This is a genomic window from Pseudomonas sp. s4 (assembly GCF_046764235.1).
GTDB lineage: Bacteria > Pseudomonadota > Gammaproteobacteria > Pseudomonadales > Pseudomonadaceae > Aquipseudomonas > Aquipseudomonas asiatica.
Window position 1 is genome coordinate 5,482,925 of the sequence record NZ_CP177209.1, and the last position, 223,922, is coordinate 5,706,846.

Genomic DNA, 223,922 nt, shown 5'->3' on the forward strand with positions numbered 1-223,922 from the left:
CGCATTGCGACGAATCGAGTAGGAATCGGCGATCGACTGGCGGCCTTCGGTGGTGTTGATGATCAGCGACACCTCGTCGTTCTTGATCATGTCGACCACGTGCGGGCGACCCTCGGTCACCTTGTTCACGCGGCGCACTTTAAGGCCGGCCGCCTCGATAACCTTGGCGGTGCCGGCAGTGGCGACCACTTCGAAGCCCAGGGCAATCAGGTCGCGGGCAACGCCAGCCACTTGCGGCTTGTCGTCGTCACGCACGCTGATGAATGCGGTACCGCCGGTCGGCAGTACTTCGCTGGCACCCATCTGGGCTTTGGCGAAGGCTTCACCGAAGCTGTCACCGACACCCATGACTTCACCGGTCGATTTCATCTCAGGGCCGAGGATCGGGTCAACCCCCGGGAACTTGGCGAACGGGAAGACGGCTTCCTTGACGCTGTAGAAGTTAGGGATGATTTCCTGGGTGAAGCCCAGCTCTTTCAGGGTTTTGCCGGCCATGACGCGGGCCGCGATCATCGCCAGGGAGGTGCCGATGCACTTGGAGACGAACGGCACGGTACGCGAAGCGCGCGGGTTGACTTCGATGACGTAGATCTTGTCGCCCTGCAGGGCCAGCTGCACGTTCATCAGGCCGACCACGCCCAGTTCCAGGGCCATTTTCTTGACCTGTACGCGGACTTCGTCCTGCACTTCCTTGCTCAGCGAGTAAGGTGGCAGCGAGCACGCCGAGTCACCGGAGTGAACGCCGGCTTGCTCGATGTGCTGCATGATGGCGCCGATCACCACATCGGTGCCGTCGCACACCGCATCCACGTCCATCTCGATGGCGCAGTTGAGGAAGTGGTCGAGCAGTACAGGGCTGTCGTTGGACACCTGCACGGCTTCGCGCAGGTAGCGCTTGAGCTCGTCCAGCTCGTAGACGATTTCCATGGCACGGCCGCCCAGTACGTAGGACGGGCGCACTACCAGCGGATAGCCGATGCCGCCAGCAGCGCTGATGGCTTCTTCTTCGCTGCGCACGGTGGCATTTGGCGGCTGCAGCAGGTTCAGGCGCTGAACCATCTGCTGGAAGCGCTCGCGGTCTTCAGCGCGGTCGATGGCATCCGGGCTGGTACCGATGATCGGTACGCCGGCTTCTTCCAGGGCGCGGGCCAGTTTCAGCGGGGTCTGGCCACCGTAGTGGACGATCACGCCTTTCGGCTTCTCGACACGGCACACTTCCAGCACGTCTTCCAGGGTCAGCGGCTCGAAGTACAGGCGGTCGGATGTGTCGTAGTCGGTGGAGACGGTTTCCGGGTTGCAGTTGACCATGATGGTCTCGTAACCGTCTTCACGCAGCGCCAGTGCGGCGTGTACGCAGCAGTAGTCGAACTCGATACCCTGGCCGATACGGTTAGGGCCGCCACCCAGGATCATGATCTTGTCGCGGGTCGACGGGTTGGCCTCGCACTCTTCCTCATAGGTGGAGTACAGGTAGGCGGTGTCGGTAGCGAATTCAGCAGCGCAGGTGTCGACGCGCTTGTACACCGGGAACACTTCCAGCTTGTGGCGGTGACGGCGCAGGTTCTTGTCGGTGATACCCAACAGCTTGGCCAGGCGCTGGTCAGAGAAGCCCTTGCGCTTGAGGCGCAGCATGTAGTCCTTGTCGATCGACGACAGGGCCAGGGTCTTGACCTTCTCTTCTTCCTTGATCAGGTCTTCCATCTGCACCAGGAACCACATGTCGATGCCGGTCAGGTCGAAGATCTGCTCGCAGGTCATGCCGGCACGCATGGCGTCAGCCACGTACCAGATACGCTCGGCGCCCGGTACGGTCAGCTCGCGCTTGAGGATGCTGCTGGCTTCGGGGTTGGCCAGGTCGACTTTCGGGTCGAGGCCGCAGGCGCCGACTTCCAGGCCGCGCAGAGCTTTCTGCAGAGACTCCTGGAAGGTACGGCCGATGGCCATGACTTCACCCACGGACTTCATCTGGGTGGTCAGGCGGGCGTCGGCTTTCGGGAATTTCTCGAAGGCGAAGCGCGGCAGCTTGGTGACGACGTAGTCGATCGACGGCTCGAAGGACGCCGGGGTGCGGCCGCCGGTGATGTCGTTCTGCAGTTCGTCGAGGGTGTAGCCGACAGCCAGCTTGGCAGCGATCTTGGCGATCGGGAAGCCAGTGGCCTTGGAGGCCAGCGCCGAGGAACGCGAAACGCGCGGGTTCATCTCGATCACGACCATGCGGCCTGTGTTCGGGCAGATACCGAACTGCACGTTGGAACCGCCGGTTTCAACACCGATTTCACGCAGCACCGCCAGGGAGGCGTTGCGCATGATCTGGTATTCCTTGTCAGTCAGGGTCTGTGCCGGGGCGACAGTGATCGAGTCACCGGTGTGCACGCCCATCGGGTCGAAGTTCTCGATCGAGCAGACGATGATGCAGTTGTCCTTCTTGTCGCGGACAACCTCCATCTCGTATTCCTTCCAGCCGATCAGCGATTCGTCGATCAGCAGTTCCTTGGTCGGCGACAGGTCCAGGCCACGGGCGCAGATTTCTTCGAATTCTTCACGGTTGTAGGCGATACCACCACCGGTGCCGCCCATGGTGAACGATGGACGGATGATGCACGGGAAGCCCAGGCGCTCGAGGACGGCGTTGGCTTCTTCCATGCTGTGGGCGATACCGGAGCGCGGGCACTCCAGGCCGATGTCTTTCATGGCCTTGTCGAAGCGCGAGCGGTCTTCGGCCTTGTCGATGGTGTCGGCATTGGCACCGATCATTTCCACGCCGAACTTTTCCAGAACGCCGTGGCGCTCCAGGTCCAGGGCGCAGTTCAGTGCAGTCTGGCCACCCATGGTCGGCAGCAGTGCGTCCGGGCGCTCTTTCTCGATGATCTTGGCCACCGACTGCCACTTGATCGGCTCGATGTAGGTGGCGTCGGCCATGGCCGGGTCGGTCATGATGGTGGCTGGGTTGGAGTTCACCAGGATGACGCGGAAACCTTCCTCGCGCAGGGCTTTACAGGCCTGGGCGCCGGAGTAGTCGAATTCGCAGGCCTGGCCGATCACGATCGGGCCAGCGCCGAGAATCAGGATGCTTTTGATATCTGTACGTTTTGGCATGGTTGTCACTCAAATCCGGGGTCAGTCGGCAAGCCGCTTTGAACAATCTGGGTCAGGCGCTTCCGGGCGCGGCGCAAGCCGGCCCGGGGCCTTGAAGCAGGATGCTCAGCGGCGCTTGGCCATGGCATCGATGAAACGATCGAACAGTGGCGCGACGTCGGTCGGGCCTGGGCTCGCTTCAGGGTGGCCCTGAAAGCTGAACGCGCTCTTGTCGGTACGCTCGATACCCTGCAGGGTGCCGTCGAACAGCGACTTGTGGATGGCGCGGACGTTGCCCGGCAGGGTGGCCTCGTCAACGGCAAAGCCGTGGTTCTGGCTGGTGATCATGACCACACCGGTGTCCAGATCCTGGACCGGGTGGTTGGCACCGTGGTGGCCATGACCCATTTTCACGGTCTTGGCGCCAGAAGCCAGGGCCAGCAGCTGGTGGCCCAGGCAGATACCGAATACCGGGATCTCGGTCTCGAGGATTTCCTTGATCGCCTGGATGGCGTAGTCGCAAGGCTCGGGGTCACCAGGGCCGTTGGACAGGAACACGCCGTCCGGGTTGAGTGCCAGCACTTCGCTGGCCGGAGTCTGGGCCGGCACCACGGTCACGCGGCAGCCACGGGCAACCAGCATGCGCAGGATGTTCAGCTTGACGCCGTAGTCGAAGGCGACCACGTGGTAAGGCAGGTCAGCGGCTTCGATGGTCGGGTGGCTGTCGGTCTTCAGTTCCCACACGCTGGAGCGCCACTCGTAGCGTTCCTTGGTGGAAACGACCTTGGCCAGGTCCATGCCCTTCAGACCCGGGAAAGCGCGGGCAGCGGCGATGGCGGCTTCTTCGCTGATGTTGTCACCGGCGAGGATGCAACCGTTCTGAGCGCCCTTTTCACGCAGGATTCGGGTCAGGCGACGGGTGTCGATGCCGGCGATGGCGACGACGTTGTTGGCCTTGAGGTACTCAGGCAGCGACTGGGTGTTACGCCAGTTGCTGGCCAGCAGCGGCAGGTCACGAATGACCAGGCCAGCGGACCAGACGCGGTTCGACTCGGCGTCTTCCGGGGTAGTACCGGTATTGCCGATGTGCGGGTAGGTCAGGGTAACGATTTGCTGCGCATAGGAAGGGTCTGTAAGGATTTCCTGGTAGCCGGTCATAGCGGTGTTGAATACCACCTCACCAACGGTCTGACCGTCGGCACCGATAGCTTCACCGCGGAAAATACTGCCGTCGGCAAGGGCGAGTATGGCTGGCTTTGTCAAGAAGACCTCCCGTAAATCAAGCATGAAAGGGCGATCGCAGGTTGCAAAAAAGCGGAGTGACGTATGGACACGTCACCCCGCTTTCATGTGCTGAATTCAATTCGCTGCGCGCTTTTAGTGGACACACTAAAGCTGTAGCTTACAGAAAAGTGCGTTTTCGGTCTACCGCGGATGTGCCTCTAAAACACATCAATGCGACAGGCTGACATCGGCGCCGGCTTCTTCGCGGGTAAACCCGCTCCCACAGGTACAGCGTTGCCCTCAGGCATGGCGCTATCCCTGTGGGAGCGGGCAAGCCCGCGAAGAAGCCAACACTACTCCAACTGCTTAACGCAGCTCGAGCACATCCTGCATGTCATACAGGCCAGGCACACGCCCGTCCAGCCACAGCGCCGCACGCACGGCGCCCTTGGCGAAGGTCATGCGACTGGAAGCCTTGTGGGTAATCTCGACGCGCTCGCCTTCAGCAGCGAACAGCACGGTATGGTCACCCACCACATCACCGGCACGCACGGTGGCAAAGCCGATGGTCTTACGGTCACGTGCACCGGTCTGCCCTTCACGGCCATACACGGCCACTTCCTGCAGGTTGCGACCCAGTGCCTGGGCAACCACTTCACCCATGCGCAGTGCGGTGCCCGACGGCGCATCGACCTTGTGCCGGTGGTGCGCTTCGAGGATTTCGATATCCACATCGTCACCCAGCACGCGCGCTGCGGTATCCAGCAGCTTCAGGCACAGGTTGACGCCGACGCTGAAGTTGGCGGCGAAGACGATCGGGATTTCCTTGCCGGCTTCGGCCAACTGCTGCTTCTCTTCTGGGGTGAAGCCAGTGGTGCCGATGACCATGGCCTTGCCCGCCTTGCGGCAGAACGCCAGGTTCTTCAGGGTTACCGAAGGGTGGGTGAAGTCGATCAGCACGTCGAACTCATCGACCACCTTGCTCAGGTCGTCGGAAATCGGCACACCAATACGGCCCAAGGCCGCCAGCTCACCAGCATCAGCCCCTACCAGCGAGCTGTCCGGGCGGTCGATCGCCGCCGTCAGGCCCGCCTGGGGAGCCTGCTGCTGCACGGCTTCGACGAGGGTCTTGCCCATCCGCCCTGCCGCGCCCATCACTGCAATACGTCGCATAGCCATTTCCTTGTCAGAGATCGCCGAAGAAGCGCTTCACGCCATCGAACCAGCCACTGGCCTTGGGCGAGTGGGAGCTATCGCCTTCCAGCGAATCACGCAGCTCTTCGAGCAACTCGCGCTGGCGGCGGCTGAGGTTGACCGGGGTTTCCACCGCCACGCGGCACAGCAGGTCACCCGCACCACCACCGCGCACCGGGGCAACACCCTTGCCGCGCAGGCGGAACTGCTTGCCGGTCTGGGTACCTTCCGGAATCTTCAGCTTCACCCGACCATCGAGGGTTGGCACTTCCAGCTCGCCACCCAGGGCGGCATCGGTGTAGCTGATCGGCACTTCGCAGTACAGGTGCTTGCCATCACGCTGGAAGATCTCGTGCTCACGCACGTTGATCACCACATACAGGTCGCCAGTCGGGCCTCCATGGGTACCGGCCTCGCCCTCGCCCGACAGGCGGATGCGGTCGCCGGTATCGACACCTGCCGGCACCTTGACCGACAGCGTCTTGTATTCCTCGACACGGCCTTCGCCGTGGCACGAGGTGCAGGGGTCGGTAATGATCTTGCCCTGTCCATGGCAGCGCGGGCAGGTCTGCTGTACCGAGAAGAAGCCCTGTTGCATGCGCACCTGGCCGATACCGCCACAAGTCGGGCAGGTGGACGGGGTCGAGCCCTTCTTGGCACCGGAGCCGTCGCAAGGCTGGCAGTTGACCAGGGTGGGCACGCGGATGCTGACCGTGGTGCCACGTACCGCTTCTTCCAGGTTCAGTTCCAGGGTGTAGCGCAGGTCACTGCCGCGCTGGGCACCACCACGCGAGCCGCCGCGGCCACCCCCGAAGAAGTCGCTGAACACATCGCCGAAGATGTCGGAGAAGTTGGCACCACCGAAACCTGCGCCACCACCACCCATGCTCGGGTCCACACCCGCATGACCGTACTGGTCGAACGCAGCACGCTTGCTGGCGTCAGACAGCACTTCGTAGGCCTCGTTGGCCTCCTTGAACTTGTCTTCCGACTCTTTGTCGCCTGGGTTGCGGTCCGGATGGTACTTCATCGCCAGGCGACGGTAAGCCTTCTTGAGGTCTGATTCGCTGGCGCCGCGCTCGACACCCAATACCTCATAATAATCACGCTTGGACATAGGTCATTTGCACCTTGTTGGGCGTCTGGCATCTACGCCGCGCCATCAGCACCCGCCCTTTGCCCACCAGGGCCACCGACAGATGCTGTAAAAATTCTCGAATTCCAGATACGCCAACGCGGGAGCAAGCCCCCGCGCGGCGACATCCTACCAGCTCACCACCAAACGGCGGTGAACTGGCCGACAACATGCAGGGATTACTGCTTGTTGTTGTCTTTCACTTCTTCGAACTCAGCGTCAACCACGTCATCGTGCTTGGCTTCCGGCTCGGCCTGCTGTGCGCCGCCCTGAGGCTGTTCGGCCGACTGCTCGGCGTACATCTTCTGGGCAACCGGCGCCGAAACCTTGGACAGCTCCTCGACCTTGGCGTCGATGGCAGCCTTGTCGTCGCCTTTGACAGCGGCTTCCAGGGCAACAACGGCAGCCTCGATGGCGGCTTTCTCTTCAGCGGTAACCTTGTCACCAGCGTCAGCGACCATCTTGCGGGTCGAGTGAACCAGCGCATCACCCTGGTTACGGGCAGCGGCCAGCTCTTCGAACTTGCGGTCTTCCTCAGCGTTGGCCTCGGCGTCACGCACCATGCGCTCGATCTCTTCGTCCGACAGGCCGGAGTTGGCCTTGATCACGATCGACTGCGACTTGCCGGTAGCCTTGTCCTTGGCACTGACGTGCAGGATGCCGTTGGCGTCGATGTCGAAGGTTACTTCGATCTGCGGAACGCCACGTGGAGCCGGCGGAATGTCAGCCAGGTCGAACTTGCCCAGCGACTTGTTCTGTGCAGCCTGCTTGCGCTCACCCTGCAGCACGTGAATGGTCACGGCACCCTGGTTGTCGTCGGCAGTCGAGAACACCTGCGACTTCTTGGTCGGGATGGTGGTGTTCTTCTCGATCAGCGAAGTCATCACGCCACCCATGGTTTCGATACCAAGGGTCAGCGGGCTGACGTCCAGCAGCAGTACGTCTTTGACGTCACCAGCCAGCACCGCGCCCTGGATGGCAGCACCCATGGCCACGGCTTCGTCCGGGTTGACGTCCTTGCGCGCTTCTTTACCGAAGAAGTCGGCAACGGCTTTCTGCACCAGCGGCATACGGGTCTGGCCACCGACCAGGATCACGTCGTCGATCTTGCTTGCATCGATACCGGCGTCCTTCAGGGCGATACGGCAAGGCTCGATGGTACGGGCAACCAGGTCTTCGACCAGCGATTCCAGCTTGGCGCGGGAAATCTTCACGTTCAGGTGCTTCGGACCGGTAGCGTCTGCAGTGATGTAAGGCAGGTTTACGTCGGTCGACTGAGCGGAGGACAGTTCGATCTTGGCCTTTTCAGCGGCTTCTTTCAGACGCTGCAGTGCCAGCGGATCGTTCTTCAGGTCCATGCCGGACTCTTTCTTGAACTCGTCGACGAGGTAGTCGATCAGGCGCATGTCGAAGTCTTCGCCACCCAGGAAGGTGTCGCCGTTGGTAGCCAGTACTTCGAACTGGTGCTCACCGTCGACTTCGGCAATCTCGATGACCGAAACATCGAAGGTACCACCACCCAGGTCATAAACGATGACGGTGTGGTCGCCCTTGGCCTTGTCCATGCCGTAAGCCAGTGCAGCGGCAGTCGGCTCGTTGATGATGCGTTTTACATCCAGACCAGCGATGCGACCGGCATCCTTGGTGGCCTGACGCTGACTGTCATTGAAGTAGGCCGGAACGGTGATGACCGCTTCGGTAACTGGCTCGCCGAGGTAGTCTTCGGCGGTTTTCTTCATTTTCTTCAGGACTTCGGCGCTGATCTGCGGCGGAGCCATGTCCTTGCCACTGGCCTGTACCCAGGCGTCGCCATTGCTGGCCTTGACGATCTTGTAAGGCACCAGCTTGATGTCTTTCTGTACAACATCTTCTTCGAAGCGGCGGCCGATCAGGCGCTTCACTGCGAACAGAGTGTTGTGCGGGTTGGTGACCGCCTGACGCTTGGCCGACTGACCAACCAGGATTTCGCCGTCATTGGCGTAGGCCACGATCGAAGGGGTGGTACGCGCACCTTCGGCGTTTTCGATGACCTTGACGTTACCGTTTTCCAGAACAGAGACGCACGAGTTGGTGGTCCCCAGGTCGATACCGATGATTTTACCCATGTTAACTCTCCCGAAACTTGAATTTGGTAGCAGCGACTACTTTGGCCAACTGCGGTAATACTTGAAGGCTTGACACCTAGATGGGGATGCCCGGATGGATTTCAAGCCTTTTCATTGATCGAGGGTTGCGCCGCGCTTGGCGCCTTGCTGACCACCACCATGGCGGGGCGCAGCAGACGACCGTTGAGCAGATAGCCCTTCTGGAACACGTTCAGCACGCTGTTCGGCTCCACTTCGGCGTTTTCCTGCATGGCCATGGCCTGGTGGTGCTCTGGGTTGAACGGCTGGCCGTGCGGGTCGACTGCTTCGAGGTTGTAGCGCTTGAGAGTGTCCTGGAACATCTTCAGGGTCAGCTCGACACCCTCGCGGATCTGCTTGACATGCTCATCGTCGGCACTGGAGTGCGCCAGGGCCAGTTCCAGGCTGTCGATCACCGGCAGCAGGTCGCCCGAGAACTTCTCGAGGGCAAACTTGTGGGCTTTCTCGACATCCTGCTCGGCACGACGACGAGCGTTCTGCACGTCGGCAACGGCGCGCAGCGCCTGGTCCTTGGCGGCGGCCAGCTGCTCCTCGAGTTCCAGGACGCGGGCATCGGCAGCATTACCTGCACCGGTCTCTTCGACGTTAAGGTCTTTCTCGTTCAGCTGTTCGTCAGCCATGGGGTCTCTCCTGCGCAATTTTGTGGACTGCGAGCCAGGCTCGCCTTTGATGTCGGCTATATGGGGCCGGAAAAACCAGCTTCAAGGGGCAAGGTCGTTTTCCCGGCTGCAACAGAATCTGCCAAGGGGCATTGGCAGGCCCGAAAAAAGTACTGTATAAATAACCAGACCTGACTTTCGGGAGCCGCCCCATGCTGGTGCACCTGTCCATTCACAACTACGCCATCGTCGAGCACCTCGACCTCGAGATCGCCCGAGGCATGTCCGTCATCACCGGTGAGACCGGTGCAGGCAAATCGATCATGCTCGATGCCCTCGGTCTGGCCCTGGGCGACCGGGCCGACAGTGGCGTGGTGCGCCCCGGCACGGACAAGGCAGACATCCTCGCCACCTTCGACCTGGTGGACATCCCCGAGGCGCATGCCTGGCTGGCCGAGCGTGACCTGGACAACGACGGCCTGTGCATCCTGCGCCGGGTGATCACCGCCGAAGGCCGCAGCCGCGGCTACATCAATGGCACCCCCTGCCCGCTCGGCGACCTCAAGGCACTGGGCGAGCTGCTGATCGATATCCACAGCCAGCACGAGCACCAGTCACTACTCAAGACCGACACCCATCGCCGCCTGCTCGACGAGTACGCCGGCGCCGTCGACCTGGCCCGTCAGGTACAGCTGGCGGCCAAGCGCTGGAACCAGACCCGCCTGGAGCTGGAGCGCCTGTCCAACTCCGGCGATGAGCAGCGCGCCCGCCATCAGCTGCTGAGCTACCAGTTGGAGGAACTGGACAACCTCGGCCTGGGTGAATACGAACTGGAGCAGTTGGAGCAGGAACACAAGAACCTGACCAGCGCCGAAGCCTTGTTCGGCATCTGCCGCCAGGTCATCGACCAGTGCAGCGAAAGCGATTCGGGCAATGTGCTCAGCGCCCTCACCTCCAGCCTCAACCGCCTGGGTGCCGCCACCAACTCGCCAAAGGCACTGGGCGAAGCAGCCAACCTGATCGCCAGTGCGCAGATCCAGGTCGAAGAAGCCGTGGGCGAGCTCAACCGTTTTCTCGACAACTTCGACGCCGACCCCATGCGCCTGCAGGCACTGGAAGAACGCCTCGACACTATCTATACGCTGGCGCGCAAACACCGTGTGCACCCCACCGAACTGCCCCACCTGCAACAGCAGCTGATGGAAGAGCTGGAGGGCCTGAACGCCAGTGACGAGTCGATCGAGCGGTTGGGTGAAGAGCTGGCCGCCTTCGCCCAACACTATAAAGAGAAGGCTCGCGAGCTCAGCGCACTACGCCAACAGGCTGCCCAGCAGCTGGCAGTGGCCGTCGAGCAGGAGATCCAGCGCCTGGGCATGCCCGGCGGGCGCTTCTGCATCGCACTTACCCCCAATGAGGGAGCAGACCTTTCGCCTCATGGCCTGGAGCAGATCGAGCTACTGGTCAGCGCCAACCCTGGCCAACCGCTCAAGGGCCTGGCCAAGGTGGCTTCAGGTGGCGAACTGTCCCGCATCAGCCTGGCGATCCAGGTGATTACCGCGCAGACCTCACGCATTCCAACCCTGGTGTTCGACGAAGTCGACGTCGGTATCGGCGGGCCTACTGCCGAAATCGTCGGACAACTGCTGCGCCGCCTGGGCGAACGCGGCCAGGTGCTGACCGTTACCCACCTGCCGCAGGTGGCGGCACAAGGGCATCACCACCTGTTCGTGCACAAGGTACGCAACAGCGACACCACCCACACCGCCGTGGCCAACCTGGGCAAACGTGAGCGGGTCGAGGAAGTGGCGCGGATGCTGGGCGGCATAGACCTGACCAAGGAATCCCTGGCGCATGCGCGCAAGATGGTGGTAAGCGGCAAGGCCTGACACTCCCTGTAGGAGCGGCCTTGTGTCGCGAAAGGGCCGCAAAGCGGCCCCGGCAATCTATGCTGCGAAGCTGAAAACCTGGGGCCGCTGCGCAGCCCTTTCGCGACACAAGGCCGCTCCTACAAGGCCCATCGCCGCGCTCAAGATCCCCGAAAGCACAAAGGCGACCCGAAGGTCGCCTTTGTCATTCATAACGATAAAAATCGTTACTTCTTTTTACGTACGTACAGGACCAGATTGTGATCCACCAGCTCGTAGCCATGCTCGGCCACGATTTCGCGCTGGCGTTTCTCGATCTCGGCATCCATGAACTCGATGACTTCACTGGTCTCCACGTTGACCATATGGTCGTGATGACCGCCATCGGCCAGTTCGAACACCGCATGACCGCCGTCGAAGTTGTGGCGAACCACCAGACCAGCCGCTTCGAACTGGGTCAGTACGCGGTAGACGGTGGCCAGGCCCACGTCCTCGCCAGCCTCCATCAGCGCCTTGTAGACATCCTCGGCGCTCATGTGACGCTGCTCGGTAGAGTCGAGCATCTGAAGGATCTTGACTCGAGGCAGGGTCACCTTGAGACCGGCTTTGCGCAATTCGCTATTTTCAACCATGGTCAGCTTTCTCGCCGATGCTGCTTCGCAGCTTCTCTTAATACGGGTATGATCGGGGTTTACGTTGTCCAGCCAAGATAGTGGAAGTCGCCCACCGATGCAAAACACCAAGCTCTTGCTAACCAGCCTCACCCTAGTGGGACTGCTCGCACTCGCCGGTTGCTCGTTTCCCGGGGTTTACAAAATCGACATCCAGCAGGGCAATGTCGTTACGCAAGACATGATAGACCAATTGCGCCCCGGAATGACCCGCCGGCAAGTAAGGTTTATCATGGGTAACCCGCTGATCCAGGACACCTTCAACACCAACCGTTGGGATTACCTGTACAGCCTGCAGCCAGGCGGCGGCAAACGCCAGCAAGAACGCATGAGCGTGTTCTTCAACGAAAGCGACCAGTTGGTGAGTCTGTCCGGCGACTTCATGCCAGGCGTCAGCCGCGACCAGGAAATCCTCGGCGGCAGCAGCGACACCACGATCAGCCCGGCCAACCAGCCAGAGCAGCCAACCGTGCAGCCTGAAGAAAAACCGGCCAAGCCAGGCTCGGTGGAAGAATCCATCCAGCGTGAAATCGACACCATCGAGACCACCCCGGTCCCGAGTCCGGCTCCGCTGGAAACCTCGCCTCAATAAGCGGCGAGCAGATACAAAAAAGCCCGGACCTGGTCCGGGCTTTTTGTTGCCGCTGTTTCAGTCAGGCATTCAGTTGCTTGGCACGCTGGCAAAAGGCATCCACCAGCGTATTTGCCGCCTGGTTGAACAGCGGCCCCAAAGTCGCGCGCACCAGCGGGCCAGCATAGTCGAACGAAAGGTCCAGGCTGATCTTGCAGGCCTTTTCACCCAGCGGCTTGAACACCCAAAGGCCATGCAACTGGGTGAACGGCCCCTCCTCCAGGTTCATCTCGATAGACTGCCCCGGCACCAGTACATTGCGCGTGACGAAGTGCTGGCTCATGCCGCCCTTGGCCACTTCGAGCTTGGCACGCATGTGCGTGTCGCTGGCTTCGATCACCGCCGAGGCCGAGCACCAAGGCAGAAACTGCGGGTAGCTGGCCACATCGTTGACCAGATCGTAGAGCGCCTGGGCGGGATACGGCAGCAGGGCGGAGCGTTGAATATGGGTAGTCATCCAGGCATCACTTCCAAGGCTGGGTGGCGGCGCTTCGCAGCGTGCCGAAAACAGGTTCTGTCGCAAAGACAGGGGCTGTATTGTCCGGTATTCATTGCAGTGGCTCAAGCACACCGAAATCCCATAGCCGACGACGCGGCGACTGCCTATAATGCCGCCCCTATGGCTAAACAAAAGAAACATCCGACCGGGACCATCGCGCAGAACAAGAAGGCGCGACACGATTACTTCATCGAACACAAGTTCGAGGCCGGGCTGGTCCTGTCCGGCTGGGAAGTAAAAAGCCTGCGAGCCGGCAAGGCGCACCTGACTGACAGCTACGTGCTGCTGAAGGACGGTGAGGCCTGGCTGTTCGGCAGCCACATCACCCCGCTGACCACGGCCAGCACCCACGTCATAGCCGACCCCATCCGCACTCGCAAGCTGCTGCTGAACAAGCGCGAGCTCGAGCGCCTGGAAGCGGCCGTGGCGCAGAAAGGCTACACCTGCGTGGCCCTGGCGCTGTACTGGAGCAAGCACCTGATCAAGTGCGAAATCGCACTCGGCAAGGGCAAGAAGGAATTCGACAAGCGCGACACCATGCGCGAGCGCGATTCCAACCGCGAGCTGCAGCGGGCTGTGCGGAACAAGGGCAAGGAAGAGTAATACCTCTTCTTCAGCCTGCTCCGGCCTCTTCGCGGGCTCGCCCGCTCCCACAGGTATCGCGCCGCCTTCGGGTCCGGCGCATATCCTGTGGAAGCGGGCAAGCCCGCGAAGAATCCAACACCGATCTCAACGCCCGCTACGCCGCTCCGCCCGCGCCACTCGCTGCGCTTCTTCATGCGCCTCTTCCAGCACCTCCTGCACATACAGAATGTGCCGGCTGGACACTTCCCGCGCATCCTCCGCCCTGCCCTCGACTATCGCCAGGTACAGCTCCCGGTGCTGGCTGATCAGCATGTCCCGGGTCTCGGTCCGTTGCTGGTACATGCCGCCGATGTTGGTCACCACGTTGCGCTTGAGCAGGTCGAACAAGCCCCGAATGGTGTGCAGCAACACGGCATTATGGCTAGCCTCGGCAATCGCCAGGTGGAAGCGCGCATCGGCCGCGCCTTCCTCCGCCCGGGTCACTTCGTCGGCCCTGGCATAGCAGTCCTGCAGCGCATCGAAGGCCGCCTTGAGGCGCGCCCGGTCCGGCTGGGTGGCGCGCTGGGCCGCGTAGTAGGCGCAGGACGCCTCCAGGGTATGGCGGAATTCGAGCAGGTCACGCTGCGCCTCGGCACTGTGCTCAAGCAGTTGCAGCAATGGGTCGCTGAAAGTGGACCCCAGAGACTCGGCGACAAAATTGCCCCCACCCTGGCGGCTGACCAGCAGCCCCTTGGCCACCAGCTTCTGGATCGCCTCACGCAGTGATGGGCGGGACACGCCGAACTGCTCGGCAAGGACGCGCTCGGCCGGCAGCCGCTGACCCGAGGTCAGCGTACCTTCCAGAATCATCCCTTCCAACCGATCGACGATGTCGTCGGACAGGCGCCGTTGGCGGACCTGATCAAAAACCATCACATGCTCTCCACAAACCCCCGGCAGATTTCAGGGGGCGCCTATTCTCGCCGATCCGGGCCTTGCAAACACCCACCAGCCGACGATTTTCCCCGCCCATCAGATGCCCACTCATCGGCACACGACCAAAGTTTTGCACGGGACAAATTGACACACCCACGAAGACGCTTTTAACCTAGCGCCCAGCCATTGTAAATTGGTCTTACCAATTATCCAATGCCAGTGCCTGACCAACAACAATTAGGGGCCACCCCATATGCAAACCTGGCAACAAATCTATAGTCCGCTTGGTAGTCTTGGCCTGTCCGCACTGGCGGCGGTCATCCCCATCGTCTTCTTCTTCCTTGCCCTCGCGGTGTTCCGCCTCAAAGGCCACGTGGCCGGCAGCATCACCCTCGCATTGTCGATCCTGGTGGCGATCTTCGCCTTCCAGATGCCTGTCGACATGGCATTCGCCGCTGCAGGTTATGGCTTCCTCTACGGCCTCTGGCCGATTGCCTGGATCATCGTTGCCGCGGTGTTCCTGTACAAACTCACGGTCAAGAGCGGCCAGTTCGAAGTGATCCGCAGTTCGGTGCTGTCGATTACCGACGACCAGCGCCTGCAAGTGCTGCTGATCGGTTTCTGCTTCGGTGCGTTCCTGGAAGGTGCGGCGGGCTTTGGTGCACCGGTGGCAATCACTGCCGCGCTGCTGGTGGGCCTGGGCTTCAACCCGCTGTACGCCGCCGGCCTGTGCCTGATCGCCAACACCGCGCCAGTGGCCTTTGGCGCCTTGGGCATCCCGATCATCGTGGCCGGCCAGGTCACCGGTATCGACGCCTTCCACATTGGCGCCATGACCGGTCGCCAGCTGCCGCTGCTGTCGCTGTTCGTACCGTTCTGGCTGGTATTCATGATGGACGGCCTGCGTGGCGTGAAGGAAACCTGGCCTGCCGCCCTGGTCGCCGGCCTGAGCTTCGCCGTCACCCAGTACTTCACCTCGAACTTCATCGGCCCGGAGCTTCCGGACATCACCTCGGCCCTGGCCAGCCTGATCGCCCTGACCCTGTTCCTGAAAGTCTGGCAGCCAAAGCGTTCGTTCGCCGAAGCCAAGGGCAGCGTCGGTGCCGCCGTGGTCCAGCCAAGCGGCAGCCAACCAAGCCCCTACAGCTTTGGCGAGATCTTCAAGGCCTGGTCGCCGTTCCTGATCCTCACCGTGCTGGTCACCATCTGGACCCTGAAACCGTTCAAGGCGGCCTTCGCCCCGGGCGGCGCGATGTACAACTTCGTGTTCAACTTCGCCATCCCGCACCTCGACCAACTGGTGATCAAGACCGCACCGATCGTCGCCGCGCCAACCGCCATGCCAGCGGTGTTCAAGCTCGACCCGATCTCTGCCACCGGCACCGCGATCTTCCTCTCGGCGCTGATCTCCATGGCCGTGCTGAAGATCAACTTCAAAACTGGTCTGACCACTTTCAAGGAAACCTTCTGGGAGCTGCGCTGGCCAATCCTGTCGATCGGCATGGTGCTGGCCTTCGCCTTCGTCACCAACTACTCGGGCATGTCCTCGACCATGGCCCTGGTGCTGGCCGGTACCGGTGCCGCGTTCCCGTTCTTCTCGCCGTTCCTCGGCTGGCTGGGTGTGTTCCTGACCGGTTCCGACACCTCGTCCAACGCCCTGTTCAGCTCGCTGCAGGCCACCACCGCGCACCAGATCGGGGTCAACGACACTTTGCTGGTAGCAGCCAACACCAGCGGCGGCGTGACCGGCAAGATGATCTCGCCGCAGTCGATCGCCGTGGCTTGCGCCGCCACCGGCCTGGTTGGCAAGGAATCCGACCTGTTCCGCTTCACCGTCAAGCACAGCCTGTTCTTCGCCACCATCGTCGGCCTGATCACTCTGATCCAGGCCTACTGGCTGACCGGCATGCTGGTTCATCACTAAAGTGAAAGGGGCCGGGCGCCGTCGCGCGCCCGGCAATCCCCACACGCAACGCTGCGAGAATCCATGATCATTTCTGCCTCTACCGACTATCGCGCCGCGGCCCAACGCAAGCTGCCTCCCTTCCTGTTCCACTATGCCGACGGCGGCGCCTACGCCGAGCACACCCTGCGCCACAACGTCTCGGACCTGGCCAGCATTGCCCTGCGTCAGCGCGTGCTGAAGAACATGTCCGAGCTCAGCCTGCAGACCAAGCTGTTCGACGAAACCCTGAGCATGCCGGTGGCCCTGGCCCCGGTCGGCCTCACCGGCATGTACGCCCGCCGTGGTGAAGTGCAGGCGGCACGTGCGGCGGCGGCCCACGGCATTCCGTTCACCATGTCCACGGTGTCGGTGTGCCCGATCGAAGAAGTGGCCCCGGCCATCGACCGGCCGATGTGGTTCCAGCTGTACGTGCTGAAGGACCGCGGCTTCATGCGCAACGCCCTGGAGCGGGCCAAGGCCGCCGGGGTCAAGACCCTGGTGTTCACTGTCGACATGCCGACACCCGGCGCCCGCTACCGCGACGCCCACTCTGGCATGAGCGGCAAGAACGGCCCGCTGCGCCGCGTGCTGCAAGCCATGACCCACCCCGAGTGGGCATGGGATGTCGGTGTGATGGGGCGCCCACACGACCTGGGCAACATTTCCACCTACCGTGGCAACCCCACCGGCCTTGCCGACTACATCGGCTGGCTGGCCAACAACTTCGACCCGTCGATCTCCTGGAAAGACCTGGAGTGGATCCGCGAGTTCTGGGACGGCCCGATGATCATCAAAGGCATTCTCGATGCCGATGACGCCCGCGATGCGGTCAGGTTCGGTGCTGACGGCATCGTCGTGTCCAACCACGGCGGCCGCCAGCTCGACGGCGTGCTGTCCAGCGCCCGCGCCCTGCCGGCAATTGCCGATGCGGTCAAAGGTGACCTGAAGATCCTCGCCGATTCCGGCATCCGCAGCGGCCTCGACGTGGTGCGCATGATCGCCCTCGGCGCCGACACCGTACTGATCGGCCGCGCCTTCCTCTACGCCCTTGCCGTGCACGGCCAGGCCGGGGTGAAAAACCTGCTGGAGCTGTTCGAAAAGGAAATGCGCGTAGCGATGGTGCTGACCGGCGCCAAGTCGATCAGCGAGATCACCCGCGACTCGCTGGTACGCGAACTGGGCGCCTGACCGCCCGCAAGAACGACCGCCTGATTGACCCGGGGCATGGGGCGCACAGACGCCACGGCCCCGCGAGGAGACTGCATGAGCCTGCCCGCCGCGTTCCTGCGTGATGCCGAGCGCCTGATCCCCGCCGAACGCCGCTTCGACGACCCCACCTCCACTTTGGCTTTCGGCACCGATGCCAGCTTCTACCGGCTGATCCCCAAGCTGGTGGTGCGCGTCGAGTCAGAAGACGAAGTGGTCGGCCTGATCAAACTGGCCCAGCGCGAGCGGGTGCCGGTCACCTTCCGCGCCGCCGGCACCAGCCTGTCCGGCCAGGCCATCAGTGACTCGGTGCTGATCGTGCTGGGCGATAACTGGAACGGCCGCGAAATCCGCGGCCAAGGCGAGCAGATCCGCTTGCAGCCCGGCGTCATCGGTGCCCAGGCCAATGCCTGGCTGGCTCCCTTCGGGCGCAAGATCGGCCCCGACCCGGCGTCGATCAACGCCTGCAAGATCGGCGGCATCGTCGCCAACAACGCCAGCGGCATGTGCTGCGGCACCGCGCAGAATACCTACCACACCCTGGCCGGCCTGCGCCTGGTGCTGGCCGACGGCACGCGCCTGGACAGCGAAGACCCGGCCAGCGTCGCCGCGTTCGAGGCCAGCCACGCCGGCCTGCTGGAAGCACTGGCCCGCCTGGGCCGCGAGACCCGCGCCAACACTGCACTCGCCGAGCGCATCCGGCACAAATACCGGCTGAAGAACACCACTGGCCTATCGCTGAACGCACTGGTGGACTACGACCAACCGCTGGATATCCTGCAGCACCTGTTGGTCGGCTCCGAAGGTACCCTGGGCTTCATCAGTGCCGTCACCTACGACACCGTGCCCGACCACCCGCACAAAGCCAGCGCACTGCTGGTTTTCCCCAGCGTGGAAAGCTGCTGCCGCGCGGTGACCGTGCTCAAGCGCCAGCCGGTCTCGGCCGTTGAACTGCTCGACCGCCGCAGCCTTCGCTCGGTGCAGAACATGCCCGGCATGCCACTGTGGGTAAAAGGCCTGTCGGACAACGCCTGCGCCCTGCTGATCGAGTCCCGTGCCGCCAGCCAGAGCCTGCTGCATGAACAGCTGCAACAGGTGATGGCCTCGATCGCCGACTTCCCACTGGAACAGCAGGTGGACTTCAGCGAAGACCCCGCCGTGTACAACCAGCTGTGGAAAATCCGCAAGGACACCTTCCCCGCCGTCGGCGCCGTACGCCAGACCGGCACCACCGTCATCATCGAAGACGTCACCTTCCCCATCGAGCAACTGGCCGAAGGCGTCAACCGCCTGATCCAGCTGTTCGACAAGCATCGCTACGATGAAGCGATCATTTTCGGCCACGCCCTGGAAGGCAACCTGCACTTCGTCTTCACCCAGGGTTTCAACAGCGCCGAGGAAGTCGCACGCTACCAGGCCTTCATGGACGATGTGGCGCAACTGGTGGCGGTGGAGTTCGGCGGCTCGCTCAAGGCCGAGCACGGCACCGGGCGCAACATGGCACCGTTTGTGGAGCTGGAATGGGGCCATGACGCCTACCAATTGATGTGGAAGCTGAAGCGCCTGCTCGACCCAAACGGCATCCTCAACCCCGACGTGGTGCTGAGCGAAGATCCGGACATTCACCTGAAGAACCTCAAGCCGCTGCCCGCTGCCGACGAGATCGTCGACAAGTGCATCGAGTGCGGCTTCTGCGAACCGGTGTGCCCTTCCAAAGGCCTGACCCTCAGCCCACGCCAGCGCATCGTCATGTGGCGTGACATCCAGGCCAAACAGCGCGCCGGCATCGACACCCGGGAATTGCGCCAGACCTACCAGTACCAGGGCATCGACACCTGCGCCGCCACCGGCCTGTGCGCACAGCGCTGCCCGGTTGGCATCAACACCGGCGAACTGGTGAAGAAACTGCGCAGCCAGGCCGCCGAACACGAAAAAACCGCCGACTGGCTGGCCGAACACTTCCACACCGCCCTGGGCGGCGCGCGCCTGACCCTGACCGCCGCCAATACCGCACGCAAGCTGCTCGGCGCCCCACGCCTGGGCCGCCTGAGCGCCTCGCTGCACAAAGCCAGCAAAGGCCGCCTGCCAAAGTGGACCCCGGCGATGCCACAACCACTGCGCCCACTGGACTTCGGCCCGGCCAGCAACGACGCCCGCCCTCGCGTGGTGTACCTGGCTGCCTGCGTCTCGCGGGTGATGGGCCCGGCCTATGCCGACCGTGAGCAGAGTTCGCTGCTGGACAAGACCCGCGCCCTGCTGGAAAAGGCCGGCTACCAGGTGGTGTTCCCTGACAACGCCGACAGCCTGTGCTGCGGCCAACCGTTCGCCTCGAAGGGCTACCCCGAGCAGGCCGAACACAAACGCCAGGAACTGCTTGCCGCCCTGCTGCACGCCAGCCGCGGCGGCCTCGACCCTATCTACTGCGATACAAGCCCCTGCACTCTGCGCCTGGTGCAGGACCTGGACGACACCCGGCTGGACCTGTACGACCCAGTGCGCTTCATCCGCACCCACCTGCTCGAGCGCCTGGAGTTCACCCCCCAGGACGAACCAGTGGCCGTGCATGTGACCTGCAGCACCCAGCACCTGGGCGAAAGCCAGGCGCTGATCGACCTGGCGCGGCGGTGCAGCAAACAGGTGGTGATCCCGGAGGGCATACATTGCTGCGGCTTTGCCGGTGACAAAGGCTTCACCACCCCCGAGCTCAACGCCCACTCGCTGCGCAGCCTGAAGGATGCGGTGCAATATTGCAGCGAAGGCATCTCCACCAGCCGCACCTGCGAGATCGGCCTGTCCAGCCATAGTGGCATCGATTACCACGGGCTGGTCTACCTTGTAGACCGCGTCACCCGGCCACGCAGCATATGACCGTTTAACGCAAAACCTGATAGCTGCCGCAATCCCTGTGGGAGCGGGCATGCCCGCGAACACCGGCGCAGCCGGTGCCATACACCGCGCAGCCTGCTTCGCGGGCACGCCCGCTCCCACAAGTACCGCGCCGGCTTTGGGCCCACGCTGTACCTGTAGGAGCGGCTTCAGCCGCGAACACCGGCAAAGCCGGTACCATCCCGATTGAACCCCCGCCAATCCCCCGCAGTCCATCCTTACAGGCCCACCTTCCAGAGGCCCAGAAGGAGACTCCCATGAAAGGTACCGCGCTTTCGGCCCTGTTCGCGGCCGCCACCCTGCTGGCTTCGCCGGTATTCGCCGCCGAAGACCTCTGCACCGCCAACCTGCAAAAGATCGATGACAGCATGGCCACCGCCGGCGCTACCTCCGAAGGCCTGGACAAGGCCATCACCGAGCACGTCGACAAAGCCAAGGCTGCCCAGGCATCGGGGGACACCAAGGAATGCATCGCCATCACCAGCAAAGTCCTGGAGCGGTTGGAAAAAACGGAGAAAGGCAGCGGCACCAGCGGCGGCGGTAGCGGCGCGTGAGCCCAAAAGCGGGCGACCGGACCGGCTGTCGACGTCGCCCGCGCAATGGCGTATACTCAGCCTCACGTACCGTAAGGTGCGTTAGCTTAGAGCTAGTGTGGGGCCGATCAGGATTCGACGCCGGTAGCGAAACTCTAGGTGCATGCCGAGTTGGTAACAGAACTCGTAAATCCACTGTTGCAACTTTCTATAGTTGCCAATGACGAAAACTTCGAGGCGGAGTACGCTCTCGCTGCGTAAGCAGCCGAGCCCGACCTTCTGGTAGCTTCGGCTCCAGCAATCATCAGGGGATGCCTGTAAACCCGAAATGATTGTCATACAGAACAGGATCGTCGTGTAGCACGTTGGGGGCAAAGCGACTAAAACTTACCCAACTCGTCCAAAGCACCCTGCCCGTCGGGCGGCTGCGGATTAACTCAGTAGACACGGCTAAGCATGTAGTACCGACAGCGGAGTACTGGCGGACGGGGGTTCAAATCCCCCCGGCTCCACCAAATTCCAAAGAAGAAGACGCCCTCGGGCGTCTTTTTTTGTGCCTGGTTTTTTGAGTTGAGCGAGCCCGGAAAATCAGATTTAACCCCTTCCGCGTAGGACGTTTCCCAAAGATACTCCCAGCGCCTGTTTTCCGTTGCGGTCGTTTTTTCAGAGTTTTAGTCTCGTCGGGTCGTTGTACATCAACGACCAGCTTTGACAGGCTGATGACGACCAAGCACACGGTTTTGCCTATGGCGGCTGTGTGTGGGGCACCTCGTGTGCGCCGGTTTGGTCTTCACCGGTCTGTCAACCCATACACGGCTGCCACCACTTGTTTGACAGCAAGCGCTGGTCGCTCCACTGAGGACCAAAAATGCTGAAAATAGTCCCCGATCCACCCCACCTTCCCCTTTCCTTGGAAGACACCATCATGTTGGCCTCGGACTACGCACTCTGTGCCGAAGCCGTAGCCCGGCAGGCAATGCTGATGCAGCCGCGATCGCATGCGTCATTGTTGATCATGGCGTCAACGCAAGAGCTTGAAGCTCTGCGCAAACTTCTAGAGTCAGCGCTGGCACACATACACAAGCCAGCGGGCCCGCAAGCCGTGCACTGAATCACTACCAGGGAGATCGATCAATGGACATCGAAGACACCAAATGCACAGTCGGTAAAACCATCTTCTACCAAGGTGAAAACCAGACTCACCCACTGTTCCGCATCGAGTCCGGCATTCCCTGCCAGAACGCCCGCGAGCAAGCTTCGGAACTGATGGGCTATGCGCGGGACCTGACCATCGACGGTTTGATGGAAGACAAGCCAAAACTGATCTGGGCCGCGCATTACCTTTGCGCTTTGGGCAAGGCGCTGCTGGATGATGCGGAGCTGGGCATGATGCGCTAGCCATCTCACTTCAGCCAGCGCAGCTGCAGAGCAACCAGTTCACAGACGGGTTCGCTCATTACCCTGCGGTTTTACTCGCGAATAATCCAACGCGGTACATGGCACCGGCTGCGCCGGTGTTCGCGGATGAAACCGCACAAATTATCCGCCGAACAGTGCGTTATGTGGATTCGGTGACTGATCCGGATAGGTCAGCCGCCGATTGCTTTGCTATGGTTCCCAATTAGCGGGAAAGAGGTCTTAGTCTGCACTGGTGTGCAGCTTTGCTCCCGAATGAGAGAGTGTCCAAATGACATTGGCATTAGTACCTGTCGGCACAGCTTGCTGTGACTACATCGTATAAAAGAGCGAACACTTCGCCGCCATTGACCCCGCGCACCTGTTTTTCTTTGGTAAGAACTGTGGTTACTTTTGTTTGATAGAAGCGCCGTCCTTGGGATACCCGTCGCCCTAGAGCTTAGCGGCACGCTCAGCCAAACCATTCAGCTTTTGCGTGTAATCCAGCAACTCATCAATCTCCGCAAGCTCGACTTCACTCCAGAACTTCATATGCCGACCGTACAAGGTCCATTTGATAGCGTGAGCGCCATTCCAGAAAAGCCCCATCCACGCCGCATAGTTCAGGTTTAATAGATTTTGCGTGGCGTACATCCGCCCGGCATTCACCGCGCTGCTGGCACCGTAGGCAAGCGCTAACATGATGCGAAAGCGCGGGTTCATTCTTCCGGGCAGCGTGTCCAATAATGCATCTGCAATAGTGGCCCCGTTGACCGCAACCTGTTTGACTACGTAGAACACCCTCATGATGACTTCCATGATCGCAGCCGGGATGCTCGTCACAAGGAACTGTCTGAAATCGTAGCCTTTCACGTACATCCACTCGATCTGCTTGCCGAAGGATTCGCCGTTGATGTTCACGTTCTCGAACATCCGCAGCAGCCCCATGAAGGGGGCCGGTAAGCCCATCCCTCGGTTCCCCTTGGCTGAAGGGGCATTTACATCGGAAAGCAGATGGCCAAACATTCTTCCCAGCAGCTGGAACAGGCCTCCCTCAGTCGGCCCCTTCGTGCTCGGGATCTGGCGTACCTCGCCGTTGACCACCACGGTGCAAGTTCCATGAATCATGTCATACACCCCGTAGAAAAAACCGAGAACGGGGTCATGAGCCAACGAACGAAGTCGGTGGTTGATCGGGTTGAGGACCTTATCCGGGGCACCAATAAGATCAGTCCAGACAGAGCTGTCCGGAGCGCCGATCTTGTATTTCTCACCTAACTTTTTGGAAAGCTCTGGAGGTAGCCAAGTGTTCAAAGTGTCTTGTACCCATTTGTTGAAGGTACCGTCTACCGGCGTATCCCATTTCGTTCCAGGTTTAGGCGGAGGCCGCACAAAAAGCAGATCGAGCACTCCCGCTAATAACCCGCTGCAACCCGCTATCGCATAGTCCCACTCATCGAGGTTGTACTTCGCATTGAATGCGCCTAAGCGAGCGGTGAGTCTTGCGTCGATAGCATCAAAATCGCTTTCGTCCAGAACGTCCTTGAGCCTGGCATCCGGATGGTTCTGACGCGCTTGCGCATAGATATCATCCAGTGTGATCGGCTCACTGGAAGCTATAACAGTGAGGGGTATTTCGGTCACGACAGTGTTCAAACTATCAGTCGTGGTATCCAACGTACCGGCAAGTGCCAACAATTGTGCCTGGAGGAGCTGTATATCGGTGGCAATCTCTGCATGTGACGTTTCAATCGCCTGCGAGCGCTGATTCAACAAGGCAAGAGCGCTCAATTCATCCTGATACAGCTCATTACTCACGACGGTTTCTTCCGAGTAAGCATTTCGATGGTTTGCTTGATCATGGCAATTTCAGCCTTGAATGTCTCGGCGTTACTCAGCAAGCGCTCCTGAATGTTATAGAGCTTCGCGATAGCTTCGCCCAAAGACGCCGCAAGCTTCGCGTTTTTACGTTTTTTCATCAGCGCATAACCACCCACACCCAGCAGGGCAATGGGGGCTGCCAATACACCGATACCCGCTACCATCCCACCGCCCACCAAGGCACCTGCAGTAGCAAGGCCGGAGCTGATGCCTGCCGCAGAAAGGTCTGTATAGCCAAGCAAATACAAGGCACCCAGTGAACCTGCAGCACCCGCTGACGAGCCCAGTGCCGCTGCAAGCCCTTCCGTAATCCCTGGATAGTCATTCTCAAGCTGATCCAGAATGTTTTTAACCTGGCGAGAAGCTTCAGTCTTGACTCGATTGATCTCAACGTTGTCCATATGCATCCTTGGCTGAAATGTTGCGGGAGACTAAGAAATACCCTATGGCAAGGCAAAATGCCATCACCCCCTACCATAGAATTGAAAATATGATCCTTTGACTCATCCAAGCCTGTTGATAAGGTCCCTACCCTTTTTCTGCAGCGACTAGGCTCTGCAACAACACCAACTTGCGCTGCAACTGCGCGATGTGCGCCTGGTCGGCACGCCGCGCCGAACGCAGCTCACGGTTTTCCATCTCCCTAATCCGTGCCCATCGTGCGTTGTGACGGCATGCCAGGGCCAGTTGCCAGAGCTCACGCAACTTCATGTACTGCATCAGGAGCACCGCCAGGATTACCCCAATCAACACCAACGCCCCTGTCGAAACCGCTTCAGACATAGTCATGTCCACTTTCCTTTGCTGACTTCAATTCGTTTCAAAGACAGCGACACGATATGTAATGTTAAACGACAGGTCTAGAATGTAGACTTATACAGGTAAAGTAATCGCGCACATGGAGAGGGTATGAAACGCAAGCAATCCATCGAGCAGGTACGCTGGGACCTGGCACTTCGCTATCGCTTGATCGAGACCGTTGCCTGGTGGGAAGGCCGGCTGACCACGGGCCACCTGATACAGAGCTTTGGCATCAGCCGCCAGCAGGCGTCGAAGGACATCAATACCTACATCACCGAACATGCGCCCAAGAACTTGACATATGACAAGCAGCTAAAGGGCTATGTACCGAGCAAGCAGTTCAAGCCGCTGTTCATCGACGACAGCGCCAGCGCCTACCTGCACCTGCTTTATCAGAACAATGAGCGGGCCCCGCACATCGACGGGCTGGCACTGGCCTACGCGCATACCCGGGTGCTGGAAGTGCCGGACCGCCCCATCCGACCAGAAGTCCTGCGTCCCTTGCTCAAGGCCTGCCGTGAAGGCCTGCGCCTGGAAACCGAATACGTGTCCTTCAATACCCCCAACGTGGAAGTGCGCCTCATCGCCCCGCACACGCTGGTCTACACCGGCATGCGCTGGCACGTGAGGGCTTACTGCGAAAAGAACGGCCAGTATCGCGACTTCGTCCTCAGCCGCCTGCGTGGGCAACCAGACTTGCTCGACCAATCGCCGAACACACGCGAGCAGGACGAAGACTGGAATGTCGAGGTGCCGATCATCTTCGAACCTGACGGGCGATTGAACGCGGCGCAGAAGGCAATCATCGAAACCGACTTCGGCATGACGCAGGGGCAACTGGTGGTGCCCAGCCGCAGGGCACTGGTGAAGTACGTGTTGCAGCGTTACCTGATCGACCACCGCAACCTGGCAGTACTCCCCGAGGCGCAGCAACTGGTGGTGAGCAACCTCAAGGAACTGAAGCCATGGCTGTTGAATGACTGATTGTCGAATGCCGCGTCGAGGGGCTTGATGCCCCAGTCGCTGTGTCGTGATGCCCCGCCGCCCGCTTCATGACTGCCTCTCAGCCAGCAACACTTCCGGCACGGCCGGCAGCGACCGGCTCAGCAACACGCCAACCAGCATCGCGAACAGCAGCGCCGCCACACCGGCGACCTGCAACACGGCTTCGAAGCCCCCGATGAACGCCTGGCGGGCCAAGGGTGCCATCGTTTCCCGCAACCTGGGCTCAAGCAACGCCAACGCCGCCTGCAAATCACCCGCAGCAACCCGGGTAGTCATCGCGGCAACCTGGCCCGATTGCCCAGGCGCCACCGCAGCCATTGACTCATACAGCAACTGCCCACTACGCGAAGCCAGCACACTACCCAGCCCTCCGATTGCCAGCACAATCGCCCCGAACCGCATGGTTGTACTCAACCCCGAAGCCATGCCGGTGCGCTCACGCGGCACGCAAGCCATGATGTTCTTCTGCGTATCGCCATTCAGCAGCCCGGCGCCAGCACCCAGCACCAGGCTGGCCAGGGCGAATGCACCGTAACCGCCCTGCTGCGTTGCCCAGGCACACAGCAGGTTACCCGCCCCGACCAAAACCAGGCCTAGCGCGAACACCTGCGCCGGGCTCAAGTGTGCAGCCAGACGCATGCCCAGGCGTGGCGTCAGCAGCATGGCCACGGCAAACGGCAGCATGCCCGCCCCTGCGGCCAGGGCCGACAGCTGCAGGCCGTTCTGCAAGTAAAGCGGTAGCAGGGTCATCATCACCTGGGCGCAGGCAGCATAGGCAAACATCCCCAGCAAGGCGCCAACGAAGCGCCCGCTGCGCATCAGCCGCAGGTCGATCATCGGCCGTTCCTGGCTGCGCTCGACCATGACGAACAGGCCGAACAGGAAGGCGCTGATCACCAGCCGTCCCAGGGTTTGCGCACTGCCCCAGCCCACCTGGTTGGCATCGATCATTGCCCAGATCAGGTAACCCAGGCTGCCGGCGAAAGTCAGGCTGCCCCATGGGTCGAGCCGGGCCGCAGCGGTGTCGCGGGACTCTTCGACACTGCGCAACACCATCACTGCGAGCACTGCCACCAACGGCAGGTTGATGTAGAAGATCCAGCGCCAGCCAAGGGTGCTGGCGATCAACCCGCCCAGCAGCGGCGCAAAGGTGATGGTGGCGCCCATGCAGGCGCCCCAGAAGGCCCAGGCGCGCATGCGTTCCTGGGGTTGGTGGAAGCGGTTGCCGATCGCGGCCAGGGCCGAGGTCAGCAGCAATGCTGCGCCAACGCCCTTGGCTGCCCTGGCCAGGTCGAGGAACAGCAGGTTGGGCGCCGCGCCACAGGCCAGCGAGGCGATGCCGAACAGGGCCAGGCCGAGCAGCAGCATGCGGCGGCGGCCAAAGCGGTCGGCCAGGCTGCCAGCGGGCAGCAGGCAGGCGGCAAAGGCCAGCAGGTAGGCGCTGACCACCCATTCGATATCGGCAAACGAGCCGGACAGGTCGCGGGCGATGCTGGGCAGGCTGACCGCGACGATGTTGGTGTCGAGGATGATCAGGGCACAGACCAGGGAGGCGGTGAGCAGGGTGAAACGCGCAGAGGGCATGGTGAGGCTCCAGATGCAGGGCTGGTTAGTCAAATCGCCGGGGCTGCCTTGCAGCCCATCGCAGGCAAGCCAGCTCCTACAGGGACCGCACCGCCTTCAAGGATTGCGCAATACCTGTAGGAGCTGGCTTGCCTGCGATGGACCGCAAAGCGGTCCCCTGCAATTCCCAGGCAGCCTTTGCCGCCAAGCCACCAGCCTTGTAGTGTTGCCTCACCATAACGCCACCAGCCCCCAGGCTTGTTAGCCACGGCGGCTCGCGTCATTACCCTGCAGGTAACACCCATGGAAATCCGCCATTTCCGCTACTTCCTCTGCGTCGCCCGCCACGGTCATTTCACCCGTGCCGCCGAACAGCTGGGCATCGCCCCGCCCACGCTCAGCCGGCAGATACAGGACATGGAGCGCGAACTGGGCGTGCGCCTGTTCGAGCGCAACCAGCGCGAGGTCAACCTCACCGCAGCGGGCCAGGCGCTTTTGATCGAGGCCGAACATGCCGTGCGCCAGTTCGATGCTGCACAACTGGGCGCGCAACGGGCCGCCCGAGGCGAAAGCGGGCGCATCGAACTGGGCTATGTGGCTTCGGCCGCGTACTCGGGCATGCTCCAGCAGCAAGTCAGCCGCTACAGCGAAACCTGCCCCCGCGTACGCCTGAACATTCGCGAACTGCCCATGGCCGAACTGCCCGGCATGGTCCGCGACGGCCTGCTTGACCTTGCCTATGTGCGCTCACCGATGGAGCTGCCCGAGGAACTCGAAGCTATCGCCTTGCACCAGGAAGGTTTCGTCCTCGCCCTGCCCGCCAGCTCACGGATAAATGAAGTGCCGCAGATCCCGGCCTCGCGCCTGGCCAATGAAACCTTCATCCTGCCCGAACAGATCTCCGGCACGCTGGAAGTGGCAGCACAAGGTGGTTTCGTCCCGAGGCTCGGCCCCCAGCCGGGCAGCCTGGTGGCGGTGATCACCCTGGTGTCACTCGGCCAAGGCATCGCAGTGGTGCCAGAATCGGTGGTGCAGCGCATCAGCCTGCCGCAGGTGCACTACCGGCGTATTGTCGACTGCCAGGCCAGCTCGTGGCTTAGCCTGATCCACCGGCGCTTCGAGAAAGCGCCGGCGGCAATCAGATACATCAAGATGATGAAAGGCTGAAAAAACAAAGGGCACCCATCCACTGGTGCCCTTTGCCCTACCGCCAGGTGAACTCAATCACCCCATCGAACGCACCCCCACAGGCTGCGCATTGCCCCGCGTGGTCACGATCCCCAGGAAGGAAATCACGATCGCCAGGCCCAATGTCGAGCTCACTTCCGCCCGGTGTTCAGGCGTGAACATCATGACCGCCAGTGCCCCGCCAATGAAAAGGATCACCGCCCAGGTCAGGTACGGGAACAGCCACATGCGGAACTTCAGCTCGGTGTTTTCCCGCTCCAGGCGACGGCGCATGCGCAGCTGCGAAATGGCGATGACCATGTACACCAGCAAGGCAATGGCGCCGGAGCTGGCCAGCAGGAACTCGAACACGCCCTTCGGCGCGAAGTAGTTGAGGATGGCAATGGCCGCGCCGATCAACGTGCTGCCGAAAACCGCAGCGCGTGGCACACCGACCTTGGAGGTCTTGTTGAGCATGGCCGGTGCGTCACCGCGCTTGGCCAGCGAGTACATCATCCGCGAGGCAATGTAGATCGAAGAGTTCATGCAGCTGGTCACTGCCACCAGCACCACCAGGTCGACCATGAAAGCCGCGTTGGGGATGTTCATGATCTCCAGCGCACGCTGGTAAGAGCCCACCACCGCCAGCTGCGGGTCGTTCCACGGCACCACCGAAATGATCACGAAGATCGACAGGATGTAGAAGGTACTGATGCGCCAGATCACCGAGCGAGTGGCCTTGGCGATGTTGCGCGACGGGTCGCTCGATTCGGACGCGGCGATGGTCACCGCTTCGGTGCCGATGAAGCTGAACATCACGGTGATGAACGCACCAACCACGGCCGACCAGCCCTTCGGCGCGAAGCCGCCGTGCTCGGCCATCAAGCTGCTCAGGCCACTGACCTCGCGGTTGGGCAGCCAGCCCATAAGTGCGGCGAAACCCAGGCCGATGAAACCGAGAATGGCCGTGACCTTGAGAATGGCGAACCAGAACTCGAACTCACCGTACTTGGCCACGCTGAACAGGTTGGTACCAGCCAGCAGCAGCACCGAAGCCAGGGCGAATATCCAGCTGTCCACCTGCGGGAACCAGGCGTTCAGCACATGCCCGGCGGCCAGCGCTTCGATCGGGATTACCAGTACCCAGAACCACCAGTACAGCCAACCGATGGTGTAGCCGGCCCAGCGGCCGATGGCCTGCTCGGCGTAGGTGGAAAACGATCCGGTGTCCGGGTGTGCCACGGCCATTTCGCCAAGCATGCGCATGACCAGTACCACCAAGGTCCCGGCCACGAAATAGGAAATTATGGTAGCTGGCCCGGCTGCCGCGATGGCGTGGCCAGAGCCGACGAAAAGTCCGGCGCCGATGATGCCGGCGATGGACAGCATCGTTACGTGACGTGGCTTGAAACCTTGTGCAAGGTTGCCATCAGATCCCACGGTGTTCATTGATGTTGTTCTCTTTTTACTGACACAAGGATGGACGGGCAGGTGTAGGCGAAAATATCTCCTTTGAAATCAATAAGTCGACACGTTACTCGCGCTCTGTTGTTGATATTTGGCACGCGTCACAGAGCAACGTGTCAGTGCAGGTCGGGCTTCATTTAAGCCCCGCAGGGCTGTGGGAAATTACACGAGAACGCCCCGGAACTGTTCGATCACGACAGGGCATCCCCATTAACGTCAGAAGTCGCGAATGGCATACCCGATCCCGTCACCAGGCCGTCTGGAGCTTTTGTTTTTCATTTGGGTGTGTTGTGGCTGTACGGGCCCTTTCGCGGGCTCGCCCGCTCCCACAGTTACTCCACGCCCCTCAAACCTGTGGTGTACCTGTGGGAGCGGGCAAGCCCGCGAAAGGGCCGGTGCAGCCATCACCACTTTCTGCCAGCCACAAAAAAGCCCCGGTCTCCCGGGGCCTCTGTTGCCAGGCGTCTGCCTACGCCTGCCCGGTACGCTCGAAGCACCGGACTAGCAACAGGAATCGCGAAAGGGCCCTATGCCTCAACGCACCAGGCAAGGCCGCTTGTTATCGAAGCTCCACCCCGGAATCAGGAACTGCATTGCCACGCTGTCATCCCGCGCGCCCAACCCCATGTTGCGGTAGCACTCATGCGCCTTGGCCAACTGGTCTTCATCCAGCTCCACCCCAAGCCCCGGCCGCGCCGGCACGTGCACATGCCCGTCGACGATGCGCAGTGGCTCGCGGGTCAGGCGCTGGCCGTCCTGCCAGATCCAGTGGGTGTCGATCGCAGTGATTTCCCCCGGCGCCGCAGCCGCCACCTGGGTGAACATTGCCAGCGAGATATCGAAGTGGTTGTTGGAATGCGAACCCCATGTCAGCCCCCAGTCGTTGCACATCTGCGCCACCCGTACCGAACCCTGCAAGGTCCAGAAGTGCGGGTCGGCCAGCGGAATGTCCACCGACTGCAACTGGATCGCATGGCCCATCTGCCGCCAGTCGGTAGCGATCATGTTGGTGGCGGTGGGCAGGCCGGTGGCACGGCGGAACTCGGCCATCACCTCACGGCCCGAGTAGCCGTTCTCGGCACCGCATGGGTCTTCGGCGTAGGCCAGCACATCGTGCTTGTCGCGGCACAGGGCAATGGCCTCCTTCAATGACCAGGCACCATTCGGGTCGAGGGTGATGCGGGCTTCGGGGAAGCGCTCGGCCAGCGCCGTTACCGCTTCCATCTCCTCCTCGCCGCGCAACACCCCGCCCTTGAGCTTGAAGTCGCTGAAGCCATAGCGCGCCTTGGCGGCCTCGGCCAGGCGCACCACCGCGTCCGGGGTCAGGGCCTTTTCGTGGCGCAGGCGGAACCAGTCATCCTCGGCATCGGCTTCGTTGCGGTAGGCAAGGTCGGTCTGCTGGCGGTCGCCGATGTAGAACAGGTAACCGAGCATCTTCACCGCCTCGCGCTGCTGCCCCTCGCCCAGCAGTGCCGCTATCGGCACGTTCAGGTGCTGGCCGAGCAGGTCGAGCAGCGCCGACTCTATGGCCGTCACCGCATGCACGGTGATGCGCAGGTCGAAGGTCTGCAGGCCGCGACCAGCCGAGTCACGGTTGGCGAAGGTCTGGCGCATGGCATTGAGCACGCGCTGGTAATGGCCGATCGGCTGGCCGACCACCAGGCTGCGGGCGTCCTCCAGTGTCTGGCGGATCTTCTCGCCGCCGGGCACCTCGCCCAACCCGGTATTGCCGGCGCTGTCACGCAGCACCACTACGTTGCGGGTGAAGAACGGGCCATGGGCACCACTGAGGTTGAGCAGCATGCTGTCGTGCCCGGCGACGGGGATCACGCGCAGATCAGTGACCACGGGGGTGCTGGTGTGAAGGGTCTGCATGTTCATGGTTGTTGTCTCGCAGTCATCAATGGCTCTGACCCAGGGCCGAAGGGGCCTTGAGGTCATCGGAAGGGACGCCCTTTGGGCGAGTGCGTACGAAGAAGATGGCAATGGCCGCCAGCACCGAGGTCACCGCCAGGCCGTACAGGCCGCCCTGGATCGAACCGGTCTGCTGCTCCAGCAGGCCGAAGGTGGTGGGGGCGACGAAGCCGCCGAGGTTGCCGACCGAGTTGATCAACGCGATCACCGCTGCGGCGATGCGGGCATCCAGGTAGCCCTGCGGGATCGGCCAGAACAGTGACGACGCCGACTTGAAACCGATGGCCGCGAAGCACACCGCGACAAAGGCGAACACCGGCCCACCCGTGGTGGACATGAACATGCCGATGGCAGCGATCACCAGCGCACCTGCGACCCAGGCCTGCTGGAACTTCCAGCGCGCCGAGCCGGCGGCGAAGGCATACATGGCCAGGATCGAGATCAGCCACGGGATCGAGTTGAAGAAGCCGACCTGCAGGTCGCTGAGGTCACCCATGCGCTTGATGATGCTCGGCAGCCAGAAGGTCGCGGCGTAGATGGTCAGCTGGATGCAGAAGTAGATCAGGCAGAACAGCAGGATCTGGCGGTCCTTGAGCAGGCTCCAGGCCGATGGCCTGACCGCGCCGACCGCTTCGCGCTCAAGTTGCTCGCGATCGATGGCGGCCACCAGTGCTTCCTGCTCGGCCTGGCTCAGCCACTTGGCGTCCTGCGGCCTGGAGTCGAGCCAGAAGAACACGAAGAAGCACAGCGTCACCGAGGCCATGCCTTCGATGAACAGCATCCACTGCCAGCCATGCATGCCCAGGCCCTGGATCTGCATCAGCGCGCCGGCCAGCGGCCCGGAAATCAGCGACGCCAATGCCGAGCCGCTGAGGAAGATGGCAATCGCCTTGCCACGCTCGGCGGCCGGCAGCCAGCGGGTGAAGTAGTAGATCACCCCGGGGAAGAAGCCCGCTTCGGCAACCCCCAGCAGAAAGCGCAGCACGTAGAACTGGGTTTCGTTCTGCACGAAGGCCATGGCCGTGGCCACCACCCCCCAGGTGAACATGATGCGGGTCAGCCACAGCCTTGCGCCGACCTTCTGCAGCAGCATGTTCGAGGGCACTTCGAACAACGCGTAGCCAATGAAGAACAGGCCGGCGCCAAAGCCATAGGCCGCGGCGCTGATGCCCAGGTCGCTTTCCAGATGGGGGCGGACGAAGCCGATGTTGACGCGGTCCAGGTAGTTGACGATGAACATGATGACGAACAGCGGCAGGACGTGGCGCTTGACCTTGGCCACGGCGCTGGCCAGGGCGTCGCCTTCATTCCGGGCAGACGGAGCGAGGGTATCGTTCACTTGCGGATCTCCCACTAATTGTTTTTGTGCGGGTCGAGGTTGTCTGACATGGCAGTGGGGAGGAGCATATGCGCAGCGAAGTTGTACGACAAGATCAACAACATCGGCAAAATCACAAAATACAAGCTGAAGAAAAGCCTATATGCGCCGATCTTGCAAAAATATACAAACTACTCGCTTGCTTGACCGCAGGAAAAATCGGCAAAAAATATTTTTATCGATTAACTTGTCGTACAAGTACAACAACATTCGGATCACACCATGGCCACCGAACAAGCCCACAAACGCGGCCACAGCCGTGCCCATGACCTGGTCTCCAGCCTGACCCAACAGATCTTGCTGGGTACCTTCAAGCCAGGCGACAAGTTGCCCTCGGAAAACAGCTTGGTGCGCGAGCATGGGGTCAGCCGCACCGTGGTCCGCGAGGCCCTGTCGAAATTGCAGGCCTCGGGGCTGGTGGAGCCACGCCACGGTATCGGTACGTTCGTGATGGAGCGCCAGGCCCACGCCGGCCTGCGCATCGCTGCGGAAAGCGCGGCGAATGTGCGCGACCTGCTGGAGCTGCGCATCGGCCTGGAAGGCCAGGCCGCCGCCTTGGCCGCGCTACGTCGTGATGAGGGGCACCTGAGGCGCATGCGCCAGGCGCTGGATGACTACCAGGACCTGGCCGCCGCTGGCGACAGCTGCATCGAGGCCGACCGGCGCTTTCACCTGTTGATTGCCGAGGCCACTGGCAACCTGTACTTCACTGAAATGCTGTTGCAGCTGGGCAACGGCCTGATCCCGCGCAACCGCATGGCCCTGGCCGAACGCAGCGGGGCGAAGCTGGCGCGGCAGGCGTACCTGGCCAACCTCGAGCATGAGGCGATCCTCAATGCCATCCGCCGGCAGGATCCGGACGCGGCGCGGGCAGCGGTGTGCCTGCACCTGTCCAATAGCCGCGACCGACTACTGCCCGAACAGGCCTGACACGATCCCCTTTAGGAGCGGCCTTGTGTCGCGAAAGGGCTGCACAGCAGCCCCTCGATTTCAGCTACAGAATTGCAGGCCGGGGGCCGCTTTGCGGCCCTTTCGCGACACAAGGCCGCTCCTACAAAGAGAACCGCATCAGGCCCTGTTACCAGGTCAGGCAGATTTTACCGAAATGCCGGTTGCTCTCCTGATAACGGAACGCCTCGACGATCTGCTCCAGCTCGAAATGCTTGTCCACCACCGGCCGCAGGCCGTTGGCATCGATCGCCCGCACCATCGCCTGCTGCTGGGCGCGGCTGCCCACCAGCACGCCTTGCAGGCGTATCTGCCGCACCAGCGCCTGCACCAGCGGCAACTGCCCGGCCACGCCGGTGAGGATGCCGATCAACGACACGTGCCCACCAATGCGCGCGGCAATCATCGATTGCTCCAGCGTCGCCGCGCCACCCACTTCGATCACATGATCGACGCCGCGGTTGCCGGTCAGCTCGCGCACTTTCTCACCCCACGCCGGGACGCTCTTGTAGTTGATCAGGTGGTCGGCACCCAGGGCCTTCAGGCGCTCCAGCTTGGCGTCGCTGGAAGAGGTGGCGATCACCGTCGCGCCGGCCAGCTTGGCAAACTGCAGGGCGAAGATCGACACACCGCCGGTGCCCTGCACCAGCACCGTATCGCCGGGCTTGAGGTGGTCGTCGCACATCAGCGCGCGCCAAGCCGTGAGACCGGCCGTGGTCAGCGTGGCAGCTTCTGCATGGCTGAAGCCCTTGGGCGCCAGGGTGAAGGCGGTGGCGCGAGCGGTGACCTGTTCACGGGCGTAACCATCGATACCGTCGCCGGGCACCTTGGCGAAGCCTTCCACATTTGCCTGGCCGTCGAGCCAGTCGGGGAAAAAGGTACTGACCACATTGTCGCCGACCTGAAACTCGGTGACGCCGCTCCCCACCGCGACCACTTCGCCAGCGCCATCGGCCATGGGGATGCGCCGCTCGCTCGGGCCCCACATGCCGCTGACAACGGCGAAATCGTGGTAGTTAAGAGAGCTGGCGTGCAGGCGCACGGTGATCTCGCCGGCCTCGGGTGAAGAGGCCTCGCAGGTGCCGACCTCGACCTTGTCGTAGCCGCCGCCGGGTTTTACGTAGATGGCCTTGCTGGTCATGGATAGGTCTCCGTTCAGGGAAAAGATTGGGGTTCAGCATAGACAGGTCCGGCCCTATCGCCGGCAAGCAAGCTCCCACAGGTATTACACAAGTCTCAGCTCTAGTGGTGTCCCTGTGGGAGCTGGCTTGCCGGCGATAGGGCCCACATTCCCAACACAAGATTCAGCCCAGCATCACCTTCAGCGCCCGGCAATCGGCCGCATGCCAATCCACCAGCTCCGGCCACGGATTGTCCGGCAGGTTCACCAGCACCGTGCGCGCCCCTGCGGCACGCCCACAGTCCAAATCAAACCGGTAATCCCCCACCATCACCAACTCACCCGGTGTCACACCCCAGGCATTGGCAATCTTCAGCAGCCCATCCGGGCTTGGCTTGGGCGCTGCTTCGTCACGCCCCAGAATGTGCTCCACCGGGAAGCAGTCCGCCAGGCCGATGGCCTCCAGCGTCACATGCGCCAACTCACGGGCATTGCGGGTCAGAATGCCCAGCCGGCAACCACGCTGGGCCAGCTCGCGCACCAGTTCCACCGCCCCGGTGGCCGCCGTGGAGGCAATTGCCAGATCACGCTCGTGCTCCAGCAGCCAGGCATGCTTGGCCGCCGCCTCGTCCGCCGGCAAAGCTGCCAGGTGGGTGAGGATGTCGTGCTCGGCCGGGATATCCAGCGCCACGCGGATGGCGGCAAAATCGTGCACGGCCACGGTCAGGGTGCCGTCCATGTCGAACACCCAGTTGCGCACCTCGCCCAGGCTCATGCCCAGTCCTTGCGGTGGCGAATCAGGCCTTCCTGGCACGACGACGCCACCAGTTGCCCGGCCTGGTTGAAGATGCTGCCGCGGCAGAAGCCACGGGCATTGCCCGCCCAGGGGCTGTCGGTGGCGTACAGCAGCCACTCGTCGGCACGCAGGTTGCCATGGAACCACAGCGAATGGTCGAGGCTGGCGATCTGCATGTCACGCTGCCACACCGATTTGCCATGGGGCAGCAACGCAGTGGTCAGCAGGCCGAAGTCCGAGGCGTAGGCCAGCATGTATTTGTGCAGGGCGGGAATATCGGGCAGGTTGCCGTCGGCGCGGAACCAGGCGTACTTCACCGGGTCGCCAGGCTGGGGGTTGAACGGGTCGCGCTCGGTGACCGGGCGGATCTCGATCGGCTTGGCGCACAGCACCTTGTCGCGAATGCGTTCGGGCAACTGGTCGGCCATGGCCCGGGCCAGCTCGACTTCAGTGGGCAGGTTCTCCGGGCCGACCACCTCGGGCATCTGCGCCTGATGCTCGAAACCTTCCTCGTCGTACTGGAACGAGGCGCTGCAGGTGAAGATCGGCTGGCCCTTCTGAATCGCAGTCACCCGCCGGGTGCTGAAGCTGCCGCCATCGCGCACACGGTCCACCGAATACACCACCGGCAGGCTGGCATCGCCAGGGCGCAGGAAGTAGCCGTGCAACGAATGCACATGGCGTGCATCCTCGACCGTCTGGCTGGCCGCCGACAACGATTGGCCCAGTACCTGCCCGCCGTACAGCTGGCGAAAGCCCAGGTCCTGGCTGCGGCCACGGAACAGGTTCTCCTCGATGGACTCGAGGCTCAACAGGTCGACCAGGTCGTCCAACACATGACTCATCGGGGGTTCTCCGTAGGAGCGAGTCTTGCTCGCGATGCGCCGTCCAGGCGGCGCTCGATCTCATAGGCGCTGAACATCTTGCGGCAAGCGCCCTCCATTAGGGAAATGATACAGGGTTTGTCATTCGCGCCGGGCATGGCCATGCATTCAGGCGCGCAGGGTACGCTCCCAGTGAGCTCGATCGATGCGGTACAGCACATGCGGGCGCAGCGGATGGCCCACGGGCAGGCGCGGGTGTTCGAAACTGCCATTCAGGTCCTGCTGCATACCGATGGCCTGCATGACCTTCTGCGAGGGCAGGTTGCTCTCGCTAGTGAACGACACCACTTCCTCCAGGCGCAATTGGGCGAAAGCACAGCGCAGGCATGTCCACGCCGCCTCGCTGGCGAAACCCAGGCCCCAGTGGCGGCGTGCCAGGCGCCAGCCGATCTCCACCGCCGGCGCAAAATCGGCATCGAAGCCCACGTGCAACAACCCGGTCATGCCGATGAAGGCACCACTGTCCTTGCGCTCCAGGGCCCACAGGCCAAAGCCGTACTCATTGAAATGCCCGCGCACGCGGCCGATCAGCGCGGCTGCCTCCAGGCGTGTCAGCGGCGCCGGGAAGTAGCGCATCACCTGCGGGTCGGCACACAGGGCGGCGAACTCGCGCAGGTCGTCGTCGTGCCATTGGCGCAGTACCAGCCGCGCGCTTTCCAGTTGCAGGATAGGGGTCATCGGGCGTGCTCCGGTTTTACCGTCTTGCAGTTTACAGCGTAGGCGCGGGTGCAGGTTTCACCTAGCCGGCGTGCCCGAATGCAATTTTCACACGCCCTTCACCGCCCCCCGACAGGCCTGTTGGCAGGATGCCAGCCAACACCGTCGCGCCAGCCGCGACCATGCCAACGGAGCAACGCATGCTATCGAGCAACACCCTGGGGCACCCTGCCATCCACGCCCGGCGCAAGCGACGCCTGACCCGCAAAGCCCTCGGTGCCGCCCTTGGCCTGTGCATGGTCGTGGCGGCGTTGAGCACCTGGCTGGCGACGAGGACGCACATCGTGGACCTTGGCAACGAACGACAATTGAGTGACAGCGGCCTGCTGCAGGACTGGGCCGACGGTGCGGTGATCGTGATGATCCGCCACGCCGAGCGCTGCGACAGCGCCCCCGGCCCGTGCCTGGACGACCCCGCCGGCATCACCGTGGCCGGCAGCCAGGCTGCCGGACATGTTGGCCAAGGGCTGCACCAGCTGGGCCTGAACAACGCCGATATGCTCAGCAGCCCGAAACTGCGCACACGGCAAACCGCGCATTTCATCCTTGGCCAGGCGGTGGCCAGTGAGGACTGGCTGGAAAGCTGTGACAGCCAGTTCGCCAGCGAAGCGCTGGCACACAAACGACCGGGGCATAACCTGGTGCTGGTGACCCACAACGGCTGCATCGACCATTTTGCCCGCCAGCAGAAAGTTGCGGGGGGCGAGCGTGAGAGCGGCTATGCCAGTGCGCTGTTCGTTTCGGTGGATGGCAATGGCAAGACGCGCATCCTCGGCCGCCTGAACGAGCCGGACTGGCAACGGGTGCTGGCCAGTACCACGAAATAACGCCCCCTCGTGGCAAACACGCCCTGTAGGAGCGGCCTTGCGCAGCCCTTTCGCGACGCAAGGCCGCTCCTACAAAGGCCGGCGCTGGCCAGGAGATTGATGCCAGGCAGGTTCTCCCACAGCAGTCTCCAGCCATGGCAAGATCAGCACTGGCCCCGATTGCGACCCCACCCATGCCGTTGCCGCTGATCTACCACGAAGACTACAGCCCGGAGTTCCCTGCCGAACACCGCTTCCCCATGGACAAGTTTCGCCTGCTGCACGACCACTTGATCGACAGCGGACTGACCACCGACCAAGCCCTGCTGCGCCCGGACATCTGCCCCAACGACATCCTCGCCCTGGCCCACGACCGCAGCTACATCGAGCGCTACATGAACGGTGACCTGTCACGCGAGGACCAGCGCCGCCTCGGCCTGCCCTGGAGCGAGGCCCTGGCCCGGCGTACCGTGCGCGCCGTAGGCGGCTCGCTGCTGAGCGCCGAGATGGCGCTGCAGCACGGCATCGCCTGCCACCTTGCCGGCGGTACCCACCACGCCCATTACGACCACCCTGCCGGCTTCTGCATCTTCAACGACCTGGCCGTGATCAGCCACTACCTGCTGGAGGCTGGCCGGGTACACCGGGTGCTGATCTTCGACTGCGATGTGCATCAGGGTGACGGCACCGCGCGCATCCTGCACGACACACCAGACGCCATCACCGTGTCGCTGCACTGCGAACAGAACTTCCCGGCGCGCAAGGCACAAAGCGATTGGGACATCCCCCTGCCGCGCGGCATGGGCGACATGGCCTACCTGAAGGTGGTGGACGACGCCCTCAACTACCTGCTGCCACTCTATCGACCCGACCTGGTGCTGTACGACGCCGGGGTCGATGTGCACAAGGACGACGCCCTGGGCTATCTGCAACTGACCGATGCAGGTGTTGCCGCCCGTGACGAAGCGGTGCTGCGCCACTGCCTGGGCCGCGACATCCCGGTGGTGGGCGTGATCGGCGGTGGCTACAGCAAGGACCGCGCAGCCCTGGCCAGGCGCCACGGCATCCTTCATCACAGCGCGGCACGCGTCATCGGTTGTTCACAATGACTGTGGAACCGCTTGTGGATAACCTGCGGGAAAGGCGCTGCAGCCCTTTACAGGCAAGGCCTGCAAAGCTCTGATCATTTTTTGAGCAGTACTTCTGCAGGCCGCGCTGCGCTAGAATGCGCCTCTTTTCCACAGCCTGCTGCCCACCATGCCTGATCTGAGCCCCGCCTCCCCTCCCCTCGCTGTCGTCATCGGCGGCGGCCCAGCCGGCCTGATGGCCGCCGAAGCACTGGCCCAGGCGGGCCTGGCGGTCGAGGTGTTCGATGCCATGCCTTCGGTGGGCCGCAAGTTCCTGCTGGCGGGTGTCGGTGGCATGAACATCACCCATTCCGAGCCCTACCCGGCGTTCGTCAGCCGGTATGCCGAGCGCCAGGGCGAAATCGCTGCGCTGCTGCACGACTTCGATGCCGACGCCTTGCGCCAGTGGATTCACGGCCTGGGCATCGAAACCTTCGTCGGCACCTCGGGCCGGGTGTTCCCCACCGACATGAAAGCCGCGCCACTGCTGCGCGCCTGGCTCAAGCGCCTGCGCGACAACGGAGTAGTTATCCACACCCGTCACCGCTGGCTGGGCTGGAATGCCGAAGGTGCATTGCGGATTGCTTATCCACAAGGCGAGCGGCTGGTGAAGGCTGCCGTGGTGGTGCTGGCGCTGGGTGGCGGCAGCTGGGCGCGACTGGGCTCGGACGGTAGCTGGCAGCCGCTGCTGGCCGAACGGGCTGTGGATATCTCGCCCTTGCAGCCCAGCAACTGCGGTTTTGAAGTGGCAGGCTGGAGCGCGCTGCTCAAGGACAAGTTCGCCGGTGCGCCGTTGAAGAACATTGCCCTTAGCGTTCCTGGCAGCGTGCCGCGCAAGGGCGAGTTCATCCTCACCGCGCAGGGTGTGGAAGGCAGCCTGGTGTATGCATGGTCAGCGCCGGTGCGCGAGGCCATCAACCGTGAGGGCCACGGGGTGTTGCTGCTCGACCTGTTGCCGGACAAGCCTGTGGACAAGATTGCCCAGGCGCTGGCCAAACCACGGGGTTCGCGCTCCATGGCCAAGCACCTGCACAGCCAGCTGGGTATCGATGGGGTCAAGGCTGCGCTGCTGCGCGAGCTGACCGATCAGGCGACCTTTGCCAACCCTGATGCCTTGGCGAAAGCGATCAAGGCTTTGCCGATAACACTGGTACGCACGCGGCCGCTGGATGAAGCGATCAGCAGCGCGGGTGGGGTGCGTTTCGAGGGGCTGGATGAAGGCTTGATGGTCAAGGGGATGCCGGGGGTGTTCTGTGCAGGCGAGATGCTGGACTGGGAGGCGCCGACTGGGGGGTATCTGCTGACAGCGTGCTTTGCCAGCGGCTTGCGCGCCGGACGGGCGGCGGCGAATTGGGTTATGCGGGTTTCCTGACAGATTGTCGGGGCTGCTTTGCAACCCATCGCCGGCAAGCCAGCTCCCACAGGTACAGCAGTGGCCTTGAGAGCAGCGCAGTACCTGTGGGAGCCGGCTTGCCGGCGATGAGGCCAGGTCAGGCAATCAAGGCTTACGCTTGCGCGCCCCACCATTGAAGCTCGGCACCTTGCGCACTGCCTTCACCGCCGGCTCCGCACTGCCTGATTCAGCGCTGTCCATCCAGCGCCCCAACCCGCGCTTGGCGCTGTTTTCCTTCGGCTTCTTGGGCTTCTTCGGCTTCTTGATCACCTGGCCACTGGCGTCGGTCATCGGCACCCGGTGGTCAGGGATGAAGTCCGGCTCTTCATGACGCGGCAGGGTCTGCCGCGTCAGCACTTCGATCGCCGCCAGCAGCTGCACTTCATCGGCACACACCAGCGAGATAGCCTCGCCCTTGTTACCCGCCCGCCCGGTACGCCCGATGCGGTGCACGTAATCCTCGGCAACGATCGGCAGGTCAAGGTTGACCACCAGCGGCAAGTCATCGATATCCAGGCCGCGGGCCGCCACATCGGTCGCCACCAGCACCTGGATTTCGCGGGCCTTGAAGCTGTCCAGCGCGCGCTGGCGAGTGGCCTGCGGGCGGTCACCGTGGATACCGTCGGCATTCACACCCTCGGCCAGCAAGCGCTCCACCAGTTGATCGACGCCATTACGGGTCTTGGCGAACACCAGCACCTGCTTCCAGCGCTGCTTGCGCAGCAGGTGGCAGAACAGGTCGACCTTGCGTTTTTTATCCACAGGCACCAGCCACTGCTTGACGCTGGTGGCCGTGGCATTGCGCGGGCTGACTTCGATGCTCAGCGGGTCGTTCAGGGCCAGCCCCGCCAGCATGCGGATCTGGTCGGAAAAAGTGGCGGAGAACAGCAACGTCTGGCGCTTGCGTGGCAGCGCGGCGTACACCGACTGCAGCTCTTCGGCAAAGCCCAGGTCGAGCATGCGGTCGGCTTCGTCCAGCACCAGGGTCTGCACCTGGTTGAACTTCACGGCGTTCTGCCGGAACAGGTCGAGCAAGCGCCCCGGGGTGGCCACCAGCAGGTCGACGCCACGGCGCAGGCGCATCATCTGCGGGTTGATGCTGACCCCGCCATACACCGCGTAGGTGCTCAGCGGCAGGTTCTCGGCGTACTCGCGCACGTTGTTGTGCACCTGCTCGGCCAACTCACGAGTGGGCACCAGCACCAGCGCGCGGATCGAGTTGCTGGCCACCTTTTCGCCTTCCAGCGCCAGGCGCTGCAGCACAGGCAGGGCAAAGCCCGCGGTCTTGCCGGTGCCGGTCTGGGCCGCGGCCATCAGGTCGCGGCCGGCCAGCACGGCGGGGATGGCCTTGGCCTGCACCGGGGTCGGGGTGGTGTAGTCCAGTTGCTGCAGGGTGCGCAGCAGCGGTTCGATCAGGCCGAGTTTGGCGAAATTCATGGCAATACCGTCAGGGGGTTCAGCGAAGGCGCCAAGTTTACCGCATCACCCCTGCCTACTTGCAGATTTCGCCTTTCAATGGCTGCGCCGGCTCAGGTGCCTTGCGCCACTGCGGCAGGCCGATCAGCACCACCGCGCCGATGATCACCGCCATGGCCACACATTCTTCGGCACCAATCTGCTCACCGGCAAAGACGATGCCCAGCAGCACGGCCACCGCTGGGTTGACGTAGGCATAGCTGGTGGCAGCTGCGGGGCGCACGTGCTTGAGCAAGTACATGTAGGCACTGAACGCCAGGATCGAACCGAACAACACCAGGTAGGCCAGTGCCCCCCAGCCGGCAGCGGTCGGCATCTGCGTCATGCGCTCGCCAGACAGCGCGCTGCCGAGCAGCAGCACAGCGCCACCAACGAGCATTTCCGCGGCGCTGGCCATGGGCCCCTGGGGCAGCGGCAAGGTCTTGCTCCACACCGAGCCGAACGCCCACGACGCCGCCGCAAAGATGATCAGCGCCGCGCCAATCGGGCTTGCCTGAAGGTTGGAGCCCAGGTTCAGCAGGCCGATACCCACCAACCCGAGGGCGATCCCCGCCCACTCCAGCTTCGAATTGCGGTGCCCGAACAGCAGGCCGAACAGCAACGTGAACAGCGGCACCGTCGCCACCGCCAGCGCAGCGACGCCCGAGGCCACACCGGCATGCTCGGCCACGGTCACGCCACCGTTACCACAGCTGAGCAGCAGGAAACCGATCGCCCCCGCAGCCCGCCACTGCGGCCAGGTCGGTGCCGGCACACCGCGCCAGCGCAAGAAGCCATACAGCAGGCCCCCGGCAATCAGGAAGCGCACCCCGGCCATGAGCATCGGTGGCCAGCTCTCGACGCCTATGCGAATGAACAGGTAGGTGGAGCCCCAGACCAGGTACAAAGCCAGGAAAGCGCCAATGAGCAACAACGGGAAGCGACGGGAGGCAGGCATGGGAAACACTCGAAATCCGTTTACGGGTGGCTTAGTTTAGAAAGGCCACCGTGTAAACTTAAGTTACAAAACAGCTTTAAATTACCCGAACACTTTGCATTGCATGGTTATTCGGATGCTTTTCAATCGAATCGAAACCAGGCAGGAATAACCCATGGACAAGTACGACCGCATGCTGCTCGCCGCCCTGCTCGACAATGGCCGCGCCACCTTCGCGCAACTGGCGCGCCAGGTGAACCTGTCGGCGCCGGCGGTGGCCGAGCGGGTGGCCAAGCTCGAGGCCAGCGGGGTTATCACCGGCTACCAGGCCAAGGTCGACATGAGCAAGATCGGCCTGCCGATCCAGTGCGTGATCGAACTGCGCCTGGCCAGCCACGGCAACCAGCAGGCCTACGAAGCGTTGACCCAGATCCCCCAATTGACCGAATGCCACCGGGTAACCGGCGACCCCTGCGTCATCATGCAGGCAGCGGTGGGTTCGATGCCGGAGCTTGAAGAGCTGATCAACCGGGTCGCGCAGTTCGGCTTCAGCAAGACCTCGATCATTCTCTCCAGCGCTGTGGAGCGGCGGGTGCCGCTGGCGCAACTGGAGAAGAAGCCCTAACAGAACCTGGCCAGGGTTTCACGAACCTTGGCGGCCGGGGTTTTCTGCAGGCGGCAGAGCAGGTCGTGCGAGAGTTGCTGTACACCATGGCCCTGGCGCAGCACACCAGCCAGGTGTTGCAGCAGGTTGGCGGCCATTTCGGCATCGGCCATGGCCCGGTGCGCGGTACCGGTATCCGGCAGCCCGGCCCAGCGGGTCAGGGTGCCCAGTTTGTGGTTCGGTGCCGCCGGCAACAGGCGCCGTGACAGCAGCAAGGAGCAGGCGAAGGCCTGGCTGCGGCTACGGCCGATGCGGCCCAGTTCGTAGTCCCAGAACTTCTGGTCGAAGGCGGCATTGTGTGCCAGCAACGGGGTGCCACCAACGAACTCGGCCACTTCGTTCATCACCTTGTCCACCGGCGGCGCACTGCGCAGCATGGCGGTGGTGATACCAGTGAGCCCGGCGACGAATGCCGGTACCGGCACACCCGCGTTCATCAGGCTCTGGTAGCGCTCGACGATGCGCCCGCCCTCCAGCATCACCACCGCCACCTCGGTGGCGCGGCAGCCGGCGCCGGGGCTGATGCCGGTGGTTTCAAAGTCGATGACAGCGATACGTTCCATGCAGGGGCCTCAGTGTTTGAGCAACAGCGCACCCTCGATGGGCACATAACGGGTGGCGGCACGGATCAGCGACAGTGCGGTAAGCCCGGGCACACCATACACCACTGCCTCGGTGCCATGGCGCTGTATCACCCGCTCCAGCAGCAGGTCGAAATCGCCATCGCCGGAGGCCAGTACCACTTGGTCGACGCGGCTGGCGGCGTCGATCACATCCAGGGTAATACCCACATCCCAGTCACCTTTGGCCGAGCCATCGCTGCGCTGGATGAAGGGTTTGAGGCGCACATCGAAACCGAGGTTGCGCAGGATCTGCTGGAACTGTTGCTGTTTGCTGTCGCCACGGTCGATGGCATAGGCCACGGCCTCGACGATCTGACCTTCGCTGCTGACATCGGCCCACAGGGCGGTGTAGTTGAAATGGCAGCCGTGGGCCTGGCGCACGGTGTAGTAGAGGTTCTGCACATCGGCGAACAGCGCGATCTTTTTCACCTTGGAACCCCTTGGTCGGCCTGGAATGCTGGGGGCTGCATTGCAGCCCTTTCGCGACACAAGGCCGCTCCTACAGGGGTTCGCGTACCCTTGTAGGAGCGGCCTTGTGTCGCGAAAGGGGCGCAAAGCGCCCCCAAAATTGCCAGCAGTATGCCAGACCTGTCAGACGTACGAATCGTCGTCCGAGAAGAACCCGCCATCATCGCTGCCATAATCGCTGTCGGCATAACCACCCTGGTCGCTGCCCCAACCACTGTTGTCAGCCACCTGCTGCTGCGCCCCCGAGTCGTTCCAGCCACCGCTGTCGCTGGCCGGCGCCGGCTCTTCCTTGATCACCTCTACCACCTCCTCCGGCTGCGAGTTGTGGTTGAACAGGCTGCTGATGCCCTGCGCCAGCAACACACCACCCGCCACACCGGCCGCAGTCTGCATCGCGCCGCCGAGGAAGCTGCTGGCACCACTGCGGGCCGGCGCAGCGCCAAAGCCAGGCTGCTGCGCTTGTGGCTGGGAGAAGCCCGGCGCCGACGGCTCACGCCAGCCACCGCCAGATGCCACGGGGGCTGCAGCGGGACGCTGCGGTTGCACGGCCGGGGCCGCATTGCGCCCAGACGAACCAAAGATGCTGGACAAGAAACCACCACCGCCATTGCTCGGCGCGCTGCCGGCACGGGCGGCCTCGGCCTGGGCACGGGCCTGCTTCAGTTCGGCTTCCAGTTGCTTGTTCTGCTCGTCGAGGCGCTTGATCGCTGCCTCCTGCACCAGGATCGCCTGGGCCATGTAATAAGGCGCCGCCGGCTGCTGACGCACATGCGCCTCGATGCATGCCTGGGCCTGCGCATCGCGTGGCTGGCTCGGGTCCTCGGCTTGCTTGAGGCGGCCGAACAGGCCGTCGATCAGGGTTTGTTCTTCAGTATTCATGGGGCGACCTCGTGGGGTAGCGGACAACGGACAGCGTCAAAGATGGGGCGTACAGGCGTGGGATTCAATCACCGGCGGCGTGAAACTTTTTTCAGCAAGTGACAGCCCCAGGCCTGCTTTGGGCTAAAGTTATGCCCCTGTTTTTACTGCCATGCGATGTAGACTGATGAATCCGCTGAGCGTCCTGCGCGACTCCCTGTACTTCTTCCGCCGCCACCTGCCGAGCATCCTCCAGCTGTGCCTGCCGCTGGTGGTGCTGGAAGCCTTGCTCACCCAGCTGCTGTACCGGCAGATGGGCGACCAGGCATCGCCGGCCTACGGCATGCTGATCAGCCTGCTGTTCTACCCGCTGTACAGCGCCGCGCTGATCCTGTACCTCGACACCCGCAGCAACGGCCAGGAAATCGCCAAGCGCGACCTGTTCGCCCGCGCCGTGCAACTGTGGCCGCAGCTGGCCCTGCTGATCCTGATCAGCTCGCTGCTGATCATGGCCGGCCTGGCGCTGTTCATCTTTCCGGGCGTGTGGATCATGATCAACCTTGTGTTCGCCGAGTACCTGCTGGTGCTGCGCGGCCTGCCGGTGGTGCAGTCGATGCGCGAGAGCGCACGCATGACCACCGGCCACTTCATGCGCATCATGATCTGTGTCGTAGGTGTGCTGGCGCCGATCTGGCTGATCGACGGCCTGCTGCTGATGGCCTTCCCCGAGCCATCGCCTGGCATGGAGCTGGCCATGGACAGCCTCAGCGGCTTCCTGCAGTTGTTCAGCACCGTGGTGCTGTACCGCCTGTTCATGTTGCTGGAAGGCGAAGCCGGGGCGTGATGCCCAGGCTCATCGCTTGACCGGAAAACGCTGTTGTCACGTCCCTCGAGGCTTGGCCCGAGCGGTGGCTTCGGCCACAAGCGGATCATCCGGCCAGTAATGCTTCGGATAACGCCCCTTCAGATCCTTCTTCACCTCGGCATAGGTCGTACGCCAGAAATTGGCCAGGTCCTGGGTCACCTGCACCGGGCGGCGTGCCGGTGACAGCAGGTGCAACTTGACCTGCTGGCGGCCATTGGCGATGCGTGGAGTTTCGGCCAGGCCGAACAGCTCTTGCAGGCGCACCGCGAGGATCGGCGGGTTTTCGCTGTAGTCCAGGCGGATGTTCGAGCCGGACGGTACCGCCAGGTGCGCGGGGGCCTGCTCCTCCAGGCGCTGCGGCAGCGGCCAGGGCAACAGGTTGCGCAGCATCGACGGTAAGTCCAGTGCGGCGAAATGGCTGAGGCGCGACACCTTGCCCAGGTAGGGCTGCAACCAGTCTTCCAGGCTGGCGAGCAAGGCCTCGTCAGCCAGGTCGGGCCATTCGCTGTGGCCGTCTTTGGCCAGGTCCAGTTGACGCAGCAAGGCCACGCGCGCCTGCCATTGCCGCAGCTCGGGGGTCCAGGTCAGCAGGTTCAGGCCTTTGCGCCGGACCAGCCCAAGCAGTGCGCGAGCCCGCGCTTCGTCATCCAGGCCGGGCAGCGGTTCGCGGCTGAGCACCAGCTCGCCGACTTTGACCTGACGTTCTGCGCGCAACACCTGCTCGCGTTCGTCCCAATCGAGGATATCGACCCGCTCGACCTGCTCGGCCAGCACGCCCTCGAACAGCGCCGGATCGAACTCGGCGGCCAGATAGATGCGTTCTTCGCGCTGGCCCTGGCGGCTACCCAGGTCGGCGATCACCAGCCACGGGCACTTCATCAGTGCATCGACTTCGGCAAACAGCGCCGCCCGGCCGTTGGCCAGCCGGTATTCCGCACCGCCCTCGCGGCGCTGCTGGGCGACGCGGTCGGGGTAGGCCAGCGCCAGCAGCGCGCCCAGCCAGCGCGGGTGATCGGGGTCCGCAACCGGCGCGCCTGGTTTGCCACGCAGCAGGCCACGGTACTGGCGAGCCAGTTGGCGCGCACGCTGCACGCCGCCGTGGCTGCCACGGGCAGCTTTGCTTTCGCCACTGACCAGCGCCAGCCGGCTGTGCAAATCGGCACCACTGCCGCGCTGGATATCCCGCTCGCCCAGCAACGCAGCCACATCACAGGCCATCTGTGCCAGGCCCAGGTCCTGGCCGCGCAAAAGCAGATGCGCGATACGCGGATGCGCTGGCAACTCGGCCATGGCTTGGCCGTGTTCGCTGAGGTTGTCACGGCTGCCAGGCTTGAAGGCATTGAGCCGTGCCAGCAGGTCCTGGGCCTGGGCGAAGGCGGCCGTGGGGGGCTGGTCGAGCCAGCGCAACTGCTCGGGTGTAACACCCCAGCGCGCCAGTTGCAGGGCCAGGCCGGCCAGGTCGGCCTGCATGATCTCGGCGCTGCCGTGGGCGGCCAGCTGGTCATGCTGGGCCTCGGACCACAGGCGGTAACACACGCCGGGCTCCAGGCGGCCGGCACGGCCGGCGCGCTGAGTGGCACTGGCGCGAGAGATGCGTTGGGTGTCCAGACGAGTCATGCCGCTGCCAGGGTCGAAACGCGGGACCCGGGCCAGGCCTGCGTCGATCACTACGCGCACGCCGTCGATGGTCAGGCTGGTCTCGGCGATGTTGGTGGCCAGCACCACCTTGCGCAGGCCCTTGGGCGCCGGGTCGATGGCCGCACGCTGGGCGTCGAGATCGAGCTCGCCATGCAGCGGGCAAAGCAGGACCTCGGGGCGCTCACCCAGCGCTTCCTGCAGGCTCTGGTGCACCCGGCGGATCTCGGCCTGACCTGGCAGGAATACCAGCACACTGCCGGTCTGGTCGGCCAGTGCCTGCAACACGCTGTCCACTACCCGTGGCTCGATGAACTCACCCGGCTGGAAAGGCCGCCCCCAACGGATGTCGACGGGGTGCATGCGGCCTTCGCTGCTGACCACCGGGGCATCATCCAGCAGCCGCGAAAGGCGCTCGCCCTCCAGGGTCGCGGACATCAGCAAAACCTTCAGTGGCGGGTCGTCCCGCAGCAACTCCCGGCCATTCAGGCTCAATGCCAGGGCCAGGTCGGCATCAAGGCTGCGCTCGTGAAACTCGTCGAAGATCACCAGCCCCACCCCCTCCAGCGCCGGGTCGGCCTGCAGGCGGCGGGTGAGGATGCCTTCGGTCACCACCTCGATGCGGGTTTTCGGCCCGACCTTGCTGTCCAGGCGGATGCGATAGCCCACGGTTTCGCCGACCTTTTCGCCCAGCTCGCTGGCCAGGCGCTCGGCCGCAGCCCGCGCTGCCAAGCGGCGGGGCTCGAGCATGAGAATGCTCTGCCCAGCCAGCCACGGCTCGTTGAGCAGCGCCAGCGGCACGCGGGTGGTCTTGCCCGCGCCAGGTGGCGCTTCGAGCACCGCTTCGTCACGGTTTTCCAGGGCCTGGCGCAGGGCGGGCAAGACAGCATCGATCGGTAATGAAATCATGGTGGTCCTCGAACAGTCTGGCGAGTATAACGGCGAACCCAAGCTGCCCTATCATGGTCTTAGCTTCAGGTGCAGGCGTTTCGCTTGCCCTGCTGAATACCTTTTCGGAGTTTTTACATGCGCATCCCATCCCGCGTCATCGGTGGCGCTCTCATCGTCACCTTGCTGACCCAACTGACGGCCTGCGGCACCATTCTGTACCCGGAACGTCGTGGCCAGATCGGCGGCAAGATTGACCCTGTGGTTGCCGCAATGGATGCCATCGGCATCCTGTTCTACGTGATCCCGGGGCTGATCGCCTTCGGTATCGACTTCGCCACGGGCGCCATCTATTACTCAGGCGGGCGATCCGCCCAGGTCGACCCGGTCAAACTGCGCGAGGCCGTGAGCCCCGATGGCAAGGTCGACAACCTGAAGCTGCAGGCCATTCTGGAAAGCGAACTGGGCCAGCGCCTGCCGCTGAACGACCCACGGCTGATCCAGCATCGCGGCAGCATCGAGCAGTTGGCCAGCCTGGGCCTGGTACCTGCAGCCTGAAGTACAAGGACACTACCCACGGATGATGACCACCCCGGCTGAACACCAGCGCCTGCTACGCCTGGCCACTCGCGCATCGCTGGCGGTGGCCAGCATCCTGGTCCTGAGCAAGGCGTTGGCCTGGTGGCTGAGCGGCTCGGTCAGCCTGCTGGCCGGGCTGACCGACTCGGCACTGGATGCCGTTGCCTCGTTCCTCAACTTGCTCGCCGTGCACTACGCCCTGCGCCCGGCCGACAACGACCACCGATTCGGTCATGGCAAGGCCGAGGCCCTGGCCGGTATGGCGCAGGCGCTGTTCATCGGGGTCAGTGCCGTGCTGATCGGGGTGCAGGCGGTTGAACGCCTGCACACCCCGCAACCCTTGGGCGATACCGCCGTCGGTATCGGGGTAATGCTGCTGTCGCTGGTGCTGACCCTTGCCCTGCTGGCACTGCAACACAAGGTCATCCGCCTGACCGGCTCCACGGCGGTGCGGGCCGACTCCCTGCACTACCGCTCGGACCTGCTGCTCAACGGCAGCATCCTGCTGGCCCTGCTGCTGGCACGCTTTGGCTGGCCGCAGCTGGATGCGCTGTTCGGCCTGGGCATCGCTGTCTATATCCTCTGGAGCGCGCTGCAGATTGCCCGGGAGAGTACGGCCATCCTGATGGACCAGGAACTGCCCGGCGATGTCGGCGAGGCCATGGCTGCGCTGGTGCTGGCCATTCCCGGGGTCAAAGGCGTGCACGACCTGCGTACGCGGGTGTCGGGCAACCAGTGGTTCGTGCAGTTGCATCTGGAGATGCCGGGGCAGTTGCCGCTGCATGAGGCGCATGCCTTGTGCGTGGAGGCCTCGAAGGTGATCCGCCAGCGTTATCCACAGGCGGATGTGATGGTGCACGCGGATCCGGTGTGAACCTGCAAGGGCCCTATCGCCGGCAAGCCAGCTCCCACAAGAACCGCACCGGCCTGAAGGCATGCGCAATACCAGTGGGAGCTGGCTTGCCAGCGATAGGGCCGGGCCAGGCAGTTCCAACAGGCACTACACATGGCTTCAGGCCGGTGCAGTTCCTGTGGGAGCTGGCTTGCCGGCGATAGGGCCGGGACAGGCAGCACATCTGGCTCAGTTGATGCTGTAGCCTCGGCCGCTGAAACAAGCGCCCAGCGCCCGCCGGTAGTTGTCCGCCACATTGGCCGGCGGCGCATAAGCCGCCGTCGCCGGGTCGAAGCCTGACTGGCTCACCGCCCAGCGGTGGCACTGGTAACGGTCCTGGTCCTGCTGCTCCTGCCCTTGCCCATACATCGGGTAGGCCACCACGTCATACCCACCGCCTACAGGTGCCGGCGCCGCAACCGGCGGGTTGACCACCACGTACTCGCGGCTGTCGGCCAGGTACTGGTAATAGGTATCGGCCACCAGGAAGAACAGCGCCCCGCCCAACCAGACTTCCCGCGCATAAGGCGGCAGGTAGTCGACCCGCACGCCGTAGGGCGGGCTCACCACGACATAACGGCCACCATGGGGGCGATACCAGTAACCACCGGAGTAGAAGTAGTCATCGCCACGGTAGGGCACTTTCCAGTAGCGGTCCGGGAAATGATCGATGGTGTGCCCCGGGCGATACTGCGGCCCCGGCCCCCAGCCATTGCCATGACCATCCGGGCGCCCTTGCCAGTCACCGCCGGGCCGTTGCCCCGGGCCACCGGCTTCCCCATGGCGGTTATCGCCATGACGGCGGGGAATATCCTGGTAATAGCCCTGTCGTGGCGGCTGGGTCTGCTGCACTTCGTCACGCGAATTGAGCGAGCGGCCCGGCGCCCCCTCGCCCGGCCCTTCGGCCATGGCCCCAAGGCTGATGCTCAACCCCAACACACCAACACCTGCCAACTGCCAGATGCGCGACTTCATGCTGTTCCTCTCGGTAGAAAATACGGCAACCACAGCCAGTCTACCGCGCCTGTCACGCACGCCAATTAAATTCCGGACATGAAAAAAGGGAGGCCACAGGGCCTCCCTTCAGGAATTGTCGTCCGTGCTCGGCACTTGTGGCGCCGGCTCACCTCACACCGTCTTCTGGAAGGTATGTAGCCCGGGGGCCTGCAGATCCTGTTGGATGGCTGGCCGCGACCGCCCGCCTAGGGCGCGTCGCCGTGGACTGATGTCCGGGCAGTGATTCTGTGGATAAAGATACCGGACAGGTTGCGACAGATGATTGCGAAGATTGCTCAGATAAATAGCACTTGCGCAATTTTTCACCCTGGATTGATAATTCATCGCAATCTGAACAGAAAAGGCATAACCCATGAGCAAACTTGACCGCTACGACCTGAGTATCCTCGCCGAATTGCAGCGCGATGCGCGCATTTCCAACCAGGAACTGGCCGAACGCATCGGCCTGTCGCCTTCGCCATGCTCTCGTCGGGTCAAGCAACTGGAGGACGATGGCTACATCTCGCGCCAGGTAGCCCTGCTCGACCGCAAGAAGCTGGGCCTGAGCCTGACTGCCTACGTGCTGATCGGCATGGACCGCCACACCCCGGAACGTTTCGAAACCTTCGAGGCGGCCATCCGCAACCTGCCACAGGTGCTCGAATGCAGCCTGGTCACCGGCATGGATGCCGACTACCAGCTGAAGGTGGTGGTGCCCGACATGGACCACTACCAGAAACTGCTGCTAGGCAGCCTGACCCGCATTGAAGGCGTCACCAGCGTGCGTTCGAGCTTCGTGCTGAACCAGGTGCTGGCCAGCACCGAGCTGCCCTTGACCCACCTGCGTTAATTGCCTGCGCCAGCAGGCGTATAATCGGACGCTCAACCCGCCTGGAGAACACCGATGGATCCCGCCGTATTCGAAGAGTGGATGATGATCATCCTGGTCACCGTGTTGATCGGTTTCATGGGTTTCATCGTCTGGGACCTGGCGAAAAAGTCCAAGGCCGGGCGGTTCGGGACGCTGATCCTGTTCTTCGTACTGGGGCTGGGGGTGTTGGCCTTTATCATCAAGAGCGTGGTGGTGGGGTTTCTCGAAGGGGTGTAAGGCTCAAGAAAGCCGGGAGCGCTTTGCGCTCCTTTCGCGACACAAGGCCGCTCCTACAGGGATCGCACAATGCCTGAGTTCGCGCTGCACCTGTAGGAGCGGCCTTGTGTCGCGATGGGCTGCAAAGCGGCCCCCGCTAGCGCTGCAACTTCGCCGGGACTTCGCGCCAGCAGCCCTGTTCCAACCCATCCAGCGCCCAGTCGCCAATCCGCACCCGCACCAGGCGCAAGGTCGGCAACCCCACCGCCGCCGTCATCCGCCGCACCTGGCGGTTACGCCCTTCGCGAATAACCAGCTCCAGCCAGCTGGTCGGCACGCTCTTGCGAAAACGCACCGGCGGGTTGCGCGGCCACAGCTCGGGCTCGTCCAGGTGCCGCGCCTCGGCCGGCAAGGTCGGCCCATCGTTCAGTTCCACGCCATCGCGCAAGCGCTGCAACTGCTCCTCGCTCGGCTCCCCCTCCACCTGAACCCAGTAAGTCTTGGCCAGCTTGTGCTTCGGGTCGGCAATGCGCGCCTGCAGGCCGCCATCGTTGGTCAGCAGCAACAGGCCTTCACTGTCGCGGTCCAGCCGCCCGGCCGGGTACACGCCGGGGATGTCGATGTAGTCCTTGAGCGTCGCGCGCCCGTCGCCGTCGCTGAACTGGGTCAGCACGTCGAACGGTTTGTTGAACAGGATCAGGCGCGGCTCGGCCGGTGGCGCCTTGGGCTGGCGACGCGGGCCGGCGGCAGGCCGCGCCTGGGGGCGGCGCGGCTTGGAACGGGGTGGCAGTGACATGGATCCTCAGCGGAACGGCGGCTCATCGAAACTGCGCAGTTTACGCGAGTGCAGCGAGTTGAGCTCGGTGCGCAGCAAGTCGAGGGCGGCAATGCCGATCTTCAGATGCTGGCTGACCGCCCGGTTATAGAAGGCGTTGGCCGAACCCGGCAGCTTGATCTCGCTGTGCAGCGGTTTGTCGGACACACACAGCAAGGTGCCGTACGGCACGCGCAAGCGGTAACCCTGGGCGGCAATGGTACCGCTTTCCATGTCCACCGCCACGGCACGCGAGAGGTTGATCAGCGGCCGCTCCTGGGCCCAGCGCAGCTCCCAGTTGCGGTCGTCGTAGGTCAGCACGGTGCCGGTGCGCAGGCGCTTCTTCAGCTGTTCGCCACGCTCGCCGGTGACCTGCGCGGCGGCTTCCTGCAAGGCCAGCTGCACTTCGGCCAGGGCCGGAATCGGGATGTTCGGCGGCACCACCCGGTCAAGAATGCCGTCACGGCGCATGTAGGCGTGTGCCAGCACATAATCGCCGATGGTCTGCGACTGCCGCAGGCCGCCGCAGTGGCCGATCATCAGCCAGCAGTGCGGGCGCAGCACGGCCAGGTGGTCGGTGATGTTCTTGGCATTGGACGGGCCGACGCCGATGTTGACCAGCGTGACGCCGTCGCCATCAGCGGCGATCAGGTGGTACGCCGGCATCTGGTAGCGGTGCCAGACCACGCTTGCCACCAGGGCCTGGGTTTCACCGTGGTCCATGCCCTTTTCGATCACCACGTTGCCCGGCAGCACCATGCGCACGAAGCGTGGGTCGTCACGCAACTGGTCGAGGCCGTGGCTGATGAACTGGTCGACATAGCGGTGATAGTTGGTCAACAGGATCCATGGCTGCACATGGCGCCAGTCGCTGCCGGTGTAGTGCACCAGACGGCGCAGCGAGAAGTCGACCCGCGCGGCATCGAACAGCGCCAGCGGCAGAGTCTCGGCACTGCCCCAGTCATACAGGCCGTCGGCGATGTTGTCGGTCGCAGCCGACAGGTCGGTGCTGGGGAACACCCGCGCCAGCTGCGCGGCGGTGATGCCGCTGCCGGCCAGTTCGTCGCCCTGGTCGACCACGTAGGGGTAAGGGATGTTCTGTTCACTGACGCCGACCTCTACCGTGACGGTGTAGTCGTGCATCAGCGGGCGCAGTTGCTCCAGCAGGTAGCCACGGAAAGCAGCCGGCTGGGTGATGGTGACGCTGTAGGTACCGGCCACCTGGACCTTGGCGTAGGCCCGCGTGGTAGCGGCGACTTCACCATGGCTGTAATAGGTCAGGCGCAGCGCCGGGTAGCGGAACAGGTCGCGCTCTTCGGCGCCCGGCTCGGTACGGTCCTTCAGGTAACGCTTGAGGGCCTGGCTAAGGGCCCCGGTGGCCTGGTCATGCAGGGCCGCCAGACGGTCGACGGCCTGTTCGGGGGTATCAACGACTACAAAAGCTTGGCTCACACTGTGCTTCCTGTCTGGACATGCATGTGAACCATCTTGCCTGCCTTCTTGGCTAAATACACCCCCATTGATCGGTGTTAATCAGCAGGCCTGCGCTGGTCCCTGTAGGAGCGGCCTTGTGTCGCGATAGGGCTGCAAAGCAGCCCCGGCAATTTGTGCATCTGCGCTGATCCCCTGGGGCTGCTTCGCAGCCCTATCGCGACACAAGGCCGCTCCTACAGGTCCTGTGTTGGCGTAGCCCTGGCCACCAATGCCTCCACATCCACACCCCGCGGCAACGCCCCGTACACGCGCCCGCCCCCCGTCAAGCGGCTGTCGATAAACGCATCACTGACCACCGCATTGCCCGCCTCCAGCAATAGTTTGGCCTGCAGCGCCAGGGCAATATCCTCGGTCAGCTGCCGCGCGCGGTACTGCATGTCGCCAGTGTCGGCAAACGCCCCCTTGAGGTTGCCGATGTGCGCCGCCAGGCGCGGGTCCCCGTGCCCATCGCCCAGCTCGGCAAACAGCGCATCGAGCACCCCCGGCTCCTTGGACAAGGCCCGCAGCACGTCCAGGCACTGCACATTGCCCGAGCCTTCCCAGGTGGAGTTGACCGGCGCTTCGCGGTACAGCCGTGGCAGGATGCTGTCTTCCACATAACCCGCCCCGCCCAGGCACTCGGCGGCCTCGTTGATCATGGCCGGGGCGCGCTTGCAGATCCAGTACTTGCCCACCGCCGTGACCAGCCGGGCGAAATGCGCCTGCTGCGGGTCTTCCAGCTGCTCCAGCGCCTGCCCCATGCGCAGGCTCAGGGCCAGCGCGGCCTCGCTTTCCAACGCCAGGTCGGCCAGCACGTTCTGCATCAACGGCTGCTCGCTCAGCAGCCGCCCGCCGACCTTGCGGTGCGCGCAATGGTGGGTCGCCTGGGTCAGCGCCTGGCGCATCAGGGCGCTGGAGCCGACCATGCAGTCGAAGCGCGTCATGGCCACCATTTCGATGATGGTCGGCACGCCCCGCCCTTCTTCCCCGACCATCCAAGCCAGGGCACCGCGGAATTCCACCTCGCTGGAGGCGTTGGAACTGTTGCCCAGCTTGTTCTTCAGGCGCTGGATATAGAACTGGTTACGGCTGTCATCCGGGCGGTGACGCGGCAGCAGGAAGCAGCTCAGGCCTTTTTCGGTCTGGGCCAGGGTCAGGAAGGCATCGCACATCGGCGCCGAGCAGAACCACTTGTGCCCAACCAGTTCGTAGGCCTGGCCCGGGCCTGCGGCGCCGACTGGATAAGCCCGGGTGGTGTTGGCGCGTACATCGGTGCCGCCCTGCTTCTCGGTCATGGCCATGCCCAGGGTGACTCCGGCCTTGTGACGGTCGCCGACGTTACGCGGGTCGTACTCGCAGGCGAGGATTTTCGGCAGCCAGTATTCGGCCAGTTCGGGTTGCAGCCGCAGCGCTGGCACGGCGGCGAAGGTCATGGTCAGCGGGCAGCCGGTACCGGCCTCGGCCTGGCTGTGCAGATAGGTCATCGAAGCCCGTGCCACATGGGCGCCTGGGCGGGGTTCGGCCCATGGCAGCGACGGCAGGCCGTGCTCGACGGCGGTGCGCATCAGTTCGTGGTAGGCGGGGTGGAACTCGACCAGGTCGATGCGATGGCCGTAGCGGTCGTGGCTACTGAACTCCGGCTTGTGCGCATTGGCCAGAAAGCCCGCCTGCATCAGCGGGCCGCCGGCCAGTGCCCCGTAGGCATCGATCCGCGATTCGGCCCAACCCGCACCGAAACGCCGCGACCATTCCTGTAGCGGAATGTCGAGGCGGTAAAGGTTGGCACCGTCGAGGGGCGGTGGCTGGTTGGTGACTTCGTGGGTTTCAGCGTACTGGTGCAGGTTCATCGGGGGCTCCTGGATCCGGGTAGCTTGAGAGCCCCAGTGAAGCACTCCCCGTGGGTCAGTCAAAGTGACATTAATGACTAAACATGTGGTGGGGGGCGCATATGTTGAGGATGCAGCGGGGATGAGAGGTGTTTGCCACAACCAAATGCCATGCCTTCACAGCGACTGCCGCGCCTGCAGTATGTGCGGGCTCATCTGCACCTGCGCAATAGCCATGTTCAAACTCAACTCGAAGCGGCTGCCCAACCCCCGCGTCGATTCATGCGACAACTTCGCCCCCAGCAACTCCCCCATCTGCCGACAAATCGACAAACCAATCCCCAGCCCGCCATAACGCCGGGTCATCGAGCCATCGACCTGGAAGAAGCGCTGGTACAGGGTCGCCTGATCGAGATCATCGAAGCCGATACCGCTGTCGCTGACCATGAAGGTCAGCGCCAGGTCGTCCGGCCCCACCCGGCGCCCGCGCACCTGGATCATCACCCCGCCCTGGTGGGTGAACTTCAAACCGTTGTCCACCAGGCATTCCAGGCAGCGGGCCAGCTTCTGAGCATCGCCCTGCAACCCGTCCGGCACATCGGCCGGGATGTCCAGGCTCAGGTACAAGCCTTTGCCCAAAGCCTGCCCGGCATAACCGGCACGTACGCCCTGCAGCAGGTCACGCAGGCTGAATGGCGCCGGCTGCGCGCGCAGGCGGCCGGCCTGTAGTTCGGAGAGGGTAAGTATGGCATCGACCATATCCATCATGCCCTGGGCCGAGCCCACCGCCGTGCGGTGATACTGGGCCATCTCGGCCTCCATCGGCAGGGTGTGCATCAGCTCCAGCGAGCCGATAACGCCATTCATCGGCGTGCGCAGCTCATGGGTCACGCTGGCCAGGAATTCGTCTTTCAGCCGGTTGCTCCTGGCCAGTTGCAGGTTCAGTTGCTCCAGCGTGCGCCCGGTTTCACGCAAGGCCTGCGCCTGCTGCTCGCGCAGGCTGTTGATGCGGTCAGCCAGCGCCAGCGACAGCAAGGCAACCTCGAGCGCCGACCCCAGCTGGCTGGCATACATGGTGATGAACACGTTCGGCAGGTAGCCCAACACCATCAGGGTGTTGACCAGCCCACCGAGCAGGAACGCAGTCCAGGCGATGATGAACCAGCGTGCCACGCGCAAGCCACGCCACCAGGCATACAGCCCGGCAGCGAAGATGCTCACGGTAAACAGCAACGCCAGCACCGTGGCCATGCGCAAAGCGACACCGTAGCGCATGGTCACCGCCAGCACCATGACCAGCGCGCCACCCAGCATCAGCAACTGCAGCAGCCGATCGAAAGCACGGCTGATGCTGCCAAGTTGAAGGAAATGCCGGGCGAACTGGCAACCGAACAGGCCTGCGGAACCGATGAACAATGGCGTCGAGGCATTTGCCCACCAAGGGCTGTCCGGCCAGAAGTAGGCCACACCGGCGCCATTAACCGACACCTGGTAAAAGCCGAACGAGGCGATATAGAGGATGTAGTAGAGGTAGCTGACGTCGCGCACGCTGAGGTAGATGAACAGGTTGTACACCAGCATCACCAGCAACACGCCGTAGATCATCCCCAGCACATACAGGCGCGTGGGCTGCTCCTCCATGTAGGCCTGGGCAGACCAAAGCGCCAGCGGCGCCTGCACCGAGCCCTGGCTGTGCAGGCGCAGGTAGGCGGTGGTCACCTGGCCAGGCTGCAGCTGCAGTTCGAACAGATAGTTGTTCTGCAGTATTTGACGGCTGTGGTAGGGCAAGGCGTCGCCGGTGCGCCGGGCCAGGCGGTAACTGCCGCTGCCGTCGGGCAGGTAGAGCTCGAGGTGATCCAGCGGCGGGTAGGCCAACTCCAGCAGCCATTGCCGTGGGGCGGCGTCAGGCGCGGCGACAGGGCGCAGTTCGACCTTGAGCCAGAACACCGAGGTGGAATAACCGGCGTTCAACACGTCTTTGTGGTGGGGGCGAAAATGCTTGGCGAAATCAGGGGCACTGACCTGGGTGATGCTGGCACTGCCATCAGGGTCTTCATAAACCTGCATGGCCTTGCCCAGCGGAAGATGCCGGGTAGCTGCGTCGAAATCGACTGCCCCGGCCAGCACGGGCAGCAAGCCCAGAAGCACAATCAGCAAATAGCGCATACAGCCCCAGCATGGCCTGTCCAGTCGAGTCGCGGTTGCCTCCCATCCGTTTGAGACGACACGATCCGGCAGAACCCGTTTGTAGAGTTATCCGAGCACTCTAGCATAGCTTCGCAAGCTGGCAATCGACCATATCCAATCACAAAGAAAAGGCTCTAAATCAATACTTTCAGAAATTCAACCGGCAAAAATCTGACCTTATGATCAACAAAACTCATTTGTAGGACGATCCGCCCAAACAGGATTGGTGGTAAGCTCGCCGACCATGAATATCTACAGCTCCCGCCCCGTTGTCCTCTGTCTCTCCGGCCACGACCCCAGTGGCGGCGCCGGCCTGCAGGCAGATATCGAAGCCCTGATCGCCCAAGGCTGTCACGCCGCACCCGCAGTGACCGCCCTGACCGTGCAGGATACCGTCAACGTTTCCGACTTCCGCGTGCTCGACCGCGAGTGGGTGCTGGCCCAGGCCAACGCCGTGCTGGCCGACTCTACGGTGGCCGCCGTCAAGCTCGGCATGCTCGGTTCGATCGAAATGGTCGACACCGTCGCCGAACTGCTGGCCGCCCACCCGCACCTGCCACTGGTCTGCGACCCAGTGCTGCGTGCCGGTGGTGGTGGCCGCCTGGGCAAGGACGAAGTGGGCTACGCCCTGCGCGAACGCCTGCTGCCGCTGGCGACCATCGCCACGCCGAACCTGCCCGAAGCCCGCATCCTTGCCGAACTGCCCGAAGGCACTGCCGACGAGTGTGCCGAGAAACTGTTGCCGTTCTGTAGACACCTGCTGATTACCGGCGGTCACGGCGACGAAGACGAAATTCACAACCGCCTGTACAGCCGCGACGGCCAGCACCACACCTGGACCTGCCAGCGCCTGCCGGGCAGCTACCACGGCTCGGGCTGCACCCTGGCCAGCGCCCTGGCCGGCCGCCTGGCCCTTGGCGAGCAGCTGGAAAGCGCCGTCCGCAGCGCCCTGGACTACACCTGGCGCACCCTGCGTGACGCCGAACAGCTGGGCAAGGGCCAGTTCGTGCCGCGCCGCCTGCCGCTGGATTTCTGCTCCTGACACGAGGCCTCCAATGAAGCTACGCGGTCTGTACGCCATCACCGACAGCCAGCTGCTCGCTGGCCGTTTCCTGTCCCATGTCGAGGCGGCACTCGAAGGCGGCGTATGCCTGCTGCAGTACCGCGACAAAAGTGACGACGCGGCACGCCGCCTGCGCGAAGCTGAAGGGCTTATGCAGCTCTGCGAGCGCTACGGCACTCAGCTGATCATCAACGACGACGCCGAACTGGCCGCGCGCCTGGGCGTCGGCGTGCACCTGGGCCAGACCGACGGCCCGCTGACCCCGGCCCGCGCATTGCTCGGCCGCCAGGCAATCATCGGCTCCACCTGCCACGCCAGCCTCGAGCTGGCCGCGCAGGCTGCCAGCGAAGGCGCCAGCTACGTGGCCTTTGGCCGCTTCTTCAATTCCGTCACCAAGCCGGGTGCACCCGCTGCCAACATCGAACTGCTGGAGCAGGCCCGCGCCCAGGTGAAACTGCCGATCGCGGTGATCGGCGGCATTACCCTCGACAACGCCGCCCCGCTGGTCGCCCATGGCGCCGACCTGCTGGCGGTGATCCACGGCCTGTTCGGTGCCGACAGCGCTCAGGAAGTCACCCGCCGCGCCCGCGCCTTCAACGCCTTGTTCGCATCCTGATTCGAGAGAACCCCCATGTCCCGTTCCGAAGCCCTGTTCGCCCAAGCCCAGAAGCACATCCCCGGTGGCGTCAACTCACCGGTCCGCGCTTTCAAGAGCGTTGGCGGCACGCCGCTGTTCTTCAAGCATGCCGAAGGCGCCTACGTCGTTGACGAGGATGACAAGCGCTACGTCGACTACGTCGGCTCCTGGGGCCCGATGATCCTCGGCCACGGCCACCCGGAGGTACTGGACTCGGTACGCAGGCAGCTGGAGCACGGCCTGTCCTATGGCGCCCCGACCGCCATGGAAACCGAGATGGCCGACCTGGTCTGCTCGCTGGTGCCATCCATGGAGATGGTGCGCATGGTCAGCTCGGGCACCGAAGCCACCATGAGCGCCATCCGCCTGGCCCGTGGCTACACCGGCCGTGACGCCATCATCAAGTTCGAAGGCTGCTACCACGGCCACTCCGACAGCCTGCTGGTAAAAGCCGGCTCCGGCCTGCTGACCCAGGGCGTGCCAAGCTCGGCGGGCGTGCCGGCGGACTTCGCCAAACACACCCTGACCCTGCCGTTCAACGACATAGCCGCCGTCGAGAAAACCCTGGCCGAAGTCGGCCAGACCGTAGCCTGCATCATCGTCGAGCCGGTAGCCGGCAACATGAACTGCGTACCGCCGGCGCCAGGCTTCCTCGAAGGCCTGCGCGAGCAGTGCGACAAGCACGGCGTGGTGTTGATCTTCGACGAAGTGATGACCGGTTTCCGCGTTTCGCTCGGCGGCGCCCAGGGCCACTACGGCATCAAGCCGGACCTGTCGACCTTCGGCAAGATCGTCGGCGGCGGCATGCCGGTCGGCTGCTTCGGCGGCAAGCGTGAAATCATGGGCTGCATCGCCCCGCTCGGCCCGGTCTACCAGGCCGGTACCCTATCGGGTAACCCGCTGGCCATGGCCGCCGGCCTGACCACCCTGAAGCTGATCAGCCGCCCGGGCTTCCACGCCGAGCTGACCGACTACACCAGCCGCATGCTCGACGGCCTGCAACAGCGCGCCGATGCCGCTGGCGTGCCGTTCGTCACCACCCAGGCCGGTGCCATGTTCGGCCTGTACTTCAGCGGCGCCGACGACATCGTCACCTTCGAAGACGTGATGGCCAGCGATGCCGAGCGCTTCAAGCGCTTCTTCCACCTGATGCTCGATGGTGGCGTGTACCTGGCGCCGAGCGCGTTCGAGGCCGGCTTTACCTCCATCGCCCATGGCGACAAGGAGCTGCAGATCACCCTGGATGCGGCTGAAAAGGCCTTTGCAGCCCTGAAATAGCGCGCAGCACCGCGCTTTTGTGGGAGCGGCCTTGTGTCGCGAAAGGGCCGCAAAGCGGCCCCAGCACTTCAGCAGTAATGCACAGATTGCTGGGGCTGCTTCGCAGCCCTTTCGCGACACAAGGCCGCTCCCACAGAGGCCGGCACAGGCAACAAATACCCATGCACAATCAGCTGACTTCCCCAACCAAGCAGAAAATCGAGTAAAACTTTGTAAGGTTGGCGCTGCTTATCCCATAATGTGCCACCAGAGACATTGGCCGCAGCTTTGCAGAGGTAAGTCGATCCCCATGAACCGCACCGGCCGCGCCCTGACCCTGGGCTGCCTGTTGCTTCTTCAGCCCCTGCTGGCCCTGGCGGAGGGCGGTAACTCGTTGCTGATTCCGGCGACGGGCCGCTGCACCTTGAATGTCCAGCCTGAAGACCTGGCAAACGCCCTCAAGGCTTGTGAGCAGACGGCAACGGCGGGGGATGCCCAGGCGCAATTCGAACTGGGCGAGTACTACTACACGCAAACGCCGAAAAACCTGGGCAAAGCCCTGAACTGGTTCGAAAAGGCCTCGCTGCAAGGCCATGCCGAGGCCCAGTATCGCCTGGGCGCCATGTTCTTCCGTGGCGAAGGGGTCAAGGCCAACAATGTGCAGGCCTACATCCTGCTGAAGATGGCCGCGGTCAACGGCGCCGAGGATGCGCTGGACATGGCCGACGAAGTGACCGAGCAAATGCCCCGCGACGAGCTGGAGCATGCCACCCAGGTGCTTGGCCAGATCTTCCGCAAGTACCTGCTGGAACTGCAGAACGCCGAAGGGCGCACGCCGTTCTCGCCACTCCCCTGAGGGTTACTTTTCCGGCATCGGCATGGGGAACGGCATCACGTTGCCGCCGCCCTTGGCTTCGCTGATCTTCGCCGTACCCAGGCGCTCCACCTCGTCTATGCGCACGATCGAGTGCATCGGCACGAAACTGCGGATCACCCCATCGAACTGGCTCTTGAGCTTCTCCTCGCTCGGGTCCACCACCAGCTGCGAACGCTCGCCGAACACGAACTCCTCGATTTCCAGGAACCCCCACAGGTCGCTCTGGTAGATCTGCTTGGCATACATCTCGAAGACCTGCCCCTGGTTGAGGAAGATCACTTTATAGATGGCAGGTTCGCGTTTGCTCATGTTCGTCGGGATAACACATGCGTAAGAAAAGGCGGGCATCATAGCAGACAGGTTTGCTGATCTGTGTTGCCTGTCCCGGCCTGATCGCCGGCAAGCCAGCTCCCACAGGTACTGCGCAAGCTTCAGGCCTGTGCAGTATCTGTGGGAGCCCGGCTTGCCGGCGATAGGGCCGGAACAGGCCATACATACCGTTGAACGTTTCAGTGCTTTCGCCACTGCCATTCAAGGGTTATTCTTGAGTTCACATCCATTGCCGTCGAGCGGCTAAAAACGACCTTGAACGCACCCATACAACCCCATCGCTTCATCCTCGAACCCTTCGAGGCCCACCGTTTCGCCAACTTGTGCGGCCAGTTCGACGAGCACCTGCGCCTGATCGAACAGCGCCTGGCCATCGAGATCCGCAACCGCGGCAATCAGTTCGAACTGATCGGCGAACCCAAGACCACCTCCGCTGCCGAACAACTGCTGCGCCGTCTCTACCGCGAGACAAAGGCCAGCGACCTGTCGCCGGAAACCGTGCATCTGTACCTGCAGGAATCGACCGTCGAGAACATCGACAACCCGGCCGTCAACGAGGTCAGCGTGTCGCTGCGCACGCGAAAGGGCAACATCCGCCCGCGCGGGGTCAACCAGCAACGCTACGTCAAGGAAATCCTGGCCAACGACATCAACTTCGGCATCGGCCCGGCCGGTACCGGCAAGACCTACCTGGCCGTGGCCTGCGCCGTGGACGCGCTGGAACGCGAACAGGTGCGCCGGATCCTGCTGGTGCGACCTGCGGTAGAGGCGGGCGAAAAGCTCGGCTTCCTGCCCGGCGACCTGGCCCAGAAGATCGACCCGTACCTGCGCCCGCTGTACGACGCCCTGTACGAAATGCTCGGCTTCGAACATGTGGCCAAGCTGATCGAGCGCCAGGTGATCGAGATCGCGCCGCTGGCCTACATGCGTGGCCGCACCCTGAACAACAGCTTCATCATCCTCGACGAGAGCCAGAACACCACGCTGGAACAGATGAAGATGTTCCTTACCCGTATCGGCTTTGGCTCCACCGCGGTCATCACCGGTGACATCACCCAGGTTGACCTGCCCCGCGGCACCAAGTCAGGCCTGGCACACGTCATCGAGGTGCTGAAGGACGTTCCGGGTATCAGCTTCACCCACTTCCAACCCAAAGATGTGGTTCGTCACCCACTGGTGCAGCGCATTGTCGAGGCCTACGACCGCTTCGATGCCCGCCAGGCCAAGCCCGAGGCGCCCGGCAAAGATGCTTGAACTCGATATTCAACGGGCCACGGATGCTGCCGCCCCGGATGACACCGCCTTTCGCCGCTGGTGCGAACTGGCCCTGCGCCAGCGCAGCGCCGATTCGGAAATGACCATTCGCCTGGTCGACGAAGCCGAAGGCCGCGAGCTGAACCACACCTACCGGCACAAGGACTACGCGACCAATGTGCTGTCGTTCCCGGCCGACGTCCCCGACGACCTGCTCGATATCCCGTTGCTGGGCGACCTGGTGATCTGCGTGCCAGTGGTCGAGCGCGAAGCCGCCGAACAGGGCAAGTCGCTGGAAGCGCACTGGGCGCACCTGGTCATACACGGTTGCCTGCACCTGCTCGGCTACGACCACATCGAAGATGAGGAAGCCGAGGAAATGGAAGGCCTGGAACGGGAATTGCTGGCAGAACTGGGTCATCCAGACCCGTACGCCGACGATGAAACCGACACCATCACACACTGATACACGAAGGATCACGAGAACCGCCATGAGCGAAGATCGATCGAGCAACGGGCAGAAGTCCTGGCTGGGTAAACTGACCCAGGCTTTTGCCCATGAGCCGAAAAACCGCCAGCAACTCCTTGAACTGCTGCGCGAAGCCCATCAGAACAAACTGCTGGACAGCGAAGCGCTGACCATCGTCGAAGGCGCCATCCAGGTGGCCGACCTGCAGGTTCGCGACATCATGGTGCCGCGTTCGCAGATGATCAGCATCAAGGCCAGCCAGTCGCCCCGCGAGTTCCTGCCGGCGGTGATCGACGCCGCGCACTCGCGCTACCCGGTGATCGGCGAAAGCCATGACGATGTGCTCGGGATCCTGCTCGCCAAGGACCTGCTGCCGCTGATCCTCAAGGAGAATGGCGACAGCTTCAACATCAAGGACCTGCTGCGCCCGGCCACTTTCGTGCCCGAGTCCAAGCGACTGAACGTGCTGCTGCGCGAGTTCCGCGCCAACCATAACCACATGGCCATCGTCATCGACGAGTACGGCGGCGTGGCCGGCCTGGTCACCATCGAGGACGTGCTGGAGCAGATCGTCGGCGACATCGAGGACGAGCACGACGTCGAGGAAGACAGCTACATCAAACCGCTGCCCAGCGGTGACTTCCTGGTCAAGGCGCTTACCCCGATCGAAAACTTCAACGAGTTCTTCGACAGCGAATTCTCCGATGACGAGTTCGACACTGTCGGCGGCCTGGTAATGAGCGCCTTCGGTCACCTGCCCAAGCGCAACGAGACCACCGAGATCGGCCCTTACAAGTTCCGTATTCTCAATGCCGACAGCCGGCGGATACACTTGCTGCGCCTGACACCGATCACCCGTTAAGGACAAACATGCGTTGGATCACCCGCCCCGGCTGGCCCGGTAACCTGCTGGCCCTGGCGGCCGGTGCCTCCACCCTCCTGGCCCTGGCGCCTTTCGACATCTGGCCCCTGGCCGTGTTGTCCATCGCCCTGCTCTACCTCGGCCTGCGCGAGCTCAGCCCGCGCCAGGCCATGTGGCGCGGCTGGTGGTTCGGCTTCGGCCTGTACGGTGCCGGTACCTGGTGGATCTACGTCAGCATGAACACCTACGGCGGTGCCTCGCCGCTGCTGGCGATCCTGCTGCTGCTGGCCTTCTTCGCCGCCCTGGCCTGGTTCTTCGCCCTGCCCACCTGGCTGTGGGCACGCTGGCTGCGCCGCACCGAAGCACCACTGGCCGACGCCTTGTGCTTTGCCGCCCTGTGGCTGCTGCAAGAGGCCTTCCGCGGCTGGTTCCTGACCGGCTTCCCCTGGCTCTACGCCGGCTACAGCCAGCTGGACGGCCCGCTCGCCGGCCTGGCACCGCTGGGTGGCGTGTGGCTGATTTCCTTCGCACTGGCCCTGACCGCTGCCCTGTTGTGCAACGTGCACCGCCTGCGCGCCCGCCCCTCGTTCCTCGCGGTGGGCTGCCTGCTGTTGCTGGCCCCGTGGGTGCTGGGCCTGGCGCTCAAGGGCCATGCCTGGACCAAGCCGGCGGGCGACCCACTGAAAGTGGCGGCCATCCAGGGCAACGTCGAGCAGGACCTGAAATGGGACCCGGCGCACATCGATGCGCAACTGGCGCTGTACCGTGACCTGAGCTTCAGCTCCAGGCCGGTAGACCTGCTGGTGTGGCCGGAAACCGCGGTGCCGGTGCTCAAGGACCAGGCCCAAGGCTATATCGACGTGATGGGCCGGTTTGCCGCCGAGCGGCATTCGGCGCTGATTACCGGCGTGCCGGTGCGTGAAGTGGTGCATCACCAGCGCCGCTACTACAACGGCATCACTGTCACTGGTGAAGGCGATGGCACCTACCTCAAGCAGAAGCTGGTGCCTTTTGGCGAGTATGTGCCGCTGCAGGACATGCTGCGTGGCCTGATCGAGTTCTTCAACCTGCCCATGTCGGACTTCGCCCGCGGGCCGGAAGACCAGCCGCTGCTGCAGGCCAAGGGCTACCAGATTGCGCCTTACATCTGCTACGAAGTGGTCTACCCCGAATTCGCCGCAGGCCTGGCGGCCCGCAGCGACCTGCTGCTGACCATCAGCAACGACACCTGGTTCGGTACCTCGATCGGCCCGCTGCAGCACCTGCAGATGGCACAGATGCGCGCGCTGGAAGCCGGGCGCTGGATGATCCGCGCCACCAACAATGGCGTGACCGCGCTGATCGACCCGTTTGGCCGCATTACCACGCAGGTACCGCAGTTCCAGCAGGCGGTGCTGTATGGCGAGGTGGTGCCGATGCAGAAGCTGACGCCGTACCTGCAATGGCGGTCGTGGCCGCTGGCGATAGTCTGTGCATTGCTGCTGGGTTGGGCGTTGCTGGCTGGGCGAATAGCCAAGACTGTTTAACCAGGCGACGCAGATCACTGTAGGAGCGGCCTTGTGTCGCGATAGGGCCGCAAAGCGGCCCCGGCATTCCCGGCATAGAAGCTGAAATCTGGGGCTGCCATGCAGCCCATCGCGACACAAGGCCGCTCCTACAAGGGATCGCGTAAGCCGGTAAATCAGTAGAACAGCCGATACCCCACCAACCCAGCCACTTCATTGAGCAACTGCCCGCTCTGCCACATCGCCCGGCTCTCCGGTAGCAACCCGCCGAACGGCCGCGCATGATCGCGCCCGAGGAACCCGACTGGCGCCGGCACCACCTCGAACCCCGCCTGCTCGAAGCTCCAGCGCGAGCGCTGCATGTGCCAGGCCTGGGTCACCACGACCACCCGGCGAATCCCCAACGGCTGCAGCACCTTGGCCGTCAGCCGGGCATTTTCCCAGGTCGTGCGGCTGCCCTCCTCTCGCCATTTCACCTCGACACCGAAATCTTCACGCAGGCGATCAGCCATCAACTGCGCCTCGCTCGGCGGCGAGCCATAGTGCAACCCGCCACTGGTCAACACCGGCAAGCCCGAAGCCTTGGCCAGCCGTGCGGCAAAGCGCATGCGCTCCAGCGCCGTGGCTGTGGGCTGGTCGCCACCACCCCAGGCCGGGTCACCCCGCTCACGCCCCGCGCCCAGCAGCACGATGGCATCTGCCCGGCTTGCCAGGCCGGCCCAATCGCTTACCGCCAACGGCGCTTCCGTCTCCAGCACACGAGCGGTTTCCTGTACCACCAGCGGCAGGCTCATCAGCCACAGGCCACCAAGGCCCAGGGCAAAGCACAGCGCTGCCAGCCGGGGCCGACGGCGGCGCAGCCACCACGCCACAAGCAGCAGCAGGAACAGGACGCCTGGCGGCATCAGCCATTGTTTGACGAAGAATCGGATCGACATTGGCCACACCTCCTTGGCAGGTGTGCAGCCTAGAAGGATCGACGCCGGTCAACAAGGGTGTGGCCGGCGCCGATCGTGAGCTGTGCAAAATTTAAGAACCGGCGCGCGATAGCCTGCGCCTGGCGTCCTGAACGGCTAGCGATGCGGCAGCGTCCTGGATCTCGCCGTGCTGGCGGGGCGTTTCTTGTCCTTGAGCCAGATGATCTTGGCCGATGTCGGCTCCGCTTGTGGGTAACTGCCGACACAGGCATTGTGGCGCTCCGGGAGAGAATCCAGGTAGGCCTTGATCAGTTCGAACTCTGCGTGGCTCAGGCCACGCAACTCCAGCTCGGCTGGCATTTCGTCGCGCAATCGCACCGAGGTCCTGGCCACTTCCAGCGCCAGGCCAAGCCGGTCGATCAGGCGTTCGTATAGCTCCGGTCTGATTGCGGGTAGCTGCGTCTCTCCCATCCGTTCACCTCATTGAAGATAAGAATATCTCCCCCCACACCTGAGCTTAGCGTCGTTGAAAAAAGCAGCCGTGTGCCGCGACCAGCGGGCATTCGCAACGAAGGTTTCCCACGATGCGCGGCGCTGCTGTATGCTACGGCGTTCACTCTAAACGACACCGGAGTGCCGGACGCAGCGAGGTTCCGCTGCCTGGAACAAGGTCTCTTCCCTCTCAGCAAAAAGTAGCCATGCACGAACAATACACGCCCCGTGATATCGAAGCCGCCGCCCAGAAGTTCTGGGACGAGCAACAATCGTTCGCTGTTACCGAACAGCCAGGCAAGGACACCTACTACTGCCTGTCGATGTTCCCGTACCCGAGCGGCAAGCTACACATGGGCCACGTGCGCAACTACACCATCGGTGACGTGATTGCCCGCTACCAGCGCATGCTGGGCAAGAACGTCCTGCAGCCGATGGGCTGGGACGCATTCGGTATGCCCGCGGAAAACGCGGCGATGAAGAACAACGTCGCCCCGGCCAAGTGGACGTACGAAAACATCGACTACATGAAGACCCAGCTCAAGAGCCTGGGCCTGGCCATCGACTGGGCACGTGAAGTCACCACCTGCAAGCCCGACTACTACCGCTGGGAGCAGTGGCTGTTCACCCGCCTGTTCGAGAAAGGCATCATCTACCGCAAGAACGGTACCGTGAACTGGGACCCGGCGGACCAGACCGTACTGGCCAACGAGCAGGTCATCGACGGCCGTGGCTGGCGTTCGGGCGCGCTGATCGAGAAGCGCGAAATCCCGATGTACTACTTCCGCATCACCGACTACGCCGACGAGCTGCTGGAAAGCCTCGACGAGCTGCCGGGCTGGCCTGAGCAGGTCAAGACCATGCAGCGCAACTGGATCGGCAAGTCGCGCGGCATGGAAGTGCAGTTCCCGTACGACATGGCCAGCATCGGCCACGAAGGCACCCTCAAGGTGTTCACCACCCGTCCCGATACGCTGATGGGCGCCACCTACGTCGCCGTCGCCGCCGAACACCCGCTGGCCACCCAGGCCGCCCAGGGCAACCCGGCGCTGCAGGCGTTCATCGAAGAGTGCAAGAGCGGCAGCGTTGCCGAAGCCGACATGGCCACCCAGGAGAAGAAGGGCATGGCCACTTCCCTGCTGGTCGAGCACCCGCTGACCGGCGAGAAGCTGCCGGTATGGGTCGCCAACTATGTGCTGATGCACTACGGCGATGGCGCCGTAATGGCCGTGCCGGCCCACGACGAGCGCGACTTCGAGTTCGCCCACAAGTACAACCTGCCGGTCAAGGCCGTGGTGCGCACCAGCGCTGGCGACGAAGTCGGCAGCGAGTGGCTGGCCGCCTATGGCGAGCACGGCCAGCTGATCAACTCCGGCGAATTCGACGGCCTGGACTTTGCCGGTGCCTTCGACGCCATCGAAGCCGCCCTGATCCGCAAGGAGCTGGGCAAATCGCGTACCCAGTTCCGCCTGCGTGACTGGGGTATCAGCCGCCAGCGCTACTGGGGCTGCCCGATCCCGATCATCCACTGCCCGTCCTGCGGCGACGTACCGGTGCCGGAAGACCAGCTGCCGGTCACCCTGCCGGAAAACGTGGTGCCGGACGGTGCCGGTTCGCCACTGGCGCGCATGCCTGAATTCTACGAGTGCAGCTGCCCGAAATGCGGCACCGCGGCCAAGCGCGAAACCGACACCATGGACACCTTCGTCGAGTCGTCCTGGTACTTCGCCCGCTACGCCTCGCCGAACTACGAAGGTGGCATGGTCGACCCGAAAGCGGCCAACCACTGGCTGCCGGTCGACCAGTACATCGGCGGTATCGAGCACGCCATCCTGCACCTGCTGTACGCGCGCTTCTTCCACAAGCTGATGCGTGACGAAGGCCTGGTCACCTCGAACGAGCCGTTCAAGAACCTGCTGACCCAGGGCATGGTGGTCGCCGAAACCTACTACCGTGTGGCCAGCAACGGCGGCAAGGACTGGTTCAACCCGGCCGATGTCGAGGTCGAGCGCGATGCCAAGGCCAAGATCATCGGCGCCCGCCTGAAGACCGACGGCCTGCCGGTGGAAATCGGTGGCACCGAGAAGATGTCGAAGTCGAAGAACAACGGCGTCGACCCGCAATCGATGATCGACCAGTACGGCGCCGACACCTGCCGCCTGTTCATGATGTTCGCCTCGCCGCCCGACATGAGCCTGGAATGGTCCGACTCCGGCGTCGAAGGCGCCAGTCGCTTCCTGCGCCGCGTCTGGCGCCTGGCCCAGGCCCACGTGGCCCAAGGCCTGCCGGGCAAGCTGGATGTCGCCGCCCTGGACGACGCGCAGAAGGTCATCCGCCGCGCCATCCACACCGCCATCAAGCAGGCCAGCACCGACGTAGGCCAGTTCCACAAGTTCAACACCGCCATCGCCCAGGTGATGACCGTGATGAACGTGCTGGAAAAGGCCCCGCAGGCCACTGAGCAGGACCGTGCCCTGCTGCAGGAAGGCCTCGAGGCCGTTACCCTGCTGCTGGCTCCGATCACCCCGCACATCTCCCACGAGCTGTGGCAACAGCTGGGCCACCAGCAGGCAGTCATCGACGCCAGCTGGCCAGCCGTCGACGAGGCAGCCCTGGTACAGGACACCGTCACCCTGGTGGTGCAGGTCAACGGCAAGCTGCGTGGACAGGTCGAAATGCCGGCCGCCGCCAGCCGCGAAGAAATCGAAGCCGCCGCGCGCAGCAACGAGAACGTCCTGCGCTTCATCGATGGCCTGACCATCCGCAAGGTCATCGTGGTTCCGGGCAAGCTGGTCAACATCGTCGCCAACTGATGGCAACGCCCGCCCGCAGGCACTGCGGGCGGGCGAACAGGCCCACAAGGGAGCAACAACATGATCAAACGCAATTTGCTGGTAATTGGCCTGGCGGTCATGCTCAGCGCCTGCGGTTTCCAGCTGCGTGGCACCGGCTCCACCGAGCTGAGCGTGAAGGAAATGGACGTAAGCGCACGCAACGCCTACGGCCCGACCGTGGTCCAGCTGCGTGAAGTACTGCAGCGTAGCGGCGTCAACGTGCACGCTGGTGCACCGTACCGCCTGGTGCTGACCAACGAGCAGGAGCGCGAGCGCTCGGCGACCTACAACAGTGGCAACCGTACCGCCGAGTACGAGCTGACCACCGTGCTGAACTACAGCATCCAGGGCCTGAACAACCTGGAGCTGATGAGCGACAAGCTGGAAGTGCGCAAGATCTACTTGCGGGACGGCTCGAACATCACCGGCTCCGAACAGGAAGCCAACCGTGCCCGTGAAGAAATGCGTCGCGACCTGGTCAACGCCATGGTCGTTCGCCTGCAGATGCTGACCCCGTCCCAGCTGGACGAGCTGCAGCGTCAAGCCGACGAGCGTGCCAAAGCCGAAGCCGCTGCGCTGGAGGCCGCTCGCCGCCAGCAGGCCGAAACGCCTCAGCAGTCGCCACTGGAAGTACCGGGCAACTAAGCCCGAGCGGGGTACCCTCGGGTGCCCCGCCTGTTCCCCATGAAGCTCGCCCCCGCCCAACTCAACAAGCACCTGCAAGGTGCCCTGGCACCGGTCTACGTGGTCAGCGGCGACGACCCGCTGCTGTGCCAGGAAGCCGCCGACGCCATCCGTAACGCCGCACGCCAGCAGGGCTACGACGAACGCCAGGTATTCAGTGCCGACGCCAATTTCGACTGGGGCACCCTGCTCCAGGCTGGCGCCAGCCTGTCCCTGTTCGCCCAGCGCCGCCTGCTGGAATTGCGCCTGCCCTCAGGCAAGCCCGGTGACAAAGGCGCTGCTGCGCTGATGGAATACTGCGCCAACCCGGCCGAAGACACCCTGCTGCTGGTCAGCCTGCCCAAGCTGGACGGCAGCGCGCAGAAGACCAAGTGGGGCAAGGCCCTGATCGAAGGTCCCCATTGCCAGTTCATCCAGATCTGGCCGGTGGATGTGCACCAGTTGCCGCAGTGGATCAACCAGCGCTTGCAGCAGGCCGGCCTTTCTGCACAGCGTGACGCCGTCGACCTGATCGCCGCACGCGTGGAAGGCAACCTGCTGGCTGCCGCGCAGGAAGTCGAAAAGCTCAAGCTGCTCGCCGAAGGTAACCAGATCACAGTGGAGACCGTGCAGGCCGCCGTCGCCGACAGCGCCCGCTTCGATGTCTTCGGCCTGGTCGATGCCATTCTCAACGGCGAAGCCGCGCATGCCTTGCGCATGCTCGAAGGCTTGCGCGGTGAAGGCGTTGAGCCACCAGTGATTCTCTGGGCCCTGGCCCGTGAGCTGCGCCAGCTGGCCGGGCTGGCCCAGCAGTTCAGCCAGGGTGTACCGCTGGACAAGGCCTTCAGCCAGGCCCGCCCGCCGATCTGGGACAAACGCCGGCCACTGGTCAGCAAGGCCCTGCAGCGCCTGTCGGCGCAGCGCTGGGCGCAGTTGCTGCAGGATGCCCAGCGTATTGATGCACAGATCAAGGGCCAGGCAGAGGGCTCGCCGTGGACCGGCCTGGCGCGCTTGTCGCTGCTGATGGCCGGCCAGCGCCTGGCACTGCCTCCCGAGTAACTGGGGCCGCTGTGGGAGCGGGCATGCCCGCGAATCAGGCGACACGGTGGATGGCACCGGCTTCGCCGGTGTTCGCGGGCACGCCCGCTCCCACAGGGCTGCAATGTCCCCAACATCTCGAACCATAAACACAATCAATTGGCCCCACCCTGCCCCAAGCCCTACAGTGCGCCGCGAAACCCACCCAACCCGGGAATCCCGCCATGAGCAAAAAGCCGAAAAAGCACGGCCCCAACAAGGCCAAGTCGATCATCGCCCAACCGCTGTTCCGCTGCCGCCAGGAACAGCCGAACAAGGGCAAAGGCAGCTACCGCCGCGAAGCCTTCCAATCGAGAGATTGGGAGGCTTCCTACTTTTTGGCTGCATGAAAGCATCGAAAGCGCAGGCATGGTATGGTCATCACCTGACCTGCAATTCTGGATCTGTGAATGCTCCTCAGTCTTCTCCCCCGCTGGAAAACCCGTCAGCTGATCGCGGCCTCCAGTTTCATCCTGCTCGTGGCCTGCGCAGAAAAGCCCACCGCCGCCGATGCCCTGCCGCTGGCCCCCGCCCAGCCTGCCCCGGTGGTGACCCTGCCCGGCACGACGCCCGACACCAACACTGAAATCCAGCCTCTGCAAACCTTCGCGCAATGGCAAGCGGGCTTTCGCCAGCAAGCCCTGCAAGCCGGCATTTCGCAGGACACCTTCGACCGCGCCTTCCTCGGCGTCACCCCCGACATGGACGTGATCAAGGCTGATCGCAGCCAGCCGGAGTTCACCCGCCCGGTATGGGAATACCTCGAAGGCGCCCTGTCGCCCCTGCGTGTACGCAACGGCAAGAAGCTGCTGGAGCAGAACGCCGAACTGCTGACCCGCATCGAGCAACGCTATGGCGTCGATCGCCAGGTGCTGGTCGCGGTATGGGGCATGGAGAGCAACTTCGGCCAGTTCCAGGGCAGCAAATCGGTGATCCGCTCGCTGGCCACCCTGGCCTATGAGGGCCGCCGCCCGCAGTTCGCCCAGGACCAGCTGATCGCTGCGCTGCAGATCATCCAGCATGGCGACATCCAGCCTGAGGCCATGCGTGGCTCGTGGGCCGGCGCCATGGGCCAGACCCAGTTCATCCCGACCACCTACAACACCCATGCCGTGGACTTCGACGGCGATGGCCGCCGTGACATCTGGAACAGCACGGCAGACGCCCTGGCATCGACCGCGCACTACCTGCAGAGCTCGGGCTGGAAACGTGGCCAGCCGTGGGGCTTCGAGGTCCAGGTGCCGCCTGGCTTCGATTACTGGCAGGCCGATGGCGCCCTGCGCAAGCCGGTGAGCGAGTGGCTGGCGATGGGCGTGAAACTGCCTGCCGGTACCCAGTTGCCAGTGGGCAGCAACCAGCTGTCTGCCGCCCTGCTGCTGCCAGCGGGCGCGCGTGGCCCGGCGTTCCTGGTGCTGGACAACTTCCGCGCCATCCTCAAGTACAACAACTCGTCATCCTACGCGCTGGCGGTAAGCCTGCTGGGTGATCGCTTCACGGGCTGGGGCTTCATTGCCGGCAGCTGGCCGAAAGAAGACCTGCCGCTCAGCCGCAGCGAGCGCATGGAGCTGCAGAACCTGCTGAACAGCAATGGGCACGAAGCCGGCAATGCCGATGGCATCATTGGCGCCAATACCCGCAAGGCGATCCGCAATGCCCAGCAGGGGCTGGGGTGGCCGGCAGATGGGTATCCGACGCACAAGCTGCTCGAGAGCCTGCGTCAGCAGTGAGAATCTTGGGGCCGCTGCGCGGCCCATCGCGACACAAGGCCGCTCCTACAAGCGATCGCGAACCATCGGGGTAACGCGGTCTCCTGTAGGAGCGGCCTTGTGTCGCGATGGGCTGCAAAGCAGCCCCGACAATCTCAAGCCTGGAAAAGATCCTGCTCCAGCAGCAAGCTCTGCCGATCACTGTCCAGCCTTACACGAGCCCCCAACGGCAAGCACACATTCGGGTCACAATGCCCACTGCGCCACCCGGCCAGCACCGGCACACCCAGCGGCGCGAAGATATCCTCCAGCAGGGGCGTCAACGCCGCAGTGGTAATCCCGGCAAAGTCCCCCACCAGCACACCCTTCACCCCCTCCAGCTTGCCTGCCAGGCGCAGCTGGGTCAGCAAGCGATCCACCCGGTAAAGCGGCTCGTTGACGTCCTCGATGAACAGGATGCAGCCCTGCGTATCCAGCTCGGCAATCGTCCCCAGGGTCGCGCCCAGCATCGACAGGTTGCCGCCCAGCAGCGGCCCGCTGGCCACCCCATGCAGCACGCTGCTCAATGCGAAGTCAGCAGGGTGCACGATCTGCTCACCTGCCCGCACATGCCCACCCAGCTGCGCCAGCAACGAAGTCTCGGTTGGCGGCAACTTGGCCCCCAGCAGGTCGGCATTGAGCATCCCGCCATGGAAGGTGAGCAGCCCGGCATGCCGGTAGATCGCCGTGTGCAGCGCGGTGATGTCGCTGTAGCCGATCAGAGGCTTGGGGTTGCGCCGAATCAGTTCGAAATCGAGCTGGTCGAGCAGGCGCATGCTGCCGTACCCCCCACGCATGCACAGAATGGCGTCGATGGCCGGGTCGGCAAAGGCCTCATGCAGGTCCTGCAACCGCTGCCGGTCCGGCCCCGCCAGGTAGCCCTGAGCCTGAAGGGCACCCGGGTAGATGCGGCAACTGTAGCCTCGATCAACGAACCACTGGTTGACCTTGTGCGTATCCAGCCGCGCCGCGCCCGCCGGGGCGACAATGGCAAAACAGGCATCACGCGGCAGCGCGGCGGGCAGGCTGGGTTGGAAGGTTTCGGCGCAATTCATCGCGGCTCCTTGCAGCGCGTGTGGCACAAACAAAAATGCCGATGCCGCCCTTCGGCGCGCATCGGCATGCGTGGCTCTGTGCTTGGCTCAGAGCTTGATCTTGGCTTCGTGAGCCTGCTGGTCAGCGTGGTACGAAGAACGCACCAGCGGGCCGGAAGCGACGTTCTTGAAGCCCATCTTGTAACCTTCCTCGGCGAACCAGGCGAAGGTGTCCGGGTGAACAAAACGCTGCACCGGCAGGTGGCTGCGCGACGGCTGCAGGTACTGGCCGAGGGTGAGCATGTCGATGTCATGCTCGCGCATACGGTGCATCACTTCGATCACTTCCTCGTCGGTCTCGCCCAGGCCGAGCATCAGGCCCGACTTGGTCGGTACGTGCGGCACCAACTGCTTGAACTTCTGCAGCAGGTCCAGCGACCAGTCGTAGTCCGAACCCGGGCGCGCGGCCTTGTACAGGCGCGGTACGGTCTCGAGGTTATGGTTGAACACATCCGGCGGCTCTTGCGCGGTGATCTCCAGGGCAATATCCATGCGCCCACGGTAGTCCGGCACCAGGGTTTCCAGCTGTACGCCCGGCGACAGCGCACGGATTTCGCGGATGCAGTCGGCAAAGTGCTGGGCACCACCGTCACGCAGGTCGTCGCGGTCCACCGAGGTGATCACCACGTACTTCAGGCGCAGGTCGGCGATGGCGATGGCCAGGTTCTTCGGCTCGTCCAGGTCCAGCGGTTTCGGCCGGCCGTGGCCAACGTCGCAGAACGGGCAACGACGGGTGCAGATGTCACCCATGATCATGAAGGTGGCGGTACCACCGGAGAAGCACTCGCCCAGGTTCGGGCAGGATGCCTCTTCGCATACGCTGTGCAGCTTGTGCTTGCGCAGCAGTTGCTTGATGCGGTCTACCTCGGGCGACACCGGGATACGCACGCGGATCCAGTCGGGCTTCTTCGGCAGCTCTTCGGTGGGGATGATCTTCACCGGAATGCGCGCCACCTTTTCGGCACCACGCAGCTTGACCCCGGCTTCCACCTTCTTCGGCGCTTGGCGCGGGGTGGCATCCTGGGTAGGTATCAGGTTCGGCACGGCTTCTTGCACAGTTGTCATATTCAGTCGATTCCGCCCGTGAGGGTCGTCTGCTCAGCGTAGTCGAGGTGCTTGACCAGCTGTCCGCGCAGCCTTGTCCTGACCTCGTCGAGTTCGATCGGGCCTGCCAGGTCGCGCAGCTGGGTCATCGCCAGCCCCGCATAGCCGCAGGGGTTGATTCGGCGGAATGGCGCGAGGTCCATGTCCACGTTCAGGGCAAGGCCGTGGAACGAACGGCCGTTGCGGATTCGCAGGCCGAGGGAGGCGATTTTCGCTCCGTCGACATAGACGCCCGGGGCATCGGGCTTGGCCGCGGCCTGGACATCGTAACTGGCGAGCAGGTCGATGAGGGTCTGCTCGATACGGCTGACCAGCTCACGCACGCCAAAGCCCAGCCGGCGCACATCCAGCAGCAGGTAGGCCACCAGCTGCCCGGGGCCATGGTAGGTCACCTGGCCACCGCGATCGGTCTGCACTACCGGGATGTCGCCCGGCACCAGCAGGTGCTCGGCCTTGCCGGCCTGGCCCTGGGTGAAGACCGCGGGGTGCTCGACCAGCCAGACTTCATCCTGGCTGTCCGGGCTGCGCTGCTCGGTGAAGCGACGCATGGCCTCCAGCACCGGTTCGTAGGGCTGCAGGCCAAGCTCGCGAAAACCGAGGCAGGCGGACATCAGAGCACCATTTTCACGATGCCGGTAGCGCGCAGGGCGCTGTTGATATCGTGCAGCTGGTTCTCGCTTTCGGCAACGATGTGCAATTGCACGGTGGTGTACTTGCCTTCCTTGCTCTGGCGCTCGGCCAGGGTGGAAAGGTCGACCTTCGCGTGCTTGCTCAGGATCTCGATCACCGTGTCCTTGAAGCCGACAACGGTGTCACCGATGACCTTGATCGGGTAATCGTCGCAGGGGAATTCGATCTTGTGCGACTTGACGTCTGGTTCGCTCATGGCGGAAACGGCCTCGTAAGCCGTGGCAACAACAACGCCCCCGCAGGATACGCGGGGGCATGCAGGTCACGTATCAGTTGAACAACCCGTAGAAGAATAGACGGATGCTATCCCACATACGGCGGAAGAAACCACCTTCCTCGACGCCATCGAGGGCGATCAGGTCGGCGCTGTGAACCACTTTCTCGTCCAGTTTGACTTCCACTTTGCCGATCACGTCACCTTTGGCGATTGGCGCGGTGAGCTGCGGGTTCATGGTCATCGAAGCCTGCAGGCGCTTCAATTGGCCTTTAGGCATAGTCAGGGTCAGGTCGTTGGCCAGGCCAGCTTTCACTTCGCCAGTCGCGCCCTTCCAGACCGGCGACTTGGTCAGCTCGGTACCCTTCTGGTAGAAGGTCTGGGTTTCGAAGAAGCGGAAGCCATAGGTCAGCAGCTTCTGGGTCTCGGCAGCACGCGACTGCTCGCTGTTGGTGCCGAAGACCACGGCGATCAGGCGCTGGCCATCGCGAACGGCCGAAGCCACCATGCAGTAGCCGGCTTCGTCTGTGTGGCCGGTCTTCAGGCCGTCGACAGTCTTGTCACGCCACAGCAGCAGGTTGCGGTTTGGCTGCTTGATGTTGTTCCAGAAGAACTCTTTCTGCGAGTAGATGGCGTAGTGGGCCGGGTCGACATTGATGATCGCACGGGCCAGGGTAGCCATGTCGTGGGCCGACGAGTAATGGTCCGGGTGCGGCAGGCCGGTCGGGTTCATGAAGTGGCTGTTGGCCATGCCCAGGTCGGCAGCGGTCTTGTTCATCATGTCGGCGAAGGCGTCTTCGCTGCCGGCGATGTGCTCGGCCAGGGCGACCGAGGCGTCGTTGCCGGACTGGATGATGATGCCGTGCAGCAGGTCGCTGACGGTCACCTGGCTGCCCACCTTGATGAACATGCGCGAACCGCCGGTCCGCCAGGCGTTTTCGCTGACGGTAACCGGGTCGTTTTCACCGATCTGGCCGCGACGGATGTCCAGGGTGGCGATGTAGGCCGTCATCAGCTTGGTCAGGCTGGCAGGCGGCAGGCGCTCGTCACCGTTGTTCTCGACCAGCACGTTGCCGCTGGACGCATCCATGAGTACGTAGGACTTGGCTGCCAGTTGCGGTGGCGCCGGCGTCATCTGCTCAGCCGCGAAGGCGGCAGGCGTGATCATCAGCAGTACGGGCAGGCAAAGTCGTTTGGCAAGGTTGGTGATGTTCATCCGTCTCTCGAAAATCGCTAATGGTCTGATGTTCCCTGGGCAAGATCATGTGCCCAGCGCCAGTCAGTCTAGTTTTTGCGGCCGTAGGCCTGGCTCGCAATGTGCGGCTTTATGTCGCTGCGGGCAAAAGCCGACATTGTACATGCCCGCGCCCGTCAATTCATGACAAAACCGACAGTTTGGTGTTGCCTTCTTCGCGGGCGCGCCCGCTCCCACAGGGTTTCGCATGCCCTGTGGGAGCGGGCGTGCCCGCGAAGAAGGCAACGCGGTCAGTCAGCTGTGACCAGCTTGGCCTGCCCAAGGTTCGCCAGGCGGATGCTGTCCTGCGCTTGCTGGATCTCGCCCTGGCTGTTGATCGGCCCGAGGCGCACGCGGTGCAGGGTCTGCTGGTTACGCACGATCGAGCTGATGAACACTGGCGCGCTGACCATGCTGCTGAGCTTGGAGCGCAGCAGTTCGGCGGCGTCCGGGTTGGCGAAGGCACCCACCTGCAGGAAGCTGCCGCCACTGCCGGCCGGCACGTTGTTGCCAGCCACCTGCACCGGCACCACCGGCGCCGCATGCTGCTGGGGCGGCGGGGTCCATTGCTCGACGCGCCCGGTACTGGCCGGGATCGCCTGGGTCTGGGCCACCTGGGGCTCCTTCAGCACCATCGGTGGCGTCTGGCCACGCTGGGCCCACCACTGCTGCGGGTCGATACCTTCGACGCGCACGTGCGCGGTGCCAATCTCGGCATAACCGAGCTTTTTCGCCGCGGCATAGGACAAGTCGATGATGCGGTCCGAATAGAACGGCCCACGGTCGTTCACCCGCAAGATCACGCTACGGCCGTTGGCCAGGTTGGTCACCCGCACGTAGGCCGGCAGCGGCAGGGTCTTGTGCGCCGCGCTCATGCCGTACAGGTCGTACAGCTCGCCGTTGGCGGTGTTCTGGCCGTGGAACTTGGTGCCATACCACGACGCGGTACCTTCCGCGCGATAATTGCGCGAGTCCTGCATCGGGTAGTAGGTCTTGCCCAATACCGTGTACGGGTTGGCCTTGTAGTTGCCGGTGTGCACGGTTGGCGTGGCGTCGGGGATCTTGTTCACATCCACGTCCCACCACGGCGCGCCGTCCTTGTGCGCGCGGTTGATGTCCAGGCCCGGCTGGGTGCGCACCACGTTGCCACTGCTTTGCTGGGGCGGGCGGTTGGACGAACAGCTGGCCAGCACCACGCCCACGGCGAGGCAGGTGAGCAGCTTGAAAGATTTGCCAGAGATGATTGCGCGCATTACTTGACGCCCCGTGCTTGAACCAGCTGTTCCGATAGCTGATGCACCGCCATGGCATACATCACGCTGCGGTTGTAGCGAGTGATCGCGTAGAAGTTCTTCAGGCCCATCCAGTACTCGGGGCCATTGTCGCCCTCGAGACGGAAGGCGGTAACCGGCAGATCATCGCGCAACGAATCATGGACCGACCAGCCAAGCGTGCGCAACTCCCCAACGGTTTTTACCGGCTCGATGCCGGTGGTCAGGCCTTCGTCGGCGCGCCCACCGTCCACCCAGGCGCGGCTGACCACACCTTCGCCGGGCACCCAGCCGTGGCGCTTGAAGTAGCTGGCCACGCTGCCAATGGCATCGTCCGGGTTGTTCCAGATATTGATGTGGCCGTCGCCGTCGAAGTCCACCGCGAAGTTGCGGAAGCTGCTCGGCATGAACTGCGGCAGGCCCATTGCACCAGCGTAGGAGCCTTTGAGCGTCAGCGGGTCGAGCTGTTCCTCACGGGCCAGCAGCAGGAACTCGCGCAGCTCCTTGCGGAAGAATTCCGCCCGTGGCGGGTAGTCGAAGCCCAGGGTCGACAAGGCATCGATCACCCGGTAGTTACCGGTGTTGCGGCCAAAGAAGGTTTCCACGCCGATGATGGCAACGATGTACTGCGCCGGCACGCCATATTCCTGCTCGGCACGGGCCAGCACCGCTTCGTGCTGGCGCCAGAAGTCCACACCGCGGGCAATACGCGCGTCAGTGATGAACATCGGCCGGTAGTCCTTCCACGGCTTTACCCGTTCGGCCGGGCGCGAAATGGCGTCGAGGATCGACTGCTTGCGCTGCACCTCCGCGAACACACCCATCAGCTGCTCAGGGGCAAAGCCATAGTCGCGGCTCATTTCGCCAACGAACTGGGCCACCTGCGGCGAGCCCTGATAATCGCCGGCATGGGCCAGCTGTACAGCGCCGAACAGGCCCACCGCGCCGATCCACGGCGCACAACGGGCAGCCCAGTTACGCACTGCTTGCATGAAATTCTTCACCTTATTCAAACCTGAGCGATCCATTTGCGGTGCGTGTGGATCGACATCAGAACGCCAAACGCTGACAGCAGCGTCACCAACGAAGTTCCGCCATAGCTGATGAAGGGCAGCGGCACGCCCACCACGGGCAGAAGGCCGCTGACCATACCGATATTGACGAACACGTACACAAAGAAGGTCATGGTCAGGCTGCCCGCCAGCAGCTTGCCGAACAGGGTCTGCGCCTGGGCGGTGATCATCAGGCCACGGCCGATCAGCAGCAGGTAGACGATCAGCAGCAGGCAGATGCCGACCAGGCCGAATTCCTCGCCGAGCACGGCGATGATGAAGTCTGTGTGGCTTTCCGGCAGGAAATCCAGGTGCGACTGGGTGCCGAGCAGCCAGCCCTTGCCGAACACACCGCCCGAGCCGATCGCCGCCTTCGACTGGATGATGTTCCAGCCAGTGCCCAACGGGTCGCTTTCCGGGTCGAGGAAGGTCAGTACCCGTTGCTTCTGGTAGTCATGCATGACGAAGAACCACATCGCCACCGCCACTGGCACCGCAGCCGCCAGTACGCTGAGGATCCAGCGCCAGCGCAGCCCGCCCATGAACAGCACGAAAGCCCCGGAGGCGAGGATCAGCAGCGCCGTACCCAGGTCGGGCTGGCGCACGATCAGGATGAACGGCACGCCGATCAGCACCAGGCTGATCGCCACATGCTTCAGATGCGGCGGCAACGTGCGCTTGGACAGGTACCAGGCGATGGTCGCCGGCATGATGATCTTCATGAACTCCGAGGGCTGGAAGCGGATCACCCCGGGGATGTTGATCCAGCGCGTGGCGCCCATGGCGTTGTGGCCCATCACGTCCACCACCACCAGCAACAGCACCCCGGCCAGGTAGGCCAGCGGCACCCAGCGAGCCATGAAGCGCGGCTCCAGCTGGGCGATGATGAACATCGACACCAGGCCGATGCCGAACGAGGTGGCCTGCTTGAGCAGCAGGTCCCAGTTCTTGCCACTGGCCGAATACAGGACGAACAGGCTGCCGGCCGCGAGGGTCAGCAGAATGATCAGCAAAGGGCCGTCGACGTGGATGCGCTGCAGAAAGCTGGCGCGCCGACGCATCACATCCTCGCTGGAGAGCATGCGATCGAAATTGTTCATCACAGGGCTGATTCCTGGGTAACCGTGGCAGGCGCGAACTCGGGCTTGAGCCGGCCGTTTTCGTCGAGCAACCAGGCGTCCATCACCTGGCGCACCACCGGGGCGGCGACGCCCGAGCCGGACTCCCCGTTCTCGACCATCACCGAAACCACGATCTTCGGGTCCTCGGCCGGGGCGAAGGCGACGAACAGGGCGTGGTCGCGGTGGCGCTCCTGAAGCTTGTTGCGGTCGTACTTCTCGCCCTGCTTGATCGCCACCACCTGGGCGGTACCACTCTTGCCGGCAATGCGATATTGCGAGCCGATGGCCGCCTTGCGTGCGGTACCGCGGGCATTGTGCATCACCTGCTCCATGCCATGGGTAACCTTGGCCCAGTCGGACTTGTCACGCAGTACGATGTTTTCCATGGGGTTGTCATCCACCGGCGGCTGGCCTTCGATGGTCTTGGCCAGGTGCGGGCGGTTCCACACGCCCTTGTTGGCGATCAGCGCAGTGGCCTGGGCCAGTTGCAGCGGCGTGGCCTGCATGTAGCCCTGGCCGATGCCGAGGATCAGGGTTTCGCCGGGGAACCAGGCCTGGCGGCGGGTGGCGCGTTTCCATTCACGCGATGGCATCAGCCCGGCGGATTCCTCGAACATGTCGAGGGAAACCCGCTGGCCGATGCCGAACTTGTTCATGTAGCTGGACAGCCGATCGATGCCCATCTTGTGGGCGAGGTCGTAGAAGTAGGTGTCGTTGGAGCGCATGATCGCGGTGTCCAGGTCGACCCAGCCATCGCCCGAACGGTTCCAGTTACGGTATTTGTGGTCGTAGTTGGGCAGCTGGTAGTAGCCCGGGTCGAACACCCGGCTGCCGGCATTGACCACGCCGCTGTCCAGGCCGGCGATGGCCACCGCCGGCTTGATGGTCGAACCTGGCGGGTACAGGCCGCGCAGCACGCGGTTGAACAGCGGTCGGTCGATCGAGTCGCGCAGTTCGGCATAGGCCTTGAAGCCGATGCCGGTGACGAACAGGTTGGGGTCGAAGCTGGGCTGGCTGACCATCGCCAGCACCTCGCCGGTACGCGGGTCGAGCGCCACCACCGCACCACGCCGGCCCCCCAGGGCAGCCTCGGCGGCCTCCTGCAGCTTGATGTCCAGGCTCAGCACGATGTCCTTGCCCGGTTTCGGGTCGGTGCGCTTGAGCACCCGCAGCACACGGCCTCGGGCGTTGGTCTCGACTTCCTCGTAGCCCACCTGGCCATGCAGGTCGGCTTCGTAGAAGCGCTCGATGCCGGTCTTGCCGATGTGGTGGGTGCCGCTGTAGTTCACCGGGTCGAGGGTTTTCAGCTCTTTCTCGTTGATCCGCCCCACATACCCCACCGAATGGGCGAAATGCGCGCCCTGCGGGTAATGGCGCACCAGCTGGGCCACCACTTCCACGCCCGGCAGGCGGAACTGGTTCACCGCCACACGGGCGATCTGCTCTTCGTTGAGTTCGAACAGGATCGGCACCGGCTCGAACGGCCTGCGGCCCTGGCGCATGCGCTTCTCGAACAGGGCGCGGTCGTCAGGCGTCAACTCCAGCACTTCGACGATGGTATCCAGCACTTCCTGCCAGTTACCCGCACGTTCGCGGGTCATCGACAGGCTGAAGCTGGGCCGGTTGTCGGCGACGATCACCCCGTTGCGGTCGAAGATCAGCCCGCGGGTCGGCGGGATCGGCTGCACATGCACCCGGTTGTTCTCCGACAGCGTCGAGTGATAGTCGTGCTGGATGACCTGCAGGTAGTACAGACGCGCAATCAGCACGCAGATAAGCAGCATGATCGCGACTGCGCCGACCACGACGCGGTTGCGCACCAGGCGGGCGTCTTTCTCGTGGTCCTTGAGACGGATCGGCTGCGACATCGGACTGCTTACAGGCTCATTTATGGTAAGGATGCCCGGACAGCACGGTCCAGGCGCGGTAGATCTGCTCGCCGATGAGTATCCTTACCAATGGGTGCGGCAAGGTCAGCGGCGACAGCGACCAGCGTTGCTCGGCGCGCGCACAGACCTCGGGCGCCAGGCCTTCCGGGCCGCCCACCATCAAATTCACCGTGCGCGCATCCAGGCGCCAGCGGTCCAGCTCGGTCGCCAGCTGCTCGGTACTCCAGGGCTTGCCATGGACCTCGAGGGTGACGATGCGTTCCCCTGGCTGAACCTTGCTCAGCATGGCTTCGCCCTCCTGACGGATCAGGCGGGCGACGTCGGCATTCTTGCCACGGGTGTTCAGCGGGATTTCCACCAGCTCCAGCGACAGCTCGGCGGGCAGGCGCTTGGCATATTCATGCCAGCCTTCCTCGACCCACTTCGGCATGCGCGAGCCGACCGCGATCAGGCGCAGACGCACAGCGCTTTCCTTATTCCCGGTCCTTGAGCTTATCGGAGTACTCGTGGGCATGGTCCGGGCTGTGGTGCTTGCCATCGGCGGCACGGCTTTGCTCGGCCCCCTGCCACAGGCGCTCCAGGTCGTAGAACTGGCGGGCAGCGGCGGTCATCATGTGCACGATGACATCGTTCAGGTCCAGCAGCACCCAGTCGCTGTCGCCCTTGCCTTCTTCACCCAGCGGCTGGGCACCCTTGGCCTTGACCGCTTCGCGGACCTTTTCCAGCATCGCATTGATCTGGCGGTTGGAAGTACCGGTGGCGATGATCATGTAGTCGGTCAGGCTGTGCTTTTCGCGCACGTCGATGACCTGGATGTCCTGGGCCTTGACGTCTTCCAGCGCTGCCTTGGTCAGGGCAACCAGTTCTTCGCCGTGGATTTTCTGCTTGGTCATATAAAACTCGTTCAACTCGTTGGATGAGGCGCCAGAGGCACCGTCAGTTAGGTGCACGATACAGTTCGTGCGCCTCGATGTAGGCCAGTACGGCGTCCGGCACCAGGAACCTCACCGATTTGCCGCTGGCCAGCAGCTGTCGGATCTGTGTAGCCGACACCGCAAGCGGCGTCTGCCAGACGAACGAAATGTTTCCCGCCGGGCCGGACAAGGCGGTGGGATCGCTCTCCGAGCGCGCAGCCAGCAGGTTGCGCAGCTCGTCAGGGGGTTCTACGTCGGCATCAGGGCGTTGCAGCACCAGGATGTGACAGTGTTGCAGCAATTCTTCCCAGCGGTGCCAGCCGGGCAGGCCACAGAAGGCATCCCAGCCCAGCACCAGGAACAACTGGTCGTTAGCGGCCAGTTCGGCACGGATCGATTCCAGCGTGTCGATGGTGTACGACGGTTTGTCGCGCGCCAGTTCGCGGGCATCCACGCTCAGGCAGGGCACGCCCTGTACAGCGCCTTGCACCATGGCCAGGCGGTCCTGCGCGGCCACCTGCGGGGTGTCGCGGTGCGGCGGCCGGGCGTTGGGCAGCAGGCGCAGTTCGTCCAGCCCCATGAACTCGGCCACTTCCAGCGCGCTGCGCAGGTGGCCGATGTGCACGGGATCGAAGGTGCCGCCAAGAATGCCGATGCGCCGGACTGCCTGGGCCTTGCTCAACTCAGCAGGACTCCTGGCCGCGCAGCTGGCCGTCACCGATCACCACGTACTTCTCGCAGGTCAGGCCTTCCAGGCCGACTGGGCCGCGGGCATGCAGCTTGTCGGTGGAAATGCCGATTTCCGCACCCAGGCCATACTCGAAGCCGTCGGCGAAGCAGGTCGGGGTATTGAGCATGACCGACGCCGAGTCGACCTCGGCCATGAACTGGCGGGCTTCAGCCTGGTGTTCGCTGATGATCGAATCGGTGTGGTGCGAGCCATAGTGGTTGATGTGCTCGATGGCCTGGTCCAGGCCGTCGACCACACGGATCGACAGGATCGCGTCCAGGTACTCGGTGTGCCAGTCGGCCTCGGTGGCCGGTTTGGCCTCGATGATCGCCCGGGTGCGCTCGCAGCCACGCAGCTCGACGCCCTTCTCCTGGAAGCGGCGGGCCATTTCCGGCAGGAAGCGCTCGGCCACCTGCTGGTCGACCAGCAGCGTTTCCATGGCGCCACAGATGCCGTAGCGGTAGGTCTTGGCGTTGAACGCCACACGCCAGGCCTTGTCCAGGTCGGCATGCTGGCTGACGTAGACGTGGCAGATACCGTCCAGGTGCTTGATCACCGGCACGCGAGCATCGCGGCTGATGCGTTCGATCAGGCCACGGCCACCGCGCGGCACGATGACGTCGACGAATTCCGGCATGCTGATCAGCGCGCCCACGGCTTCGCGGTCGGTAGTCTCGACCACCTGCACCACGGCTGCCGGCAGGCCGGCGGCGGCCAGGCCACGCTGGATGCAGGTGGCGATGGCGCGGTTGGAGTGGATGGCTTCGGAGCCGCCACGCAGGATGGTCGCGTTACCCGACTTCAGGCACAGGCTGGCGGCATCGATGGTCACGTTCGGGCGCGATTCGTAGATGATCCCGATCACCCCCAGCGGCGTGCGCATCTTGCCGACCTGGATACCGGATGGGCGGTAGCTCATGTCGCGGATGGCACCGACCGGGTCCGGCAGGCTGGCCACCTGGCGCAGGCCGGTGATCATGCCGTCGATACGCGCCGGGGTCAGCGCCAGGCGGTCGAGCAGCGCGGGCTCCAGGCCATTGGCACGGCCGGCGGCCAGGTCCAGCTCGTTGGCAGCGGTCAGCTCTGCACGAGCGGCGTCCAGCGCATCGGCGGCAGCTTGCAGGGCGCGGTTCTTCTGCGCGGTGCTGGCACGGCCGATCACCCGGGAAGCCTCACGGGCAGCGCGACCCAGGCGGGTCATATAGTCAAGAACGGACTCAGTCATGGGTTCGGTGTCTTGGCGAAGGGGAAATCGGCTGATTATAACTGGCGCGCAGGTGTACGCCCAGCGGCGGGTGGCGGATGGTAGAAAATGGCTAGGGGCATTGTGTAGGAAAGATGTAACCGGGGTTATCGAAATTTCTATCTCCTGTCAGGGCCCTTTCACGGGTAAACCTGCTCCCACAGGGATTGCACAAGGCCTGGGACCTCCGAGGTACCTGTGAGCGGGCGAGCCCGCGAAAGGGCCGGCACTGCCAACATCCCACTCGATTCAGCCTCGATTAAGCTATTCATTGCTATCATCCCCGCCGTCCCAGCCACGAACCGCCCGCATGCCAGCCTTGCCCGACAGCTTTTTCGACCGCGACGCCCAGACCCTGGCCAAGGCCCTGCTGGGCAAAGTCATCCGCCATCGCCACGGCGACCTGTGGCTGGCCGCGCGCATCATCGAGACCGAGGCCTACTACCTCACCGACAAAGGCAGCCACGCCTCGCTCGGCTACACCGAAAAGCGCAAGGCGCTGTTCCTCGATGGCGGGCACATCTATATGTACTACGCGCGCGGCGGCGACTCGCTGAACTTCAGCGCCCACGGGCCAGGCAACGCGGTGCTCATCAAGTCGGCCTATCCTTGGCAGGACGCCCGCTCGGGGCCGAACAGCCTGGCACAGATGCAACTGAATAACCCCGATGCCAGCGGCAACCTCCGCCCGCCCGAGCGCCTGTGCGCGGGCCAGACCTTGCTGTGCCGGGCCCTGGGCCTGAAGGTGCCGCACTGGGACGCCCAGCGTTTTGACGCCGAGCGCCTGTACGTGGAGGATTGCGGCAACATCGTGCCACGGGTGATCCAGGCCGCCCGCCTGGGCATCCCGCATGGCCGCGACGAGCACCTGCCCTACCGTTTCGTCGATGCTGAGTACGCCCGTTTCTGCACGCGGAACCCGTTACGTCGCGGCCAAGTCGAAGGCCGCGACTTCTTCATTCTGGAACAAGGAAGCTGAACCATGGGCCAATGGCTCGACAGCCTGACTGGCTGGCTCAGCGCCAACCCGCAGTGGCTTGGCCTGGCGATATTCCTGGTGGCCTGCATCGAGTGCCTGGCCATTGCCGGCATCATCGTGCCAGGCACCGTGCTGCTGTTCGCGGTCGCGGTATTGGCCGGCAGCGGCGCCTTCAGCCTGGGCGAAACGCTGCTGCTGGGCTTTCTCGGTGGCCTGGTGGGCGATGCGTTGTCGTACACGGTGGGCAAGTACTTCCACCAGAACATTCGCAGGCTGCCCCTGCTGCGCCACCATCCGGAATGGATCGGCAGCGCCGAGGCCTACTTCCAGCGCTACGGCATCGCCAGCCTGCTGGTAGGGCGCTTCATCGGGCCGCTGCGGCCTATGCTGCCAATGGTCGCCGGCATGTTCGACATGCCGCTGCCGCGCTTCATCGCCGTCAGCCTGGTGGCCGGTGCCGGCTGGGCAGTGGCCTACCTGCTGCCCGGCTGGGCTACCGGCGCAGCCATGCGCCTGCCCTTGCCGGAAGGCTTCTGGCTGGATGCCGGGATCATCGCCGGCACCCTGGCAGTCATCATCGGGCTGAGCCTGAACACCAGCATTCGTGATCAACGCCACGGCACCCGGCTGATCGCAGGCATGAGTTTCCTGGCCTTGACCGGGGTCTTCCTCGGCTGGCCCTACCTGCACGAGTTCGACCAGGGCGTAATGACACTGGTGCAGGAGCACCGCAGCCAGGCCATCGATGGCGCCGTGGTGCTGGTGACCCGGCTGGGCGATTTCCGCACCCAGTTATTCCTCGGCGGGCTGCTGACGGGCCTGCTGCTGCTTGCTCGGCAGTGGCGGCATGCCATGTTCGCTGCGGGCGCACTGATGGGTACGGCGTTTGCCAACGGCACGCTGAAGTGGCTGTTCGCCCGGGCCCGCCCGGAAGTGCTGAGCGACCCGCTGACCAGCTACAGCATGCCCAGTGGGCACAGTTCGGCGTCGTTTGCGTTCTTCCTGGTAATGGCAGTGCTGGCCGGTCGCGGTCAGCCGCCGCGGATGCGCCTCACCTGGGTGATGCTGGGCTGCATTCCGGCGCTGGCGATTGCCCTGTCACGGGTGTACCTGGGGGCGCACTGGCCGACCGACATCCTCGCCGGGGCCTTGCTGGCGTGCTGCGTGTGCGCGCTCAGCCTGGCACTGGCGCAGCGTCACCAGACGCTCCCGGCCTTGCCGCTGCGGGTTTGGTGGCTGGTGTTGCCGGCGTGTGTCGCGTTGCTGGCGTTCTTTGCCATGCATGCGCTGCCGCAGGCTTTGCTGCGGTATCAATATTGATGTCGCGTTTACCGGCCTCTTCGCAGCACAAGGCTGCTCCTACAGGGCTCTCGTCAGCCTGTAGGAGCAGCCTTGTGCTGCGAAGAGGCCGGCACTGGCAACACAGCAGTATCAGGCAAACAATTCACCCTGAATCCGCTCCAGCAGCTTCTGGATCTCCCCCAACCGCTCCTGCGGCGAGTCGAGGCTCAGCAAATCCAGCTTGTCCTCTTCCATGAACGGCAGCAGGTACGCCAACTGATTGGACAACGCCTGGCGCCCATCCACCGGGCGCGGCATGTCTAGCGCTTCGACCATGGGGTGCTCGCCCAGGGCCACCAGCAACGCCAGCAGGTCTTCGTCCGCCTCCAGCAACGGGCTGTCCGCCTGCTCCGCCAGCCATTGCACCTGCCCCACCAGCAACTGGTCCTTCTGCACCTCGGTGCTTTCCAGGTTGAAGCGCCGCACGCCTTCGACGCGGATACCCAGCAAGCCGTTATCCTGCTGCACGAAGTCACGGATCACTGCCTCGCAGCCGATCGAGGCGACCACCGGCGGCGCCTTGCCGACCTGCTCGCCTTCGAGGATGCACACCACACCAAAACCTTCGCCCCGCTTCATGCAGCGCCCGATCATGTCCAGATAGCGTGCCTCGAATATCTGCAAATCGAGGAAACAACCAGGAAACAGCACGGTATTGAGAGGAAACAGCGGTAGCGTCATCACAAGTCCTCAAGCCACCAGGCTGACCGCCAGCGGCAGGAACACCGCCGTGGCCACCCCCATCAGGCTCATCGCCAGCGCGGCAAAGGCGCCGCATTCGTCACTTTCCTGCAGGGCCACCGAAGTGCCCACTGCATGCGCGGTCACGCCCAAAGACATGCCACGGGCCTCGGGGCTATGCACGCCAAAACGGCTCAGCAGCGCCGGACCGAAGATTGCCCCGATAACCCCGGTAATCAGCACGAACACCGCCGCCAGGGCAGCCACGCCGCCAATCTGCTCAGCCACCAGCATGGCGATCGGCGAAGTGACCGACTTCGGCGCCATGGTCATCAGGATCATGTGCTCGGCACCGAACCACCAGCCCAGCAACAGGCAGCACAGCGTGGCGAACAGGCCTCCGACTACCAGCGTAGTAAATGTGGGCCAGAACAGCTGTCGGATACGCCGCAGGTTGAGGTAGAGCGGCACAGCCAGGGCTACGGTGGCAGGCCCCAGCAGGATGTTCATGATTTCGGTGCTCTTGCGATATTCGCTGTAGTCGATGCCACACACCAGCAACACGCCGATCACCAGCAGCATCGAGACCAGTACCGGCTGCAGGAAGATCCAGCGGGTCTTCTCGTAGGCCGCCAGCACCACCTGGTAGGCCCCAAGCGTGATGCCGATACCGAACAAGGGATGATGAACGACCGCATCCAGTGCGCCTTGCCAGTCGAGCATCATGGCTGCTCCTCGCTCCGGCCCTGACGGTGGATGAGCTTTTGCATCAACACGCCGACGAACACCAGGGTCACCAGGCAGGAGATCAGCAAGGCACCGGCAATGGCCCAGAAGTCGGCGGCGATATCCCTGGCATACACCATCACCCCCACCGCTGGCGGCACCAGCAACAGCGGCAGGTAACGCAGAAGGCTGCTGGCGGCCTCGTTCAGCGGCTTGCCCACCTCACCACGGGCCATGAGGAAGAACAAAAGCAGCAACAGGCCGATGATCGGCCCCGGCAGAAACGGCACCAACAGATGGTTGATTGCCGTCCCCAGCAGCTGGAACAGCACCAGCCAGGTCAAACCACGCAACAGCATAAGCATCTCCCTCGGGCATGGCCGCCATTATAAGCATGTGCCGTCATATACCGATATTCGTCGAAAAACGTGCAACTTGACTGAAACGGTTCGCCGTGCTGATCTTGCACTTTCGTACCAACTGACAACCCGGAGAGTCCGCGATGCCCCATGTACCGGTTACAGAGCTTTCGCAGTACGTTGGTAAGGAACTGGGCCGCTCGGCCTGGCTGAAGATCGACCAGCAACGCATCAACCTGTTCGCCGAAGCCACGGGCGATTTCCAGTTCATCCATGTTGACCCGGAAAAGGCGGCAAAAACCCCGTTCGGCAGCACCATCGCCCACGGTTTCCTGACATTGTCGCTGATTCCCAAGCTGATCGAGGACATCCTGGTTCTGCCGGAAGGGCTGAAGATGGTGGTGAACTATGGGCTGGACAGCGTGCGGTTCATCCAGCCGGTCAAGGTCGACAGCCAGGTACGGCTGAAGGTGGACCTGGCCGAAGTGACGGAAAAGAAACCAGGGCAATGGCTGCTAAAGGCGATTGCCACGCTGGAGATCGAGGGAGAAGAGAAGCCTGCTTATATAGCTGAGTCGCTTTCCCTCTGTTTTGTCTGATGCATTCCGGGGGCGCTTCGCGCCCTATTCGCAGCACAAGGCTGCTCCTACAGGGGTATGTGATCTCTTGTAGGAGCAGCCTTGTGCTGCGAACGGGCTGCACAGCAGCCCAGATCCACAAATCCCCCGCACTCGCGTAAACTGCCAGCCTTCGCGCAGCCTAGGGCTGCCCCTGTCGATTTACCAAAGGTGCCCGCCATGCCCTGGCTGCAAGTACGCCTGGCCATCAGCCCGGAACAAGCCGAAACCTACGAAGATGCCCTGCTCGAAGTGGGTGCCGTCTCGGTCACGTTCATGGATGCCGAGGATCAACCGATCTTCGAGCCAGACCTCAACACCACTCCGCTGTGGTCGCACACCCACCTGCTGGCCCTGTTCGAGGCCGATGCCGATCCTGAGCAGGTATTCGCCCACCTGCGCCTGCTGACCGCTGCCGAACTGCCCGAGCACCAGGCCGAGGTGATCGAGGACCAGGACTGGGAACGCAGCTGGATGGACAACTTCCAGCCGATGCGCTTCGGCCGCCGCCTGTGGATCGTGCCAAGCTGGCACGAGGCCCCGGAACAGGACGCGGTGAACCTGCTGCTCGACCCCGGCCTGGCGTTCGGCACCGGTACCCACCCCACCACCGCACTGTGCCTGGAATGGCTCGACGGCCAGCAGCTCGAAGGCACCCAGGTGCTGGACTTCGGCTGCGGCTCCGGCATTCTGGCCATCGCCGCGTTGCTGCTGGGCGCCCGTGAGGCGGTCGGTACCGACATCGACGTACAGGCCATCGAGGCTTCGCGCGACAACGCCCAGCGCAACGGCATCGCCGACGAGAAGCTGGCGCTGTACCTGCCAGAGAACATGCCGGCCATGCAGGCCGATGTGCTGGTCGCCAACATCCTCGCCGGCCCGCTGGTGTCGCTGGCACCGCAACTGTCCGGCCTGGTCCGCCCAGGTGGCCTGCTGGCGCTGTCGGGCATCCTCGCCGAGCAAGGTGAGGAAGTGGCCGCAGCCTATGCCGCCGACTTCGAACTGGACCCGATCGTCGTTCGCGATGGCTGGGTGCGCATCAGTGGTCGCCGCCGTTAAGCGGGCCTAGAATACTTTTCTGCACAGCTCCCGGATTGCCGCATGACCGACAGTTTCGTCACCCAGTGCCCGCATTGCCAGACCAGCTTTCGCGTCACCCACCACCAGTTGAGCGTGGCCCGCGGTGTAGTGCGCTGCGGCCACTGCCTGCAGGTGTTCAACGCCGCCAGGCAGCTGCTGGAGCAGAACCGCGCCAGCGGAGCCAGCGCACCTGCGGTGCCGATGCCAGCTGCACCTGCCGAACCGCTGGTCGAACCGGCGATCGCACCCCAGCCAGTCGCCAGCGAGCCCAGCGCCCCCTCGGACGAGGACTGGGCGCTCACCACCCAGGCGCTGGAAGCGCTCGACCTCGACATGGAACTGGAGCGCCTGGAGCGCCGCGGCCAACCGGCCTCGGCTCGCCCGGCAAGCCAGGACGACGGCCTGCAGGCGAGGCGTGACGAACTGCACCCGGACGAACATGCCGACGACCTGTTCGGTACGGCAACCGATGAGCCGTTCGAGCCGCAACAGGCAGTAGAACCCACGCCCGTGCTGCGGGAGCCGGAGCCCCTGGAGCTGGACCTGGAACCCGCCCCAGGCGCGCGTACCGAGCCGACGTTAGGTGGCAATCTTGACCTGGACATCGACGACGAACCACCGGTACACCGTACCGCCGCAATCGATGACCACCCCGAATTCAACGAACCGCTGCGGGCCGCCGATGATGAGGCCCCTGTACGGGGCCTGAGCGCCCGCGACGACGAGCCACTGGAGCTGCACCTGTCAGCGCGCGACGACGAACCTGTCGAGCCGCTGCCCGGCGAACGTCTTGAACCAGGCCTAGCCGGCAAAGCCGAGCGCCCGGCGCGCAAGGAGCCGCTGGTAGATGTGGTCGACGACCCCCTGCAACTAGGCTGGGAACAGCCCGCACCCAACTGGGGCAAGCGCTTGTTGTGGGGCTTCCTGACACTGCTGGCCGCTGGCTTGCTTGCGTTCCAGTACGTCTGGTTCCATTTCGACGAAATGGCCCGCCAGGACCAATACCGGCCGATCTTCCAGCAAATCTGCCCGTTGGTCGGCTGCGAGGTGCCGACCCGCGTCGATATCGCCCGAATCAAGAGCAGCAACCTGGTGGTTCGTAGCCACCCGGACTTCAAGGGCGCTCTGATCGTCGATGCGATCATCTACAACCGCGCGCCGTTCGCCCAGCCGTTCCCGCTGCTGGAGCTGCGCTTCGCCGACCTCAATGGCCAGCTGATCGCCAGCCGTCGCTTCAAGCCCAGCGAATACCTGTCCGGCGAACTGGCCGGGCGCGGCGAAATGCCAAGCCAGACCCCGATCCATATCGCCCTGGACATCCTCGACCCAGGGCCGAAGGCCGTTAATTACAGCCTGAGCTTCCGTTCGCCGGAATAACCAGCAGCCCTGTGGGAGCGGGCGTGCCCGCGAACACGGGCGAAGCCCGTGCCATCCATTGCGCCGCCTGCTTCGCGGGCAGGCCCGCTCCCACAGGGGCCGCGCAAGGTCCTGGACCTCACCCATACCAAAAGTCATAAGCCGACAACTGTTCAGATTTTATCCAAATCCATCTTTATCCGGTCACCGAGAGCGGGTATCATGCCAACCCTTTTTCGAACTCCAAGATTCGGCCCCACAACAGGGATCACCTATGTCGGCGGTACGCATCGGCCCATACACACTACGCAACAACCTGATCCTCGCGCCCATGGCCGGGGTCACGGACCAGCCTTTCCGTACACTTTGCCAGCGCCTGGGCGCCGGCATGGTGGTGTCGGAAATGGTCTCCAGTGACATGAGCCTTTGGAACAGCCGCAAGTCGAGCCTGCGCCGCATCCATGAGGGTGATCCCGAGCCACGCTCGGTACAGATCGCCGGTGGTGATGCGCAGATGATGGCAGCGGCGGCAAAGGCCAACGTCGAAGCAGGCGCCCAGATCATTGATATCAACATGGGCTGCCCGGCAAAAAAAGTCTGCAACAAAGCCGCAGGCTCTGCTTTATTGAGAGATGAAGCCTTGGTCAGCGAGATTCTCCACGCCGTGGTCGGCGCCGTGGACGTCCCGGTGACCCTGAAGATCCGCACCGGCTGGGACCGGGCGAACAAGAACGGCCTGAACGTGGCGAAGATTGCCGAGCAGGCCGGCATCCAGGCGCTGGCGGTGCATGGCCGCACACGCGCCGACCTGTACACCGGCGAAGCCGAATACGACACCATCGCTGCCATCAAGCAGGCGGTGTCGATCCCGGTTTTTGCCAACGGCGATATCACCTCGCCAGAAAAGGCCCGGGCGGTGCTGGACGCCACCGGGGTCGATGGCCTGTTGATCGGCCGGGCCGCCCAAGGGCGGCCATGGATCTTTCGCGAGATCGAGCATTACCTGCGCACTGGCGAACACCTGCCAGCGCCGCAGCTGGAGGAAGTGGAACGCATCCTGCTGGAGCACCTGGCCGCGCTGCATGCCTTCTATGGCGATGTGATGGGCGTACGTATCGCCCGCAAGCACGTTGGCTGGTACCTGGCAACACGACCCGGCGGCAAGGAGTTTCGCTCCCGGTTCAACGCTTTGGAAGACACACAAGCGCAGTGCGCCAACGTTCGCGCGTTTTTCAGCGAACGTCGACAGAGCCTTGAGACAGAGGACGGACAAGGGGTGGCCGCATGACGATGATGACCGAGACATTTGTGAGTGGAACAACGCCCGTGAGCGACAACGCCAACCTGAAACAGCACCTCAACACGCCGAGCGAGGAGGGCCAGACCCTTCGCGACAGCGTCGAGAAGGCGCTGCACAACTACTTCGCCCACCTGGAAGGCGCGACCGTGACGGACGTGTACAACCTGGTGCTCTCCGAAGTCGAGGCGCCCCTGCTCGAAAGCGTGATGAACTACGTGAAGGGCAACCAGACCAAGGCCAGCGAGATGCTCGGGCTGAACCGAGGCACCCTGCGCAAGAAGCTCAAGCAGTACGACTTGTTGTAAGCCAGAATCCCAACCAGAAAAGGCGGCTCCCTGAACAGAGGCGCCTTTTTTGCTGACTCCACCGCGTTATTGGAACCCGAAATGACCGACCAGACTACCCGCCTGCCAGTCCGCCGCGCCCTGATCAGCGTCTCCGACAAGACCGGTATCCTCGAATTTGCCCGTGAGCTGCAGCAGCTCGGTGTCGAGATCCTGTCCACCGGCGGCACCTACAAGCTGCTCAAGGACAACGGCGTCAACGCGGTGGAAGTGGCCGACTACACCGGCTTCGCCGAAATGATGGATGGCCGGGTCAAGACCCTGCACCCGAAAATCCACGGTGGCATCCTCGGCCGTCGCGGCACCGACGACGCCATCATGAATGAGCACGGCATCAAGCCGATCGACCTGGTAGCAGTCAACCTGTACCCGTTCGAAGCCACCATCTCCAAGCCTGGCTGTGACCTGCCGACCGCCATCGAGAACATCGATATCGGCGGCCCGACCATGGTCCGCTCGGCTGCCAAGAACCACAAGGACGTGGCCATCGTGGTCAACGCCAGCGACTACGCCGGCATCATCGAAGGCCTCAAGGCCGGTGGCCTGACCTACGCCCAGCGCTTCGACCTGATGCTCAAGGCGTTCGAGCACACTGCTGCCTACGACGGCATGATCGCCAACTACATGGGCACCATCGACCAGGCCAAAGAAACCCTGAGCACTGAAGGCCGCAGCGAGTTCCCGCGCACCTTCAACAGCCAGTTCGTCAAGGCCCAGGAAATGCGTTACGGCGAAAACCCGCACCAGAGCGCGGCGTTCTACGTAGAAGCGAAGAAAGGCGAAGCCAGCGTTTCCACCGCCATCCAGCTGCAGGGCAAGGAACTGTCGTTCAACAACGTGGCCGACACCGATGCCGCGCTGGAGTGCGTGAAGAGCTTCGTCAAGCCGGCCTGCGTCATCGTCAAGCACGCCAACCCGTGCGGCGTGGCCGTGGTACCTGAAGACGAAGGCGGCATCCGCAAGGCCTACGACCTGGCCTACGCAACCGACACCGAGTCGGCGTTCGGCGGCATCATCGCCTTCAACCGCGAACTGGACGGCGAAACCGCCAAGGCCATCGTCGACCGCCAGTTCGTCGAAGTGATCATCGCCCCGAAAATTTCCCAGGCTGCCCGCGAAGTGGTTGCCGCCAAGCAGAACGTACGCCTGCTGGAGTGCGGCGAGTGGCCTGCCGAGCGCGCTGCCGGTTGGGACTTCAAGCGCGTCAACGGTGGCCTGCTGGTGCAGAGCCGCGATATCGGCATGATCACTGCCGATGACCTGAAGATCGTCACCAAGCGTGCGCCAACCGAGCAAGAGATCAACGACCTGGTGTTCGCCTGGAAAGTGGCCAAGTTCGTCAAGTCCAACGCCATTGTCTACGCCAAGCAGCGCCAGACCATCGGCGTCGGCGCCGGCCAGATGAGCCGCGTCAACTCCGCGCGCATTGCTGCAATCAAGGCCGAGCATGCCGGCCTGCAGGTGCAGGGTGCAGTCATGGCGTCGGATGCGTTCTTCCCGTTCCGTGATGGCATCGACAATGCGGCTAAAGTGGGTATCAGCGCCGTGATCCAGCCGGGTGGTTCGATGCGTGATGCCGAGGTGATTGCTGCCGCTGACGAAGCCGGCATCGCCATGGTCTTCACCGGTATGCGCCACTTCCGCCACTAAACAGATGCAGGGCCGATCGCCGGCCCTTGTAGGAGCGGCCTTGTGTCGCGATAGGGCCGCAAAGCGGCCCCAGCAATTTCTGCTGTGAAGCTGAAAACCTGGGGCCGCTACGCGCCCCTTTCGCGACACAAGGCCGCTCCTACAGGAAGCGGGATCGGCCAGACAAAATTCGAGGTTTTGACATGAAAGTTTTGATCATCGGCAGCGGCGGCCGTGAGCACGCCCTGGCCTGGAAAGTCGCCCAGGACCCACGCGTCGAGAAAGTCTTCGTTGCCCCGGGCAACGCCGGCACCGCCATTGAAGCCAAGTGCGAGAACGTCGCCATCGACGTGTGCGCCCTGGAGCAACTGGCTGACTTCGCCGAGAAGAACGTCGACCTGACCATCGTCGGTCCGGAAGCACCGCTGGTCATCGGCGTGGTCGACCTGTTCCGCAGCCGCGGCCTGGACTGCTTCGGTCCGACCAAGGGCGCGGCCCAGCTGGAAGGCTCCAAGGCTTTCACCAAGGACTTCCTGGCGCGACACAAGATCCCGACCGCCGACTACCAGAACTTCACCGAAATCGAGCCGGCGCTGGCCTACCTGCAGGAAAAAGGCGCGCCGATCGTGATCAAGGCCGATGGCCTGGCCGCGGGCAAGGGCGTGATCGTCGCCATGACCCTGGAAGAAGCCGAAGCCGCCGTGCGTGACATGCTGGCCGGCAACGCCTTCGGCGATGCGGGCTCCCGCGTGGTGATCGAGGAGTTCCTCGACGGCGAGGAAGCCAGCTTCATCGTCATGGTCGACGGCCAGAACGTGCTGCCCATGGCCACCAGCCAGGACCACAAGCGCGTCGGCAACCAGGACACCGGCCCGAACACCGGCGGCATGGGTGCCTACTCCCCTGCCCCGGTGGTCACCGCCGAAGTGCACCAGCGCGTGATGGACCAGGTGATCTGGCCGACCGTGCGCGGCATGGCCGAGGAAGGCAACGTCTACACCGGTTTCCTCTACGCCGGCCTGATGATCGACAAGGCGGGCAACCCCAAGGTCATCGAGTTCAACTGCCGCTTCGGCGACCCTGAGACCCAACCAGTCATGCTGCGCCTGGAGTCGAGCCTGGTGCTGCTGGTCGAGGCCGCCTTCGCCAAGGCGCTGGACAAGGTCGAAGCACAGTGGGACCCGCGCCCGAGCCTGGGCGTGGTGCTGGCTGCCGGCGGCTACCCGGGCGACTACGCCAAGGGTGACGTGATCAACGGCCTGGACGCTGCCGCGAAGATCGAAGGCAAGGTGTTCCACGCCGGCACTGCGCTCAAGGATGGCAAGGTGACTACCAACGGCGGGCGCGTGCTGTGTGCCACCGCCATGGGCAGCACCGTTGCCGACGCGCAGCAGCAGGCTTACCGCCTGGCCAAGGAAATCAGCTGGAACGGCAGTTTCTACCGCACCGATATCGGCTACCGGGCCATCGCCCGCGAACGCGGTGAGCACCAGCAGTAAGTTGTACCGGGCTGCCGCAGTGCGCTCCAGCACCTTGCGCCTGCGGCATCCGGCTCGTCGACAGGGCCCAAAGGGGCCTTGCCTTCGACTTGGCGCGCCGCGCATAGTTAATACCCGGCACCTAGGCTAAGAAGGGATTTCGTAGTGCGTCGGCTTCGGATTGCCTCAGCTCTGATCGTCAGCTTGCTGACCTTGCTCTGCATGTTCCCGGCGGCGGCCGAACATGACGGAGGCTGGGCCGTTATGCTCGACGAACAGGCCAACCTGCAACTGAGCGACGTGCGCTCCGAACGTTACCGCAACCAGTTCAGCCCGCTGGTACTGGCCGACCTGGATGCCGCTCCTGCGGAACAGGCCCTGTGGCTGCACTACCGCCTGGAGCCCGGCGAGCAGGAAAAACTGCTGCGGGTTTTCGCCCCAGACCTTTCTGGCCTGGACCTCTACGCCCTCGAGGGCGACAAGCTTCTGCGTCAGCTGCACCACGGGCGCCAGGCCGGCAATGCCAGCCCGACCCTGCGTGGCAGCGACCATGTACTACCCCTGCCCAACAGCAAGCAACCCCTGGATATCTACCTGCGCCTGGTTTCCGAGCACCAGCTGCGCCCGGCCATCAGCCTGGAGCCTGCGGCCGTGGCAGCCTCCGACCAACGCCAGCCACTGCTGTTCGGCATGCTGTTCGGCGGCCTGGTGATGCTGATCATGCACAACCTGATCCGCTTCCTCTACAGCCGCTCCAGCACCACCCTGATTCTGGCGCTGTACCACGGCCTGATGCTGCTCAGCGGCCTGATCCTGCTGAACCTCAGTGGCCCCTGGTGGCACGTTTGGCATAGCGCGCAAACACCCGCCGCATACCTGACGCTGGTCCTGGCCGGCCTGGCGGGGCTGGGTTTCACCCAGCATTTCTTCTCGCCATGCAACTCGCCACGGCTAAACCGTCTGCTGCAGGGCGAGATGCTGCTGGTCGGGGTGAGCGGGTTGGTGCTGCTGTTCGTCGACACCCTGCCCCTCAACCTGATGACCTACGCCCTGATGGCCCTGGGCAGCGTGAGCATGCTGCTGGTCAGCAGTTACCACTGGTACAGGGGCTATGCGCCCGCACGTCTGTTCAGTCTGGCCATGGTGGTGTTCAACCTCGGTGGCCTGGTGCTGCTGCCAGCGCTGCTGGGCCTGACCCGTACCTCGACGCCCTGGCTGCTGTGCATCCTGCTGGGCCTGACCGTGGCCAGCGGCCTGCTGCTCAACCTGGCCGTCAGTGAACGCCTGCGGCGCATTAGCGAGGAGCGCTTCAGCGCCAGCCGCGCACTGGCCGCCAGCGATGCCGAAATCAACGCCAAGGCCGAGTTCCTGGCCAAGATCAGCCACGAAATCCGTACCCCCATGAACGGTGTGCTGGGCATGACCGAGCTGCTTCTGGGCACGCCGCTGTCGGTCAAGCAACGCGACTACGTGCAGACCATTCACAGCGCCGGCAACGAACTGCTGACGCTGATCAACGAGATTCTCGACATTTCCAAGCTCGAATCCCGGCAGATCGAACTCGATGACGTGCAGTTCGATCTCAACGCGCTGATCGAAGATTGCCTGAACATCTTCCGCGCCAAGGCCGAACAGCAGAACATCGAACTGATCAGCTTCACCCAACCGCAGGTACCACGGGTGATCAGCGGCGACCCGACGCGCCTGCGCCAGGCCTTGTCGAGCCTGCTGGAGAATGCCCTGAAAAACACCGACCAGGGCGAGATCCTGCTGGTAGTGGCGCTGGACCAGCGCGGCGAGGTACCGCGCCTGCGCATCGCCGTGCAGGACAGCGGCGAACCGTTGCCGGCCGCTGACCGCGAAGCCTTGCTGCAGGCCGAGTTGCACAGCCACCACTTCCTGTCCAGCAACAAGCTGGGCGGCCACCTGGGGCTGGTCATCGCCAAGCAGCTGATCGGGCTGATGCAGGGCGAGTTCGGCATCAAGAGCAGCAGCGGCATGGGCAATACCCTGTGGCTGACCCTGCCGCTGGACCCTTCGCGCCTGGAACAGCCACCGGCCGACCTCGACAGCCCGCTGCGTGATGCTCGCGTACTGGTGGTGGACGACAACGACACCTGCCGCAAGGTGCTGGTACAGCAGTGCAGCGCCTGGGGCATGAACGTCAGCGCGGTCCCGTCGGGCAAGGAAGCACTGGCCCTGCTGCGCACCAAGGCCCACCTGCGCGACTACTTCGATGCCGTGCTGCTGGACCAGAACATGCCGGGCATGACCGGCATGCAGCTGGCCGCCAAGATCAAGGAAGACCCGAGCCTGAACCACGACATCCTGGTGGTGATGCTCACCGGTATCAGCAACGCGCCGAGCAAGGTCATTGCGCGCAACGCAGGGGTCAAGCGGATCCTCGCCAAGCCGGTGGCCGGCTACACACTGAAAACCACCCTGGCCGAAGAGCTGGCCCAGCGCGGCCGCGAGCAAGCCGTACCGGCCAGTTTGCCTGGCATCCCCCAGGCACTGGACCTGCCCGACGACTTCCGCGTGCTGGTCGCCGAGGACAACAGCATCTCGACCAAGGTGATCCGCGGCATGCTTGGCAAGCTCAACCTCGAGCCCGACACCGCCAGCAATGGTGAAGAGGCCTTGCAGGCGATGAAGGCGCAGCGCTATGACCTGGTGCTGATGGACTGCGAAATGCCGATACTCGACGGTTTCTCGGCCACCCAGCAGCTGCGCGCCTGGGAAGCCGCCAACCAGCGCCAGCGCACCCCGGTGGTGGCGCTGACCGCGCACATACTTGCCGAACACAAGGAACGCGCCCGCCTGGCGGGCATGGACGGGCACATGGCCAAACCGGTGGAACTGTCGCAGTTGCGAGAGCTGATCCAGTACTGGGCCAACCACCGGGAAGCCAAGGTGGATCCGGTGCATAGTTCCTGACCTGTACTGCCTGTACTGGCCTCATCGCCGGCAAGCCAGCTCCCACACCGACCGCACCGATCTCAAGATATGCACAGTACCTGTGGGAGCTGGCTTGCCGGCGATTAGGCCAGTGAAGACAACCACGATCCTACTGATACACTTCCCCTCACCTTTCCTGCCAGGGGCTTCCCCATGCTCCATGAGTTGTTCAGCGTCTACCTGAAAATGCTCGTGCTCTACAGCCCGTTCTTCGTGCTGTCGTGCTTCATCAGCCTGACCCGCGGCCATTCCAGCAAGGAGCGCAAGCAGCTGGCATGGAAGGTGGCCATCGCCGCACTCATCGCCAGTGTCCTGCTGTACCTGTTCGGTCGGGCGATCTTCGGCATCTTCGGCATCACCGCCGACGCCTTCCGCATCGGCGCTGGCAGTGTGCTGTTCATTTCGGCACTGGGCATGGCCCAAGGCAAGTCTGCGGTACAGGCCGACAACGTCCAGCAGGATGTCACCATCGTGCCGCTGACCATCCCGCTCACCGTCGGCCCGGGCACCATCGGTGCACTGCTGGTAATGGGCGTCGGCCACCCGCACTGGGACGACAAGCTGTTGGCCATCATCAGCATCGCCCTGGCCAGCTTCACCGTCGGCCTGGTGCTGTACTTGTCGCACCGTATCGAGCGCATACTCGGCGACCAGGGCCTGCAGATCGTCAGCCGGCTGATGGGGCTGTTCGTCTGCGCCCTGGCTGCGCAAATCATCTTTACCGGTATCAAAGGCTACCTGGCGCCATAGCCATTGCCTAATGCAGGTCGAACCGATACTCCCCTTGTGCATCCTTGGTTTTCATCAATGCCTCCAGCTCATCTCGCTGATGTTGGAAACGCCCGTTATCCAGCTGCAAGGAAACGCCATTGAACCCGGCTTCACCCTCCAGCGCCTTTTCGACCAGCAGCATGTCCTGGGGTATGCCGGCGATCGGTGCGTCGAATTGGAAGGTGATACTGCAAAGATCGAGGACCGGGCCCGGCTTGAGCAAGCCAAGCTCGATCACCAGCTGCGAACCCTGCGTGCTGAACTTCAGCTGGTGACGAAAACCTTCGATCGATCGGCCCAGGCCACTTCTTACTGCAGCCAGCACAGCCTCATGACGGATCGAGCGCATCGTCAGCCACGCCTCGAGTGGCTGTATCTGCGCGCTGCGCGCGGGCTGCCCCAGCTGTTTCAAGTCATGCGTACTGGCCAGCTTGATCCAGCCCAGTTGCCGGTATGCCTCGCGATAGGCGTCATACCAGGCTTCATAGTTGTCAAAGCGTGACCCCGCATTCCTGTTGGCCACCAACTGGGCGTAAAGGATGGAGTCGAAGGCAGCCTGGCGTTGAATCTGGCCAGCGTCCGCGCGATACAGTAATGCCGTCCCGCCAATCAACATCAGTTGTTCAGCTGTTCTGTCCATTGCATTGCCTCGTCACAAAGAGCCGAACAAGGCGGCGTTGCAACAACGCCGCCCTGCAATCAGATGTCGTACTGGAGAACGTTCTCGACGCTGCGCACGCCGAGTTTGTTTTCCACGGTTTCGCGGACCTTGTCGTAGACGAAAGTGTTGAGGGTGAGCACAGCCATCCCGGCGTAGTACTCGGTCTTTTCCAGCTTCCACTGGATACCCAGGATGTCATCCTCCAGTTTGGGGGCAGAGGCCTGGATGCAGCTCACCACCATGACCACATCGTTGTTGTCGGTTTCGACGCAGGCGGCCATCCCGACCATGCCCCTGACCTTGTTCTTGCGCTTGTGATCGACCACCTTGACGTCATTTTCGACGGTGGTGAGTTTGTCGAAAGCCGCCTTGGCCAGCACACCCAACTTGGTACCACCCAGCACTGCATTGCCGACCGCACCGATCGCCCGTATAGCGACAGCGCCTACGGTGACAGACAACTCGGCAGAGGTTTCCAGCTCGAAGGTGCGACGAGGGATGGTAAAGCCAAGATCACGCATGACATCGATGAACCGGTCGTACCACTCCCTGCTCTGTTTTTCGGCATCGAAGGACTTGTCAGCCACCAAGGTGGCAAAGTGGAAGGCGTTCTTTACGTCATGACGGCTTTGCGAAGACATGCCTGCGCCGCAGGCCAGCAGGTTGCCTTCGACCAGGATGGCTGTGTCGGTCGCAGTGACTTGTGTTTCTGTGGACATGTGGAAACTCCTAGATGGTTGCCCCCCGAGTCAGGGGCGACCACCTTAGCCAGCGCGCCCAGGATGCAGCGCGCTGAAGGGTTTCCGGTGCAACTAGTCAGCCGACGGGTACCAACGCGGCGTGTAGGCCCACGCCCCGCCCGACAAGCGAGGAAACACGCAGGTTGTAGATGAGCCGACAAGCACCATGGTGCGCATGTCGACCATTTCCGGCAGCAGTTCGGCCAATGTGACGACCTTCAGCGTCTGCCCCGGCCTACCGATGTCACGGCCAAGGACTACAGGCGTGTTACCCTCGCGGTGCCGACGCACGACCTCCAGCGCTACCCCAAGCTGGTGCGGCCTGGCCTTGGAAATCGGGTTGTAGAATGCCAGCACCAGGTCGGCCTCGGCCGCCAGGTCCAGGCGCTTTTCAATGATCGACCACGGCTTGAGGTTGTCCGACAGCGACATCACGCAGAAGTCATGCCCCAGCGGCGCACCCGCCTGGGCGGCGGTCGCGAGCGAGGCCGACACCCCCGGCAGGATCTCGAGATCCACCCGGTGCCAGGCCGGGTCCGTGGACGCGTGCAACGCTTCAAGTACCGCAGCTGCCATGGCGAACACACCCGGGTCGCCCGACGACACCACCACCACCGAACGGCCCTGGGCCGCGAGTTCGAAGGCATGCCGGGCACGCTGCATCTCTTCACGGTTGTCGGTGCAGTGCAGCACCTGGTCGTCACGGAACGGCCCGGCCATGCGCACGTAGGTTTCGTAACCGAGCACATCCTCGGCTTGCGCCAGCTCGGCCTTGACCGCCGGCACCATCAGCTCGGCTGCACCCGGCCCCAGGCCGATGACCGCCAGACGACCCCGACGACGACCGATCTGCGCCACCTCGACCGGGGCAGGCGCCACCGCGATGACCACGTCTGCCACCTCGATCAGCTGCGCAGCAGGCAATGCCGCAGCAACCATCCCGGCCAGATCATGCGTCCTGGCAGCAAAGCGCAAGGCAACACCCAGGGTCTGTGCGGCCTCATGCAGGGCGCTGTCGGCCATGGCTTGCTCATCGGCCAGCAGGCAGGCCACTGCAGGCTCGGCGATGCCGGCCTGCTGCAATGCCGCCCGGATACTGGCCAGGCTACCGCCAGCAACACCCACTACCACCGAACGCGGGTGGATCAGCAGCTCGTCGCGGCTGGCCGGGCGGGCCTGGTGCCCCACATGGATGGTACGCCGAGCCGCCTCGCTGGCAGGCAACTGCGCCTGTTGCAGCCACGGCGCGTCACCTTCGATGCGCACCGCCTCGCCAGCCAGCAGGTCGGAGACAAAGCGCTTGCCTTGCTCGATATCCGCCAGCGCATAGCCCTGTGGCGGGTTCAGCAGACAGGTGCCGAAACGCAGCTCGCCACTGGTGGTGATGGCCGCAGCAACGCCCAGTGCTTCAGCGATTTCGCGCGCCATCACGTTCACACCGCCAAGGCCACCAAGCAACGGCACTACGGCACTGCCGTCTTCGGCCACGGCCAGTACCGGTGGCTCGACACCTTTCTCGCTGAGCAGGCTGGCCAGGCTGCGGATGACGATACCCGCCGCGCACAAGGCAATGATCGGAGTGTTCTGCTGGTACAGCCCACGCAGGGTATCGCCGAACGCGGTGTAGCAAAGGTCGGCACCCTCGACCCGGCCTTCCAGGCCATGGATCGATGCTTGTGGATAACACTGCTGGATACGCTGCGCCGTGGCCAGGCTGCCCTGGCCAAGGATGACGATCGCCGGTGCCTGGTGCATGTTCAGCCCTGCCATTTTTCACCCGGCACGATGATCAGCGAGAAGTACGGCGACGACTGTGGGTCGACCTGGTCCAGCGCCACGATTTTCTGGTTGGCCATGGTCGCCCGCTCCACATACAGCGCACGCCCGTCCAGGCCCAGTTCGGCCAGCACTTCGCGCACCTTGGGGAAGTTGCGGCCAAGCTTCATGATCACCGCCGCGTCGGCGTCGGCCAGGCGACGCTTGAGCTCTTCGGCCGGCAACACGCCAGACAGCACCGACAGGCTCTGATTGCGGTAAACCAGCGGCGCGCCCAGTACCGAGGCGCCACCGAGCATCGAGCAGACGCCGGGGATCACTTCGGCCTCGTAGCGCTGCGCCAGGCGGTCGTGCAGGTACATGTAGGAACCATAGAAGAACGGGTCGCCTTCACAGATAACCGCCACGTCGCGGCCGGCATCCAGGTGCTCGGCTACCTGCACGCTGGCCTCGTCGTAGAAGTCGCTGATCACCTGTTCATAGGACAGCGGCGCTGGCAGCGCTTCGGTGGTTACCGGGTAGACCAGCGGCAGCAGGGTCTGCTCGGGCTGCAGGTGCGCCTCGATGATGCCGAAGGCGTTGCCGCGCTTGCCCTTGGCCACGAAGTAGCCAACCACTGGCGCTTCACGCAGCAGGCGCAGGGCCTTGAGGGTAATCAGTTCTGGGTCGCCAGGGCCCACGCCCAGGCCCAGCAGACGTCCACGCGGCGCCATCATTCCACCTCCGTGGCCAAGGCGTTGACCGCAGCTGCGGCCATCGCGCTGCCGCCCAGGCGGCCCTGCATGATCACGAACGGCACGCCACGGCTGTCGGCGGCGAGCATCGCCTTGGACTCGGCGGCACCGACAAAGCCGACCGGGAAGCCGAGGATCAGTGCTGGTTTCGGGGCGCCGGCGTCGAGCATTTCCAGCAGATAGAACAGTGCGGTAGGCGCATTGCCGATCACCACCACACTGCCTTCCAGGTGCGGCCGCCACAGTTCCAGGGCCACGGCGGAACGGGTGTTGCCGGCGTCTTTCGCCAGGCCCGGTACGCTCGGGTCGCGCAGGGTGCAGATGACCTTGTTGTCGGCGGGCAGCCGGGCGCGGGTGATGCCTTCGGCGACCATGTGCGCATCGCACAGGATCGGCGCGCCGTTCAGCAACGCCTCGCGTCCGGCCCGGCCGGCGCCTTCGGAGAACTGCAGGCCATCGATGGCGTCGACCATGCCACAGGCGTGGATCACGCGCACGGCGAGCTTTTCGAGGTCTGCGGGGATCCGCTCGAGTCGGGCTTCCTCGCGGATGATCCGGAAGGAATTGCGATAGATCTCCTGACCATCGCGGATGTAGTCAATCATCAAGGTGCTCCGTCGGCAGGTCGAGCATGGCGCCTGCTTCATTCAAGGTAAGGTCGGTGGCGCGCAGGGCGCCGAAGCCCGGCTGGCGCGCATCACGCAGGTACAGGTCGTAACGGCCCGGCGCGCGGGCCAGCAGGGTGGCCGGGGCAACATGGGCCACGGCGCAGGATCGGGGGCAACCGGACAAGTGCACGCTGCCGGGCACACCAGGGCCGAGCAGTGCGGCCAGGGTGACGGCGTCGGCCTTGGTCTCGCCCAGGGCCTTGGCACAGCCACTGGCGCCGGTACAGGCGCTTATGCGTGCCAGTGGCTCATGGTCATGGCATAGCAGGCCCAGTGCGGACAACCCGGCCTGGGCGTGGTCGATGTGTTGCGCTTGCAAGTTGGTCAGCACCAGGCTTTGCCAGGGGCTCAGGCGCAGGCTGCCATCGCCATGTTCACGGGCAACGCGCGCAGCGCCACGCAGCATGGCCGGGGTCAGGCGCCCCTGCGGCGGGGCAACGCCCAAGGCGATGCCCTGCGCCTGGGGCAGGACGCCCAGCCACGAGGCGCTGCGCGGTTCACGTCGCCATGCGAGCACGGCGGCATCGCGGCGGATGGCCAGGCCGAGCCCGTCGATGAAATCGGTTGCCGAACATACCTCGAGCAACTGGCGCATGCGCGACTGTGCCGGGGTGGCCAGGTCGAGGAAGCGCTCCAGCACCGCACGCACCAGCACCAGGCCTTGGTCCGCCGGCACCGCACCGAGCACCTGGCCGTCTGCCGGGCAACCTGCCAGGCCAAACGCCAGCCAGGTCTGCTGCCCCAGGCGCAGGGCAGACAGCCACAGGTCATGGGGGTGTTCGAGCATGGCCAGGTTTTCGCCGGCATCCAGCTGCACGGCGAACTTGGCCGACAACTGGTGAAAGCGCGGGGTGCCCTCCAGCAGGTCGAGGATCTGCCCGGCCAACGGTCGAGCGTCCAGCAGCATCGCCGGGTCATGCCCGGCCAGCGGGCTGAGCATCAGGTTGCGCACATCGTCACCGGCGGCATCACGTGGGCCCAGGCCGGCAGCGAGCAGTGTCTCGACCAGGCCGCGATGGTCGCTGCCGATGCCGCGAATCTGCAGGTTGCCGCGGTTGGTGGCCTCGATCACGCCACCGGCGAAACGCTCGGCAGCCGCCGCCACTGCGTCGGCCTGGTCGGCCAGCAGCAGGCCGCCCGGCAGCTTGATGCGGCAGATGCCGCCATCACGGGCACTGACGATGCGCCACAACCCCGGGCAGGCCGAGGGACGGGGCGATACATGGGAGGCATGGGCCTGGGTCAAAGGGGCGTCCGGCAATCTGTGAAAATGCGCTTGAGTGTAGAAGGCGCGGTATTATGCCTGCTTTGTCCGGCGGCATGAAAAGCCGGTGGTCGAGCATCATTCGAGTTTGAGCAGAAATTTTGGGGGCGCTGCGCACCCCATCGCGACACAAGGCCGCTCCCACAGGGATCACCATTCCCTGTGGGAGCGGCCTTGTGTCGCGATGGGCTGCACAGCAGCCCCAGGGTCTTGAAGAGGTATCCATGGCACCCTGGCTGACAGTAGTAGGTATCGGCGAAGACGGCTTCAGCGGCCTGGGCAAGCAGGCCCGGCGCGCGCTGCTGGGCGCTGCGCGGATCTTCGGCAGCCCGCGCCAGCTGGCCTTGCTGCCACGCTGCGTGGCCGGCGAACGGCTGGGCTGGCCAAGCCCGTTCTCGCTGGCCCCGGTCCTGGCTCTGCGCGGTGAGCCAGTATGCGTGCTGGCCAGCGGCGACCCGATGTTCTACGGCGTCGGCGCCAGCTTGGCGCGCCAACTGCCCGCCGCTGAAATACGCGTGCTGTCGATGCCCTCCTCCTGCGCCCTGGCCGCCGCCCGCCTGGGCTGGCCACTGCAGGACGTGCAGGTGGTATCGCTGGTCGCTCGGCCCCTGGCTGCGCTCAATGCCCATCTGCACAGCGGCGTGCGCCTGCTGGTGCTGAGCAACGACGGCGACAGCCCGGCAGCAATTGCCACGCAGCTGCGCGAGCGGGGCTTCGGGCCAAGCCGCCTGCGAGTCTTCGAACACTTGGGTGGCGTGGACGAACGTGAGTTGGCCGGCACCGCCCAGGACTGGCCGCACAGCGATGTCGCCGCGCTCAACCTGGTAGCCATCGAGTGCCTGGCCACGCCCGAGGCCCCGCGCCTGCACCGACTGGCCGGGTTGCCGGACAGCGCCTTCCGGCATGACGGCCAACTGACCAAGCGCGATGTCCGCGCCATCACCCTGGCCCGCCTGGCACCACAGCCCGGCGAGTTGCTGTGGGACGTGGGCGCCGGCTGCGGCTCGATCGGCATCGAATGGATGCGCGCCCACCCGGCCTGCCGCGCCTTGGCCATCGAGGCCGACGAAGGCCGCCAGGGCTTCATCGAACACAACCGCGATGCGTTGGGTGTACCCGGCCTGCAACTGGTCCGCGGCAAGGCACCAGCGGCGCTGGAAGGCCTGGAGCAACCGGATGCGATCTTCATCGGTGGCGGCGTCACCCGCGAAGGTGTGCTCGACCTGTGCTGGGCAAGCCTGCGCCCCGGCGGCCGGCTGGTAGCCAATGCGGTGACCCTGCAAAGCGAACTGGCCCTGGCGCATTTCCGTGAACGCCACGGTGGCGAGCTGACCCGCATCCATGTCGCCCATGCCCAGCCATTGGGCGCGTTCGACACTTGGCGCCAGGCGCTGCCGATCACCTTGCTGGACGTGGTGAAACCCGCCAATGCGTGAAGAAACCCGCGAACAGCCCGCCCCCCTGCGCAGCGGCCTGACCACCGGCAGCTGCGCCACTGCCACCAGCCTGGCGGCAGCGCGCTTGCTGCTGGGAGGCGAGAGCAGCGACGCCGTCAGCATCACCCTGCCCAAGGGCAAGGTGGTGCAGATGCGCCTGGAGTTCTGCCGCCTCACCAGCCAAGGTGCCGAAGCGGGCACGCTCAAGGACGCCGGCGACGACCCGGACGTGACCCATGGCGCCCTGCTCTATAGCCAGGTGCGCCTGATGGCCGAACCGGGCATCCGTTTTGTCGCCGGCACCGGCGTCGGCACCGTGACCCGCCCGGGGCTGGTGCTGGCGGTGGGTGAGCCGGCCATCAACCCGGTGCCACGGCGCATGATCAGCGACCACCTGCAACGCTTGGCAGACGAATGCAGCTACCCCGGCGGTTTCGAAGTCACGGTCAATGTGCAGGGCGGCGAGCAACTGGCCCTGAAGACCATGAACCCGCGGCTGGGCATCCTCGGCGGTCTGTCGATCCTCGGCACCAGCGGCATCGTGCGGCCGTTTTCCTGCGCGGCCTACATTGCCTCGATCCACCAAGGCATCGATGTCGCCCACACCAACGGCTACACGCATATCGCCGCATGCACCGGGAACGCCAGCGAAGACACCATGCGCCGCGTCTATGGCCTGCCGGAAATAGCCCTGATCGAAATGGGCGACTTCGTCGGTGCGGTGCTCAAGCACCTGCGCAAGGTACCGGTGCCACGCCTGACCCTGTGCGGCGGTTTCGGCAAGATCAGCAAACTGGCTGCCGGGCACATGGACCTGCACAGCCGTCATTCCAGCATCGACCTGCCGCAACTGGCCGGCTGGGCGGCGGACATCGGCGCCGACGCAGCGCTGCAGGCATCGATCATTACTGCCAACACCAGCCAACAGGCCCTGGCACTGGCCCATGCAGCCGGCATTCCCTTGGGTGACGCGGTGTGCGCCCACGCCCTGGCCTTCGCCCGCAGCGTGGTGCCGGCGCAGGTGCAGGTGGAGGTGTTCGCCATCGATCGCCAGGGTGGCATCGTCGGCCGGGCGGGTGTGCAATGAACGGGCGCATCCTGCTGCTGGGCGGCGTCACCGAAGCCCTGGCCATCGCTCGCCGCCTGGGCCCGCAGCATGTCTACAGCCTGGCGGGCATCGGCCGGGTGCCGCAGGACCTGCAATGCCAGGTTCGGGTCGGCGGCTTTGGCGGTGCCGAAGGGCTGGCGAACTACCTGCACGATGCAGGCATCACGTTGCTGATCGATGCTACCCATCCCTATGCCGCGCAGATCAGCCGCAACGCGGCCAACGCCGCACGCTTGGCCGGTATTCCGTGCTGGGCCTTGCGCCGCCCGGCCTGGCAGACACAAGCGGGGGACGACTGGCGCGAAGTCGAGAATTGGGCGGGGTTGATCGAGGCACTCAAGCCGTTTCGCAGGCCATTGTTCACGCTCGGGCGTGAGCCGCTGCAACATCTGGACGAGATACCGCTGGAGCAGTTCTGGACCTTGCGTGCGTTGGAAACGTGCCCTGGCAACGATCGCTGTGAAGTGATTGGCGCGCGCGGGCCGTTCCATATCGAGGATGAGCGGGCGTTGTTCCAGCGCCGCAAGATCGATGTGCTGATCAGCAAGAACAGCGGCAGCGTAGCGACCGAACCGAAGCTGGAGGTGGCGCGGGAGCTGGGGATACCTGTGCTGATCCTGAAGCGACCGGCTTTGCCGGATGTGGACCGGGCATTCGATTCGCCAGCCGACCTGGCTGCGGCACTCGACCTGCAGTAACAAATGTCGCAAGCACACTGCAGCCCCCCTGTGGCCTACAGTATGTTCGGACTTTTCTTGCAAACCATGAAGTGGCCATGTGCCGCACTGCTGCCTTAAACTCGGCACTCTCCCCCGGAAGGCGCTACCCATATGGAAATGCAATGGTGGATCTGGCTGGTCTTCGGCATCGCGCTGATCCTGCTCGAACTGGTCCTGCCGACGTTCTTCATCCTCTGGTTCGGCATCGGCGCCGTGCTGGTATCGCTCATTTCGCTGGCCGCCCCAAGCCTGCAACTGGACATGCAGGTGCTGCTGTGGGTTTTGATGTCGTCAGTCACCACGGCACTGTGGTTCAAGCTGTTCCGGCGCAAGCAACCAGACGTGCGCTGGACCGCCGAAAGCGTGATCGGTGAAGTGGGGCTGCTGACTGCTGGTGTCTCGGAGTTCCAGAAAGGCCGTGTGCGCTTCCAGAAGCCTATCCTCGGCAACGAGGAATGGACCTGCATCGCCGACAGCGAGATCGCGGCCGGCGAGCGGGTACGCCTGACCGCCATCGAAGGGAACACCGCCCGGGTCATTCGGGCCTGAATCCGCACTAAAAGGAATTTCGCATCATGACCAGCCTCATCGTCGTCGTCGCCATCGCCCTGTTCGTCCTGATCACCGTGTTCAAAGGGGTGCGCATCGTGCCCCAGGGCGAAGAATGGGTCGTCGAGCGCCTGGGCCGCTACCAGAGCACGCTCAAGCCCGGCCTGAACATCGTCATCCCGTACATGGACGTGGTCGCCTATCGCCTGCCTACCAAGGACATCATCCTCGATGTGCAGCAGCAGGAAATCATCACCCGGGACAACGCCGTGATCGTCGCCAACGCCCTGTGCTTCGCCAAGGTGGTCGACCCACAGAAGGCCTCCTATGGCGTGCAGGACTTCTCGTTCGCCGTCACCAGCCTGACCATGACCTCGCTGCGCGCCATCGTCGGGGCCATGGACCTGGACGAAGCGCTGTCCAGCCGCGAGCAGATCAAGGCGCGCCTGCGCGAGGCGATGTCCGAGCAGACCGAAGACTGGGGCGTGACCGTACGCTCGGTGGAAATCCAGGACATCAAACCCTCGGAGAACATGCAACTGGCCATGGAGCGCCAGGCGGCAGCCGAGCGTGAGCGCAAGGCCGACGTGACCCGTGCCGAAGGGGCCAAGCAGGCGGCGATTCTGGAAGCAGAAGCACGCTTGCAGGCTGCCAGGCTGGATGCCGAAGCGCAGATCAGCCTGGCCGAGGCCTCGGCGCGGGCGATTTCGCTGGTCAAGGACGCGGTCGGCAACGAGACCGTGCCGGCGATGTACCTGTTGGGCGAGCGCTATGTGGGGGCCATGGAGAACCTGGCGGGCAGCAGCAATGCCAAGGTGGTGGTGCTGCCGGCAGACCTGCAGGAGACCGTGCGTGGGTTGATGGGCCGCAACAAGGCTTGAGGGCACCTTGATCTTCATCGCCGGCAAGCCAGCTCCCACAGGTTTACCACAGGCCCTGAAATCTGTGCGGGTCCCTGTGGGAGCTGGCTTGCCGGCGATTGGGCTGCAAAGCTGCCCCTCGAAGGGCCCGGCCTGCGTCACTTCACCGCACCCCGCCATTTTTACCTATACTCCGCCTTACAATACCCACCACGATTCCTGACCGGATCTCTCCATGCCCCCACGTCGGCACATCGCCTGGATAGCCTGCCTTGCAGTGCTGTTCAACCTGCTGGCCATGCCGCTGTCTTCCGCCGCGCCCAAGGGCCCGGCCGAGCAGCTGCTGTGGGGGGCCTTCTGTTCCAGCATGGCCAACAAGGCCAAGGTCGACGTCCAGGCCCTGGCCAAGATCGACCTCGGCCCGCAAAGCGACGACAGCGCCAGCATGATGAATTGCTGGTGCTGCTCCGGCGCCGCGCCACTGCTGGCCTTGCCCGGCTACCCGCCGCAGCTGCACAACCCGCCGATACTGCTGGCCGGCCTGCCGCCACCACCCGCCGACTACCACGCCACGCCGCGCCAACTCTGGCCGGCGCTCAACCCCCGTGCCTCTCCGCTGGCCTGAGTTCTTCACGCTGTCTGCCTGAACCTGAACAGAAACGGAGATTCACCATGCTCAAGCACGCCCTCGTCATGGCCGCCCTGTTGCTGCCCGGCGCCTTTGCCAATGCCCACGAATACAGCGTGGGTGACCTGCACATCGCCCACCCCTGGTCACTGCAACTGCCCCCCAACGCCCCCAACGTCGCGGCGTATTTCGTGGTGCACAACAATGGCCAGGCCGACGACCGCCTGCTCGGTGTCGACAGCCCCATCAGCGATGACGCACAACTGCACGAGCATGCCATGAGCGCCAGCGGTGCCATGAAGATGCAGCAGATACCCAGCGTGGTGGTGCCCGCCGGCAAGGACTTGACCTTCGCCCCCAGCGCCTACCATGTGATGCTGATGCAGCCCAAGGACCGCAGCCTGCTCAGCGACGGCAAGCGCTTCCCGTTGACCCTGCACTTCGAAAAGGCCGGCGATATCACCGTCGATGTGGCCGTGCAGAAGCAGGCGCCGACGGACCAGCCGCAAGCCCACGAACACGCGCACTGATCAGCCGCTGAAAGGCACTCGCCATGAGCCTGCCGCGCAACAGCATCAGCCGTACCACTCGCCCTGACCGCAGGCGCGCCGGTGGCGGATGGCTGAGCCTGTTCGCCATGTGGATGATCTTCATCGGCCCGCTGATTTCCCAGTCGATGCCGATGGACCACCACGCCGGCATGAGCATGCCGATGGACATGCCGATGGCCACCGCCCATCAGCATGGCGGCGACACCCATCACGGCCAGACTGGCGATGGCCAGCTGCATGTGATGTGGGAAAAGTGCGGTTACTGCAGCCTGTTGTTCAACTGCCCGGCCCTGCCCCAGGCCCTCAGCCCGCTCAGTGCCAGCAGCGTCGTACCCACCACCCACCTGTTCGCACCCACGCGCCAGGGCCATGCCCGGCAGGCTGTATTCCCCGGCGCGCGCAGCCGCGCCCCACCTTCCTCGATCAACGTCTGAACCCACACTTTTTGCGCACGAAGCCAGGAGGCTTCGCGCTGACTCATGACTGATCGACTGGAATCATTATGTCCGGCTGCACCCCTGTTTTTGCCTTGTCCCTGCGTGGGACCATCGCCGCCGTGTGCGGCTCGCTGCTCGCGCCCGTGGCCCTGGCCGCCGACCCAGGCCATGAAGGCCATGCACACGACGCCCCCGAGCTGAGCCCGACGGTGATCACCGCCGTGGCCCCGAGCTCGCCGCTGACCGTGGTCACCAACCCGAAAGACCCGCGCCAGCCGGTGCCGGCCAGCGACGGCGCCGACTACCTGAAGACCATCCCCGGCTTCTCGGCCATCCGCGCCGGCGGCACCAACGGCGACCCGGTACTGCGCGGCATGTTCGGTTCGCGCCTGAACATCCTCACCAATGGCGGCCTGATGCTGGGCGCCTGCCCCAACCGCATGGATGCCCCCACGTCGTACATTTCGCCGGAAACCTACGACCGCCTGACCGTGATCAAAGGCCCGCAAAGCGTGATCTGGGGCCCGGGCGGCTCGGCGGGCACCATCCTCTTCGAGCGCGAGCCGGAGAAGTTCGGCACCCTCGGCAGCCGGGTCAACGCCAGCCTGCTGGCCGGCTCCAACGGCCGCTTCGACAAGGTGCTGGACACCGCCGCCGGCAACGACCAGGCCTACGCCCGCTTCGTCGGCAACCAGTCGCGCTCGGACGACTACCATGACGGCGATGACAACACCGTGCCGTCACGCTGGGACAAGTGGAATGGCGATGTCGCCCTCGGCTGGACCCCCGACCAGGACACCCTGCTGGAACTCACCGCCGGCAAGGGCGATGGTGAGGCCCGCTATGCCGGGCGTGGCATGGACGGCTCGCAGTTCAAACGCGAAAGCCTGGGCCTGCGTTTCGAAAAATCCAACCTCGGCGAGGTGCTCGACAAGGTCGAGGCGCAGGTCTACTACAACTACGCCGACCACGTGATGGACAACTACAGCCTGCGCACGCCTTCGGGCAGCGGCATGATGGGCATGCCGATGGTCAGCAACGTCGACCGCCGCACCATGGGCGCACGCATCAAGGCCACCTGGCGCTGGGCTGATGTGCAACTGATCGGCGGCATCGACGCGCAGACCAACGAACATCGCAAACGCGGCGGCATGGGTGTGGACGCGCACAAGGGCCAGGCCTGGACCAAGGACGCCGACTTCCACAACTACGGTGCCTTCGGCGAGCTGACCTGGTACGTCAGCGGTGAGGACCGCATGATTACCGGTGCCCGCCTGGACCGCGCCTCGGCCCGCGACTTCCGCGCAACCAGCGCCACCAACGGCGACACCCGCGCCGATACCCTGCCCAGCGGTTTCGTCCGCTACGAGCACGACCTGGCAGCCATCCCGGCCACCACGTACATCGGCCTTGGTCATGCCCAGCGTTTCCCCGATTACTGGGAGCTGTTCTCGCCCAAGCTGGCACCACCCGGTGCGGCCAATGCTTTCGACGGTATCAAACCAGAGAAGACCACCCAGCTCGACTTCGGTGTCCAGTACCGTGACGAGCGCATGGAAGCCTGGGCATCTGGCTACATCGGGCAGATCCGCGACTACATCCTGTTCGACTACCAGGGAATGAGCTCCCAGGCTCGCAACATCGACGCCCGCATCATGGGCGGCGAACTGGGCGCGGCCTACCAGCTGACGGAAAACTGGAAGGCCGACGCCACGCTGGCCTACGCCTGGGGCAAGAACAGCAGTGACGGCACAGCACTGCCGCAAATGCCGCCTCTGGAAAGCCGCCTGGGCCTGACCTACAGCCGCGATGTCTGGAGCGTCGGCGCATTGTGGCGGCTGGTGGCGGCGCAGAACCGCATCGCCGAGAACCAGGGCAACGTGGTCGGCAAGGACTACGACAACAGCGCCGGCTTCGGCGTGTTCTCGATCAATGGCGCCTACAAGGTAAGCAACCACCTCAAGCTCAGCGCGGGGGTCGACAACCTGTTCGACAAGACCTACGCCGAGCACTTGAACCTGGCCGGGAACGCCGGGTTCGGCTACCCGGCTAGCGATCCACAGCCGGTCAACGAGCCAGGCAGGACCTTCTGGACCAAGGTCGACTTCAGCTTCTGACAACAACAACGGGCGCGGCGCAGGTCGCGCCCATCTGCTGGTCAAACAGGAGGTTCCCATGAGAGGAACACGCATCAACTTCTACAACCTGGCCTGGCGTTGGCACTTCTATGCGGGGCTGTTCGTGGCCCCGTTCATGATCCTGCTGGCAATCACCGGGATCATCTACCTGTTCAAGCCGCAGCTCGACCCGCTGCTGTACCGCGAGCTGATGGTGGTCGAAGCCGGCCACCACCGACAGGGCGCGGACACGATGCTGGCCGAGGTGCGCAAGGCCTACCCCAAGGGCCACGTTGGCCAGTACCTGCCGCCGCTGGACGCCGAACGCAGCGCACAATTCGTGGTGCATGACGCCGGGCGCGAACTGAACGTGTTCGTCGACCCCTACAGCGGCAAAGTCCTCGGCGAACAGGATGGCAAGCAGAACCTGCAGGCCATCGCCCGCGCCCTGCATGGCGAACTGATGGTCGGCACGGTCGGTGACCGCCTGGTAGAACTGGCCGCGGGCTGGGGCATCGTGCTGGTGGTGTCGGGCCTGTACTTGTGGTGGCCACGCGGGCGCAATGGCGCTGGCGTGCTGTGGCCACGGCTCTCGGCACGCGGCCGACTGTTCTGGCGCGACCTGCATGCGGTGACCGGTTTCTGGGGCTCAGCCTTGTTGCTGCTGATGCTGGTCAGCGGCATGACCTGGACCGGCCTGTGGGGCAAGCAGTACGCCGACTTGTGGAACCGCTTTCCGGCGGCCATGTGGAACGACGTGCCCAAGTCGGACCAACAGGCGGGTGAACTCAACAGCGCGCACCGCCAGACCGTGCCGTGGGCGATGGAAAACACGCCGATGCCGCAGTCCGGTGCACACGCCGAACATGCCGGGCATCACATGATGTCGAGCGCGCCGGCAGCGCCACAGATAAGCCTGCAGCAGGTCGAAGATATCGCTACCGCGCGCCAGGTCGAACCGGGTTACAGCATCACCGCGCCGACCACGGCCGATGGCGTGTTCACCATCGCCGTATTCGCCGACGACCCGCGCAACGACGCCACCCTGCATGTCGACCAGTACACCGGCAAGGTGCTGGCCGATGTGCGCTGGCAGGACTACAGCCCGGTCGCCCGTGCCACCGAGCTGGGTGTGATGCTGCATGAAGGCAAGATGTTCGGGGCGTTCAACCAGATCATCATCCTGCTGGTGTGCCTGATGATCTTGCTGGGCTCGGTGAGCGGGCTGGTGATGTGGTGGAAGCGCAGGCCGGCCGGCGGGTTGGGTGTGCCGCCGCTGCGCCATGACCTGCCGCGCTGGAAGGTAGCGGTGGGGGTGATGCTGGTGCTGGGGTTGATGTTCCCGCTGGTGGGGGTGTCGATGGTGGTGATGTGGATGGTGGATAGCTTGGTGGTGAGGCGCGGCCGGGTGCTGGCCAGCGCTTGAGCCTTGCTTCGTTTGTGCCGGCCCTTTCGCGGGTAAACCCGCTCCTACAGTTTCTGCGCCAAGCCTGAGGGCAGCGCGGTCCCTGTGGGAGCGGGCAAGCCCGCGAAGAGGCCGGCACAGGCACAACACTGCTACCCAAAAGTCGAGTCGATCTGTCGCGCCCCGAACTGGAACGCGCGTGTTAGCCTAGCCGGCTACCTCTGACAAGACGACCGACCGTCCAACGGAATGCAGCCTATGACGCAAACCTCACCCACAGCGCCAGATGAACAGCATCTGCAGCGCAACCTGACCAACCGCCACATCCAGCTGATCGCCATTGGCGGCGCAATCGGTACCGGCCTGTTCATGGGCTCGGGCAAGACTATCAGCCTGGCCGGGCCGTCGATCATCTTCGTCTACATGATCATCGGCTTCATGCTGTTCTTCGTCATGCGCGCCATGGGCGAACTGCTGCTGTCGAACCTCAACTACAAGTCGTTCATCGATTTTTCCGCCGACCTGCTCGGCCCCTGGGCAGGCTACTTCACCGGCTGGACCTACTGGTTCTGCTGGGTGGTCACCGGCATCGCCGACGTGGTCGCGATCGCGGCATATACACAGTTCTGGTTCCCTGAACTGCCGCAGTGGATACCGGCGCTGACCTGCGTAGGGCTGCTGCTGTCGCTGAACCTGGTGACGGTGAAGATGTTCGGTGAAATGGAGTTCTGGTTCGCCCTGATCAAGATCGTCGCCATCATCGGCCTGGTCGCCACCGGCCTGTACATGGTCATCACCGGCTTCACCTCGCCCAGCGGGCGCACCGCACAACTGGCCAACCTGTGGAATGACGGCGGCATGTTCCCCAATGGCCTGATGGGCTTCTTCGCCGGCTTCCAGATCGCCGTGTTCGCTTTCGTCGGCATCGAGTTGGTGGGTACAACCGCCGCCGAAGCGAAGAACCCGGAGCGCACCCTGCCGCGGGCGATCAACTCGATCCCGGTACGCATCATCGTGTTCTATGTGCTGGTGCTGATCGCGATCATGGCCGTGACCCCATGGCGCGACGTGGTGCCAGGCAAGAGCCCGTTCGTGGAGTTGTTCGTGCTGGCCGGCCTGCCGGCGGCGGCGAGCATCATCAACTTCGTGGTGCTGACCTCGGCGGCTTCGTCGGCCAACAGCGGCGTGTTCTCCACCAGCCGCATGCTCTACGGCCTGTCCCAGGAAGGTGACGCGCCCAAGGCCTTCGAAAAACTGTCGAGCCGCTCGGTACCTGCCAACGGCCTGTATTTCTCCTGCACCTGCCTGCTGCTGGGTGCAGTGCTGATCTATTTGGTGCCGAACGTGATCGAGGCATTCACCTTGGTCACCACCGTTTCGGCGGTGCTGTTCATGTTCGTCTGGACGCTGATCCTGCTGTCGTACCTGCAGTACCGCAAGCACCGCGCGGCACTGCACCATGCGTCGAAGTACAAGATGCCCGGCGGGCGTTTCATGTGCTACGTGTGCCTGCTGTTCTTTGCCTTCATCCTGGTGTTGCTGAGCCTGGAAGACGATACCCGCGCGGCATTGCTGGTGACGCCGATCTGGTTTGTGCTGCTGGCGGTGACCTATCAGGGGGTGCGCAGCAAGCGTCATCCGCGCACGGCTGTGCGTAACGGCTGATGCCCCTGGGGGCTGCTCTGCAGCCCTTTCGCCGGCAAGCCAGCTCTCATAGAACAACACATGACTCATTGGTTCGGCGAAGTCCTGTAGGAGCAGCCTTGTGCTGCGAAGAGGCCGGGGCTGACAAAGCCTGTCTATTGGCTTTACCGGCCTCTTCGCAGCACAAGGCTGCTCCTACAAAGGACGCGTCAGACGAGCGATATTGGTTCTCTGCGCGACAGCGCAGCCCAAAGGGCTGGGCAATCTCCCACAGGGACAGCGCATGGCTCGAGGCCGATGCGGTCTAGGTGGGAGCTGGCTTGCCGGCGATGGGCCGCGCAACGGCCCCAATCCTGTGCACATAAATCCATCAGGCACCAACCTGGATCCAGCCAACGCCCCAACACCTCGCACAACCCCTCTATTGCGCACCTTCCGCCGTTAGGCACACCCCTTGCAACACCCCTCCCCGCTTGCCCAACACATAAAAACTCAGCGGAGAGAGCACATGAAGCGACGCAGTCTGATCAAGGCCTTCACCCTTAGCGCATCGATCGCCGCAATGGGCCTGAGCTGGAGCATCCAGGCCGCCGAAACCATCAAGGTCGGTATCCTGCATTCGCTTTCGGGGACCATGGCCATTTCCGAGACTTCGCTCAAGGACATGGCGCTGATGACCATCGAGCAGATCAACGCAAAGGGCGGCGTGAACGGCAAGCTGCTCGAGCCGGTGGTGGTCGATCCGGCCTCCAACTGGCCGCTGTTCGCCGAAAAGAGCCGCCAGCTGCTAACCCAGGACAAGGTGGCAGTGGTGTTCGGTTGCTGGACCTCGGTGTCGCGCAAATCGGTGCTGCCAGTGTTCGAAGAGCTCAACGGCCTGCTGTTCTACCCGGTGCAGTACGAGGGTGAAGAGATGTCGCCGAACGTGTTCTACACCGGCGCCGCGCCCAACCAGCAGGCCATCCCGGCCGTTGAGTACCTGATGAGCGAGGACGGCGGCAGCGCCAAGCGCTTCTTCCTGCTGGGCACCGACTACGTCTACCCGCGCACCACCAACAAGATCCTGCGTGCCTTCCTGCACAGCAAGGGCGTGGCCGACAAGGACATCGAAGAGGTGTACACCCCGTTCGGCCACAGCGATTACCAGACCATCGTCGCCAACATCAAGAAGTTCTCTGCTGGCGGCAAGACAGCCGTCATTTCCACCGTCAACGGCGATTCCAATGTGCCGTTCTACAAGGAGCTGGCCAACCAGGGCCTGAAGGCCACCGATGTGCCAGTGGTGGCCTTCTCGGTGGGCGAGGAAGAACTGCGCGGCATCGACACCAAGCCTCTGGTGGGCCATCTGGCGGCGTGGAACTACTTCGAGTCTGTGGATAACCCGGTCAACCAGAAGTTCGTCGCCGACTGGAAAGCCTACGCCAAGGCCAAGGGCCTGCCAGGCGCCGACAAGGCGGTGACCAACGACCCGATGGAGGCCACCTACGTGGGCATCCACATGTGGGCGCAGGCGGTGGAGAAAGCCAAGTCCACCGATGTCGACAAGGTGCGCGAGGCACTGGCCGGGCAAAGCTTCGAGGCGCCGTCCGGTTTCACCCTGACCATGGACAAGACCAACCACCACCTGCACAAGCCGGTGATGATCGGCGAAATCCAGGATGACGGGCAGTTCAGCGTGGTGTGGGAAACCGAGCAGCCGCTGCGGGCGCAGCCATGGAGCCCGTTCATTCCCGGCAACGACAAGCGCCCTGATTACGCCGTGAAAGGTAACTGAGTGCACTGGGGCTGCTTTGCAGCCCATTCGCGGGCACGCCCGCTCCCACAGGGACCGCACAATTTTCAAACTGTGCACCGTACCTGTGGGAGCGGGCATGCCCGCGAAGAATCCACCGCCGATTTCCAGGATTACCCGCATGCTCAGACTGCTGCTCACCCTGCTCCTGCTGATGCCCTTGGCAACCCAGGCCAGCGAGGGCGAATTCTTCCTCGCTGCCAAGCCCGCCGAGCAAGCCCGCCTGCTCGAAGGCTGGGCCGCACAACCCGATACCGCGCGCCTGGAGCTGCTGGGCAACCTGCGCCAGGGCCGCATCGCCGCCGACGACACGCGCAAGGTACGCCTGAACAACCGCCTGCGTGGCCTGATCGACAATGCCTTGGCCAGCCACCAGTTGCTCAGCGACAACAGCGACATCCGCCTGGCCGCTGCCCAACAACTACAGAAAAGCGCGCAACCGGCGCAAATGGCCTTCCTCGACCGGCGCTTCGCCAGCGAACCGGATGCCGCCGTGCATGCCGCCCTCGGCCTGGCCCTGGCCAACCTGCAGCTGGGCGCCAGCGAACCGGCAGTACGCCTGGCCGCCGTTCGCCTGCTCGGCGAAACCGGTGACCCGCTGGCCCGCACCCGCCTCGAAGCCTTGCTGCAACCCAACGCGGAAACCGACCCGGGCGTGCGCACCGCCGCCGAAACCAGCCTGGCCCAGGTGCAGCGCAAGCTGCTGGTGGGCGAACTGCTCGGCCAGGCCTTCAGCGGCCTGTCGCTGGGCTCGATCCTGCTGCTGGCAGCCCTTGGCCTGGCCATCACCTTCGGCCTGCTCGGGGTGATCAACATGGCCCACGGCGAAATGCTGATGCTCGGCGCCTACAGCACCTACATGGTCCAGGTACTGCTGCAACGCTACGCCCCTGGCGCCATCGAGTTCTACCCACTGATCGCCCTGCCGGTGGCCTTCACCGTCAGTGCCGGCGTCGGCATGGCGCTGGAGCGCACGGTAATCCGCCACCTGTATGGCCGCCCTCTGGAAACCCTGCTGGCGACCTGGGGCATCAGCCTGATCCTGATCCAGGCCATCCGCCTGCTGTTCGGCGCGCAGAACGTCGAAGTCAGCAACCCGGCCTGGCTGTCGGGTGGCATCCAGCTGCTGCCCAATCTGGTACTGCCATACAACCGCCTGGTGATCATCGGCTTCGCCCTGGCCGTGGTACTGCTCACCTGGCTGCTGCTCAACCGCACGCGGCTGGGCCTGAACGTGCGCGCGGTCACCCAGAACCGCAACATGGCCGCCTGCTGCGGCGTGTCCACCGGGCGCGTCGACATGCTCGCCTTCGGCCTCGGCTCGGGCATCGCCGGGCTTGGTGGCGTGGCCCTGAGCCAGGTCGGCAACGTCGGCCCGGACCTGGGCCAGAGCTACATCATCGACTCGTTCCTGGTGGTGGTGCTCGGCGGCGTCGGCCAGTTGGCCGGTAGCCTGTGGGCAGCCTTCGGCCTTGGCATCGCCAACAAGCTGCTGGAGCCGCAGATCGGCGCCGTGCTCGGCAAGATCCTCATCCTTGCGTTGATCATTCTGTTCATCCAGAAGCGCCCGCAAGGCCTGTTCGCCCTCAAGGGACGGGTAATCGACTGATGAACCAGCCACTGCTTGTCACCGCTACGCAAAAGGCCGGGCCACGCCTGACCCTGGCCATCGGCGCCGTCGTCGTCCTGTTGCTTGTGGCCCTGCCGCTGCTGTCGCTGCTGCCGGCGGACCATGCCCTGCAAGTGTCGGCCTACACCTTGACCCTGGTCGGCAAGATTCTCTGCTACGCCATCGTCGCGCTGGCCCTGGACCTGGTCTGGGGCTACGCCGGGCTGCTGTCACTGGGCCACGGGCTGTTCTTCGCCCTCGGTGGCTACGCCATGGGCATGTACCTGATGCGCCAGGCCGCCGGTGACGGCCTGCCAGGGTTCATGACCTTCCTGTCGTGGAGCGAGCTGCCGTGGTACTGGGCTGGCACCCAGCATTTCGCCTGGGCCCTGTGCCTGGTGGTGCTGGCGCCCGGGCTGCTGGCGCTGGTGTTCGGCTGGTTCGCCTTCCGCTCGCGAATCAAGGGCGTGTACTTCTCGATCATGACCCAGGCGCTGACCTTCGCCGGCATGTTGCTGTTCTTCCGCAACGAAACCGGCTTTGGCGGCAACAACGGTTTTACCAGCTTCCGCACCATCCTTGGCTTCGACATTGCCGCCCAAGGCACCCGTGCAGTGCTGTTCCTGCTCACCGTCGGCCTGCTGCTGGCCAGCCTGTACCTGTGCTGGGGCCTGACCCGCAGCAAGTTCGGCCGCCTGCTCACCGCCGTGCGCGACGCCGAAAACCGCCTGATGTTCTGCGGCTACGACCCACGTGGTTTCAAGTTGCTGGTGTGGGTGCTCAGCGCCGTACTGTGCGGCCTGGCCGGTGCGCTGTACGTACCGCAGGTGGGCATCATCAACCCCAGCGAGATGTCGCCGACCAACTCCATCGAAGCCGCCGTGTGGGTGGCCCTGGGCGGGCGCGGCACCTTGATCGGCCCGCTGCTCGGCGCCGGTCTGGTCAATGGCATGAAAAGCTGGTTCACCGTGGCCTTCCCGGAGTTCTGGCTGTTCTTCCTCGGCGCGTTGTTCATCCTCGTCACCCTGTACCTGCCCAAGGGCGTGGTCGGCCTGTTGAAGAAAAGGAGCCAGCCATGAGAGGCGTGCCCCCGGTACACCCGGAATTCATGCTCGAACCGGTGTTCGACAACCTCGGCGCCAGCCGCGACGCCATCGGCCTGGGCCAAAGCCGCAAGACCGGCCTCGACACCCGCCACGGCACGGTGCTGAGCCTGGAAGACATCAGCGTCAGCTTCGATGGCTTCAAGGCGCTGAACGCGCTGAACCTGTACATCGGCGTGGGCGAGCTGCGTTGCATCATCGGCCCCAACGGTGCCGGCAAGACCACGATGATGGATGTGATCACTGGCAAGACCAGGCCTGACAGCGGTACGGCCTATTTTGGCGACACCCTCGACCTGACCCGCATGAGCGAATACCAGATCGCCCAGGCCGGCATAGGCCGCAAGTTCCAGAAGCCCACGGTGTTCGAGGCGCTGACGGTGTTCGAAAACCTGGAGCTGGCGCTGAAGACCGACAAGTCGGTATGGGCCAGCCTGGCAGCGCGCTTGGGTGGGGAGCAGCGCCAACGCATCGAGGAGGTGCTGGGCACCTTGCGCCTGCTGCCGCTGGCCCAGCGCCAGGCGGGCTTGCTGTCGCATGGGCAGAAGCAGTTCCTGGAGATCGGCATGCTGCTGGTGCAGGAGCCGCAACTGCTGTTGCTGGACGAACCGGTAGCGGGCATGACCGATGCCGAGACCGAGTTCACCGCCGAGCTGTTCAAGGGGCTGGCTGGCAAGCATTCGCTGATGGTGGTGGAGCACGACATGGGGTTTGTCGGCAGCATTGCTGACCATGTGACCGTGCTGCACCAAGGCAGCGTGCTGGCGGAAGGGTCGCTGGAGCAGGTGCAGGCGGATGAGCGGGTGGTCGAGGTCTACTTGGGCCGGTGACCGGCATTTGAATTTTTGAAGCCTGTACCGGCCTCTTCGCGGGCTTGCCCGCTCCCACAGGAAACCCACAGTTTTCGAGCCCTGTGTAGTACCTGTGGGAGCGGGCAAGCCCGCGAAAGGGCCGGCACAGGCACAGCAACAATTTCAGGAATACACACATGCTCAAGATCGACACCCTGCACCAGTATTACGGCGGCAGCCACATCCTCCGGGGCCTGTCCTTCGAAGCCAAGGTTGGCGAAGTCACCTGCCTGCTGGGCCGCAACGGCGTGGGCAAGACCACCCTGCTGCGCTGCCTGATGGGGCTGGTCCCGGCCCGCGACGGCAGCATCGAATGGGAAGGCAAGCCGATCACCAGCCTCAAGCCCCAGCAACGGGTCCACGCCGGCATCGCCTACGTGCCCCAAGGCCGCGAGATCTTCCCGCGCCTCACCGTCGAGGAAAACCTGCTGATGGGCCTTTCGCGCTTCCCCGCCCGTGAAGCTCGGGAGGTACCGCCCTTCATCTACGAACTGTTTCCCGTGCTGGAACAAATGAAGCAACGCCGTGGCGGTGACCTGTCCGGCGGCCAGCAGCAACAGCTGGCAATCGGCCGTGCCCTGGCCAGCCGCCCGCGGCTGCTGATCCTCGATGAGCCCACCGAGGGTATCCAGCCTTCGGTCATCAAGGAAATTGGGGCTGTCATCCGTCGCTTGGCAGAGCGCGGTGACATGGCCATCCTGCTGGTGGAACAGTTCTACGACTTCGCTGAGGAGCTGGCCGACCAGTACCTGGTGATGGCCCGTGGCGAGATCATCCAGCGGGGCCGTGGCGAAAACATGCAAGCCGAGGGTGTGCGTGGGCTGGTAACCATTTAATCTGCAAGCAACGACCCTGCGAGACGCTGTCATGAGTCATGAAATCCGCGACGCCCTGCCTACCGACGTGCCAGGCATCCTCGACATCTACAACGACGCGGTGCGCAACACCACGGCGATCTGGAACGAAACCCCGGTGGATTTGGCCAACCGCCTGGCCTGGTTCGCCGCACGGGCGCAGCAGGGCTACCCGATCCTGGTGGCAGTGGATGGGAGCGGTGTGCTGGGCTATGCGTCGTTTGGCGACTGGCGGCCGTTCGAGGGCTTTCGCAACACCGTGGAACACTCGGTGTATATCCGTGGCGATCAGCGCGGCAAGGGATTGGGGCCAGTGCTGATGGCAGCGCTGGTCGAGCGTGCGCGCGAGTGTGGCAAGCATGTGATGGTGGCGGCCATCGAGAGCGGCAATGCAGCGTCGGTGCGCCTGCACGAGCGGCTGGGCTTCGTGGTGACCGGGCAGATGCCGCAGGTGGGGGTGAAGTTTGGCCGGTGGCTGGACTTGACCTTCATGCAGCTGGTGCTGAACCCGGGGGCAGAACCCAGTTGAGAAACCAGGCCTCACACGATCCCTGTAGGAGCGGCCTTGTGTCGCGATGGGCTGCGAAGCGGCCCCAGATCTTTGCTTCATCTCAAGATTGCCGGGGCTGCTGCGCAGCCCATCGCGACACAAGGCCGCTCCTACAGGGGTTAGCCGCAACGGCCTACATCTGGGTAAACCTGCCCAACCGCTGCCTCAGCATGCTGTTCTCGCTGCGCAGCTGCCGCACTTCCTGCAGCAGTTCCAGCGCAAGCGCCACCCCTTCCCACTCCAGTTCCAGCTCCTGATGCAGCTTCGCCGCGCGTTTGGCCAGCAACGGCGCCTGATCGTCGAACAACCAGTCCTCCGGCGTTCGCCCGGAAGGTTCGACAATGCCGTGCTCGACGATTTCGATCACGCAGTCAGCCGTGAGATCGGCCTCCTGACACAAGGTACGCATGTCCAGTTGAACGATCAGGGTGCTGCTCATGATCACTTACTCCATTGTGTCCTCGGGTTGAACGCAGCCTTCTCGGAAAGCTTGGTCCACAGTTCGCGGGCAGACTCGTCGGATGCTGGTGGCATGACCACTTTCAGTTGCGCGTAAAGGTTGCCACGCTCGCCACTCTTGTTGGCCAAGCCCTTGCCCGGTACGCGCAGGCGCTGGCCGCTCTGGCTGTCGGGGCGGATGGTGAGGTTGATCTTGCCGTCCAGGGTCGGCACGGCCACCTTGGCGCCCAGTGCTGCCTCCCACGGTGCCAGCGGCACGGTGATGATCAGGTCATGACCTTCGACATCGAACAGCGGGTGCGGTGCCATGCGAATGGTCAGGAACAGGTCGCCATTGGCCCCGCCACCACTACCCGGCGCGCCCTGGCCCTTCAGGCGGATACGCTCGCCGTCGGTCACACCGGCCGGGATCTTCACGTTCAGGGTCTTGGTAGTGAAGCCGGTGCGCTGGCCCATGGCATTGGTCTGCGGCACCTGGAAGCTGATCTGCTTGGACTCCTTGCTCAGGGTCTCTTCAAGGAATACCGCCAGTTCTAGCTCCACGTCCTGCCCCCGCCTGCCAGCGCTGCGTTGCTGCTGCCGGGCACCACCGAACGGGTTGCCTCCCCGGCCACCAAAGATCGAGCTGAAAAAGTCGGAGAAATCGCCGCCTTCGAAACCGCCACCACCGCCACGATTCTCCCAGCCCGGTGGCGCCTGGAACGGCCGGCCATGCTGGCCACCGTACTTGCGGATTTCATCGTACTCGGCACGTTTCTGCGCGTCGCCCAGCACTTCGTAGGCCTCGTTGGCCTCCTTGAATTTTTCCTCGGCGTCGCGCTCCTTGCTGACATCGGGGTGATACTTGCGCGCCAGCTTGCGGTACGCGGCCTTGATCGCCTTTTCGTCCGCCGCGGGCTCTACGCCGAGTATCTTGTAATAGTCTTTGAAGTCCATCTATGGATCACCAATGTGAATGTGCGTGTTGCAAGAGAAGATAGGGGTCAAGCATAGCCTTTCAAGACCACCTTGGGGTTGCTCCATGGCAGACGATCGGTCTTGATTCTGTAGCCAACTGGCATACACTGCGCGGCCGTTTTGCCTCCGGAAGCTCATTCCCCATGTCTGACGTATCCCCGGCCCGCGCCCTGGGCATCGACTTTGGCACCTCCAACTCCACGGTCGGCTGGCACCGCCCAGGCGCCGAGTCGCTGATTGCCCTGGAAGACGGCAAGATCACGTTGCCCTCGGTGGTGTTCTTCAACATCGAGGAGCGTCGCCCGGTATATGGCCGCCTGGCACTGCACGAGTACCTGGAAGGCTACGAAGGCCGCCTGATGCGTTCGCTGAAAAGCCTGCTGGGCTCCAAGCTGATCAAGCACGATACCAGCGTGTTGGGCAGCGCCCTGCCGTTCAAGGACCTGCTGGGCATGTTCATCGGCGAGCTGAAAAAACGCGCAGAGGCCGCTGCTGGGCGGGAGTTCGAGCAGGTGGTGCTGGGCCGCCCGGTGTTCTTCGTCGACGAAGACCCGGCCGCCGACCAGGAGGCCGAGGACACCCTGGCCGAAGTGGCGCGCAAGATCGGCTTCAAGGATGTGTCGTTCCAGTACGAGCCGATTGCCGCGGCCTTCGACTACGAGTCGAGCATCAGCCGCGAAGAGCTGGTGCTGATCGTCGACATCGGCGGTGGTACCTCGGACTTCACCCTGATCCGCCTGTCGCCCGAGCGCCACCTGGTGGCCGAGCGCCAGAGCGACATCCTCGCCACCGGCGGTGTGCACATTGGCGGTACCGACTTCGACAAGCAGCTGAGCCTGCAGGGCGTGATGCCGCTGTTCGGCTACGGCAGCCGCATGAAGAGCGGCGCGCTGATGCCGACCAGCTATCACCTCAACCTCGCCACCTGGCACACCATCAACGCCCTGTACTCGCAGAAGTCGCAGCTGGCGCTGGGCAGCATGCGCTATGACATCGAGGACACGCTGGGCATCGACCGCCTGTTCAAGCTGATCGAAGAGCGTGCCGGGCACTGGCTGGCGATGGAAGTGGAGGCCAGCAAGATCGAGCTGACCGAGCAGCAGAGCCGCCACGTCGACCTAGGCCGCATCGAGCGCGATCTGGGCGTGGACCTGTCCCGAGCGCTGTTCGAGGGGGCTATCGAAGGGTTGCTGGAGCGGGTGCGTGGTAGCGTGAGCGAACTGCTGGCCAAGGCTGGAGTGAGCGAGACCCAGGTCGATACGGTGTTCTTCACCGGCGGTTCCAGCGGGATTCCGGCGCTGCGCAACAGCGTGTCGGCGATGCTGCCGAATGCGCGGCATGTGGAAGGCAACATCTTTGGCAGCATTGGTAGCGGGTTGGCCATCGAGGCGCGCAAGCGCTACGGCGTAGCCTGAGCCAGGCTCTTCAGCCTGTGCCGGCCTCTTCGCGGGCTTGCCCGCTCCCACAGGGACCGCACAGTACCCAAGGCCTGTGCAGTACCTGTGGGAGCGGGCAAGCCCGCGAAGAGGCCGGTACAGGCTGGTGAAGATCAGACCAGTTCGGCCCGCTTCAGCTCACTCTTCAGGTAGGCATAGTAGATCGGCCCCGCCACCACCCCCGGCAGCCCGAATGCCGCCTCGAACACCAGCATCGCCAGCAGCAGTTCCCAAGACTTGGCACTGATCTGCCCGCCCACGATCCGCGCGTTGAGGAAGTACTCGACCTTGTGGATGACGATCAGGTAACCCAGCGCCGCCGCCGCCACCCAGATCGACAGCGACAGGCCGACGATAGTGATCAGGGTATTCGACATCAGGTTGCCGATCACCGGCAGCAGGCCCAGCAGGAAGGTCAGCACGATCAGCGTCTTGGTCAGCGGCAGGTGCACGTCGAACATCGGCAGCACCACGGCCAGGAAGATGCCCGTGAACGTAGTGTTGAGCAGCGAAATCTTGATCTGCGCGAAGACGATGTTGCGAAACGCCTTCACCAGCAGGCTCAGGCGCTCGAACAGCGCCGCTGCCAGCGGCTTGCGCCGGGATATGTCGGGGATGCGCTGCAAGGCGACTATGGCACCGAGGATCATGCCGATCAACAAGGTGACGAACATGTGCGCCATACCCTTGCCCACCAGCTGCAGGTCGCTCAGGTGGCTCTTGATCCAGTCACCGATGGCCACCTTGAACTCCGCCGCACTGGCCGGCAGGTAGCCTTCGATGAACGGCGGCAGCTGGCTACGGGCGCGCTCCACCAGGGCCATGAACTTGTCCAGCGAGGCCCCGGGGTTTTCCGCCTCATGCAGCAAAAAGCTGAAGGCACCGGCAAACAGCAGGGTCAGGGTGCTGACCACCAGCGTGCCGAGTAGCGCCACAGCCAGCCAGCGGGCGCGCTGCCCGGCGAGCAGCGGCTGCAGCCGCGGCGTGAGCATGTTGACCAGCTCGAACACCAGCAGGCCGGCCAGCAGGCTTGGCAGCAATTTCAGGGGCAACGCCAGCAACAGGCCGGCAAATACGATGATCCAGCTGGCCAGGGTGACCTGGCGGGGGGTGAAGGTCATACAGCCTCAACGGCAGACAACGGGAAAGACCCGCAGTCTGCCAGCCTTACGTCTGCAGGCATAGGCGCAGGTCATTTCTTCTTCAGGCAGTCGCTCATGAACGCTTTGCGTTCGTCACCCTTGAGGGCCTTGGTGGTGGCGTCGGCGTTGCAGGTTTTCATCTTCTCTTGCTGGGTTTGTGGCACATCCTTCTTCAGGCAGGTGCTCATGAAGGCTTTGCGCTCATCGCCCTTGAGGGCCTTGGCGGTGGCGTCGGCGTTGCAGGTTTTCATCTTTTCCTGCTGCGCGGTATTGGCGGCGAAGCCTTGTGCGCTGAACAACACCGCCAATACCAGTAAGGGGATTTGCAGCACTTTCATGGAGTATCTCCTTGGCTCCGCGCCCGATGCACGGGGGTCGAGCTGAGTGTAGCCAAGAATTCTCAACGCCCTGCCCGTGCCTGGCGACGGTATTGCTCGGGCGTGCACTGGGCCTGGCGCTGGAACATGGCGATGAACGCCGAGGCGCTGCTGTAGCCGAGGTCGAAGGCGATGGCCTGGATCGGCTGGCCGGCTTCAAGCGCCTCGATGGCGCGCAAAAAGCGCAGGCGCAGCCGCCATTCACCAAAACTGATGCCCAGCTCGCGCAGGAACTGCCGGGCCAAAGTACGTTCGCTGACATGAATCTGGGCGGCCCATTCGCCCAGCGGGCGGTTGTCGCCCGGCTCGGCACCAAGGGCATCGAGCACCTGGCGCAAGCCCTCGCTGTGGGCAAACGGCAGGTAGCAGGCCTGGGTGGGCGCCAGCATCAGTTGGTCGAGCAGCACCTGCGCCAGGCGCTGGTCGCGCTCGCCCTCGGCCACCCGCAGGTCGCGCCGGGCGAAGTCGGCGAGGATGGCCTTGAGGATGTCGCTGATCATCAGGCTGCACGGTTGCTGCGGCAGTGCGGCGCACAGGCTGCGGTCCAGGTAGACCGAACGGTAGACGATAGCCTGCGGGTTGTAGCAACCATGTTCGGTGTCGGGCGGTACCCACACGGCGTATTGCGGCGGCGACAGGAAGTTCTGGCCAGCTACCTCCAGGTGCATCACGCCGTGGGCGGTGTAGTTGAGCTGGCCCCAGGCGTGGCGATGCAGGGCGCTGCGGGTGTCGGCACCGAACTCGTCGTGGCGGAAGTACACCGGGGCCGGGAGCCGGGTGAACTGGGGAATATCGAGGTATTTGCGCGGCATGCTGTCTGCTTTGCGGGGTGGGTTGTCTGGATAGGAGTATAGGCTTGTGGACAGACAGTTGATAATGGCTGCCATCGGGGCCTGCTGCGCAGGCCATCGCGACACAAGGCCGCTCCTACAGGGACCCGCGTTGCCTTCCGGGCCTGTGCGATACCTGTATGTCGCGATGGGCTGCAAAGCAGCCCCAATCAGTCCAAAACGAGTAACCTGCTACATGAACTACCTGTTCCCCCTGACCGCCATCCTGATATGGGCCGGCAACACCGTGGTCACCAAGATGTCCGCCGGCGCCATCTACCCCGCCGAGATCGGCTTCTACCGCTGGCTGCTGGCCGCGCTGTTGTTCACCCCGTTCCTGCTGCCCGCCGTGTGGCGCAATCGCGCGGCCATTCGCCCGCACCTGGGCAAGGTTTTCGTGCTGGGCGTGCTGGGCATGGCGCTGTACCAGAGCCTGGCCTACTTTGCCGCCGGCATCACCAGCGCCACCAACATGGGCATCATCCTTTCGCTGATGCCACTGATGTCACTGGCATTGTCCATCGCCTGGCTGGGCCAGCGCCTGAGCTACGGTGCCCTGCTGGGCGCGCTGGTGTCATTTTTCGGCGTGCTTGAAGTGGTCAGCGCCGGCCACCCCGCCAGCCTGCTGCAACAAGGCCTGAACAGCGGCGACCTGCTGATGCTCGTGGCTACACTGGCCTATGCGCTATACAGCTTCCTGCTGAAGAAATGGCAGCTGCGCCTGCCGCCGATGCAGCTGCTGTACCTGCAGGTGCTGGTAGCCATCGTCGTGTTGCTGCCGCTGTTCCTGCTGTCGGACAAGACTGGCCTGAACAGCCGCAACGTCGGCCTGGTGCTGTACGCCTGCGTGCTGGCCTCGATGATCGCGCCCCTGGTGTGGATGCAAGCCGTGCACCGCCTGGGGCCCAGCCGCACCACGCTGTTCTTCAACCTGCTGCCGCTGGTCACGGCACTGATCGCCGCCGTGGTGCTCGACGAGCAGCTGGCCCGCTATCACCTGGTCGGCGGCCTGCTGACCCTGGCGGGCGTGGTGCTGGCCGAGCGCTGGACCACACCGATCCGTCGCTAGAGCCCTGCCGCCTTGAGCCGGGCGGCATGTTCGGTGAACAGCCGCACCGGTTCGGCACCCTTGCCCACCGCACCAAGCGACTGGTTGACGATATCCAGGTGGTCGAGCGGGTAATCGTCGCCGATCACCTGCCCCAGGTGCGAACTGAAGCGCCCGACCATTCCGTCGCAATAGCCCTTTTCCTTGACAAAGCTGCGCGCGAACAGGCGGCAGAAGTGGCTGCTGCCGTCGAAACGGTTGCGCCGCTGGTCGGTCAGGCCGGGCTGCAAGGTGCCGGACCAGGAGTAATAACGCACGCCATCGACCTCATAGGCCCCCTCCCCGCCCCAGGTGTCTGGCAACCCCTGTGGATAAGCCTGGTTGAACAGCGCCACACCTGCACTGGTCAGTGACTGGTGCGAGGCGTGTACATCCACCGGCAACGGGTCACGGCGCCAGCCGGTTTCCAGCCACACCAGCAGCACGGCCAAGCCATGCAGCACGGCCTTCAGGATGCGCCCCTGCGGGGAATCGCCCGGTGCCGTGCGTTCCAGGTAGTCGGCCAATTCCGAGCCATGGTTGGGCCCCGCCACCGAAGTGACCGAAGCCACCCGCCCAGGCCGCCTGGCAGCCGCGTAGCGCGCGCTCAGGGCGCCCTGGCTGTGGCCGATGAGGTTGACCTTTTCCGCTCCGGTGCGCAGGCAGATGTCTTCGATGATGGCCAGCAACTGCTCGCCGCGCACCTCGCTGGAATGCAGTGGCGAAACCTGCACCGGGAACACCTGCGCCCCGCCCTGGCGCAGGGCCGGCACGATGCCGAACCAGTAGGGGTAGAGCACTACCCGGACAAAACCGAGCATGCCCGGCACCAGCACCAACGGGTATCGCGTGGCCAATTCCTGCTGCATTGCCCCAGCCCCTTTCCGTGGACGACCGGCCAACACTACAGCGGCCTTGATGACCATCGCAATCGAACTCCCGGCGCGCGCTGCGGTTCCAAACCACACAGACCCTTTGCAAGGAGCGGGACCATGTACAAGCAGACCCTGGCAATCCTTCTGGCAAGCGCCACCCTCGTCGCCTGCGGCAGCCGCCCGGAAAACCCGGTGGACTACGTCACCTACCGCGACGAACCGCTGGTCAAGCAGGTGGAAAAAGGCATGACCATGCAGAAAGTCATCGCCATCGGCGGCAGTCCGTCCAACGTCATCGACCTCCCCCATGGCGGCACCTGCAACGACTACATCCTCAACCACGATGGCCACCAGCAGCCCTACTACGTGCGCTTCGACGCCACCGGCCATGTCGACGCCAAGGGCTTCAAGACTTGCAAACAACGCGAAGAAGACAGCGACGCCGTCCACGGCGCCTAAGCCTTCCAGGCCATATCCATGACCACCCTGATGTTCCAGGAGATGAACATGAATGCGAATGAACTGACCGATGTACAAACCCTGCGCGAACGTGCCCGTCAGCATGTCGAGCAAGGCGCGGTGACCGAGGGTTACGATGCTGATCGCCAACAGATCCTGCGCCTGCTCAATGATTCACTGGCCACCGAACTGGTCTGCGTGCTGCGCTACAAGCGTCACTACTTCATGGCCAGCGGCATCAAGGCCAGCGTGGCTGCCGATGAATTCCTCGAGCATGCCAATCAGGAAGCCGAGCACGCCGACAAGCTTGCCGAACGGATCGTGCAGTTAGGTGGAGAGCCGGATTTCAACCCGGACAACCTGAGCAAGCGGTCCCATGCCCAATATGTGGCGGGCACTTCATTGAAAGAGATGGTGCTGGAAGACCTGGTGGCGGAGCGGATCGCCATCGATAGCTATCGCGAGATCATTCGGTACATTGGGGATAAAGACCCGACTACGCGGCGGATTTTTGAAGACATCCTCGCGCAGGAAGAAGAGCACGCGGACGATATGTCCGACCTGTTGCAAGGCTTGTAATTGCTGGGGGCGCTTTGCGCCCCATCGCGACACAAGGCCGCTCCTACAGAGGGATCACGTCTCGGCAGATTTGCGCGATTCCCTGTAGGAGCGCCCTTGTGTCGCGATGGGCCGCGAAGCGGCCCCCTGCTATTTCCGCTCTTTCACCACCGCCGGCGCCTTGCCCGCCTTCATCTGCTGCAACAGCGGCGTGCACTGGTTGGGATCATCCCCGCTGCTAGGCGCAATCAGCGCCAGCAACCCCGCCGCCGGCCCGGCAACCACGCCCAACGCCACCATTCCCGCTCCGCGCAATGCCAGCGGCACCGCCTGCACCCCGGCACTGGGCTTGGCGAACGGCCCGCGCACATACAGCGGCGAACGCAGCGAGAACAGCCGCAACCCTTTCGATTCGGGGGTAATTTTCAGGTCCAGCTGCTCCGTGGCGAAATTGGCCGTGCCGTTGATGTAGATGATCGCGTTCTCGGTATCGAAGATGAACAGGCGCGTGGTCGCCAGGCCATCCTTGATACCCACGTCAGCCGCCGCGCAGTTGATCTTCACATCCTCATCGCCAAACAGCTTGCCGACCACATAGTTGCCCACGTTCAACCCGGCAATCTCCATCAGGCTGCGGCTGATGGCACCATCGTTGATCAGCATGCGCAGGTCGCCATTGGCCGTGCCCAGCAAGGCGGCCACCGAGTTGCCCCGGCCAGTGATATCGGCATCGCCATTCAACTCACCGAAGCTGGTCTGCATCGGCGCAAAGGAGGGGAACAACTGCTTGAGCTTGAAGCCCCGCGCCGTCAGCCGGGCACGCCCCTGCAACGGTACGTTGCGCCCATCCAGGCGGATTCTGGAAGCCAGGTTGCCGCCAGCCACGCCAAAACGCAGGGGCTCCAGGCGCAGCAGGCCGTCCTCCAGGATCACGTGGGCCGACAGGTCGTTGAACGGCAGTTGCGCGCTGTGCACGATGCGCTTGCCGGCGAAGGTGACGTCGGCGTCCATCGTGCGCCAGCGCTCGGTGCGGAACTCTTCCACCGGCAGCACCTTGCCCGCCGGCTGTTTGCTGGCACCCCCACGGGCCTTCTGCTCGGCGTTGGAGTCGGCGCCGATCAGCGGCGCCAGGTCCTTGAACAGCAACTGGTTGGACACCAGGTTGCCGGACAGCTTGGGCCGTGGCTGGCTGGCAACGAAGGCCAGGTCGCCGTGGATATCGCTGTCACCGATCTTGCCGTTGAAGCCCTGGTAGTTGAAGGTCGCCCCTTGCGCCGCGTGCAGGTTGGCGCTGAGGTGGCCGTCGGTGGAGTAGGCCGGGGTGTCGGGCAAGGTTACGCCGGTCAGCGGGTAGAGGTTGCCCAGGCTGGCCCCGGACAGGCGCAGGCGCAGGTCGAGGGCACCTAGGTTGCGCGGGTCGGTCAGGGTGCCGGCGAGCACCACATGGGTGTCGGCGATGCGCACGTCAGCCTGCAGCGGGAACGGCTGGCTGGCGTCCTGCAGGGCCAGCAGGCCGCCGATCTTGCCGGTACCGGAGACCGGCTGGCCTTTGTAACGGCCCTGGGCCTTGAGCCCGAAGGCGTAGTCCTGCGCGGCACCGGCCTTCTCGGCGCTGGCCTTGCCGACGATGTCGCTGAACGGGACAGGCTTGCCCAGCGGGTCGATCTGCACCTTCATGCTGGTTTTCAGGGTTTGGTCATCGAAGCTGACATTGCCCTGGTCGAAGCCGATGGCGCCAATGTCCAGCTGCCATTTGGAAGGCTCTGCGTTTTCATCCTTGGGGCCGAAGTCGAAGGCCCAGTTGGCGCGGCCATCGGCCAGGCGGGTGAGGCTGGCTGTGGGCTTGGTCAGGTCGATGCGCGGGATGCTGATCTGCTGGAACAGCAGCGGCAGCGGCGCCAGGCGGAACGCCACGCGCTCCAGGCCGACCATCTTCGGTTCCTTGAGCCACTCGGGGTTGCCCAGGGTCAGGTCTTCGGCAATGAAGTGCGGCCAGGGCACCCAGGCACGCCAGCCCCCCTCTTCTGGTTCGGTGCGCCAGTCCACGGCAAGGTTGCCATTGATCGCGAAGGGCCGCTGCAGGGCCTCGGAGACTTTCTCGTTGAGCAGGGGCTTGACGCGGTTCCAGTCGAAGGTGGCAATCACCACCACCAGGATCGCCAGCAGGGTCAGCAGGCTGGTGAAGGTCCAGACGAGGATTCTGGCGGGACGCGTCATTGCGTGATTCTCCTTGCGGTATGGCACAGAACAGGTGCAGCGGTGGCACTCAATATCTCGGACTGATGAAAACCCGTGGGGTTTTATCGATGGCGCCATGATAGCGAAGTTTTTCCTGGCCTTTTGCTCAGCAAATCGTCGCGCCAGACCGTGCGTGTTACCTGCAAAAAGCACCATCAAATTGCCATCTAACGGCCTGTAAAGTGCTTTCTAGAGCAGTTTCAAATCTCTATCAATACGGTCGATTGTTACCATTACCCGTATGAACTTCTCTCTGGCGTTACGCGGCGTAGCATTGGCTCCGTACCCACTTTCCAGCCCCCGAGAGGAGCACCGAAATCATGAAACGCCATCTGCTGACCCTGACCCTGTCCATCCTGGCTGCCAACGCTTTTGCCCTGCCAGCCGACGAGCAACACCTGACCGCCGAATCACGCTCCAGCGCTGCTGAAATCGCCCAGCCGCTGAAGACCGTTGCTGAAGGTGGTGCTGATCGCCTGATCGAACGTAGTGCCCGCGTTGCCGAAGGTGGCTCCGATCGCCTGATCGAACGTAGTGGCCGCGTTGCCGAGGGTGGCTCCGATCGCCTGATTGAACGTACTGGCCGCGTTGCCGAGGGTGGCTCCGATCGCCTGATCGAACGTACTGGCCGCGTTGCCGAAGGTGGCTCCGATCGCCTGATCGAACGTACTGGCCGCGTTGCCGAGGGTGGCTCCGATCGCCTGATCGAACGTACTGGCCGCGTTGCCGAGGGTGGCTCCGATCGCCTGATCGAACGTACTGGCCGCGTTGCCGAGGGTGGTTCCGATCGCCTGATCGAACGTACTGGCCGCGTTGCCGAGGGTGGTTCCGATCGCCTGATCGAACGTACTGGCCGTGTTGCCGAGGGTGGTTCCGATCGCCTGGTTGAAATCAGCCGTGTGAGCTGATCGCCATGACCGAAAAGAACAATCTATGTCACAACGCCAGCTCCCCTCCAGGCCCGGTCCATTGACCGGGCTTTGTTTTTTTCACTAGAGTGCCCTGCCTTACCGCCATAGAAACCCGCACCATGCTGCCGCGCGCCGAACAGAAGCTACAGACCCGCCAGGCCCTACTCGATGCTGCCTGCCAGCTCATGGAGAGTGGCCGTGGTTTCGGCAGTATCAGCCTGCGCGAAGTGGCAAAGACGGCCGGCATCGTACCCACCGGCTTCTACCGGCATTTTTCCGACATGGACGCCCTGGGCCTGGCCCTGGTTGCCGAGGTCGACACTACCTTCCGCCAGACCATCCGCCTGGTGCGCCAGAACGAATTCGAACTGGGCGGCATCACCGACGCCTCGGTGCGCATCTTTCTCGATGTGGTCGCCGCCCACCGTGCGCAGTTCCTGTTCCTCGCCCGTGAGCAGTACGGCGGTTCACAGGCCGTACGCCAGGCCATTGCCCGCTTGCGCCAGGACATCAGCGACGACCTGGCCACCGACCTGGCGCGGATGAAGCGCTGGCAGCACCTGGACAGCGCCGCGCTGGCGGTGATGGCCGACCTGGTGGTGAAAACCGTGTTCGCCACCCTGCCAGAGCTTATCGACAGCCCCGAAGCGGGTTATCCACAGGCGTTGACGCCCCAGGAAAAGATCACCCAGCAGTTGCGCTTCATCTTCGTAGGGGCGCGGCATTGGCAGGGGCTTGGCAACCCGGGCTGATCGGTAGCCTGTGCCCGCGAAGAGGCTGGCACAGGCTACCCACAACCCAGTTCTGCTACCATGGCGCCCTGCCCGACAGCGACGAGCGCCGAAATGTCCGACCCCCGCCCCACCCTGCCCGAACTGGCCCGCTTCAACCAGCACTTCGCCGAACGCATCGTGCCGTTGTGGCAAGGCCCGGGCTGGAACGCCGACATGGCCCTGCCTTACGAGGCACTGGATGCCCAGCACCAGCCATTGCCGGTGCAGCGCTACCGGGCCATGGCCTGCGCAAGGCAGCTTTACCTGTTCAGCAGCCGCATCGGGCAACCGGGTGCAGCCGAGCGTGCGGCCGCCTTGTTCCGCTCGCTGCAGAAGCACTTCCACGACGCCGAACACGGCGGCTGGTTCTATAGCATCGACGCCCAGGGCAAACCGCTGGACCGACGCAAGGACCTCTACACCCACGCGTTCATCGTCTTCGCCTGTGCGCACTACTGGGGCAAGGTGCGTGAAAACCTGGTGGAGTCCACGCTGAACGCCGCGCTGGACATCATCGACCAGCAGTTCGCCCGCGACGACGGCCTGTACGAAGCCAGCCTCGCTGAAGACTGGGCAGACCTTGGCAGCGGCCCGCTGCAAAACCCGCAGATGCACCTGGCCGAAGCCTTCCTGCAGGTGCTGGCGGTGCGTGACGACAAGCATGCCCAGCAGTCGTTGCTGCACCTGTGCGACGCGCTGCAGGAACACTTCATCGACCCCGCCCACGGCCTGATGCTGGAAAAGCCACGCGGCACTGTGGATAACTGGTTCGAGCCGGGGCACCAGTTCGAGTGGTTCTACCTCCTGCATACCTCGCCACTGCTGCGAGATACGCCGCTGCATGCGTCCATCGACCGGGCTTTCGGCTACGCCGAGCAATACGGGGTGAAGGATGCCGCTGTGCTGGCGATGCTGGATGTGGATGGCCGGGTGCTCGACGCCACCCAGCGGATCTGGGCACAGGCGGAATACCTGCGGGCGCTGGTGTTGCGGACAGGGGGCGAGAGCAAGCTTGCCGGGCAGTTGCAGGCTCTGGAAACGCGGTTCCTGCGTGAGGCGGGCTGGTATGAGTGCCGGGATGGGCAAGGCAGTGTCAGCCGGCATGATATGCCTTCGACTACTCCCTACCACTTGGCGACTTGCCTGGAAGGGTTGCAGCGCCTGGGCTGACGCTTTCGCAGCACAAGGCTGCTCCTACAGGGAAAGCGGCGCACCTGAAACCAGTGCCAATCCTGTAGGAGCAGCCTTGTGCTGCGAATGGGCCGCAAAGCGGCCCCGCCTTTTGATCAGGCCTTGGCCGACCGGTCGATCGAGAACCCTGCCCAGTCCTGGCTCACCGGCATCAGCTCGAGGCTGTTGATATTGATATGCGCCGGCTGGTTGAGGATCCAGAAGATGGTCTCGGCAATGTCCTGCGGCTGGATCGGCTCGGCACCGGCGTAGGTGGCGTCGTATTTGGCCTGGTCACCGCCAAAGCGCACCAGCGAGAACTCGCTCTCGCACAGGCCCGGCTCGATATTGCTCACGCGCACGCCCGTACCCCGCAGGTCGCAGCGCAGGCTCAACGAGAACTGGCCGACGAAGGCCTTGGTGCCGCCATACACGTTGCTGCCTGGGTACGGGTAGTTGCCCGCCACTGAACCTACGTTGAGGATCGACGCCCCACGGCCATGGGCGATCAGCCGTGGCAGCAGCAAGCGGGTGGTGTACATCAGGCCCTTGATGTTGGTGTCGACCATGGTTTCCCAGTCGTCCAGGCTGCAGTTCTGCGCCGCGTCCACCCCTAGCGCCAAGCCTGCGTTGTTGACCAGGCCGCGCAACTTGTCGAAGCCAGCCGGCAAGTTGGCGATGGCCTGCTCCATGGCTTTGCGGTCACGCACGTCGAGTACCAGGCCGTGTACTTCGGTCTTGGCCGACAATTCGGCGCACAGGGCGTCCAGGCGCTCCTTGCGGCGGCCAGTGAGCACCAGCTTCCAACCAGCTTCGGCAAAACGGCGGGCAGTGGCCTCACCAAAACCGGAAGTCGCGCCAGTGATGAATACGGTGGACGTCATGCTCTGTTCCTCACGGTGGATTGTCATCGGCAGTCTTGCAGCATGCCCGCGCCGCGTGCTTGCAGCAACCCGCCCGGGATACTGTTCATTTTTTGATCATATGTGGCAAACCCTTACAGCAGACGGCTCGGCACCAGCTATGCGCACGTTATCCACAAGGCTTTCCCCACGGATTGGGGGCAACTTGTCCACGGTACGGAACCCTTTCAGCGACTTATGGTCGGTGGATATCTTTTCGGTGATGGCGCAAGGCTTTCAAGCATGCCGTCTGCAGCGGTCTGTCCAAGGCTTTTTCACAGGGTTATCCACAGGCTTTTCGCAACGCCTGGAATGAATGCAGGGCTTTGAAAAACCTTGGAAAATAATCCACAAGGTGCAATTGATCAAAAAACGATCATGACTCTGCAGGGCTTGGTATCAAAGGGTTTGAGCGAGATGCCACCATGTTTTCCACAGGCGGTTCCACATTAACCGTGGAAAAGATCGGGCCTGTGGAAACAAGGGCTTGCGAAGGGATGCTGGAGTGTATGGAGGCAGGCCCGCTACAAGTTGTCCACATTTGGAATCGGGCTGCTTTGCAGCCCATCGCAACACAAGGCCGCTCCTACAAGGGGCCGCGATACCACATGGAATCGCAGATTGCCTGTAGGAGCGGCCTTGTGTCGCGATGGGCCGCAAAGCGGCCCCCGAATGCAACTCAATGCCCGCCGAGATAGGCGTTGCGCACTTCTTCGTTGACCAACAGCTCCTGACCCGTCCCGCTCATGCGAATCTGCCCGTTGACCATCACATAAGCCCGGTCCGACAGTTTCAGCGCATGGTTGGCGTTCTGCTCCACCAGGAAGATGGTCATCCCAGTCTTGGCCAATTCACGTAAGGTCGAGAAGATCTGTTTGACCACGATCGGCGCCAGCCCCAGCGATGGCTCGTCCAGCAGCAACAACTTTGGCCGGCTCATCAGCGCGCGGGCAATTGCCAGCATCTGCTGCTCGCCACCAGACATGGTCATGGCCCTCTGGTTACGCCGCTCTTTCAAGCGCGGGAACAGCTCGTACATGCGCTGCATGTCTTCGTCGGCATGCTTGTCACCGATGGGGATGGTACCCATCATCAGGTTCTCCTCGACCGTCATGTCGGGGAACACCCGGCGCCCTTCCGGCGACTGGGCGATGCCGTTGGAGGCAATGTAATGCGACGACTTGCGAGTGATGTCGGTGCCGCGGTACACGATATGCCCCGACGCCGCCCGCGGCTGGCCGAAGATCGACATCAGCAGGGTCGACTTGCCAGCGCCGTTGGCGCCGATCAGGCTGACCGTCTCACCTTCATTGATGTGCATCGAGACTTTCTTCAGCGCCTGGATAGGGCCGTAGAACACGTCCAGGTCCTTCAATTCCAGAATGGGTGCACTCATACCAGTTCCTCTTCATCTGCACCCAGGTAGGCGGCGATCACCGTCGGGTTGTGGCGGATATCCTGCGGCGCGCCTTCGGCAATCACGTTGCCGTGGTCGAGCACCACGATATGATCGGAAATGCTCATGACCATGCCCATGTCGTGTTCGATCAGCACCACGGTAATGTCGTGCTCGTCGCGCAGCACGCGGATCATGCGGCTGAGGGCCTCGGTTTCCTGTGGGTTCAGGCCAGCCGCCGGTTCGTCCAGGCAGATGATCTTCGGCCGCGTGCACATGGCCCGGGCGATTTCCAGGCGGCGCTGCTGGCCGTACGACAACTCGCCAGCCAGGCGGTTGGCGCAATCGACCAGGTCGACCACTTCCAGCCAGTAGAACGCGTGGTCCAGCGCGTCGCTCTCGGCCTTGCGGTAGGCCTTGGTGTTGAGTACCCCGGCCAGCAGGTTGCGGTTGACCCACATGTGCTGCGCCACCAGCAGGTTCTCCACCACCGACATTTCCTTGAACAGGCGAATGTTCTGGAAGGTGCGTGCCAGGCCGGCGCGGTTGACCAGGTGGGTACCGCCGAACATCTTGTAGTACATGCGGTTGGCGAAGCGCGCCGGGGAGACGAAGTCTGCCGCCTGGAAGCGCTCGCCGAGCAGCTGGATGACGTTGGTGTGGCTACCGCGCACGTTCAGCTCGATGCGCCCGCCACTGGCCTTGTAAAACCCGGTCAGGCAGTTGAACACGGTGGTCTTGCCCGCACCGTTGGGGCCGATCAGGGCGAAGATCTGGTTGCGCCGGACCTTCAGGCTGACATCGCTGAGCGCCTTGATGCCGCCAAACTGCATCATCAGGTTGTCGACCGAGAGAATGATATCGTCGCTCATGGCGCCACTCCTTTACGCGGGGTCACACCGGTACGGCTGATGCGGATCAGCCCACGCGGTCGCCAGATCATCATCAGCACCATCAACACACCGAACAGCAGCACGCGGTATTCGGAGAAGCTGCGCAGCAGCTCGGGTGCCACGGTCAGCACGAAGGCGGCGATCACCACGCCTACGGTCGAGCCCATACCACCGAGCACGACGATGGCCAGGATCAGCGCCGACTCGAAGAAGGTGAACGACGACGGGTTGACGAAGCCCTGGTAGGTGGCAAAGAACACCCCGGCCAAACCTGCGGTGGAAGCCCCCAGGGTAAACGCCGAGAGCTTGACCAGTACGTGGTTCAGGCCCATCGAGCGGCAGGCGATCTCGTCTTCGCGTAGCGCTTCCCAGGCACGGCCGACCGGCATGCGGGTCAGGCGATGCTTGATGTAGAGCACTGCAAGCACGACGATAAACAGCACCGCGTAGATGAACACGAACTTGAGGTTGGCGTTGTAATCGAAGCCGAAGAACTCGTGGATCGGTACCCCACCGTCCTTGGCCCTACGGCCGAACTCCAGGCCGAAGAAGGTCGGCGCCGGTGCCGGCATGCCGTTGGGGCCGCCGGTGAACGACAACCAGTTGTTCAGCACCAGGCGGATGATCTCGCCGAAGCCCAGAGTCACGATCGCCAGGTAGTCGCCGTGCATCCGCAACACCGGGAAACCGAGTATGCACCCCGCCAGCGCCGCAGCTATGGCCGCCAGTGGCAGCACGCTCCAGAAGCCCAGGCCAAGGTACTGATAACCCAGCGCCAGGCCATATGCGCCGATGGCATAAAACGCCACATAGCCCAGGTCGAGCAGGCCGGCCAGGCCGACCACGATGTTCAGCCCCAGGCCCAGCAGCACGTAGATCAGGCCGAGGATGACGACGGTCAGCAGGTACTTGTTGGCGAAGATCGGGAAGACAATGGCGATCACCACCAGCGCCGGGATGATATAGCGCAGCCGCGATACGTAGTTCGGCGCGCGCACATGCACTCCCGAGCCACCGCTTTCGAAGCCCTGGAGCATGCGCGAGCCGGCGGCCGTCTGCAGGTACAGGCTGAGCAGGAAGCGCCCCAGCATCACCCCGCCAACCAGCCAGGCCACACGCCGCGGCTCGGCGTTGAAGGTGTAGCCGTCGAGCACCACGCCAACGACAGGACCGAACACGATGAGTGCCAGCAGGCCGGCGACGATGGTCTCCAGCAGGCTGCGTTTGATATCGAAACTTTTGGTTTCAGGAACAGAGGCAGTTTTGGCAATGGACATGTTCACACCTTAGCCACGAGCGGGCGACCCAGCAGGCCTTGTGGGCGGAAGATAAGGATCATCACTAGCAGCGAGAAGCTGAACACGTCCTTGTAGTCGGAGTTGATCAGGCCGGAGAACAGCGACTCGGAAATGCCCAGGATGATCCCGCCGAGCATGGCGCCTGGCAGCGAGCCGATACCGCCGAGCACCGCGGCGGTAAACGCCTTGATGCCGATGATGAAGCCGGCGTAGAAGTCGAAGGTGCCGTAGTTCATGGTGATCAGCACGCCGGCCAGGGCAGCCATAACCGCACCGATGACGAACACGTAGGAAATCACCCGGTCGGTGTTGATGCCCAGGATCGAGGCCATCTTGCGGTCTTGCTGGGTGGCACGGCACATGCGGCCGAGCTTGGTGTACTTGATCACATAGGTGAGCAGGCCCATGCCAACGAAGGCTGCCACCAGGATGAAGATCTTGGTGTAGGTAAGTTGCACGAAGCCGGTGCCCACTTCGACACGCCAGGCGCCTTCCAGCAGGGTTGGCACGCCTTGCTGGCGGGCGCCCTGGCTGATCTGCGCGTAGTTCTGCAGGATCAGCGAGATGCCGATGGCACTGATCAGTGGTGCCAGGCGGGTGGAGTTGCGCAGGGGTTTGTAGGCGATGCGTTCGATGGTGAAGCCGTACACGCCGGTGACGACGATGGTGAACAACAGGGTGCCCAGCATCAACAGGGGGAACGACTCGATACCGAAATAAGCCAGCAATGCCAGGCTGATCGCCGCGAGGTACGCGGAAATCATGTACACCTCGCCGTGCGCGAAGTTGATCATGCCGATGATGCCATAGACCATTGTGTAGCCGATGGCGATCAGGCCATAGACCGACCCGAGGGTCAGGCCGTTGACCAGTTGCTGCAGGAAAATACCATCCATAACGCAATCTCACCTGATTGAGATTGCACGAGCGCCGACCACGGCGGGCCTGGAACAGGCGGCCCTCGCAGCGCAGTACTGTGCAGATCTACGGATAAAGACAGGTACCGCGGGGCTTTGGCCCGGGGGCTGACGCGCCCGGGCCGTGGGCCGTTGTTATTTTTGTTTTTCCAGCTGGTGGTACTTGCCTTGGGCATCCCACTGGTAGACCACGTAGTCGGACACGGTCAGGTCACCCTTCGAGTCCCACTTTTTCTCGCCCATGACGGTCTGCACCGGGTTGGCCTTGAGCCACTTGGCAGCGTCCTCGCCCTTGTTCGACTTGGCGCCGTTGAACGCGGCAGCCAGGGCCTGCAGCGAGGCATAGGCGTACAGGGTGTAGCCTTCAGGTTCGGTACCGGCCTTGCGGAACTCCTCCACTACCGCCTTGCTGTCCGGGAGCAGGCGCGGGTCGGCGCCGAAGGTCATGTACACGCCATCGACGTATTGCGCGCCGCCAGCGGTGGACACCAGTTCGTCGGTGACGATGCCGTCATCGGACATGAACTTGACGTCCTTCAGGCCCTGCTCGCGCAACTGGCGTACCAGCGGGCCGGCTTCCGGGTGCAGGCCGCCGAAGTAGACAACGTCGGCACCGGTGGAACGGATCTTGGTGACCACGGCACTGAAGTCCTTCTCGCCGCGGGTCAGGCCTTCGTACAGCACCGGCTTGACGCCGCGTTTTTCCAGCTGTGCCTTGGTCGCGTCGGCCAGGCCTTGGCCGTAGGTGTCCTTGTCGTGCAGCACCGCGACTTTCTTGCCCTTGAGCACGTCGACGATGTAATCGCCGGCGACGATGCCCTGTTGGTCGTCACGGCCGCACATGCGGAACATGGCGCCCAGACCGCGCTCGGTAACCTGTGGGTTGGTGGAGCCCGGGGTGATGGCGATGACGCCAGCCTCGTCATACACCTCGGAGGCCGGGATGGTGTTGGAAGAACAGAAGTGGCCTACCACGCCAATCACCTTGTCCTGATCGACCAGGCGGTTGGCCACGGCCACGGCCTGTTTCGGCTCGCAGGCGTCATCGCCCTTGACCAGCACGATTTTCTCGCCATTCACGCCACCGGCGGCGTTGATCTTGTCGGCCGCTGCCTGCGCACCTTTCATGTACTGCTCGCCAAACGCTGCGTTAGCCCCGGTCATCGGGCCCGCTACACCGATCTTGACGTCGGCCTGAACATACGAAGAAACACCCAGTGCCGTAGCTACGGCCAGAGCCAGGAAACCTTTCTTGTAAAACGTCTGCGACATGAGGTGGTGCTCCTAGAGTTTTTTTGGTTGGCACTACAACTTCTCAGCCCTGTGCTCAGAGCAAGGGCCGTGCCATAGGTTTTGTCTTCCGGCAAAACACACTGCGCAGGTTGCCTGCAGGCGACCGACGGCCTTTTCTTTATTGAGCGTGCAACCGTCTGCCACGCGGCAGGCGCCACCAGACGTACAGACAAGGAGCAACCGTCGAGTGCCATCATTGCAACCCTGGCAAGTGTTTACGTGCAACCACCCTGTAACAGCGGACGTCACCGAACTGCACACAGCTGGTGCGCGACTGCTACAGGCGGCACCGTTTCAAGGCTAGCTGGTGCACGAAAAAACACCTCTGTTTTGGCAGTTCCGGCCCTATCGCCGGCAAGCCAGCTCCTACAGGAACACTGCAAATTCCGGCCCTGTGGGTTACTTGTGGGCGCTGGCTTGCCGTCGATAAGGCCGTAACAGGCACAACAAGGCCAAAAAGGCTGGCACAATGTCCGCCATTCGCCGCTTCCGGAGCCCCATTGATGAGCGAGAGCGCATTCGCCGAGCGCATCGTGCACAACCTGCTCGACACCGACTTCTACAAACTCACCATGATGCAGGGCGTGCTGCACAACTACCCGGATGCCGACGTCGAATGGGAATTCCGCTGTCGCAACGGCGAGGACCTGCGCCCATACCTCGGCGAGATCCGCAACCAGCTAGAACTGCTCAGCGACCTCACCCTGGATGATGGCCAGCTGGCCTTTCTCGAACGCATCAGCTTTCTCAAACCAGATTTCCTGCGCTTTCTGCGCCTGTTCCGCTTCAACCTGCGCTACGTACGCCTGGGGATAGAAAACGACCAGCTGTTCCTGCGCCTGAAAGGTCCATGGCTGCATGTGATCCTGTTCGAAGTGCCGCTGCTGGCGATCATCAGCGAAGTGCGCAACCGCCACCTGCACCCGCGCATGCGCCTGGCCGAGGCCCGCGACCAGCTATACCGCAAGTTCGACTGGCTGCGCGCGCATGCCAACGAAGATGAACTGGCCGAACTGCAGGTGGCCGACTTCGGCACCCGCCGGCGCTTTTCCAGCCGCGTGCAGGAAGAAGTGGTGCGCGTGCTGCGCGACGATTTCCCGGGCCGCTTCGTCGGTACCAGCAACGTCGACCTGGCATGGAAACTGGATATCAAGCCGCTGGGTACCATGGCTCATGAATGGATCATGGCCCACCAGCAACTCGGCCCGCGACTGATCGACAGCCAGATCGCCGCGCTGGACTGCTGGGTGCGCGAGTACCGCGGCCTGCTCGGTATCGCCCTGACCGACTGCATCACCATGGATGCCTTCCTTGGCGATTTCGACCTGTACTTCGCCAAGCTGTTCGACGGCCTGCGCCACGACTCGGGCGAACCGGTGGCCTGGGCGGAAAAAGCCATTGCCCATTACCAGAAACTGGGTATCGACCCGATGACCAAGACCCTGGTGTTTTCCGACGGTCTCAACCTGACCCGCTCGCTGGAAATCTTCCGAGCCCTGCGCGGTCGCATCAACGTCAGCTTTGGCATCGGCACCAACCTGACTTGTGACATCCCGGGTGTGGCCCCGATGAGCATCGTGCTTAAAATGACCGACTGCAACGGCGCACCGGTAGCCAAGATCTCGGACGAAGCCGCCAAGACCCAATGCCGCGACGAGAACTTCGTCGCCTACATGCGCCATGTATTCAAAGTCCCCAGCAAGGAGTAACCCATGCAAGCGGTTCAGCAAGAGATTGCCCAGGCGCTGAAGGTACAGCCGCCGTTCGCCGACGCCGCCGCGCTCGAGGCCGAAGTCGCCCGGCGCGTGGCGTTCATCAAGGATTGCCTGGCCAACGCCCGGCTCAAGACCCTGGTGCTGGGCATCAGCGGCGGCGTCGACTCACTGACCGCCGCCCTGCTCGCTCAGCGCGCCATCAACGAGCTGCGCGCCGAAACCGGTGACAAGGCCTACACCTTCATCGCCGTACGCCTGCCGTACCAGGTCCAGCATGACGAGCATGACGCCCAGGCGTGCCTGGAAGTGATCAAGGCCGACGAAGTGCACACCGTGGATATCGCCCCGGCAGTACGGGCGCTTGCGGCTGAAGTGGTGGAGTTGAAGAACGGCTCGCCGACGCTGGTGGACTTCGTGGTCGGCAACGTCAAGGCACGCACCCGCATGGTCGCCCAGTACACCATCGCCGGTGCCCGCGCAGGCCTGGTGATCGGCACCGACCACGCCGCCGAGGCAGTGATTTCTACCCCCCTACACTGAACTGCACAATCCGATAGCCCTTAGCTTCACCCCCTCCAGAATCTGAGCCATGAGCCATACTTCCCACCGACCTTCCTGAGTCGATGTGCAGGGCCTCAGAATATGAAAGTGATTGCGGTGCGAGACAGAGATCTTGACCTAAGCAATTCCATCCTTGCCAATGGCAAATACCGAGAACAGTTCCTAGCTCAGCCAGAAGGCAGTGAACCATCCGTGAAGGTAACTGGGTGCGGGCTGATTGATGACGATGAACAGCTCCTCCCTCTGGTGTCCTCCTATCTGTGCCGGAACTACCGGAACGTCTCAAAGGCAGACAAAACCGTTCTGTCCTATGCCAGGCGTATTTCGTACCTACTTCAAGACCAGAAGACCAAACCCGAGTACGAGAACTCCCGCCGAGACGATCTCCTGCTGAGTATCGGGTTAGGTAGCCTAGAGGTGTACTTGGGTCGCCTGGATGGTGCGGGCCTTGCTCCCAAAACGGTGCAAGGCCGAGATGCCGCCTACAACCATTTCTTCAGCCACCATCTGTGCATCAGCCTGAATGGTAAGCCTCCGCTCCGGACTGACAATCCTTATGAGCACGGGCCGATTCGAACAGGTAAGGCGAATATCAAAGCAATCGTTCAGCCATGCAGCATGCTTGAGCTTGAACAGATGATCCTGCATACAAAATCAGAACGTGAGAGGTGCATGCTGCAGCTGATTTACGACTCGGGCATTCGAGAGTCTGAGGTTCCCCGCATAACGCTTCAGCACATTCGCGATGCGCTTGAGTACCAGAAGCTCCAGTACGTTTCCGCTGAGTGCAACATACCGGTGAATGCGGACTACAGCCCCTTGCATGTCCAAGGCAGCAAGGGCAAAAAAAATCAAATAGTCCCAAGGATAACGCTCGTCAGCAGGACGACACTGGAACGCATCGAGAACTACCACAAGACGCCGCTGTACCACCGCTATAGCCAGCGCATCAGAGACCCGAAAGAGACGCCTGCTTTCTTCAACTCACATGGGAAGCCTTACACCACTAAGAGCGTTGAAAAGCTGTTTGAGCGCCTCTCCAAGCGGGCGCGAAAGTCACGCAAGATCACGCGAAAGATCTCAGCACACAAGTTCCGACATGGTTCTGCGTACCTTCTGCTCACAAGCCCTGATCTTGGAGAGGATTATTTCCAGCGCCTGGGAATGCTTTCGATAGGGCATGGCCACTCGTATACCACCACGACTGAGGGGTATGCGCAGATCCCTCATGACATCTACCAAAAGCTCTGCACGCCAGATTCCCTCATCAAAACCAAGTGCGGAGAGATGCACGTTCTACGCGAGAGGACGACCATTCGCATCAAGACCGGAGATAAAAAATGATCCGCCTCGTAAACCCCTCCGGCCCTGCCTCAGATAAAAAAAATTTCGCGAATTGCTTTTGACACATTCCGCCATCTCAGCCACGAAAAATGCCTGATAGGACAAGCGCTTAGCGTTAAGGGTATGCCAGCAGCATACTCTTAACTCATTGATTCATAAGGTTTTTATACATTTCTACGGCTTGACCAACGCACCGTCATGGTATTCATTCTGGTTACCACTCGGGAGGAATCACCACGTCCTTCTGCGTTCACCTGGATCGGGAGCAAGCCTAGAATGAGCACCACTCATCAGCCGCCTGAGGATCAGGCAGACGGTCAATCTCGCAGCGAATCTGAGGCTTCCGACCAAGCCAGGCGTCCCAAGCGGAAAGAGTCCGAAGTCACCGAGGCAATTGAGGCGTGGGCCACGCAGATCAAGAGCAGTCGCCAATCCCTCCTGAACGTGCAGCTCTCGCAGAGAGGAAAGCTGAGCCCAGCCTACACGTATCTCAAGGATGAACTGGAGACAAGCGGCAACACCTTCAACGCGAGGGAAGACATCCTCGACTCGATCATCCAGCGGATGATCGAGGAGCAGATCGTGATCCCCGACCAGCCCTCAATCGCGAATGAGTGGCGCCGGAAGCTTCTCTGCTGGTACGAAGGCCTGACAGAGGCAGAGAAGCAAAACGTCCCAGTATTCGGCAATACCATCTCGTCGAAGGCCAGCTTGTTCCAGGTCGACGGGATGAAAAACCTGAAGTGGGCCCGCTCCAAATTCGTCATCGTTGAGCAGACCTTCCAAGACATCCTCACTGACCTCACGCGGCTTGGCGTCATCAAGGCAGACTACAAAAACTGTAAGGAACGAGAGGTCGAAGCCGAGCTTAAAAAACAGCAGGCCGCGCCAAAGGACTCCCTGACTAAGGCGCTCGCTGAGCTCAGGCTCATCGGACTCTCAAAGTACGAAGACCTGGTGGAGGATCCCAATAGGCCCTTCAGCAAGCTCCTGCACATGTTTGCTGCGGCGTCGCTGAAGTCGAAATCCGCATCCGGCCAGCAGAATTATAGTGATGGTTTCCGACTGGTGACCCTGCATCTGAGTGAGGTTGGCTTCACGGGAAATGAGGATCCTCGGGAGTACGTTACAGCACACTACCTGACGCGTTTCAGGAAGTACCTCACCGATCAAATGGAGGCCAACATACTTACGTCACTCTACTCACAGGGTGTCTTGTCGGCAGTCCGTTCGATGCTCAAGCGAGCAGTGAAGATTCGCGGAATGGGCCTCACATCATTTATTGATGTGGAAGGATTCAACACCGCTCGAGAGACGGATGAATATCGCCCATACCCGAAGTACGCACGAACGGCGATCCAGCAAGCTTGTGACATGGAGCGGCTACAGACTAACGAGCTAGCAAAGGACTATGTACCCTTCCATGGTGGCAGTGATCCGTTGGGTGAGGACGGATACCTTGTGAGAGGTATGGCCACCTTAGAGAACGCTCGCTGGATATTTGAGAACAAGCTCAACGGCAGGATGATTAGCCGGTGGTCGGCTGATCCTGATGACAAATATGAGCAAGCCTTTGTGCGGTTGCTGAAGATCGGCGGGCTAGGAATCGCTGAGACGTATGCCAGCTGGGGTGTTATTTACCATGTTACCTCGAGGATGCTGGCGCCATACATCACACGCCTTGCGCAGGTGACGGGGTTGAACGCGGACTCTCTCAAAAGCTTGGACATCGATGATTTCGTCGAGCGCCACGAGGTGACCCATCGCCCATACCTGCGTTACTGGAAAGTGCGCTCAGGTGGGGGGAAGGTTCTTCATCTCGACATGATGCACGCGGATTGGACATGGTACTCACGGGCACAAAGCATTGAGATCAAGAAGATCTTCGACGAGGTCATCTACCTGACCCACCACATTCGCGAGCGCGCTGAAGGGCCAATCAAAGAGAGGCTGTTCATCTACGAGTCGCAGAAGCAATCCGAATTCCGGAAGGTGAAGTCGTTCGAGGACTCAACTGTCATCAACAATGTGATGAACCAGTTAGCCATGGATCACGACCTCAAAACTGAGGACGGGCAGCCGCTGAATATCTCGGCTTCTCGACTGCGCCCGAGCCTCGTGGCCGACCTCGTAGCGCTAGGCCTATCGGTCAGGGAAATCCAGGTAATACTTGGGCACAAGTCGATACAAGCCACCCAGAGCTATCTCGACAAGCTCGAATTCAACAAAACAGCTCGTGAGGTCAACACCAAAGCGCTCACCCAAATTCACAAAGGCACGATTATTCGCGATAGCCAGCAGGTCAAGCCAACTCCCCCTGCGGCAACCTCATCGCCGATCATCATTCGGACGGGCCTCGTCAGTTGCAAGGATGCGCTTAACCCTCCTGATGAAATTAAAAGGCTGCCGAGCTACAAAAAAGGCAGTAAGTGCTCGCTGCTCAACAAGTGCCTGTCCTGTAGCAACTCCATCATCACTGTGTCGAATCTGCCCGACCTTTTTGCCATGCAGTGGGACTACACCTCGATTATGTCCACAAGCAACGTGGCAGAAACACCCTATGGCGCTGTCATCCGCGAGAACCTTGAGGTACTGGAAAGTATCCTCACGCCGTCTGACCACGGCTTCACAGCGGAGCAACTGGATGAGGCTCGTCGTCTGGCAGAGCACATCATCCCTAGCCCTCTGATTGAGACGGTCTCCCTGTGATCCTCGGGTTCGATAGCCTCATTTACAAAATCAAAGCCGTGCGCGAGCGGTTCTTGGGCTACTTGGGCAACGAGCTCATCGCAGTCACCTCCCACTCCAACGATGGGGTGAACGCACTTGAGCTGCTCGCAGCACTGATGAACCTCCCAGCCAGCAAATTGAGCCTCGTAAAGGATATGCTCTGGGATTTCAACGGTGAGCCTCACGCACTTGCGAGGGACATCCAGGGCGCCAAATCGCGCATCGATTTCGGGGTCTATGAGAGCCTTAACAGCACTATCCTGTTCGAGCTGAAGATGGCCATGCTGTGCGTGCTGGAGATTCCAGGGGCTCTTCACTTCAGTCGAAAATCTAAGGAAGGTCTGAAAAAGACTTCCTGAATCTGGTGAAATACGCCGATCCCGCCAGCCGAGTTTTTCCATGAAGCAGATGACCTTCGCCGACGCCGAGTACGCCGGCAAGCGCAAGCAGACCCGTAAGGAATTGTTCCTGATCGAGATGGATCAGGTGGTGCCGTGGAAGGGATTGATTGCCCTGATCGAGCCACACTACCCAAAGGGTGAAGGTGGTCGTCCAGCCTATCCGCTGATGGCCATGTTACGTATCCATCTGATGCAGAACTGGTTCGGCTACAGCGACCCGGCCATGGAAGAAGCGCTCTACGAGACGACCATCCTGCGTCAGTTCGCCGGGCTGAGCCTCGAGCGTATTCCCGACGAAACCACCATCCTCAAGTTCCGTCGCTTGCTGGAGAAACATGAGCTGGCAGCCGGCATCCTCGGCGTAATCAATGGCTACCTGGGGGATCGCGGCCTGTCGCTGCGCCAGGGCACTATCGTCGATGCCACACTGATCCACGCGCCCAGCTCGACCAAGAACCAGGACGGCAAGCGCGACCCGGAAATGCACCAGAGCAAGAAAGGGAACCAGTATTACTTTGGCATGAAGGCGCACATCGGCGTGGATGATGAGTCGGGGCTGGTACACAGCGTGGTAGGCACGGCAGCCAACGTGGCGGATATCACCCAGGTCGAAAAACTGCTGCACGGTGACGAGAACGTCGTCTGCGCCGATGCCGGCTACACCGGCGTCGAAAAGCGCCCCGAACATGCTGGCCGCGAAGTGATCTGGCAGGTCGCAGCACGCCGCAGCACCTACAAGAAGCTCGATAAACGCAGCGCCCTGTACAAAGCCAAGCGCAAGATCGAGAAGGCCAAGGCACAAGTGCGAGCGAAGGTCGAGCACCCGTTTCGAGTGATCAAGCGCCAGTTCGGTTACGTGAAGGTGCGCTTCCGTGGCCTGGCCAAGAACACCGCTCAGCTGGTGACGCTGTTCGCGCTGTCGAACCTATGGATGGCGCGCCGACATTTGCTGACTACCGCAGGAAAGGTGCACCTGTAATGCGGAAAATGGCTGCTGCGAGGTGCTCGCGGCGGCCAAAAACGGAGAACTGAGCGGGTTACCTGGTCGAATTTGATCGACGGCCCGCTTTCAAAAGCAGCGAGGGCTGAAGTCGACCGGAAATACAGGGCTACTTCAGACCTTCCCTAAGAGCCGCAAACCTCACTCAGTCTTGGACATGTTCAAATCCGTGATTCCGTTTATCGATCAAATGTGTGCTCGTAAGCGAGCGGAACATGGGGATCACTTCTTCGAAAGATCGCACTTCAGCTTGGCCGACTTCACCGAACAAGACTATCGGGCGGGGGCTGAACACTTTGACCGAGCCTTCAGGGGGCCAACCCTTCAAGGTTTCCAGGTATTACGATCTCACTTCCTGGTCGAAAACCTATTTTCTAAGCCTTTGGCCTATGTGGATCTGGAGGCCTTGAAGTGGAAGTACAACAGCTTTACCAACAAAAAAAACCGCACCAGAAAAAAATGGTTCAGTAATCATATTTTCGAAAAGTGCTCCCGTGAGGGCTCGTTCGCCGTTGTCGATTTCCTCAGAGCGCTGAAGGAAGACATCTGCGATCAGTACACGCTGAGCCGGCTCGATTTGGCTGAATATCAGAAGGCCAGGAGCGCCAATATCACGCGGAGAAATTACGACATCTACGTTGCATACCGGATGACCTCAAGGGGCTACACGGGCCTCCAGATCAAGCCCTTCCTCTACAAGCTGGAGCCTGAATACTGGTCACCCCAAAACCCTGGGATGCTGAAGGACAAGGAAGCGCTGTGTAAATTGACACGAGCTCCAATGGACAACGAGCTGTATGAGTACCTCACCCACATCAACAACAGCGCCTGCTACATCATTGGTCAGTACACTGGAATGAGGCCATCAGAGCTAGCCGGTTGTCTGGTTGATAGCTGCCTGACAGTTGATGAATTCGGGCACGACCTCATCATCAGCGGTGTCATCAAACATCAGGAAGTCCTCAGGAAGCTTTTCGATGACAAGTGGGTTGCGATCCCAATCGTCAAGGATGCAGTCCAAGTGCTGCGGATCCTGAACCGGTTCAAGCAGAACCCCTACCTGTTCGCCAACATGAACACCGTGAAGCCAGGCATGCAACATGAGGCCAACTCGTTGAGCGGGTCTGGGTTAACCCATCAACTCTGTACTTTCTTGGCCAACACCGTGACCTTCGACGAACTCGAAGAGCTGGATGTATCGCCCTACACACTGAGGCACTCACTCTCCAACCAGATGTTCAGGGCTGCTGTAGGACTGCCGTTCATTTCCTACCAGCTTAAGCACTTTGGTCACCATGCCAGTACCATCGGCCAAGATAGGCGTCACAACCGGGTCGGCACCGTTACGATTGACTACGGCGGCATCGGTGAAGCCCTAAGTTCAGGTGGTGGCTCAGATGCCCCCGGTCGAAGGGATGCCGAGAAGGAGTTCATCATGAATTCCTTAGACCCCGACGGGGGTTATGCCGGCGACAATGCACCCGCGCACCGTGCTCGGCTCAAGAAATACTTCAGGGGCTATCTCGAGGCAGGCTATTCGAACGACGAAATTTTTGAGCGGATGGTTGAGCTTAATTTCGCGGTCATCAACGTCGGTCAAGGATATTGCTACGGCAATGCGACGGATCTGGATGATCCGTCCATTCCCTGCATCGGCTCACTGCGGTGCAACCCCAACCGGTGCCAGAACGCGGTGGTGACAGAGGCCAATGCACCCAAGTGGCAAGAGATCTATGTTCAAAACACCCTGGCGCTCAGGCGCTACGAAACGGATCCGGCTGCGGCCTTTGCAGAACTGAGAGATCTGGATGACGTTGCCTTGTCCATCGAGCAAATGAAGCTCGTGATAGCCGAGGCCAAAGGCGTGCTCACGCAACTCGGCATTGAGGTATCTGTGTGAGTACAGCCGCCTATGACGCCAAGAATGAGGAGAACTTCGAGGCTGTTACGTTGGCGCTTGATGCTGCACTGAAGAAAATGGAAAAAGACTCTTCAATCTCGGCCAACGCAACCCAGTTGGCCAAGCTGGCTGGAGTACATCGGAACACCATCTACCATCGCGTCTGGCCGCTTGAGCGTCTGCAAGAAATCAAGGCCGAGCGTGCTCAGCAAAAAAACGACGAGGCAGCCGCGAAAGCTCAGACGCGCACACCTGAGGAGTTGCTGGAGCTCAGCAGGGTTGAGATCGTCTATTGGTTCACCCAGGTTCAAGACGCTCGAGCTGCCAACACCGAATTGCTCAACAACCTCAGGGAGACGGAGAAGGCTCGCGATATGTACATGGACGATCATCAGGAAGCCCTGAGGGTCATCAATCAAATGCGAGTCAACATCCGCAAGCTGGAGCACACAATCGTGGTTCTCCAGGATGAGATTCAGCAGCTGCAAGGCCGAATGGGTGGATAGGAGATGTGCCAGATGAATTCAGAATTTGAGAAAGCTCGTGCTGACGAACTGGAGGCGGTCGAGGAAGCGATTGACGCGATGAGTGATGCTCCCGACCTGGATTCACTCTGGGAACAGCAGCGTGTAATCCGAGATCGTCTTCTTAACGCTTTGTCGACGCTTATTGATGATGAGGAGCATGACGACTGGATGGATAGGTCGAATGCAGCCACTCGCCGGCGCGAGCGCGAATTGTGATAGCAAAATCTATGTACCGTTGCTCGAGGCGGGCTGCCGTAAGCTTCGTCAGACGCCTGTGGAACCACGCCATTGGAGATAATCGCTCTGAGCTTGAGAAAGCCAGAGAGCGGGCGTTCATCGACGCGGTGAACTCATTGAAGACGCTGAGAACGACACCTGGAGGTGGCATGGCCATCGATCCCGAAGAGATTCGTGATCAGGTGATAGCGTCACGAGAACAAATGAAGCAATTCGTCCACAATCCGCCAAAATGCCCCAAGAGGAGCACCCCCATGAGCAAGCTGACCCAGTACAGCAATGTCAGAGTGATTTTCGAGATCGATGGCTGCCAGGCGGACGCCGAGTTGAGCCACGGAGAGACTATGGCACTTGCCCAATTCTTTAAGCGGGCCCACTGGAGCGAGTTTCGTGGGTGCGCAATAGATGATCACGAAGCCTATTCAATCCGAGCTGCTGTCGGAAAGCTGCAGGATGCCCTGGCCCGTAGTGGTTATAACCCACGCTGATCGAGCGCTTGTTCGGCCAACTGACTTTTTTTTGCCGGGCAGGTGGGGAAATTTACGACGGGCGTGAAGCGCAATGGTTGGGGCCTCTGCATCACGCTGACATGCTCTAGGTCTAGCCCTTCCTAGATACGATGACAGGCACTACCTTATGTCATCATTCTGCAGCGACGGTGGCTCCAGTGGACTTGCTTACGCCTCTCTACCATACCGACAAGCTCCATCCTCATTTCAAAACGATCACCGACGGGCGTAAAGGCCGGCACTATCAGAGAGAGGAGCTTCTGCGTTGGCTTGAGGGGTTCCCCGACAGGGATAATAAGTTTGTGAAGGAGTTTCAGACGACCTTCAACTCAAGCTTCTGGGAGATCTACCTTCACGCGACTTTTCGCGACTATGGCTTCTCATTTGACTGGACTCACCCTGCACCCGACTTTCTGCTCACAGCGGGTGAAGTGACGTTCACCGTCGAGGCTACCACGGCCAACCATGCCGCTGACGCAACGCCCGAATGGGGGTTGGGAATGACGCCCGAGTTTTACAAGGACGTCGATTTCAACGAACTCAATCGGGTTGCCATCATTCGCTTGGCTAATGCCTTTATGAGCAAGTCGCGAAAATTCGATGACAAATATGCCCACCATGACCATGTCAAAGACCGACCCTTTGTCCTCGCCCTTGCCCCGTTTGAGCAACCCGGTTTTCAACTGCAAGCTTTTCGACCAATCGAAGCCTTGCTGTTCGACTACTACGTGGATGAGTCCGAATACATAGCCAATCCTGGGCGCTTCCCCAATGGTCTTGAAGGGAAAACCTTGGGGAGCGTGCAAAAAGACAATGGCGCAGAGATCGAGCTGGGTTTCTTCGACTGTCCGCGCTTCAGCCACATCAGCGCAGTGGTGTTCAGCCACCTGGGCACTTGGGGGAAAGTAGATGCGATGTCCGGTTGCCCGACTGCGATCATTCGTTCGATCTGGTCATCACCGAGCGGCTTGGAGCACGTTGTTTCTAAGGGCGATGAATGCTCGGAAAAGATCACCGATGGGCTGAGGATCTATCACAATCCGTATGCGTCGATTCCTCTCCCGTTGGAGGTATTCCGCAAAGAGGGGGTGGCTCAAATTTGGGCTGATCCTGTTGAACGATCACTGTTCAGTGAGGAAGCGGAAAACTGCTTGCAGTCCCGAACGGCCATGATGTTCTTTACGGGCAAAGACAAGGATTTCGTGGAGACGCCCTCTCCGTAGCCGCATCAGCCGCCGCGTCGTGATTTCTCCCTAAGATGCCGTGTAATGAATAGTGCTCCAACAAGAGCGCTCGGTTATTACTAACCTGCGTGCCACGCCCAACCGTGCTACTCGGCAACCCGCTTCTTGAAGACCTCGGCCAGAGAGAGGCCGGCCTCCTTCAGCTCTCGTATCGCCCTGAGCCTCTCAGCCGCAGCTGCCTGGCTCCCGCTCCCAAAGCCGCCACACAGTGCCCTTCGAGTACCCCAGAGCACGGGACACCTCAGCCTGGGTGAGGCCGTCTTTTTTCAGCGCTTGAACTGCCTTCCACTTCTCTCTGGCAGCCGTGACTCGTGGATGCTCAATCTCGCGAGGCCGTCGTTCCATGATCTCGTTGGCTCTGCCCAAGGCCTCCGCTTCCACAATTGCGTCGATCAGCACCTGGTGTGTTGTCTGCTGATTCTCAGCAGCAATCACCATGGCGAACAGGGTGGCTGGGCTGATGTTCAACGAAATGGCCAGATCCCTCACGGTATCAATGGTGGCCGTGAAGCGAGCAGCTTCCAGCTCGCTGATCGTTTGTTGACGAACCAGGCCGGAGATCTCCTGCTGAGACAGGCCTTGCTGCGTTCGCAGCGACTGAAGCACGGCGGCGAGAGAATGGCGTAGCGGCATTTCTGCCTCCGCAAAATGAGACGGTATGCCTCGTTTGCCTCGACTCGCTCAAACAGATATATTGGTTCGAGTGAGTCGAATGGCGATCTGCCGCTACGATCCCGTTCGCACATCACCTCGTCGTTTTGGATACCGAGGTACTTGGTGACTGATAGCTCTGTTGAGCACGAGTTGCTCCAGGAAGGAAAAATCTCTTCCGCTGGCACATCCCTGTCTCGACCTGAGATTGAGGCACTGCTCGCCGAACGCTTCCCCCGTAGACCGTACTGCCTTGTTGAGGACTGGCTTCTTTTCCACGTCGATGAGCCGCCTGAGTCGCTCGCGAGGGTTCGATCTGCAGGCCTGCAGCCGATGTTCCTGTACTCCCATTGCGTCACCTACGACAGCCAGGGGCGGTTCCCGCCTGGCGGATGGGTGCGGTCGACGCTGTGCAAGACCTATGACGGCGTATGCATGTTTGAGACACGGAACACGGTGTATGTGTTGATCGGCCAAGGTCGCGAGCAAACTGCCTCGCTCAAGACAATATTCGGATTATTTTGACCCGCAAGCTCCGCCTGGCGGACTTGCCCAGATGAGATTCACGATGTTCCGCATTAGCACGCAAGACCAGGCTGGCCCCGTGGGTATGTTTGGGGATGGCCTCGCTCACTTTCATGCAGTCACCCGATCCCTGGCGACGCACTGGTATCACGTCAGCCTCAAGCGCCAGCACGAGGATCGGTTCGTCGACTATGAAGAGATGCTCAACGATGAGCCGCGACTCATGGAGTTGCTGTTGGCTCAGAACGAGTGCCTGGTGGTACAGGATGTTCAAGTCATGACTCCCGGCTGGATGAACAAGGGCACTGGTTGGAAGATGGAGAAGCTCAAGTCGTTGTCGATGGGCTACGACCGTGCAGAAGTGCCCATCTGTGTGCTTGAGGTCGAGAGCGGCGCCGTATACGTCGATACGCACGAGCCTAGGCTTGATGTCGAGTCCCTGACCGGCGTGAAGGAGCTGTACCGACGTCGTGCCACAAAGCCGAATGCCGGGGCTGAACCTCGGAGTTCTCACTCGTGACAGATATCAACACTGTCGCGGTCGACTTCCATGTGAAGCGCTTTAGCGACTTCGATCTGCTACGGATTGCTCGAGCGGTGAACCAGGACTATGAGTCCCTGGTAACTGCCTATCTTGTAAACGTCCAGATTCACGCGTGCAGCGCCGTGGGCATTGTATTTGGCCACCTACTTGAGCACCCGACTGGTAGGTTCGCAGACGGCCACCTGATCCGCACATCTGACATTCAGTCTGTGGCCAAAGAAGGGAGGTTCTGGGTTATCACGACCCTTAACTCCAGGTACGTGGTGGCTACGTTTAGGAAAGATGGGGGGCGGCGAAGCCTTCAAGAGTTTCGGCGTTTGGCAGGTGATCGCTATATGCCAACACCCAACCGTCTCCAGTGATTTATAAAATCGAGCTTGGTCACGCTGAGCTGTACCCACCCGCTAGACTGGTCGAGCGGCTCAGCAAAATGCACCGCTAAGTCCTGGGCGTGCCCCTCTGGGGCCGGCTGTCGTAAACCGAGCCCGGCTTTGCCGGTCTCGGCCCCGTTGGGGGCGTCCATCCTCACGCCTCTCGGCCATCCCTGGCCGGCGCGCTCTGCTTGCCATTTTGATCGCAAATCACACCATGGCCGGGGCCTCTACTCCTTCTGGAAAGCCTTGAGCACTATGAGTCAGTCCCCGGAAGCCCTTCCCGAGATCGATATTGGGGAGTTTCGTCAGCGCTACCCTCAGATGTTCTCTGATCTTGGCGTCGATGAGATTTGCTGTGGCCCAGGTGGGAAGAACATCCTCCTCGCGCTTTGCGACACATTGCAGGTTCACTTGGTTCGGCACCCAGAGGTGATGCCCGTTACCGTCTCGCAGATCAAATCCAAATTAGGCGAGCTGCACTTTTCTACGATGGCGGGGACGCGTACTGCCGAGGCGCCGTTGATGTGGCCATCGAGCTATCGCTGAAGACCTGCTCGTTCTGTAGCTCCCCAGGAAAACGGGTGGGCACAGCGTGGGTCAGCACGCTTTGCTCGGCACATAGCATTATTGCTTCGCTCGTTTCTGAGTAGCGGTCGGTGTGGTCAGAATGTACTCTTGCACGACCGACCATTTAGGAAGCTAACAATGTCTCGTCTCGCAGAATTCCGTCGCCTTGAGCAGCAGCTTGCCCAGCAACTCGCTGAGTTGGAAGCCATGAAAAGTGACGGCGCTATCCAGGCTGAAATGGAGTTTGAAGACAAACTCCGTGCATTGCTTGGTGAGTACGGCTACAGCCTCCGCGAGGTAGTCAACATTCTTGACCCACAAGCAGGCACTCGCCGTCAGGCCCCCCAGGCCCAAGAGAAGTCGACTCGCAAGCCGCGTGAAGTGAAGGTCTACAAAAACCCGCACAACGGTGAAGTCGTGCAGACTAAAGGCGGCAACCACGCCGTTCTGAAGGCATGGAAAGCTGAGCATGGCGCTGAGACCGTGGAATCGTGGCTGCAGTAAGCACAGCGCCTTGACGTGATGACGGCCCTCTAGTTAGCCTCATCTGGTACGTATCCGGCACCGATACCTCTCTGAGGAAAAGACCTCTTCACGACACTCTAAACCCCGTCATGGACAGCCGGCAACCCCGAGCAAGACTTTGAAAAACCGCCAACCCTGGCGTTTTTTTCTACTCGTGATCCGGGTTGCCAGAGGGCGTAACTGGTCTGCTCATTGGTAGGTAGAGCTTGGCCACCAGATCTACTGTTTGTAGTAGGTGTTTTTGCGGAGAATTTTATCTCCGGAAAACTCCCAGACGTCGCACCCCAGAACGTCCAGTTTCCCACCATCTGGCAAGGTCGCGACCACTCGAAATTCAGTCACCGCTTGATTTGCAGCGATCCAGCTCATGCCTTCCATCCACTGGATATCAGGGCTGGCGGTGAACCTTGCCTTGAGGGCCTCCCTAATGGCGTCTCTGCCCTTCGTGAGAGTGCCTCGGCCATTGCCACCGCTCGCGCTTATCAGCTCACCTTCTGTGTGAAAAAAGCTAACGACTTTCTCGGCGTCATGCTCGTTGAAGGCGGCAACGATGTCGTCTAAAAGTTCTGTTGTCAGTGTGGTCATTCCGATACCTGGATTCATTAAAGGTGATGCCCGCCAGATTTAGCTGGCGGGCTTGTTTCAGATAGGTGGGGTACTGTGCTCTTCAGGCTGATAGACCTTTTCAGTCTTTGGGTAGCCACCTTTACCAGACGGAATCACTACGAGTCGAGTAACGAGCAGGAATACTACGCTCGCTACCACCGCCGCCAAAATGGAAGCAGGTATCAACGGGTATGGAGCGTTGGAAGCAAAGGTCAGTGGGTTTAGAACGTAAATATAAGATGCAACACCAGCAACCATAGCCAAGACTGCTGCCGGGTTCACGCCTTTCCAATAACGATAGATTGGCTCGCTTTCGTCAAACAGACCCCGCACATTGATTTTCCCTCTCCTCAAGAGATAGTAATCAGTAATCTGAATGCCACAAAGCGGAGCGAAGCCAACTCCAATAAAGCCGAGGAACGCAGAGAAGTTATTGAAGAACAGGTTCGGTATTGCCAGACCAATAATCGCGATAGGCGTGATGATTATAACCAGGAGTACCTTCCACGAAATCTCTTCGAATACTTTGTAGTGGCGCAAGCCCAGAGCGGAGCAGTAGATACCGGCTACTGCTGTGCCCAGGTTTGCTGCAGTGACGAAGGCCAACGAGATAATGGCGTAGGTCGGCCCGCCTACCGTTCGAAGCCATTCTGATGGGTCTGAAACTTTCAGAACCAGAACACCTGCCACCCCAATCAAACTCAACGCTGCGACTGAACCACCCAGCCCTAGCATCGCCGGCACAGCGGCTTTTTTGCCGTTAGGGAAGGTCTGAAGTAGCCCTGTATTTCCGGTCGACTTCAGCCCTCGCTGCTTTTGAAAGCGGGCCGTCGATCAAATTCGACCAGGTAACCCGCTCAGTTCTCCGTTTTTGGCCGCCGCGAGCACCTCGCAGCAGCCATTTTCCGCATTACAGGTGCACCTTTCCTGCGGTAGTCAGCAAATGTCGGCGCGCCATCCATAGGTTCGACAGCGCGAACAGCGTCACCAGCTGAGCGGTGTTCTTGGCCAGGCCACGGAAGCGCACCTTCACGTAACCGAACTGGCGCTTGATCACTCGAAACGGGTGCTCGACCTTCGCTCGCACTTGTGCCTTGGCCTTCTCGATCTTGCGCTTGGCTTTGTACAGGGCGCTGCGTTTATCGAGCTTCTTGTAGGTGCTGCGGCGTGCTGCGACCTGCCAGATCACTTCGCGGCCAGCATGTTCGGGGCGCTTTTCGACGCCGGTGTAGCCGGCATCGGCGCAGACGACGTTCTCGTCACCGTGCAGCAGTTTTTCGACCTGGGTGATATCCGCCACGTTGGCTGCCGTGCCTACCACGCTGTGTACCAGCCCCGACTCATCATCCACGCCGATGTGCGCCTTCATGCCAAAGTAATACTGGTTCCCTTTCTTGCTCTGGTGCATTTCCGGGTCGCGCTTGCCGTCCTGGTTCTTGGTCGAGCTGGGCGCGTGGATCAGTGTGGCATCGACGATAGTGCCCTGGCGCAGCGACAGGCCGCGATCCCCCAGGTAGCCATTGATTACGCCGAGGATGCCGGCTGCCAGCTCATGTTTCTCCAGCAAGCGACGGAACTTGAGGATGGTGGTTTCGTCGGGAATACGCTCGAGGCTCAGCCCGGCGAACTGACGCAGGATGGTCGTCTCGTAGAGCGCTTCTTCCATGGCCGGGTCGCTGTAGCCGAACCAGTTCTGCATCAGATGGATACGTAACATGGCCATCAGCGGATAGGCTGGACGACCACCTTCACCCTTTGGGTAGTGTGGCTCGATCAGGGCAATCAATCCCTTCCACGGCACCACCTGATCCATCTCGATCAGGAACAATTCCTTACGGGTCTGCTTGCGCTTGCCGGCGTACTCGGCGTCGGCGAAGGTCATCTGCTTCATGGAAAAACTCGGCTGGCGGGATCGGCGTATTTCACCAGATTCAGGAAGTCTTTTTCAGACCTTCCTTAGGAACCATTCGGGACATCGCCCCTATGTATGGCCACCAAGACAGCGATGCTGCGATGCCTAGTTCCAGGCCCGTCACGAAATTCCATACAGGGTCAGCCGAGGCCTGCGCTGGCTTTGCCATCGCCAAATCGTCCCAGCGCTCGTTCACGATGATGTACAGCATCCAGAGGCCAACGAAAACATGGGCTACCAAAATTTTCGCAACTCGATCTACACCGCCAGAACCTCTGAGTAGCAGTAGCATTACCAAGACGCAAGCGAAGAGCGTAGCGCACGGCTCAACGATACCACTGTGTGCGGGGGTAGTGAGGCCAACGGCGACTAAGAATTGGGCTGTGGATTTTCCGAAGAAAATTAGCAGCAGACAGTTCCAGCCAAGGATGGATAGGAATTGTAAGCTTGCGGGGATAACCCACCCCTTGGTGCCAAAAGCAGGCTTGCTCGAGGCAATGGAGTCAACACCGAAACGGCAGCAAATGGGCAATGCTGCCAATACGGTGATCAGCATCCCGAACATACATCCTGCAGTAAGGGCCGCAAATCCTTGACGGAAATTAAGGTAATAACCTACGTACTCACCAATGATGTAACACCAGGTAGCAGCTCCTGCCGTTGTAAGGGCGATGAGGAGTTGCCAGCTTCCCCAAACACGTTCTGCTGGAAGCAGAGGCCAGGCCGAGGTGTCGGCAACGGCTTCGGCCACATTGTGCTTAGTCATGCCCACCCCCATACAGCCACGGCGACTGGGATAATAACCCCCAGAATAATGAGCCAGAACCATGTTGCGGTGTCAAAATCAGCTCCTTGATTTTGTTCTTCTTCGAGCAGAGCTATTCTTTGTTCAAGTTCGAGCGGTAAAGCACGCATTTTATTATCTCCTGCAACCTTTTCTTGTGAGGGCCGGTCTTTGACAACCGGCTGAATTGGCAGTTAACAGGTAAGGTTAAGAGCCGCACGTCCTTGTGTGAGTACGTATTCCACTTTTATATTTCTAAGTTCATCAACTGGTACAGCAAATGGGTCTCTGTCCAGTGCAATGATATCGGCGAGCTTCCCAGGAGTGATGCTGCCTCGAATGTCTTCTTCTCCCATTGTGGCTGCTGCATCCAGGGTATGCATGCGCAGTGCCTGCTCCAAGGTGATCGCCTGCTCGGGATCGATGAAGCTGCCAGAGTAGGTTTGACGCTTTACGCAGCACCAGACACTGAAGAGGGGGTTCGTCGCTTCACGTTCAGAACCGATCCAGACGTCCGAACTGCCGGAAAGCTTCCAACCTTGGGCAAGGAGGTCTTTGAATGGGAAACGACCGATGCGTCCTGTGTCTCCGAGGTAATCGGGGAAGTATTCACCGAAGGTATAGATGAACACCGGCTGAGGGACAGGGATGATGCCCGCTGCAGCCCACGCTTCCATGGTCTTTTGGCGGGGCATGAAATTGCCAGCGTGCTCGATACGCATGCGGGTACGGCCACTACTGGCCCCGCCCATCGACTCAACGAGTTCACAGAGCCACTCCTGGGCACGGTCACCGTTAGCGTGGACTGCAAGTTGAAGCCCGCTTTTCTGAGACTGTTCGTAAGCTCGGCGGAAAAAGTATTTGGGGAATGCGATCTCTCCGCACTGGCCATTCAGGCCCAGATAAGGGCAACTCACCGCAGCGCTTTTCGCGGAGAACCCCCCATCGGCAAACAGCTTTATCCCCTGCATGCGGATCATATGCTCAGAGGCATTGAGCTGGATTTTTTCCTGCCAGTTGCATGCCTCATCCAGCTCCATAGTGCCTGGCGCCCAAATGTAGACCCTCATAGCGACCGGCAGAGTACCTTCACATGCCATCTCGTCCATGCACTGGATGCCTTCGACGGTCTCCGAGATTTCGCCAATCGTGGTCACACCGAATCGCGTAAAATACTCGAAAAGGCCCGCTTTCAAGGCGCTTTTCAGGGTTGAACGGTCGCAACCTGGGAGAGGAAGCAACGTGTCCATCTCCTTGACCACTCCGGTTGGGTCGCCGTTTTCATCGCGTTCAACGATAGGAAGCCCCGTGACACTGAACTCTGGTGGTACGTAATCGCGATCTATACCCGCGACTTCAAGGGCTTTGCTGTTCAGCACGGTGATGTGTCCGCCGGCGCGGATGGCTATCGGATGTTCAAGGCTTACCGAATCGAGCTCTTCTCTGGTGGGGAGTCGTCCCTCCCGCAGCTTGCGGTCAAAGAACAGGTTTCCTTGGCCGACAATCCATTCCCCAGGGGCTTTCTCGTCTCGGGCTTTGGCGAGCAAGGCGGACACATCTTCAATTGAAGAGCACTCCGGTGCTCGACAATCGATGGTGTTGAACGTTGTGCGGCATACCACTTCAGCATGGGCGTGGACGTCCACGAATCCTGGCATCAGGGTTCGATCACCAAGGTCGGTGATGACGGTGGAGGGGGTGCGGAACTGCTCAACCTGATCGCGTCGGATCAGCCTCACAATTCGGTCGCCTCGAATGACGATACCTTGAGCATGCTGGTCAGCATCCTGGCTCATGGTAATCACCTTGCCGCCGAGGAGAATTCTCTCGGATGGCGCATCTCTTTCGATCATCGTTGCTTCTCCAGCGCGGAGCCTCAGGATGCTGGAGGACGGATTGGCCGTCGCACCAGACTCGCTAGCTACGGAAAACGTGATTTCCGACCTGCGGGATTCCGCTTTTGTTTTTTTTCTTAGCGAATTGATACATAATCAGCAAAGAAATTGGTTGTCAACGCCTTTTTCCACGGGTCGCTCAACGGCTGTTTGAGCGGAGTAGATGTCAGGATCTGCCGTCGGAGTCATCGCTATGAAAATCCCAGTCACTGTGCTAACCGGGTACTTGGGGGCCGGAAAGACAACGCTTCTCAGGCGGATGCTTACCGCACCTGGCGGTAGGCGCTATGCAGTCATCGTCAACGAATTTGCAGAGCTTGGGATCGACTCAGAGCTGATTGAGAACAGAGATGAGCAGGTCATTCAGCTCAGCAATGGATGCCTGTGCTGTTCTGTTCGCGGCGATCTTTTGCACAGTCTAGAAATCCTGCTCGAGAAGGGTGGGTTCGATGCCCTCGTCATCGAGACAACAGGATTGGCCAACCCAGCACCAATAGCTCAAACCTTCATGCTCGATGATGATTTGAACGACGACCTGGTATTGGATTCAGTGGTGTGTGTTGTCGATGGAGCACACATCGAAAGCTACTGGAAGCGGCACCCCGAGATCGTCCAGCAACTGGCGTTTGCGGATACGGTCTTGCTGAACAAAGTCGAGACGCTTACCGGAAGCCAGGCTGACGCCGTCGAAGGTCTCTTGCGCAGATTGAGCCCCCAAGCCGAACACTTCCGAACACGCCATTGTGATCTGGACGTCTCCATACTCACCGGGCGTGGGTCTTTTACCCTGGAGACTCTTCGATTGGAAAATGGGGGGCAGTCAAAGCCCATTCTTCTCCACCGTCATGATGACGAAGTTGTGAGCGTTTCTCTGACGACTGAGAAGGAAGTTGTACCAGACCGATTCATGGGGTTCATCCAGACCCTGCAGCGCGAGTACGGTGAAGACCTTCTTCGATACAAAGGGATTTTGGCTTTTACCAATGAGCCGCGCCGCTTCGTATTTCAAGGTGTTCAGGCGATGGCTGACGGTGATGTCCAGCGGCTTTGGGCTGACGGCGAGCCACGTGTTAGCAAGCTCGTCTTCATTGGCCGCAATCTTGAATCTGAAGCGCTACGCAGCTCATTTGAAGCCTGCCTTCGTTAACTCCGTACTCCACTCTTAGGCGACCAATAACAATATGCCTTTCAACACAATCGAAGAAATCATCGATGACTTTCGTCAGGGCAAGCTTGTCCTTCTGGTGGATGACGAAGACCGGGAAAACGAAGGTGATCTGCTGATCGCTGCTGAAAAATGTACTCCGGACATCATCAATTTCATGGCACGAGAAGCGCGAGGTCTCATCTGCCTTACTCTGACTGATGATCATTGTGTCCGCTTGGGCCTGGAGCAGATGGTGCCCAGTAATCGGGGCGCCTTCACGACCGCTTTTACAGTCTCGATTGAGGCCGCCCACGGTGTCACGACGGGTATCTCGGCAGCAGATCGAGCTCACACCGTTTTGACTGCTGTGCATCCTGACTCTACCGCTGATGATCTAGTCCAGCCTGGCCATATTTTTCCTTTACGAGCCCGTGAGGGAGGTGTGCTTACAAGGGCTGGCCATACCGAGGCGGGGTGTGACCTTGCGCGCTTGGCCGGACTGACGCCTGCCTCCGTAATTGTGGAAGTGATGAACGATGATGGGAGCATGGCGCGCCGAGGTGATCTTGAAGCATTCGCCGAGAGGCATGGCATCAAAATCGGAACTATCGCTGACCTGATCCATCACCGCCTGACGACAGAGCGCACGGTTGTGCGTATCGGCGAGCGGGAATTACCAACGGTACATGGCATCTTTCGCTTGGTGACCTATGAGGACGTCATAGAGGGTGGTGTTCACATGGCCATGGTCATGGGGCGATTACATGGCGATGAACCCACTTTGGTAAGAGTGCATGCCATAGATCCTCTATGCGACCTGGTTGGAGCCGAATGCACCATCCCCAGTAGCTGGACGCTATGGGGGGCTTTGGAGAAAGTCGCTTCGGTAGGGCATGGTGTAGTGGTGATACTCGCCACACATGAAACGTCTCAAGCTTTGCTTGAGCGTGTGCCTCAATTAACCACGCCTAGTCGTAAATGCCAGCGGGCTCATTCCCGCACTTATGCTGAGCTAGGCACGGGGGCTCAGATTTTGCAGGATCTGGGGGTAAAGAAAATTCGGAACATGGGCTCTCCCGCTAAGTTCATCGGTTTGGCAGGGTATGACCTGGAAGTTGTCGAGATCTTACCGGCTGAAGGTGTAGTTTAACGCTTGCCCAAACTGGGAGGGGGTGGATAATACGACGATTCGCCTCCTTGACCGCATCGACATGAATACAGCTGATCTGAAAGAAGCGCCCGCTGTAACTCGCCTCCATCCGAATGGCCATGGCCCGCTTTCAGAGCAGCCCTTGTCAGCTACCGACCGGGAGATTATTGCCCACCTCCAAGAGGATGGTCGTCGACCTTTTGTGGCCATAGCACGCGAGCTAGATATTTCTGAGCGCACCGTGCGTAACAGAGTGCACCAGCTCCTTGAGCAGAATGTTATCCAGATCGTTGCTCTGACAGACCCTGCTTCCCTGGGCTATCAAGCAGGGGCTTTGGTGGGCATTACCCTTGATCTCAGCTCCCCAGTTTCCGACGTTGCGGAATCTCTGATAGGCCTCGCTGATGTCGATTATGTCGTCACCACGACTGGTCGTTTCTCGCTCTTCGTGGAGATCATTTGCTCTGACATGGCCCGCATGCAGTACGTCCTCAATCATGAGGTCGCTGTACTGAAGGGGGTCAAAGGGATCGAGGTTTTTCCTTACTACAGCGTGTTCTACCAGAGAGCGCAGTTCTTCGGTCGCGCTCCTGCGGCTCAGTCGCAGGGAGTTTTGAGCAAGGAAATGGACGATGTGGACAGGAAGATCGTCCATGAACTGAGCTTTGATGGTCGGGCGCCATTGAAAAACATCGCAAACGCTTTAGATATTTCCGAGTCCCAGGTGCGGGGGCGTTTGAATGCTTTGCTCGAATCTGGGCTGCTCAACATTATGGCCATCACTAGCCCAATGAACTTGGAAAATCGAGCTCTTGCTTGGGTAGCGGTGACTGTACGTCCAGGTGTTCGGGTAAAGGACGTAGCTGACCGTCTGCGCGGCTTTGAGAAGGTGTCTTACATCACCATATGCGCCGGTCGATTCGACCTGTTTGTCGAGGTGGTATGCGAATCTAGGATCGCGCTTTTCGACCTGATCGATGACAAGCTTCGGATGGTTGAAGGGATCGAGCGCATTGAGAGTTTCCCATACATCGATCTGCTCTATAAGCGCTTGGGCCCTGGCCGCTCCTGAAAAAAAGCCGACCTGGTAGTCGGCTAAAGAGGATGAAGCGGTGCCCAACGAAGCTGAGCTGTAACCGTCTGGCCAACTCACCCCTCAGCACACAGACCAGCTCGGACAAGAACGGGTGGAAAACAAAGCCTTGCCCGCAGGTATACCCATTGAATAAGCCTGTATCTGACGTAGGTCATGCAGAGCCTGCCAGCGGGTCGCAATCGACGATGGCTTCATTGTATACTTCGGCTCCGCATACCCCTTGAGCTACAGGAACATCAGCATGACTGTACTCCAAACGATCTACTGGCAGCCTACGCCGCCTTAGCGCTACGCCCCCTCGCAACAACCTGCTTCCGCTAGCCTCGCTCGCGGGTGCTCACTGCTGTACGCCTGGTTTTACACCTTAAGCACACAGCAAAAAATCCTCAAAATTTGAATTTGTATCGATTCGCTCGCCACTCCCTTGGCGTGCGCGATGCTTTGCCTTGGATATTTATATGCTGCAAAAACTTAGACAAACGTGGTTTTCCAACGTCCGTGCCGACGTGCTCGCGGGGCTGGTGGTCGCACTCGCGCTGATCCCGGAAGCCATCGCCTTTTCCATCATCGCCGGGGTAGATCCCAAAGTCGGTCTCTACGCCTCCTTCTGTATCTGTGCTGTCATCGCCTTTGTCGGCGGGCGCCCCGGAATGATCTCGGCGGCGACAGGCGCCATGGCACTGCTGATGGTTACGCTGGTAAAAGAGCATGGACTCCAGTACCTGCTGGCCGCGACGCTACTATGTGGCGTACTTCAAATCCTTGCCGGCTACCTGAAGCTCGGCTCGTTGATGCGCTTTGTTTCACGCTCGGTAGTCACCGGCTTCGTAAACGCATTAGCGATTCTGATTTTTATGGCGCAATTGCCTGAGCTGACCAATGTCACCTGGCATGTCTATGCCATGACCGCTGCGGGCCTGGGAATCATCTACCTGTTCCCGTATGTACCGAAAATCGGCAAGGTGATTCCCTCTCCATTGGTGTGCATTCTGACGCTGACTGCCATCGCCATTTACCTCGGTTTGGATATCCGCACCGTCGGTGACATGGGCCAACTGCCTGATACGCTCCCGATCTTCCTCTGGCCTGAAGTTCCGCTGAATTTTGAAACCCTGCGCATCATTTTCCCGTACTCGGCTGCGTTGGCAGTAGTGGGTCTACTCGAATCAATGATGACCGCGACCATCGTCGACGACCTTACCGACACCACCAGCAACAAAAACCGCGAGTGCAAAGGCCAGGGTGTGGCCAACATCGCTGCCGGCATGCTTGGCGGCATGGCAGGTTGCGCCATGATCGGCCAGTCGATCATCAACGTGAAATCTGGTGGCCGCACCCGTCTCTCGACATTGTGTGCCGGCGTTTTCCTGCTGCTGATGGTGGTATTTCTTGGCGAGTGGCTCTCCAAAATCCCTATGGCGGCACTCGTGGCTGTGATGATCATGGTGTCCATCGGCACCTTTAGCTGGGATTCCTTGCGTAATCTGAAAGAGCATCCGCTGTCGACCAACCTCGTCATGGTGGCGACCGTCGTGGTCGTCGTGGCCACTCACAATCTGGCTTACGGCGTACTGGTAGGTGTGCTGCTGGCCTCCCTGTTCTTCGCAAACAAGGTCGGGCACTACCTGGATATCAAGAGCACTCTTGAAGAGACGAAATCGCATCGGACTTACCGCGTCGTGGGCCAGGTGTTCTTTAGCTCTGCGGACAAGTTCACTGAGGTTTTTGACTTCAAGGAGGCGCTCAACAAGGTCACCATCGATCTCACACAGGCGCATTTCTGGGATATCACCGCCGTCGCAGCGCTGGATAAGGTCGTGATCAAGTTCCGACGCGAAGGCGCTGAGGTTGAAGTGCTCGGTCTCAATGAAGCCAGCGCGACAATCGTTGACCGCTTCGGCGTGCATGACAAACCCGGTGCCATCGACAAGCTCATGAGCCACTAAGGAGAACGACAATGACCCGCGTAATGGCATGCATTGATAACTCACAATCCTCATTGGCGGTCTGCGATTACGCAGCATGGGCCTCGCAACGACTCAGCGCTCCCCTGACCTTGCTTCATGTGCTGGATAAGGAGAAATATCCTGCATCCGCTGACCTCAGCGGCAATATCGGTCTCGGTAGCAGAGAACATCTGCTGGAAGAGTTGGCCATGCTGGATGCGCAGCGGGCAAAACTGGCGTTGGAGCATGGGCAGCACATGCTTGAAAAAGCTCGCGAGCGAACAGTTCACTCTGGCGCCATGTCACCTGATATGAAGCAGCGCCATGGCCATCTCGTCGAGAGCCTGAGCGATCTCCAAGACGATATTCGGTTACTGGTGATTGGAAGAGTCGGTGAGGACAGCACGCGCAGTGCCCAAAGTCTTGGCAGCCAGATTGAAGCGATAGTCCGAACTATCCACCGCCCCACCCTGATTACAACCAGCCATTTCAGGAAACCTGAAACGGTCATGGTGGCATTTGACGGCAGCGCAACAGGCCACAAGACCTTACAGATGCTTGCTTCAAGCCCGCTGTGCGAAGGCCTGCCAATTCATATCGTCATGGTTGGAACGGATTCTGAAGACAACCAGAACGCGCTGGAGAAGGCACGAACCACGCTTGCGTCTTCCGGCTCGCTGGTGCATTCCGAGATCCGCCCAGGCGAAGTAGAGTCCACACTGCATGCGTATCAGGCAGAGCACGGCATTGACCTCTTGGTCATGGGGGCGTACGGGCACTCACGCATCAGGCAGTTTCTGATAGGCAGCACGACCACGACGATGCTGCGTACATCCACTGTACCCTTATTGCTGCTTCGCTGAGCCAGTTCCACTGGCCACAGTATTTCCAGAACTGAGGAAATACCGTGGCCACCCTGGACGATGACTAACTGATCTTGCCGCTACGAGACCACATGCAACTCATAACTGAAATTGTTCACCCCGAGCTGAAATCCAAGCAGGGCAGAGTATTCCGTCGACATGCAGCTCGCGGCATCGTGATGCGGGGTGAACAGATCCTGTTGCTGTTCACCGAGCGCTATAACGATTTCAGCTTTCCTGGAGGCGGCCTTGATGGTGACGAGGACATTGTCGCAGGCCTGAAGCGTGAGCTTGAGGAAGAGACTGGTGCTCGTGAAATACAGGTGCTCCAGCACTACGGTTACATCGAGGAGTACCGGCCCTACCAAAAGCCACAGTACGATCTGATGCACATGACCTCGCATTTTTATCAATGCGAAGTAGCGCCCCAGCTAGAGCCGGTGAGAATGGAAAGCCACGAAATCGCTAATGGTATGCGGCCTGTCTGGATCAACCTGCATGAAGCCATCGCACACAATGAAGCCGTCATGCAGCGTCACGAGTCTTCGATGGGGCAGTCAATTCTGCGCGAAACCTACATGCTGAGAAAAGTCGCTTCCGAATTGTTGATGCCAATCAGCCTTTGAGCTGACTATTTGGCGAAGTCCACTTAGCCTGCCTCAGGCAAGCATCCAATGCTGCGGGAGTAATTGCGTGATTTCGCTCGCCCGCTGTGTCGGAAGCCGCATCAGTACATCCTTGAGATAGGCATACGGATCGTGCCCATTCATACGCGCCGACTGGATCAGGCTCATGATTGCCGCCGCCCTTTTTCCACTGCGCAGCGACCCGGCAAATAACCAGTTCGAGCGCCCAAGCGCCCACGGCCGGATCAAATTCTCGATCTGGTTATTGTCGATGGGCACAGCACCATCTTCCAGGTAGCGCGTCAGCGCTACCCAGCGTTTAAGGCTGTAATCCAGGGCCTTGGCCGTGGCCGAACCCTCGGGCACAAGTTCGCGTTGGGCCAACATCCACTCATGCAGTTTTTCAGCGATGGGCACCGCTGTTTCCTGACGTAATCGCCAGCGGGCTTCGTCGCTCATTTCCTTGGCGTGTCGCTCGACTTCATACAACCCGCCAATCGAGTGAAGCGCCTGCTCCGCCAACTGGCTTTTATTGGCTGCATGCAGGTCGAAGAATTTGCGGCGTGCATGGGCCATGCAGCCGATTTCGGTGATGCCCAGCTCGAAGCTGGCCTTGTAGCCGGCGAAGTCATCGCAGACCAGCTTACCGTTCCACGTGCCCAGGAAGTTACGCGCATGTTCGCCGGCACGGCTGGGGCTGAAGTCGTAGACCACGGCCTTTAGGGCCGAGAAAGGCGTGGTGCTATAGGCCCACACGTAAGCGCGGTGGGTTTTCTTTTCGCCTGGTGCGAGCATCTGAACCGGGGTCTCATCGGCGTGGATCACGCCCTGGGCCAACACATGCTCACGCAGCGCATCGACCAGAGGCTGGAGCTGCACACCGGTCTGTCCGATCCATTGCGCCAGTGTCGAACGGGCGATGGGCAGTCCGGCCCGACCAAAAATCTTCTCCTGCCGGTACAGCGGTAAATGGTCGGCGAACTTCGCCACCATCACGTGGGCCAAAAGGCCTGCGGTCGGGATGCCCTTGTCGATCACTTGGGCCGGTACAGGCGCCTGGATCAGTGTTTCACACTGACGGCACGTCCATTTTCCACGCACATGCCGCTCAACTGTGAACACGCCCGGAGTGTAATCGAGCTTCTCGCTGACGTCTTCGCCGATTCGCTGAAGCTGGCAGCCGCACACGCACTGAGTATTCTCTGGTTCGTGACGGATCACGGTTCGCGGAAACTGCGGCGGCAGTGGTGCACGCTTGGGCTTATGACGTGGCTCGGCCGGTGCGGCCGGCGGATTGGCTGCCTTCAGCTCGGCTTCGATAGCTGCGATATCGGTATCGAGCAGATCATCAAGCAGACTGCCTTGGTCGGGGCTCAGTTGCTCGCTGCGCTTGGCGAACTTGTGTCGCTTGAGGATGGCGATTTCATGAGCCAGTTGCTCGTTGACCGTTTCGAGGCGTTGGATTTTCTGGCTCATGGAGTCGACCTGGGACAGCAACTGCATAGCCTGTTCGGCCAAGCCGCGCAGCTGTTCCGGTGTCATCTGGTCGAGATTGGGCGAGGAAGTCATGCCGCTGATTGTGTCAGAGCAGGTCGTCAACAGCGATAAACCGATGGGCTAATGGCAGGGGCTAAAGCACTGTGATCGCGCTGCCTGCGCCGACCCGCTGCCACGGCAAACCCAGTACCAAGGCTTGAAGTTGCTCGTTATCGAGTTCGACTTCCGATCCGTGACGGATGCCGGGCCAATGAAACTTGCCTTGGTTCAATCGTCGCGCTGCCAGCCAAATGCCCACACCGTCATGCACCAAGACTTTCATTCGGTTGGCACGGCGATTAGCGAAGAGGTATGCGCAGTGCGGCTTCGCCACACCGAACACCGCGATCACCCTGGCCAGCGCGGTCTCGGTACCGGCGCGCATGTCCATAGGCTCGGTGGCAAGCCAGATGGCATCGATCCGAATCATTCCAACAGGTCTCGCAGAAAGGTGGCACAGGCGACAGCGCTTTCGGTCGGCCAGTTCACTTTGACGGTGCCACGCGGGTGCTGGATTTCAATGCAGATACTTGATGAAGCTGCCTGCGAATGTCCTCCGGCTAGCGGCAAGGGCACTGGAATGAAAGCAGGTTGCAGCGCCATAGTTTTGTTCGTGAGTACCCTAATCCATTTATGTACGAGGTTCGCGTTAAGGCTGTGCTTCTGCGCGACGCTGGCAATCGATGCGCCGGGCTGGGCGCACTCTTGGACAACTTGGGCCTTGAAGGATTTTGAATAGGAACGGCGTTGTGACTGCATGGAAAGACCCGCTTAAAAGGCTAGAAATGGTGTCCACTTAAATTAGGTGGACACCATCGCCTTTGGCGTCGGGGTCAGGAAGGTGAGTTGGCCGGACGGTTACGCTGAGCTGACGCCATCATGTAGACGGCGTCACTCGAGGATCAGTTGCAGTTCGTCCAGACTGTCTTGGTCTGAAGGAATTTTTCGATGCCTTCAGCGCCATTGTCACGACCATACCCGGACTGCTTGTAGCCACCCCATGGTGCAGCGCAATCGAAGTTTCCGTAAGTATTGATCCACACTGTACCAGCCTGGAGTGCTGCGGCTACCTTATGTGCCTTGCCTACGTCGCGTGTCCACACGCCAGCTGACAGACCAAAGCCGGTGTTGTTCGCTCGGGTGGTGAGCTCGTCAATCGATTCGAATGTTTGAACTACCAGGACGGGGCCGAAAATTTCATCGGCTACCACTTCCTGATTGTCAGACGCATTCAACAGGATCGTTGGCTCAAGGAAGTGGCCATCAGAGAGAGCCCCACCCGCTTTTTTGCCACCCATGACGCATTCGATCCCATCAGCTTTGGCGCGCTCGACAAATCCGCTGACCCTGGCGAACTGATCTGCAGAGATCAGTGGGCCCAGAGAGGTGTCTGGCGAGAGACCGTGGCCAACTTTCAGCCTTGCGGTTTCCCCCATTACCGTTTCCAGGACGCGTTCGTAAACCTTGCGCTCCACCATCAAGCGGGAACCCGCAGCGCAGACTTGGCCTGAGTAGAAGAAGATGGCCATTGCTGCGGTTGCGGCAGCTTGATCGAGATCGGCGTCGGCGAAGATTACGTTCGGGTTCTTGCCCCCAAGCTCCATGGAGACGTGTTTGAGGTCGCTGGCCGCAGTTCGGACAATGTGTTTGCCAACTGCCTCGGAGCCAGTGAAAGCGATTTTCGCGATGCCTGGGTGTTCGACTAGAGCCTGGCCGGCAACCTTGCCAAAGCCTGGGAGGACATTCAGAACTCCAGAAGGCAGACCCGCCTCAATTGCCAGCTTGGCGAGATACAGCGCCGAGAGAGGCGTTTGCTCTGCAGGCTTCAGCACGACAGTGCAACCAGCAGCCAGTGCGGGTGCAAGTTTGAAGCAAGCCTGGCAGAGCGGGAAGTTCCACGGCACGATTGCAGCGATGACCCCGAGAGGCTCTCGGCGAGTGTAGACGTGCATATCTGGCGCGCTCACCGGGATCGTCTGGCCATGGAGCTTCGTCGGCCAGCCGGCGTTGTAGCGAAGCGCCCCGATGGACAGCTCGATGTCCACAGCTCGAATCTGCGCAGCAGGCTTGCCGCTATCCAGGCTCTCAATTTGGGCCAAATCATCGCCGTGCTTTTCTATGAGGTCGGCGAGCCTGCGAATCACAGCCTCACGTTCAGATGGCAGCATTTTCGCCCACGGCCCGACCAGCGCACGGTTGGCAGAAGCGACCGCCACCTCCACATCGGCGATTCCAGCTTCGGACACATTCGCGATCAGCTGACTGGTAGCCGGGTCATACGTTGGGAACACCTTACCTTCGCAAGCTTCTACGAACTGATTGTCGATCATCAGTTTCATTGGTTGCTTCAGAAAGGCCTGAACATTCGCGCTCAGGTGCTTCAAAGGATCCAGTGGTAGATTCATAGCAAGGCCTCGCTCTAGTTATTCTTAAAAGCTTTCGAATTCGCAGGTGTAGATCTGGCAGCCACCGCTGGCGAAGTTCGATACGTCCTCCACGGCTGCAACACCAGCATGGGAGCTCAGCGATGCGTCCATTTCTTCCTGATTACGGAAACTCAGTACCGCAATCGCATGCCAGTCTTTTTGGGCGGTTGCAGTGCTGGTAATGCTGGCTTCGAACTTCGCGAGGTTCGGCATTTGCTTCACGAGCGGCACATGCACTTCCCGGTAGTGACGTTCGAACGCTTGGGTATCCGCAGGAGTTCCGTAAACCACCACCACCTGCTTCATACAGGCGCTCCAGCAGCGGGTACGGCGAACATTTTCCTGCGATGGTAGAGAAGCGGTGTCTGCTGGTTGTTGTGGTCGATGTGGCGGATATGCCCGGTTACGATGAGGTGGTCGCCACCCGGCAGAACCTCTGCTACCTCACAGGCCAGAGCGCATGCTGCATTACAAATCGTGGGAAGGCCGAGCTTTCCGCGCTTCCACTCGATGCCCTCAAACTTGTCGGCGCACTTTCCTGCGAACAGCATCGCCAAATGTTCTTGGCCTTCACCAAGCACATGGATCAGGAAAGGCTTGCCCTGAGTGAGGCATTCGAGGGTTTTGGATTTGCGATCAAAGCAGGCCAGCATCATGGGAGGAGACGCCGACAGGGATGAGACCGCCGAGAGAGTCGCCCCAACAGGGCGGCCCTCATTGTCCCAGGTAGTGATGATCGTGACTGCTGCTGGGAAGTCGGCCATAGCCTCTTTGAAGATCTGCACGTCGATCTCTGGCGCCTCGAGAGGCGCTTTCATCTGCACCTGGCTCATTTGGCACCCCCATTGATGACAGGCATAACTTCACGACCGATCAGCTCGATGGAGCGCATGATGTCTTCGTGAGGGATACCATCGATTCGGAGCAGGATCTCGTCGATGCCCATCTGCTGTAGCTTGCGAATGCGCTTAATGAAGTCGTCTGGATCGCCGACCATCACGGACGGTGTTTCCGAAACGAGGAAGTCCATGTCGCCCTCGTGATCGAGCAGGCGAAGCATTCGACCATCCAGATACTCATACGACCCTTTTTTGCCGAGCGGGGCGTAGAGGTCGATGATGAATTTGAAGTAGCTGGTGGTGACGTCGCGAGCGATATCAATTGCTCGAGCTCGAGTGGTATCGCAGAACGCAGTGGCGACGTAGAGGCCTGCTTGCTCGGTACGGCGCGGTACGGAGCTCTTGTGCGTGGCTAGGCCCGCACGATAGGCGTCGATGCACTCTTGGAGGTAATCGAAGCCGAAGTAGTTTTCGAAACTGAGCACGCCAATCCCACGCTCGCCGGCATTGCTATGCGTCTGCACGCTGGAGGCCGATACGTAGATTGGTGGATGCGGGGTCTGAACCGGGCGTGGAACAATGGTGCGGGGTGGAATACTCCAGATTGGGCCTTCATGCTGCAGCGTTTCGTCTGCGAAGGCTTTGATGAGCACTTCCATACCATCTTCCCACTGCGCACGAGTAGTGCTCGGGTCGACGCCGAAGGCTTCGAGAGTCACCAGGTTGTTCGAACGCGCAGTGGCGATTTCTGCTCGGCCATTGGAGACAATGTCCAAGGTCGAGGTTCGTTCAGCGACGAGGATTGGGTGGTTCCACTGCAGCATCACTGCACACATGGTGCGCAATTTGATGTCCTTGGTCTGTGCGGCGATAGCTGCGTACAGCACCTCAGGCGCGGAGACAGTAAATTTCGGTGGGTTGAAGTGCTGCTCAGAGGTGCCCCAGGCGTAGAAACCGAGCTTATCAGCGAGACAGGCTTCGGCGATCATTTCCTGATAACGCTGCGGAACGCTGACGCCTTGGATGGTTTCGCCTTCTTGCAACAGACTGATCTTCATTTTTTGACTCCCGTTGGGCTATTGTTTTCCGGTTTCCGCAGACTAACCCCGCAAGATTGTCGTTTTCAAGCGTTTTTTGGCGCTCGACTTGCTGTCTTTGGTTTTTTCGGCTGAGCGGTAAGCTCATTGAGTCAATGGCTATCAGGGAGAAGCTGGCCAAGTTTCAGGTGGGAAGATGCGCGGCGTTAGCGCTTGAAGGATTCGCCGGCCTGCGTTCTGCGCCGAGGGCTGATAAGGGACTTGTGTTGCTCGACGAAACTGAAACATCGATACGAGACCGGCCTGCACATGGCATCACATAGAGGATTCGTGATGCAGCCGAAGTCGAAGAACTAGCAGGTCAAGGCCCGAGCGAGCTGCCTTTGATCAACGAGCCGGAGAGCTAACATCACCGACCTTGAACGATGTAGCCATGGAGGCGACTATGGCGGCTAGCTATGGCGAAAGGGAGTGATCGTGAAAAGAGATCTGAGCAAGGTGCTCATGCCTGACCACCCCCTGTACAGCGAGGCTGTGGAAGCGCTGAAGCTGTACCACCAAGCCCAGGCTGAAGGGGTAGTTGGAGCGGAGCTGGAGCGCCTCAAGCTGATGGCCGAACATCGCTTTCAAGCCGTCACTGATTACCAGCTCCAAGCCCTTGGCGGGCCGGCAGCGAAAGGCCATTAGCAACCGGCCTTGGAGATCGGTCGCCAACATGCAAGGTGCAAAACTTGCACTTTGCCTCCTACAATCCACTTGTGACAACAGCTGACAAACCGATAGGTGGACAAGGTGACTCGTTGTGCTCGAACCGATCCGGAAAAAGCTTCTCCTGACGCTTATGATCAAAAGATGGCTCGCCGTCGCCCTGTATTCTTGAATCAGGAAACGCTTGATAGCGTTGCTCGCGAGCATCAGCTTCATCTGCAAAAGCTGAGTGAAGAACTTCAGCTTGAGGCGCGCTCGAAGGCCAGTAAACCCCATGAAGCCTAGCGATGCGATCCGTGGCAAAGAAGGAGCCATAAAGCGCCTGGTCGAATCCTACGGCTTCGTATCCCCACAGCTGTTTGGCTCGACTGTGCGAGGTGATGATCAAGAAGGTAGCGACCTCGACATCCTCGCCACCATTCCCTCCAGCAAGACCGGCACAATCTCGCTTTTCGACATCGCCGACCTTGAAGATGAGCTCCAGGTACTGATCGGCGTACCAGTGGATTTCAACATCGGCAACAACATGCCCGAACACTTCTGGCAGGAGATCGAGAGCAAGATGATCGAGCTCTAGCTACCACGCCTATTCGGAAAGGTCAGATGGCCGCGTGAGATGTTTTTGATAACAGAAGGAGGGGCGAGACGTGGTGACTCATCACCAGCTGCGCAGCCTGGAAATCGCGAAGCGCAGAGCCTTGTGGGCGCTTGCTGATCTGCAGCCTGGAGACTCTCGCGCTGAACTCCCGCTGTTGGAGATCGATGAGGTTGACCAGGCCCTGAAGGCATTAATGAGCGGTAATGAGCTCTCGAGCCAGGAGCTCGTCGATTCCATCACAACGCAGTCCCATAACGGCGTTCGCCTGGTTATTGAAGACAGCATTCCCGAGCCTTGGCGGCAGCGATTTGCGGCTGCGAGCATTGGCTCTACCCGCGTGGCTGCAGGGCCGTACTTCCACGATTTCGAGAAATTCGTTCTGACCTGGGGCGCTGAAATGGCGCACTTGGAAGCACACCGTGCGAGCCGGCAGGGCTCGAAGTGAAGAGGACGATCTTGGGAATGGCTGAGGCAGGAGAGCTGCTATTGCAGCAAACTCTCCAAGCGATACGTGCCCATCACCAAGCCGTGGACGAGGGGAAACCAGCCGACGAGGTAGAAAGGCTCCGCCTGGAGGCTGATCACCTGTACCAGACCGTCATCGACTACCAATTGCACAAGGCCGGCACGCTTGGGCAGTCAGTCCACTGATAGATGGATTCACCTCTAGGCGCGCGGCTCTTTTCAGTCGGCTTGATCCTGTCCCCATCCTTGACTATGTAGTCCAACGCGGTGGTACGTGAACGATGTCCTGTCATCTCGGAATGCCAATCTTGAACACGGTGTGTCGAATCTGGGTAGCCGTTACACGCTCAAGCTTGACGTCTGCTTTGTGGGCCAAGGCGGTCAGCATTCAGCTCAGAGCTGTCGGTGGCATAGGGCGCTTTCGATCTTTGTGAGAGTGGAAGAGTAGGTCTCCTTCGGAGAGCTTACTGGCCCGCGCATACTTGGCGATCACGCCTTGGCAGCTTTCAGGTAGAGGAATGGACTCATCGTGACGTGTCTTTTGCTCCTGGAAAACAGCCTGGTTGCCAACCCATCGCATAAAAACTAGCTCCTATAGCTTCGGCTCAATCAATGCACTCTCCTTCGACGGTTGGTAATTATGTTGGTCGCCCCTGAAACGTAGTGTAATCTGACCCTTTTATAAAATGGAGCACAAAAATGCTTGAACCGCTTTTTAAAGCCCTGCATCACTACAACGACGAGTATCGTGAGCTAATCAATGAAAAGGCAATGCGGCATACGCCAGCACGTGGCGACTTTGTAGATTTTATCCAGTCGTCACTAAAGCTTACAAAACCGGAAGACTGGGGATTTATATGCTCATCCATGGATATAATAAATGACAGCCTGCTAGGGATTGAGCACTTCTGTAAGTATGGCGTTGATGGGCCGACAAAATATGATGATTTCGGCGAAAAATACATCAGGCTTTATGGTGTATTGAATGCAACATATATACAGCAGCAAGCTTTGCTTAATCTCCACAGAATCGCGAATGTGCCTAACATCCGAGAGTTGGAAGGAAGGGTTGCAGCCTTGAAGGTGCGAGAGGCTAGAAACAAACTTGGAGCGCACAGCGTCGACTATTCAAATAGAGAGTCTGGTCAAACTGAAAGCTTCGTTCCGGTTCGTATTACTTTATCAGGAATGCGATGCGACTACTATAACAACACAACCTTGGAGCATACAGAGGTTGATTTAATAGACGCATTGCGCGAGCACTTAACGTTGATGTGTGATATATATGATGGCACATATAGGAAATCGGTGCGGACAATTTATAAATCAAATCAAAACAAGCAGGAAGAACTGCTGGAAAAAATTGACGATGCCCTGATCTTTAGAGATGGAGGCACCGTCTTGAGGAATGAATCAGGCATCAAGGTATTCGTAACATCCTACGAACCAGAACCAGAACCAGAACCAGAACCAGAAAAATAGAAAATCGATCACTCTGGCTTTAAGGAGCTGAGTGATCCGAATCTATCCAGAAGCTCATTCGCCTCTTTGTCGCGGGAAGAATCTTTGGTCGCCTGAAGAAATCCAATCAGGATACCTAAAGCTGCTGATGCAGCCAGGTTAGCCGACAGAGCGACTTCCGCTTTCTTGCCTGGCCCAAATTTGTAGCCGCTCCAGCTATTAGTTTCCTTATTTGACACAATGTAGCGCTTAAGCGAAGAAGCTGAATAATGCATCGCATCATCAGAAAGATGCTTATAAAATAAGTATTGATGCCCAAGCGAAGACATCTCTGCAACTTCTTGCCAGTTCAAGTGGCGGCCTTTATCGCCAGCCAAGATCTCGTCCATGGCCGCAGCAACGTCTTGATCTAGAGAGTAGTTACCTTGCTTCAAGGCTTTGGCTTGGCCGCGCTTGGCAGCAACGTTATCTTTATGGAGCAAGGGGATAAATTTCTCAGGACTTTCTGCTAACGCACCCACGCAAAATGCATTTTCAAAAAGGCATCGTATCAAAATCCTGGCTTCAACAATCATACCTCGCTCGAGGTTTATGAAAACCGATTGAAAATTACTTAAAGACCGCAAAGCCGAAAACATGGCTAGAACTTCTAAGTCCATGGTTCTACCGTGATGCTTTTCAAAGCCAGACACTACAGCTGCCTGCAGAAGTTTATTTATATCCCTCAGCAGTGTAAACCACTCTTCGTTTTCTGAAGTTATGCGTGCGATTGTTTCATCAATGTTTCTGGATATAAAGCCTTGCTCGAAGAAACTTTCGTTCAAAATCGATTGGTCTGTCATTCAAAACATCCTGTAATTGTGATGTGCTCAGAGGTAAACTCTGTCATCGAAGAACTGCTATTGCAGCAGGCCTCCGAGAACGGATGGGGAAGCATCACCGACGGTAAGTGCGAGGACGAGGTCGTTGATGTGAAGCAATTCAACACGAAGGTTGGTGCATCCTGCAACTGATAGGCATCGTTCTACGTGTTTGGTGGACGCTCGACACGCAGAACGCTTTAGGAGGAGCCCTTTCGTTGGCCAGTTCCCCATTTGCCCGACTCCCAGGCAATGAAAAAGCCCTGACCATTTTCAATGTGATTGGCGATCTCATACTCTCGCCAGTCCTGCATCGCCAGGCCATCAATTTCCTGTGGCTCATGCTCGAGTAGCCAAGCCACCGTGTTGATGAGCTGACCATGCGAAAACACGGCTATGTCAGTAGCTGGATGTTTACCAAGTCGGTGAAGGAATGACCGCGCTCTACCTACCAGTTCCTGGAACGACTCTGCGCCCTCACCATCACGGTAGGCGGGGTCTGCTCTTTGCCAGTACGCCTCAACCCAACCACGCCGTTGCGCCAGGGTTGTATCAACACAACGTGCCGGCGCTAGGTACGTGTATTCCTGAATCGGCCAGGTTTCGAAAGCGACAGCAGGGTATCGGGCTGCCGTCACCTGCGCGGTTGCCTGGGCGCGAAGGAACGGCGAAGCAACGATTAGGCCTGGGGCGTTCGTGAAAGACCGGGCGACCATATGGGCTTGCTCCAGCCCTTTTGCTGTGAGGGGGATACTCGCGTGATCCTTGGTGGGCCGGCCTGCGTTCGCAGCACTCTCGCCGTGGCGTACCATCCTCACATTCTTCATCGACTATCTTTCCCTGGTTACGGATTCTGGATCGCACAATGCTGGCACTGAACAGTGCGGGATAGCCATGGTGAAGGGATGTCGATGTATCCTAGCCTCAACCAATCTGCCTGAGATCCTTCGGAATGACTCGACAAAGCTGCCCAGAGCCAACGAAGACTGCTTCGAACTCCTACGAACGCAAGATGGTTCGTCAACGCCCACGGTTTCTAAACCAGGAGACGTTGGACAAGGTTGTCCGGGAGCATCACGCCCACCTGATTGAGCTCGCGAACCGCACACCCGAGAAAGCGGGATCGTCCCGGCAAAATTGGAGAGGGTAATGAAGAAAGATCTCAGCAAAGTGTTGCTGCCTGATGACCCTCTGTACAGCCAGGCCATCGAGGCACTGAAGCGGTATCACCAGGCCCAGGCTGACGGAGTCGTGGGGGCTGAGCTGGAGCTTCTCAGGATGCTGGCAGAGCATGGTTTTCAAGTAGTGACGGATTACCAGCTGCGGGCCTTTGGGCAGTTGACTGAAAAAGACCATTGAGCCGCTGGCCCGACCACGTCCCACCTATCAGCGATTCAAGGCTTCCTGCACGGCGTCGACCATACCTATCCAGTGACGGCCATTGTCGCGAGGGCTGAAGCCCAGCCTCTCGGCGAAAGCTGATGCGTTGGCATTGGCTGACTCGATAGCGAGGTAGCGATAGCCGAATGTTGGAGCCAGCTCCACCAGGCGCTGCACTAGCGCTCGACCATGTCCAGCACGTTCCTTCGTGAAGCCGATCCGAGCCAGGACAAGGCACTCCCTTGGCCAGTAGTCATTTGGCTTCACAAACATGCGGATGTAGATGTCGAACTGCGTGCTCAGGGCTGACACGGTCGCGAAGGTTCGCCAGACCCGCTGTTGGACATACCTGGGCTTATACGTGAACCGCTCCAGGATGAACTCCGCTACATGAGGCTTGAGCTCCTCACAGCGTTCTTCGGCAAAGGCGCGCCATTCTTCTTCACTGGCCCCGAGCGGAGGAAGGGTGGGCATCGTTCTGATCTCGGTCACCGGCTGGAAAATCGAGTGTAGATGCCTTTCAGGAGCTAGCTGTAGCAAACACGGCTAATGCCGGCTCCTGCGAATCTCACATCTTCAAAGAAGCCGCTCCTCAACACGATTTTTTGTGCCCACGATTCAGCCCTTCCTAGAAGGGTAGGTCTTCGCCCTCCGCGAGCTCGAAGACTACTGGTGGCTTCGGTGCTAAGGCTTTGTGAATGCCTAAGAGCCGCTCGACCATTCAGGTTGATGGCTCATATCAGAATCGCAAGCCGAGCACGCAGAGCCAGACGCTGAGGATGGAAGCGCTCGGGCCGCAACCTGGCTCTGATAAGAGGTCGGTTCACGACAGCCCCACCCGAAGGTGAAAAGCAAAAAAGGAATGCTCGATATAATGCCCCCATTTGGGAACATCAAAGCCCTTTTATCCTCATAATGTTCCCAAAAGCGGACATTACGAGAGACGTTGATTTTTAACATTCAAGATCCGGCATTCGCACTACACCGACTGCCGACCTACACTGAGGTTTTTACCTAAACCACAGGTAGCAACCATGTTGACTCTGGGCGGAATTCAACTACGGGGTTTTTTCAGCATTCAAACCGAGGTAGCGGAAAATCTTCCCATTCTTCGCCATTCCGATGATATCGATATTAAACGAAGCATGCTTCAAGTCTTGCAAATGTTCGATGCATATATGACCCTTACCGGCTTCCACCCACATACTATGTGCCTTGACGACTATGCAGGATTTAGAGGCTTTCTATATAAAGTACTACAACTCACTGAAGATGATACAAAGCCCTTAACTTGGCAGCTACTTCAAGACTTTGTTATTGTGGGTTTTCTGGACGAAAAGCAAGCCAACTTAGTTTTAAACATGTCTCAAGCTGAATGCAATGAAAAATATCAAGAGCGAGAGCCTGCCAAATGCCGCTTCCTGCATTACCAATCGCTTTTCCCAACCTCGGATTCGAACGGTTTTGTGTATGTAGATTTCGACTCTATAACGCACCTACTCAGTAAGTCGTCTTTCGATTGTCTAGGTAGGTTGCTTACTGAATACCTTGCGCCGCTTCCTACAGTGCAGGCGGAGATAGATGCCCCACTCATCATTGCCATAGCACAAGGCCTACTTTATCAAAACCCAGGCGTAGACTTGGGTGATATCCACCTTGGCGTTACTAATTCTGCCGACTTCATTGGAGCCGTCCGCACCCATGCTGAATGGCGAATGCACAACGCAGGTTTCTTTCGGGGAGACGTCGCCGAGAACTGGAAGTACCTGTCCGCAGTGCTTACGAATTTTTTCGTAGCCAATAATATCCTACGCCTCAACAAGGATGGCCGCAAAATGCTAAGGAAGGTCTGAAGTAGCCCTGTATTTCCGGTCGACTTCAGCCCTCGCTGCTTTTGAAAGCGGGCCGTCGATCAAATTCGACCAGGTAACCCGCTCAGTTCTCCGTTTTTGGCCGCCGCGAGCACCTCGCAGCAGCCATTTTCCGCATTACAGGTGCACCTTTCCTGCGGTAGTCAGCAAATGTCGGCGCGCCATCCATAGGTTCGACAGCGCGAACAGCGTCACCAGCTGAGCGGTGTTCTTGGCCAGGCCACGGAAGCGCACCTTCACGTAACCGAACTGGCGCTTGATCACTCGAAACGGGTGCTCGACCTTCGCTCGCACTTGTGCCTTGGCCTTCTCGATCTTGCGCTTGGCTTTGTACAGGGCGCTGCGTTTATCGAGCTTCTTGTAGGTGCTGCGGCGTGCTGCGACCTGCCAGATCACTTCGCGGCCAGCATGTTCGGGGCGCTTTTCGACGCCGGTGTAGCCGGCATCGGCGCAGACGACGTTCTCGTCACCGTGCAGCAGTTTTTCGACCTGGGTGATATCCGCCACGTTGGCTGCCGTGCCTACCACGCTGTGTACCAGCCCCGACTCATCATCCACGCCGATGTGCGCCTTCATGCCAAAGTAATACTGGTTCCCTTTCTTGCTCTGGTGCATTTCCGGGTCGCGCTTGCCGTCCTGGTTCTTGGTCGAGCTGGGCGCGTGGATCAGTGTGGCATCGACGATAGTGCCCTGGCGCAGCGACAGGCCGCGATCCCCCAGGTAGCCATTGATTACGCCGAGGATGCCGGCTGCCAGCTCATGTTTCTCCAGCAAGCGACGGAACTTGAGGATGGTGGTTTCGTCGGGAATACGCTCGAGGCTCAGCCCGGCGAACTGACGCAGGATGGTCGTCTCGTAGAGCGCTTCTTCCATGGCCGGGTCGCTGTAGCCGAACCAGTTCTGCATCAGATGGATACGTAACATGGCCATCAGCGGATAGGCTGGACGACCACCTTCACCCTTTGGGTAGTGTGGCTCGATCAGGGCAATCAATCCCTTCCACGGCACCACCTGATCCATCTCGATCAGGAACAATTCCTTACGGGTCTGCTTGCGCTTGCCGGCGTACTCGGCGTCGGCGAAGGTCATCTGCTTCATGGAAAAACTCGGCTGGCGGGATCGGCGTATTTCACCAGATTCAGGAAGTCTTTTTCAGACCTTCCCTAAGGCCCTACTGATTCAACGCTGCAATGCAATTTTGCGTTTAGCATCGACTGCTCTGAACAAATATTCGATGGCGTTGCTTTGGAGGCGCAGAGCTTCACGGCACCGCTCTTCGTCGCGATCTGAGCTAGCCGACAATGCCTCAGCCTGCAAGTAATTGATCTCAAACTTGAGGTGGGCAATCATTTTATTAACGAGACACTCGCGCATACTACACCCCTTAATGGTAATTGGTTTACGTCACCCAGTTGCAATGTAATGTGAATCTAACAATGCAGTGTAGCTGCTGTAGACGATTGCGCTCGGCTTTTAGTGATCTCGCCGAAAAAGCTATAGGCCAGGTGCTCCAGCATGTCAGCAGCGCGATGTGCTGAGCCCCACCTCTCCTGCCGGTAGCTGCCCTCTGTAGCTTCCCTGGTAAAGCGAACGGCTGCCCTTGACTCAAGCCGCCCCGTGCTCTGCTGAACCTCGAACGCAGCCCTCAGGAGGGTTCCAAGGCCGGATATCCGCGCACGCAGACCCTGGTCTCAAAGGCTGCAGGATCCTGCCTATGCCGAGGGTTCGGGGCGGGAGCGCCCTTGTGGAGCGGTAAGCGAAATCTGTAATATCACGTTGCTGGCACTCACTGCCGAGTGACCGACCACCATGGAGAAAGGAATGTTCGGCTTCTTGAAGGTAATCGCCACCGCTGGAGGCGGCTTTGCTGCAGTGGGAGCTCCGATGTTCTACTCGATGCACGCCGGTTGGTTTAAGTCTGACTTGCTCAAGGGCCTCCCAAGCGAATCCATCTACAAGCTGTTCCTGTACTCCCTTGCAGCTACTGTATTTTGCTTTTTCTTGCTGATCATTTTGCAGGCATTCAGCAGAAAACCGACGATTTCCGCTACCTCAGATCATAGCTCAACTACGGTTGTCTCCACGGGTCGCGGCAATGTTACTGTACATAAAAAATGAGCCTATTAACGCCAGATATTGAAGCTACGGCATCGAACGGCGGGTTAACAGTAGTCAGCACCGGCAGTGGGCCTGTCACGATAGCCGCAACTTCTGCGGCCATCTCATCTCTGCTCAATCCGTTACTAATGAAAATTGTGTCGACTCATACCCCGTATGATGAGATCCCAGACGTCGAGATAGATTACCCTGAGGTCGATGAAAAAATTGAGTACAACAGGGTCTCGGTGTATTCGGAGTTAATCATTGACAATGTCGGCTACATGGATCTCATTGAAAGCCTTATCTCAACTATCGATGACGAAGATCCTGGCGCACAGAAAAGATTTCTTTACGCTATAAATCAGAAGTATAAAACCGCCAGGCGAGAATTGTTCATGAGGCAGGCTGAGCGACCAGCTTCCCCTGAGCAAAAGCTGAATGTAATACGGCTGGGATCGGATGAGCTTGTAAAGAAGGTCTCCGAGCTTATAGTTGGAACTAACACTGTCTTTCAAGGCGTTGAATCTGAGCTTATAGAATGGGCCGGACAGTTAATAGTTTGCTATGGCTTCATTCACTGTAAGATATTGGAGCCTCCTGCATGATCATTCAGAATACAAGCTCACCGCTTAAAAGCCTTTACATAGTCGGTGGACGCTTACTGATGGTCTTAAAGTCTAGCGAATTTGGCTCCATGAGCCCACTAGCACTTTTCGAAAAATATCAAGATAGATTTGAGCGTGTTTCTTTTGCTTACATTCTGTACGCGCTCGACTGGCTCTACATCACTGGATGTGTAGAGCTAACGAAGCAAGGTGATATTTCTTTATGCAACTGATTAAATTATCTGTATTTGATGGAAGCGAAGAAATACGTACCATCCAATTCAAGGACGGAATTAACATTATTACCAACCTGGGCGAAACTGGGAACCAGATTGGTAAAAGCACATCACTTCGTGCACTAGCATTCTGCTTGGGCGGAAAGTCTGAGCCTCTTTGGAAAGATCCTGACAACAACAAGGTCAACGAAAAGGTTAAAGACTATCTTACCAAAGGCGACGTTAAGTTTGAGTTAACTCTAAGAGTCGCCTCCATTAATCACCAAATCACGCGTGTGCTCTCAAGAAAAATGGGATCCCTACGTGAGAGCATCAAAATCATTAGCACCATTGATGGCGTCGTCTACAAGAGCAATGCTGGCTTCACTCGCGAACTCCCTCGTATATTTGGATATACACGAGAGCAGCCTAGCTTCAACTCAATACGAAGCAAGTTCTTCCGAACGAACAGAACCACAAGCAACAACACGCTTGCGTACCTACACACGTACACTAGCGACAATGATTACGACCTGATTTATGCATATCTGTTTGACTTTGAATTCATTGATTCCGTTCGCCAGATCAACCTAATTGAGCAGCAAATACAACTAGAAGATAATCGTATCCGAACACTTCTCGGCGGCCTCCCTTTGGCGAATCGCCAGGAAGAAATCCAACTAATCGACCTGAAGATTTCTGAACTTCAAATCAAAGAAGATGAGTACGACATATTTGAATCTCAAAGTTATGCCATCGCAGAACTCCGGGAATCCCGAAGAAGCGTGGCAGCATTGACTTCTCGTATCGTCAAGCTTGAAACAAAACTTTATTATAATAACAAAACAATCGAACGATACAAAAATAACTTGGTGGAGCTAAACGTAGGGGAAATTACCTCTCTCTACAATGAGGCCAAGTCGCTAGTTCCAAACCTCAGCAAGACACTTGAAGAAACTATTGAATTCCATAATTCGATAATGAGCCGCAAGGCCGCATACGTCGAAGAAATGTCGGCTGAGACAGCGGATGAACTTGACACTCTGAGAATGAGTTTGGCACGACTCATATCAGATGAACAGAGTAAGGTGAAAGATCTTTCCAGAGACAGCCATGTCAGCGGACTGATCCTGGTCGAAAAGCAAATGCAGGATTTACGGGAGGCTCGAGGCAGGCTTGCTTACGTCATAAGCGAGGTAGAGGTGTCCAACAAGCGAATCAAAGATCTACTCACTACAGTTGACGGCGTAAAGCGGAGTATTGCAGTGCACTACTCTGACTTAAACTCCAAGCTTAAAGTCTTCAATGAAGCATATGTCGACATCACTAAAAGATTATTCGTAACTCATCACAACGAACTGACAGTTTCTGCAGGCCGAGATGGCAAGGCAGATTTCAAGATTACAAACGAAGAACTGAACACTGGCGACGGAGTTCCGAGGGCCGCAGCAATGGCTTTCGACATGTCCTATGTGTACTTCGTGAATAAATTCAAATCCAGGCTTCCTGCTTTTACCGCCCAAGACTATCTTGAAGTTGTAGACGAAGACAAGCTAATAAAATTATTTGATTTTGCCAACGAAAAGAAAATACAAACTATCGCAGCAATTTTAAACGACAAACTTGGTGGCTTTGATAAAAAGTTCCTTGAAGCCAATACCATTCTCGAACTGACCAAAGAAGAAAAATTTTTCAAACTTTAGCGAGACCATCCTTTATAGAAAAGGGACGCAATAGCGCCCCTTGTACATAGATCAGCTGCCTCAGCTATTAATCACCGATACTCCAGCCAGAAGTGATAGGGTAACGCCGGTCACGACCGAAGCCGCGCTCGGTGACACGAGGGCCCACAGCGGCCTGGCGCCGCTTGTATTCGTTCAGGTCGACCAAGCGAATTACCTTCCTCACAACCTCCTGATCGAAGCCCTTCTCGGTAATGGCATCGGCAGACAAGTCCTGCTCGATGTACAAGCGAAGGATCTCATCAAGGACAGGGTATGGAGGCAAGGAATCTTCGTCCTTCTGGTCAGGAGCAAGCTCTGCAGATGGTGGACGATCAATGACGCGCTGCGGAATTACGTAGCCCAGGGTGTTGCGGTATTCGCAGAGGCGGAATACCAAGGTCTTCGGTACGTCCTTCAAGACGTCGTAGCCACCCGCCATATCACCATACAAGGTCGCATAGCCGACCGCCATCTCACTCTTGTTGCCGGTCGTGAGAACGAGATACCGCTTCTTGTTGGAAATGGCCATGAGCATGGTGCCGCGACACCGGGCCTGGAGGTTTTCCTCGGTGGTGTCTTTGCCCAAACCTTCGAACATTGGCGCAAGCGTGGTCAGGAAGGCTTCTACCATGGATGCGATGGGCAGGACGCTGTACTTCACACCCAAGATGTCGGCTTCCTCTTTCGCGTCGTCCTGGCTCATCTGGGCCGTGTAGTGATACGGCATCATCACAGCTTCAACGTTTTCTGCACCCAAGGCATCCACAGCAACAGCGAGCACCAACGCCGAGTCGATGCCACCCGAAAGGCCTAGCACAACACCTTTGAACCCGTTGCGCTGCACATAGTCCTTAACGCCAGCTACCAGTGCCTGGTAGACGCTGGCCTCAATGCTGAGAAGCTCGGTGGTCTGAGCCGGAACGGGCACCAAAACGCCTTCCTTGATCTCAAACTCCGAGACGAAGAGCCCCTCCTCGAAAGCAGGGGCGCGCTGAGTAACCTTTCCGTCGCCATCCACTACGAAGCTGTTGCCGTCGAACACCAGTTCGTCTTGGCCACCAACCTGGTTCACGTAGACCATGGGGATTGAGCATTCGCTGGCACGCGTCGCCAATAGCTCTTCACGTTCAGCCTGCTTTCCACGATGGAACGGCGAGGCATTCAGGGTCAGCATGATCTGGGCACCGGCATCACAAGCCTGCTTGAGCGGCTCGGAGAACCAGATGTCCTCACAGATAGTGATACCGACCGGTACGCCGAAGAGGTTAACTACGCATGGGCCGCTGCCCGGCTCAAAGTACCGCTTCTCATCGAAAACACGATAGTTAGGCAGGCGCTGCTTGTTATAGCGGGCGAGCTCCTTGCCGTCCGAAATCACGGCGCAGCTGTTGTAGCGCGCTCCATCCTCGACCCAAGGGAAGCCGATTACAGTGACGATGCCTTGGACAGCGTCCTTGATATGCTGCAGGGCTTTTTCGATCCGGCTCTGCATGCTGGAGCGAAGGAGCAGATCCTCTGGTGGGTAACCGCAAAGGGTCAGCTCTGGGAAAACGATGACCTGGGCTTTGAGGTCGTCGCGGGCCTTATGAGCGGCTTCGATGACCTTCTCAACGTTGCCGTATACATCCCCGACGCGGATGTTCAGCTGGGCCATTACCACTCTCAAACGTTGCTCCATGGTTCCTCCAGAAATGCCTAGATCGAGATCGGCAAGATGCAACACTGTCCTGACATCTGCGATCAAGGAAGCACCATCTGAAGCTCCATGCTGAGCGCGGGGCTATCGGATTACTGCTAGCCATTACGGCTCATTGAACCTGGGTCAGGACTACCCGGAGGGTCGCGGGCATCTTGCGAACTAGGACATTATGCCCTAACCAAGCTCAGCCCCATCTAGCGAAATCGGAAGAAGGTCTGGGAGAGGGCGCAGTCCAGAATCCCCAGACTGTGCAGATACAGATTCTGCACAAGAGCAAAAATAGTCACTCACTCAGTCACTGCGCTGGATTGGGCACTATTTCGGGGGGAGGAAGGTAATGGGCTTCTTTACCAAGTTCGGTGATGGTGCCTGCGACCTGGCGCCGCTGAGCGGGCTGGTGAAGAACCAGGTGCGGGCGATTGCGCGCAGCTTCGGTGCGCCGGAGTCACTGGTGGAGAAGGTGCCGACTGCGGACCTGGAAGACCTGGCACCGGGCAAGCCGGACGAAGCCTCCCATGGCGTGACCTACCAGCAGATCGATGCCTTCCTGCATGGGCAGCCGGTTGACCAGGAAGCGTTCGATATCATCGTCGCTACCTACCGCAAGACCCAGCACAAGCGCGAACTGCCGTTCGCCCCTTGATCAGGCTGTAGAAAGACCTGTGGGAGCGGGTTCATCGGGGCGCCGAACCCGCTCCCACAGGGTTCACCGTCAGCCTTTGATTACTTGACGACGACCTTGCCCTTCATCATCGAGATGTGGCCCGGGAAGGTGCAGAAGAAGCTGTAGTCGCCACCGGCTTCCAGCTTGGTAGCATCGAACTTCACCTCGGTCTCCTTCTCAGGAGCACCAATCATCTTGGTGTGGGCGATGATCGCGGCGTTGTCAGCCTTGATGTAGTCCTTTTCCAGACCCTGGCTCATGCCTTCGGTGGCAATGCCCTGCATGTCGGCAGTCTTGCTGATCACCAGGTTGTGGCCCATGACGTTCTTCGGCAGGTTACCGGAGTGGGTCAGTTTGACGGTGAATTCCTTGCAGCTCTTGTCGACGGTGATTTCCTTGGTGTTGTAGGACATCTGGTCGGTGGAGTCGACAGTCACCGAGCACTCGGCTGCGAAGACAGAAGCGCTGGCGAGGGTCAGCAGGGATACCGCTACAGCTTTCGCAAACATCATGAATCTCCTTGGCAGGGTTTTATCAATTGCGAGACTGCCTGAAACCGTTCAGCCCCTTGCTGATATGGGTCAAGGGGCTGTCAAGAGGCCAGCCAGTAGAATTGTTCAATGGATTGTATACAACCAATTCAAGGGCACATCATGCCCTTTTATTGGACGATGGGACAACCTCTCATTTAGGAGCAATACGAAATGACCCTTGGTAGCCTGATGAACAGCCTGCTGGCGGCCTACGCCCATGGAGCGACCGGCGCCATCTGCGAATTCTCCCGACCGGAGTGAAACCAGCCTTGGAACTGTAGGACATGGGCCTTACCCTGTCAGCCTGAGTGACTGGAGATGAGCAATGCCCGTACGTTCCGTTTGTGTGTTCTGCGGCGCCAGCATTGGTGCCAACCCCGCTTACCGTGAAGCGGCCATGGCGCTGGGCCAGGCGATAGCCCGTCGCGGCCTGACCCTGGTCTATGGCGGCGGCGCAGTTGGCCTGATGGGCACCGTCGCTGACGCGGCCATGGCGGCCGGTGGCGAAGTGATCGGAATCATCCCCGAGAGCCTGATGAATGCCGAAATCGGCCACAAGGGCCTCAGCCGCCTGGAAGTGGTCGACGGCATGCACGCGCGCAAGGCACGCATGGCCGAACTGAGCGACGCCTTTATCGCCCTGCCCGGTGGGCTGGGTACGCTGGAGGAGTTGTTCGAGGTATGGACCTGGGGGCAATTGGGCTATCACGCCAAGCCGCTGGGGCTACTGGATGTGAACGGTTTCTACGAGAAGCTGGGCGGGTTCCTCGACCATATCGTCGAAGAAGGCTTCGTGCGGCAGCAGCATCGGGCGATGTTGCTGCTGGGGCAGCAGCCCGATGAGCTGCTGGACGGGATGGACAGCTTTGTTGCGCCGGTGGCGCCGAAGTGGGTCGACAAGAAGCCTGACTGAAGCTGAGATTTTTAGGACCGCTTTGCGGTCCATCGCGACACAAGGCCGCTCCTACACCGACCGCGAGCCCCCCGGAATTGTCGGGTTTGCACGGTCATTGTAGGAGCGGCCTTGTGTCGCGATGGGCTGCAAAGCAGCCCCAAGAATCGCCCAGTTAACGCGGGATCACTGGCTGACGCGGCTTCTTGTTGCCTTTGCCACCCTTGGCCGCTTCCTTGCGCTCCTTGGCCGCCTGCTGGTTACGCGCAAACGCTTCGGCCTTGGCTTTTTCACGCTTGTCCCACGGTTTGCTGCCATCACTGCCACGCGGCGGCAGGCCGGTGTGCTGGGTAAGGACCTTCTGCTCCTTGCCCACCTTGTGGCTACCCGCCGGGGTCGAGTTCTTGCGGCGCGCACTCTGGTAGGTATCGGTCTGCGGCTGGTGCAGCGGGATCAGCTGGTGCTTGCCCGGCCCGATCAGGTCGGCACGGCCCATGCGCTGCAGCGCCTCACGCAGCATCGGCCAGCCCTTCGGATCGTGGTAACGCAAGAACGCCTTGTGCAGACGACGCTGCTCCTCGCTCTTGACGATCTCCACACCTTCGCTCTTGTAGGTCACCTTGCGCAGCGGGTTCTTGCCCGAGTGGTACATGGCCGTGGCCGAAGCCATCGGCGACGGGTAAAACGCCTGCACCTGGTCGGCACGGAAGCCGTTGCCCTTCAGCCACAGGGCCAGGTTCATCATGTCTTCGTCGGTGGTGCCTGGGTGGGCGGCGATGAAGTACGGGATCAGATACTGCTCCTTGCCCGCCTCTTTCGAGAACTTCTCGAACATGCGCTTGAAGCGGTCATAGGTGCCAATACCCGGCTTCATCATCTTGTCCAGCGGGCCACGCTCGGTGTGCTCAGGGGCAATCTTCAGGTAACCACCGACATGGTGGGTGACCAGCTCCTTGACGTACTCCGGCGACTCCACCGCCAGGTCATAACGCAGGCCAGAGGCAATCAGGATCTTCTTCACACCCGGCAGGGCACGAGCCTTGCGGTACAGCTCGATCAGCGAGCTGTGGTCGGTGTTGAGGTTTTCGCAGATGCCCGGGAATACGCACGACGGCTTGCGGCAGTGCTTCTCGATGTCATGGCTCTTGCAGGCGATGCGGTACATGTTGGCAGTCGGGCCGCCAAGGTCGGAGACCACGCCGGTGAAGCCCGGCACCTTGTCACGCATCTCTTCGATTTCGTGCAGGATCGACTCGTGCGAGCGGTTCTGGATGATGCGGCCTTCGTGCTCGGTGATCGAGCAGAAGGTGCAGCCACCGAAGCAGCCACGCATGATGTTCACCGAGAAGCGGATCATCTCGTAGGCCGGAATGCGCTCCTTGCCGTAGGCCGGGTGCGGCACACGGGCATAGGGCATGCCGAACACGTAGTCCATTTCCTCGGTGCTCATGGGGATGGGTGGCGGGTTGAACCACACATCCACTTCGCCATGCTTCTGTACCAGGGCGCGGGCGTTGCCCGGGTTGGTCTCCAGGTGCAGCACCCGGTTGGCATGGGCATAGAGTACCGGGTCGTTACGCACCTTTTCGAACGACGGCAGGCGGATCACCGACTTTTCCCGGGTCATGCTCGGGCTGTCGAGAATCTGTACGACCTTGGCTTCGTTCGGGTCCTCCTGGTCGCCCTTGGCCTGCTCGATGGCACAGGCCTGGGTGTCCTGGGTATTCACGTACGGGTTGATGATCTTGTCGACGCGGCCCGGGCGGTCGATGCGGGTCGAATCGATCTCGTACCAGCCCTGAGGCGTGTCGCGACGCACGAAAGCAGTGCCGCGCACATCGGTGATGGTCTCGATCTTCTCGCCGTTGGACAGGCGCTGGGCCACCTCGACCACCGCGCGCTCGGCGTTGCCGAACAGCAGGATGTCGGCGCTGGCGTCGATAAGGATCGAGTGGCGGACCTTGTCCTGCCAGTAGTCGTAGTGGGCGATGCGGCGCAGCGAAGCCTCGATACCGCCCAGTACGATCGGCACGTGCTTGTAGGCTTCCTTGCAGCGCTGGCTGTACACCAGGCTGGCACGGTCCGGACGCTTGCCGGCCAGGCCACCAGGGGTGTAGGCGTCGTCGGAACGGATCTTCTTGTCCGCGGTGTAGCGGTTGATCATCGAGTCCATGTTGCCCGCGGCCACACCGAAGAACAGGTTCGGTTCGCCGAGCTTCATGAAGTCGTCTTTCGACTGCCAGTTCGGCTGGGCGATGATGCCCACGCGGAAGCCCTGGGCCTCCAGCAGGCGGCCGATGATGGCCATGCCGAACGACGGGTGGTCGACGTAGGCATCACCGGTCACGATGATGATGTCGCAGGAATCCCAGCCGAGCAGATCCATCTCCTCCCTGCTCATCGGCAGGAAAGGTGCTGGCCCGAAGCATTCGGCCCAGTACTTGGGATAGTCGTAGAGTGGTTTGGCTGCTTGCATGTCAGTGACCGGTTCTGGTGTGCAGGGAAATCGCGGGCGCGGAATATAGCACAAATTTTGACCAAATCCGACGATGGTTGTCGGATTCATGGCTGGCCGGCGATGAGGCCGGTGGCTTATTCGTCGTCGTCGAAGTTGTACATGCCCGGCGCAAGATTCTCGAAGCGGGTGTACTTGCCGATGAACGCCAGGCGCACGAAGCCGATGGGGCCGTTACGCTGCTTACCGATGATGATTTCCGCCACGCCCTTGTGCTCGGTCTCAGGGTGGTACACCTCATCGCGGTAGACGAACATGATCACGTCGGCGTCCTGCTCGATCGCACCGGATTCACGCAAGTCAGAGTTCACCGGGCGTTTGTTCGGGCGCTGTTCCAGGGAGCGGTTCAGCTGCGACAGGGCGATGACCGGGCAGTTGAATTCCTTGGCCAAAGCCTTGAGCGAGCGGGAGATCTCGGAAATCTCGTTGGTCCGGTTGTCACCGGCCGAACCCGGGATCTGCATCAGCTGCAGGTAGTCGACCATGATCATGGCGATTTCGCCGTGCTCGCGGGCCAGGCGACGGGTACGCGCGCGCATTTCAGAGGGGCTGATACCGGCAGTATCGTCGATGAAAAGCTTGCGGTCGTTGAGCAGGTTCACAGCCGAGGTCAGGCGCGGCCAGTCATCGTCGTCCAGCTGGCCGGAACGCACCTTGGTCTGGTCGATACGGCCAAGGGACGAGAGCATACGCATGATCAGCGATTCACCTGGCATCTCGAGGGAGAACACCAGTACCGCCTTGTCGGTACGCAGTACGGCGTTTTCCACCAGGTTCATGGCGAAAGTGGTCTTACCCATCGACGGTCGGCCGGCGACGATGATCAGGTCGGCTGGCTGCAGGCCGCTGGTCTTCTCGTCGAGGTCGGTGAAACCGGTCGATACGCCGGTGATGTCACTGTCGGAGTTGAACAGCGTGTCGATGCGGTCGATGGCCATGGTCAACAGTTCGTTGACCCCCACCGGGCCGCCGGTTTTCGGGCGAGCCTCGGCAATCTGGAAGATCTGCCGCTCGGCGTCGTCGAGAATTTCTTCGGCGTTGCGCCCTTGCGGGTTGAACGCGTTGTCGGCGATATCGGTACTGATGCTGATCAGCTGGCGCAGGGTGGCGCGCTCGCGAATGATCGCGGCGTAGGCCTTGATGTTGGCCACCGACGGGGTGTTCTTGGCCAGCTCGGCCAGGTACGCCAACCCACCGACTTGCGAAGAAAGGCCTTCCTTGTCCAACTGCTCGTGCAGGGTCACCACGTCGAATGGCTGGTTGGCGTCGGCCAACTTGTGCACGGCACGGAAGATCAGGCGGTGGTCATGCCGGTAGAAGTCGCCATCCGATACCTGGTCCAGCACCCGCTCCCAGGCGTTGTTGTCCAGCATCAGGCCACCGAGCACGGCCTGTTCGGCCTCGATGGAATGCGGCGGCACCTTCAGGGCTGCGGTTTGCAGGTCAAGCTGTTCGGAAGTGGTGATCTCGTTCATGGCCACGAAAGAATTCTGGAGGATGAAAAAGACAAAGGGCACGGCCTGTCGAAAACAGGACCGTGCCCGATGTTAACCGCCTGCCCCACAAGGAGCCAGACAGTCAGCGCAGCTTAGGCAGCTACGACGACCACGCGTACGGTGGCTTCAACGTCGCTGTGCAGGTGCACGGCTACGTCGTATTCGCCAACCTGACGGATGGTGCCGTTCGGCAGACGAACTTCAGCCTTGGCCACTTCAACGCCGGAGGCGGTCAGGGCGTCAGCGATGTCGTGGGTGCCGATCGAACCGAACAGCTTGCCTTCGTCGCCAGCGGTGGCAGTGATGGTCACTTCCAGCTCGGCCAGTTGGGCAGCGCGGCTTTCAGCCGAAGCTTTCTTGTCAGCAGCTGCTTTTTCCAGCTCGGCGCGACGCTCTTCGAACGCAGCCAGGTTGGCGGCGTTGGCAACGGTGGCCTTGCCGAATGGCAGCAGGAAGTTACGGCCGTAACCAGCCTTAACCTTTACTTTGTCGCCCAGGTTGCCCAGGTTAGCGACTTTTTCCAGCAGGATCAGTTCCATTTGGTAAAACCTCTTAACTTTTAACCTTCACCGTTCGCGGAGTCATTCCCCTTGGGGGACTTGCGACCGCGAAAATCAATCAGGCTGTCGACAATGGCCAGAACCACCAGCAACGGATAAATCAGCTGCATGATCAGCGGCAGCGTCACGTACATGCCCACCAGCCAGAAACCGGCCAGTCGACCCTGTGCCACCAGCCCATGCATCAAGGCGATGCCGGCCAGCACCAGTACCAGGCTCGAGGCCGATGCCAGGACGATGAACTGCGGCCCGATGAACGGGGCCACCACCATCACTGCCACCAAGACCGCCATGGTCTGTTTCGGCAACTTCAGGGCGCGAAACTCGCGACCGAAGCCTCCAGGGTTGTACAACGCTGCCTGCCAGTAGCGCGCCAGCACCAAGGCCAGCACACTGAACAATTGCACCGTCACTGCTGTGGAAGCGACCAGCACAGGGCGGATCAGCTCACCGGAGAGCACCGGCTGCCCCTCGATTTTCGGCATGGCTTCGGCAAAGGCCTTGGCCAGTACATCGAAGGTTTGCGCCAGCGCCAGATCGAGCACGAGGCTGAAAGCCACGGCGAACACGGCACTGACCAGCAACACCCGGCTCCAGTGATGCTCGGCGCGCAACAGCGCAGCCAGGCCCAGGGCACCCGCGATCACCAGAAAGGTGATGGGATCGCCCATGACCCACACGGCCAGCCCGGCCAGCAGGCCGCCGGCGATGACCGTTGTAGCATCCTTGAACCCACGCCGCAGCAGCACAAGGCTGCCGGCAGCGGCACTCAACCAGAACAGCAGCGGCAGTACCGCGCTGATGACCACCACCAGGGTGGCCTGCACACGACCGCGCATGATGAAACTTGCTAACGCTCGCATGCTAATCCCTTACTGCTTGTCGACGACCCGGTCTCAGCGGCCGTGGCTGTCGGTGTAGGGCAGCAGGGCCAGGAAGCGGGCGCGCTTGATAGCGGTAGCCAGCTGACGCTGATAACGAGCTTTGGTACCGGTGATACGGCTTGGAACGATCTTGCCGGTTTCGGATACGTAAGCTTTCAGGGTGTTGAGATCTTTGAAGTCGATCTCTTTCACGTCTTCAGCAGTGAAGCGGCAGAATTTACGACGACGGAAGAAACGTGCCATTTAATAGGCTCCTCTAAAGGTCCGTGGATTACTCGTCAGCGTTATCGCTGGAGTCGCTGTCATTGCTGTCGTCGCCGTCGGCGGATTCAGCATGCTCAGGACGCTCACGACGCTCACGGCGCTCGCTGCGGTTTTCTTCAGCCTTCAGCATCTCGGACTGGCCGGTAACGGCTTCGTCACGACGGATGACCAGGTTACGGATAACGGCATCGTTGTAGCGGAAGTTGTCTTCCAGCTCGGCCAGGGCCTTGCCGGTGCACTCAACGTTCAGCATCACGTAGTGAGCCTTGTGAACATTGTTGATTGCGTAGGCCAGTTGACGACGGCCCCAGTCTTCCAGGCGGTGGATCTTGCCACCATCTTCTTCGATCAGCTTGGTGTAACGCTCAACCATGCCGCCGACTTGCTCGCTCTGGTCCGGGTGAACCAGGAAGATGATTTCGTAATGACGCATGAATGCTCCTTACGGGTTAGTAGTCTGCCAGCGAATCTGGTCAGACAAGGAGTGAATGACACTGTATGTCTTGCACGGAGGGGAGGCACATGCGCGCCTGCCAGCTCGGCAAGGGGCGCAATTGTAGAGAAGGCGAGGCGTACAAGCAAGGTGATTGGTGAATATTTGAACAGCCTGAAACACATTATTCCTGCACTGGCCCTATCGCCGGCAAGCCAGCTCCCACAGGATCGCCACAGGTGCTGAACCTTGTGGTGCACCTGTGGGAGCCGGCTTGCCGGCGATAGGGCCGGTACAGGCCGAAGATCAGCGCTTGGCCTGACGCTGACGCACAGCCTCGAACAGGCACACGCCAGTCGCCACCGACACGTTCAGGCTGCTGACACTACCGCCCATCGGCAACTTCACCAGGAAATCGCAATGCTCGCGGGTCAGCCGGCGCATGCCCTTGCCTTCCGCGCCCATGATCATCACCAGCGGCCCGGTCAGGTCCTGCTGATAGATCTCCTGCTCGGCCTCGCCGGCGGTACCTACCACCCACAGGCCACGCTGCTGCAGTTTCTCCAGGGTACGCGCCAGGTTGGTCACGGCCACCAGCGGAATCACCTCCGCAGCGCCACAGGCCACCTTGCGCACGACCGGTGTCAGGGTTGCAGACTTGTCCTTGGGCACCACCACTGCCGTGGCGCCGGCGGCATCGGCGGTACGCAGGCAGGCGCCAAGGTTGTGCGGGTCGGTCACACCGTCCAGCACCAGGATCAGCGGTGGTGTTTCGGTGCGTTCGAGCAATTCCTCGAGCATCAATTCGCCCCAGACCTGGCTCGGGCTCACCTCGGCGACCACACCCTGGTGCACGCCTTCTACCCAGGCATCCATCTCACGACGCTCGGCCTGGCCGACCGCCACGCGATTTTCCGCAGCCAACGCCAGCAACGCCTGCAGGCGAGGCTCGCTGCGCCCTTCCGACAGCCAGATCTGCTTGACCCGCTTCGGATGGTGCTGCAGCAATGCCTGCACGGCGTGCACGCCGTAGATCTTTTCCAGCTGACTCATGACTTGCTCTTGCTCTTGCGTGGCGCGCCGGACTTCGACGGGCCTTTACGGTGCTTGGTCGGCTTGCCGGAGGCCTTGCTGCCCTTTTCCGACTTACTGCTGGCATGGCCGCCACTGCGCGCCTCGCTCATCAGTGCCTTCTTCATTTCGCGGCTCTTGCGCACTTCGGCGTTACGCTGCACAGCGTCTTTCGGGAAGTACGCCTCGGCGGTCTCGCTCTTGCGGCTGCGCGGCTTCGGTGTGGCCTTGGCCTCGACCGGGGCCTGCTCGGCCTGGCCGGCAGCCGGTGCGGCACCACGCTGCTTGCGGCCGATCGGGGCGGCGAGGGTCTTTTCCGACACTTCGAAGTCGATCTTGCGTTCGTCCAGGTCGACGCGCATGACCTTGACCTCGATCGTGTCGCCCAGTCGGAAGCTGCGACCGGTACGCTCGCCAGACAGGCGGTGGTGCACCGGGTCGAAGTGGTAGTAGTCGCCCGGCAGCGCACTGACGTGCACCAGGCCTTCCACATAGATATCGGTCAGCTCGACGAACAGGCCGAAACCGGTTACCGCAGTGATCACACCCGGGAAGGTTTCGCCGACGCGGTCCTTCATGAACTCGCACTTAAGCCAGTTGACCACGTCACGGGTGGCTTCATCGGCCCGGCGCTCGGTCATCGAGCACTGCTCGCCGAGCTGCTCGAGGGTGTTCTCGTCGTACGGGTAGATACGCGCCTTGGGAATGCTCATGGCGCCAGCACGCTTGACGTGCGGGGTGTCGACCCTGGAACGGATGATGCTGCGGATGGCGCGGTGCACCAGCAGGTCCGGGTAGCGACGGATCGGCGAGGTGAAGTGGGTGTACGCCTCGTAGTTCAGGCCGAAGTGGCCGTTGTTGTCGGTGCTGTACACCGCCTGGCTCAACGAACGCAGCATCACGGTCTGGATCAGGTGGAAGTCCGGGCGCCCGGCGATGCTCGCCAGCAGTGCCTGGTAATCCTTCGGCGACGGGTCCTTGCCCTTGTGCAGGGTCAGGCCCAGTTCGCCCAGGAAGGCGCGCAGCTTTTCCAGACGCTCCGGCGGCGGGCCGTCGTGCACGCGGTACAGGGCCGGTACGCCATGCTTCTGCAGGAATTCGGCGGTGGCCACGTTGGCCGCCAGCATGCATTCTTCGATCAGCTTGTGGGCGTCGTTGCGCACGGTCGGGCGGATTTCCGCGATCTTGCGCTCGTCACCGAAGATGATGCGGGTTTCCTGGGTCTCGAAGTCGATCGCGCCACGGGTGTGACGGGCCTCCACCAGCACCTTGTACAAGTTGTACAGGTTCTTCAGGTCCGGGACGACTGCCTTGTACTCCTCGCGCAGCGCCTTGCCCTCACGGGTGCGGGAGTGCTCGAGCATGCTGCTGACCTTGTTGTAGGTCAGGCGGGCGTGGGAGTGGATGACGCCTTCGTAGAACTGGTAGTCGACCATCTGGCCGGCTTTGTTAATGGTCATTTCGCAGACCATGGCCAGGCGATCGACATGCGGGTTCAGCGAGCACAGGCCGTTGGACAGCTCTTCGGGGAGCATCGGTACCACGCGCTCGGGGAAGTACACCGAGTTGCCGCGCTGCTGGGCCTCGACGTCCAGGGCCGAGCCCAGGCGAACGTAGCTGGACACATCGGCAATGGCCACATACAGGCGCCAGCCACCGGAGAACAGGCGCAGCTTGCCCAGCGGTTCGCAATAGACCGCGTCGTCGAAGTCGCGGGCGTCCTCGCCGTCGATGGTGACGAACGGCAGGTGGCGCAGGTCGACGCGCTTCTCCTTGTCCTTCTCTTCGACTTCGGAGCGGAACTTGCGCGCCTCCTTGATCACCTCTTTGGGCCAGACGTGCGGGATATCGTAGCTGCGCAGCGCAACGTCGATTTCCATGCCCGGCGCCATGTAGTTGCCGATGACCTCGACCACATCGCCTTGCGGCTGGAAGCGCGGCGTCGGCCAGTGGGTGATCTTGATCTCGACGAACTGGCCGATCTTGGCCCCGCCGTTACGCCCGGCGGTGACCAGCACTTCCTGCTGGATCTTCGGGTTGTCCGGGGTAACGTAGCCGATACCGCCTTCTTCGAAGTAACGGCCGACCACGCTTTCGTGGGCGCGGGAGATGATTTCGACCAGCACGCCTTCACGGCGGCCACGGCGGTCGACGCCAGAGACGCGGGCCAGGCCGCGGTCACCGTCGAACACCAGGCGCATTTGCGACGGGCTGAGGAACAGATCTTCGCTGCCGTCGTCCGGAATAAGGAAGCCGAAGCCGTCGCGGTGACCGGAGACGCGGCCGCAGATCAGGTCCAGCTTGTCTACCGGGGCATAAGTGCCGCGCCGGGTATAGATAAGCTGGCCATCGCGCTCCATGGCACGCAGGCGGCGGCGCAGGGCTTCGATCTGGTCTTCGTCGTAAAGACCGAACTCGGCCGCCAGCTCCTCGCGTGCGGCCGGTTCGCCACGGTCGGCGAGGCGCTGCAGGATCAGCTCACGGCTGGGAATAGGGTTGTCGTATTTTTCCGCTTCGCGAGCGGCCTCGGGATCGAGGGATTGCCAATCGGCCATCAGAAGGGGTTCACCTTGGGGTATATAGATAGGAATTCTGGCATAGGCGTATTGAAACCGGAAATGTCAGCCTTGGACAGCCCCACCGGCGTGTCTGGCGAGGACGAATAGGCCTGCGGAATCAACAAGTTGAATTTTTTGAAATTTTTTTTGCTTGGGGGGTTTACAGCCCCCCGGACCGTCCGTATAGTGCGCACCACAACGACGGACAACCCCGAAGTTGTAGTAGAGATGAGCGGCGCTGTAAAGCATCAAGTAATCTCGAATGTGTGCCCAGGTGGCGGAATTGGTAGACGCGCTGGTTTCAGGTATCAGTGGCTTAACGGCCGTGGAAGTTCGAGTCTTCTCCTGGGCACCAAATATTTTCAAGTAACAGATGACCAAGGATCTGTTACTACTGTGTGAAAGCGAACGATAGTCGCCTTCCTCAGATGATGCAAAGCTTTGCCCAGGTGGCGGAATTGGTAGACGCGCTGGTTTCAGGTATCAGTGACTTAACGGTCGTGGAAGTTCGAGTCTTCTCCTGGGCACCATACAAAAACCCACTAGCCTTGCTAGTGGGTTTTTTCTTGCCTGCGATTTTTGTATCCCTCCTCTTTCGGTCATAGGTGCAAACCTGTGCCGGCCTCTTCGCGGGCGCGCCCGCTCCCACAGAATCATCACAGGCCTTCCGGCTAGTGAAATACCTGACACCTTCAGACTCTTGCACCTTGGTCTGACCATGAATTTCTCGTCACCCGGCCACTTGAGAAACGATTTCGTTTACCATTGTTTCCAAATATGTAGCCGTAAGCGAGGAAGTACCCGCATGACGATCCGCCCGCAACCGCTGATGCGTACCTTGGCCGCCGCCGTGCTGAGCCTGGTCGTTGGCGCTCCGGCCGCCATGGCAGACGCACCGGTCACCCTGACCATGTACAACGGTCAGCACAAGGAAATCGGCGAGGCCATCGCCAAGGCCTACGAGGCCAAAACCGGCGTCCACATCAATATTCGCAAGGGCAGCAGCAACCAGCTGGCCAGCCAGATCATCGAGGAAGGCGAACGCTCGCCGGCCGACATCATCTACACCGAAGAGTCCCCTCCCCTGAACAACCTGGGCGAACTGGGCCTACTGGCAAAGATCGATGACGCCACCGCGAACATGATGCCCAAGGAGTATGTAGGCGCCAACGGCACCTGGATGGGCATCACCGCCCGTACGCGCATCGTCGTCTTCAACCCGAAGAAGGTCGACGAGAAAGACTTGCCGACCACAGTGATGGACTTTGCCAACCCCGAGTGGGAAGGCCGCGTCGGCTATGTGCCCACCAGCGGCGCCTTCCAGGAACAGGCCGTGGCCATCCTGAAGATGCACGGGCGAGAAGCCACCGAAGAATGGCTGACCGGCCTGAAGGCATTCGGCAAGACCTACACCAACAACATGGTCGCCCTCAAAGCCGTGGAAAAAGGCGAAGTGGCTGCGGTACTGGTGAACAACTACTACTGGTATGCGCTGGAGCGCGAGCGCGGCAAGCTGGACACCAAGCTCTACTACCTGGCCGATGGCGATGCCGGCAACCTGGTCACCATTTCCGGCGCAGCCGTGGTCAAGGCCAGCAAGCACCCGAAAGAAGCCCAGGCCCTGCTCAACTGGATGGCCAGCGAAGAAGGCCAGCGCGTGATCACCCAGACCACCGCCGAGTACCCGCTGCACAAAGGCATGGTCTCCGACCGTGGCCTGAAACCGTTCGAAGACCTGCGCCCGCCGAAGATCTCACCAGCCGACCTGGGCAATGCCGAGGAAGCGATCGAGCTTGAGCGCGAGGTCGGCCTGCTCTGATGACTGCCGCCCTGTCCGAGCCGGTGCCGGTACGCTTCGTACTGCGCCGCAAGCGCCCCTCCGTCTGGGTGGTGCTGCCTGTGCTGTTCCTGGTAGCGATGAGCTTGCTGCCTTTGCTGTACGTTGCCATGAAAGCCTGGGAGGCCGGCTGGCGCGAAGCCTTGCACCTGCTGTGGCGGCCGTTTGTCTGGGGGCTGATGCGCAACACCCTGATGCTGATGGTCGGGGTGACGCTGACCTGCATGGTGGTCGGCTTGGCCCTGGCCTGGCTGCTGGAGCGCAGCAACCTGGCCGGCCGCCGGTTGTGGGGCGTGGTGCTGTGCCTGCCGTTCGCCGTGCCGTCGTTCGTCAGCAGCTTCACCTGGGTGTCGCTGAGCTCGGACTTCGAAGGGCTGGGCGGGGCGATCATGGTCATGGCCCTGTCCAAGTACCCACTGGTGTTCCTGCCGGTGGCCGCGACCCTGCGCAACCTCGATACCTCGCTGGAGGAATCGGCACGTACGCTGGGCTGCAGCCGCTGGGGCGTATTCATCAAGGTCACCCTGCCGCTGCTGTGGCCGTCGATGCTTGGCGGCGCGCTGCTGATCGCCCTGCACATGCTGGTGGAGTTCGGCGCCTTGTCGATCCTAGGCTTGCAAACCTTCACCACGGCGATTTACCAGCAGTTCGAACTGGAGTTCAGCAATGCCAACGCGGCCATGCTGTCCGCCGTGCTGTTGGCGATGTGCCTGGTGATGCTGTGGCTTGAACTGCGGGTACGTGGCAAGGCCCGTCACGTGCGCATCGGCCAGGGTGTGGCGCGACGAGCACAACCGGTGCGGTTGCGTGGCTGGGCAGTGCTGGCGCAACTGTTCTGCGTGGGCCTGGCGGTGTTGGGCAGCGGTATTCCGCTGGCCATGCTCGGCTACTGGTTGAGCGTGGGTTCATCGGCGGCATTCCCTGTTGCGGCCATTTCCAAGGCGCTGTTCACCTCGTTGTCGGTGTCGCTGGGGGGTGCCGGTTTCTGCGTGTTGCTAGCCCTGCCAATCAGCTTCCTGGTGGTGCGCTACAAGGGCCGCCTGGCAATCTGGGCCGAGCGCCTGCCATACCTGTTGCACGCCCTGCCCGGCCTGGTGATTGCCCTGACCCTGGTGTTCTTCGCCCTGCATTACGTGCCGGCGCTGTACCAGACCACGGCACTGTTGCTGCTGGCCTATGCGCTGCTGTTCCTGCCGCTGGCGCAGTCGCCGGTGCGCACCGCACTGAACAAGGCTTCGCCGACGCTGGAGGAAGCCGCACGCACCTTGGGCGCGAGCAGCTTTGCCGCGTTTTGCCGGGTGACCTTGCCGATCATCTTCCCGGCCATGGCGGCAGCCTTTGCCCTGGTGTTCCTGGATGCCATGAAGGAACTGACAGCTACCTTGCTGCTCAGCCCGACCGGCATGACCACCCTGGCGACCGAGGTATGGGCGCATACGGCCAACGTCGAGTTCGCGGCGGCAGCGCCTTATGCGGCGTTGCTGATTGTGGTTTCGGGGTTGCCGGTATATCTGCTTACAACGCGGATGTATTTGAACAAGACTTGAAAGCTTGCCCAGGCCGCCATGCGGCCTGGGCATTAAGCCACCTGGGCAACTCACTTCTTGGACATGATCCGCAAGACCCGCAGAAACAGATTGATAATGTCTAGATACAGCGATGCAGCGCTGTCTATTGCATTATCCACGGTACGCTCAATCTGGTTCGCACGCCCCCAATCAACCCCGATATAGCCACAGAAGATCAGTGCTGTGATCCAATCAATTAGCGCGAGATGGATACCGAATAACCAAACCTGCGCCAATTCAACGAAGATCACAGCTATCAAAGCTATGCATAATGACGCCTTGATGCGCTTGAAGAAGCGGGGGAATACAGACCCCAGCAACATCATGGTAACGGTTAGCAAGACGGTCGCCTGCAAGGCATTCACGATGTTTTCATGTGAGTACTTTGGGAGGACGATGACAAGCAGCAACCCGACCGGAATCACGATCAGGTTGTAGCCGAGGAAACTATACAACGGCTTTTCAGATTTGAAGATGATCGCGACACCCGGTAACGCGGTGATCAAGTAGCCAACCAGGAACAGCATCATGGGGATGGACCGAACAATATCGGGCGGCACCGTGATTACCAGATACCAGTTGACGAAGAAGCCCCACAGCAGTACTGCGCCGAGGATCAGATTGTAGATGCTCGCCGATATTTTATGATTGGTTCCGAGTCGATTGAAGGTTTCGTTCTCCAGCATGCCTGTTACGCCCCCTGGCGTCTATGCTTGTAAATACTGCCCGCGATAACGTGCGCTCAACGCCACCCGGCTAACCAACTGCTGTTTCGCTGCGGCGGCGCCTTATGCGGCGTTGTTGATCGCGGCATCGGGTTACCGGTGTATTTACTGACTATACGGATGTATTTGAGTAAGGCGGAGAGCGGGTCCAGACTGGTGACCAACCCGGATTTCATTAATATAAACCCGTCATCTCAGAAACCTTATCCAAACACAGAACATAGCCAGCAAGATAAAAAGCAGCACGTGAGCATGCCATAACCAAACCAGTAGTTTTTTAAGGCCTTGAGGGGCATTGCGGACATCTTCACTGTCCAACATACCTTTGCGAATGCAAAAACCCTTCATTGATAGCATCGCGGAAACTGACCCCAAACGCATAATCTGCCCAAGCATACCAGCACGGGCATACATTGCTTTGTTTCCCACAACCATGGGACTATTTGAAAAGCTTGCCTCGACCTTATCAAGGAAGCGGTATGCAATTACAATCCACGTTCCAAACATTAAAAATGGTGATGCAAACAAACACACTCCGAGCACCGCGACCTGCACATTGGTCATTGCAGCACCTCATATAAAACTTCTCCAAGAAACTCGCCACCCATTTCTTCTAACGCCCCACCTACACTACCTCCAGCCACCCCGCCGAGCACCACGCAAGCGACAGCCCCTGCACCTGCTGTGATGCAGTTGATCAATCTCCTCTAGCGTTTTCTTGATAGCTTCAAGATGCTTGTTCCAGGCATCACTGGCTGCACCTGCACCTATAGACGCACGGGTCAACAAGCTCTGCAACAGGTCATAGTTCTCTAGGAAGAATCCATCGATTCCCCCTCCGTTCAACTCGATATCAAGGTGTATCCCAGCCGCCTTACCCATGAGAAAAGCTTCATGACTAGTGCAGGAGGGGTTGCTTGGATCACCCACGATCACGAGTTCGCCAGGGAAAACGACGCTATTGGCAATATGCGCATTCAACACATCAAACTTGACCCGCTGATTGGCCGACATCGGCGTGCCGGCCTTCAGCGACTCATACGATTGCGCCTGGAGATTGCACTTGCTCCACCGCCGCCGGCACCGTGCTGCCCGCGATCGGCGCAAACTCGCCTACCCACACACCAAATTAATAGCCTTCCAATTTCAACCAACTCCAAAGACCTATGAGCGACAAAAAAATAGCGACATGAACAAACCACAAGCCCACAAGCATACGGCGCAAACCACCAGGAAATTTCTTTACATCCTGAAGATCCAAAAGGCCTTTACGAATGCAAATCGCCCTCATCGACAACATTACGGATGCGGAGCCGGTACGCATCACTTTACCCACCAAACCCGCCTGACCAAAAATATTTTTATTACCAGAAACCATTGAACTATTAGAAAGCAACGACTCTATGTAACTCACATAGCGAACTGAAATATAAACCCATATAAATATGACCATGAACATAGCCATCATTAAAGGAAGACCTAACCACCTGGCGTCGAAGCCAATCATTGCGTCACCTCATATAACAACTCACCAAACATCTCACCGATATCACCTACGACCGAACCGCCTGCAGCACCACCCACGGCGCCTCCAATGACAGTACACGCGAGGGCCCCCGGACCGCCTGTCGTCACTCCGAGGAAAAGTACGCATCCAGTTCCCCCTAGAAATCCACCAATAGACCCGCCCGCGATCGAGCCCCCCGTACTGCCGACCAGAGAGACTCCTTCCACATACTTGGCCTTTCTGCAATCTTCAGAGCGTCCAAAGGTACATGCATGATGGATACTTAGCCCTGTTGAAGCCACGTCGAGCCCCAAGCCGATATAAGTGCCCTTCTTAATCAGACTTGCCGCTTTCGAGACGCCAGCAATCTTTTCGGCATATCCAGCAATCTCACCTGTATGTAGGTAGCTCTTGGTAGATATCTCGAGCGCTCTTTTCACCGATCCCTTATTTTTCAGGCCCGAACCATACGCAGCCATGTTGTTCAACTGCCCTTCCAACTTCATAAACAATGCCATTCTCTTGGCATAAAATTCGTCACGCGCTTTTAGCGTGCCGTTTTTCAAATACTCCCGATGTAATATCTCGATTTCTTCCAACGTCCTCTTGATCGCATCGAGGTATCTGCTCCAACCATCGCTCACAACGCCTGCCCCCATGGAGGTATGAGAGAGCAAGCCTTTCAACATCTCATAGTTATCCAGAAAGAAGTCATCCACCCCAGCGCCATTGATCTCAAGCTGATGGTGTATCCCCGCCGCCTCTGCCATCAAATATGCTTCATGGCTCGTACACGATGGGGTACTGGGATCTCCAACAATCACCAGCTCCCCTCCGACAACCACGCTATTGACGATATGCGCATTCAACACATCAAACTTGGCCCGCTGATTGGCCGACATCGGCGTGCCGGCCTTCAACGACTCATAGGATTGTGCCTGGGGATTGATGAAGCTACGTGCCTCGGACATGGTCGCACCTCACGCATATTTCTTGTTGCTGATGCGATCCCAGCCGCCGGTCACATTGCCGCCGGCACTGCCATCGAGGCGTTTCTGACGCGTGTAGGTGGTCTTGATACGGCCATAGTTCAGTTGCACCACCTCCATCGGCACGCCAGCACTGGCGCTCTGGGTGTAGTCGGCGATGATCACTTCTTCGAGGACGACCTCGTAGTACTTGAGCTTGTCGCCACCCGCACGACACAGCACCAACTTCACTTCTTTCAGGTGCTGGCCGGCACAGCTGGCTTCCAGCAACTTGCAGCTGGCGCTGTCCAGGTGCTTGGTGAAAGAGAAGTTGGTGAGGGTGGTGCGACCTGATGATGCGCCGCCCGCAGAACTGGCGGTGGCAGAGGTGCTCTGGTTGGCACCAAACTTATAGCCAGCGATCTCGATCCAGTTAGTGAACTGCTCGTCCAGCGCTTCACCAGCGATTTCGGTGATTTGAGTATAAGCATCGAAAGCCATGCTTACCTCTCCCTGGTAATGTTTGGGCTGATAACGACAACGCTCTGACATTGTCGTCTTGCGGTTGTGCCTGAAAAGCTCACGGCGGATTAGCGCTGTCGCCTCAAGGCCCGGTTGACACTAGTTCCCTGTGCCAAGCCACGCAATAGCACGCGCTCACCAAGGCAAACTTTGGGAAGTTACCTACAACATCAGGTAAAAATTCTGATTTATCAGGTAAGAATCTGCTGCTTATCGACGCTCGAAACGATGGCCCTGCAAGTTGCTCAGCATCCGCCGCACGATCACGCCATGAACCCATCCAACCGGTACCATGTACAAACGCCCAAAGGTGTTGAAGCACTTCACCGAGGTGGTCACGTTCAACTGCGGGAAGCCGCACTCCCCTGTCGACACATCCATGCAGACCATGACGGCCAGGTGCGTATCGCGCGAGGTCAGCACCAGTTGCTGGTCGCTGATGTCCTCGACAGTGAAGAAGTCCAGGCGCGCTCGCCCACCTCTCGCACAGACTCGGGGCTGCAGAGAGAAAAACCCTGAATCTCGGCCACATTGAAGCGACGCGAAATGACGTCGCGAATGCGAAAGGGCTTGTGTCGCGATGGGCCACGCAGCAGCCCGACATGAGTTTCAATACAAATACTGCAGGCGGTCGACGAAGTCGGCTTCGCCGCAAAATTCATCCAGTCAAGGATCTTTCAGACAGCAATTGAGATCCAAAATTTCATTTTTTTGATCTTATATCCGCCATCGCACCTACCGTTACCGGTGAGTAATTGAATTTTGCATGCTTTTCCGTACCCACCTCGAAGGGGTTGACTTCCGGAACTTCCACGTTTACATGCACTTCCCGGCTCATTGGATTAAGCGTGCGCTCCAGCTTGTAAGTCGCCAAACCGGAATTACCCTCAACGGGTCTTTTTACAATGCCCGAAAGGCCTTCAATGAATGCGGGTTGCCCAGCACCCGGGGAGTCCGCTGTACCACACCCGATAATACGATGATCGAACTCAGCAGGATCAATTTTCAATCCCTTCAGGTAATCAACATACCTCTCCGGAGTATGCCGAACACCACCGATTTTTATCGTGCCAGGCCTAGCATGAGCTACCGCATTCAAAACTCTAGGCATACGGGGAGCTGGCTGCGTAACAAATAGGACAAAATCATCAGTAGATACCAGAGCCCTCCCACCAATTTTGTAAGCTCCGCTAGGGTCCGTTCCATTTACAGGGTCATTGAGCAAAAAAGCATAAGCATTAAGCCCTCCCGCTCCGAATGGGCTTAATGCATCTGCGCTGTTGAATCGCATCAATACTGGGTTCAACTGCCTGTATCCGTGACCAAAATGGTAATGTCCGGTCAGCTTGTCGCGAGCTACTCCATGATAGCCGGCAACATTAATATGCAAAAACCGAGAATACCCGTAGGCAGTGAAGTTCTGGTAGGCGTGACAGGACTCGCTAGAACCCTGCCACGACAGAATCGAACCCTGCTGATCAGTGCCTGCATTCATTATTTCGCATCGCCCAGATCGCATTGAGCGCAATGCCACAATCCGCAGTCCTCCCTCCACGATAGTTATTGAGTTTGACACAGTAATAACCGTGCCCAACGTCGAGCCCTTGTATAAATAATCCATATGCAAAACTCCCAAGAGTCTCGTCAGTATGTATAACGTGCTCCCCTAAGGATACTGGCAGATTTACCAGTTCCCCTAACAACCCTTGGTAAACACATGAACCCTTACAGAATGATCCACCGCTCAATTCAAAGCCAGCGCACACCGTAGCGAGACCCCTCATTGATCAGGCGCGGAATTGGCCAAGGCTAGCCCGCAACTGCGCCGCCAAGTCATCCAGCACCTTGCTACTGGCCGTGGTCTGCATCACCACTTCAGCCGAGCGCTCAGCCTGAGCATGGATAGTCTCCACACGCCCACGCACTGCCTGCGCCCCGTTCGCCTGCTGCTCGGCCGCTCGGGTGGCCAGGCCGATGGCTGCATGCACCTGCTCCACCGCCGCCTGCACCGACTGCTGGCGACGTTCGTTGTCGCGCAGCACCAGCAGGCCTTCGCTGGCCTTGAGCCCGGCCTGGCTGATAGTTGCCACAGCTTCCTTGGCGCCCTTTTGCAGCGCGGCGATATGCGCCTGGATATCTCCCGTGGAACTTTGCGTCTTGCTCGCCAGCGCCCGCACCTCATCGGCCACCACGGCAAACCCGCGCCCGGTTTCGCCAGCACGGGCGGCTTCGATGGCCGCGTTCAAGGCCAGCAGGTTGGTCTGTTCGGCGATGCCGTGGATAACCGTCAGCACCACTTCGATCTGCTCGCTCTGCTTGGCCAGGCGCTCGATCACCTGGGAGCCGGCCTCCACCTGCCCGGCCAGGTTCTCGATCAAACCGGCTAGCTGGGTTGATGTGCGGCTGTTCTCGTCAGTTGCCTGGCGGATATCCACCACCTGCTGCAGGGCTGCCTGCATCGCGTGGCTTTCAGCCTGGGCCTCGTCGGCCATGCTCGACAGGTCGCGCAGGCTGGCCGCCACTTCATCGCGTTGCAGCGCAGCGGCAGCATCGGCGCCGGCATTGCGCTGGGCCATTGCGCCAATCTCAACGCCGGTACGCTGCGCCACCTCGCCGGCCTCGCGCACGATGGGCTGCAGCTTGTCGACAAAGCGGTTCACCGCCGAGGCCATGTCGCCGATTTCATCGCGGCTGTCGAGCAGCACGCGCTTGGTCAGGTCACCTTCACCGGCAGCGAGGTCGTCGAGTGCAGCGATCAGCAGGCGCAGCTTGCTCAACACCCGCCGGCCAAGCACCACGGCTACCACCAGCAGCACCCCCAGGCCGACCAGCACCAGCCCCAGGCCGATGCGCCAACGCAGCTCTGCAGCAGCATCGCGAACCGTCTGTGCTGTATTGGCCTGCATCGCGGCGGCGCTGCCCTGGGCCTTTTCCAAACGCTCGCGCAGGGTGTTGCCACTCTCGGCCGCAGCACCGACCAGGCTGTCACCGACCAGTTGCTCGCCACTGGTGATAAGGGCGGCGAAGCGCTGGTCGAGGGCCTTGAGCTCCTGGTCAATGCCGGCGGTGGAAACGCCCATCACCACTTTGCCGATCTCTGCACCATTGGGGCTGATCGAGGCCTCGACGAAGTACACCGCCGGGTCCCGCCGTGCCGCGTCGATCACCTTGTCCAGCGCACGCTCGCCCTGACCTTTTTCCATCAACGCCTGGTTGATCGGGTTCTGCCGGTTCAGGTAGCGGGTAAGGTGCTGGCCCTGAGCGTCGTCGTAAACCACAAACAGCACGTTGGGGTTGCGCTGGGCGCGGCGCGCGAAGTCGGAGAGCACCGGCACATCGTTGTCCCAGATCGCCCGCGGGGCGACCGAAGCCAGCAGCTCGGCCATATCGTTAGCGGAGTCCTTGAGGTTCTTCTCCAGCGTGCTCCGCAGCTGCTGCTGCTCGCTTTGCAGGCGTGCCGACAAACCTGCACTCAGGCGCTGGCGGGTGCTGCTGGAGAGGCCGTCGAGGCCTGAGCGCACATCTTGCCCGGCTTGCTCCAACTCACTGGCGAGTTGGCGGCTGTCATTGCCCAGGCGTTCACCCAGGTCGGCTTCCAGGGCGGTGACCGTGCTTCGGGTAAGCGCAACGGCGACCAGCACCTGCACCAAAAGAGCGATACCAAGGGCAACAAACACAGGCCGCAAAAGGCGGCTTCGTAACAGTGAGAGGATGGCAGACACGGTGAACCCTCGTGTTTTCTGGCGCCACTATTCTGATGGCATCTACAGAAACTTCTTACAGCAAGGGTTGTGCCGGAGGCAGCAGGGATAAATGCCAAGGTTCAGCAGTGTGCTTGCCTGCACCGGCCCTATCGCCGGCAAGCCAGCTCCCACAGGTTCACCACAAGTCTTGGGGGTTGCGAGGTCCCTGTGGGAGCCGGCTTGCCGGCGATAGGGCCAGTACAGGCATACCCCACAAATGAAAACGCCGCAGCCCCTTTCAGGGCCACGGCGTCAGATCAGCCTGGAAGGCAGATCAGGCGAACGGATGACGCAGAACGATGGTCTCGTTGCGGTCCGGGCCGGTGGAGATGATGTCGATCGGCGCGCCGATCAGCTCTTCGATGCGCTTGATGTAGGCGCGAGCGTTGGCTGGCAGTTCTTCCAGGGTTTTCACGCCCAGGGTCGACTCGCTCCAGCCTGGCATCTCTTCGTACACCGGCTCCAGGCCGATGTAGCTGTCGGCATCGGAAGGCGCGTCGATGACGGCACCGTTCTCGTTCTTGTAGCCAACGCAGATGTTGATGGTTTCCAGGCCATCCAGTACGTCCAGCTTGGTCAGGCAGATGCCCGAGATGCTGTTGACGTCGATGGCGCGACGCAGGATCACGGCATCGAACCAGCCGCAACGGCGCGCACGGCCGGTGGTGGAGCCGAACTCATGGCCACGCTTGGCCAGGGTAGCGCCAGTCTCGTCGAACAGTTCGGTCGGGAACGGACCGGAACCTACGCGAGTGGTGTAGGCCTTGGTGATACCCAAGATGTAGTCCAGGTACATCGGGCCAACGCCAGAACCGGTGGAGATACCGCCAGCGGTGGTGTTGGAGCTGGTGACGTACGGGTAGGTACCGTGGTCGATGTCCAGCAGCGAGCCCTGGGCGCCTTCGAACATGATGTCCTTGCCGGCACGACGCAGGTTATGCAGCTCGGCGGTAACGTCGAGCATCATCGGCTTGAGCTGTTCGGCATAGGCCATGCACTCGTCCAGGGTCTGCTGGAAGTCGATGGCCGGCTCTTTGTAGTAGTTCACCAGCTGGAAGTTGTGGTAGTCCAGCAGCTCACCCAGCTTGGCGGCGAAACGCTCGCGGTGGAACAGGTCGCCCACGCGCAGGCCGCGGCGTGCGACCTTGTCTTCGTAGGCTGGGCCGATACCGCGGCCGGTGGTACCGATCTTGGCTTCGCCGCGGGCTTTTTCGCGGGCCTGGTCCAGGGCAACGTGGTACGACAGGATCAGCGGCGCAGCCGGGCTGATGCGCAGACGCTCGCGCACCGGCACGCCCTTCTCTTCCAGCTTGGTGATTTCACGCATCAGGGCATCCGGGGCAACGACCACGCCGTTGCCGATCAGGCACTGTACGCCTTCACGCAGGATGCCGGACGGAATCAGGTGCAGAACGGTCTTTTCACCGTTGATCACCAGGGTGTGACCCGCGTTGTGGCCACCCTGGTAGCGCACTACGGCGGCAGCATGTTCGGTCAGCAGATCGACGATCTTGCCTTTGCCCTCATCACCCCACTGGGTGCCCAGGACGACGACATTCTTACCCATTACATTGGTCCTCATTCACGCAAACTTGGTTGCCGGCCTACTGCCGGCGCAGAAACTCACTGGGCCAGCGGCAGAACCTGCCAGCGCCCGTCTTGCTGAATCAATTGCCGATCACAATCCGCCTCGAGAGCAGCACTCAACGGCTGGCCAGGCAGGGCCTGGACCACACGCTGGCCCTCGTTGCGCAACTGGCAGACTTGCTGCCAGAGGGCCGCGTCGCCACTGTCCGGCATCCAGATGCCGCCAGTTGGCAATACGACCTCCGCTCGCCCCAGTGTGACCAGGGTCTTCAAATCCGTGGAGAAACCGGTGGCCGGGCGGGCCCGGCCGAAATCGGCGCCGATGTCGTCATAGCGCCCGCCCTGGGCGATCGATTGGCCTTCGCCCGGCACGAACACGGCGAACACCACGCCTGTGTGATAGTGGTAACCGCGCAGCTCGCCGAGGTCGAAGTACAGCGGCAGGTCCGGGAAGCGCGACGCCAGGCGATCGGCGATCGCCAGCAGGTCGTCCAGCGCCGCCAGCACGCTGGCCGGGGCTCGGCCCAGGCGCACGCGGGCTTCGGCCAGCACTTCGCGGCCACCGCACAGTTCCACCAGCGCGCGCAGCATGTTGCCCAGGTCCTTCGGCAGGTCGGCGGTCAGCACCTGAACCTCATCCACGGCCTTGCGCTGCAGGGCGTCGAACAGCTGCTGCTCGACCGCGCCGGACAGGCCGGCAGCACGGGCCAGGCCGCGGTAGATACCGACGTGGCCCAGGTCCATGTGCACATCTGGCACATCGGTCAGCTGCAGCGTGGCGAGCATCAGGCTGATGACTTCGACATCGCTGGTGGGGCTGGCGTCGCCGTACAGCTCGGCACCCAGCTGGATCGGGCTACGCGAGGTGGACAGGGCACGCGGCTGGGCGTGCAGCACGCTGCCGGCATAGCACAGGCGGCTCGGGCCTTCACGGCGCAGGGTGTGGGCGTCAATGCGCGCCACCTGCGGGGTGAAGTCGGCGCGGAAGCCCATCAGGCGACCGGACTGCGGGTCTACTACCTTGAAGGTGCGCTGATCCAGGTCCTGGCCGGCGCCGGTGAGCAGCGACTCCAGGTACTCGATATGCGGGGTGACGACCAGCTCGTAGCCCCAACTCTGGAACAGGTCCAACACCTGGCGGCGCGCGATCTCGATGCGCGCGGCCTCAGGTGGCAGTACTTCCTCGATGCCATCTGGCAGCAGCCAGCGGTCTACCGTTGCCATTACGCCATTTCCCCTCTGGTCCGGGCGGCTTGCCAGCAGGCGAGCCGTCAGTAAAGCCGGTATCGCGCACAGCAGCGGGCAGCACTGATCCCAGCGCAGCCACCGTACCCGACACCCTCGAATTGCCTTGCGACCTGACCAATCCGCCAACTGGCGGTTTGCCAATCAACCTTGCAGACGCAAAAAAGCCGGGAAATTTCCCGGCTGCCTCATCATACACCCCTTTTCATTAAGGATGCACCCCGCCTGGCGTTTTAGCTGCCAGGCGGGGCGCCGCCGCATGAAAATCAGGGCCTGAGCATCACGGCCTGCTCTTGTCCAGGAAGCGGAAGAACTCGTTCTTCGGGTCCAGGACCAGCACGTCGCTCTTGCTCGAGAAGCTCTCGCGGTACGCCTGCAGACTACGGTAGAACGCATAGAAATCAGCGTCCTGGGTGTAGGCCTTGGCGTAGATGGCGGCCGCCTGGGCGTCGCCGTCACCGCGGGTTTCCTCTGCTTCGCGATAGGCCTCAGCCAGCAGTACGCGGCGCTGACGATCGGCATCGGCACGGATACCTTCAGCCAACTCGTTACCCTTGGCGCGGTGCTCGCGGGCTTCACGTTCACGCTCGGTGCTCATGCGGTCGAACACGCTGCGGTTGACTTCCTTCGGCAGGTCGATGGCCTTGACGCGCACGTCGACCACCTCGATACCCAACTCCTTGGCGGCCATGCGGTTCAGCGAAGCAGTGATGTCAGCCATCAGCGCGTCACGTTCACCGGAAACCACTTCATGCAGGGTACGTTTACCGAACTGGTCACGCAGGCCGCTTTCCAGACGACGCGACAGACGCTCGTCGGCGATCTGTTTCATGCCGGATGTGGCGGTGTAGAAACGTTCGGCGTCCTTGACGCGCCACTTGGCGTAGGCGTCGACCATCACCGCTTTCTTCTCCAGAGTCAGGAACCGCTGGGTCGGGGCGTCGAGGGTCATCAGGCGGGCGTCGAACTTGCGCACCTGGTTCACGTACGGAATCTTCACGTGCATGCCCGGCTGTACATCCGCCTGGACTACCTTACCGAAGCGCAGCAATACCGCACGCTCGGTCTGGGACACGATGTAGAAGCTGTTCCAGGCCACGATGGCCAGGACCACGGCGGCGATCAGGGCGATCAGCGATCTGTTGCTCATCAGCGGCTCTCCCTAGTACGCAGCGGCTGCTGTTGCTGTTGCAGGTCCTGCGCCGCACGGGCGGCCGCATCGTTGACCGATGGCGACACGCTGGTGGTCGGCGCGGACGAGTTGCGGCTGCCTTCGACCATCTTGTCCAGCGGCAGGTAGAGCAGGTTGTTCTGCCCGTCCTTGGTTGCCACCATGACCTTGCTCGAATTGCTGTAGACCTCTTGCATGGTCTCCAGATACAGGCGCTGACGGGTCACGTCAGGTGCCTTGCGGTACTCGGCGACCAGCTTGGTGAAGCGATCGGCCTCACCCTTGGCGCGGGCAATGACTTCGTCGCGGTAACCGTTGGCGTCCTCGATGATGCGCTGGGCCTGACCACGGGCTTCCGGTACCACGCCATTGGCGTAGGACTCGGCCTGGTTGCGGGCACGCTGCTCGTCTTCACGGGCTCGGATCACGTCGTCGAAGGCTTCCTGCACTTCACGCGGTGCAGCCGCGCTCTGTACGTTGACCTGGGTGACAGTGATACCGGTACGGTAGGTGTCGAGGAAACGCTGCAGGCGCTCGCGGATATCCACGGCCATCTGCTCACGACCTTCGGTCAGCACCTGGTCCATCGAGGTGGAGCCCACCACATGGCGCAGGGCACTCTCGGTCGCGTGCTGCAGGCTGACCTCAGGCTGGTCGACGTTGAGCACGAAGTCCTGCAGGTTGCTGATCTTGTACTGGACGGTCAGCGGTACCTCGACGATGTTCTCGTCTTCGGTCAGCATCTGGCCCTGCTTGGTATAGGCACGCTCGCGCGTGACGTTCTCCATGTACTTGCGATCGATCGGCGGGAAGTAGATGTTCAGGCCGGGGCCGACCGTCTCATAGTACTTGCCGAAGCGCAGCACCACGGCCTGCTCCTGCTCGTCGACCACGTACACGGCGCTGTACAGCCAGATAGCAGCCAGCACCGCCAGGCCGATGCCCAGCAGGCCCAGGCCACCGCCCTTGCCGACATTGCGGCCACCGCCGCCACGTTTCTTGCCACTGCCGAACATGCCGTTCAGGCTGTCCTGCAATTTGCGGAAGGCCTCGTCCAGGTCCGGTGGACCTTTCTTGTCACCACCGCCGCCACCGCCATTCCGGCGACCGCCCCAGGGATCCTGATTGTTCGAGTTGCCACCCGGCTCGTTCCAAGCCATAGCGCTCTCCATCTGATAAAGCAAAGACGCGCCCACGGCGCGCCGTCCAATGCTACAGAATGCCTGTCACTGCTGCCCGGCGACCTCGACGAGCATTTATTGCAAAGTGTGTTGCTCGACAAACACTTGCGGCTCCATGCCTTCGCGGCTGACCAGGCGATTCAGTTCGACCATGGGCAGTCGCACGCTCAGCAGGCTGCGCCCTTCTTCATCATGCTCTTCACTCTGCACGGCACCCAAGGCAAAGAATTGCGCGCGCAAGCGGGCAAAACGCTGCTCCAGACACAGGGTACCGACAAACAGATCATCCCCCAGCAACTCGGCAATCGCCTGGCCGACCAGCTCCAGGCCACGCCCATCGCGTGCCGATACCCAGACCCGTTCCGGCTTGCCATCGGCATTGCGCTGGATCTGCGGCTCGACATCTTCGAGCAAGTCGAGTTTGTTATACACCTCGAGGATCGGCAACCCTTCGGCGCCAATCTCGCCCAACACCGCCAGCACCTGCTCGATCTGCTCCATGCGCTCCGGCTCATGGGCATCGATCACATGCAGCAACAAGTCGGAATTGCTCGACTCTTCGAGCGTAGCCCGAAATGCCTCTACCAGCTTGTGCGGCAGGTGGCGAATGAAGCCCACGGTGTCGGCCAGCACGATCGGCCCCAGGTCGTTCAGCTCGAGCCGGCGCAGGGTCGGGTCGAGGGTGGCGAACAGCTGGTCCGCGGCATACACCTCGGATTCTGTCAGGGCGTTGAACAGCGTGGACTTGCCGGCGTTGGTATAACCCACCAGCGATACCGACGGAATGTCCGCACGCTTGCGCCCGCGGCGTGCCTGCTCGCGCTGGCTGCGCACCTTCTCCAGGCGTGACTTGATCTGGCGAATGCGCACCCGCAACAGGCGGCGGTCGGTTTCCAGCTGGGTTTCACCCGGGCCGCGCAGGCCGATACCACCCTTCTGTCGCTCAAGGTGGGTCCAGCCGCGCACCAGCCGCGTGCTCATGTGCTCGAGCTGGGCCAGTTCGACCTGCAGCTTGCCTTCATGGGTACGCGCCCGTTGGGCGAAGATATCGAGAATCAACCCGGTGCGGTCGAGCACACGACACTCGAACACACGCTCGAGGTTGCGCTCCTGGCTGGGCGTGAGGGTGTGATTGAAAATCACCAGGTCTACCTGCTCGGCATGGACCAGGTCGTGCAACTCTTCGACCTTGCCA

214 protein-coding genes, 2 tRNA genes, 1 other RNA gene and 5 pseudogenes (2 of these 222 running past the window's edge) are annotated in these 223,922 nt (G+C 61.3%); 109 read left to right on the top strand and 113 right to left on the bottom strand.

Going from position 1 to position 223,922, the window contains the following annotated elements; all coding sequences use genetic code 11:
• From carB to grpE, 6 genes are all read right to left on the bottom strand, one after another.
• Positions 1-3,096, bottom strand: the 5' portion of a protein-coding gene (carB, locus tag ACK56M_RS25420) for a carbamoyl-phosphate synthase large subunit (protein ID WP_015271865.1). The gene continues 126 nt to the left of window position 1, outside the view; only the first 3,096 of its 3,222 coding nucleotides appear in the window; its start codon is at positions 3,094-3,096; its stop codon lies beyond the left edge, outside the window.
• 105 nt (positions 3,097-3,201) lie between these two features.
• Positions 3,202-4,338, bottom strand: a complete 1,137-nt coding sequence (carA, locus tag ACK56M_RS25425) for a glutamine-hydrolyzing carbamoyl-phosphate synthase small subunit (protein ID WP_013974294.1) — start codon at positions 4,336-4,338, stop codon at positions 3,202-3,204.
• Positions 4,339-4,665: 327 nt separating this feature from the next.
• The gene (gene dapB, locus ACK56M_RS25430) at positions 4,666-5,472 is read right to left on the bottom strand and encodes a 4-hydroxy-tetrahydrodipicolinate reductase (RefSeq protein ID WP_061303584.1); all 807 of its coding nucleotides are present in this window, start codon (positions 5,470-5,472) and stop codon (positions 4,666-4,668) included.
• 13 nt (positions 5,473-5,485) lie between these two features.
• Complete coding sequence (gene dnaJ / locus ACK56M_RS25435; RefSeq protein WP_013974296.1) at positions 5,486-6,610, bottom strand: molecular chaperone DnaJ; 1,125 nt, start codon at positions 6,608-6,610, stop codon at positions 5,486-5,488.
• Between the two features lie 197 nt (positions 6,611-6,807).
• On the bottom strand, positions 6,808-8,733 hold the full coding sequence (dnaK, locus tag ACK56M_RS25440) for a molecular chaperone DnaK (protein WP_015271867.1): 1,926 nt from the start codon (positions 8,731-8,733) through the stop codon (positions 6,808-6,810).
• Positions 8,734-8,834: 101 nt separating this feature from the next.
• Positions 8,835-9,392, bottom strand: a complete 558-nt coding sequence (gene grpE / locus ACK56M_RS25445; RefSeq protein ID WP_003258073.1) for a nucleotide exchange factor GrpE — start codon at positions 9,390-9,392, stop codon at positions 8,835-8,837.
• Between the two features lie 191 nt (positions 9,393-9,583).
• On the opposite strand from grpE, the gene recN reads away from it, so the two are divergent.
• On the top strand, positions 9,584-11,257 hold the full coding sequence (recN, locus tag ACK56M_RS25450; protein ID WP_411959132.1) for a DNA repair protein RecN: 1,674 nt from the start codon (positions 9,584-9,586) through the stop codon (positions 11,255-11,257).
• A gap of 206 nt (positions 11,258-11,463) precedes the next feature.
• Here the strand turns inward: recN and fur are convergent, their stop codons facing one another.
• Positions 11,464-11,868 carry a ferric iron uptake transcriptional regulator gene (fur, locus tag ACK56M_RS25455; RefSeq protein WP_015271870.1) on the bottom strand — a complete coding sequence of 135 codons (405 nt, stop codon included), beginning with the start codon at positions 11,866-11,868 and terminating at the stop codon, positions 11,464-11,466.
• 97 nt (positions 11,869-11,965) lie between these two features.
• Here fur and ACK56M_RS25460 point away from each other — a divergent pair, with 97 nt between their 5' ends.
• Complete coding sequence (locus ACK56M_RS25460) at positions 11,966-12,499, top strand: outer membrane protein assembly factor BamE (protein WP_411959133.1); 534 nt, start codon at positions 11,966-11,968, stop codon at positions 12,497-12,499.
• A gap of 61 nt (positions 12,500-12,560) precedes the next feature.
• Here ACK56M_RS25460 and ACK56M_RS25465 read toward each other — a convergent pair whose 3' ends face one another.
• On the bottom strand, positions 12,561-12,995 hold the full coding sequence (locus tag ACK56M_RS25465) for a type II toxin-antitoxin system RatA family toxin (RefSeq protein ID WP_411959134.1): 435 nt from the start codon (positions 12,993-12,995) through the stop codon (positions 12,561-12,563).
• Between the two features lie 162 nt (positions 12,996-13,157).
• On the opposite strand from ACK56M_RS25465, the gene smpB reads away from it, so the two are divergent.
• Positions 13,158-13,640 (top strand): SsrA-binding protein SmpB, encoded by a 483-nt coding sequence (smpB, locus tag ACK56M_RS25470; RefSeq protein WP_013974300.1) that lies wholly within the window; start codon positions 13,158-13,160, stop codon positions 13,638-13,640.
• 126 nt (positions 13,641-13,766) lie between these two features.
• On the opposite strand, the gene ACK56M_RS25475 is transcribed toward smpB, so the two are convergent.
• Positions 13,767-14,534, bottom strand: a complete 768-nt coding sequence (locus tag ACK56M_RS25475; protein WP_013974301.1) for an FCD domain-containing protein — start codon at positions 14,532-14,534, stop codon at positions 13,767-13,769.
• A 256-nt stretch (positions 14,535-14,790) separates the two neighbouring features.
• Between ACK56M_RS25475 and ACK56M_RS25480 the strand changes: the two genes are divergently transcribed.
• From ACK56M_RS25480 to ACK56M_RS25510, 7 genes are all read left to right on the top strand, one after another.
• Complete coding sequence (locus ACK56M_RS25480) at positions 14,791-16,461, top strand: lactate permease LctP family transporter (protein WP_015271872.1); 1,671 nt, start codon at positions 14,791-14,793, stop codon at positions 16,459-16,461.
• A gap of 63 nt (positions 16,462-16,524) precedes the next feature.
• Positions 16,525-17,670 carry an FMN-dependent L-lactate dehydrogenase LldD gene (gene lldD, locus ACK56M_RS25485; protein ID WP_013974303.1) on the top strand — a complete coding sequence of 382 codons (1,146 nt, stop codon included), beginning with the start codon at positions 16,525-16,527 and terminating at the stop codon, positions 17,668-17,670.
• 75 nt (positions 17,671-17,745) lie between these two features.
• Positions 17,746-20,556 (top strand): FAD-binding and (Fe-S)-binding domain-containing protein, encoded by a 2,811-nt coding sequence (locus tag ACK56M_RS25490; protein ID WP_061551375.1) that lies wholly within the window; start codon positions 17,746-17,748, stop codon positions 20,554-20,556.
• Between the two features lie 275 nt (positions 20,557-20,831).
• The gene (locus ACK56M_RS25495; protein ID WP_013974305.1) at positions 20,832-21,128 is read left to right on the top strand and encodes a hypothetical protein; all 297 of its coding nucleotides are present in this window, start codon (positions 20,832-20,834) and stop codon (positions 21,126-21,128) included.
• 99 nt (positions 21,129-21,227) lie between these two features.
• Positions 21,228-21,622, top strand: a transfer-messenger RNA (tmRNA) gene (ssrA, locus tag ACK56M_RS25500).
• 353 nt (positions 21,623-21,975) lie between these two features.
• Entirely contained in the window at positions 21,976-22,218 is a 243-nt protein-coding gene (locus ACK56M_RS25505) for a hypothetical protein (protein ID WP_100413340.1), read from the top strand.
• Between the two features lie 23 nt (positions 22,219-22,241).
• Positions 22,242-22,505 carry a DUF3077 domain-containing protein gene (locus ACK56M_RS25510; RefSeq protein ID WP_054573619.1) on the top strand — a complete coding sequence of 88 codons (264 nt, stop codon included), beginning with the start codon at positions 22,242-22,244 and terminating at the stop codon, positions 22,503-22,505.
• 450 nt (positions 22,506-22,955) lie between these two features.
• Here the strand turns inward: ACK56M_RS25510 and ACK56M_RS25515 are convergent, their stop codons facing one another.
• The 3 genes from ACK56M_RS25515 to ACK56M_RS25525 form a co-directional block, all read right to left on the bottom strand.
• Complete coding sequence (locus tag ACK56M_RS25515; RefSeq protein ID WP_054573618.1) at positions 22,956-24,320, bottom strand: hypothetical protein; 1,365 nt, start codon at positions 24,318-24,320, stop codon at positions 22,956-22,958.
• Positions 24,317-24,784, bottom strand: a complete 468-nt coding sequence (locus ACK56M_RS25520) for a hypothetical protein (protein ID WP_411959135.1) — start codon at positions 24,782-24,784, stop codon at positions 24,317-24,319. The genes ACK56M_RS25515 and ACK56M_RS25520 overlap by 4 nt, the downstream gene beginning before the upstream one ends.
• 127 nt (positions 24,785-24,911) lie before the next feature.
• Positions 24,912-25,172 (bottom strand): hypothetical protein, encoded by a 261-nt coding sequence (locus ACK56M_RS25525; RefSeq protein WP_054573616.1) that lies wholly within the window; start codon positions 25,170-25,172, stop codon positions 24,912-24,914.
• A gap of 120 nt (positions 25,173-25,292) precedes the next feature.
• Between ACK56M_RS25525 and ACK56M_RS25530 the strand changes: the two genes are divergently transcribed.
• Positions 25,293-26,168, top strand: coding sequence for a WYL domain-containing protein (locus tag ACK56M_RS25530; protein WP_054573615.1), 876 nt, complete (start codon positions 25,293-25,295; stop codon positions 26,166-26,168).
• A 66-nt stretch (positions 26,169-26,234) separates the two neighbouring features.
• On the opposite strand, the gene ACK56M_RS25535 is transcribed toward ACK56M_RS25530, so the two are convergent.
• Positions 26,235-27,773, bottom strand: a complete 1,539-nt coding sequence (locus tag ACK56M_RS25535) for an MFS transporter (RefSeq protein WP_411959136.1) — start codon at positions 27,771-27,773, stop codon at positions 26,235-26,237.
• Between the two features lie 282 nt (positions 27,774-28,055).
• On the opposite strand from ACK56M_RS25535, the gene ACK56M_RS25540 reads away from it, so the two are divergent.
• Positions 28,056-28,919, top strand: coding sequence for a LysR family transcriptional regulator (locus tag ACK56M_RS25540; RefSeq protein ID WP_054573613.1), 864 nt, complete (start codon positions 28,056-28,058; stop codon positions 28,917-28,919).
• Positions 28,920-28,976: 57 nt separating this feature from the next.
• On the opposite strand, the gene gabP is transcribed toward ACK56M_RS25540, so the two are convergent.
• From gabP to ACK56M_RS25555, 3 genes are all read right to left on the bottom strand, one after another.
• Positions 28,977-30,368, bottom strand: a complete 1,392-nt coding sequence (gene gabP / locus ACK56M_RS25545; protein ID WP_003258117.1) for a GABA permease — start codon at positions 30,366-30,368, stop codon at positions 28,977-28,979.
• A gap of 552 nt (positions 30,369-30,920) precedes the next feature.
• On the bottom strand, positions 30,921-32,267 hold the full coding sequence (gudD, locus tag ACK56M_RS25550) for a glucarate dehydratase (RefSeq protein WP_054573611.1): 1,347 nt from the start codon (positions 32,265-32,267) through the stop codon (positions 30,921-30,923).
• A gap of 19 nt (positions 32,268-32,286) precedes the next feature.
• Positions 32,287-33,639 (bottom strand): MFS transporter, encoded by a 1,353-nt coding sequence (locus tag ACK56M_RS25555; protein WP_015271909.1) that lies wholly within the window; start codon positions 33,637-33,639, stop codon positions 32,287-32,289.
• A 261-nt stretch (positions 33,640-33,900) separates the two neighbouring features.
• Between ACK56M_RS25555 and ACK56M_RS25560 the strand changes: the two genes are divergently transcribed.
• Positions 33,901-34,608 carry a FadR/GntR family transcriptional regulator gene (locus ACK56M_RS25560; RefSeq protein ID WP_054573610.1) on the top strand — a complete coding sequence of 236 codons (708 nt, stop codon included), beginning with the start codon at positions 33,901-33,903 and terminating at the stop codon, positions 34,606-34,608.
• A gap of 148 nt (positions 34,609-34,756) precedes the next feature.
• Here ACK56M_RS25560 and ACK56M_RS25565 read toward each other — a convergent pair whose 3' ends face one another.
• The 4 genes from ACK56M_RS25565 to ACK56M_RS25580 form a co-directional block, all read right to left on the bottom strand.
• The gene (locus tag ACK56M_RS25565) at positions 34,757-35,767 is read right to left on the bottom strand and encodes a zinc-dependent alcohol dehydrogenase family protein (protein WP_054573609.1); all 1,011 of its coding nucleotides are present in this window, start codon (positions 35,765-35,767) and stop codon (positions 34,757-34,759) included.
• Between the two features lie 163 nt (positions 35,768-35,930).
• Positions 35,931-36,521: an HAD family hydrolase gene (locus ACK56M_RS25570; protein WP_013974314.1), complete on the bottom strand. Its 591-nt coding sequence runs from the start codon at positions 36,519-36,521 to the stop codon at positions 35,931-35,933.
• Complete coding sequence (gene tesB / locus ACK56M_RS25575; RefSeq protein ID WP_025340733.1) at positions 36,518-37,387, bottom strand: acyl-CoA thioesterase II; 870 nt, start codon at positions 37,385-37,387, stop codon at positions 36,518-36,520. Before tesB ends, ACK56M_RS25570 begins: the two co-directional genes overlap by 4 nt.
• Positions 37,388-37,534: 147 nt before the next feature.
• Positions 37,535-38,104: a GNAT family N-acetyltransferase gene (locus ACK56M_RS25580; protein WP_013974316.1), complete on the bottom strand. Its 570-nt coding sequence runs from the start codon at positions 38,102-38,104 to the stop codon at positions 37,535-37,537.
• Between the two features lie 179 nt (positions 38,105-38,283).
• Between ACK56M_RS25580 and ACK56M_RS25585 the strand changes: the two genes are divergently transcribed.
• The 3 genes from ACK56M_RS25585 (at position 38,284) to ACK56M_RS25595 (ending at position 41,448) form a co-directional block, all read left to right on the top strand.
• Positions 38,284-38,970, top strand: a complete 687-nt coding sequence (locus ACK56M_RS25585) for a histidine phosphatase family protein (protein ID WP_100413346.1) — start codon at positions 38,284-38,286, stop codon at positions 38,968-38,970.
• A gap of 173 nt (positions 38,971-39,143) precedes the next feature.
• Complete coding sequence (locus ACK56M_RS25590) at positions 39,144-40,058, top strand: histone deacetylase (protein ID WP_061303542.1); 915 nt, start codon at positions 39,144-39,146, stop codon at positions 40,056-40,058.
• Positions 40,059-40,206: 148 nt separating this feature from the next.
• The gene (locus ACK56M_RS25595) at positions 40,207-41,448 is read left to right on the top strand and encodes a TIGR03862 family flavoprotein (protein WP_061303539.1); all 1,242 of its coding nucleotides are present in this window, start codon (positions 40,207-40,209) and stop codon (positions 41,446-41,448) included.
• 126 nt (positions 41,449-41,574) lie between these two features.
• Here the strand turns inward: ACK56M_RS25595 and ACK56M_RS25600 are convergent, their stop codons facing one another.
• Together ACK56M_RS25600 and yedA are read right to left on the bottom strand one after the other, a co-directional pair.
• Complete coding sequence (locus ACK56M_RS25600; RefSeq protein WP_013974320.1) at positions 41,575-42,906, bottom strand: DEAD/DEAH box helicase; 1,332 nt, start codon at positions 42,904-42,906, stop codon at positions 41,575-41,577.
• Between the two features lie 55 nt (positions 42,907-42,961).
• Entirely contained in the window at positions 42,962-43,882 is a 921-nt protein-coding gene (yedA, locus tag ACK56M_RS25605; RefSeq protein ID WP_054573605.1) for a drug/metabolite exporter YedA, read from the bottom strand.
• Positions 43,883-44,036: 154 nt separating this feature from the next.
• On the opposite strand from yedA, the gene ACK56M_RS25610 reads away from it, so the two are divergent.
• A complete protein-coding gene (locus tag ACK56M_RS25610) occupies positions 44,037-44,486 on the top strand; it encodes an Lrp/AsnC family transcriptional regulator (protein WP_015271918.1) in 450 nt (149 codons plus the stop codon).
• Here ACK56M_RS25610 and ACK56M_RS25615 read toward each other — a convergent pair.
• From ACK56M_RS25615 to ACK56M_RS25625, 3 genes are all read right to left on the bottom strand, one after another.
• The gene (locus ACK56M_RS25615; protein ID WP_039613572.1) at positions 44,483-45,088 is read right to left on the bottom strand and encodes a PolC-type DNA polymerase III; all 606 of its coding nucleotides are present in this window, start codon (positions 45,086-45,088) and stop codon (positions 44,483-44,485) included. The genes ACK56M_RS25610 and ACK56M_RS25615 overlap by 4 nt on opposite strands.
• A 9-nt stretch (positions 45,089-45,097) precedes the next feature.
• Positions 45,098-45,577, bottom strand: a complete 480-nt coding sequence (locus tag ACK56M_RS25620) for an NYN domain-containing protein (RefSeq protein ID WP_015271920.1) — start codon at positions 45,575-45,577, stop codon at positions 45,098-45,100.
• 162 nt (positions 45,578-45,739) lie between these two features.
• Positions 45,740-46,495, bottom strand: coding sequence for a DUF2076 domain-containing protein (locus ACK56M_RS25625; protein WP_054573604.1), 756 nt, complete (start codon positions 46,493-46,495; stop codon positions 45,740-45,742).
• Between the two features lie 166 nt (positions 46,496-46,661).
• Here ACK56M_RS25625 and ACK56M_RS25630 point away from each other — a divergent pair, with 166 nt between their 5' ends.
• On the top strand, positions 46,662-47,318 hold the full coding sequence (locus tag ACK56M_RS25630) for a YciC family protein (protein WP_015271922.1): 657 nt from the start codon (positions 46,662-46,664) through the stop codon (positions 47,316-47,318).
• A gap of 36 nt (positions 47,319-47,354) precedes the next feature.
• On the opposite strand, the gene hrpB is transcribed toward ACK56M_RS25630, so the two are convergent.
• Positions 47,355-49,883, bottom strand: a complete 2,529-nt coding sequence (hrpB, locus tag ACK56M_RS25635; protein ID WP_411959137.1) for an ATP-dependent helicase HrpB — start codon at positions 49,881-49,883, stop codon at positions 47,355-47,357.
• 117 nt (positions 49,884-50,000) lie between these two features.
• Between hrpB and ACK56M_RS25640 the strand changes: the two genes are divergently transcribed.
• A complete protein-coding gene (locus tag ACK56M_RS25640; RefSeq protein ID WP_025340744.1) occupies positions 50,001-50,420 on the top strand; it encodes a hypothetical protein in 420 nt (139 codons plus the stop codon).
• 22 nt (positions 50,421-50,442) lie between these two features.
• Positions 50,443-51,315 carry a cation diffusion facilitator family transporter gene (locus ACK56M_RS25645; protein WP_274120293.1) on the top strand — a complete coding sequence of 291 codons (873 nt, stop codon included), beginning with the start codon at positions 50,443-50,445 and terminating at the stop codon, positions 51,313-51,315.
• A gap of 207 nt (positions 51,316-51,522) precedes the next feature.
• Here ACK56M_RS25645 and ACK56M_RS25650 read toward each other — a convergent pair whose 3' ends face one another.
• Complete coding sequence (locus ACK56M_RS25650; RefSeq protein WP_015271926.1) at positions 51,523-52,308, bottom strand: DUF6515 family protein; 786 nt, start codon at positions 52,306-52,308, stop codon at positions 51,523-51,525.
• A gap of 394 nt (positions 52,309-52,702) precedes the next feature.
• On the opposite strand from ACK56M_RS25650, the gene ACK56M_RS25655 reads away from it, so the two are divergent.
• Together ACK56M_RS25655 and ACK56M_RS25660 are read left to right on the top strand one after the other, a co-directional pair.
• Entirely contained in the window at positions 52,703-53,179 is a 477-nt protein-coding gene (locus ACK56M_RS25655; RefSeq protein ID WP_003249795.1) for an Lrp/AsnC family transcriptional regulator, read from the top strand.
• A gap of 54 nt (positions 53,180-53,233) precedes the next feature.
• Positions 53,234-53,437, top strand: a complete 204-nt coding sequence (locus ACK56M_RS25660) for a DUF2788 domain-containing protein (protein WP_013974331.1) — start codon at positions 53,234-53,236, stop codon at positions 53,435-53,437.
• A gap of 136 nt (positions 53,438-53,573) precedes the next feature.
• On the opposite strand, the gene ACK56M_RS25665 is transcribed toward ACK56M_RS25660, so the two are convergent.
• From ACK56M_RS25665 to ACK56M_RS25680, 4 genes are all read right to left on the bottom strand, one after another.
• The gene (locus ACK56M_RS25665; RefSeq protein WP_015271927.1) at positions 53,574-54,212 is read right to left on the bottom strand and encodes a pseudouridine synthase; all 639 of its coding nucleotides are present in this window, start codon (positions 54,210-54,212) and stop codon (positions 53,574-53,576) included.
• Positions 54,213-54,218: 6 nt separating this feature from the next.
• Complete coding sequence (gene amn, locus ACK56M_RS25670; protein WP_015271928.1) at positions 54,219-55,682, bottom strand: AMP nucleosidase; 1,464 nt, start codon at positions 55,680-55,682, stop codon at positions 54,219-54,221.
• Between the two features lie 215 nt (positions 55,683-55,897).
• Positions 55,898-57,550, bottom strand: a complete 1,653-nt coding sequence (locus ACK56M_RS25675) for an acyl-CoA dehydrogenase family protein (protein ID WP_015271929.1) — start codon at positions 57,548-57,550, stop codon at positions 55,898-55,900.
• A gap of 156 nt (positions 57,551-57,706) precedes the next feature.
• Positions 57,707-59,695 carry a sensor histidine kinase gene (locus ACK56M_RS25680; protein ID WP_015271930.1) on the bottom strand — a complete coding sequence of 663 codons (1,989 nt, stop codon included), beginning with the start codon at positions 59,693-59,695 and terminating at the stop codon, positions 57,707-57,709.
• A 265-nt stretch (positions 59,696-59,960) separates the two neighbouring features.
• Here ACK56M_RS25680 and ACK56M_RS25685 point away from each other — a divergent pair, with 265 nt between their 5' ends.
• The 4 genes from ACK56M_RS25685 to ACK56M_RS25700 all read left to right on the top strand — a co-directional run bounded on the left by ACK56M_RS25685 (position 59,961) and on the right by ACK56M_RS25700 (position 63,529).
• Positions 59,961-60,758, top strand: coding sequence for a hydroxymethylpyrimidine/phosphomethylpyrimidine kinase (locus ACK56M_RS25685; RefSeq protein ID WP_015271931.1), 798 nt, complete (start codon positions 59,961-59,963; stop codon positions 60,756-60,758).
• Between the two features lie 13 nt (positions 60,759-60,771).
• Complete coding sequence (gene thiE / locus ACK56M_RS25690; protein ID WP_003257589.1) at positions 60,772-61,395, top strand: thiamine phosphate synthase; 624 nt, start codon at positions 60,772-60,774, stop codon at positions 61,393-61,395.
• Positions 61,396-61,410: 15 nt separating this feature from the next.
• A complete protein-coding gene (hemL, locus tag ACK56M_RS25695; RefSeq protein WP_013974339.1) occupies positions 61,411-62,694 on the top strand; it encodes a glutamate-1-semialdehyde 2,1-aminomutase in 1,284 nt (427 codons plus the stop codon).
• Positions 62,695-62,983: 289 nt separating this feature from the next.
• The gene (locus ACK56M_RS25700; protein WP_003257587.1) at positions 62,984-63,529 is read left to right on the top strand and encodes a tetratricopeptide repeat protein; all 546 of its coding nucleotides are present in this window, start codon (positions 62,984-62,986) and stop codon (positions 63,527-63,529) included.
• A 3-nt stretch (positions 63,530-63,532) separates the two neighbouring features.
• Here the strand turns inward: ACK56M_RS25700 and ACK56M_RS25705 are convergent, their stop codons facing one another.
• Positions 63,533-63,859: a DUF1820 family protein gene (locus ACK56M_RS25705; RefSeq protein WP_013974341.1), complete on the bottom strand. Its 327-nt coding sequence runs from the start codon at positions 63,857-63,859 to the stop codon at positions 63,533-63,535.
• Between the two features lie 276 nt (positions 63,860-64,135).
• Between ACK56M_RS25705 and ACK56M_RS25710 the strand changes: the two genes are divergently transcribed.
• From ACK56M_RS25710 to lnt, 4 genes are read left to right on the top strand one after another with little or no spacing between them, the layout of a single operon-like run.
• On the top strand, positions 64,136-65,134 hold the full coding sequence (locus tag ACK56M_RS25710; RefSeq protein WP_013974342.1) for a PhoH family protein: 999 nt from the start codon (positions 64,136-64,138) through the stop codon (positions 65,132-65,134).
• Positions 65,127-65,600: an rRNA maturation RNase YbeY gene (gene ybeY / locus ACK56M_RS25715; protein ID WP_015271932.1), complete on the top strand. Its 474-nt coding sequence runs from the start codon at positions 65,127-65,129 to the stop codon at positions 65,598-65,600. Before ACK56M_RS25710 ends, ybeY begins: the two co-directional genes overlap by 8 nt.
• A 25-nt stretch (positions 65,601-65,625) precedes the next feature.
• Positions 65,626-66,465, top strand: coding sequence for an HlyC/CorC family transporter (locus tag ACK56M_RS25720; protein ID WP_003257584.1), 840 nt, complete (start codon positions 65,626-65,628; stop codon positions 66,463-66,465).
• Positions 66,466-66,473: 8 nt separating this feature from the next.
• Positions 66,474-67,991 carry an apolipoprotein N-acyltransferase gene (gene lnt / locus ACK56M_RS25725; protein ID WP_013974344.1) on the top strand — a complete coding sequence of 506 codons (1,518 nt, stop codon included), beginning with the start codon at positions 66,474-66,476 and terminating at the stop codon, positions 67,989-67,991.
• Between the two features lie 155 nt (positions 67,992-68,146).
• On the opposite strand, the gene ACK56M_RS25730 is transcribed toward lnt, so the two are convergent.
• Together ACK56M_RS25730 and ACK56M_RS25735 are read right to left on the bottom strand one after the other, a co-directional pair.
• Positions 68,147-68,908: a YdcF family protein gene (locus ACK56M_RS25730; protein ID WP_015271933.1), complete on the bottom strand. Its 762-nt coding sequence runs from the start codon at positions 68,906-68,908 to the stop codon at positions 68,147-68,149.
• Between the two features lie 135 nt (positions 68,909-69,043).
• Positions 69,044-69,358 (bottom strand): hypothetical protein, encoded by a 315-nt coding sequence (locus ACK56M_RS25735; protein ID WP_003257582.1) that lies wholly within the window; start codon positions 69,356-69,358, stop codon positions 69,044-69,046.
• Positions 69,359-69,585: 227 nt separating this feature from the next.
• On the opposite strand from ACK56M_RS25735, the gene leuS reads away from it, so the two are divergent.
• The 5 genes from leuS to ACK56M_RS25760 all read left to right on the top strand — a co-directional run bounded on the left by leuS (position 69,586) and on the right by ACK56M_RS25760 (position 75,680).
• Complete coding sequence (gene leuS, locus ACK56M_RS25740) at positions 69,586-72,192, top strand: leucine--tRNA ligase (protein ID WP_015271934.1); 2,607 nt, start codon at positions 69,586-69,588, stop codon at positions 72,190-72,192.
• Positions 72,193-72,252: 60 nt separating this feature from the next.
• Positions 72,253-72,858 carry an LPS assembly lipoprotein LptE gene (gene lptE / locus ACK56M_RS25745; RefSeq protein WP_003257580.1) on the top strand — a complete coding sequence of 202 codons (606 nt, stop codon included), beginning with the start codon at positions 72,253-72,255 and terminating at the stop codon, positions 72,856-72,858.
• A gap of 39 nt (positions 72,859-72,897) precedes the next feature.
• Positions 72,898-73,935: a DNA polymerase III subunit delta gene (holA, locus tag ACK56M_RS25750; protein ID WP_015271936.1), complete on the top strand. Its 1,038-nt coding sequence runs from the start codon at positions 72,898-72,900 to the stop codon at positions 73,933-73,935.
• 203 nt (positions 73,936-74,138) lie between these two features.
• Positions 74,139-74,303: an alternative ribosome rescue factor ArfA gene (arfA, locus tag ACK56M_RS25755; protein ID WP_003257578.1), complete on the top strand. Its 165-nt coding sequence runs from the start codon at positions 74,139-74,141 to the stop codon at positions 74,301-74,303.
• Positions 74,304-74,363: 60 nt separating this feature from the next.
• A complete protein-coding gene (locus ACK56M_RS25760; RefSeq protein ID WP_015271937.1) occupies positions 74,364-75,680 on the top strand; it encodes a lytic murein transglycosylase in 1,317 nt (438 codons plus the stop codon).
• A gap of 134 nt (positions 75,681-75,814) precedes the next feature.
• Here ACK56M_RS25760 and ACK56M_RS25765 read toward each other — a convergent pair whose 3' ends face one another.
• The 13 genes from ACK56M_RS25765 to ACK56M_RS25825 form a co-directional block, all read right to left on the bottom strand.
• Positions 75,815-76,753: a S66 peptidase family protein gene (locus tag ACK56M_RS25765; RefSeq protein WP_100413356.1), complete on the bottom strand. Its 939-nt coding sequence runs from the start codon at positions 76,751-76,753 to the stop codon at positions 75,815-75,817.
• Between the two features lie 87 nt (positions 76,754-76,840).
• Complete coding sequence (lipA, locus tag ACK56M_RS25770) at positions 76,841-77,857, bottom strand: lipoyl synthase (RefSeq protein ID WP_015271939.1); 1,017 nt, start codon at positions 77,855-77,857, stop codon at positions 76,841-76,843.
• 2 nt (positions 77,858-77,859) lie between these two features.
• Positions 77,860-78,507, bottom strand: coding sequence for a lipoyl(octanoyl) transferase LipB (gene lipB, locus ACK56M_RS25775; protein ID WP_013974352.1), 648 nt, complete (start codon positions 78,505-78,507; stop codon positions 77,860-77,862).
• The gene (locus ACK56M_RS25780) at positions 78,507-78,782 is read right to left on the bottom strand and encodes a DUF493 domain-containing protein (protein WP_003249736.1); all 276 of its coding nucleotides are present in this window, start codon (positions 78,780-78,782) and stop codon (positions 78,507-78,509) included. The genes lipB and ACK56M_RS25780 overlap by 1 nt, the downstream gene beginning before the upstream one ends.
• Before the next feature lie 73 nt (positions 78,783-78,855).
• A complete protein-coding gene (locus tag ACK56M_RS25785) occupies positions 78,856-80,016 on the bottom strand; it encodes a D-alanyl-D-alanine carboxypeptidase family protein (protein WP_013974353.1) in 1,161 nt (386 codons plus the stop codon).
• A 269-nt stretch (positions 80,017-80,285) separates the two neighbouring features.
• On the bottom strand, positions 80,286-81,287 hold the full coding sequence (locus ACK56M_RS25790; protein WP_013974354.1) for a septal ring lytic transglycosylase RlpA family protein: 1,002 nt from the start codon (positions 81,285-81,287) through the stop codon (positions 80,286-80,288).
• Positions 81,287-82,297 carry a lytic murein transglycosylase B gene (mltB, locus tag ACK56M_RS25795; RefSeq protein WP_015271940.1) on the bottom strand — a complete coding sequence of 337 codons (1,011 nt, stop codon included), beginning with the start codon at positions 82,295-82,297 and terminating at the stop codon, positions 81,287-81,289. The genes ACK56M_RS25790 and mltB overlap by 1 nt, the downstream gene beginning before the upstream one ends.
• A gap of 17 nt (positions 82,298-82,314) precedes the next feature.
• Complete coding sequence (gene rodA, locus ACK56M_RS25800; protein WP_015271941.1) at positions 82,315-83,418, bottom strand: rod shape-determining protein RodA; 1,104 nt, start codon at positions 83,416-83,418, stop codon at positions 82,315-82,317.
• Positions 83,419-83,456: 38 nt separating this feature from the next.
• The gene (gene mrdA, locus ACK56M_RS25805; RefSeq protein WP_015271942.1) at positions 83,457-85,346 is read right to left on the bottom strand and encodes a penicillin-binding protein 2; all 1,890 of its coding nucleotides are present in this window, start codon (positions 85,344-85,346) and stop codon (positions 83,457-83,459) included.
• 16 nt (positions 85,347-85,362) lie between these two features.
• Positions 85,363-85,830, bottom strand: coding sequence for a 23S rRNA (pseudouridine(1915)-N(3))-methyltransferase RlmH (gene rlmH / locus ACK56M_RS25810; protein WP_003249722.1), 468 nt, complete (start codon positions 85,828-85,830; stop codon positions 85,363-85,365).
• 10 nt (positions 85,831-85,840) lie between these two features.
• Positions 85,841-86,260, bottom strand: a complete 420-nt coding sequence (gene rsfS / locus ACK56M_RS25815) for a ribosome silencing factor (RefSeq protein ID WP_013974359.1) — start codon at positions 86,258-86,260, stop codon at positions 85,841-85,843.
• Between the two features lie 43 nt (positions 86,261-86,303).
• Positions 86,304-86,963: a nicotinate-nucleotide adenylyltransferase gene (gene nadD, locus ACK56M_RS25820; protein WP_015271943.1), complete on the bottom strand. Its 660-nt coding sequence runs from the start codon at positions 86,961-86,963 to the stop codon at positions 86,304-86,306.
• 1 nt (position 86,964) lies between these two features.
• Positions 86,965-88,236 (bottom strand): glutamate-5-semialdehyde dehydrogenase, encoded by a 1,272-nt coding sequence (locus ACK56M_RS25825; RefSeq protein WP_015271944.1) that lies wholly within the window; start codon positions 88,234-88,236, stop codon positions 86,965-86,967.
• A gap of 328 nt (positions 88,237-88,564) precedes the next feature.
• Here ACK56M_RS25825 and ACK56M_RS25830 point away from each other — a divergent pair, with 328 nt between their 5' ends.
• Positions 88,565-89,233 carry a DNA-3-methyladenine glycosylase gene (locus ACK56M_RS25830; protein ID WP_015271945.1) on the top strand — a complete coding sequence of 223 codons (669 nt, stop codon included), beginning with the start codon at positions 88,565-88,567 and terminating at the stop codon, positions 89,231-89,233.
• Positions 89,234-89,236: 3 nt separating this feature from the next.
• Positions 89,237-90,553, top strand: coding sequence for a bifunctional DedA family/phosphatase PAP2 family protein (locus tag ACK56M_RS25835; protein WP_015271946.1), 1,317 nt, complete (start codon positions 89,237-89,239; stop codon positions 90,551-90,553).
• 111 nt (positions 90,554-90,664) lie between these two features.
• Here ACK56M_RS25835 and ACK56M_RS25840 read toward each other — a convergent pair whose 3' ends face one another.
• From ACK56M_RS25840 to ACK56M_RS25850, 3 genes are read right to left on the bottom strand one after another with little or no spacing between them, the layout of a single operon-like run.
• Positions 90,665-91,255: an LON peptidase substrate-binding domain-containing protein gene (locus ACK56M_RS25840; protein ID WP_087499519.1), complete on the bottom strand. Its 591-nt coding sequence runs from the start codon at positions 91,253-91,255 to the stop codon at positions 90,665-90,667.
• 9 nt (positions 91,256-91,264) lie between these two features.
• The gene (locus tag ACK56M_RS25845) at positions 91,265-91,981 is read right to left on the bottom strand and encodes an LrgB family protein (RefSeq protein ID WP_013974365.1); all 717 of its coding nucleotides are present in this window, start codon (positions 91,979-91,981) and stop codon (positions 91,265-91,267) included.
• Positions 91,978-92,340 (bottom strand): CidA/LrgA family protein, encoded by a 363-nt coding sequence (locus ACK56M_RS25850; protein WP_003257558.1) that lies wholly within the window; start codon positions 92,338-92,340, stop codon positions 91,978-91,980. Before ACK56M_RS25850 ends, ACK56M_RS25845 begins: the two co-directional genes overlap by 4 nt.
• 143 nt (positions 92,341-92,483) lie before the next feature.
• Between ACK56M_RS25850 and ACK56M_RS25855 the strand changes: the two genes are divergently transcribed.
• From ACK56M_RS25855 to ACK56M_RS25895, 9 genes are all read left to right on the top strand, one after another.
• Positions 92,484-92,939, top strand: coding sequence for a MaoC family dehydratase (locus ACK56M_RS25855; protein ID WP_054573589.1), 456 nt, complete (start codon positions 92,484-92,486; stop codon positions 92,937-92,939).
• A 198-nt stretch (positions 92,940-93,137) separates the two neighbouring features.
• Complete coding sequence (gene prmA / locus ACK56M_RS25860; RefSeq protein WP_015271949.1) at positions 93,138-94,016, top strand: 50S ribosomal protein L11 methyltransferase; 879 nt, start codon at positions 93,138-93,140, stop codon at positions 94,014-94,016.
• Positions 94,017-94,058: 42 nt separating this feature from the next.
• The gene (locus ACK56M_RS25865) at positions 94,059-95,414 is read left to right on the top strand and encodes a DUF3426 domain-containing protein (RefSeq protein ID WP_054573588.1); all 1,356 of its coding nucleotides are present in this window, start codon (positions 94,059-94,061) and stop codon (positions 95,412-95,414) included.
• A 253-nt stretch (positions 95,415-95,667) separates the two neighbouring features.
• Positions 95,668-96,681, top strand: coding sequence for a tRNA dihydrouridine synthase DusB (gene dusB, locus ACK56M_RS25870; RefSeq protein ID WP_015271951.1), 1,014 nt, complete (start codon positions 95,668-95,670; stop codon positions 96,679-96,681).
• Complete coding sequence (gene fis, locus ACK56M_RS25875; protein WP_012274390.1) at positions 96,678-96,998, top strand: DNA-binding transcriptional regulator Fis; 321 nt, start codon at positions 96,678-96,680, stop codon at positions 96,996-96,998. The genes dusB and fis overlap by 4 nt, the downstream gene beginning before the upstream one ends.
• An 81-nt stretch (positions 96,999-97,079) precedes the next feature.
• Positions 97,080-98,687: a bifunctional phosphoribosylaminoimidazolecarboxamide formyltransferase/IMP cyclohydrolase gene (purH, locus tag ACK56M_RS25880; protein WP_015271952.1), complete on the top strand. Its 1,608-nt coding sequence runs from the start codon at positions 97,080-97,082 to the stop codon at positions 98,685-98,687.
• Between the two features lie 182 nt (positions 98,688-98,869).
• Entirely contained in the window at positions 98,870-100,165 is a 1,296-nt protein-coding gene (purD, locus tag ACK56M_RS25885; protein ID WP_015271953.1) for a phosphoribosylamine--glycine ligase, read from the top strand.
• A 144-nt stretch (positions 100,166-100,309) separates the two neighbouring features.
• Entirely contained in the window at positions 100,310-103,081 is a 2,772-nt protein-coding gene (locus tag ACK56M_RS25890) for a hybrid sensor histidine kinase/response regulator (RefSeq protein ID WP_015271954.1), read from the top strand.
• A gap of 174 nt (positions 103,082-103,255) precedes the next feature.
• Positions 103,256-103,852, top strand: coding sequence for a MarC family protein (locus tag ACK56M_RS25895; protein ID WP_013974374.1), 597 nt, complete (start codon positions 103,256-103,258; stop codon positions 103,850-103,852).
• Between the two features lie 7 nt (positions 103,853-103,859).
• Here the strand turns inward: ACK56M_RS25895 and ACK56M_RS25900 are convergent, their stop codons facing one another.
• The 6 genes from ACK56M_RS25900 to cobG form a co-directional block, all read right to left on the bottom strand.
• Positions 103,860-104,489, bottom strand: a complete 630-nt coding sequence (locus ACK56M_RS25900; protein WP_061303515.1) for a hypothetical protein — start codon at positions 104,487-104,489, stop codon at positions 103,860-103,862.
• Positions 104,490-104,572: 83 nt separating this feature from the next.
• Positions 104,573-105,253, bottom strand: coding sequence for a hypothetical protein (locus tag ACK56M_RS25905; protein WP_061303513.1), 681 nt, complete (start codon positions 105,251-105,253; stop codon positions 104,573-104,575).
• Positions 105,254-105,346: 93 nt separating this feature from the next.
• A complete protein-coding gene (gene cobJ / locus ACK56M_RS25910; protein ID WP_191472092.1) occupies positions 105,347-107,044 on the bottom strand; it encodes a precorrin-3B C(17)-methyltransferase in 1,698 nt (565 codons plus the stop codon).
• Entirely contained in the window at positions 107,032-107,766 is a 735-nt protein-coding gene (locus ACK56M_RS25915) for a precorrin-2 C(20)-methyltransferase (RefSeq protein ID WP_182328907.1), read from the bottom strand. The genes cobJ and ACK56M_RS25915 overlap by 13 nt, the downstream gene beginning before the upstream one ends.
• Entirely contained in the window at positions 107,763-108,389 is a 627-nt protein-coding gene (locus tag ACK56M_RS25920) for a precorrin-8X methylmutase (protein ID WP_003257545.1), read from the bottom strand. Before ACK56M_RS25920 ends, ACK56M_RS25915 begins: the two co-directional genes overlap by 4 nt.
• Positions 108,382-109,713, bottom strand: coding sequence for a precorrin-3B synthase (gene cobG, locus ACK56M_RS25925; RefSeq protein WP_170977521.1), 1,332 nt, complete (start codon positions 109,711-109,713; stop codon positions 108,382-108,384). The genes ACK56M_RS25920 and cobG overlap by 8 nt, the downstream gene beginning before the upstream one ends.
• Positions 109,714-109,940: 227 nt before the next feature.
• Here cobG and cbiE point away from each other — a divergent pair, with 227 nt between their 5' ends.
• From cbiE to ACK56M_RS26010, 17 genes are all read left to right on the top strand, one after another.
• Positions 109,941-111,152: a precorrin-6y C5,15-methyltransferase (decarboxylating) subunit CbiE gene (gene cbiE / locus ACK56M_RS25930; protein ID WP_182328905.1), complete on the top strand. Its 1,212-nt coding sequence runs from the start codon at positions 109,941-109,943 to the stop codon at positions 111,150-111,152.
• Complete coding sequence (locus ACK56M_RS25935) at positions 111,145-112,239, top strand: cobalt-precorrin-5B (C(1))-methyltransferase (RefSeq protein WP_191472088.1); 1,095 nt, start codon at positions 111,145-111,147, stop codon at positions 112,237-112,239. Before cbiE ends, ACK56M_RS25935 begins: the two co-directional genes overlap by 8 nt.
• Positions 112,236-112,958, top strand: coding sequence for a cobalt-precorrin-6A reductase (locus tag ACK56M_RS25940; RefSeq protein WP_015271962.1), 723 nt, complete (start codon positions 112,236-112,238; stop codon positions 112,956-112,958). The genes ACK56M_RS25935 and ACK56M_RS25940 overlap by 4 nt, the downstream gene beginning before the upstream one ends.
• Before the next feature lie 132 nt (positions 112,959-113,090).
• Positions 113,091-113,528: an NfeD family protein gene (locus tag ACK56M_RS25945; protein ID WP_003257542.1), complete on the top strand. Its 438-nt coding sequence runs from the start codon at positions 113,091-113,093 to the stop codon at positions 113,526-113,528.
• Between the two features lie 26 nt (positions 113,529-113,554).
• Positions 113,555-114,409 carry an SPFH domain-containing protein gene (locus ACK56M_RS25950; protein ID WP_013974384.1) on the top strand — a complete coding sequence of 285 codons (855 nt, stop codon included), beginning with the start codon at positions 113,555-113,557 and terminating at the stop codon, positions 114,407-114,409.
• Positions 114,410-114,623: 214 nt separating this feature from the next.
• On the top strand, positions 114,624-115,013 hold the full coding sequence (locus ACK56M_RS25955; protein WP_015271963.1) for a DUF2946 domain-containing protein: 390 nt from the start codon (positions 114,624-114,626) through the stop codon (positions 115,011-115,013).
• Between the two features lie 47 nt (positions 115,014-115,060).
• On the top strand, positions 115,061-115,546 hold the full coding sequence (locus ACK56M_RS25960; protein WP_054573584.1) for a copper chaperone PCu(A)C: 486 nt from the start codon (positions 115,061-115,063) through the stop codon (positions 115,544-115,546).
• Positions 115,547-115,569: 23 nt separating this feature from the next.
• Complete coding sequence (locus tag ACK56M_RS25965; protein ID WP_015271965.1) at positions 115,570-116,001, top strand: DUF2946 domain-containing protein; 432 nt, start codon at positions 115,570-115,572, stop codon at positions 115,999-116,001.
• Between the two features lie 68 nt (positions 116,002-116,069).
• Positions 116,070-118,121 carry a TonB-dependent copper receptor gene (locus ACK56M_RS25970; RefSeq protein ID WP_054573583.1) on the top strand — a complete coding sequence of 684 codons (2,052 nt, stop codon included), beginning with the start codon at positions 116,070-116,072 and terminating at the stop codon, positions 118,119-118,121.
• A 58-nt stretch (positions 118,122-118,179) separates the two neighbouring features.
• Positions 118,180-119,547 (top strand): PepSY-associated TM helix domain-containing protein, encoded by a 1,368-nt coding sequence (locus tag ACK56M_RS25975; RefSeq protein WP_015271967.1) that lies wholly within the window; start codon positions 118,180-118,182, stop codon positions 119,545-119,547.
• A gap of 237 nt (positions 119,548-119,784) precedes the next feature.
• Positions 119,785-121,191 carry a D-serine/D-alanine/glycine transporter gene (gene cycA / locus ACK56M_RS25980; RefSeq protein ID WP_411959138.1) on the top strand — a complete coding sequence of 469 codons (1,407 nt, stop codon included), beginning with the start codon at positions 119,785-119,787 and terminating at the stop codon, positions 121,189-121,191.
• Positions 121,192-121,678: 487 nt separating this feature from the next.
• Positions 121,679-122,944, top strand: coding sequence for an urea ABC transporter substrate-binding protein (urtA, locus tag ACK56M_RS25985; RefSeq protein WP_013974390.1), 1,266 nt, complete (start codon positions 121,679-121,681; stop codon positions 122,942-122,944).
• A gap of 97 nt (positions 122,945-123,041) precedes the next feature.
• Positions 123,042-124,571 (top strand): urea ABC transporter permease subunit UrtB, encoded by a 1,530-nt coding sequence (urtB, locus tag ACK56M_RS25990; protein ID WP_411959139.1) that lies wholly within the window; start codon positions 123,042-123,044, stop codon positions 124,569-124,571.
• Positions 124,571-125,650 carry an urea ABC transporter permease subunit UrtC gene (gene urtC / locus ACK56M_RS25995; RefSeq protein ID WP_280168205.1) on the top strand — a complete coding sequence of 360 codons (1,080 nt, stop codon included), beginning with the start codon at positions 124,571-124,573 and terminating at the stop codon, positions 125,648-125,650. The genes urtB and urtC overlap by 1 nt, the downstream gene beginning before the upstream one ends.
• The gene (gene urtD / locus ACK56M_RS26000; RefSeq protein WP_023660839.1) at positions 125,647-126,504 is read left to right on the top strand and encodes an urea ABC transporter ATP-binding protein UrtD; all 858 of its coding nucleotides are present in this window, start codon (positions 125,647-125,649) and stop codon (positions 126,502-126,504) included. Before urtC ends, urtD begins: the two co-directional genes overlap by 4 nt.
• Positions 126,505-126,662: 158 nt before the next feature.
• Positions 126,663-127,361: an urea ABC transporter ATP-binding subunit UrtE gene (gene urtE, locus ACK56M_RS26005; protein WP_013974394.1), complete on the top strand. Its 699-nt coding sequence runs from the start codon at positions 126,663-126,665 to the stop codon at positions 127,359-127,361.
• A gap of 31 nt (positions 127,362-127,392) precedes the next feature.
• Positions 127,393-127,908, top strand: coding sequence for a GNAT family N-acetyltransferase (locus ACK56M_RS26010; RefSeq protein WP_015271973.1), 516 nt, complete (start codon positions 127,393-127,395; stop codon positions 127,906-127,908).
• A 154-nt stretch (positions 127,909-128,062) separates the two neighbouring features.
• Here ACK56M_RS26010 and ACK56M_RS26015 read toward each other — a convergent pair whose 3' ends face one another.
• Together ACK56M_RS26015 and cbpA are read right to left on the bottom strand one after the other, a co-directional pair.
• Positions 128,063-128,368, bottom strand: coding sequence for a chaperone modulator CbpM (locus tag ACK56M_RS26015; RefSeq protein ID WP_015271974.1), 306 nt, complete (start codon positions 128,366-128,368; stop codon positions 128,063-128,065).
• A gap of 2 nt (positions 128,369-128,370) precedes the next feature.
• Positions 128,371-129,324: a curved DNA-binding protein gene (cbpA, locus tag ACK56M_RS26020; protein WP_013974397.1), complete on the bottom strand. Its 954-nt coding sequence runs from the start codon at positions 129,322-129,324 to the stop codon at positions 128,371-128,373.
• Between the two features lie 164 nt (positions 129,325-129,488).
• On the opposite strand from cbpA, the gene ACK56M_RS26025 reads away from it, so the two are divergent.
• Positions 129,489-130,760: an Hsp70 family protein gene (locus ACK56M_RS26025; RefSeq protein WP_013974398.1), complete on the top strand. Its 1,272-nt coding sequence runs from the start codon at positions 129,489-129,491 to the stop codon at positions 130,758-130,760.
• Positions 130,761-130,894: 134 nt separating this feature from the next.
• On the opposite strand, the gene ACK56M_RS26030 is transcribed toward ACK56M_RS26025, so the two are convergent.
• The 3 genes from ACK56M_RS26030 to ACK56M_RS26040 form a co-directional block, all read right to left on the bottom strand.
• Positions 130,895-131,902, bottom strand: coding sequence for an AI-2E family transporter (locus tag ACK56M_RS26030; protein ID WP_015271976.1), 1,008 nt, complete (start codon positions 131,900-131,902; stop codon positions 130,895-130,897).
• Positions 131,903-131,973: 71 nt separating this feature from the next.
• A complete protein-coding gene (locus tag ACK56M_RS26035; protein ID WP_003258250.1) occupies positions 131,974-132,261 on the bottom strand; it encodes a PsiF family protein in 288 nt (95 codons plus the stop codon).
• A gap of 62 nt (positions 132,262-132,323) precedes the next feature.
• Positions 132,324-133,112 carry an AraC family transcriptional regulator gene (locus ACK56M_RS26040; protein WP_100413366.1) on the bottom strand — a complete coding sequence of 263 codons (789 nt, stop codon included), beginning with the start codon at positions 133,110-133,112 and terminating at the stop codon, positions 132,324-132,326.
• Between the two features lie 214 nt (positions 133,113-133,326).
• Between ACK56M_RS26040 and ACK56M_RS26045 the strand changes: the two genes are divergently transcribed.
• Positions 133,327-134,199, top strand: coding sequence for a DMT family transporter (locus ACK56M_RS26045; protein ID WP_015271978.1), 873 nt, complete (start codon positions 133,327-133,329; stop codon positions 134,197-134,199).
• Here the strand turns inward: ACK56M_RS26045 and ACK56M_RS26050 are convergent.
• Positions 134,196-135,086, bottom strand: coding sequence for an esterase/lipase family protein (locus tag ACK56M_RS26050; protein ID WP_015271979.1), 891 nt, complete (start codon positions 135,084-135,086; stop codon positions 134,196-134,198). The two genes, ACK56M_RS26045 and ACK56M_RS26050, sit on opposite strands and share 4 nt — an antisense overlap.
• Positions 135,087-135,209: 123 nt before the next feature.
• Here ACK56M_RS26050 and osmE point away from each other — a divergent pair, with 123 nt between their 5' ends.
• Positions 135,210-135,551: an osmotically-inducible lipoprotein OsmE gene (gene osmE / locus ACK56M_RS26055; RefSeq protein ID WP_003258245.1), complete on the top strand. Its 342-nt coding sequence runs from the start codon at positions 135,210-135,212 to the stop codon at positions 135,549-135,551.
• A 48-nt stretch (positions 135,552-135,599) separates the two neighbouring features.
• Positions 135,600-136,130, top strand: a complete 531-nt coding sequence (locus ACK56M_RS26060) for a ferritin-like domain-containing protein (RefSeq protein WP_015271981.1) — start codon at positions 135,600-135,602, stop codon at positions 136,128-136,130.
• A 129-nt stretch (positions 136,131-136,259) separates the two neighbouring features.
• Here ACK56M_RS26060 and ACK56M_RS26065 read toward each other — a convergent pair whose 3' ends face one another.
• Positions 136,260-138,326: an AsmA family protein gene (locus ACK56M_RS26065; RefSeq protein WP_085704298.1), complete on the bottom strand. Its 2,067-nt coding sequence runs from the start codon at positions 138,324-138,326 to the stop codon at positions 136,260-136,262.
• Between the two features lie 341 nt (positions 138,327-138,667).
• On the opposite strand from ACK56M_RS26065, the gene ACK56M_RS26070 reads away from it, so the two are divergent.
• The 3 genes from ACK56M_RS26070 to ACK56M_RS26080 all read left to right on the top strand — a co-directional run bounded on the left by ACK56M_RS26070 (position 138,668) and on the right by ACK56M_RS26080 (position 141,201).
• Positions 138,668-139,255: a phage infection protein gene (locus ACK56M_RS26070; protein WP_102059422.1), complete on the top strand. Its 588-nt coding sequence runs from the start codon at positions 138,668-138,670 to the stop codon at positions 139,253-139,255.
• 122 nt (positions 139,256-139,377) lie between these two features.
• Positions 139,378-140,010 (top strand): HTH-type transcriptional repressor FabR, encoded by a 633-nt coding sequence (gene fabR / locus ACK56M_RS26075; protein WP_015271984.1) that lies wholly within the window; start codon positions 139,378-139,380, stop codon positions 140,008-140,010.
• A gap of 93 nt (positions 140,011-140,103) precedes the next feature.
• Entirely contained in the window at positions 140,104-141,201 is a 1,098-nt protein-coding gene (locus tag ACK56M_RS26080) for an AGE family epimerase/isomerase (protein WP_015271985.1), read from the top strand.
• A gap of 116 nt (positions 141,202-141,317) precedes the next feature.
• Here ACK56M_RS26080 and ACK56M_RS26085 read toward each other — a convergent pair whose 3' ends face one another.
• The 6 genes from ACK56M_RS26085 to ACK56M_RS26110 form a co-directional block, all read right to left on the bottom strand.
• Positions 141,318-142,085, bottom strand: a complete 768-nt coding sequence (locus tag ACK56M_RS26085; RefSeq protein ID WP_003259040.1) for an SDR family oxidoreductase — start codon at positions 142,083-142,085, stop codon at positions 141,318-141,320.
• Positions 142,086-142,782: 697 nt separating this feature from the next.
• Positions 142,783-143,499, bottom strand: a complete 717-nt coding sequence (locus tag ACK56M_RS26090) for an ABC transporter ATP-binding protein (RefSeq protein WP_015271986.1) — start codon at positions 143,497-143,499, stop codon at positions 142,783-142,785.
• On the bottom strand, positions 143,496-144,371 hold the full coding sequence (locus ACK56M_RS26095; RefSeq protein ID WP_010955466.1) for an ATP-binding cassette domain-containing protein: 876 nt from the start codon (positions 144,369-144,371) through the stop codon (positions 143,496-143,498). Before ACK56M_RS26095 ends, ACK56M_RS26090 begins: the two co-directional genes overlap by 4 nt.
• Positions 144,368-145,669: a high-affinity branched-chain amino acid ABC transporter permease LivM gene (gene livM / locus ACK56M_RS26100; RefSeq protein ID WP_015271987.1), complete on the bottom strand. Its 1,302-nt coding sequence runs from the start codon at positions 145,667-145,669 to the stop codon at positions 144,368-144,370. Before livM ends, ACK56M_RS26095 begins: the two co-directional genes overlap by 4 nt.
• Before the next feature lie 2 nt (positions 145,670-145,671).
• Positions 145,672-146,586, bottom strand: coding sequence for an ABC transporter permease subunit (locus tag ACK56M_RS26105; protein ID WP_013974411.1), 915 nt, complete (start codon positions 146,584-146,586; stop codon positions 145,672-145,674).
• Between the two features lie 156 nt (positions 146,587-146,742).
• Positions 146,743-147,879 (bottom strand): branched-chain amino acid ABC transporter substrate-binding protein, encoded by a 1,137-nt coding sequence (locus ACK56M_RS26110; RefSeq protein ID WP_015271988.1) that lies wholly within the window; start codon positions 147,877-147,879, stop codon positions 146,743-146,745.
• A gap of 524 nt (positions 147,880-148,403) precedes the next feature.
• Here ACK56M_RS26110 and pncB point away from each other — a divergent pair.
• From pncB to ACK56M_RS26165, 11 genes and pseudogenes are all read left to right on the top strand, one after another.
• Positions 148,404-149,609: a nicotinate phosphoribosyltransferase gene (pncB, locus tag ACK56M_RS26115; RefSeq protein ID WP_015271989.1), complete on the top strand. Its 1,206-nt coding sequence runs from the start codon at positions 148,404-148,406 to the stop codon at positions 149,607-149,609.
• Positions 149,610-149,612: 3 nt separating this feature from the next.
• A pseudogene (gene nadE, locus ACK56M_RS26120) lies at positions 149,613-150,137 on the top strand (NAD(+) synthase); the annotation flags it as partial.
• A gap of 120 nt (positions 150,138-150,257) precedes the next feature.
• Positions 150,258-151,520 (top strand): tyrosine-type recombinase/integrase, encoded by a 1,263-nt coding sequence (locus ACK56M_RS26125; protein WP_054572213.1) that lies wholly within the window; start codon positions 150,258-150,260, stop codon positions 151,518-151,520.
• Between the two features lie 276 nt (positions 151,521-151,796).
• Positions 151,797-154,229 (top strand): site-specific integrase, encoded by a 2,433-nt coding sequence (locus ACK56M_RS26130; protein WP_061202538.1) that lies wholly within the window; start codon positions 151,797-151,799, stop codon positions 154,227-154,229.
• Positions 154,226-154,609 (top strand): hypothetical protein, encoded by a 384-nt coding sequence (locus ACK56M_RS26135; protein WP_411959140.1) that lies wholly within the window; start codon positions 154,226-154,228, stop codon positions 154,607-154,609. Before ACK56M_RS26130 ends, ACK56M_RS26135 begins: the two co-directional genes overlap by 4 nt.
• A gap of 40 nt (positions 154,610-154,649) precedes the next feature.
• Entirely contained in the window at positions 154,650-155,630 is a 981-nt protein-coding gene (locus tag ACK56M_RS26140; protein ID WP_058178368.1) for an IS5-like element ISPpu18 family transposase, read from the top strand.
• A 271-nt stretch (positions 155,631-155,901) separates the two neighbouring features.
• Positions 155,902-157,551: a site-specific integrase gene (locus ACK56M_RS26145; protein WP_411959141.1), complete on the top strand. Its 1,650-nt coding sequence runs from the start codon at positions 155,902-155,904 to the stop codon at positions 157,549-157,551.
• Positions 157,548-158,057 carry a hypothetical protein gene (locus ACK56M_RS26150; RefSeq protein WP_054572116.1) on the top strand — a complete coding sequence of 170 codons (510 nt, stop codon included), beginning with the start codon at positions 157,548-157,550 and terminating at the stop codon, positions 158,055-158,057. Before ACK56M_RS26145 ends, ACK56M_RS26150 begins: the two co-directional genes overlap by 4 nt.
• Positions 158,058-158,069: 12 nt before the next feature.
• Positions 158,070-158,294, top strand: coding sequence for a hypothetical protein (locus tag ACK56M_RS26155; protein ID WP_054572117.1), 225 nt, complete (start codon positions 158,070-158,072; stop codon positions 158,292-158,294).
• 275 nt (positions 158,295-158,569) lie between these two features.
• Positions 158,570-158,803 carry a hypothetical protein gene (locus ACK56M_RS26160; RefSeq protein WP_206605080.1) on the top strand — a complete coding sequence of 78 codons (234 nt, stop codon included), beginning with the start codon at positions 158,570-158,572 and terminating at the stop codon, positions 158,801-158,803.
• A 179-nt stretch (positions 158,804-158,982) separates the two neighbouring features.
• Positions 158,983-160,047 (top strand): hypothetical protein, encoded by a 1,065-nt coding sequence (locus tag ACK56M_RS26165; RefSeq protein ID WP_054572119.1) that lies wholly within the window; start codon positions 158,983-158,985, stop codon positions 160,045-160,047.
• 186 nt (positions 160,048-160,233) lie between these two features.
• On the opposite strand, the gene ACK56M_RS26170 is transcribed toward ACK56M_RS26165, so the two are convergent.
• Positions 160,234-160,701, bottom strand: a complete 468-nt coding sequence (locus ACK56M_RS26170) for a helix-turn-helix domain-containing protein (protein WP_054572120.1) — start codon at positions 160,699-160,701, stop codon at positions 160,234-160,236.
• 144 nt (positions 160,702-160,845) lie between these two features.
• Here ACK56M_RS26170 and ACK56M_RS26175 point away from each other — a divergent pair, with 144 nt between their 5' ends.
• The 5 genes from ACK56M_RS26175 (at position 160,846) to ACK56M_RS26195 (ending at position 163,233) form a co-directional block, all read left to right on the top strand.
• Positions 160,846-161,244, top strand: coding sequence for a DUF6957 family protein (locus ACK56M_RS26175; RefSeq protein WP_054572121.1), 399 nt, complete (start codon positions 160,846-160,848; stop codon positions 161,242-161,244).
• A gap of 43 nt (positions 161,245-161,287) precedes the next feature.
• Entirely contained in the window at positions 161,288-161,764 is a 477-nt protein-coding gene (locus tag ACK56M_RS26180) for a hypothetical protein (RefSeq protein WP_054572122.1), read from the top strand.
• Positions 161,761-162,150 (top strand): hypothetical protein, encoded by a 390-nt coding sequence (locus ACK56M_RS26185; RefSeq protein ID WP_054572123.1) that lies wholly within the window; start codon positions 161,761-161,763, stop codon positions 162,148-162,150. Before ACK56M_RS26180 ends, ACK56M_RS26185 begins: the two co-directional genes overlap by 4 nt.
• A gap of 267 nt (positions 162,151-162,417) precedes the next feature.
• A complete protein-coding gene (locus tag ACK56M_RS26190) occupies positions 162,418-162,708 on the top strand; it encodes a hypothetical protein (RefSeq protein ID WP_054572124.1) in 291 nt (96 codons plus the stop codon).
• Between the two features lie 159 nt (positions 162,709-162,867).
• Entirely contained in the window at positions 162,868-163,233 is a 366-nt protein-coding gene (locus ACK56M_RS26195) for a histone-like nucleoid-structuring protein, MvaT/MvaU family (RefSeq protein ID WP_054572125.1), read from the top strand.
• Between the two features lie 240 nt (positions 163,234-163,473).
• Here ACK56M_RS26195 and ACK56M_RS26200 read toward each other — a convergent pair whose 3' ends face one another.
• The 6 genes from ACK56M_RS26200 to ACK56M_RS26225 all read right to left on the bottom strand — a co-directional run bounded on the left by ACK56M_RS26200 (position 163,474) and on the right by ACK56M_RS26225 (position 168,409).
• Positions 163,474-163,839 carry a nuclear transport factor 2 family protein gene (locus tag ACK56M_RS26200; RefSeq protein WP_054572126.1) on the bottom strand — a complete coding sequence of 122 codons (366 nt, stop codon included), beginning with the start codon at positions 163,837-163,839 and terminating at the stop codon, positions 163,474-163,476.
• Between the two features lie 57 nt (positions 163,840-163,896).
• Complete coding sequence (locus ACK56M_RS26205; protein WP_411959639.1) at positions 163,897-164,595, bottom strand: cytosine permease; 699 nt, start codon at positions 164,593-164,595, stop codon at positions 163,897-163,899.
• Between the two features lie 175 nt (positions 164,596-164,770).
• Entirely contained in the window at positions 164,771-165,751 is a 981-nt protein-coding gene (locus tag ACK56M_RS26210) for an IS5-like element ISPpu18 family transposase (protein ID WP_058178368.1), read from the bottom strand.
• Positions 165,752-165,791: 40 nt separating this feature from the next.
• Positions 165,792-166,538, bottom strand: a complete 747-nt coding sequence (locus ACK56M_RS26215; protein WP_411959142.1) for a hypothetical protein — start codon at positions 166,536-166,538, stop codon at positions 165,792-165,794.
• Positions 166,535-166,687: a hypothetical protein gene (locus ACK56M_RS26220; RefSeq protein ID WP_155738420.1), complete on the bottom strand. Its 153-nt coding sequence runs from the start codon at positions 166,685-166,687 to the stop codon at positions 166,535-166,537. The genes ACK56M_RS26215 and ACK56M_RS26220 overlap by 4 nt, the downstream gene beginning before the upstream one ends.
• Before the next feature lie 63 nt (positions 166,688-166,750).
• Positions 166,751-168,409 (bottom strand): amidohydrolase, encoded by a 1,659-nt coding sequence (locus ACK56M_RS26225; RefSeq protein ID WP_054572128.1) that lies wholly within the window; start codon positions 168,407-168,409, stop codon positions 166,751-166,753.
• Between the two features lie 235 nt (positions 168,410-168,644).
• Between ACK56M_RS26225 and ACK56M_RS26230 the strand changes: the two genes are divergently transcribed.
• From ACK56M_RS26230 to ACK56M_RS26255, 6 genes are all read left to right on the top strand, one after another.
• Positions 168,645-169,598, top strand: coding sequence for a CobW family GTP-binding protein (locus tag ACK56M_RS26230; RefSeq protein ID WP_054572129.1), 954 nt, complete (start codon positions 168,645-168,647; stop codon positions 169,596-169,598).
• A 34-nt stretch (positions 169,599-169,632) separates the two neighbouring features.
• A complete protein-coding gene (gene ribBA, locus ACK56M_RS26235) occupies positions 169,633-170,748 on the top strand; it encodes a bifunctional 3,4-dihydroxy-2-butanone-4-phosphate synthase/GTP cyclohydrolase II (RefSeq protein ID WP_054572130.1) in 1,116 nt (371 codons plus the stop codon).
• A 61-nt stretch (positions 170,749-170,809) separates the two neighbouring features.
• A complete protein-coding gene (locus ACK56M_RS26240) occupies positions 170,810-171,820 on the top strand; it encodes an Lrp/AsnC family transcriptional regulator (RefSeq protein WP_131812213.1) in 1,011 nt (336 codons plus the stop codon).
• Between the two features lie 482 nt (positions 171,821-172,302).
• Positions 172,303-173,790, top strand: coding sequence for a SulP family inorganic anion transporter (locus ACK56M_RS26245; RefSeq protein ID WP_009684101.1), 1,488 nt, complete (start codon positions 172,303-172,305; stop codon positions 173,788-173,790).
• A gap of 11 nt (positions 173,791-173,801) precedes the next feature.
• On the top strand, positions 173,802-174,653 hold the full coding sequence (locus ACK56M_RS26250; protein WP_012316922.1) for a universal stress protein: 852 nt from the start codon (positions 173,802-173,804) through the stop codon (positions 174,651-174,653).
• 92 nt (positions 174,654-174,745) lie between these two features.
• Entirely contained in the window at positions 174,746-175,279 is a 534-nt protein-coding gene (locus tag ACK56M_RS26255) for an NUDIX hydrolase (protein WP_009684099.1), read from the top strand.
• A 33-nt stretch (positions 175,280-175,312) separates the two neighbouring features.
• Here ACK56M_RS26255 and tnpC read toward each other — a convergent pair whose 3' ends face one another.
• From tnpC to ACK56M_RS26290, 7 genes are all read right to left on the bottom strand, one after another.
• Positions 175,313-176,848 (bottom strand): IS66 family transposase, encoded by a 1,536-nt coding sequence (gene tnpC / locus ACK56M_RS26260; protein ID WP_009684098.1) that lies wholly within the window; start codon positions 176,846-176,848, stop codon positions 175,313-175,315.
• 61 nt (positions 176,849-176,909) lie between these two features.
• Complete coding sequence (tnpB, locus tag ACK56M_RS26265; protein ID WP_009684097.1) at positions 176,910-177,245, bottom strand: IS66 family insertion sequence element accessory protein TnpB; 336 nt, start codon at positions 177,243-177,245, stop codon at positions 176,910-176,912.
• Positions 177,242-177,574 carry an IS66-like element accessory protein TnpA gene (tnpA, locus tag ACK56M_RS26270; RefSeq protein ID WP_009684096.1) on the bottom strand — a complete coding sequence of 111 codons (333 nt, stop codon included), beginning with the start codon at positions 177,572-177,574 and terminating at the stop codon, positions 177,242-177,244. Before tnpA ends, tnpB begins: the two co-directional genes overlap by 4 nt.
• Positions 177,575-177,717: 143 nt before the next feature.
• Positions 177,718-179,220 carry an aldehyde dehydrogenase family protein gene (locus ACK56M_RS26275; protein ID WP_054572132.1) on the bottom strand — a complete coding sequence of 501 codons (1,503 nt, stop codon included), beginning with the start codon at positions 179,218-179,220 and terminating at the stop codon, positions 177,718-177,720.
• Between the two features lie 24 nt (positions 179,221-179,244).
• Positions 179,245-179,547: an EthD family reductase gene (locus tag ACK56M_RS26280; protein WP_054572133.1), complete on the bottom strand. Its 303-nt coding sequence runs from the start codon at positions 179,545-179,547 to the stop codon at positions 179,245-179,247.
• Complete coding sequence (locus ACK56M_RS26285) at positions 179,544-180,074, bottom strand: flavin reductase family protein (protein WP_054572134.1); 531 nt, start codon at positions 180,072-180,074, stop codon at positions 179,544-179,546. The genes ACK56M_RS26280 and ACK56M_RS26285 overlap by 4 nt, the downstream gene beginning before the upstream one ends.
• The gene (locus tag ACK56M_RS26290) at positions 180,071-181,138 is read right to left on the bottom strand and encodes an LLM class flavin-dependent oxidoreductase (RefSeq protein WP_054572135.1); all 1,068 of its coding nucleotides are present in this window, start codon (positions 181,136-181,138) and stop codon (positions 180,071-180,073) included. Before ACK56M_RS26290 ends, ACK56M_RS26285 begins: the two co-directional genes overlap by 4 nt.
• A 456-nt stretch (positions 181,139-181,594) precedes the next feature.
• Here ACK56M_RS26290 and ACK56M_RS26295 point away from each other — a divergent pair, with 456 nt between their 5' ends.
• From ACK56M_RS26295 to ACK56M_RS26315, 5 genes are all read left to right on the top strand, one after another.
• On the top strand, positions 181,595-181,804 hold the full coding sequence (locus tag ACK56M_RS26295) for a hypothetical protein (protein ID WP_075047053.1): 210 nt from the start codon (positions 181,595-181,597) through the stop codon (positions 181,802-181,804).
• 96 nt (positions 181,805-181,900) lie between these two features.
• Entirely contained in the window at positions 181,901-182,110 is a 210-nt protein-coding gene (locus ACK56M_RS26300) for a hypothetical protein (protein ID WP_131812214.1), read from the top strand.
• Complete coding sequence (locus ACK56M_RS26305; protein WP_054572137.1) at positions 182,100-182,402, top strand: nucleotidyltransferase family protein; 303 nt, start codon at positions 182,100-182,102, stop codon at positions 182,400-182,402. The genes ACK56M_RS26300 and ACK56M_RS26305 overlap by 11 nt, the downstream gene beginning before the upstream one ends.
• A gap of 70 nt (positions 182,403-182,472) precedes the next feature.
• Positions 182,473-182,868, top strand: a complete 396-nt coding sequence (locus tag ACK56M_RS26310; RefSeq protein ID WP_054572138.1) for a hypothetical protein — start codon at positions 182,473-182,475, stop codon at positions 182,866-182,868.
• A 719-nt stretch (positions 182,869-183,587) separates the two neighbouring features.
• Positions 183,588-184,370 carry a hypothetical protein gene (locus ACK56M_RS26315; protein WP_054572140.1) on the top strand — a complete coding sequence of 261 codons (783 nt, stop codon included), beginning with the start codon at positions 183,588-183,590 and terminating at the stop codon, positions 184,368-184,370.
• 8 nt (positions 184,371-184,378) lie between these two features.
• On the opposite strand, the gene ACK56M_RS26320 is transcribed toward ACK56M_RS26315, so the two are convergent.
• Complete coding sequence (locus ACK56M_RS26320) at positions 184,379-185,191, bottom strand: DUF5677 domain-containing protein (protein WP_061202557.1); 813 nt, start codon at positions 185,189-185,191, stop codon at positions 184,379-184,381.
• A 218-nt stretch (positions 185,192-185,409) separates the two neighbouring features.
• On the bottom strand, positions 185,410-186,036 hold the full coding sequence (locus ACK56M_RS26325; RefSeq protein ID WP_054572142.1) for a histidine phosphatase family protein: 627 nt from the start codon (positions 186,034-186,036) through the stop codon (positions 185,410-185,412).
• Between the two features lie 322 nt (positions 186,037-186,358).
• On the opposite strand from ACK56M_RS26325, the gene ACK56M_RS26330 reads away from it, so the two are divergent.
• Positions 186,359-186,568: a hypothetical protein gene (locus ACK56M_RS26330; RefSeq protein ID WP_054572143.1), complete on the top strand. Its 210-nt coding sequence runs from the start codon at positions 186,359-186,361 to the stop codon at positions 186,566-186,568.
• A 27-nt stretch (positions 186,569-186,595) separates the two neighbouring features.
• Here the strand turns inward: ACK56M_RS26330 and ACK56M_RS26335 are convergent, their stop codons facing one another.
• A complete protein-coding gene (locus ACK56M_RS26335) occupies positions 186,596-187,063 on the bottom strand; it encodes a GNAT family N-acetyltransferase (protein WP_125920375.1) in 468 nt (155 codons plus the stop codon).
• Positions 187,064-187,623: 560 nt separating this feature from the next.
• Here ACK56M_RS26335 and ACK56M_RS26340 point away from each other — a divergent pair.
• Complete coding sequence (locus ACK56M_RS26340) at positions 187,624-188,442, top strand: hypothetical protein (protein ID WP_411959143.1); 819 nt, start codon at positions 187,624-187,626, stop codon at positions 188,440-188,442.
• Between the two features lie 135 nt (positions 188,443-188,577).
• Here the strand turns inward: ACK56M_RS26340 and ACK56M_RS26345 are convergent, their stop codons facing one another.
• Positions 188,578-189,558, bottom strand: a complete 981-nt coding sequence (locus ACK56M_RS26345; protein WP_058178368.1) for an IS5-like element ISPpu18 family transposase — start codon at positions 189,556-189,558, stop codon at positions 188,578-188,580.
• An 81-nt stretch (positions 189,559-189,639) separates the two neighbouring features.
• A complete protein-coding gene (locus tag ACK56M_RS26350; RefSeq protein ID WP_054572146.1) occupies positions 189,640-189,834 on the bottom strand; it encodes a hypothetical protein in 195 nt (64 codons plus the stop codon).
• Positions 189,835-190,281: 447 nt separating this feature from the next.
• Here ACK56M_RS26350 and ACK56M_RS26355 point away from each other — a divergent pair, with 447 nt between their 5' ends.
• The 4 genes from ACK56M_RS26355 to ACK56M_RS26370 are packed head-to-tail and all read left to right on the top strand — an operon-like array spanning position 190,282 to position 193,083.
• Positions 190,282-190,578 carry a hypothetical protein gene (locus ACK56M_RS26355; protein WP_411959144.1) on the top strand — a complete coding sequence of 99 codons (297 nt, stop codon included), beginning with the start codon at positions 190,282-190,284 and terminating at the stop codon, positions 190,576-190,578.
• Complete coding sequence (locus ACK56M_RS26360) at positions 190,575-191,165, top strand: hypothetical protein (protein WP_063977308.1); 591 nt, start codon at positions 190,575-190,577, stop codon at positions 191,163-191,165. The genes ACK56M_RS26355 and ACK56M_RS26360 overlap by 4 nt, the downstream gene beginning before the upstream one ends.
• The gene (locus ACK56M_RS26365) at positions 191,162-191,398 is read left to right on the top strand and encodes an ABC-three component system middle component 6 (RefSeq protein WP_063977307.1); all 237 of its coding nucleotides are present in this window, start codon (positions 191,162-191,164) and stop codon (positions 191,396-191,398) included. The genes ACK56M_RS26360 and ACK56M_RS26365 overlap by 4 nt, the downstream gene beginning before the upstream one ends.
• Positions 191,389-193,083 carry a DUF2326 domain-containing protein gene (locus tag ACK56M_RS26370; RefSeq protein WP_061202558.1) on the top strand — a complete coding sequence of 565 codons (1,695 nt, stop codon included), beginning with the start codon at positions 191,389-191,391 and terminating at the stop codon, positions 193,081-193,083. Before ACK56M_RS26365 ends, ACK56M_RS26370 begins: the two co-directional genes overlap by 10 nt.
• Positions 193,084-193,150: 67 nt before the next feature.
• Here the strand turns inward: ACK56M_RS26370 and ACK56M_RS26375 are convergent, their stop codons facing one another.
• Complete coding sequence (locus tag ACK56M_RS26375; protein WP_054572150.1) at positions 193,151-194,782, bottom strand: NAD+ synthase; 1,632 nt, start codon at positions 194,780-194,782, stop codon at positions 193,151-193,153.
• Positions 194,783-195,134: 352 nt separating this feature from the next.
• Here ACK56M_RS26375 and nadE (ACK56M_RS26380) point away from each other — a divergent pair.
• Positions 195,135-195,446 (top strand): annotated as a pseudogene (gene nadE / locus ACK56M_RS26380) (NAD(+) synthase); the annotation flags it as partial.
• Between the two features lie 80 nt (positions 195,447-195,526).
• Here the strand turns inward: nadE (ACK56M_RS26380) and azu are convergent.
• A complete protein-coding gene (gene azu / locus ACK56M_RS26385; RefSeq protein ID WP_015271990.1) occupies positions 195,527-195,976 on the bottom strand; it encodes an azurin in 450 nt (149 codons plus the stop codon).
• Between the two features lie 349 nt (positions 195,977-196,325).
• Here azu and ACK56M_RS26390 point away from each other — a divergent pair, with 349 nt between their 5' ends.
• Positions 196,326-196,913, top strand: coding sequence for a TIGR00730 family Rossman fold protein (locus ACK56M_RS26390; RefSeq protein WP_015271991.1), 588 nt, complete (start codon positions 196,326-196,328; stop codon positions 196,911-196,913).
• 154 nt (positions 196,914-197,067) lie between these two features.
• Here the strand turns inward: ACK56M_RS26390 and ACK56M_RS26395 are convergent, their stop codons facing one another.
• The 8 genes from ACK56M_RS26395 to rnr form a co-directional block, all read right to left on the bottom strand.
• Positions 197,068-199,368 carry a YgiQ family radical SAM protein gene (locus ACK56M_RS26395; protein WP_013974417.1) on the bottom strand — a complete coding sequence of 767 codons (2,301 nt, stop codon included), beginning with the start codon at positions 199,366-199,368 and terminating at the stop codon, positions 197,068-197,070.
• A gap of 116 nt (positions 199,369-199,484) precedes the next feature.
• The gene (dnaB, locus tag ACK56M_RS26400) at positions 199,485-200,882 is read right to left on the bottom strand and encodes a replicative DNA helicase (protein ID WP_015271992.1); all 1,398 of its coding nucleotides are present in this window, start codon (positions 200,880-200,882) and stop codon (positions 199,485-199,487) included.
• A gap of 113 nt (positions 200,883-200,995) precedes the next feature.
• On the bottom strand, positions 200,996-201,442 hold the full coding sequence (rplI, locus tag ACK56M_RS26405) for a 50S ribosomal protein L9 (RefSeq protein ID WP_003249568.1): 447 nt from the start codon (positions 201,440-201,442) through the stop codon (positions 200,996-200,998).
• 20 nt (positions 201,443-201,462) lie between these two features.
• Positions 201,463-202,326 (bottom strand): hypothetical protein, encoded by an 864-nt coding sequence (locus ACK56M_RS26410; RefSeq protein ID WP_191472082.1) that lies wholly within the window; start codon positions 202,324-202,326, stop codon positions 201,463-201,465.
• A 33-nt stretch (positions 202,327-202,359) separates the two neighbouring features.
• Entirely contained in the window at positions 202,360-202,590 is a 231-nt protein-coding gene (gene rpsR, locus ACK56M_RS26415; protein ID WP_003249563.1) for a 30S ribosomal protein S18, read from the bottom strand.
• A gap of 28 nt (positions 202,591-202,618) precedes the next feature.
• The gene (gene rpsF, locus ACK56M_RS26420) at positions 202,619-203,044 is read right to left on the bottom strand and encodes a 30S ribosomal protein S6 (RefSeq protein WP_013974420.1); all 426 of its coding nucleotides are present in this window, start codon (positions 203,042-203,044) and stop codon (positions 202,619-202,621) included.
• A 306-nt stretch (positions 203,045-203,350) separates the two neighbouring features.
• Positions 203,351-204,097, bottom strand: a complete 747-nt coding sequence (gene rlmB / locus ACK56M_RS26425) for a 23S rRNA (guanosine(2251)-2'-O)-methyltransferase RlmB (RefSeq protein WP_003259007.1) — start codon at positions 204,095-204,097, stop codon at positions 203,351-203,353.
• Positions 204,094-206,670, bottom strand: coding sequence for a ribonuclease R (gene rnr / locus ACK56M_RS26430; RefSeq protein WP_054572152.1), 2,577 nt, complete (start codon positions 206,668-206,670; stop codon positions 204,094-204,096). Before rnr ends, rlmB begins: the two co-directional genes overlap by 4 nt.
• A gap of 271 nt (positions 206,671-206,941) precedes the next feature.
• Between rnr and ACK56M_RS26435 the strand changes: the two genes are divergently transcribed.
• From ACK56M_RS26435 to ACK56M_RS26450, 4 genes are all read left to right on the top strand, one after another.
• Positions 206,942-207,028 (top strand) — tRNA-Leu (locus tag ACK56M_RS26435).
• 88 nt (positions 207,029-207,116) lie between these two features.
• Positions 207,117-207,203, top strand: a tRNA-Leu gene (locus tag ACK56M_RS26440).
• A gap of 275 nt (positions 207,204-207,478) precedes the next feature.
• Positions 207,479-208,492, top strand: coding sequence for an extracellular solute-binding protein (locus tag ACK56M_RS26445; RefSeq protein WP_054572153.1), 1,014 nt, complete (start codon positions 207,479-207,481; stop codon positions 208,490-208,492).
• Entirely contained in the window at positions 208,492-210,057 is a 1,566-nt protein-coding gene (locus ACK56M_RS26450) for an ABC transporter permease (RefSeq protein WP_411959145.1), read from the top strand. Before ACK56M_RS26445 ends, ACK56M_RS26450 begins: the two co-directional genes overlap by 1 nt.
• A gap of 50 nt (positions 210,058-210,107) precedes the next feature.
• Here ACK56M_RS26450 and ACK56M_RS26455 read toward each other — a convergent pair whose 3' ends face one another.
• From ACK56M_RS26455 to hflX, 15 genes and pseudogenes are all read right to left on the bottom strand, one after another.
• Positions 210,108-210,764 carry a Bax inhibitor-1 family protein gene (locus ACK56M_RS26455; protein WP_411959146.1) on the bottom strand — a complete coding sequence of 219 codons (657 nt, stop codon included), beginning with the start codon at positions 210,762-210,764 and terminating at the stop codon, positions 210,108-210,110.
• A 228-nt stretch (positions 210,765-210,992) separates the two neighbouring features.
• On the bottom strand, positions 210,993-211,367 hold the full coding sequence (locus tag ACK56M_RS26460) for a hypothetical protein (protein ID WP_061303483.1): 375 nt from the start codon (positions 211,365-211,367) through the stop codon (positions 210,993-210,995).
• 123 nt (positions 211,368-211,490) lie between these two features.
• A pseudogene (locus ACK56M_RS26465) lies at positions 211,491-211,817 on the bottom strand (hypothetical protein); the annotation flags it as partial.
• Between the two features lie 115 nt (positions 211,818-211,932).
• Positions 211,933-212,310, bottom strand: a complete 378-nt coding sequence (locus tag ACK56M_RS26470) for a hypothetical protein (protein WP_054572156.1) — start codon at positions 212,308-212,310, stop codon at positions 211,933-211,935.
• Positions 212,307-213,281, bottom strand: a complete 975-nt coding sequence (locus ACK56M_RS26475; protein WP_100413019.1) for a hypothetical protein — start codon at positions 213,279-213,281, stop codon at positions 212,307-212,309. The genes ACK56M_RS26470 and ACK56M_RS26475 overlap by 4 nt, the downstream gene beginning before the upstream one ends.
• A gap of 9 nt (positions 213,282-213,290) precedes the next feature.
• Entirely contained in the window at positions 213,291-213,779 is a 489-nt protein-coding gene (locus ACK56M_RS26480) for an Hcp family type VI secretion system effector (protein WP_054572157.1), read from the bottom strand.
• A 231-nt stretch (positions 213,780-214,010) separates the two neighbouring features.
• A pseudogene (locus tag ACK56M_RS26485) lies at positions 214,011-214,372 on the bottom strand (DUF2867 domain-containing protein); the annotation flags it as partial.
• A gap of 131 nt (positions 214,373-214,503) precedes the next feature.
• Entirely contained in the window at positions 214,504-215,421 is a 918-nt protein-coding gene (locus ACK56M_RS26490) for an RHS repeat-associated core domain-containing protein (protein ID WP_100413018.1), read from the bottom strand.
• Between the two features lie 166 nt (positions 215,422-215,587).
• Positions 215,588-216,472, bottom strand: a complete 885-nt coding sequence (locus ACK56M_RS26495; RefSeq protein WP_374709148.1) for a methyl-accepting chemotaxis protein — start codon at positions 216,470-216,472, stop codon at positions 215,588-215,590.
• A gap of 21 nt (positions 216,473-216,493) precedes the next feature.
• Positions 216,494-217,186: pseudogene (locus ACK56M_RS26500) on the bottom strand (methyl-accepting chemotaxis protein); the annotation flags it as partial.
• A 631-nt stretch (positions 217,187-217,817) separates the two neighbouring features.
• Positions 217,818-219,110 carry an adenylosuccinate synthase gene (locus tag ACK56M_RS26505; RefSeq protein WP_013974430.1) on the bottom strand — a complete coding sequence of 431 codons (1,293 nt, stop codon included), beginning with the start codon at positions 219,108-219,110 and terminating at the stop codon, positions 217,818-217,820.
• 56 nt (positions 219,111-219,166) lie between these two features.
• Complete coding sequence (locus ACK56M_RS26510) at positions 219,167-220,354, bottom strand: ATP phosphoribosyltransferase regulatory subunit (protein ID WP_013974431.1); 1,188 nt, start codon at positions 220,352-220,354, stop codon at positions 219,167-219,169.
• Between the two features lie 301 nt (positions 220,355-220,655).
• Positions 220,656-221,525, bottom strand: coding sequence for a protease modulator HflC (hflC, locus tag ACK56M_RS26515; protein WP_013974432.1), 870 nt, complete (start codon positions 221,523-221,525; stop codon positions 220,656-220,658).
• The gene (hflK, locus tag ACK56M_RS26520) at positions 221,525-222,706 is read right to left on the bottom strand and encodes an FtsH protease activity modulator HflK (protein WP_015272004.1); all 1,182 of its coding nucleotides are present in this window, start codon (positions 222,704-222,706) and stop codon (positions 221,525-221,527) included. Before hflK ends, hflC begins: the two co-directional genes overlap by 1 nt.
• 96 nt (positions 222,707-222,802) lie before the next feature.
• A protein-coding gene (gene hflX, locus ACK56M_RS26525) for a ribosome rescue GTPase HflX (RefSeq protein WP_015272005.1) crosses the window boundary here: on the bottom strand, positions 222,803-223,922 show its 3' portion. Its footprint extends 182 nt past the window's final position; 1,120 of the gene's 1,302 nt are visible here — the last part of the coding sequence; its start codon lies beyond the right edge, outside the window; its stop codon occupies positions 222,803-222,805.

Excerpts from the sequence above, each read along its gene's own strand:
- ACK56M_RS26035 (WP_003258250.1), bottom strand. The coding sequence starts at position 132,261 with ATGAAAGTGCTGCAAATCCCCTTACTGGTATTGGCGGTGTTGTTCAGC.
- ACK56M_RS26195 (WP_054572125.1), top strand. The coding sequence starts at position 162,868 with ATGTCTCGTCTCGCAGAATTCCGTCGCCTTGAGCAGCAGCTTGCCCAG.
- ACK56M_RS25960 (WP_054573584.1), top strand. The coding sequence starts at position 115,061 with ATGCTCAAGCACGCCCTCGTCATGGCCGCCCTGTTGCTGCCCGGCGCC.
- ACK56M_RS25955 (WP_015271963.1), top strand. The coding sequence starts at position 114,624 with ATGCCCCCACGTCGGCACATCGCCTGGATAGCCTGCCTTGCAGTGCTG.
- ACK56M_RS25940 (WP_015271962.1), top strand. The coding sequence starts at position 112,236 with ATGAACGGGCGCATCCTGCTGCTGGGCGGCGTCACCGAAGCCCTGGCC.
- rplI (WP_003249568.1), bottom strand. The coding sequence starts at position 201,442 with ATGGAACTGATCCTGCTGGAAAAAGTCGCTAACCTGGGCAACCTGGGC.
- ACK56M_RS26205 (WP_411959639.1), bottom strand. The coding sequence starts at position 164,595 with ATGCTAGGGCTGGGTGGTTCAGTCGCAGCGTTGAGTTTGATTGGGGTG.
- urtB (WP_411959139.1), top strand. The coding sequence starts at position 123,042 with ATGCCCGCGAAGAATCCACCGCCGATTTCCAGGATTACCCGCATGCTC.
- urtC (WP_280168205.1), top strand. The coding sequence starts at position 124,571 with ATGAACCAGCCACTGCTTGTCACCGCTACGCAAAAGGCCGGGCCACGC.
- ACK56M_RS25700 (WP_003257587.1), top strand. The coding sequence starts at position 62,984 with ATGAACCGCACCGGCCGCGCCCTGACCCTGGGCTGCCTGTTGCTTCTT.
- ACK56M_RS26470 (WP_054572156.1), bottom strand. The coding sequence starts at position 212,310 with ATGATTGGCTTCGACGCCAGGTGGTTAGGTCTTCCTTTAATGATGGCT.
- ACK56M_RS26240 (WP_131812213.1), top strand. The coding sequence starts at position 170,810 with ATGAATACAGCTGATCTGAAAGAAGCGCCCGCTGTAACTCGCCTCCAT.
- lldD (WP_013974303.1), top strand. The coding sequence starts at position 16,525 with ATGATCATTTCTGCCTCTACCGACTATCGCGCCGCGGCCCAACGCAAG.
- lipB (WP_013974352.1), bottom strand. The coding sequence starts at position 78,507 with ATGTCCGCCTGCCTCGGTTTTCGCGAGCTTGGCCTGCAGCCCTACGAA.
- ACK56M_RS25900 (WP_061303515.1), bottom strand. The coding sequence starts at position 104,489 with ATGTTGATTGGCGGGACGGCATTACTGTATCGCGCGGACGCTGGCCAG.
- ACK56M_RS26210 (WP_058178368.1), bottom strand. The coding sequence starts at position 165,751 with ATGAAGCAGATGACCTTCGCCGACGCCGAGTACGCCGGCAAGCGCAAG.
- rnr (WP_054572152.1), bottom strand. The coding sequence starts at position 206,670 with ATGGCCGATTGGCAATCCCTCGATCCCGAGGCCGCTCGCGAAGCGGAA.
- ACK56M_RS26340 (WP_411959143.1), top strand. The coding sequence starts at position 187,624 with ATGTTGACTCTGGGCGGAATTCAACTACGGGGTTTTTTCAGCATTCAA.
- mltB (WP_015271940.1), bottom strand. The coding sequence starts at position 82,297 with ATGCAAGCAGTGCGTAACTGGGCTGCCCGTTGTGCGCCGTGGATCGGC.
- ACK56M_RS26030 (WP_015271976.1), bottom strand. The coding sequence starts at position 131,902 with ATGACCTTCACCCCCCGCCAGGTCACCCTGGCCAGCTGGATCATCGTA.
- ribBA (WP_054572130.1), top strand. The coding sequence starts at position 169,633 with ATGCCTTTCAACACAATCGAAGAAATCATCGATGACTTTCGTCAGGGC.
- ACK56M_RS25505 (WP_100413340.1), top strand. The coding sequence starts at position 21,976 with ATGCTGAAAATAGTCCCCGATCCACCCCACCTTCCCCTTTCCTTGGAA.
- ACK56M_RS25685 (WP_015271931.1), top strand. The coding sequence starts at position 59,961 with ATGAATATCTACAGCTCCCGCCCCGTTGTCCTCTGTCTCTCCGGCCAC.
- ACK56M_RS26010 (WP_015271973.1), top strand. The coding sequence starts at position 127,393 with ATGAGTCATGAAATCCGCGACGCCCTGCCTACCGACGTGCCAGGCATC.
- ACK56M_RS26040 (WP_100413366.1), bottom strand. The coding sequence starts at position 133,112 with ATGCCGCGCAAATACCTCGATATTCCCCAGTTCACCCGGCTCCCGGCC.
- ACK56M_RS25610 (WP_015271918.1), top strand. The coding sequence starts at position 44,037 with ATGGACAAGTACGACCGCATGCTGCTCGCCGCCCTGCTCGACAATGGC.
- yedA (WP_054573605.1), bottom strand. The coding sequence starts at position 43,882 with ATGCCTGCCTCCCGTCGCTTCCCGTTGTTGCTCATTGGCGCTTTCCTG.
- ACK56M_RS26200 (WP_054572126.1), bottom strand. The coding sequence starts at position 163,839 with ATGACCACACTGACAACAGAACTTTTAGACGACATCGTTGCCGCCTTC.
- azu (WP_015271990.1), bottom strand. The coding sequence starts at position 195,976 with ATGTTTGCGAAAGCTGTAGCGGTATCCCTGCTGACCCTCGCCAGCGCT.
- ACK56M_RS26460 (WP_061303483.1), bottom strand. The coding sequence starts at position 211,367 with ATGACCAATGTGCAGGTCGCGGTGCTCGGAGTGTGTTTGTTTGCATCA.
- ACK56M_RS25525 (WP_054573616.1), bottom strand. The coding sequence starts at position 25,172 with ATGACTATGTCTGAAGCGGTTTCGACAGGGGCGTTGGTGTTGATTGGG.
- ACK56M_RS26410 (WP_191472082.1), bottom strand. The coding sequence starts at position 202,326 with ATGCGAGCGTTAGCAAGTTTCATCATGCGCGGTCGTGTGCAGGCCACC.
- arfA (WP_003257578.1), top strand. The coding sequence starts at position 74,139 with ATGAGCAAAAAGCCGAAAAAGCACGGCCCCAACAAGGCCAAGTCGATC.
- fabR (WP_015271984.1), top strand. The coding sequence starts at position 139,378 with ATGCTGCCGCGCGCCGAACAGAAGCTACAGACCCGCCAGGCCCTACTC.
- dapB (WP_061303584.1), bottom strand. The coding sequence starts at position 5,472 with ATGCGACGTATTGCAGTGATGGGCGCGGCAGGGCGGATGGGCAAGACC.
- ACK56M_RS25970 (WP_054573583.1), top strand. The coding sequence starts at position 116,070 with ATGTCCGGCTGCACCCCTGTTTTTGCCTTGTCCCTGCGTGGGACCATC.
- ACK56M_RS26345 (WP_058178368.1), bottom strand. The coding sequence starts at position 189,558 with ATGAAGCAGATGACCTTCGCCGACGCCGAGTACGCCGGCAAGCGCAAG.
- ybeY (WP_015271932.1), top strand. The coding sequence starts at position 65,127 with ATGCTTGAACTCGATATTCAACGGGCCACGGATGCTGCCGCCCCGGAT.
- ACK56M_RS25480 (WP_015271872.1), top strand. The coding sequence starts at position 14,791 with ATGCAAACCTGGCAACAAATCTATAGTCCGCTTGGTAGTCTTGGCCTG.
- ACK56M_RS25850 (WP_003257558.1), bottom strand. The coding sequence starts at position 92,340 with ATGCTGTTGCGTGGTTTGACCTGGCTGGTGCTGTTCCAGCTGCTGGGG.
- ACK56M_RS25475 (WP_013974301.1), bottom strand. The coding sequence starts at position 14,534 with ATGGTTTTTGATCAGGTCCGCCAACGGCGCCTGTCCGACGACATCGTC.
- ACK56M_RS25465 (WP_411959134.1), bottom strand. The coding sequence starts at position 12,995 with ATGACTACCCATATTCAACGCTCCGCCCTGCTGCCGTATCCCGCCCAG.
- ACK56M_RS26025 (WP_013974398.1), top strand. The coding sequence starts at position 129,489 with ATGTCTGACGTATCCCCGGCCCGCGCCCTGGGCATCGACTTTGGCACC.
- ACK56M_RS26305 (WP_054572137.1), top strand. The coding sequence starts at position 182,100 with ATGAAGCCTAGCGATGCGATCCGTGGCAAAGAAGGAGCCATAAAGCGC.
- dnaK (WP_015271867.1), bottom strand. The coding sequence starts at position 8,733 with ATGGGTAAAATCATCGGTATCGACCTGGGGACCACCAACTCGTGCGTC.
- ACK56M_RS25760 (WP_015271937.1), top strand. The coding sequence starts at position 74,364 with ATGCTCCTCAGTCTTCTCCCCCGCTGGAAAACCCGTCAGCTGATCGCG.
- tnpB (WP_009684097.1), bottom strand. The coding sequence starts at position 177,245 with ATGATTCGGATCGATGCCATCTGGCTTGCCACCGAGCCTATGGACATG.
- ACK56M_RS25655 (WP_003249795.1), top strand. The coding sequence starts at position 52,703 with ATGAGCAAACTTGACCGCTACGACCTGAGTATCCTCGCCGAATTGCAG.
- ACK56M_RS26365 (WP_063977307.1), top strand. The coding sequence starts at position 191,162 with ATGATCATTCAGAATACAAGCTCACCGCTTAAAAGCCTTTACATAGTC.
- rsfS (WP_013974359.1), bottom strand. The coding sequence starts at position 86,260 with ATGACCAAGCAGAAAATCCACGGCGAAGAACTGGTTGCCCTGACCAAG.
- ACK56M_RS25630 (WP_015271922.1), top strand. The coding sequence starts at position 46,662 with ATGAATCCGCTGAGCGTCCTGCGCGACTCCCTGTACTTCTTCCGCCGC.
- hemL (WP_013974339.1), top strand. The coding sequence starts at position 61,411 with ATGTCCCGTTCCGAAGCCCTGTTCGCCCAAGCCCAGAAGCACATCCCC.
- ACK56M_RS26225 (WP_054572128.1), bottom strand. The coding sequence starts at position 168,409 with ATGATCGAAAGAGATGCGCCATCCGAGAGAATTCTCCTCGGCGGCAAG.
- rlmB (WP_003259007.1), bottom strand. The coding sequence starts at position 204,097 with ATGAGTCAGCTGGAAAAGATCTACGGCGTGCACGCCGTGCAGGCATTG.
- grpE (WP_003258073.1), bottom strand. The coding sequence starts at position 9,392 with ATGGCTGACGAACAGCTGAACGAGAAAGACCTTAACGTCGAAGAGACC.
- rpsF (WP_013974420.1), bottom strand. The coding sequence starts at position 203,044 with ATGCGTCATTACGAAATCATCTTCCTGGTTCACCCGGACCAGAGCGAG.
- ACK56M_RS25735 (WP_003257582.1), bottom strand. The coding sequence starts at position 69,358 with ATGGGAGAGACGCAGCTACCCGCAATCAGACCGGAGCTATACGAACGC.
- ACK56M_RS25830 (WP_015271945.1), top strand. The coding sequence starts at position 88,565 with ATGCCAGCCTTGCCCGACAGCTTTTTCGACCGCGACGCCCAGACCCTG.
- ACK56M_RS25965 (WP_015271965.1), top strand. The coding sequence starts at position 115,570 with ATGAGCCTGCCGCGCAACAGCATCAGCCGTACCACTCGCCCTGACCGC.
- ACK56M_RS25510 (WP_054573619.1), top strand. The coding sequence starts at position 22,242 with ATGGACATCGAAGACACCAAATGCACAGTCGGTAAAACCATCTTCTAC.
- ACK56M_RS26245 (WP_009684101.1), top strand. The coding sequence starts at position 172,303 with ATGCTGCAAAAACTTAGACAAACGTGGTTTTCCAACGTCCGTGCCGAC.
- ACK56M_RS25530 (WP_054573615.1), top strand. The coding sequence starts at position 25,293 with ATGAAACGCAAGCAATCCATCGAGCAGGTACGCTGGGACCTGGCACTT.
- ACK56M_RS25905 (WP_061303513.1), bottom strand. The coding sequence starts at position 105,253 with ATGTCCACAGAAACACAAGTCACTGCGACCGACACAGCCATCCTGGTC.
- ACK56M_RS25495 (WP_013974305.1), top strand. The coding sequence starts at position 20,832 with ATGAAAGGTACCGCGCTTTCGGCCCTGTTCGCGGCCGCCACCCTGCTG.
- ACK56M_RS25975 (WP_015271967.1), top strand. The coding sequence starts at position 118,180 with ATGAGAGGAACACGCATCAACTTCTACAACCTGGCCTGGCGTTGGCAC.
- urtD (WP_023660839.1), top strand. The coding sequence starts at position 125,647 with ATGAGAGGCGTGCCCCCGGTACACCCGGAATTCATGCTCGAACCGGTG.
- ACK56M_RS26060 (WP_015271981.1), top strand. The coding sequence starts at position 135,600 with ATGAATGCGAATGAACTGACCGATGTACAAACCCTGCGCGAACGTGCC.
- ACK56M_RS25780 (WP_003249736.1), bottom strand. The coding sequence starts at position 78,782 with ATGAGCGAACCAGACGTCAAGTCGCACAAGATCGAATTCCCCTGCGAC.
- ACK56M_RS25570 (WP_013974314.1), bottom strand. The coding sequence starts at position 36,521 with ATGAGCCTGGGCGAGGTGCGCAACTGGGTGTTCGACATGGACGGCACC.
- fur (WP_015271870.1), bottom strand. The coding sequence starts at position 11,868 with ATGGTTGAAAATAGCGAATTGCGCAAAGCCGGTCTCAAGGTGACCCTG.
- tnpA (WP_009684096.1), bottom strand. The coding sequence starts at position 177,574 with ATGCAGTCACAACGCCGTTCCTATTCAAAATCCTTCAAGGCCCAAGTT.
- ACK56M_RS25680 (WP_015271930.1), bottom strand. The coding sequence starts at position 59,695 with ATGCGCTATTTGCTGATTGTGCTTCTGGGCTTGCTGCCCGTGCTGGCC.
- ACK56M_RS26395 (WP_013974417.1), bottom strand. The coding sequence starts at position 199,368 with ATGCAAGCAGCCAAACCACTCTACGACTATCCCAAGTACTGGGCCGAA.
- ACK56M_RS26220 (WP_155738420.1), bottom strand. The coding sequence starts at position 166,687 with ATGCGTGCTTTACCGCTCGAACTTGAACAAAGAATAGCTCTGCTCGAA.
- ACK56M_RS26065 (WP_085704298.1), bottom strand. The coding sequence starts at position 138,326 with ATGACGCGTCCCGCCAGAATCCTCGTCTGGACCTTCACCAGCCTGCTG.
- pncB (WP_015271989.1), top strand. The coding sequence starts at position 148,404 with ATGAGCGAGAGCGCATTCGCCGAGCGCATCGTGCACAACCTGCTCGAC.
- ACK56M_RS26510 (WP_013974431.1), bottom strand. The coding sequence starts at position 220,354 with ATGGCAACGGTAGACCGCTGGCTGCTGCCAGATGGCATCGAGGAAGTA.
- ACK56M_RS25490 (WP_061551375.1), top strand. The coding sequence starts at position 17,746 with ATGAGCCTGCCCGCCGCGTTCCTGCGTGATGCCGAGCGCCTGATCCCC.
- cycA (WP_411959138.1), top strand. The coding sequence starts at position 119,785 with ATGACGCAAACCTCACCCACAGCGCCAGATGAACAGCATCTGCAGCGC.
- ACK56M_RS26445 (WP_054572153.1), top strand. The coding sequence starts at position 207,479 with ATGACGATCCGCCCGCAACCGCTGATGCGTACCTTGGCCGCCGCCGTG.
- ACK56M_RS26255 (WP_009684099.1), top strand. The coding sequence starts at position 174,746 with ATGCAACTCATAACTGAAATTGTTCACCCCGAGCTGAAATCCAAGCAG.
- dnaJ (WP_013974296.1), bottom strand. The coding sequence starts at position 6,610 with ATGTCCAAGCGTGATTATTATGAGGTATTGGGTGTCGAGCGCGGCGCC.
- ACK56M_RS25840 (WP_087499519.1), bottom strand. The coding sequence starts at position 91,255 with ATGACGCTACCGCTGTTTCCTCTCAATACCGTGCTGTTTCCTGGTTGT.
- ACK56M_RS26170 (WP_054572120.1), bottom strand. The coding sequence starts at position 160,701 with ATGCCGCTACGCCATTCTCTCGCCGCCGTGCTTCAGTCGCTGCGAACG.
- ACK56M_RS25565 (WP_054573609.1), bottom strand. The coding sequence starts at position 35,767 with ATGACCAGCAAGGCCATCTACGTAAAACCCGGCGGCGGCTACGACAAG.
- ACK56M_RS26475 (WP_100413019.1), bottom strand. The coding sequence starts at position 213,281 with ATGTCCGAGGCACGTAGCTTCATCAATCCCCAGGCACAATCCTATGAG.
- ACK56M_RS25845 (WP_013974365.1), bottom strand. The coding sequence starts at position 91,981 with ATGATGCTCGACTGGCAAGGCGCACTGGATGCGGTCGTTCATCATCCC.
- purD (WP_015271953.1), top strand. The coding sequence starts at position 98,870 with ATGAAAGTTTTGATCATCGGCAGCGGCGGCCGTGAGCACGCCCTGGCC.
- ACK56M_RS25855 (WP_054573589.1), top strand. The coding sequence starts at position 92,484 with ATGCCCCATGTACCGGTTACAGAGCTTTCGCAGTACGTTGGTAAGGAA.
- ACK56M_RS26125 (WP_054572213.1), top strand. The coding sequence starts at position 150,258 with ATGAAAGTGATTGCGGTGCGAGACAGAGATCTTGACCTAAGCAATTCC.
- ACK56M_RS26080 (WP_015271985.1), top strand. The coding sequence starts at position 140,104 with ATGTCCGACCCCCGCCCCACCCTGCCCGAACTGGCCCGCTTCAACCAG.
- ACK56M_RS25590 (WP_061303542.1), top strand. The coding sequence starts at position 39,144 with ATGCCGTTGCCGCTGATCTACCACGAAGACTACAGCCCGGAGTTCCCT.
- lnt (WP_013974344.1), top strand. The coding sequence starts at position 66,474 with ATGCGTTGGATCACCCGCCCCGGCTGGCCCGGTAACCTGCTGGCCCTG.
- ACK56M_RS25790 (WP_013974354.1), bottom strand. The coding sequence starts at position 81,287 with ATGCGCGCAATCATCTCTGGCAAATCTTTCAAGCTGCTCACCTGCCTC.
- ACK56M_RS25825 (WP_015271944.1), bottom strand. The coding sequence starts at position 88,236 with ATGACTGAGTCCGTTCTTGACTATATGACCCGCCTGGGTCGCGCTGCC.
- ACK56M_RS26325 (WP_054572142.1), bottom strand. The coding sequence starts at position 186,036 with ATGAAGAATGTGAGGATGGTACGCCACGGCGAGAGTGCTGCGAACGCA.
- lptE (WP_003257580.1), top strand. The coding sequence starts at position 72,253 with ATGATCAAACGCAATTTGCTGGTAATTGGCCTGGCGGTCATGCTCAGC.
- ACK56M_RS25615 (WP_039613572.1), bottom strand. The coding sequence starts at position 45,088 with ATGGAACGTATCGCTGTCATCGACTTTGAAACCACCGGCATCAGCCCC.
- ACK56M_RS25520 (WP_411959135.1), bottom strand. The coding sequence starts at position 24,784 with ATGGACAACGTTGAGATCAATCGAGTCAAGACTGAAGCTTCTCGCCAG.
- prmA (WP_015271949.1), top strand. The coding sequence starts at position 93,138 with ATGCCCTGGCTGCAAGTACGCCTGGCCATCAGCCCGGAACAAGCCGAA.
- ACK56M_RS25675 (WP_015271929.1), bottom strand. The coding sequence starts at position 57,550 with ATGAACCTGCACCAGTACGCTGAAACCCACGAAGTCACCAACCAGCCA.
- hflC (WP_013974432.1), bottom strand. The coding sequence starts at position 221,525 with ATGAGCAACAGATCGCTGATCGCCCTGATCGCCGCCGTGGTCCTGGCC.
- leuS (WP_015271934.1), top strand. The coding sequence starts at position 69,586 with ATGCACGAACAATACACGCCCCGTGATATCGAAGCCGCCGCCCAGAAG.
- ACK56M_RS26375 (WP_054572150.1), bottom strand. The coding sequence starts at position 194,782 with ATGGAGCAACGTTTGAGAGTGGTAATGGCCCAGCTGAACATCCGCGTC.
- ACK56M_RS25535 (WP_411959136.1), bottom strand. The coding sequence starts at position 27,773 with ATGCCCTCTGCGCGTTTCACCCTGCTCACCGCCTCCCTGGTCTGTGCC.
- ACK56M_RS25720 (WP_003257584.1), top strand. The coding sequence starts at position 65,626 with ATGAGCGAAGATCGATCGAGCAACGGGCAGAAGTCCTGGCTGGGTAAA.
- ACK56M_RS25540 (WP_054573613.1), top strand. The coding sequence starts at position 28,056 with ATGGAAATCCGCCATTTCCGCTACTTCCTCTGCGTCGCCCGCCACGGT.
- ACK56M_RS26085 (WP_003259040.1), bottom strand. The coding sequence starts at position 142,085 with ATGACGTCCACCGTATTCATCACTGGCGCGACTTCCGGTTTTGGTGAG.
- ACK56M_RS26390 (WP_015271991.1), top strand. The coding sequence starts at position 196,326 with ATGCCCGTACGTTCCGTTTGTGTGTTCTGCGGCGCCAGCATTGGTGCC.
- ACK56M_RS26285 (WP_054572134.1), bottom strand. The coding sequence starts at position 180,074 with ATGAGCCAGGTGCAGATGAAAGCGCCTCTCGAGGCGCCAGAGATCGAC.
- ACK56M_RS25935 (WP_191472088.1), top strand. The coding sequence starts at position 111,145 with ATGCGTGAAGAAACCCGCGAACAGCCCGCCCCCCTGCGCAGCGGCCTG.
- ACK56M_RS25460 (WP_411959133.1), top strand. The coding sequence starts at position 11,966 with ATGCAAAACACCAAGCTCTTGCTAACCAGCCTCACCCTAGTGGGACTG.
- ACK56M_RS26180 (WP_054572122.1), top strand. The coding sequence starts at position 161,288 with ATGTTCCGCATTAGCACGCAAGACCAGGCTGGCCCCGTGGGTATGTTT.
- ACK56M_RS26140 (WP_058178368.1), top strand. The coding sequence starts at position 154,650 with ATGAAGCAGATGACCTTCGCCGACGCCGAGTACGCCGGCAAGCGCAAG.
- ACK56M_RS26070 (WP_102059422.1), top strand. The coding sequence starts at position 138,668 with ATGAAACGCCATCTGCTGACCCTGACCCTGTCCATCCTGGCTGCCAAC.
- gudD (WP_054573611.1), bottom strand. The coding sequence starts at position 32,267 with ATGAACATGCAGACCCTTCACACCAGCACCCCCGTGGTCACTGATCTG.
- ACK56M_RS25945 (WP_003257542.1), top strand. The coding sequence starts at position 113,091 with ATGGAAATGCAATGGTGGATCTGGCTGGTCTTCGGCATCGCGCTGATC.
- ACK56M_RS25785 (WP_013974353.1), bottom strand. The coding sequence starts at position 80,016 with ATGAACATCACCAACCTTGCCAAACGACTTTGCCTGCCCGTACTGCTG.
- osmE (WP_003258245.1), top strand. The coding sequence starts at position 135,210 with ATGTACAAGCAGACCCTGGCAATCCTTCTGGCAAGCGCCACCCTCGTC.
- ACK56M_RS26335 (WP_125920375.1), bottom strand. The coding sequence starts at position 187,063 with ATGCCCACCCTTCCTCCGCTCGGGGCCAGTGAAGAAGAATGGCGCGCC.
- ACK56M_RS26015 (WP_015271974.1), bottom strand. The coding sequence starts at position 128,368 with ATGAGCAGCACCCTGATCGTTCAACTGGACATGCGTACCTTGTGTCAG.
- ACK56M_RS26455 (WP_411959146.1), bottom strand. The coding sequence starts at position 210,764 with ATGCTGGAGAACGAAACCTTCAATCGACTCGGAACCAATCATAAAATA.
- ACK56M_RS26320 (WP_061202557.1), bottom strand. The coding sequence starts at position 185,191 with ATGACAGACCAATCGATTTTGAACGAAAGTTTCTTCGAGCAAGGCTTT.
- ACK56M_RS26250 (WP_012316922.1), top strand. The coding sequence starts at position 173,802 with ATGACCCGCGTAATGGCATGCATTGATAACTCACAATCCTCATTGGCG.
- ACK56M_RS25640 (WP_025340744.1), top strand. The coding sequence starts at position 50,001 with ATGCGCATCCCATCCCGCGTCATCGGTGGCGCTCTCATCGTCACCTTG.
- ACK56M_RS26045 (WP_015271978.1), top strand. The coding sequence starts at position 133,327 with ATGAACTACCTGTTCCCCCTGACCGCCATCCTGATATGGGCCGGCAAC.
- ACK56M_RS26215 (WP_411959142.1), bottom strand. The coding sequence starts at position 166,538 with ATGACTAAGCACAATGTGGCCGAAGCCGTTGCCGACACCTCGGCCTGG.
- ACK56M_RS26480 (WP_054572157.1), bottom strand. The coding sequence starts at position 213,779 with ATGGCTTTCGATGCTTATACTCAAATCACCGAAATCGCTGGTGAAGCG.
- ACK56M_RS26370 (WP_061202558.1), top strand. The coding sequence starts at position 191,389 with ATGCAACTGATTAAATTATCTGTATTTGATGGAAGCGAAGAAATACGT.
- ACK56M_RS25595 (WP_061303539.1), top strand. The coding sequence starts at position 40,207 with ATGCCTGATCTGAGCCCCGCCTCCCCTCCCCTCGCTGTCGTCATCGGC.
- ACK56M_RS26155 (WP_054572117.1), top strand. The coding sequence starts at position 158,070 with ATGAATTCAGAATTTGAGAAAGCTCGTGCTGACGAACTGGAGGCGGTC.
- ACK56M_RS26095 (WP_010955466.1), bottom strand. The coding sequence starts at position 144,371 with ATGAGCGACGATATCATTCTCTCGGTCGACAACCTGATGATGCAGTTT.
- cobJ (WP_191472092.1), bottom strand. The coding sequence starts at position 107,044 with ATGGCAGGGCTGAACATGCACCAGGCACCGGCGATCGTCATCCTTGGC.
- ACK56M_RS26290 (WP_054572135.1), bottom strand. The coding sequence starts at position 181,138 with ATGAAGATCAGTCTGTTGCAAGAAGGCGAAACCATCCAAGGCGTCAGC.
- ACK56M_RS26360 (WP_063977308.1), top strand. The coding sequence starts at position 190,575 with ATGAGCCTATTAACGCCAGATATTGAAGCTACGGCATCGAACGGCGGG.
- urtE (WP_013974394.1), top strand. The coding sequence starts at position 126,663 with ATGCTCAAGATCGACACCCTGCACCAGTATTACGGCGGCAGCCACATC.
- ACK56M_RS26280 (WP_054572133.1), bottom strand. The coding sequence starts at position 179,547 with ATGAAGCAGGTGGTGGTGGTTTACGGAACTCCTGCGGATACCCAAGCG.
- ACK56M_RS25650 (WP_015271926.1), bottom strand. The coding sequence starts at position 52,308 with ATGAAGTCGCGCATCTGGCAGTTGGCAGGTGTTGGTGTGTTGGGGTTG.
- ACK56M_RS25645 (WP_274120293.1), top strand. The coding sequence starts at position 50,443 with ATGATGACCACCCCGGCTGAACACCAGCGCCTGCTACGCCTGGCCACT.
- ACK56M_RS25705 (WP_013974341.1), bottom strand. The coding sequence starts at position 63,859 with ATGAGCAAACGCGAACCTGCCATCTATAAAGTGATCTTCCTCAACCAG.
- ACK56M_RS25915 (WP_182328907.1), bottom strand. The coding sequence starts at position 107,766 with ATGATGGCGCCGCGTGGACGTCTGCTGGGCCTGGGCGTGGGCCCTGGC.
- fis (WP_012274390.1), top strand. The coding sequence starts at position 96,678 with ATGACGATGATGACCGAGACATTTGTGAGTGGAACAACGCCCGTGAGC.
- ACK56M_RS25920 (WP_003257545.1), bottom strand. The coding sequence starts at position 108,389 with ATGATTGACTACATCCGCGATGGTCAGGAGATCTATCGCAATTCCTTC.
- rodA (WP_015271941.1), bottom strand. The coding sequence starts at position 83,418 with ATGCGTCGGCGCGCCAGCTTTCTGCAGCGCATCCACGTCGACGGCCCT.
- ACK56M_RS26050 (WP_015271979.1), bottom strand. The coding sequence starts at position 135,086 with ATGCAGCAGGAATTGGCCACGCGATACCCGTTGGTGCTGGTGCCGGGC.
- ACK56M_RS25895 (WP_013974374.1), top strand. The coding sequence starts at position 103,256 with ATGCTCCATGAGTTGTTCAGCGTCTACCTGAAAATGCTCGTGCTCTAC.
- ACK56M_RS26090 (WP_015271986.1), bottom strand. The coding sequence starts at position 143,499 with ATGAGTGCACCCATTCTGGAATTGAAGGACCTGGACGTGTTCTACGGC.
- ACK56M_RS26230 (WP_054572129.1), top strand. The coding sequence starts at position 168,645 with ATGAAAATCCCAGTCACTGTGCTAACCGGGTACTTGGGGGCCGGAAAG.
- hrpB (WP_411959137.1), bottom strand. The coding sequence starts at position 49,883 with ATGATTTCATTACCGATCGATGCTGTCTTGCCCGCCCTGCGCCAGGCC.
- ACK56M_RS26495 (WP_374709148.1), bottom strand. The coding sequence starts at position 216,472 with ATGGCCTCGGCGGTGAACCGCTTTGTCGACAAGCTGCAGCCCATCGTG.
- ACK56M_RS26105 (WP_013974411.1), bottom strand. The coding sequence starts at position 146,586 with ATGGATGGTATTTTCCTGCAGCAACTGGTCAACGGCCTGACCCTCGGG.
- dusB (WP_015271951.1), top strand. The coding sequence starts at position 95,668 with ATGTCGGCGGTACGCATCGGCCCATACACACTACGCAACAACCTGATC.
- tesB (WP_025340733.1), bottom strand. The coding sequence starts at position 37,387 with ATGAGTCATGTGTTGGACGACCTGGTCGACCTGTTGAGCCTCGAGTCC.
- ACK56M_RS26350 (WP_054572146.1), bottom strand. The coding sequence starts at position 189,834 with ATGCGCGAGTGTCTCGTTAATAAAATGATTGCCCACCTCAAGTTTGAG.
- ACK56M_RS26315 (WP_054572140.1), top strand. The coding sequence starts at position 183,588 with ATGCTTGAACCGCTTTTTAAAGCCCTGCATCACTACAACGACGAGTAT.
- ACK56M_RS26190 (WP_054572124.1), top strand. The coding sequence starts at position 162,418 with ATGAGTCAGTCCCCGGAAGCCCTTCCCGAGATCGATATTGGGGAGTTT.
- ACK56M_RS25835 (WP_015271946.1), top strand. The coding sequence starts at position 89,237 with ATGGGCCAATGGCTCGACAGCCTGACTGGCTGGCTCAGCGCCAACCCG.
- ACK56M_RS26355 (WP_411959144.1), top strand. The coding sequence starts at position 190,282 with ATGTTCGGCTTCTTGAAGGTAATCGCCACCGCTGGAGGCGGCTTTGCT.
- ACK56M_RS25950 (WP_013974384.1), top strand. The coding sequence starts at position 113,555 with ATGACCAGCCTCATCGTCGTCGTCGCCATCGCCCTGTTCGTCCTGATC.
- ACK56M_RS26110 (WP_015271988.1), bottom strand. The coding sequence starts at position 147,879 with ATGTCGCAGACGTTTTACAAGAAAGGTTTCCTGGCTCTGGCCGTAGCT.
- ACK56M_RS26505 (WP_013974430.1), bottom strand. The coding sequence starts at position 219,110 with ATGGGTAAGAATGTCGTCGTCCTGGGCACCCAGTGGGGTGATGAGGGC.
- smpB (WP_013974300.1), top strand. The coding sequence starts at position 13,158 with ATGGCTAAACAAAAGAAACATCCGACCGGGACCATCGCGCAGAACAAG.
- lipA (WP_015271939.1), bottom strand. The coding sequence starts at position 77,857 with ATGACAACTGTGCAAGAAGCCGTGCCGAACCTGATACCTACCCAGGAT.
- ACK56M_RS25665 (WP_015271927.1), bottom strand. The coding sequence starts at position 54,212 with ATGTCACTGCCACCCCGTTCCAAGCCGCGCCGCCCCCAGGCGCGGCCT.
- ACK56M_RS26130 (WP_061202538.1), top strand. The coding sequence starts at position 151,797 with ATGAGCACCACTCATCAGCCGCCTGAGGATCAGGCAGACGGTCAATCT.
- ACK56M_RS25585 (WP_100413346.1), top strand. The coding sequence starts at position 38,284 with ATGCTATCGAGCAACACCCTGGGGCACCCTGCCATCCACGCCCGGCGC.
- cbpA (WP_013974397.1), bottom strand. The coding sequence starts at position 129,324 with ATGGACTTCAAAGACTATTACAAGATACTCGGCGTAGAGCCCGCGGCG.
- ACK56M_RS26450 (WP_411959145.1), top strand. The coding sequence starts at position 208,492 with ATGACTGCCGCCCTGTCCGAGCCGGTGCCGGTACGCTTCGTACTGCGC.
- ACK56M_RS25560 (WP_054573610.1), top strand. The coding sequence starts at position 33,901 with ATGGCCACCGAACAAGCCCACAAACGCGGCCACAGCCGTGCCCATGAC.
- ACK56M_RS26330 (WP_054572143.1), top strand. The coding sequence starts at position 186,359 with ATGAAGAAAGATCTCAGCAAAGTGTTGCTGCCTGATGACCCTCTGTAC.
- ACK56M_RS25660 (WP_013974331.1), top strand. The coding sequence starts at position 53,234 with ATGGATCCCGCCGTATTCGAAGAGTGGATGATGATCATCCTGGTCACC.
- ACK56M_RS26160 (WP_206605080.1), top strand. The coding sequence starts at position 158,570 with ATGAGCAAGCTGACCCAGTACAGCAATGTCAGAGTGATTTTCGAGATC.
- hflK (WP_015272004.1), bottom strand. The coding sequence starts at position 222,706 with ATGGCTTGGAACGAGCCGGGTGGCAACTCGAACAATCAGGATCCCTGG.
- ACK56M_RS25730 (WP_015271933.1), bottom strand. The coding sequence starts at position 68,908 with ATGTCGATCCGATTCTTCGTCAAACAATGGCTGATGCCGCCAGGCGTC.
- ACK56M_RS25865 (WP_054573588.1), top strand. The coding sequence starts at position 94,059 with ATGACCGACAGTTTCGTCACCCAGTGCCCGCATTGCCAGACCAGCTTT.
- purH (WP_015271952.1), top strand. The coding sequence starts at position 97,080 with ATGACCGACCAGACTACCCGCCTGCCAGTCCGCCGCGCCCTGATCAGC.
- gabP (WP_003258117.1), bottom strand. The coding sequence starts at position 30,368 with ATGAACACCGTGGGATCTGATGGCAACCTTGCACAAGGTTTCAAGCCA.
- ACK56M_RS25625 (WP_054573604.1), bottom strand. The coding sequence starts at position 46,495 with ATGAATACTGAAGAACAAACCCTGATCGACGGCCTGTTCGGCCGCCTC.
- mrdA (WP_015271942.1), bottom strand. The coding sequence starts at position 85,346 with ATGTCGCAGCCGATCCGTCTCAAGGACCACGAGAAAGACGCCCGCCTG.
- thiE (WP_003257589.1), top strand. The coding sequence starts at position 60,772 with ATGAAGCTACGCGGTCTGTACGCCATCACCGACAGCCAGCTGCTCGCT.
- rpsR (WP_003249563.1), bottom strand. The coding sequence starts at position 202,590 with ATGGCACGTTTCTTCCGTCGTCGTAAATTCTGCCGCTTCACTGCTGAA.
- ACK56M_RS25580 (WP_013974316.1), bottom strand. The coding sequence starts at position 38,104 with ATGACCCCTATCCTGCAACTGGAAAGCGCGCGGCTGGTACTGCGCCAA.
- cbiE (WP_182328905.1), top strand. The coding sequence starts at position 109,941 with ATGGCACCCTGGCTGACAGTAGTAGGTATCGGCGAAGACGGCTTCAGC.
- holA (WP_015271936.1), top strand. The coding sequence starts at position 72,898 with ATGAAGCTCGCCCCCGCCCAACTCAACAAGCACCTGCAAGGTGCCCTG.
- dnaB (WP_015271992.1), bottom strand. The coding sequence starts at position 200,882 with ATGAACGAGATCACCACTTCCGAACAGCTTGACCTGCAAACCGCAGCC.
- ACK56M_RS26490 (WP_100413018.1), bottom strand. The coding sequence starts at position 215,421 with ATGGATTATTTATACAAGGGCTCGACGTTGGGCACGGTTATTACTGTG.
- ACK56M_RS25600 (WP_013974320.1), bottom strand. The coding sequence starts at position 42,906 with ATGAATTTCGCCAAACTCGGCCTGATCGAACCGCTGCTGCGCACCCTG.
- tnpC (WP_009684098.1), bottom strand. The coding sequence starts at position 176,848 with ATGACTTCCTCGCCCAATCTCGACCAGATGACACCGGAACAGCTGCGC.
- ACK56M_RS26275 (WP_054572132.1), bottom strand. The coding sequence starts at position 179,220 with ATGAATCTACCACTGGATCCTTTGAAGCACCTGAGCGCGAATGTTCAG.
- recN (WP_411959132.1), top strand. The coding sequence starts at position 9,584 with ATGCTGGTGCACCTGTCCATTCACAACTACGCCATCGTCGAGCACCTC.
- livM (WP_015271987.1), bottom strand. The coding sequence starts at position 145,669 with ATGTCCATTGCCAAAACTGCCTCTGTTCCTGAAACCAAAAGTTTCGAT.
- ACK56M_RS25765 (WP_100413356.1), bottom strand. The coding sequence starts at position 76,753 with ATGAATTGCGCCGAAACCTTCCAACCCAGCCTGCCCGCCGCGCTGCCG.
- urtA (WP_013974390.1), top strand. The coding sequence starts at position 121,679 with ATGAAGCGACGCAGTCTGATCAAGGCCTTCACCCTTAGCGCATCGATC.